The sequence below is a fragment of the Stenotrophomonas capsici genome, assembly GCF_034961085.1.
GTDB classification, from domain to species: domain Bacteria; phylum Pseudomonadota; class Gammaproteobacteria; order Xanthomonadales; family Xanthomonadaceae; genus Stenotrophomonas; species Stenotrophomonas capsici.
In genome coordinates, this window is the sequence record NZ_JAYFUH010000249.1 from 715,916 (window position 1) to 939,577 (window position 223,662).

Annotated in this window: 204 protein-coding genes, 5 tRNA genes, 1 other RNA gene and 2 pseudogenes (2 of these 212 only partly in view); 118 read left to right on the plus strand and 94 right to left on the minus strand. The window is 66.7% G+C overall.

What is annotated here, in order from left to right; genetic code table 11:
• Positions 1 to 1,557: the 5' portion of a 3-hydroxyacyl-CoA dehydrogenase/enoyl-CoA hydratase family protein gene (locus tag VA603_RS16455; protein ID WP_323439473.1), read on the minus strand. The gene continues 816 nt to the left of window position 1, outside the view; only the first 1,557 of its 2,373 coding nucleotides appear in the window; the start codon lies at positions 1,555 to 1,557; its stop codon lies off the left edge, out of view.
• Between the two features lie 34 nt (positions 1,558 to 1,591).
• Positions 1,592 to 2,242 carry a TetR/AcrR family transcriptional regulator gene (locus VA603_RS16460; protein WP_323439474.1) on the minus strand — a complete coding sequence of 217 codons (651 nt, stop codon included), beginning with the start codon at positions 2,240 to 2,242 and terminating at the stop codon, positions 1,592 to 1,594.
• Positions 2,243 to 2,455: 213 nt separating this feature from the next.
• Here VA603_RS16460 and ndk point away from each other — a divergent pair, with 213 nt between their 5' ends.
• From ndk to VA603_RS16525, 13 genes are all read left to right on the plus strand, one after another.
• Positions 2,456 to 2,881, plus strand: coding sequence for a nucleoside-diphosphate kinase (gene ndk, locus VA603_RS16465; RefSeq protein ID WP_108749396.1), 426 nt, complete (start codon positions 2,456 to 2,458; stop codon positions 2,879 to 2,881).
• A 21-nt stretch (positions 2,882 to 2,902) separates the two neighbouring features.
• Positions 2,903 to 4,108 carry a dual-specificity RNA methyltransferase RlmN gene (rlmN, locus tag VA603_RS16470; RefSeq protein WP_192288119.1) on the plus strand — a complete coding sequence of 402 codons (1,206 nt, stop codon included), beginning with the start codon at positions 2,903 to 2,905 and terminating at the stop codon, positions 4,106 to 4,108.
• A complete protein-coding gene (pilW, locus tag VA603_RS16475) occupies positions 4,095 to 4,895 on the plus strand; it encodes a type IV pilus biogenesis/stability protein PilW (protein WP_323439475.1) in 801 nt (266 codons plus the stop codon). The genes rlmN and pilW overlap by 14 nt, the downstream gene beginning before the upstream one ends.
• 6 nt (positions 4,896 to 4,901) lie before the next feature.
• The gene (locus VA603_RS16480) at positions 4,902 to 5,750 is read left to right on the plus strand and encodes a helix-turn-helix domain-containing protein (protein WP_323439476.1); all 849 of its coding nucleotides are present in this window, start codon (positions 4,902 to 4,904) and stop codon (positions 5,748 to 5,750) included.
• A gap of 55 nt (positions 5,751 to 5,805) precedes the next feature.
• A complete protein-coding gene (locus tag VA603_RS16485) occupies positions 5,806 to 6,447 on the plus strand; it encodes a YfgM family protein (RefSeq protein ID WP_323439477.1) in 642 nt (213 codons plus the stop codon).
• A complete protein-coding gene (gene bamB, locus VA603_RS16490; RefSeq protein ID WP_132862838.1) occupies positions 6,447 to 7,643 on the plus strand; it encodes an outer membrane protein assembly factor BamB in 1,197 nt (398 codons plus the stop codon). The genes VA603_RS16485 and bamB overlap by 1 nt, the downstream gene beginning before the upstream one ends.
• Before the next feature lie 12 nt (positions 7,644 to 7,655).
• Positions 7,656 to 9,056, plus strand: a complete 1,401-nt coding sequence (gene der / locus VA603_RS16495) for a ribosome biogenesis GTPase Der (protein WP_132862839.1) — start codon at positions 7,656 to 7,658, stop codon at positions 9,054 to 9,056.
• A gap of 170 nt (positions 9,057 to 9,226) precedes the next feature.
• Positions 9,227 to 10,366: a molybdopterin-synthase adenylyltransferase MoeB gene (gene moeB / locus VA603_RS16500; RefSeq protein ID WP_323439478.1), complete on the plus strand. Its 1,140-nt coding sequence runs from the start codon at positions 9,227 to 9,229 to the stop codon at positions 10,364 to 10,366.
• A 90-nt stretch (positions 10,367 to 10,456) separates the two neighbouring features.
• The gene (locus VA603_RS16505) at positions 10,457 to 12,292 is read left to right on the plus strand and encodes a monovalent cation:proton antiporter-2 (CPA2) family protein (RefSeq protein WP_323439479.1); all 1,836 of its coding nucleotides are present in this window, start codon (positions 10,457 to 10,459) and stop codon (positions 12,290 to 12,292) included.
• Between the two features lie 81 nt (positions 12,293 to 12,373).
• A complete protein-coding gene (gene folD / locus VA603_RS16510; protein WP_192288127.1) occupies positions 12,374 to 13,255 on the plus strand; it encodes a bifunctional methylenetetrahydrofolate dehydrogenase/methenyltetrahydrofolate cyclohydrolase FolD in 882 nt (293 codons plus the stop codon).
• 272 nt (positions 13,256 to 13,527) lie between these two features.
• Positions 13,528 to 14,985 carry an IMP dehydrogenase gene (gene guaB, locus VA603_RS16515; RefSeq protein WP_132862843.1) on the plus strand — a complete coding sequence of 486 codons (1,458 nt, stop codon included), beginning with the start codon at positions 13,528 to 13,530 and terminating at the stop codon, positions 14,983 to 14,985.
• Positions 14,986 to 15,089: 104 nt separating this feature from the next.
• Complete coding sequence (guaA, locus tag VA603_RS16520) at positions 15,090 to 16,655, plus strand: glutamine-hydrolyzing GMP synthase (RefSeq protein ID WP_132862844.1); 1,566 nt, start codon at positions 15,090 to 15,092, stop codon at positions 16,653 to 16,655.
• 309 nt (positions 16,656 to 16,964) lie between these two features.
• On the plus strand, positions 16,965 to 17,252 hold the full coding sequence (locus VA603_RS16525; protein ID WP_425603725.1) for a hypothetical protein: 288 nt from the start codon (positions 16,965 to 16,967) through the stop codon (positions 17,250 to 17,252).
• A 35-nt stretch (positions 17,253 to 17,287) separates the two neighbouring features.
• On the opposite strand, the gene VA603_RS16530 is transcribed toward VA603_RS16525, so the two are convergent.
• Both VA603_RS16530 and VA603_RS16535 read right to left on the minus strand, forming a co-directional pair.
• Positions 17,288 to 19,060 carry an ATP-dependent nuclease gene (locus VA603_RS16530; protein ID WP_323439480.1) on the minus strand — a complete coding sequence of 591 codons (1,773 nt, stop codon included), beginning with the start codon at positions 19,058 to 19,060 and terminating at the stop codon, positions 17,288 to 17,290.
• A 114-nt stretch (positions 19,061 to 19,174) separates the two neighbouring features.
• Positions 19,175 to 20,233, minus strand: coding sequence for a hypothetical protein (locus tag VA603_RS16535; protein ID WP_323439481.1), 1,059 nt, complete (start codon positions 20,231 to 20,233; stop codon positions 19,175 to 19,177).
• Between the two features lie 249 nt (positions 20,234 to 20,482).
• Between VA603_RS16535 and VA603_RS16540 the strand changes: the two genes are divergently transcribed.
• Positions 20,483 to 20,656, plus strand: coding sequence for a hypothetical protein (locus VA603_RS16540; protein WP_425603726.1), 174 nt, complete (start codon positions 20,483 to 20,485; stop codon positions 20,654 to 20,656).
• A gap of 269 nt (positions 20,657 to 20,925) precedes the next feature.
• Positions 20,926 to 21,654: a hypothetical protein gene (locus tag VA603_RS16545; RefSeq protein ID WP_323439482.1), complete on the plus strand. Its 729-nt coding sequence runs from the start codon at positions 20,926 to 20,928 to the stop codon at positions 21,652 to 21,654.
• Between the two features lie 66 nt (positions 21,655 to 21,720).
• On the opposite strand, the gene VA603_RS16550 is transcribed toward VA603_RS16545, so the two are convergent.
• Positions 21,721 to 22,629 (minus strand): LysR family transcriptional regulator, encoded by a 909-nt coding sequence (locus tag VA603_RS16550; protein ID WP_323439483.1) that lies wholly within the window; start codon positions 22,627 to 22,629, stop codon positions 21,721 to 21,723.
• Positions 22,630 to 22,759: 130 nt separating this feature from the next.
• Here VA603_RS16550 and VA603_RS16555 point away from each other — a divergent pair, with 130 nt between their 5' ends.
• The gene (locus VA603_RS16555) at positions 22,760 to 23,941 is read left to right on the plus strand and encodes a serine hydrolase domain-containing protein (RefSeq protein ID WP_425603745.1); all 1,182 of its coding nucleotides are present in this window, start codon (positions 22,760 to 22,762) and stop codon (positions 23,939 to 23,941) included.
• A complete protein-coding gene (locus VA603_RS16560) occupies positions 23,938 to 25,107 on the plus strand; it encodes an MFS transporter (protein ID WP_323439485.1) in 1,170 nt (389 codons plus the stop codon). The genes VA603_RS16555 and VA603_RS16560 overlap by 4 nt, the downstream gene beginning before the upstream one ends.
• A gap of 71 nt (positions 25,108 to 25,178) precedes the next feature.
• Here the strand turns inward: VA603_RS16560 and VA603_RS16565 are convergent, their stop codons facing one another.
• Positions 25,179 to 26,072, minus strand: coding sequence for a LysR family transcriptional regulator (locus VA603_RS16565; RefSeq protein ID WP_323439486.1), 894 nt, complete (start codon positions 26,070 to 26,072; stop codon positions 25,179 to 25,181).
• A 71-nt stretch (positions 26,073 to 26,143) separates the two neighbouring features.
• Between VA603_RS16565 and VA603_RS16570 the strand changes: the two genes are divergently transcribed.
• Together VA603_RS16570 and VA603_RS16575 are read left to right on the plus strand one after the other, a co-directional pair.
• Positions 26,144 to 26,563: a CidA/LrgA family protein gene (locus VA603_RS16570; protein WP_132862850.1), complete on the plus strand. Its 420-nt coding sequence runs from the start codon at positions 26,144 to 26,146 to the stop codon at positions 26,561 to 26,563.
• Positions 26,553 to 27,266 carry an LrgB family protein gene (locus tag VA603_RS16575; protein ID WP_132862851.1) on the plus strand — a complete coding sequence of 238 codons (714 nt, stop codon included), beginning with the start codon at positions 26,553 to 26,555 and terminating at the stop codon, positions 27,264 to 27,266. The genes VA603_RS16570 and VA603_RS16575 overlap by 11 nt, the downstream gene beginning before the upstream one ends.
• 3 nt (positions 27,267 to 27,269) lie before the next feature.
• On the opposite strand, the gene VA603_RS16580 is transcribed toward VA603_RS16575, so the two are convergent.
• The 6 genes from VA603_RS16580 to amaB form a co-directional block, all read right to left on the minus strand.
• Positions 27,270 to 28,139, minus strand: coding sequence for a DMT family transporter (locus tag VA603_RS16580; protein ID WP_132866056.1), 870 nt, complete (start codon positions 28,137 to 28,139; stop codon positions 27,270 to 27,272).
• 53 nt (positions 28,140 to 28,192) lie between these two features.
• On the minus strand, positions 28,193 to 29,239 hold the full coding sequence (gene murB / locus VA603_RS16585) for a UDP-N-acetylmuramate dehydrogenase (protein ID WP_132862852.1): 1,047 nt from the start codon (positions 29,237 to 29,239) through the stop codon (positions 28,193 to 28,195).
• Entirely contained in the window at positions 29,236 to 30,291 is a 1,056-nt protein-coding gene (locus tag VA603_RS16590; RefSeq protein ID WP_132862853.1) for a quinone-dependent dihydroorotate dehydrogenase, read from the minus strand. The genes murB and VA603_RS16590 overlap by 4 nt, the downstream gene beginning before the upstream one ends.
• A 4-nt stretch (positions 30,292 to 30,295) precedes the next feature.
• The gene (locus tag VA603_RS16595) at positions 30,296 to 31,066 is read right to left on the minus strand and encodes a class I SAM-dependent methyltransferase (protein WP_323439487.1); all 771 of its coding nucleotides are present in this window, start codon (positions 31,064 to 31,066) and stop codon (positions 30,296 to 30,298) included.
• 7 nt (positions 31,067 to 31,073) lie between these two features.
• A complete protein-coding gene (locus VA603_RS16600) occupies positions 31,074 to 31,361 on the minus strand; it encodes a DUF4190 domain-containing protein (protein WP_132862855.1) in 288 nt (95 codons plus the stop codon).
• A gap of 87 nt (positions 31,362 to 31,448) precedes the next feature.
• Positions 31,449 to 32,981, minus strand: coding sequence for an L-piperidine-6-carboxylate dehydrogenase (gene amaB / locus VA603_RS16605; protein ID WP_132862856.1), 1,533 nt, complete (start codon positions 32,979 to 32,981; stop codon positions 31,449 to 31,451).
• 366 nt (positions 32,982 to 33,347) lie between these two features.
• Between amaB and VA603_RS16610 the strand changes: the two genes are divergently transcribed.
• The 6 genes and pseudogenes from VA603_RS16610 to thrC all read left to right on the plus strand — a co-directional run bounded on the left by VA603_RS16610 (position 33,348) and on the right by thrC (position 40,569).
• Positions 33,348 to 33,424 (plus strand) — tRNA-Arg (locus VA603_RS16610).
• Between the two features lie 151 nt (positions 33,425 to 33,575).
• Positions 33,576 to 34,301, plus strand: coding sequence for a helix-turn-helix transcriptional regulator (locus tag VA603_RS16615; RefSeq protein ID WP_323439488.1), 726 nt, complete (start codon positions 33,576 to 33,578; stop codon positions 34,299 to 34,301).
• 44 nt (positions 34,302 to 34,345) lie between these two features.
• Complete coding sequence (locus VA603_RS16620) at positions 34,346 to 35,290, plus strand: DMT family transporter (protein WP_323439489.1); 945 nt, start codon at positions 34,346 to 34,348, stop codon at positions 35,288 to 35,290.
• A gap of 491 nt (positions 35,291 to 35,781) precedes the next feature.
• Positions 35,782 to 38,285 (plus strand): annotated as a pseudogene (thrA, locus tag VA603_RS16625) (bifunctional aspartate kinase/homoserine dehydrogenase I).
• A gap of 5 nt (positions 38,286 to 38,290) precedes the next feature.
• Positions 38,291 to 39,226: a homoserine kinase gene (locus VA603_RS16630; RefSeq protein ID WP_323439490.1), complete on the plus strand. Its 936-nt coding sequence runs from the start codon at positions 38,291 to 38,293 to the stop codon at positions 39,224 to 39,226.
• Between the two features lie 35 nt (positions 39,227 to 39,261).
• Positions 39,262 to 40,569, plus strand: a complete 1,308-nt coding sequence (gene thrC / locus VA603_RS16635; RefSeq protein WP_323439491.1) for a threonine synthase — start codon at positions 39,262 to 39,264, stop codon at positions 40,567 to 40,569.
• Positions 40,570 to 40,624: 55 nt separating this feature from the next.
• Here thrC and VA603_RS16640 read toward each other — a convergent pair whose 3' ends face one another.
• Positions 40,625 to 41,383: a Crp/Fnr family transcriptional regulator gene (locus VA603_RS16640; protein WP_132862862.1), complete on the minus strand. Its 759-nt coding sequence runs from the start codon at positions 41,381 to 41,383 to the stop codon at positions 40,625 to 40,627.
• 109 nt (positions 41,384 to 41,492) lie between these two features.
• Between VA603_RS16640 and hisS the strand changes: the two genes are divergently transcribed.
• From hisS to VA603_RS16700, 12 genes are all read left to right on the plus strand, one after another.
• Positions 41,493 to 42,899 carry a histidine--tRNA ligase gene (gene hisS, locus VA603_RS16645; protein WP_323439492.1) on the plus strand — a complete coding sequence of 469 codons (1,407 nt, stop codon included), beginning with the start codon at positions 41,493 to 41,495 and terminating at the stop codon, positions 42,897 to 42,899.
• A 138-nt stretch (positions 42,900 to 43,037) separates the two neighbouring features.
• Entirely contained in the window at positions 43,038 to 43,364 is a 327-nt protein-coding gene (locus VA603_RS16650; RefSeq protein ID WP_132862864.1) for a YerC/YecD family TrpR-related protein, read from the plus strand.
• A gap of 10 nt (positions 43,365 to 43,374) precedes the next feature.
• A complete protein-coding gene (hisG, locus tag VA603_RS16655) occupies positions 43,375 to 44,286 on the plus strand; it encodes an ATP phosphoribosyltransferase (RefSeq protein WP_323439493.1) in 912 nt (303 codons plus the stop codon).
• A complete protein-coding gene (gene hisD, locus VA603_RS16660; RefSeq protein WP_323439494.1) occupies positions 44,283 to 45,578 on the plus strand; it encodes a histidinol dehydrogenase in 1,296 nt (431 codons plus the stop codon). The genes hisG and hisD overlap by 4 nt, the downstream gene beginning before the upstream one ends.
• Positions 45,575 to 46,657, plus strand: coding sequence for a histidinol-phosphate transaminase (gene hisC / locus VA603_RS16665; RefSeq protein ID WP_243693946.1), 1,083 nt, complete (start codon positions 45,575 to 45,577; stop codon positions 46,655 to 46,657). The genes hisD and hisC overlap by 4 nt, the downstream gene beginning before the upstream one ends.
• A complete protein-coding gene (gene hisB / locus VA603_RS16670; protein WP_323439495.1) occupies positions 46,654 to 47,727 on the plus strand; it encodes a bifunctional histidinol-phosphatase/imidazoleglycerol-phosphate dehydratase HisB in 1,074 nt (357 codons plus the stop codon). The genes hisC and hisB overlap by 4 nt, the downstream gene beginning before the upstream one ends.
• Positions 47,724 to 48,326, plus strand: coding sequence for an imidazole glycerol phosphate synthase subunit HisH (hisH, locus tag VA603_RS16675; RefSeq protein WP_323439496.1), 603 nt, complete (start codon positions 47,724 to 47,726; stop codon positions 48,324 to 48,326). Before hisB ends, hisH begins: the two co-directional genes overlap by 4 nt.
• On the plus strand, positions 48,323 to 49,057 hold the full coding sequence (gene hisA, locus VA603_RS16680) for a 1-(5-phosphoribosyl)-5-[(5-phosphoribosylamino)methylideneamino]imidazole-4-carboxamide isomerase (protein ID WP_323439497.1): 735 nt from the start codon (positions 48,323 to 48,325) through the stop codon (positions 49,055 to 49,057). Before hisH ends, hisA begins: the two co-directional genes overlap by 4 nt.
• Complete coding sequence (gene hisF, locus VA603_RS16685; RefSeq protein WP_132862871.1) at positions 49,051 to 49,827, plus strand: imidazole glycerol phosphate synthase subunit HisF; 777 nt, start codon at positions 49,051 to 49,053, stop codon at positions 49,825 to 49,827. The genes hisA and hisF overlap by 7 nt, the downstream gene beginning before the upstream one ends.
• Positions 49,817 to 50,455: a bifunctional phosphoribosyl-AMP cyclohydrolase/phosphoribosyl-ATP diphosphatase HisIE gene (hisIE, locus tag VA603_RS16690; protein ID WP_323439498.1), complete on the plus strand. Its 639-nt coding sequence runs from the start codon at positions 49,817 to 49,819 to the stop codon at positions 50,453 to 50,455. Before hisF ends, hisIE begins: the two co-directional genes overlap by 11 nt.
• A gap of 210 nt (positions 50,456 to 50,665) precedes the next feature.
• Positions 50,666 to 52,186, plus strand: coding sequence for a calcineurin-like phosphoesterase C-terminal domain-containing protein (locus VA603_RS16695; RefSeq protein ID WP_323439499.1), 1,521 nt, complete (start codon positions 50,666 to 50,668; stop codon positions 52,184 to 52,186).
• Positions 52,187 to 52,344: 158 nt separating this feature from the next.
• Positions 52,345 to 52,992, plus strand: a complete 648-nt coding sequence (locus VA603_RS16700) for a single stranded DNA-binding domain-containing protein (protein ID WP_323439500.1) — start codon at positions 52,345 to 52,347, stop codon at positions 52,990 to 52,992.
• A 107-nt stretch (positions 52,993 to 53,099) separates the two neighbouring features.
• Here the strand turns inward: VA603_RS16700 and VA603_RS16705 are convergent, their stop codons facing one another.
• Positions 53,100 to 54,095, minus strand: coding sequence for a C13 family peptidase (locus VA603_RS16705; protein ID WP_323439501.1), 996 nt, complete (start codon positions 54,093 to 54,095; stop codon positions 53,100 to 53,102).
• 63 nt (positions 54,096 to 54,158) lie between these two features.
• Positions 54,159 to 54,554 (minus strand): hypothetical protein, encoded by a 396-nt coding sequence (locus tag VA603_RS16710; RefSeq protein WP_323439502.1) that lies wholly within the window; start codon positions 54,552 to 54,554, stop codon positions 54,159 to 54,161.
• A gap of 205 nt (positions 54,555 to 54,759) precedes the next feature.
• Between VA603_RS16710 and VA603_RS16715 the strand changes: the two genes are divergently transcribed.
• From VA603_RS16715 to VA603_RS16735, 5 genes are all read left to right on the plus strand, one after another.
• Positions 54,760 to 54,835 (plus strand) — tRNA-Ala (locus tag VA603_RS16715).
• 54 nt (positions 54,836 to 54,889) lie between these two features.
• Positions 54,890 to 54,965 (plus strand) — tRNA-Glu (locus tag VA603_RS16720).
• Positions 54,966 to 55,104: 139 nt separating this feature from the next.
• Positions 55,105 to 55,180 (plus strand) — tRNA-Ala (locus VA603_RS16725).
• Between the two features lie 50 nt (positions 55,181 to 55,230).
• Positions 55,231 to 55,306, plus strand: a tRNA-Glu gene (locus VA603_RS16730).
• Between the two features lie 61 nt (positions 55,307 to 55,367).
• The gene (locus tag VA603_RS16735) at positions 55,368 to 55,694 is read left to right on the plus strand and encodes a hypothetical protein (RefSeq protein ID WP_323439503.1); all 327 of its coding nucleotides are present in this window, start codon (positions 55,368 to 55,370) and stop codon (positions 55,692 to 55,694) included.
• 57 nt (positions 55,695 to 55,751) lie between these two features.
• Here VA603_RS16735 and VA603_RS16740 read toward each other — a convergent pair whose 3' ends face one another.
• Both VA603_RS16740 and ssrA read right to left on the minus strand, forming a co-directional pair.
• Positions 55,752 to 56,303, minus strand: coding sequence for a hypothetical protein (locus VA603_RS16740; RefSeq protein ID WP_323439504.1), 552 nt, complete (start codon positions 56,301 to 56,303; stop codon positions 55,752 to 55,754).
• A gap of 332 nt (positions 56,304 to 56,635) precedes the next feature.
• Positions 56,636 to 56,989, minus strand: a transfer-messenger RNA (tmRNA) gene (gene ssrA / locus VA603_RS16745).
• Positions 56,990 to 57,189: 200 nt separating this feature from the next.
• Between ssrA and VA603_RS16750 the strand changes: the two genes are divergently transcribed.
• Positions 57,190 to 57,795 (plus strand): hypothetical protein, encoded by a 606-nt coding sequence (locus VA603_RS16750; protein WP_323439505.1) that lies wholly within the window; start codon positions 57,190 to 57,192, stop codon positions 57,793 to 57,795.
• Here the strand turns inward: VA603_RS16750 and VA603_RS16755 are convergent.
• On the minus strand, positions 57,768 to 58,190 hold the full coding sequence (locus VA603_RS16755) for a GNAT family N-acetyltransferase (protein WP_323439506.1): 423 nt from the start codon (positions 58,188 to 58,190) through the stop codon (positions 57,768 to 57,770). The two genes, VA603_RS16750 and VA603_RS16755, sit on opposite strands and share 28 nt — an antisense overlap.
• Positions 58,190 to 58,693 (minus strand): SsrA-binding protein SmpB, encoded by a 504-nt coding sequence (smpB, locus tag VA603_RS16760; protein WP_132864318.1) that lies wholly within the window; start codon positions 58,691 to 58,693, stop codon positions 58,190 to 58,192. Before smpB ends, VA603_RS16755 begins: the two co-directional genes overlap by 1 nt.
• 51 nt (positions 58,694 to 58,744) lie before the next feature.
• On the opposite strand from smpB, the gene VA603_RS16765 reads away from it, so the two are divergent.
• Together VA603_RS16765 and VA603_RS16770 are read left to right on the plus strand one after the other, a co-directional pair.
• Positions 58,745 to 59,173, plus strand: a complete 429-nt coding sequence (locus VA603_RS16765) for a type II toxin-antitoxin system RatA family toxin (RefSeq protein ID WP_313251122.1) — start codon at positions 58,745 to 58,747, stop codon at positions 59,171 to 59,173.
• Positions 59,174 to 59,176: 3 nt separating this feature from the next.
• Positions 59,177 to 59,434, plus strand: a complete 258-nt coding sequence (locus VA603_RS16770; protein WP_323439507.1) for an RnfH family protein — start codon at positions 59,177 to 59,179, stop codon at positions 59,432 to 59,434.
• A 19-nt stretch (positions 59,435 to 59,453) separates the two neighbouring features.
• On the opposite strand, the gene VA603_RS16775 is transcribed toward VA603_RS16770, so the two are convergent.
• The gene (locus VA603_RS16775) at positions 59,454 to 59,843 is read right to left on the minus strand and encodes an outer membrane protein assembly factor BamE (RefSeq protein ID WP_132864315.1); all 390 of its coding nucleotides are present in this window, start codon (positions 59,841 to 59,843) and stop codon (positions 59,454 to 59,456) included.
• Between the two features lie 104 nt (positions 59,844 to 59,947).
• On the opposite strand from VA603_RS16775, the gene fur reads away from it, so the two are divergent.
• Entirely contained in the window at positions 59,948 to 60,355 is a 408-nt protein-coding gene (gene fur / locus VA603_RS16780; protein ID WP_165931239.1) for a ferric iron uptake transcriptional regulator, read from the plus strand.
• Positions 60,356 to 60,500: 145 nt separating this feature from the next.
• On the opposite strand, the gene recN is transcribed toward fur, so the two are convergent.
• Positions 60,501 to 62,168 (minus strand): DNA repair protein RecN, encoded by a 1,668-nt coding sequence (gene recN / locus VA603_RS16785; RefSeq protein ID WP_323439508.1) that lies wholly within the window; start codon positions 62,166 to 62,168, stop codon positions 60,501 to 60,503.
• Positions 62,169 to 62,350: 182 nt separating this feature from the next.
• Between recN and grpE the strand changes: the two genes are divergently transcribed.
• The 5 genes from grpE to VA603_RS16810 all read left to right on the plus strand — a co-directional run bounded on the left by grpE (position 62,351) and on the right by VA603_RS16810 (position 68,419).
• Positions 62,351 to 62,860, plus strand: a complete 510-nt coding sequence (gene grpE, locus VA603_RS16790) for a nucleotide exchange factor GrpE (RefSeq protein ID WP_132864312.1) — start codon at positions 62,351 to 62,353, stop codon at positions 62,858 to 62,860.
• Positions 62,861 to 62,999: 139 nt separating this feature from the next.
• A complete protein-coding gene (gene dnaK, locus VA603_RS16795) occupies positions 63,000 to 64,922 on the plus strand; it encodes a molecular chaperone DnaK (RefSeq protein WP_132864311.1) in 1,923 nt (640 codons plus the stop codon).
• A gap of 130 nt (positions 64,923 to 65,052) precedes the next feature.
• Complete coding sequence (gene dnaJ, locus VA603_RS16800; RefSeq protein WP_132864310.1) at positions 65,053 to 66,177, plus strand: molecular chaperone DnaJ; 1,125 nt, start codon at positions 65,053 to 65,055, stop codon at positions 66,175 to 66,177.
• Positions 66,178 to 66,386: 209 nt separating this feature from the next.
• Entirely contained in the window at positions 66,387 to 67,295 is a 909-nt protein-coding gene (pdxY, locus tag VA603_RS16805; protein WP_132864309.1) for a pyridoxal kinase, read from the plus strand.
• 8 nt (positions 67,296 to 67,303) lie between these two features.
• Complete coding sequence (locus VA603_RS16810) at positions 67,304 to 68,419, plus strand: prephenate dehydrogenase (protein WP_323439646.1); 1,116 nt, start codon at positions 67,304 to 67,306, stop codon at positions 68,417 to 68,419.
• A 343-nt stretch (positions 68,420 to 68,762) separates the two neighbouring features.
• Here the strand turns inward: VA603_RS16810 and VA603_RS16815 are convergent, their stop codons facing one another.
• The 5 genes from VA603_RS16815 to VA603_RS16835 form a co-directional block, all read right to left on the minus strand.
• A complete protein-coding gene (locus tag VA603_RS16815) occupies positions 68,763 to 68,963 on the minus strand; it encodes a hypothetical protein (RefSeq protein ID WP_323439509.1) in 201 nt (66 codons plus the stop codon).
• Positions 68,964 to 69,053: 90 nt separating this feature from the next.
• Positions 69,054 to 70,826: an ABC transporter transmembrane domain-containing protein gene (locus VA603_RS16820; RefSeq protein ID WP_132864307.1), complete on the minus strand. Its 1,773-nt coding sequence runs from the start codon at positions 70,824 to 70,826 to the stop codon at positions 69,054 to 69,056.
• Positions 70,819 to 71,415 carry an IMPACT family protein gene (locus VA603_RS16825; protein WP_132864306.1) on the minus strand — a complete coding sequence of 199 codons (597 nt, stop codon included), beginning with the start codon at positions 71,413 to 71,415 and terminating at the stop codon, positions 70,819 to 70,821. Before VA603_RS16825 ends, VA603_RS16820 begins: the two co-directional genes overlap by 8 nt.
• A gap of 42 nt (positions 71,416 to 71,457) precedes the next feature.
• Positions 71,458 to 72,429, minus strand: a complete 972-nt coding sequence (locus VA603_RS16830; RefSeq protein WP_323439510.1) for a hypothetical protein — start codon at positions 72,427 to 72,429, stop codon at positions 71,458 to 71,460.
• On the minus strand, positions 72,426 to 72,983 hold the full coding sequence (locus tag VA603_RS16835) for an RNA polymerase sigma factor (RefSeq protein WP_132864304.1): 558 nt from the start codon (positions 72,981 to 72,983) through the stop codon (positions 72,426 to 72,428). The genes VA603_RS16830 and VA603_RS16835 overlap by 4 nt, the downstream gene beginning before the upstream one ends.
• 169 nt (positions 72,984 to 73,152) lie before the next feature.
• Between VA603_RS16835 and VA603_RS16840 the strand changes: the two genes are divergently transcribed.
• Positions 73,153 to 76,065 (plus strand): bifunctional diguanylate cyclase/phosphodiesterase, encoded by a 2,913-nt coding sequence (locus VA603_RS16840; protein ID WP_323439511.1) that lies wholly within the window; start codon positions 73,153 to 73,155, stop codon positions 76,063 to 76,065.
• Positions 76,066 to 76,151: 86 nt separating this feature from the next.
• On the opposite strand, the gene VA603_RS16845 is transcribed toward VA603_RS16840, so the two are convergent.
• The 8 genes from VA603_RS16845 to purB all read right to left on the minus strand — a co-directional run bounded on the left by VA603_RS16845 (position 76,152) and on the right by purB (position 87,443).
• Positions 76,152 to 76,745 (minus strand): LOG family protein, encoded by a 594-nt coding sequence (locus VA603_RS16845; protein ID WP_323439512.1) that lies wholly within the window; start codon positions 76,743 to 76,745, stop codon positions 76,152 to 76,154.
• 124 nt (positions 76,746 to 76,869) lie between these two features.
• A complete protein-coding gene (gene lpdA, locus VA603_RS16850) occupies positions 76,870 to 78,294 on the minus strand; it encodes a dihydrolipoyl dehydrogenase (protein ID WP_132864301.1) in 1,425 nt (474 codons plus the stop codon).
• A gap of 244 nt (positions 78,295 to 78,538) precedes the next feature.
• Positions 78,539 to 79,741 carry a dihydrolipoyllysine-residue succinyltransferase gene (sucB, locus tag VA603_RS16855; RefSeq protein WP_323439513.1) on the minus strand — a complete coding sequence of 401 codons (1,203 nt, stop codon included), beginning with the start codon at positions 79,739 to 79,741 and terminating at the stop codon, positions 78,539 to 78,541.
• Positions 79,742 to 79,783: 42 nt separating this feature from the next.
• Positions 79,784 to 82,615, minus strand: a complete 2,832-nt coding sequence (locus VA603_RS16860; RefSeq protein WP_323439514.1) for a 2-oxoglutarate dehydrogenase E1 component — start codon at positions 82,613 to 82,615, stop codon at positions 79,784 to 79,786.
• Between the two features lie 179 nt (positions 82,616 to 82,794).
• On the minus strand, positions 82,795 to 83,700 hold the full coding sequence (locus VA603_RS16865; protein ID WP_323439515.1) for a GNAT family N-acetyltransferase: 906 nt from the start codon (positions 83,698 to 83,700) through the stop codon (positions 82,795 to 82,797).
• Positions 83,697 to 85,178 (minus strand): ribosomal protein uL16 3-hydroxylase, encoded by a 1,482-nt coding sequence (locus tag VA603_RS16870; RefSeq protein ID WP_323439516.1) that lies wholly within the window; start codon positions 85,176 to 85,178, stop codon positions 83,697 to 83,699. The genes VA603_RS16865 and VA603_RS16870 overlap by 4 nt, the downstream gene beginning before the upstream one ends.
• Before the next feature lie 207 nt (positions 85,179 to 85,385).
• Positions 85,386 to 85,910, minus strand: a complete 525-nt coding sequence (locus VA603_RS16875) for a DUF3060 domain-containing protein (protein ID WP_323439517.1) — start codon at positions 85,908 to 85,910, stop codon at positions 85,386 to 85,388.
• A 150-nt stretch (positions 85,911 to 86,060) separates the two neighbouring features.
• Positions 86,061 to 87,443 carry an adenylosuccinate lyase gene (purB, locus tag VA603_RS16880; protein ID WP_323439518.1) on the minus strand — a complete coding sequence of 461 codons (1,383 nt, stop codon included), beginning with the start codon at positions 87,441 to 87,443 and terminating at the stop codon, positions 86,061 to 86,063.
• 264 nt (positions 87,444 to 87,707) lie between these two features.
• Here purB and VA603_RS16885 point away from each other — a divergent pair, with 264 nt between their 5' ends.
• Positions 87,708 to 89,105: a class II fumarate hydratase gene (locus VA603_RS16885; RefSeq protein ID WP_323439519.1), complete on the plus strand. Its 1,398-nt coding sequence runs from the start codon at positions 87,708 to 87,710 to the stop codon at positions 89,103 to 89,105.
• A gap of 150 nt (positions 89,106 to 89,255) precedes the next feature.
• Here the strand turns inward: VA603_RS16885 and VA603_RS16890 are convergent, their stop codons facing one another.
• The 6 genes from VA603_RS16890 to VA603_RS16915 all read right to left on the minus strand — a co-directional run bounded on the left by VA603_RS16890 (position 89,256) and on the right by VA603_RS16915 (position 93,520).
• Entirely contained in the window at positions 89,256 to 89,690 is a 435-nt protein-coding gene (locus VA603_RS16890; protein ID WP_132864293.1) for a hypothetical protein, read from the minus strand.
• Between the two features lie 109 nt (positions 89,691 to 89,799).
• A complete protein-coding gene (locus VA603_RS16895) occupies positions 89,800 to 90,384 on the minus strand; it encodes a DUF2884 family protein (RefSeq protein WP_132864292.1) in 585 nt (194 codons plus the stop codon).
• Positions 90,385 to 90,415: 31 nt separating this feature from the next.
• A complete protein-coding gene (locus VA603_RS16900; RefSeq protein WP_313251062.1) occupies positions 90,416 to 91,246 on the minus strand; it encodes a DUF4097 family beta strand repeat-containing protein in 831 nt (276 codons plus the stop codon).
• Between the two features lie 29 nt (positions 91,247 to 91,275).
• Positions 91,276 to 92,292 (minus strand): hypothetical protein, encoded by a 1,017-nt coding sequence (locus VA603_RS16905; protein WP_132864290.1) that lies wholly within the window; start codon positions 92,290 to 92,292, stop codon positions 91,276 to 91,278.
• Positions 92,289 to 93,161 carry an ABC transporter ATP-binding protein gene (locus tag VA603_RS16910; RefSeq protein WP_323439520.1) on the minus strand — a complete coding sequence of 291 codons (873 nt, stop codon included), beginning with the start codon at positions 93,159 to 93,161 and terminating at the stop codon, positions 92,289 to 92,291. The genes VA603_RS16905 and VA603_RS16910 overlap by 4 nt, the downstream gene beginning before the upstream one ends.
• Complete coding sequence (locus VA603_RS16915; RefSeq protein ID WP_132864288.1) at positions 93,158 to 93,520, minus strand: GntR family transcriptional regulator; 363 nt, start codon at positions 93,518 to 93,520, stop codon at positions 93,158 to 93,160. The genes VA603_RS16910 and VA603_RS16915 overlap by 4 nt, the downstream gene beginning before the upstream one ends.
• Before the next feature lie 381 nt (positions 93,521 to 93,901).
• On the opposite strand from VA603_RS16915, the gene VA603_RS16920 reads away from it, so the two are divergent.
• The 5 genes from VA603_RS16920 to VA603_RS16940 all read left to right on the plus strand — a co-directional run bounded on the left by VA603_RS16920 (position 93,902) and on the right by VA603_RS16940 (position 97,786).
• On the plus strand, positions 93,902 to 94,468 hold the full coding sequence (locus tag VA603_RS16920) for a glutathione peroxidase (protein WP_132864286.1): 567 nt from the start codon (positions 93,902 to 93,904) through the stop codon (positions 94,466 to 94,468).
• Positions 94,469 to 94,553: 85 nt separating this feature from the next.
• Positions 94,554 to 95,504: a BamJ family beta-barrel-assembly machinery protein gene (gene bamJ / locus VA603_RS16925; RefSeq protein ID WP_323439521.1), complete on the plus strand. Its 951-nt coding sequence runs from the start codon at positions 94,554 to 94,556 to the stop codon at positions 95,502 to 95,504.
• A 28-nt stretch (positions 95,505 to 95,532) separates the two neighbouring features.
• A complete protein-coding gene (locus VA603_RS16930) occupies positions 95,533 to 96,882 on the plus strand; it encodes a UDP-glucose dehydrogenase family protein (protein WP_323439522.1) in 1,350 nt (449 codons plus the stop codon).
• Positions 96,875 to 97,114: a SlyX family protein gene (locus tag VA603_RS16935; protein WP_132864283.1), complete on the plus strand. Its 240-nt coding sequence runs from the start codon at positions 96,875 to 96,877 to the stop codon at positions 97,112 to 97,114. The genes VA603_RS16930 and VA603_RS16935 overlap by 8 nt, the downstream gene beginning before the upstream one ends.
• Before the next feature lie 18 nt (positions 97,115 to 97,132).
• On the plus strand, positions 97,133 to 97,786 hold the full coding sequence (locus VA603_RS16940) for a DUF2058 domain-containing protein (RefSeq protein WP_323439523.1): 654 nt from the start codon (positions 97,133 to 97,135) through the stop codon (positions 97,784 to 97,786).
• 235 nt (positions 97,787 to 98,021) lie between these two features.
• On the opposite strand, the gene VA603_RS16945 is transcribed toward VA603_RS16940, so the two are convergent.
• From VA603_RS16945 to VA603_RS16975, 7 genes are all read right to left on the minus strand, one after another.
• Positions 98,022 to 98,396 (minus strand): NMCC_0638 family (lipo)protein, encoded by a 375-nt coding sequence (locus VA603_RS16945; RefSeq protein ID WP_323439524.1) that lies wholly within the window; start codon positions 98,394 to 98,396, stop codon positions 98,022 to 98,024.
• A gap of 64 nt (positions 98,397 to 98,460) precedes the next feature.
• Entirely contained in the window at positions 98,461 to 99,648 is a 1,188-nt protein-coding gene (locus tag VA603_RS16950) for an MFS transporter (protein ID WP_132864280.1), read from the minus strand.
• A gap of 4 nt (positions 99,649 to 99,652) precedes the next feature.
• Positions 99,653 to 100,336: a hypothetical protein gene (locus VA603_RS16955; protein WP_132864279.1), complete on the minus strand. Its 684-nt coding sequence runs from the start codon at positions 100,334 to 100,336 to the stop codon at positions 99,653 to 99,655.
• Positions 100,337 to 100,342: 6 nt separating this feature from the next.
• Positions 100,343 to 103,156, minus strand: a complete 2,814-nt coding sequence (metH, locus tag VA603_RS16960; protein WP_323439525.1) for a methionine synthase — start codon at positions 103,154 to 103,156, stop codon at positions 100,343 to 100,345.
• A complete protein-coding gene (locus VA603_RS16965) occupies positions 103,156 to 103,761 on the minus strand; it encodes a short chain dehydrogenase (protein WP_192288192.1) in 606 nt (201 codons plus the stop codon). Before VA603_RS16965 ends, metH begins: the two co-directional genes overlap by 1 nt.
• Positions 103,762 to 103,770: 9 nt before the next feature.
• Entirely contained in the window at positions 103,771 to 104,847 is a 1,077-nt protein-coding gene (locus VA603_RS16970) for a homocysteine S-methyltransferase family protein (RefSeq protein WP_132864276.1), read from the minus strand.
• A 22-nt stretch (positions 104,848 to 104,869) separates the two neighbouring features.
• A complete protein-coding gene (locus VA603_RS16975) occupies positions 104,870 to 105,799 on the minus strand; it encodes an ArsR/SmtB family transcription factor (protein ID WP_132864275.1) in 930 nt (309 codons plus the stop codon).
• Between the two features lie 127 nt (positions 105,800 to 105,926).
• On the opposite strand from VA603_RS16975, the gene VA603_RS16980 reads away from it, so the two are divergent.
• Positions 105,927 to 107,075 carry an acyl-CoA dehydrogenase family protein gene (locus VA603_RS16980; protein ID WP_132864274.1) on the plus strand — a complete coding sequence of 383 codons (1,149 nt, stop codon included), beginning with the start codon at positions 105,927 to 105,929 and terminating at the stop codon, positions 107,073 to 107,075.
• 272 nt (positions 107,076 to 107,347) lie between these two features.
• On the opposite strand, the gene VA603_RS16985 is transcribed toward VA603_RS16980, so the two are convergent.
• The 3 genes and pseudogenes from VA603_RS16985 to VA603_RS16995 all read right to left on the minus strand — a co-directional run bounded on the left by VA603_RS16985 (position 107,348) and on the right by VA603_RS16995 (position 112,383).
• The gene (locus VA603_RS16985; protein WP_323439526.1) at positions 107,348 to 110,512 is read right to left on the minus strand and encodes an efflux RND transporter permease subunit; all 3,165 of its coding nucleotides are present in this window, start codon (positions 110,510 to 110,512) and stop codon (positions 107,348 to 107,350) included.
• 30 nt (positions 110,513 to 110,542) lie between these two features.
• Positions 110,543 to 111,715 (minus strand): annotated as a pseudogene (locus VA603_RS16990) (efflux RND transporter periplasmic adaptor subunit); the annotation flags it as partial.
• Entirely contained in the window at positions 111,712 to 112,383 is a 672-nt protein-coding gene (locus VA603_RS16995; RefSeq protein WP_132864271.1) for a TetR/AcrR family transcriptional regulator, read from the minus strand. The pseudogene VA603_RS16990 and the gene VA603_RS16995, both read right to left, overlap by 4 nt.
• A gap of 238 nt (positions 112,384 to 112,621) precedes the next feature.
• Between VA603_RS16995 and VA603_RS17000 the strand changes: the two genes are divergently transcribed.
• The 4 genes from VA603_RS17000 to VA603_RS17015 all read left to right on the plus strand — a co-directional run bounded on the left by VA603_RS17000 (position 112,622) and on the right by VA603_RS17015 (position 121,441).
• Complete coding sequence (locus VA603_RS17000) at positions 112,622 to 117,601, plus strand: NAD-glutamate dehydrogenase (RefSeq protein WP_323439527.1); 4,980 nt, start codon at positions 112,622 to 112,624, stop codon at positions 117,599 to 117,601.
• Positions 117,602 to 117,872: 271 nt separating this feature from the next.
• Positions 117,873 to 118,637: an NAD kinase gene (locus VA603_RS17005; protein WP_132864269.1), complete on the plus strand. Its 765-nt coding sequence runs from the start codon at positions 117,873 to 117,875 to the stop codon at positions 118,635 to 118,637.
• A 78-nt stretch (positions 118,638 to 118,715) separates the two neighbouring features.
• Positions 118,716 to 119,660, plus strand: a complete 945-nt coding sequence (locus tag VA603_RS17010; RefSeq protein WP_192288513.1) for a 5'-nucleotidase — start codon at positions 118,716 to 118,718, stop codon at positions 119,658 to 119,660.
• 407 nt (positions 119,661 to 120,067) lie between these two features.
• Positions 120,068 to 121,441 (plus strand): flavin-containing monooxygenase, encoded by a 1,374-nt coding sequence (locus VA603_RS17015; protein ID WP_323439528.1) that lies wholly within the window; start codon positions 120,068 to 120,070, stop codon positions 121,439 to 121,441.
• A gap of 87 nt (positions 121,442 to 121,528) precedes the next feature.
• Here VA603_RS17015 and VA603_RS17020 read toward each other — a convergent pair whose 3' ends face one another.
• The 12 genes from VA603_RS17020 to asnS form a co-directional block, all read right to left on the minus strand.
• Positions 121,529 to 122,077, minus strand: coding sequence for a DUF2939 domain-containing protein (locus tag VA603_RS17020; RefSeq protein ID WP_313251017.1), 549 nt, complete (start codon positions 122,075 to 122,077; stop codon positions 121,529 to 121,531).
• A 16-nt stretch (positions 122,078 to 122,093) separates the two neighbouring features.
• Positions 122,094 to 122,597 carry an SRPBCC family protein gene (locus VA603_RS17025; RefSeq protein ID WP_132864265.1) on the minus strand — a complete coding sequence of 168 codons (504 nt, stop codon included), beginning with the start codon at positions 122,595 to 122,597 and terminating at the stop codon, positions 122,094 to 122,096.
• 38 nt (positions 122,598 to 122,635) lie between these two features.
• The gene (locus VA603_RS17030) at positions 122,636 to 123,322 is read right to left on the minus strand and encodes a DUF2461 domain-containing protein (RefSeq protein ID WP_323439529.1); all 687 of its coding nucleotides are present in this window, start codon (positions 123,320 to 123,322) and stop codon (positions 122,636 to 122,638) included.
• A complete protein-coding gene (sbcB, locus tag VA603_RS17035; RefSeq protein WP_323439530.1) occupies positions 123,319 to 124,761 on the minus strand; it encodes an exodeoxyribonuclease I in 1,443 nt (480 codons plus the stop codon). Before sbcB ends, VA603_RS17030 begins: the two co-directional genes overlap by 4 nt.
• Positions 124,761 to 126,131 carry an FAD-dependent oxidoreductase gene (locus VA603_RS17040; protein ID WP_323439531.1) on the minus strand — a complete coding sequence of 457 codons (1,371 nt, stop codon included), beginning with the start codon at positions 126,129 to 126,131 and terminating at the stop codon, positions 124,761 to 124,763. The genes sbcB and VA603_RS17040 overlap by 1 nt, the downstream gene beginning before the upstream one ends.
• Before the next feature lie 19 nt (positions 126,132 to 126,150).
• Complete coding sequence (gene kynU, locus VA603_RS17045; protein ID WP_323439532.1) at positions 126,151 to 127,425, minus strand: kynureninase; 1,275 nt, start codon at positions 127,423 to 127,425, stop codon at positions 126,151 to 126,153.
• Positions 127,426 to 127,480: 55 nt separating this feature from the next.
• A complete protein-coding gene (locus VA603_RS17050; RefSeq protein WP_132864260.1) occupies positions 127,481 to 128,008 on the minus strand; it encodes a 3-hydroxyanthranilate 3,4-dioxygenase in 528 nt (175 codons plus the stop codon).
• Positions 128,009 to 128,109: 101 nt separating this feature from the next.
• Positions 128,110 to 128,772 (minus strand): carbonate dehydratase, encoded by a 663-nt coding sequence (gene can, locus VA603_RS17055; protein WP_192288522.1) that lies wholly within the window; start codon positions 128,770 to 128,772, stop codon positions 128,110 to 128,112.
• A gap of 77 nt (positions 128,773 to 128,849) precedes the next feature.
• A complete protein-coding gene (locus VA603_RS17060) occupies positions 128,850 to 129,488 on the minus strand; it encodes an FMN-binding negative transcriptional regulator (RefSeq protein ID WP_323439533.1) in 639 nt (212 codons plus the stop codon).
• Between the two features lie 9 nt (positions 129,489 to 129,497).
• Positions 129,498 to 129,812, minus strand: coding sequence for a hypothetical protein (locus VA603_RS17065; protein WP_323439534.1), 315 nt, complete (start codon positions 129,810 to 129,812; stop codon positions 129,498 to 129,500).
• The gene (locus VA603_RS17070) at positions 129,809 to 130,114 is read right to left on the minus strand and encodes a hypothetical protein (protein ID WP_132864256.1); all 306 of its coding nucleotides are present in this window, start codon (positions 130,112 to 130,114) and stop codon (positions 129,809 to 129,811) included. The genes VA603_RS17065 and VA603_RS17070 overlap by 4 nt, the downstream gene beginning before the upstream one ends.
• A 108-nt stretch (positions 130,115 to 130,222) precedes the next feature.
• Complete coding sequence (gene asnS, locus VA603_RS17075; protein ID WP_132864255.1) at positions 130,223 to 131,617, minus strand: asparagine--tRNA ligase; 1,395 nt, start codon at positions 131,615 to 131,617, stop codon at positions 130,223 to 130,225.
• Positions 131,618 to 131,767: 150 nt separating this feature from the next.
• Here asnS and VA603_RS17080 point away from each other — a divergent pair, with 150 nt between their 5' ends.
• Positions 131,768 to 132,106 (plus strand): HesB/IscA family protein, encoded by a 339-nt coding sequence (locus VA603_RS17080; protein ID WP_132864254.1) that lies wholly within the window; start codon positions 131,768 to 131,770, stop codon positions 132,104 to 132,106.
• Positions 132,107 to 132,213: 107 nt separating this feature from the next.
• On the opposite strand, the gene VA603_RS17085 is transcribed toward VA603_RS17080, so the two are convergent.
• On the minus strand, positions 132,214 to 133,425 hold the full coding sequence (locus VA603_RS17085; RefSeq protein WP_323439535.1) for an MFS transporter: 1,212 nt from the start codon (positions 133,423 to 133,425) through the stop codon (positions 132,214 to 132,216).
• Between the two features lie 249 nt (positions 133,426 to 133,674).
• Here VA603_RS17085 and rpsF point away from each other — a divergent pair, with 249 nt between their 5' ends.
• From rpsF to VA603_RS17145, 12 genes are all read left to right on the plus strand, one after another.
• Positions 133,675 to 134,106 carry a 30S ribosomal protein S6 gene (gene rpsF, locus VA603_RS17090; protein WP_132864252.1) on the plus strand — a complete coding sequence of 144 codons (432 nt, stop codon included), beginning with the start codon at positions 133,675 to 133,677 and terminating at the stop codon, positions 134,104 to 134,106.
• 11 nt (positions 134,107 to 134,117) lie between these two features.
• Complete coding sequence (rpsR, locus tag VA603_RS17095; protein WP_054666474.1) at positions 134,118 to 134,348, plus strand: 30S ribosomal protein S18; 231 nt, start codon at positions 134,118 to 134,120, stop codon at positions 134,346 to 134,348.
• 123 nt (positions 134,349 to 134,471) lie between these two features.
• A complete protein-coding gene (gene rplI, locus VA603_RS17100; protein WP_132864251.1) occupies positions 134,472 to 134,921 on the plus strand; it encodes a 50S ribosomal protein L9 in 450 nt (149 codons plus the stop codon).
• 228 nt (positions 134,922 to 135,149) lie between these two features.
• Entirely contained in the window at positions 135,150 to 138,653 is a 3,504-nt protein-coding gene (gene smc, locus VA603_RS17105; RefSeq protein ID WP_323439536.1) for a chromosome segregation protein SMC, read from the plus strand.
• Positions 138,654 to 138,701: 48 nt separating this feature from the next.
• Positions 138,702 to 139,439 (plus strand): cell division protein ZipA, encoded by a 738-nt coding sequence (gene zipA, locus VA603_RS17110; RefSeq protein ID WP_323439537.1) that lies wholly within the window; start codon positions 138,702 to 138,704, stop codon positions 139,437 to 139,439.
• A 166-nt stretch (positions 139,440 to 139,605) separates the two neighbouring features.
• The gene (ligA, locus tag VA603_RS17115; protein ID WP_323439538.1) at positions 139,606 to 142,080 is read left to right on the plus strand and encodes an NAD-dependent DNA ligase LigA; all 2,475 of its coding nucleotides are present in this window, start codon (positions 139,606 to 139,608) and stop codon (positions 142,078 to 142,080) included.
• Positions 142,077 to 142,559, plus strand: a complete 483-nt coding sequence (locus VA603_RS17120; protein ID WP_323439539.1) for a GNAT family N-acetyltransferase — start codon at positions 142,077 to 142,079, stop codon at positions 142,557 to 142,559. The genes ligA and VA603_RS17120 overlap by 4 nt, the downstream gene beginning before the upstream one ends.
• Positions 142,556 to 143,500 carry an EF-P lysine aminoacylase EpmA gene (gene epmA / locus VA603_RS17125; RefSeq protein WP_323439540.1) on the plus strand — a complete coding sequence of 315 codons (945 nt, stop codon included), beginning with the start codon at positions 142,556 to 142,558 and terminating at the stop codon, positions 143,498 to 143,500. The genes VA603_RS17120 and epmA overlap by 4 nt, the downstream gene beginning before the upstream one ends.
• Before the next feature lie 238 nt (positions 143,501 to 143,738).
• On the plus strand, positions 143,739 to 144,422 hold the full coding sequence (locus VA603_RS17130) for a DUF3011 domain-containing protein (protein WP_323439541.1): 684 nt from the start codon (positions 143,739 to 143,741) through the stop codon (positions 144,420 to 144,422).
• A 34-nt stretch (positions 144,423 to 144,456) separates the two neighbouring features.
• On the plus strand, positions 144,457 to 145,518 hold the full coding sequence (mtnA, locus tag VA603_RS17135) for an S-methyl-5-thioribose-1-phosphate isomerase (RefSeq protein ID WP_323439542.1): 1,062 nt from the start codon (positions 144,457 to 144,459) through the stop codon (positions 145,516 to 145,518).
• 280 nt (positions 145,519 to 145,798) lie between these two features.
• Positions 145,799 to 148,504, plus strand: a complete 2,706-nt coding sequence (gene gyrA / locus VA603_RS17140; RefSeq protein ID WP_323439543.1) for a DNA gyrase subunit A — start codon at positions 145,799 to 145,801, stop codon at positions 148,502 to 148,504.
• A 261-nt stretch (positions 148,505 to 148,765) separates the two neighbouring features.
• On the plus strand, positions 148,766 to 150,385 hold the full coding sequence (locus VA603_RS17145) for an acyl-CoA synthetase (protein ID WP_323439544.1): 1,620 nt from the start codon (positions 148,766 to 148,768) through the stop codon (positions 150,383 to 150,385).
• A gap of 51 nt (positions 150,386 to 150,436) precedes the next feature.
• Here VA603_RS17145 and VA603_RS17150 read toward each other — a convergent pair whose 3' ends face one another.
• The 4 genes from VA603_RS17150 to VA603_RS17165 form a co-directional block, all read right to left on the minus strand.
• Positions 150,437 to 150,829 carry a DUF3037 domain-containing protein gene (locus tag VA603_RS17150; protein ID WP_132864241.1) on the minus strand — a complete coding sequence of 131 codons (393 nt, stop codon included), beginning with the start codon at positions 150,827 to 150,829 and terminating at the stop codon, positions 150,437 to 150,439.
• Complete coding sequence (locus VA603_RS17155) at positions 150,807 to 151,583, minus strand: HipA family kinase (RefSeq protein WP_132864240.1); 777 nt, start codon at positions 151,581 to 151,583, stop codon at positions 150,807 to 150,809. The genes VA603_RS17150 and VA603_RS17155 overlap by 23 nt, the downstream gene beginning before the upstream one ends.
• A gap of 194 nt (positions 151,584 to 151,777) precedes the next feature.
• Positions 151,778 to 152,290, minus strand: coding sequence for a GNAT family N-acetyltransferase (locus VA603_RS17160; RefSeq protein ID WP_323439545.1), 513 nt, complete (start codon positions 152,288 to 152,290; stop codon positions 151,778 to 151,780).
• Between the two features lie 63 nt (positions 152,291 to 152,353).
• On the minus strand, positions 152,354 to 153,334 hold the full coding sequence (locus VA603_RS17165) for a hypothetical protein (protein ID WP_323439546.1): 981 nt from the start codon (positions 153,332 to 153,334) through the stop codon (positions 152,354 to 152,356).
• A gap of 186 nt (positions 153,335 to 153,520) precedes the next feature.
• Between VA603_RS17165 and VA603_RS17170 the strand changes: the two genes are divergently transcribed.
• Positions 153,521 to 154,624, plus strand: coding sequence for a DUF1615 domain-containing protein (locus tag VA603_RS17170; protein WP_323439547.1), 1,104 nt, complete (start codon positions 153,521 to 153,523; stop codon positions 154,622 to 154,624).
• An 82-nt stretch (positions 154,625 to 154,706) separates the two neighbouring features.
• On the opposite strand, the gene fabR is transcribed toward VA603_RS17170, so the two are convergent.
• Entirely contained in the window at positions 154,707 to 155,369 is a 663-nt protein-coding gene (gene fabR / locus VA603_RS17175; RefSeq protein ID WP_132864236.1) for an HTH-type transcriptional repressor FabR, read from the minus strand.
• A gap of 94 nt (positions 155,370 to 155,463) precedes the next feature.
• Here fabR and VA603_RS17180 point away from each other — a divergent pair, with 94 nt between their 5' ends.
• A complete protein-coding gene (locus tag VA603_RS17180; protein ID WP_323439548.1) occupies positions 155,464 to 156,525 on the plus strand; it encodes a ferredoxin reductase in 1,062 nt (353 codons plus the stop codon).
• Between the two features lie 3 nt (positions 156,526 to 156,528).
• Positions 156,529 to 157,683: a fatty acid desaturase family protein gene (locus VA603_RS17185; protein ID WP_323439549.1), complete on the plus strand. Its 1,155-nt coding sequence runs from the start codon at positions 156,529 to 156,531 to the stop codon at positions 157,681 to 157,683.
• 71 nt (positions 157,684 to 157,754) lie between these two features.
• On the opposite strand, the gene VA603_RS17190 is transcribed toward VA603_RS17185, so the two are convergent.
• The 3 genes from VA603_RS17190 to VA603_RS17200 all read right to left on the minus strand — a co-directional run bounded on the left by VA603_RS17190 (position 157,755) and on the right by VA603_RS17200 (position 159,326).
• On the minus strand, positions 157,755 to 157,910 hold the full coding sequence (locus VA603_RS17190; RefSeq protein ID WP_323439550.1) for a hypothetical protein: 156 nt from the start codon (positions 157,908 to 157,910) through the stop codon (positions 157,755 to 157,757).
• Positions 157,911 to 158,180: 270 nt separating this feature from the next.
• Positions 158,181 to 158,645, minus strand: a complete 465-nt coding sequence (locus VA603_RS17195; protein ID WP_132864233.1) for a hypothetical protein — start codon at positions 158,643 to 158,645, stop codon at positions 158,181 to 158,183.
• 201 nt (positions 158,646 to 158,846) lie between these two features.
• Positions 158,847 to 159,326, minus strand: a complete 480-nt coding sequence (locus tag VA603_RS17200; RefSeq protein WP_323439551.1) for a VOC family protein — start codon at positions 159,324 to 159,326, stop codon at positions 158,847 to 158,849.
• A gap of 215 nt (positions 159,327 to 159,541) precedes the next feature.
• Here VA603_RS17200 and VA603_RS17205 point away from each other — a divergent pair, with 215 nt between their 5' ends.
• From VA603_RS17205 to VA603_RS17220, 4 genes are all read left to right on the plus strand, one after another.
• Complete coding sequence (locus VA603_RS17205; RefSeq protein ID WP_323439552.1) at positions 159,542 to 160,429, plus strand: restriction endonuclease; 888 nt, start codon at positions 159,542 to 159,544, stop codon at positions 160,427 to 160,429.
• Between the two features lie 264 nt (positions 160,430 to 160,693).
• On the plus strand, positions 160,694 to 160,849 hold the full coding sequence (locus VA603_RS17210; RefSeq protein ID WP_323439553.1) for a hypothetical protein: 156 nt from the start codon (positions 160,694 to 160,696) through the stop codon (positions 160,847 to 160,849).
• Between the two features lie 259 nt (positions 160,850 to 161,108).
• Positions 161,109 to 162,182: a YcjF family protein gene (locus tag VA603_RS17215; protein WP_323439554.1), complete on the plus strand. Its 1,074-nt coding sequence runs from the start codon at positions 161,109 to 161,111 to the stop codon at positions 162,180 to 162,182.
• Between the two features lie 276 nt (positions 162,183 to 162,458).
• Complete coding sequence (locus VA603_RS17220) at positions 162,459 to 162,995, plus strand: hypothetical protein (RefSeq protein ID WP_132864228.1); 537 nt, start codon at positions 162,459 to 162,461, stop codon at positions 162,993 to 162,995.
• Between the two features lie 450 nt (positions 162,996 to 163,445).
• On the opposite strand, the gene VA603_RS17225 is transcribed toward VA603_RS17220, so the two are convergent.
• Positions 163,446 to 164,465 (minus strand): LysR family transcriptional regulator, encoded by a 1,020-nt coding sequence (locus VA603_RS17225; protein ID WP_132864227.1) that lies wholly within the window; start codon positions 164,463 to 164,465, stop codon positions 163,446 to 163,448.
• Positions 164,466 to 164,598: 133 nt separating this feature from the next.
• On the opposite strand from VA603_RS17225, the gene VA603_RS17230 reads away from it, so the two are divergent.
• From VA603_RS17230 to VA603_RS17250, 5 genes are all read left to right on the plus strand, one after another.
• On the plus strand, positions 164,599 to 164,826 hold the full coding sequence (locus VA603_RS17230; protein ID WP_323439555.1) for a hypothetical protein: 228 nt from the start codon (positions 164,599 to 164,601) through the stop codon (positions 164,824 to 164,826).
• Positions 164,827 to 164,987: 161 nt separating this feature from the next.
• Positions 164,988 to 166,193, plus strand: coding sequence for an efflux RND transporter periplasmic adaptor subunit (locus tag VA603_RS17235; RefSeq protein ID WP_425603727.1), 1,206 nt, complete (start codon positions 164,988 to 164,990; stop codon positions 166,191 to 166,193).
• 110 nt (positions 166,194 to 166,303) lie between these two features.
• Positions 166,304 to 169,474 (plus strand): efflux RND transporter permease subunit, encoded by a 3,171-nt coding sequence (locus VA603_RS17240; RefSeq protein WP_132864224.1) that lies wholly within the window; start codon positions 166,304 to 166,306, stop codon positions 169,472 to 169,474.
• Positions 169,475 to 169,586: 112 nt separating this feature from the next.
• On the plus strand, positions 169,587 to 170,324 hold the full coding sequence (locus tag VA603_RS17245) for an SDR family oxidoreductase (protein ID WP_323439557.1): 738 nt from the start codon (positions 169,587 to 169,589) through the stop codon (positions 170,322 to 170,324).
• Positions 170,318 to 171,730, plus strand: a complete 1,413-nt coding sequence (locus VA603_RS17250) for an efflux transporter outer membrane subunit (protein ID WP_323439558.1) — start codon at positions 170,318 to 170,320, stop codon at positions 171,728 to 171,730. The genes VA603_RS17245 and VA603_RS17250 overlap by 7 nt, the downstream gene beginning before the upstream one ends.
• 122 nt (positions 171,731 to 171,852) lie before the next feature.
• Here VA603_RS17250 and VA603_RS17255 read toward each other — a convergent pair whose 3' ends face one another.
• Positions 171,853 to 173,349 carry an aminotransferase class III-fold pyridoxal phosphate-dependent enzyme gene (locus tag VA603_RS17255; RefSeq protein WP_132864221.1) on the minus strand — a complete coding sequence of 499 codons (1,497 nt, stop codon included), beginning with the start codon at positions 173,347 to 173,349 and terminating at the stop codon, positions 171,853 to 171,855.
• A 118-nt stretch (positions 173,350 to 173,467) separates the two neighbouring features.
• On the opposite strand from VA603_RS17255, the gene VA603_RS17260 reads away from it, so the two are divergent.
• From VA603_RS17260 to fabV, 7 genes are all read left to right on the plus strand, one after another.
• The gene (locus VA603_RS17260) at positions 173,468 to 173,899 is read left to right on the plus strand and encodes an Lrp/AsnC family transcriptional regulator (protein ID WP_132864220.1); all 432 of its coding nucleotides are present in this window, start codon (positions 173,468 to 173,470) and stop codon (positions 173,897 to 173,899) included.
• 124 nt (positions 173,900 to 174,023) lie between these two features.
• Positions 174,024 to 175,097: a tRNA preQ1(34) S-adenosylmethionine ribosyltransferase-isomerase QueA gene (gene queA, locus VA603_RS17265; RefSeq protein WP_323439559.1), complete on the plus strand. Its 1,074-nt coding sequence runs from the start codon at positions 174,024 to 174,026 to the stop codon at positions 175,095 to 175,097.
• A gap of 105 nt (positions 175,098 to 175,202) precedes the next feature.
• The gene (gene tgt, locus VA603_RS17270; protein ID WP_192288400.1) at positions 175,203 to 176,342 is read left to right on the plus strand and encodes a tRNA guanosine(34) transglycosylase Tgt; all 1,140 of its coding nucleotides are present in this window, start codon (positions 175,203 to 175,205) and stop codon (positions 176,340 to 176,342) included.
• 125 nt (positions 176,343 to 176,467) lie between these two features.
• Entirely contained in the window at positions 176,468 to 176,797 is a 330-nt protein-coding gene (gene yajC, locus VA603_RS17275) for a preprotein translocase subunit YajC (RefSeq protein WP_132864217.1), read from the plus strand.
• A gap of 59 nt (positions 176,798 to 176,856) precedes the next feature.
• Complete coding sequence (secD, locus tag VA603_RS17280) at positions 176,857 to 178,698, plus strand: protein translocase subunit SecD (RefSeq protein ID WP_132864216.1); 1,842 nt, start codon at positions 176,857 to 176,859, stop codon at positions 178,696 to 178,698.
• 19 nt (positions 178,699 to 178,717) lie between these two features.
• Positions 178,718 to 179,686, plus strand: coding sequence for a protein translocase subunit SecF (gene secF / locus VA603_RS17285; RefSeq protein WP_132864215.1), 969 nt, complete (start codon positions 178,718 to 178,720; stop codon positions 179,684 to 179,686).
• A 204-nt stretch (positions 179,687 to 179,890) separates the two neighbouring features.
• The gene (gene fabV / locus VA603_RS17290) at positions 179,891 to 181,150 is read left to right on the plus strand and encodes an enoyl-ACP reductase FabV (RefSeq protein WP_323439560.1); all 1,260 of its coding nucleotides are present in this window, start codon (positions 179,891 to 179,893) and stop codon (positions 181,148 to 181,150) included.
• Between the two features lie 201 nt (positions 181,151 to 181,351).
• On the opposite strand, the gene VA603_RS17295 is transcribed toward fabV, so the two are convergent.
• The 3 genes from VA603_RS17295 to VA603_RS17305 form a co-directional block, all read right to left on the minus strand.
• The gene (locus tag VA603_RS17295; protein ID WP_132864213.1) at positions 181,352 to 183,424 is read right to left on the minus strand and encodes an EAL domain-containing response regulator; all 2,073 of its coding nucleotides are present in this window, start codon (positions 183,422 to 183,424) and stop codon (positions 181,352 to 181,354) included.
• A 105-nt stretch (positions 183,425 to 183,529) separates the two neighbouring features.
• The gene (locus VA603_RS17300) at positions 183,530 to 184,714 is read right to left on the minus strand and encodes a BaiN/RdsA family NAD(P)/FAD-dependent oxidoreductase (protein WP_313250940.1); all 1,185 of its coding nucleotides are present in this window, start codon (positions 184,712 to 184,714) and stop codon (positions 183,530 to 183,532) included.
• A 13-nt stretch (positions 184,715 to 184,727) separates the two neighbouring features.
• Complete coding sequence (locus VA603_RS17305) at positions 184,728 to 185,276, minus strand: YaeQ family protein (RefSeq protein ID WP_313250938.1); 549 nt, start codon at positions 185,274 to 185,276, stop codon at positions 184,728 to 184,730.
• 61 nt (positions 185,277 to 185,337) lie between these two features.
• Here VA603_RS17305 and VA603_RS17310 point away from each other — a divergent pair, with 61 nt between their 5' ends.
• Positions 185,338 to 186,207, plus strand: coding sequence for a pseudouridine synthase (locus tag VA603_RS17310; protein ID WP_323439561.1), 870 nt, complete (start codon positions 185,338 to 185,340; stop codon positions 186,205 to 186,207).
• 118 nt (positions 186,208 to 186,325) lie between these two features.
• Here the strand turns inward: VA603_RS17310 and VA603_RS17315 are convergent, their stop codons facing one another.
• Positions 186,326 to 186,811 (minus strand): YaiI/YqxD family protein, encoded by a 486-nt coding sequence (locus VA603_RS17315; protein ID WP_323439562.1) that lies wholly within the window; start codon positions 186,809 to 186,811, stop codon positions 186,326 to 186,328.
• A gap of 308 nt (positions 186,812 to 187,119) precedes the next feature.
• On the opposite strand from VA603_RS17315, the gene VA603_RS17320 reads away from it, so the two are divergent.
• The 5 genes from VA603_RS17320 (at position 187,120) to VA603_RS17340 (ending at position 190,790) form a co-directional block, all read left to right on the plus strand.
• Positions 187,120 to 187,329, plus strand: a complete 210-nt coding sequence (locus tag VA603_RS17320) for a cold-shock protein (protein ID WP_039005002.1) — start codon at positions 187,120 to 187,122, stop codon at positions 187,327 to 187,329.
• A 135-nt stretch (positions 187,330 to 187,464) separates the two neighbouring features.
• Complete coding sequence (locus tag VA603_RS17325) at positions 187,465 to 189,027, plus strand: protein adenylyltransferase SelO (RefSeq protein WP_323439647.1); 1,563 nt, start codon at positions 187,465 to 187,467, stop codon at positions 189,025 to 189,027.
• A gap of 19 nt (positions 189,028 to 189,046) precedes the next feature.
• The gene (locus VA603_RS17330) at positions 189,047 to 189,586 is read left to right on the plus strand and encodes an adenine phosphoribosyltransferase (RefSeq protein WP_425603729.1); all 540 of its coding nucleotides are present in this window, start codon (positions 189,047 to 189,049) and stop codon (positions 189,584 to 189,586) included.
• Between the two features lie 21 nt (positions 189,587 to 189,607).
• Positions 189,608 to 190,390, plus strand: a complete 783-nt coding sequence (locus VA603_RS17335; RefSeq protein ID WP_132864208.1) for a thioesterase family protein — start codon at positions 189,608 to 189,610, stop codon at positions 190,388 to 190,390.
• A gap of 76 nt (positions 190,391 to 190,466) precedes the next feature.
• Positions 190,467 to 190,790, plus strand: coding sequence for a hypothetical protein (locus tag VA603_RS17340; protein ID WP_132864207.1), 324 nt, complete (start codon positions 190,467 to 190,469; stop codon positions 190,788 to 190,790).
• A 58-nt stretch (positions 190,791 to 190,848) separates the two neighbouring features.
• On the opposite strand, the gene dbpA is transcribed toward VA603_RS17340, so the two are convergent.
• Together dbpA and VA603_RS17350 are read right to left on the minus strand one after the other, a co-directional pair.
• A complete protein-coding gene (gene dbpA, locus VA603_RS17345) occupies positions 190,849 to 192,225 on the minus strand; it encodes an ATP-dependent RNA helicase DbpA (RefSeq protein ID WP_323439563.1) in 1,377 nt (458 codons plus the stop codon).
• Positions 192,226 to 192,371: 146 nt separating this feature from the next.
• Entirely contained in the window at positions 192,372 to 193,427 is a 1,056-nt protein-coding gene (locus tag VA603_RS17350; protein WP_323439564.1) for a YeiH family protein, read from the minus strand.
• Positions 193,428 to 193,524: 97 nt separating this feature from the next.
• Here VA603_RS17350 and VA603_RS17355 point away from each other — a divergent pair, with 97 nt between their 5' ends.
• Both VA603_RS17355 and VA603_RS17360 read left to right on the plus strand, forming a co-directional pair.
• A complete protein-coding gene (locus tag VA603_RS17355; protein WP_323439565.1) occupies positions 193,525 to 194,430 on the plus strand; it encodes a LysR family transcriptional regulator in 906 nt (301 codons plus the stop codon).
• An 18-nt stretch (positions 194,431 to 194,448) separates the two neighbouring features.
• Positions 194,449 to 196,338: an ATP-binding cassette domain-containing protein gene (locus VA603_RS17360; protein WP_323439566.1), complete on the plus strand. Its 1,890-nt coding sequence runs from the start codon at positions 194,449 to 194,451 to the stop codon at positions 196,336 to 196,338.
• Between the two features lie 75 nt (positions 196,339 to 196,413).
• Here VA603_RS17360 and VA603_RS17365 read toward each other — a convergent pair whose 3' ends face one another.
• Both VA603_RS17365 and VA603_RS17370 read right to left on the minus strand, forming a co-directional pair.
• On the minus strand, positions 196,414 to 196,848 hold the full coding sequence (locus VA603_RS17365; protein ID WP_323439567.1) for a barstar family protein: 435 nt from the start codon (positions 196,846 to 196,848) through the stop codon (positions 196,414 to 196,416).
• Entirely contained in the window at positions 196,845 to 197,312 is a 468-nt protein-coding gene (locus tag VA603_RS17370; protein ID WP_323439568.1) for a guanyl-specific ribonuclease, read from the minus strand. Before VA603_RS17370 ends, VA603_RS17365 begins: the two co-directional genes overlap by 4 nt.
• Positions 197,313 to 197,574: 262 nt before the next feature.
• Here VA603_RS17370 and VA603_RS17375 point away from each other — a divergent pair, with 262 nt between their 5' ends.
• Positions 197,575 to 198,186, plus strand: coding sequence for a superoxide dismutase (locus VA603_RS17375; RefSeq protein ID WP_323439569.1), 612 nt, complete (start codon positions 197,575 to 197,577; stop codon positions 198,184 to 198,186).
• 86 nt (positions 198,187 to 198,272) lie between these two features.
• Here the strand turns inward: VA603_RS17375 and VA603_RS17380 are convergent, their stop codons facing one another.
• The gene (locus tag VA603_RS17380) at positions 198,273 to 199,082 is read right to left on the minus strand and encodes an endonuclease/exonuclease/phosphatase family protein (RefSeq protein WP_323439570.1); all 810 of its coding nucleotides are present in this window, start codon (positions 199,080 to 199,082) and stop codon (positions 198,273 to 198,275) included.
• Between the two features lie 181 nt (positions 199,083 to 199,263).
• Here VA603_RS17380 and VA603_RS17385 point away from each other — a divergent pair, with 181 nt between their 5' ends.
• Together VA603_RS17385 and VA603_RS17390 are read left to right on the plus strand one after the other, a co-directional pair.
• Complete coding sequence (locus tag VA603_RS17385) at positions 199,264 to 200,838, plus strand: POT-type proton-dependent oligopeptide transporter (RefSeq protein ID WP_323439571.1); 1,575 nt, start codon at positions 199,264 to 199,266, stop codon at positions 200,836 to 200,838.
• Positions 200,839 to 200,855: 17 nt separating this feature from the next.
• Positions 200,856 to 201,476 carry a rhomboid family intramembrane serine protease gene (locus tag VA603_RS17390; protein WP_323439572.1) on the plus strand — a complete coding sequence of 207 codons (621 nt, stop codon included), beginning with the start codon at positions 200,856 to 200,858 and terminating at the stop codon, positions 201,474 to 201,476.
• A 125-nt stretch (positions 201,477 to 201,601) separates the two neighbouring features.
• On the opposite strand, the gene VA603_RS17395 is transcribed toward VA603_RS17390, so the two are convergent.
• Complete coding sequence (locus VA603_RS17395; RefSeq protein ID WP_165931161.1) at positions 201,602 to 201,760, minus strand: hypothetical protein; 159 nt, start codon at positions 201,758 to 201,760, stop codon at positions 201,602 to 201,604.
• Between the two features lie 204 nt (positions 201,761 to 201,964).
• Between VA603_RS17395 and VA603_RS17400 the strand changes: the two genes are divergently transcribed.
• The 7 genes from VA603_RS17400 (at position 201,965) to VA603_RS17430 (ending at position 208,358) form a co-directional block, all read left to right on the plus strand.
• Entirely contained in the window at positions 201,965 to 202,258 is a 294-nt protein-coding gene (locus tag VA603_RS17400) for a GNAT family N-acetyltransferase (protein WP_132864197.1), read from the plus strand.
• 57 nt (positions 202,259 to 202,315) lie between these two features.
• A complete protein-coding gene (locus VA603_RS17405) occupies positions 202,316 to 203,146 on the plus strand; it encodes a DUF3298 and DUF4163 domain-containing protein (protein ID WP_132864196.1) in 831 nt (276 codons plus the stop codon).
• Positions 203,147 to 203,163: 17 nt separating this feature from the next.
• Positions 203,164 to 204,279, plus strand: a complete 1,116-nt coding sequence (cfa, locus tag VA603_RS17410; RefSeq protein ID WP_323439573.1) for a cyclopropane fatty acyl phospholipid synthase — start codon at positions 203,164 to 203,166, stop codon at positions 204,277 to 204,279.
• 227 nt (positions 204,280 to 204,506) lie between these two features.
• Positions 204,507 to 205,001, plus strand: a complete 495-nt coding sequence (locus VA603_RS17415; protein WP_323439574.1) for a MarR family winged helix-turn-helix transcriptional regulator — start codon at positions 204,507 to 204,509, stop codon at positions 204,999 to 205,001.
• A gap of 7 nt (positions 205,002 to 205,008) precedes the next feature.
• Positions 205,009 to 207,159: an FUSC family protein gene (locus tag VA603_RS17420; protein ID WP_323439575.1), complete on the plus strand. Its 2,151-nt coding sequence runs from the start codon at positions 205,009 to 205,011 to the stop codon at positions 207,157 to 207,159.
• Positions 207,149 to 207,346 (plus strand): DUF1656 domain-containing protein, encoded by a 198-nt coding sequence (locus tag VA603_RS17425; protein WP_132864192.1) that lies wholly within the window; start codon positions 207,149 to 207,151, stop codon positions 207,344 to 207,346. Before VA603_RS17420 ends, VA603_RS17425 begins: the two co-directional genes overlap by 11 nt.
• A 10-nt stretch (positions 207,347 to 207,356) precedes the next feature.
• Positions 207,357 to 208,358 carry an HlyD family secretion protein gene (locus VA603_RS17430; RefSeq protein WP_132864191.1) on the plus strand — a complete coding sequence of 334 codons (1,002 nt, stop codon included), beginning with the start codon at positions 207,357 to 207,359 and terminating at the stop codon, positions 208,356 to 208,358.
• Between the two features lie 254 nt (positions 208,359 to 208,612).
• Here VA603_RS17430 and VA603_RS17435 read toward each other — a convergent pair whose 3' ends face one another.
• Positions 208,613 to 210,784 (minus strand): M3 family metallopeptidase, encoded by a 2,172-nt coding sequence (locus VA603_RS17435; protein WP_323439576.1) that lies wholly within the window; start codon positions 210,782 to 210,784, stop codon positions 208,613 to 208,615.
• A 153-nt stretch (positions 210,785 to 210,937) separates the two neighbouring features.
• Here VA603_RS17435 and VA603_RS17440 point away from each other — a divergent pair, with 153 nt between their 5' ends.
• A complete protein-coding gene (locus tag VA603_RS17440) occupies positions 210,938 to 211,420 on the plus strand; it encodes a glutathione peroxidase (RefSeq protein ID WP_323439577.1) in 483 nt (160 codons plus the stop codon).
• Positions 211,421 to 211,496: 76 nt separating this feature from the next.
• Here the strand turns inward: VA603_RS17440 and VA603_RS17445 are convergent, their stop codons facing one another.
• The 6 genes from VA603_RS17445 to VA603_RS17470 form a co-directional block, all read right to left on the minus strand.
• Complete coding sequence (locus VA603_RS17445) at positions 211,497 to 212,279, minus strand: ferredoxin--NADP reductase (protein ID WP_132864188.1); 783 nt, start codon at positions 212,277 to 212,279, stop codon at positions 211,497 to 211,499.
• A 187-nt stretch (positions 212,280 to 212,466) separates the two neighbouring features.
• Positions 212,467 to 214,338: an ABC transporter ATP-binding protein gene (locus VA603_RS17450; protein ID WP_323439578.1), complete on the minus strand. Its 1,872-nt coding sequence runs from the start codon at positions 214,336 to 214,338 to the stop codon at positions 212,467 to 212,469.
• Positions 214,339 to 214,388: 50 nt separating this feature from the next.
• Positions 214,389 to 214,706 (minus strand): BON domain-containing protein, encoded by a 318-nt coding sequence (locus tag VA603_RS17455; RefSeq protein ID WP_323439579.1) that lies wholly within the window; start codon positions 214,704 to 214,706, stop codon positions 214,389 to 214,391.
• A gap of 74 nt (positions 214,707 to 214,780) precedes the next feature.
• The gene (locus tag VA603_RS17460) at positions 214,781 to 215,425 is read right to left on the minus strand and encodes a trimeric intracellular cation channel family protein (RefSeq protein ID WP_132864185.1); all 645 of its coding nucleotides are present in this window, start codon (positions 215,423 to 215,425) and stop codon (positions 214,781 to 214,783) included.
• A 78-nt stretch (positions 215,426 to 215,503) separates the two neighbouring features.
• Positions 215,504 to 215,953, minus strand: coding sequence for a carboxymuconolactone decarboxylase family protein (locus VA603_RS17465; RefSeq protein WP_132864184.1), 450 nt, complete (start codon positions 215,951 to 215,953; stop codon positions 215,504 to 215,506).
• A 33-nt stretch (positions 215,954 to 215,986) separates the two neighbouring features.
• Positions 215,987 to 216,886, minus strand: coding sequence for an RNA polymerase sigma-70 factor (locus VA603_RS17470; protein ID WP_323439580.1), 900 nt, complete (start codon positions 216,884 to 216,886; stop codon positions 215,987 to 215,989).
• A 137-nt stretch (positions 216,887 to 217,023) separates the two neighbouring features.
• Between VA603_RS17470 and VA603_RS17475 the strand changes: the two genes are divergently transcribed.
• The 3 genes from VA603_RS17475 to VA603_RS17485 all read left to right on the plus strand — a co-directional run bounded on the left by VA603_RS17475 (position 217,024) and on the right by VA603_RS17485 (position 219,681).
• On the plus strand, positions 217,024 to 218,541 hold the full coding sequence (locus tag VA603_RS17475; RefSeq protein ID WP_192288433.1) for a fumarate hydratase: 1,518 nt from the start codon (positions 217,024 to 217,026) through the stop codon (positions 218,539 to 218,541).
• 76 nt (positions 218,542 to 218,617) lie between these two features.
• Complete coding sequence (locus VA603_RS17480; protein ID WP_132864181.1) at positions 218,618 to 218,929, plus strand: hypothetical protein; 312 nt, start codon at positions 218,618 to 218,620, stop codon at positions 218,927 to 218,929.
• A 116-nt stretch (positions 218,930 to 219,045) separates the two neighbouring features.
• Positions 219,046 to 219,681 carry a glutathione S-transferase family protein gene (locus tag VA603_RS17485; RefSeq protein ID WP_323439581.1) on the plus strand — a complete coding sequence of 212 codons (636 nt, stop codon included), beginning with the start codon at positions 219,046 to 219,048 and terminating at the stop codon, positions 219,679 to 219,681.
• Here the strand turns inward: VA603_RS17485 and VA603_RS17490 are convergent.
• A complete protein-coding gene (locus tag VA603_RS17490; protein WP_323439582.1) occupies positions 219,648 to 220,844 on the minus strand; it encodes a sterol desaturase family protein in 1,197 nt (398 codons plus the stop codon). The genes VA603_RS17485 and VA603_RS17490 overlap by 34 nt on opposite strands.
• 176 nt (positions 220,845 to 221,020) lie before the next feature.
• Here VA603_RS17490 and VA603_RS17495 point away from each other — a divergent pair, with 176 nt between their 5' ends.
• Positions 221,021 to 221,554 (plus strand): DsbA family protein, encoded by a 534-nt coding sequence (locus VA603_RS17495; RefSeq protein WP_132864178.1) that lies wholly within the window; start codon positions 221,021 to 221,023, stop codon positions 221,552 to 221,554.
• Between the two features lie 47 nt (positions 221,555 to 221,601).
• On the opposite strand, the gene arsC is transcribed toward VA603_RS17495, so the two are convergent.
• From arsC to VA603_RS17510, 3 genes are all read right to left on the minus strand, one after another.
• Positions 221,602 to 221,952, minus strand: a complete 351-nt coding sequence (gene arsC, locus VA603_RS17500; protein WP_132864177.1) for an arsenate reductase (glutaredoxin) — start codon at positions 221,950 to 221,952, stop codon at positions 221,602 to 221,604.
• A gap of 4 nt (positions 221,953 to 221,956) precedes the next feature.
• The gene (locus VA603_RS17505; protein ID WP_323439583.1) at positions 221,957 to 223,096 is read right to left on the minus strand and encodes a phospholipase A; all 1,140 of its coding nucleotides are present in this window, start codon (positions 223,094 to 223,096) and stop codon (positions 221,957 to 221,959) included.
• A gap of 113 nt (positions 223,097 to 223,209) precedes the next feature.
• Positions 223,210 to 223,662: the 3' portion of a DUF456 domain-containing protein gene (locus tag VA603_RS17510; RefSeq protein WP_192288440.1), read on the minus strand. The gene runs 36 nt beyond the window's last position; only the last 453 of its 489 coding nucleotides appear in the window; the start codon falls outside the window, past its right edge; its stop codon occupies positions 223,210 to 223,212.

Sequence of the window (223,662 nt, forward strand, 5' to 3'; positions counted from 1 at the left end):
CTTGAACTGCTTCTCGGCCAGGCCGATGGCGTGCTGGATGCCGTCCAGCACCTGATCGGAGACGGTGTTCATCTTGGTCTTGAAGCTGATGACGCCGATGCCATCACCGTCGGTCCACAGGCGGATGCCGTCGTTCTCGAACACGGTCTCGCCCGGGGCGAACTTCTCGCCGAGCAGCGCATCCGGGAAGCGCTGGCGCTGGTACACCGGCAGCGACGAGCGCGGCACCAGTGCATTCTGCGACGGGCTGTAGCTGCCTTCGGCGGCATGCACGTCGTCTCGGCCGTCCAGCACCCAGGCCGGCAACGGGGCATTGCTCATGCTCTTGCCGGCGGCGATGTCCTCGGCGATCCACTGCGCCACCTGCTTCCAGCCGGCGGCCTGCCAGGTCTCGAACGGGCCCAGCGACCAGCCGTAGCCCCAGCGGATGGCCAGGTCCACGTCGCGCGCGGTTTCGGCGATGTCGGCCAGGTGGTAGGCGCTGTAATGGAACAGGTCGCGGAACGTTGCCCACAGGAACTGGGCATGCGGGTGCTGGCTTTCGCGCAGCTTGGCGAACTTCTCGGCCGGGCTCTTGATCTTCAGGATCTCGACCACTTCCGGTGCGGCGGCGCGGTCGGCCGGACGGTAGTCCTGCTTTTCAAGGTCGATGACCAGGATGTCCTTGCCGACCTTGCGGAAGATGCCAGCGCCGGTCTTCTGGCCCAGTGCCCCCTTGCCGATCAGTGCGCCCAGCCATGCCGGCGCGGCGAAGTACTTGTGCCACGGGTCGTCGGGCAGGGTGTCGCCCATGGTCTTGATGACATGCGCCATGGTGTCCAAACCGACCACGTCGGAGGTGCGGTAGGTCGCCGACTTCGGGCGGCCGACCAGCGGGCCGGTCAGGCCGTCCACTTCGTCGAAGCCCAGGCCGAACTGCTGGGTGTGGTGGATGGTGGACAGGATCGAGAACACGCCGATGCGGTTGCCGATGAAGTTCGGGGTGTCCTTGGCGTACACCACGCCCTTGCCCAGGTTGGTGGTCAGGAAGGTTTCCAGGCCTTCCAGCACCGACTTGTCGGTGGTCTTGGCCGGGATCAGCTCGGCCAGGTGCATGTAGCGCGGCGGGTTGAAGAAGTGCACGCCGCTGAAGCGGTGGCGCAGTTCTTCCGGCAGCACGTCGGCCAGCTTGTTGATGCCCAGGCCCGAGGTGTTGGAGGCCAGCACCGCGTGTTCGTTCACGAACGGGGCGATCTTCTTGTACAGGTCCTGCTTCCAGTCCATCCGTTCAGCGATGGCCTCGATGATGAGGTCGCAGTCGCGCAGTTGCTCCAGGCCCGAGTCGTAGTTGGCCGGGGTGATGGCTTCGGCCAGCGACTTGGATGCCAGCGGTGCCGGGCTCAACTTGCCCAGGTTGGCGATGGCCTTGAGCACGATGCCGTCGGCCGGACCTTCCTTGGCAGCCAGGTCGAACAGGACGGTGTCGACGCCGGCATTGGTCAGGTGGGCGGCGATCTGCGCACCCATGACGCCTGCGCCCAGGACGGCGGCGCGGCGGACAAGCAGGGAATTGGACATATCGATAAACCTTTGGTCTGCGATGACGGGTGGATCAGGTAAGGGACGAATCCGGCGTACGTGCGTTTGCACGGAAACCGGCTTCAGCGAAATGGATCAGTTCCTGCGCGGCCTTGCTGCGGTGGGCGGCCTCGCTGATGTTGTGCGGGCGCTTGATCAGGCCGAAATCGGCCATGGCGTAGGTGAGCGCGCCGGCCAGGAAGTCCAGGCGCCAGTACAGCTCTTCCTTGCTCAGGCCAGGCACGCAAGCGCCGATGGCCTTGCCGAACTCGCGCAGCACGTGGCCGTAGTGGTCGGACAGGAACTTGCGCAGGTTGTCGTTCTTCTCGGCATAGGCGCGGGCGATCACGCGGACGAAGGCGCCGCCGCTCTGGCGGTCCTGGGCCAACGCCAGCGCCGGCTCGACGAAGGCCGCCAGCACCGCGCGCAGGTCGCCGGGCTGGCTGCTGCGGGCCTGTTCCAGCTGGCCCAGGCGGGCGGCGGTCATCTCGTCCATGCGGCGGCGGAACACTTCATTGACCAGGTTTTCCTTGGACCCGAAGTGGTAATTGACCGCCGCGATGTTTACGTCCGCGTGACTGGTCACCTGGCGCAGTGAAGTACCGGCGAAGCCGTGCTGGGCGAACAGTTCCTCGGCCGCGCCGAGGATGCGGTCCTTGGTGGAGAAGCTGGCAGGTTTGCCCATGGCGGCCACAATCAATCAAACGATTGTTTGGATCCTACGCCCGGCCGGGCGCCTCGGTCATGCTGCGTCGCAACATCATTCACGTGGCGCTGTGCAAAGGGCCGGGGCACCCGGTAGAATTAGCCACCGCAATTCAGGCTAAGCCCGCGTCCGCACGCGGGTTTTTTTCATGTACCCTCGGGCCGACCGGCCCTGAACAACCGGAGAATTCCCATGGCGCTGGAGCGCACCCTTTCCATCATCAAGCCCGACGCCGTTGCCAAGAACGTGATCGGCGAGATCTACGCCCGCTTCGAAAAGGCCGGCCTGAAGGTCGTGGCCGCCAAGTACAAGCAGCTCTCGCGCCGTGAAGCCGAAGGCTTCTACGCCGTGCACCGCGAGCGTCCGTTCTTCAACGCCCTGGTCGAGTTCATGATCTCCGGCCCGGTGATGATCCAGGCCCTGGAAGGCGAGAACGCCGTGCTGGCGCACCGCGACCTGCTGGGCGCCACCAACCCGAAGGACGCTGCCCCGGGCACCATCCGCGCCGATTTCGCTGATTCGATCGACGCCAACGCCGCCCACGGTTCGGATTCGGTCGAGAACGCCGCCATTGAAGTGGCCTACTTCTTCGCCGCCACCGAAGTGGTTTCGCGCTAAGCAGTAAAGAAGGTTGAAGCCGTGAACGAGGTCGTACAGACACCCGCCATCCAGCCGCTGCCGAAAACGGCGCCGACCGCTGGCAAGCAGAACCTGCTCGACCTTGATCGCGCGGGCCTGGAGAAGTTCTTCGTCGAAACCCTCGGCGAACAGAAGTTCCGTGCCCACCAGGTGATGAAGTGGATCCACCACCGCTACGTCACCGATTTCGACCAGATGACCGACCTCGGCAAGGCGCTGCGCGCCAAGCTGCATGCCCATGCCGAGGTCGTCGTCCCCAATGTCGTGTTCGACAAGCCCTCCGCCGACGGCACCCACAAGTGGCTGCTGGCGATGGGCGTGGATGGCAAGAACGCCATCGAGACCGTCTACATCCCGGACAAGACCCGCGGCACGCTGTGCGTGTCCTCGCAGGTCGGTTGCGGCCTGAACTGCACCTTCTGCTCGACCGCCACCCAGGGCTTCAACCGCAACCTGACCACCGCCGAGATCATCGGCCAGGTATGGGTGGCCGCCCGTCACCTGGGCAACGTGCCGCACCAGATGCGCCGTCTCACCAACGTGGTGATGATGGGCATGGGCGAGCCGCTGATGAATTTCGACAACGTCGTGCGCGCCATGAGCATCATGCGCGATGACCTGGGCTACGGCCTGGCCAACAAACGCGTGACGTTGTCCACCTCCGGCCTGGTGCCGCAGATCGATCGCCTCTCGGTCGAGAGTGACGTATCGCTGGCCGTGTCGCTGCACGCGCCCAATGATGAGCTGCGCGAAACGCTGGTGCCGCTCAACAGGAAATACCCGATCGCCGAGTTGATGGCGTCGTGCGCGCGTTACCTGCGCGGCAACAAGAAGCGCGATTCGGTGACCTTCGAGTACACCCTGATGAAGGGCATCAACGACCAGCCCGAGCACGCCCGCCAGCTGGCACGCTTGATGCGCCAGTTCGACAACGCGGTGCAGGCCAAGGATTCGGGCAAGGTCAACCTGATCCCGTTCAACCCGTTCCCCGGCACGCGCTATGAGCGTTCGGACGAGGAGCAGATCCGCGCCTTCCAGAAAATCCTGCTTGACGCGCAGGTGCTGACGATGGTGCGCCGTACCCGCGGTGACGACATCGACGCGGCCTGCGGCCAGCTCAAGGGCCAGGTGATGGACCGCACCCGCCGCCAGGCCGAATTCAACCGTCTGCTGGAAGCACAGGAAAACGGGGATGCGCGGGCCTGACCGGCTGCTCCTGCTGGCGGTCGTGGCGCTGCTGCTGGCCGGCTGCGGCGAGCGCAATGCGCGGATCGGCAAGATCAAGGGGTACAAGCCGGTCGCGCCGGTGTACGAGGTGCGCGATGACGCGCAGACCCGCAAGCGGATGAAGTACGACGAGCTGCTGGGCGTGGCCGGGGACCGCTTCGGTCGCGGTGATCTGGAAGATGCCCAGAAGTTCGCCCGCTCCGCCCAGAAGCTGGACGCCTCGCGCCCGGAAGCCTTCACCGCGCAGGCGTTGGTGGCCTCGCAGCGCGGCCAGGACGATGAGGCCGGCGCGCTGTACCGCAAGGCCGCCGAGCTGGCGCCGACCCAAGGCGCGGAGCTGAACAACTATGGCGTCTGGCTGTGCTCGCACGGGCATCCGGCCGAGGCGCTGGTCTGGTTTGACCGTGCCCTGGCCGATGCCAACTACGGCTCCCGGGCCGAGGCGCTGGCCAATGCCGGTGGCTGTGCGCTCGATGCCGGGCAGAACGAGCGCGCCGAGGACAACCTCCGCCAAGCGCTGGCGTCGGCGCCGAACAACGCCTACGCGCTGGAATCGATGGCCCGCAACGAGGTCCTCCATGGGCGCTATTTCGAGGCCCGGGCCTTCTACCAGCGGCGTTTGGCGGCTGCGCCGGCCACGGTTTCCGTGTTACAACTTGCCATTCAGATTGAAGAGCGGCTGGGCGACAGGAGTGCCGTCGGTCGATTCCAACAGCGGTTGCGCGAAGAGTTCCCTTCGGACGCGGCCTCGAAATCCCAGGGCTGATGCATTGTGATCAATGATCCGGATGTAAGCGCTTTCGAAAGTGCGGTGGGATGTGGTGAGCGGCTCCGCAAGGCGCGCGAGGGTGCCGGGTTGTCGCTCGAAGCGGTTGCCAGTCAGTTGAAAATGCCCATTCAGGTTGTGTCCGCGCTGGAGTCCGAGCAGTGGGATCGCCTGGGGGCGCCGGTGTTCGTCCGTGGCCAGCTGCGCAGCTATGCGCGCCTGCTGAAGGTGGACCTGGGGCAGTTGCTGGAGCAGGCGCGGATCGCGCCGGTCGAGCCGCCCAAGCTGGTCAGCCATACCCATACCCCGCCGATGAAGCGGATGGCCGAGAACTTGGGCCGCCGCGCGGTCTATGTGGTCATCACCGCCGTGCTGGCCGTGCCGATCTGGTACGTGGTCAGCAGTACCACCCGCAGCGCACCGCCCAGTACCGCGTCGCTGGACGTGGTGCCGCCCGCCGCCGCGACGGTTGCCGCTGACCCGGCGAGCGCCGCCGCGTCGCCGGCTGCCGCGCCGGCGACGTCAACGGCACGGCAGGAAGGCCCGTACCTGGCCTCGATGGCGCCCATTGCCCGGCCCGCCGCGGCGGCATCGGCGCTGACGTTGAACTTCAAGGGCGACAGTTGGGTCAACATTTCCGCACCGGACGGTGCCACGGTCGAGAAGGCCCTGGTCCGCGCTGGTGAAACCCGTAGCTTCAACGCCGGCCAGGTCGGGCACATGGTGCTCGGCAACGCGGCCGAGGTTGAGGTCCAGCAGGCGGCCGGGAGCGTCGATTTGACGCCCTACAAGCGCGGTAATGTCGCCCGCTTTACGGTATCCTCTGACGGTTCCGTGGCGCCGGTTTCACCCTGAGGCAAGGCGCCGATCAATACAACAAGGCTCCCCGGCAGGGTGGGCGAGAGTACGCATGGCGATTGACGACCTGCTCGACGAGCACGAACAAAGCGAACGTGTCCGCACGTGGCTGCGCAAGAATGGCGCCGGAATCTTCGGCGGAGTGGTACTCGGCATCGGCGCCATCGCCGGCTGGCAATGGTGGCAGAAGGACCAGGTCGGCAAGCTGGCTGAAGCCAACGTCCGCTATGAGGCGGTGACCCGCAGCCTGCAGTCCAGCAAGCTGGACGAGGCGGCCAAGGAAGTCGCTGCGCTGGAAGGCGGCAAGGCCGGCATCTACGCCGACCTGGCGTCGCTGGAGCTGGCCAAGGCCCAGGTCGAGGCGGGCAGGAACGACGACGCGATCAAGACGCTGCGCGCGCTCAAGACCGAAGGCGAGTTCAAGACGCTGATCGACCAGCGCATCGCGCGGCTGCTGATCGAGACCGGCAAGGCCGGCGAGGCGCTGACCCTGATCGGCAACGCCGAGGACAGCGCCAGCCTGGAGATCCGCGGTGACGCCCAGGTCGCGCAGGACAAGCGTGATGAAGCGCGTGACCTCTACACCAAGGCATTGGCCAAGCTTGACGTGGCTGCACCGCAGCGCCGCCTGCTGGAAACCAAGTTGATGGATGCCGGCGGCACGGTGGCCGATCCTGCGGCGGAGAAGATCTGATGAAGCTCAAGTATGTTGCAGGCGTGGTGCTGGTCGCGATGACCCTGACCGGTTGCTCGACCGTCAAGGGCTGGTTCGCGGGCAAGGACGCGGCGGCCAAGAAGGCGCTGGAACCGGCCGAGCTGGTCAAGTTCGAGCCGAGCGTACGGGTCGACCGCATCTGGTCGACCGGCGTGGGCAAGGGCGAGGGCCGCATCGGCGTGCGTCAGGCGCCGCTGGTGCACGATGGCCGCGTCTATGCCGCGGCAGTGGAAGGTGGCGTGCACGCGCTGGACCTGCAGACCGGCAAGGAAATCTGGAAGTACGTCCCGGCCAAGGAAAAGAAGCAGCCCAAGCTGCGTCTTTCCGGTGGTCCGGGCGCGGGTGACGGCCTGGTCGTGATCGGCACGCTGGACGGGCAGGTGATTGCCCTGGATGCGGCCAATGGCAGCGAGAAGTGGAAGGCCAAGGTGCCGGGCGAAGTGATCACCGCGCCGGCCGTCGCGCAGGGCCTGGTGTTCGTGCGCAGCAACGATGGCCGTACCACCGCCTTCGATGCCGCCACCGGCGAGCAGCGCTGGTTCAATTCGCAGGAACTGCCGACGCTGACCGTGCGCGGCAATGCGCCGGTGGTGACCGGCCCGGGCGTGCTGTTCATCGGCAACGACGATGGCACCCTGAGCGCGCTGGCCATGCAGGACGGCCGCCCGCTGTGGGAACAGATGGTCGGTACGCCGGAAGGCCGCACCGAGCTGGAGCGCATGGCCGACGTGGACGGCGCACCGGTGCTGGAAGGTAATACGCTGTACGTCACCAGCTTCAAGAACGAGACCATGGCGATCGAAGGCCCGACCGGCCGTCCGCTGTGGTCGCGCGACCACGGTGGTGCTGGCGGCGTGGCGATTTCGTCGGGCAACGTGGTGGTGACCGACGGCAAGGGTACGGTTTACGGCCTGGACAAGAATTCCGGTTCGGCCATGTGGTCGCAGCAGGCGCTGGCGCGTCGCTCGGTCACCGGTGCCGCCATCCAGGGCGACTACGCCGTGGTGGGGGACTACAAGGGATACGTGCATTGGTTGCGGCTGAGTGACGGTGAGCTGGCCGCGCGCGCGAAGAGTGGCGGTGACGCCCTCCTGGCGCAGCCGGTCGTCGCCGACGGCATCCTGCTGGTGCAGAACGTTGATGGAAAGCTGACCGCATTCCGGTTGGCCCAATAAGGAGTAAACGCGATGCTGCCTTTGGTCGCCCTGGTAGGACGGCCGAACGTCGGCAAGTCCACCATTTTCAATGCGCTGACCCGTACGCGCGACGCGCTGGTCCATGACCAGCCCGGGGTGACCCGCGATCGCAACTACGGCGTCTGCCGCTTGGACGAGGACAATCCCTTCCTGATCGTCGATACCGGTGGTATCGCCGGTGAAGAGGAAGGGCTGGCCGGCGCCACCGCGCGCCAGGCCCGTGCCGCTGCCGGTGAGGCGGATCTGATCGTGTTCGTGGTCGATGCCCGTGATGGCACCTCCGCGCTGGATGACGAGATCCTGTCGTGGCTGCGCAAGCTTGCGCGGCCCACGCTGCTGTTGATCAACAAGATCGACGGCACGGACGAGCATGCCGTGCGTTCGGAGTTCGCCCGCTACGGGTTCGGCGAGATGCTGATGATCTCGGCCGCGCACCGTCAGGGTATCGATGACCTGGTCGAGGAAATCATCGAACGTCTGCCCGAAGAAGGCACGACCGAGGTGCTGGACAACGACCCGAACCGCATCCGCATTGCCTTCTGCGGGCGCCCGAACGTGGGCAAGTCGACGTTGGTCAATCGCCTGCTGGGCGAGGAGCGCATGATTGCCTCCGAAGTGCCCGGCACCACCCGTGACTCGATCTCGGTGGACATGGAGCGCGACGGCCAGTTGTACCGCCTGATCGACACCGCCGGCCTGCGTCGCAAGGCGCGCGTGGAGGAAGTGGTCGAGAAGTTCAGCGTGGTCAAGACGCTGCGCGCCATCGAACAGGCCCAGGTCGCGGTGCTGATGCTCGATGCCAGCGAAGGCGTGACCGACCAGGATGCCAGCGTGCTGGGTGCGGTGCTCGATGCCGGTCGTGCGCTGGTGATCGCGATCAACAAGTGGGACGGGCTGACCGACTACCAGCGCGAGCAGGCCGAAACGCTGGTGTCGCTGAAGCTGGGCTTCGTGCCGTGGGCGGAAGTGGTCCGGATCTCGGCCAAGCACGGCTCGGGCCTGCGCGAGCTGTTCCGCGCGGTGCACCGCGCGCATGCCTCGGCCACGCACGAGTTCAGCACCAGCGAGGTCAACAAGGCGCTGGAAATCGCCTACGAGACCAATCCGCCGCCGAGCATCCGCGGCCATGTCTCCAAGCTGCGCTACGTGCATCCGGGTGGCACCAACCCGCCGACCTTCATCGTGCATGGCACGCGCCTGAAGGAGCTGCCGGATTCGTACAAGCGCTACCTGGAAAACTTCTTCCGCAAGCGCTTCAAGCTGGTGGGCACGCCGGTGACGTTCCTGTTCCGTGAAGGCGCCAACCCGTACGAAGGCAAGAAGAACGTACTGACCGAGCGGCAGATCAAGGCCAAACGGCGCTTGATGAAGCACGTGAAAGGCAAGAAGTGATGCATCGGAAGGCGACCGCAAGGCCGCCTTCCGCATTCAGGGCCCCGTGCGCCGCACCCGTGGGTGCGACAGTGGGAATCTCTGGTGTGCAGGCTGGGCTTGCGGTCCGCGGCGCGCTGGCTTTGCGGCCCAGGCCGCTCCTGCGGGGGGTGTTGGCCGATAATCAGCGGATGAGCATTCGTGAATTGACCCCGGAACAGGCCCGTGAGCGGCAGCGGCAGGGCGCGTTGTTGATGGATGTGCGCCAGGCGCACGAGCGCGCCGGCGGGATGGCGGAGGGGGCTCTGGGCGTTGCCAAGGACGAACTGTTGGCTGCGCCGGGCACCCACCTGCCGGCGCTTGATCGGGAGATCGTGCTGATCTGCCAGAGCGGCAGGCGCTCGGCCGATGCGGCATCGGTGCTGGGGGCGCTCGGCTATACGGCCGTGGCCTCGGTCGCTGGCGGTACGGTGGCTTGGCGGACGGCCGGGCTGCCACTGGTACAGCCGCAGATCGACGCGACGGACCGCGACTTCTACGACCGTTATTCACGTCACCTGCTGCTGCCGCAGGTAGGCGAGGCGGGCCAGCGGCGCCTGCAGCAGGCGCGAGTGCTGGTGCTGGGCGCCGGCGGGCTGGGAGCGCCGGCCAGCTTCTATCTGGCCGCGGCCGGGGTGGGGCACCTGCGCATCGTGGACCACGACGTGGTCGAGCGCAGCAACCTGCAGCGGCAGATCGTCCATGCCGAGGCGACGGTGGGCGTGGCCAAGGTGCTCTCCGCGCGCGAGCGGTTGCTGGCCCTGAATCCCCATGTCGACATCGAGGCCGTGCAGGCGCGGGTGAGCTCGGACAACGTCGATGCGCTGTTGCAGGACGTCGACGTGGTGCTGGATGGTTCGGACAATTTTCCGCTGCGCTACCTGCTCAACGATGCCTGCATCAAGCACGCCAAGCCGCTGGTGTATGCCGCCATCGAGCGTTTCGACGGGCAGGTGAGCGTGTTCGATGCCGGGCGGCAGCGCGGCGTGGCGCCGTGCTATCGCTGCCTGTTCCCGGAGCCGCCACCGCCGGATTTCGCGCCGAACTGCTCCGAAGCCGGGGTGCTGGGCGTGCTGCCGGGCCTGGCCGGGGTGATGCAGGCCACCGAGGTGCTCAAGCTGCTGCTGGGCATGGGGGAGCCGCTGGTCGGGCGCTTGTTGCGCTTCGATGCGCTGCAGATGCGCTTCCGCGAGAGCCGCGTCAGCGCCGACCCGGATTGCCCGGTGTGCGCCCCCGGCGTGCCGTTCCCGGGCTACATCGACTACGCGGCCTTCTGCTCGCACCAAGGCTGACTATGCAGCGACCGCCAGGCGCGTGCGCCGCTGCATCCGGCTTGCACAGGGTGTGCTTTATCGTGTGCCCTCCAGATTGGGAGTAGCAACATGTCAGCCGAGTCCTCGACGGAACTTGTGAAGGTCGTCGCCCTGCTGGGTGCCGCCGTGGTGGTGGTCCCGCTGTTCCGGCGGCTGGGGCTGGGGTCGGTGCTCGGCTACTTCGTGGCCGGCCTGGCGATCGGCCCGTTCGGTTTCGGCTGGTTCTCCGACCCGCAATCGATCCTGCACGTGGCCGAACTGGGCGTGGTGATGTTCCTGTTCGTGATCGGGCTGGAAATGCGGCCCTCGCACCTGTGGAGCCTGCGCAAGGAGATCTTCGGCCTGGGCACGGCGCAGATCGTGACCTGCGCGGCGGTGTTGACCGGCGTGGCCATGCTGTTCGGCTACCGGCCGCAGATCGCCTTCATCGCCGCGGCCGGCTTCGTGCTGACCTCGACGGCGGTGGTGATGCAGTTGCTGGCCGAGCGCGGTGACCTGACCCTGCCCTCGGGGCAGAAGATCGTCTCGATCCTGCTGTTCGAGGACCTGCTGATCGTGCCGCTGCTGGCGCTGGTGGCCTGGATGGCGCCGACGCAGGCCGGCGCACATGAAGGTTCGCGCTGGGTGGGGGTGGCCATCGGTGCCGGTGCCATCGTCGGGCTGGTAGTCGTGGGCCGCTACCTGCTCAATCCGTTGTTCCGCATCCTGGCCGAGGCCAAGGCGCGGGAAGTGATGACGGCCGCCGCGCTGCTGGTGGTGCTGGGGTCGGCCCTGCTGATGCAACTGGGCGGGCTGTCGATGGCGATGGGCGCCTTCCTGGCCGGCGTGCTGCTGTCCGAATCCACCTTCCGCCACCAGATCGAGGCCGACATCGAGCCGTTCCGCGGCATCCTGCTGGGCCTGTTCTTCCTCAGCGTGGGCATGGCCCTGGACCTGTCGGTGGTGGTGGCGAACTGGAAGCTGATCGCGCTGCTGGTGCCGGCGATGATGGCGGCCAAGGCGCTGTGCATTTATGCGGTGGCGCGGGTGATGGGCAGTGACCACCGGCAGGCGCTGGACCGTGGCGTACTGATGGCGCAGGGCGGTGAGTTCGCCTTCGTGCTGTTCGCCGCCGCCGCGAGCGCGGGCGTGATCGATGCACCGATCAACGCCAACCTGACGGCGGTGGTGGTGCTGTCGATGGCCCTCACGCCGCTGTGCATGCTGGTGTATCGCCACCTGGTGAAGGAAGCGGAGGTGTCCACCGATGGCGTGGAGGCCGCCGACGGGCTGAGCGGTGCCGTGCTGGTGATCGGCTTCGGCCGCTTCGGGCAGGTGTCGAGCCAGTCGCTGCTGGCGCGCGACGTGGACGTGACCATCATCGACAACGACATCGAGATGATCCGCAGCGCCGCCGACTTCGGCTTCAAGGTCTACTACGGCGATGGCACCCGGCTGGACGTGCTGCGCGCGTCCGGCGCCGAGACCGCCGCGGCGATCGCGGTATGCGTGGACGACCGCGGCGCGGCCGACCGCATCGTCGAGCTGGCCATGCATGCGTTCCCCCAGGCCAAGCTGCTGGTGCGCTCGTATGACCGCGAGCACTCGCTGTCGCTGATCCACGCCGGCGTGGACTTCCAGATCCGCGAGACCTTCGAATCGGCGGTGGAGTTTGGCCGGGCGGCGCTGCTGCAGCTGGGCGTGGAGGAGTTCGAGGCGGACCTGGTGGCCCAGGAGATCCGCCGCCGCGATGCAGAACGCTTCGAGCTGGAGATGGCCGGCGGCGTCGGGGCCGGCGTTGGCCTGCTGTACGGCAACACGGCCGGGCCCAAGCCCACGCCGTTCACGCCGCCGCGCCGGGAATCGCGCACGCTCAATCCCGACGCGGTGGCCGGGGCAGGGCAGGAGGGCGATGCGGCCCGGTAATGGCGTGGAGTGGCGCAGGCGAGGTGTCGCGCCTGCCGTAATCGGGGACAATACGCTCCCCCGCCATCGCCCCCATGCCCCATGACCGTTTCCGCCGCACCCGCGCAGACCTCCCGCATCCTTGACGGCCGTCGTATCGCCGAAGAACTGCTCGACGACCTGAAGGTCCGCGTGGATGCGCGCCTGGACGCCGGGCGTTCACGCCCGGGCCTGGCCGTGGTGCTGGTGGGGGGCGACCCGGCGTCGGCGGTGTACGTGCGCAACAAGCGCCGTGCCGCCGAGAAGGTGGGCATCGAGGCGTTCGATTACGACTTGCCCGAAGGCACCACCGAGGCACAGTTGCTGGACCTGATCGACCAGCTCAATGCCGATCCGAAGATCCACGGCATCCTGATCCAGCTGCCGCTGCCGGGTATCCCCGACGCCAGCCGGCTGATCCAGCGGATCGACCCGGGCAAGGACGTGGACGGTTTCCACCCGCAGAACGTCGGCCACCTGGTGCTGCGTGAGTTCGGCCTGCGCCCCTGCACCCCGCGTGGCATCACCACGCTGCTCGGCCACACCGACCAGCCGGTGCGCGGCCGCAATGCCACCATCGTCGGCGTCAGCAACCACGTGGGCCGTCCGATGGGGCTGGAGCTGCTGATCGCCGGCTGCACGGTGACCAGCTGCCACAAGTTCACCCCGAAGGACGTGCTGGAACAGGCCGTGCGCAACGCCGACATTCTGGTGGTGGCGGTGGGTATCCCGCAGCTGATCCCCGGTGAGTGGGTGAAGCCGGGTGCGGTGGTGATCGACGTCGGCATCAACCGCCTGGAGGACGGCCGCCTGGTCGGTGACGTGGGCTTCGAGGCTGCCGCGCAGCGCGCCAGCTGGATCACCCCGGTGCCTGGTGGGGTGGGGCCGATGACCGTGGCGACCCTGATGCAGAACACCATCGAGGCCGCTGAAGCCGCGCGCTGATTTCGAGCGGGCGCTTGCCCCTCGCCAGCCCTCCCCTTCGCGCCCGCGGCGCTGGGGGAGGGAGCCGGTGCCAGACGCTGCCGTGACCTGATCCATGGCAGGAACCACGCCTTCCCTTGGCCATGGGCGCAGGGACGAAGAGAGGGAAGGGCTTTCCCCCACGGACGCCTGAACAACCCCTCCCGGACGCGACACTGCGTCGCACCAGCCCCCTGACATCGGCCCCCGAATAGGGGTAAAATGTCGCGCTTCCCCACAAATCGGGCACGCCGATGCTGCGCATCCAGGCTGAAGCACTCACTTACGACGACGTCTCGCTCGTCCCCGCTCACTCCACGATCCTGCCCAAGGATGTCGACCTCGGCACGCGCCTGACGCGTGACCTGCGGTTGAAGTTGCCGATCGTCTCGGCCGCCATGGATACCGTCACCGAAGCCCGCCTGGCGATTGCCATGGCCCAGCTCGGCGGCATCGGCATCATCCACAAGAACCTGACCCTGGAGCAGCAGGCCGCCGAAGTGGCCAAGGTCAAGAAGTTCGAGTCCGGCGTGATCCGCGACCCGATCACCGTGGGCCCGGAAACCAGTATCCGCGACGTCCTGGCACTGACCCAGGCGCACAACATCTCCGGCGTGCCGGTGGTGGGCAGCGACGGCCTGCTGGCCGGCATCGTCACCCACCGCGACATGCGCTTCGAAACCGAGCTGGATGACCCGGTCCGCCACATCATGACCAAGAAGGATCGCCTGGTCACGGTGAAGGAAGGCGCGGCCTCCGATGAGGTGCTGCAGCTGCTGCACCGCAACCGCATCGAGAAGGTGCTGGTGGTCAACGATGCGTTCGAACTGCGCGGCCTGATCACCGTCAAGGACATCCAGAAGAAGAGCGACAACCCGAACGCCGCCAAGGACGCCGCCACGCGCCTGCTGGTCGGTGCCGCGGTGGGCGTCGGTGGCGACACCGAGCGTCGCGTCGAGGCGCTGGTCGCCGCCGGCGTGGACGTGCTGGTGGTGGACACCGCGCATGGCCATTCGCAGGGCGTGCTGGACCGCGTGCGTTGGGTGAAGAAGACCTTCCCGAACGTGCAGGTGGTCGGCGGCAACATCTGCACCGGCGAAGCAGCACTGGCGCTGCTGGATTCCGGCGCCGATGCGGTCAAGGTCGGCATCGGCCCGGGCTCGATCTGCACCACCCGTGTGGTCGCCGGTGTCGGCGTGCCGCAGGTGACCGCCATCGACCTGGTCGCCGAAGCGCTGCAGGACCGCATCCCGCTGATCGCCGACGGTGGTATCCGCTACTCCGGTGACATCGGCAAGGCACTGGCCGCCGGCGCGTCGACGGTGATGATCGGTGGCCTGCTGGCCGGTACCGAGGAATCACCGGGCGAGACCGAACTGTTCCAGGGACGCTCCTACAAGAGCTACCGCGGCATGGGCTCGCTGGCCGCGATGGAGAAGGGGTCCAAGGACCGCTACTTCCAGGACGCCGCCACCGCCGACAAGCTGGTGCCGGAAGGCATCGAAGGCCGCGTGCCGTACCGTGGCCCGGTCGGCGGCATCATCCACCAGTTGATCGGTGGCCTGCGCGCGACCATGGGCTACGTCGGTTGCGCCACCATCGAGGACATGCGCACCCAGCCCAAGTTCGTGAAGATCAGCGGCGCCGGCCAGCGTGAGAGCCACGTCCACGACGTGCAGATCACCAAAGAGCCGCCGAACTACCGCGCCTGATGCGGCAAGCAGAAGAGGAACGAGGACGCTGTCCCGTTCCTCTTTCTCTATCCGCCATCCGTTTTGCATCGTCCCCCGTTTTCATTGATCACCTGCCGGGCTTTATGACCAACATCCATAACGACAAGATCCTCATCCTTGATTTCGGCGCCCAGTACACGCAGCTGATCGCGCGTCGCATCCGCGAGTTCGGCGTGTACTGCGAGATCTGGGCGTGGGACCACGATCCTGCCGAGATCGCCGCGTTCGGCGCCAAGGGCATCATCCTGTCCGGTGGCCCGGAAACCACCACGCTGCCGGGTGCGCCGGCCGCGCCGCAGGAAGTGTTCGACAGCGGCCTGCCGTTGCTGGGCATCTGCTACGGCCTGCAGACCATGGCCAAGCAGCTCGGCGGTGGCACCGAAGCCGCCGACCAGCGCGAGTTCGGCCATGCCGAAGTGAAGCTGCTGGGCAACGACGGCCTGCTCGGTGGCCTGTCCGACCACAATGGCGAGCCACGCCTGGATGTGTGGATGAGCCACGGTGACCACGTCACCCACGTGCCGCCGGGCTTCGCCATCACCGCCGTGACCGACCGCATCCCGGTGGCCGCGATGGCCAACGAGGACAAGCGCTGGTACGGCGTGCAGTTCCACCCGGAAGTGACCCACACCAAGCAGGGCTCGGCGTTGCTCAAGCGCTTCGTCACCGAGATCTGCGGTTGCGCCACGCTGTGGACCGCGGCCAACATCATCGACGACCAGATCGCCCGCGTGCGCGAGCAGGTCGGCAGCGATGAGGTGATCCTGGGCCTGTCCGGCGGCGTCGATTCGTCGGTGGTGGCCGCGCTGCTGCACAAGGCCATCGGCCAGCAGCTGACCTGCGTGTTCGTCGATACCGGCCTGCTGCGCTTCCAGGAAGGCGACCAGGTCATGCAGATGATGGCCGAGAACATGGGCGTGAAGGTCGTGCGCGTGAATGCCGCCGACCGCTATTTCAAGGCGCTGGAAGGCGTCAGCGACCCGGAAGCCAAGCGCAAGATCATCGGCAACCTGTTCGTGGAGATCTTCGACGAGGAATCGAACAAGCTCAGCAACGCCAAGTGGCTGGCGCAGGGCACGATCTACCCGGACGTGATCGAGTCGGCCGGCAGCAAGACCGGCAAGGCGCACGTCATCAAGAGCCACCACAACGTGGGTGGCCTGCCGGAAGACATGAAGCTCAAGCTGGTCGAGCCGCTGCGCGAACTGTTCAAGGACGAAGTGCGTCGCCTCGGCGTCGAGCTCGGCCTGCCGCGCGCGATGGTTTATCGCCATCCGTTCCCGGGCCCGGGCCTGGGCGTGCGCATCCTGGGTGAAGTGAAGCGCGAGTACGCCGAGCTGCTCGGCAAGGCCGATGCGATCTTCATCGAGGAGCTGCGCGCGGCCGACCTGTACGACAAGACCAGCCAGGCGTTCGCGGTGTTCCTGCCGGTCAAGTCGGTGGGCGTGGTCGGCGATGCGCGTGCCTACGAGTGGGTGATCGCACTGCGTGCGGTGGAAACCATCGACTTCATGACCGCGCATTGGGCGCACCTGCCGTACGATTTCCTCGGCCGCGTGTCCAACCGCATCATCAACGAGCTGCGCGGCGTCTCGCGCGTGGTCTACGACATCTCCGGCAAGCCGCCGGCGACGATCGAGTGGGAATGATCCCACGTCCGGTATAGACCGGCACCAAAGAGCATTAAAACACCCATAAGCCCGCGTAATTGCGGGCTTTTTTCGTTCTTGGCGTCGCACTGTCTGGCAAATTTTCGCATCGCCAAGCACCCCGTTTCTATGGCATGGTAGATGGTACGATTTGAACCTGATGCCATGTTCGGCACTCGATACCATGCCGCCTCTGATGGAGTTTTCATGGTATTGAATTTAGGTAACACATTGTTCTTAAAGAGTTTTTTTTGAGGATTTGTGGGGCTTTTTGAGCATGGTATTTTTGAGAGGAAACCCAACCCGACCATGCTGACTGATACCAAGCTGCGCAACCTCAAGCCAAAGGACAAGCTCTATCGTGCGGCCGGATTAAATCACCGTGTAGGAGCAATAGCCGATCTTGATGCTGTTCGTGACCTTGTCAAAGTAAATGGGGACTTTGGACGGCTCGCTGGGCTATTGAAATTATGGCTAGCGGAAAAGCGCGGTCATGGTGCTCGGCCATTTGACGTGGAAGCGTTGATGATGCAGTTCAGAGAACTTCAGCATCAGACAAGAGCGATTATGAGTCGAATAGTATTCAAGAAAAAATGAGAACGGCCCTAAACGGGCCGTTTTCAATATATCAATTAAAGGCGCAACCAATCCATTGCTCTGCTAACAGATTGGTAGTCTGGAAGGCCAGCTTTATATTCCTCATTAGAAAGGCTGGTCATGAAGGTTATGTGGGCTGCACTTGTTTTGGCTATACCAAGGTGCGCTTCAATCGCGCCTTTCGTCCATAGCCAAATGCCCATCGCTTTCAATTCTTCATGCAATCTTGCAATGCAGTCTATTGCGTTTTCTTCTTGGGCAAGTCTTTCGAAAGCCGCCGCAGCGGGCATTCCATTATGTCTAGTAGGCAGCCCATCTGCATCAAGGCCAATGTGGCCGCCATTTCTTAATTCTTCCAGTATTGCCTTGCATGCGATGAGATCAGCATGATCGGGAGCGAGCAGACCCTTAAGAGGAGCTATCCTAAAGGCAAAATCTAAATCTACAATCGCCTTGCAAGGCACTCCCATCGACCGCAATACTTTTATAGTATCAGGAATATTGGGAGTTCCTCCGATATCAACAAATCCAATCTTATCTTCACCGGGAGTAGTTCCAAAAGAGTTGAGAAATATTGTAGGCAGAATTGTGCGTTCGGTTTTCCCTTCAGTGATTACGACTCGCTCGGAAAAAAGAATTTTACTCGAGTTTGAAAGGGCAAATAGCGCTTCTGACTGATGCTGGGCATCATCAATTGCTGCTGCCACCGCATCCTTTATTCGTGGATAGCATCTTGTCCCTAAAGCTGCGCTTCTTCGTATGAGAAGGGTATTGGGGGCATCGTCCCGCGAAATCATATTTGCCGAATGCGTTGTAATGACCACCTGATAGCCGTCGCCAGCGAGTCGGCTTAAAGCTGCACGTACGACTTCGATAGCTTGGGGATGTAGATAGAGCTCTGGCTCATCAATCAGAAGGAGCGTCGTTCTACCAGCATTTCCACCGCCGGCTCTCCGAACTTCGGCTAGACACTTAATAAGCGCTATTTGTATAGAGCGTTGGGCGCCATGCCCAAATGACGAGGCATCCCTACCGTCAGGATTTTCGAACCCCTCTTCGAAAATCCGTATCGTCGCTGATTTCATGAAATCAGAAAAATCTGGGACAGGTATGTGGGTCTTGGCCGAGACACCGGGAAACAGCTTGGACAGCTCGCCTTGAATACGGCCGTCGAGATCGACTAAAGTTTCGTCTTTATTCTCAGCGTTGGCTGAAAGACGCCTTCCGACGTCTTGCAGTGCCTCAGCAACAGCAGGTGAGTGCCGATCAATGACGGGAGCCATTATCTCTTTAAGAAGCTTGCCGATTGTGGTTCCGCTACCAAATTTCGCTACGTCCTCTGTGGCGTTTTCCATCGCTCCAATAAAAATAGGCTCGGGAAACAGAGCGCCTATTGCAGCGTCGATCCCTGCTGGATTGATAACCCATTCATCTTGACCGGCTTCTCGCCTTAATACTTCAAATCGTATCCCCGCAACTGCCTGCCCTGGGGTGGCTTGCGTGCGCCTAATACGTATCTGACCGTCAACGACAAGGGGCTCGATACGTCCACGGTGAGCATCACCAATCGCATCGAGCACTTCAGCACTTATGCCAGAGATTTCCGCTTCTACAGTAATTGGCTGATCGGCAAGGTGAAAGTCTTCTGGCGGGAGGCTAGATCGTTTTATTATCCAGCCAATAGCCCGAATAATATTAGTTTTTCCAGCGTTGTTGTAGCCAACCAAAGGAGTATAGTGCGAAAGTGGAAATATTCCGTCCGAGATTGATTTGAAATTCTGTATTCTAATTTGTGAGATGTGATGCATTACTCCTCCCGCTATTGGTAATCAAAGTTAGATACTTTCCAGACTCACATTTAAAATAAAAACTATTGCTTTGATCGAGTGGCTTCATATCGAGATATTGAGTTTTTGTGAGCGCTAAGTCCCAGTTTTAAAATCAAGGTTTGGATGAATCTCGAAGCGCCACAGCGGTAATGCTTTTCCCTTGTAATCGCGAGGAATCTTCAAGCTGAAAATTTCAGGATCAAACCTAACGTCGAGTGCGACTATGCCTGTTTGGTCGTCAACAGTAAGCTCTCGAAAAGCTGTACTAATCATCGAGCTTAAATCCCCAATGATCTGAAAGTCCTGGTCCTCTGTGGGGTTCTCTGGCTTCATTTCGTGAGCGAAGGAAATAAGCCGTCCGTCAACCACGGTCGCAGGGGTTTCTGTTTCCGACCAATTTCCGTAGCGCATGAGGTAGAAGGCTAATTTTTGTTCATTCTCGTTGGTGATGGCAGTGCCTGCGCAGCTCATGCGAATATCGCGAATTGTAAATAGGGCGGTGCCGTTGTCTGCGACCTTCGCCTTTTCATCGTTAGAATCACCGATGAACTCGATACGTAATGGAGGCAATGTTGCAATCATGCAATCACCTACAAGAAACATTTCGTTTCTAGCCAGTGCGTGAGGCAGGTCAATAAATATACTAGAACCGGAATCAAAGAAGGAGTCGGGAGACAATAGCACCCATTTGTTTATTCGGGAGAAGTAGATCGCAATTTTGAGATCAGCTTTATTGATGTTTGAATATGAAACAAGTTTTTCTAGGTAGGATTTTTTCAGAGAGAAGCGTGAGCCAAGCGACTTCATATGAAAATTCTTTACCTCGACAAGGATTACATCTCCGCTGTTCGTTACAATCCGGTAGTCGGGCGGGATGAATTCATCGGAACTTGCGAATGCCGCTCCACTGTCCTCCTGCTTGATGTATTGGCATCCGCCAAGTGCTCCTAATACATGAGCAAACATCGCCTCCACACGTTTCCCATGTAATATATTAGGATTATCTAGCGTCGCTTTGAGAGATGCTCCAATTTTTTGCTGAAACGCGCTAATATCTTCAGAAATGCCTATGCGATACCCATTTTGTCGCGATAAGGTAGTATAAAGCTCCAATGCATCGAAACTCTCCGCATTTCTCGATACGCGTTTCATTGCTTTCGCCCGCCCCCTCATTTATGTTAAATATCCTAGTTTAAAATTGCTCTACCAAGATGCCAGTGAACGCTACTTTTTTCTACGTTCTCAAGCTAAAAATTGCTTCTTGATGACAGTGTTGCCGGTATCATGAGATTGACTCATGATGTATTAGGCGTGCAACTATGATAAATGCAGCTTCCGCCGGAGTTGCGGCATGTTTTGGGAGGATGATGCTAAATGAAGGACAGACCACATGACACGGCGATGGCCGAGCACTTCCGCGCCGATCCGACCTATGCAGCGGAGCTGCTTGCTGAAGTTCGCCGCGACGGTAACTCCGCCGACGAGCTAACCATTCTGTTGCGGCAGATGGCCACGGCCTCGGAAGGTTGCTCGAAGTCGGATTACGCCGATACAGGGCGCGCTCTACCTCGCTGATTTGAACGTGGTATTTTTCATGGTTCAGTGAATAATTCTCTACTCAAGGTGCAGATTTAAAACATTTTTTTGTGTTGTTTATAATTGAGTGGGAGTGAACCGCGCCAGGCCGCGTTGATCGGGGCATTGCCGGGATGAATCGGGCGGGCATTGGCGTGAAGTCGATGCCCGTTCCCGTTTGTGGGCCGTGATGCGGCATGGCAGTCCTGCGCCTCGGTCCGGACCGGCGGGGGTGTGCAGGCAACAGGGACACGCACGAGGAAGGCGCGATGGACGAAGAACGGGACACGGGCGTGCAGCAATACCGCCTGCGCATCTGGCAGCGCGGGCCGAAATGGCGACGTTGGCTGGTCATCGCGGGGATGTTCCTGGGCGGATGGACGCTGCTGTTCGGTGGCTGGATCGGTGTCGCGTTGCTGCGGGGGGCAACCGATCGTGATGCCGGTGCGGTTGCCTTCAACATCGTGCTGGTCATCTTCATGGCGACCTGCATGTTCCTCGTGCTGCATCGCGCGCTCTATCGCCAGTTCTGGCATCAGGACCGCAAGCGCGCTGCCGACGGCATGAACCCCGTCGATACCGCGTTCCCGTCGAAGGCCGGACGGACCCTGCCGCCGGTCGTGCGCTGGCCGTGGGGGTTGCGCCTGCGCCATGGCGTCCTGCGGTTCATCGGCATGGCGACCTTGCTTCATGTGTTCCTGCCCTTCGGGAACCAGGTGGCCATCAGCGGTTTCCTGGCACGGCACAGCGCCGGATGGGCGTCGGCAGGGAGCCTTGCGACCCTGCTGTTCGCCTGGGTGCCGCTGGTCCTGCTTTCGCTGCTTTCCATGCTGCTGCTGTCGCGCCAGATGCGGCGACGCGACGCCGGGCTGCTCGACGAAGAAGGCAAGCGGTTGCTCCAGGCCGAGACGAACTGGCTGTTTTCCTTCGCGGCCGCCTTTGCGATGACCGTGTTGTTGTGTCGCGTGTTTGGCGCGATGGTGGTCCGCTATCTCTGACGGCCATTGGCGTCGTGCGTCGGGCTGTCCCGGGTTGCCGGCAGCCGCGACGGTTGCAGTTGCCCGCTATTGCCGCGCTGGCTGCGGGTTGTCCGGGAACACCCGCTCGCTCAGGAAATCGACCAGCGCCCGCAGCTTGGGCGAGGGGTGCTTGCTGGCCGGCCAGAGGATGTGGAACACGCCGGTGGCGCCGATGGCGTCTTCCAGCAACGGCAGCAGGCGTCCGTCGGCCAGCGGCTCGCGGATGGCGAAGTCGGGCAGGTAGGCGATGCCCAGCCCGCGCAGCGCGAAGCACAGCCGCGTCTCGATGTTGTTGCAGACCATGGTCCGTGGCAGTTGCAGTTCGCCTTCGGCGATGGGGTGGCGCAATCCCCAGGTTTCCAGCTTGCCGGTGTTGGGGAAGCGGTAGTGCAGGCACTGGTGATGCAACAGGTCGGCCGGCGTGCGCGGCGTGCCATGGCGGGCGAGATAGGCCGGTGAAGCCACGACCTGCAGCCGGAAGGCACCCAGGCGGCGTGCCGACAGCCGCGAGTCGGCCGGGGCACCGGTGCGTATCACCGCATCGAAGCCCTCCTCGATCACGTCCACCATGCGGTCGGTGAAGTCCAGGTCCAGTTCGATGTCCGGGTAGGTGCGCATGAACTCGCCCAGTACCGGCAGCATCAACGGACTGACCAGGGGCAGGCTGATGCGCAGTCGCCCGCGCGGCGCGCCGCTGGCCTGGGACAGCTCAAGTTCGGCGGCTTCGATCTCGGCCAGGATGCGCCGGCTGCGCTCCAGGAACAGCGCGCCCTCGGCGGTGAGGGTGACGCTGCGCGTGCTGCGGTGGAACAGGCGTACACCCAGCTTTTCCTCCAGGCGCGCGACGCTCTTGCCGATGGCCGAGGCGGAGACGCCCAGTTGCCGCCCGGCAGCCACGAAGCTGCGGGTCTCGGCGACCTGCACGAACACGACGAAGCCGTTGAGGCTGTCCATCCCTGCTCCCTGACGTGGCGTGATTGCGGATGTTGGTGTCCGCACAACGCGGAAATGTAGCCCACTTTTTCCCGAATGGAAGGATTTCTATCGTCACACCTCCCCCAAGCAGTGAGGTGTTTCCATGACGATGACGTCGTCCTTGCCATTGCCAGCCCCCGACCGTTCGCCGCTCAGCGCCCCCGTGAAGGCTGTCGTTGACCAGGCCATCGCCGAGCATCGGCTGGTGGGTGCGGTGGTGCTGGTGCGCCGGGATGGGCGCTGGGTGCACCGCCAGGCGGCCGGGATGGCCGATCGCGAGGCGGCCCGGCCGATGCAGTTGGACACGATCTTCCGGCTTGCCTCGGTCAGCAAGCCCATCGTGTCGATGGCGGCGCTGCTGCTGGTCGCACGTGGGCAACTGGACCTGGACGCGGACATCCGTCGATGGCTGCCGTGGTTCCAGCCTCGGTTGGCCGACGGACAGCCGGCCGTCATCACGCCCCGGCACCTGCTCAGCCATACGGCCGGGCTCGGCTATCGCTTCTTCGAAGCAGACGCGCAGGGGCCTTATGCACGGGCCGGCGTATCCGACGGCATGGATGCGGTCGGGTTCGACCTGGACGAGAACCTGCGCCGGATCGCCAGCGTGCCGTTGGCCTATGCCCCCGGAGCCGGATGGGGGTACTCGTTGGCCACCGATGTCCTGGGGCGGCTGGTTGCACAGGTGCACGGACAACCGCTGGCGCAGGCGGTCCGTGCGTTGCTGACCGGCCCGTTGGAGATGCGCGATACCGGTTTCGCAGTGGACGATGCCGCGCGGCTGGCCGTGGCCTATGTGACTGACCAGCCGGTGCCGCATCGGCTGGGCGAGGGCGAGGTGGTCGCCCCGTTTGAAGGCACGGTCGGCATCCCGTTCAGTCCATTACGCATCTTGGACCCGACGGCATTCGCATCCGCGGGTGCCGGCATGGCGGGTACGGCGGGCGACTTCCTGCGCTTGCTCGAGGCGCTGCGCAGCGAAGCGCTGCTGCCGCCCGCGCTGCTGGACGAGGCCGGGCGCGACCAGACCGGGGGAGCGGAGGTGGGCGGTGCCCCCGGGTTCGGCTTCGGGCTGGGCTTCTCGGTGCTGCGCGATCCGTTGCTGGCGGGCTCGCCGGAAAGCCCCGGGACCTGGCGCTGGGGCGGCGCCTACGGGCATTCGTGGTTCGTGGACAGGCCGCAGCGATTGAGCGTGGTCGCTTTCACCAACACCTTGTACGAGGGCATGTCCGGGCGTTTCGTCGCCGACGTGCGTGATGCGGTGTACGCCGGCATTGGCGGTGCCCGATGAAGGCCGGTCAGCACGACCGCCTGCCGCTGGCGTCGCTGCTGGCGCTGGCCTTGGCAGGGTTCATCACCATCCTCACCGAGGCGCTGCCGGCCGGCCTGTTGCCGCAGATGGCGCAGGGGCTGGCGGTGTCGGAGGCCTGGGTCGGCCAGACCATCACCGTCTACGCACTGGGCTCGATGACCGCCGCGATCCCGCTGACCACCGCCACCCAGGGCATGCGCCGACGGGCGTTGCTGCTGGCCGCGATCGCCGGCTTCGCGCTGACCAACGCGGTCACCACGTTCTCTTCGAACCTTGTGCTGACGATGCTGGCGCGCTTCGGCGCCGGCGTGTCGGCAGGGCTGCTGTGGGCGTTGTTGGCAGGCTATGCCACGCGCATGGTGCCGGCATCGCAGAAGGGCAAGGCGATCGCGATTGCGATGGTCGGCACGCCGTTGGCGCTGTCACTGGGAATCCCGGCGGGAACCCTGCTGGGCCAGGTGCTGGGCTGGCGGACCTGCTTCGGCATCATGAGCGTGCTGGCGGTGTTGTTGATGGCCTGGGTACGCCTGCGCCTGCCGGACTTCCCCGGCCAGGACAAGGGTCGAAGGGCATCGCTGCGGCAGGTGTTCACCTTGCCGGGGGTGCGGCCGGTGCTGCTCGTGGTGTTGGCTTACGTGCTGGCGCACAACATCCTGTACACCTACATCGCGCCGTTTCTGGCACGTGCGGGCATGGCGGCGCGGACGGACCTGGTGTTGCTGGTGTTCGGCAGCGCATCGTTGTTTGGCATCGTCGGCGTGGGTCTCTGGATCGACCATCATCTGCGCCTGCTCACGCTCGCCAGCACGGGGCTGTTTGCCACCGCTGCGCTTGCACTGGGAGTCCTGGGCGACATGCCCGTGGTGGTCTACGCCGCGGTGGCGATCTGGGGGTTGGCGTTCGGAGGCGCGGCAACCCTGTTCCAGACCGCGCTGGCGACAGCCGCCGGGGCGGCGGCCGATGTGGCGCAATCGATGCTGGTCACCACCTGGAACCTGGCCATCGCCGGCGGCGGCCTGATCGGTGGCGTCCTGCTCACGCACGCCGGGGCGGGGGCGTTTCCACCGGCCGTGATGGCGCTGCTGGCAGTGACGGGTTGGCTGGCCTGGCGGCAACCGGCGGACGCCTGCGCACGCGTCGCCTGACCCGCGCGGGGCGCGCGGAATGCGTCGCGACAGCGTGGCAATCCATGCAGTGCCGACACCGCCTCGCCGCGTCAGCCGGGCCCGGCTTCCGGGGGGAATTCGGCGACCAGCTGCAACCAGGCCTGGGCGGCGGCGGACAGGTATCCGCCGCGGCGCCAGGTCAGTGCCATCTTCCAGTCCAGTTCGGGCGCGTCCAGCGGCACGACGGCCACGTCCGGACGTGGCCGGGCCACGGCGATCATGCGCGGCAGCAGGGCCACGCCCAGGCCGGCGGCGACCAGGGCGATGATGAAATCCGGTTGGCCGCTGCGAGTGGCCTCGCGTGGCGTGAAGCCGCGCGCCAGGCAGGCCTGGACGATGCGGCGGTTGAGCATGAAGCCCTTTTCGAACAGCACGAACGGCACCTGCGCCAGGTCCTGCAGCTGCAGCGACGGCCGCCGTGCCAGCGGGTGCGCCTGCGGCAGCAGCGCGACCAGTGGCTCGGTGCGCACGGCCTGCCATTCCAGGTCGTCGGCCACGGGCAGCAGGCTGGCGGCCAGCTCGATCTCACCGGCGCGCAGGCTTTCCTCCAGGGCCTCGCTGCCTCGCTGCTGCACGTGCAGTTCGATCTGCGGGTACTGCTGGCGGAAGCGTGCCAGCACGGGTGCGAACAACACGTCGCTGCCCAGCGAGGCCAGGCCCAGGTGAAGCGCGCCTCGTTGCAGGCCGCGCAGTTCTTCAAGTTCGCGCAGCATGTCCTCGCGCTCGCCGAGCAGGGCCAGGGCACGCCGGTAGACGATCTGCCCGGCGGGCGTCAGCCGCACGCCGTGGCGGGAGCGCTCCAGCAGGGTTTCACCCAGCTCATCTTCCAGCTGGCGGATGGCCTTGCTGACCGTGGGCTGGGTGGCGAACAGGGTCTCGGCCGCGGCGGAGAAGCCGTCCCGCCGGACCACTTCGACCAGCATCCGGAGTTGGCGGATATCCATTCTGAATTGGAATTCATTGGATTCAATCAATTCATTTTAATTATGCAATGGGCAGGCGTACACAGGAGGGCATGGATACCTTCCTTGTTTCCCTGCGCCGCCACCGGGCAGGCCTGCGGCGTGGCTTCCGGCGCAGCCGAGTGCTGCAGATCCTGGCGCTGGTCGCGGTCTGGCTGCTGGCCGATGCCCTGATGCGGCAATGGGGCGTGCCGGTGCCGGGCGGCATCGTCGGCTTGTGCGTGCTGTTGCTGGCCTTTGCACTGGGCTGGTTGTCACCGCGTACCTTCAGCGGCGGCGCGCGCTGGCTGCTGGCCGAGATGCTGCTGTTCTTCGTACCGGCGGCGATGATCCTGCTCGACAACCGGCAGATGTTTGGCTGGCTGGGCCTGAAGCTGCTGGTGGTGGTGGTCGGCGGCACGCTGCTGGTGATGGCGGCCACGGCGATGACGGTGGAGCTGCTGTTGCGCAGGGGCCAGCGCGATGAACATTGACCCTGGGTTTGCGCATCCGGCGCAATGGCTGTGGCCGGTGTTCTGGGCCGTGGCGACGATCGTGGCCTACCTTGGCGCCAAGCAGCTGTACCGGCGCAGCGGTCGGGCATGGGCATCGCCGCTGATCGTCGCGCCGTTGGTGCTGCTGGCGCTGGCCTCGTTGCTGCATGCCAGTTACCACGACTACCTGCGCGGTACCCATTGGCTGATGGCGATGCTGGGTCCGGCGACGGTGGCCTTCGCGGTGCCCATCCACGCGCAGCGGGCCTTGATCGCACGGCACTGGAAGGTGCTCGGTGCCGGGGTGCTGGTGGGCAGTGGCATCGCCATCACGGCCGCATGGTGGATGGCCACCGCCCTGCACCTGTCGCCGGAACTGCGGCTGAGCCTAGCGCCGCGTTCGATCACCACGCCGTTCGCGATGGACGTGTCCGGCCGCATTGGCGGCATCCCCGAGTTGACCGCGGTGTTCGTGATGATCACCGGCATCTGCGGTTCCCTGTTCGGGCAACTGCTGCTCAAGGTGCTGCCGGTGCGCAGTGCGATGGCGCGTGGTGCGCTGTTCGGCATGGGCGCGCACGGCATGGGCGTGTCCAAGGCACGCGAGCTGGGGGAGAGCGAAGGCGCCATCGCCGGGCTGGTGATGGTGATGGCCGGCTTGGTCAACGTCGCTGCGGCACCGCTGTTGGCAATGCTGCTGTAGGGCTCATTCGATGGGCTTGGCGGCGGCGCTGGGCGACTGGGTGGCGGCACGGCGCGCCAGCACCGCCTCGCGGTGGGCGATGTAGGCATTGGAGCCGAGGATGATCAGTGCGCCGATCACGGTCCAGCGGTCCAACGCCTGGTCGAACAGCAACCAGCCCAGCAGCGTGACCAGCGGCAGCTGGGTGAAGCTGATCGGGGTGAGTGCGGAGACTTCGCCGAGCTTCAGGGCGCGCGTCCACAACAGCTGGCCGGCGGTGCCGAGTACGCCGGTGGCGACCAGCCATGCCCAGGCGATGGCGCTGGGCCAGACCCAGACGAACAGGGCCGGCACCAGCGACAGCGGTACCCAGAATACGTAGGTGTAGAACACCACGGTATCCGGGCCGTCGACGCGGGTGAGTTGCTTGATCTGGATGGCCACCAGCGCGCTGAGCAGGGCCGCCAGCACCGCGATCAGGCTGCCGGCGGCGAAGCCGTTCGAGCCGGGGCGCACGATCACCAGCACGCCGATGAAGCCGGCGATCACCGCCGCCCAGCGCCGGAAGCGCACCTTCTCGCCCAGCCACAGCACCGCGGCCAGGGTCACGAACAGCGGCGTGGAATACGACAGGGAGATGGCTTGCGCCAGTGGCAGGTGGCCGATCGCCCAGAAGCCGCACAGCATCGAGGCCAGGCCGATCGCGCTGCGCATGAAGTAGCGAGGCAGCTGCTTCGTGCGCAACGGGGCATGGCCCGGCCGCAGCAGCATCGGCAACAGCGCCAGCAGGCCGAAGCCGTTGCGGAAGAACGCCACTTCCTGGGTGGGCACGTAGCGGGTGGCGTAGCGGATGGCGATGGCCATCAGGCCGAACGCCATCGCGCTGCCGAACATCAGCAGCGCGGCGCGGACGGGGGCGGGCTGGGGGGCGATGGCCGCAATGCGGCTCACCAGCGTGCGCCGATGAGCCGTGGTTCCGGCTCGATGGGGACGCCGAAGGTTTCCAGCACCGAGGCCGAGACACGCCGCGCGAAGGCCAGCAGCTGCGCGCCGCTGGCGGTGCCGTGGTTGACCAGCACCAGCGCGTGGTTCGGCGAGATGCCGGCATCGCCGTCGCGCTGGCCCTTCCAGCCGCAGGCCTCGATCATCCACGCGGCGGAGACCTTGCGGTTGCCCGGGTCATTGCCGGGAAACACCGGCAACTGCGGGTAGTGCTGCAGCAGCACGTCGACCTGTTCCAGCGGCAGGATCGGGTTCTTGAAGAAGCTGCCGGCGTTGCCAAGCACATCGGGGTCGGGCAGCTTGCGGCGACGGATCGCAATCACCGCATTGGCCACGTCGGCGGCGACCGGCAGGGCGATGCCCATCGCGTCCAGCTGCTCGCCGATGCCGGCGTAGTCCAGCCGCAGTTCGTTGAGCAGCGGCAGGCGGAACTCGACCGCGGTGATCAGGTAACGGTCGGCGTCCTGCTTGAACACGCTGTCGCGGTAGCTGAAAAGGCAGGCGTCCTGGTCCAGGCGCACCCAGGCCTGTTCGCGGGTATCCCAGGCTTCGACGGTCTGGATGAACTCGCCGACCTGTGCGCCATAGGCACCGATGTTCTGGATGGGCGCGGCACCGACGGTGCCGGGGATCAATGCCAGGTTTTCCAGTCCGGACAGGCCTTCGCCCAGCGACCACAGCACCAGTTCGTGCCAGATCACCCCGGCCCCGGCGCGGACGATGGCATGGTCGGCGCGGTGTTCGAGGATGGTGATGTCACGGTTGTCGAACGCCAGGACCGTGCCTTCGGGGTCGGCGGCGATCAGCACGTTGCTGCCGCTGCCCAGCACCAGCAGCGGCGCCTGCCCGACGACGGTGGCCAGGGCTTCGGGCAGGGCCGCCGGGTCGGCGACGCGCAACAGGCGTGGCGCATGCGCGGTGACGTGGAAGGTGTTCAGGTGCTGCAGCGAGGCGTTTTCGGTGAGCGACCAGGGGGCAACAGCAGTCGTCATAGCGGTGCGACGGCGCCGCGCGACGGGGATTCACGGCGGCGGCGGATCGCGTCGACGCAATCGCCGATCAGGGCCGGGCCACGGTAGATCAGGCCGCTGTAGCACTGCACCAGCGCGGCGCCGGCGGCCATCTTGGCGACTGCGTCGGCACCGGAGCTGATGCCGCCCACGCCGATCAGTGGCACCGATTCGGGCAGGCGTGCGCGCAGGCGGCGCAGCACCAGCGTGGACTGGCCCAGCAGCGGTGCGCCGGACAGGCCGCCGATTTCCTTCGAAATGGGGTCGGCGTCGACCAATGGGCGGCCAATGGTGGTGTTGGTGGCGATCACGCCGTCGACGGCCAGTTCGCCCAGCACCCGGGCCGCGGCGTCGATGTCGCGGTCGCTCAGGTCCGGGGCGACCTTGACCAGCATCGGCACGCGCCGGCCATGCTGGGCGGCCAGCCGTTCCTGGGCCTCGCGCAGGCCGGCGACCAGGTGCTTGAGCGCCTGTTCCTCCTGCAGCTCGCGCAGGCCGGCGGTGTTGGGCGAGGAAATGTTGACGGTGATGTAGTCGGCCAGCGGGTAGACCTTCTCCATGCACGCCAGGTAATCGGACAGCGCGTCCTCGTTGGGCGTGTCCTTGTTCTTGCCGATGTTGATGCCCAGCGGGCCGGGGCGATGGCGGACCTTTTCCACGTTGGCCACGAGCGCATCCACGCCGAGGTTGTTGAACCCCATGCGGTTGATGATGGCGCCATGGTTGGGCAGCCGGAACAGCCGCGGCTTGGGGCTGCCGGCCTGCGGGCGCGGGGTGATGGTGCCGATCTCGACGAAGCCGAAACCCAGCCCGAACAGGGCCTCGATGTGCTCGCCGTTCTTGTCCAGCCCGGCCGCCAGGCCTACCGGGTTGGGGAAGTCCAGGCCCCAGACCTTGGTGGGCAGCGGCTTGACGCGGCCGGCCAGCAGCGGCGTGGTGCCGGTGCGCCAGGCCAGGTCCAGCGCGGACAGGCCAAGGCCATGCGCGCGTTCGGCGTCGAGGGTGAACAGCAGGGGACGGGCAATCGAATACATAAGCTCAATTCAGCGTGCCGGCGAAGGCGCGGGTCTGGTACTCAAAGGCGACCTTGCCGTCGACGGCATGGTCGTTGAACAACTGTTGCAGGGCCTGCAGCATCGCCGCGTGGCGCGGATGGCCGGCCTGCGGCGCGTAGGAGGAGGACAGCAGGCGGCCACGCAAGCCATCCAGGTCCAGCCACTGCACGTTGGGGAAGGTGGCGATGCCGCGCAGCCCGGCGCCGAACCACTCGCGCATCTGGGCATCGCTCTGGTAGCGCTCGGCCACTTCGGTGTAATCGGTGCCGTACTCGATCAGCAGGCGTTCGTAGCCGACCAGGAACGGCGAGGCATCGAGCAGGCGCGAGTTCCAGAACACCAGCGCGATGCCGCCGGGCTGCAGGATGCGCGCCCATTCGCGGTGCACCGCGTCGGTGTCGAACCAATGGAAGGCCTGCGCCGCGGCGACCACGTCGACGCTGGCGTCGGCCAGCGTGGTGGCTTCGGCGGTGCCATCGACCAGGGTGAGCTGCGGGTAGTCCGCGGCCAGCCAGTCACGGGCGGCCTCGCGCATGGGCGCATTGGGTTCCACCGCGATGACCGGATGGCCGGCCTCCAGGAACAGGTGCGAGGAAATGCCGGTGCCGGCGCCGATGTCGGCCACGCGCGCACTCGGGGGGATGCCGATGTCCCGGTGCAGCCATTCCAGCAACGCCGCCGGATACCCGGGCCGGTAGCGGACATAGTCCGCCACGCGGTTGCTGAAGCGTTGGGTGGAATCGGAATGCGCCATGACGGCCTCAGGAATTCAGTGCGGCCAGCCAGGCCAGTCCGCCGAAGAACAGGACGAAGGCCAGGATGCCCACCACCCACATCGCCACCGACAGCCAGCCCAGCACCAGGCCGGTGACGGCCAGGCCATCGCCATCGAGCTGGCCATTGCTGCGGCGGATCTCGCCCCGGGCCATGTGGCCGAAGATGATCGCCGCCAGGCTGCCGAGGAACGGCAGCAGGGTCCAGCCGAGGATGCCGGCAACCAGGCTGACCACGGCAAGGCTGCTGGTCTGGCGCGGAGTGGGGATGCTCATGATGGAACTCCATTTCAGATGTGGAAAGCGGACGGGAAGCCCGTCCGCCATGCTGCGGGCTCCCGCCGTGGCGGGAGCCGTCTCACCTTACAGGTCGAACTTGATGCCCTGGGCCAGCGGCAGCGAGTCGGAGTAGTTGATGGTGTTGGTCTGGCGGCGCATGTAGACCTTCCAGGCGTCCGAACCGGACTCACGGCCACCGCCGGTGTCCTTCTCGCCACCGAACGCACCGCCGATTTCCGCACCAGAGGTGCCGATGTTGACGTTGGCGATGCCGCAGTCGCTGCCGGCTGCGGACAGGAACTTCTCGGCGGTCTTCAGGTTCTGGGTGAAGATCGAGGACGACAGGCCCTGCGGCACGCCGTTCTGCATGTCGATGGCTTCGTCCAGATTGCTGTACTTCATCACGTACAGGATCGGGGCGAAGGTCTCGTGCTGGACGATCTCATCGCTGTTCTTCAGGCCGGTGACGATCGCCGGCAGCACGAAGTTGCCCGGGCGGTCGATGGCGGTGCCGCCGGTCTCGACGGTGCCGCCGGCGGCCTTGGCCTTCTCGATCGAGGCCAGGAACTGCTGCACGGCCTCCGGGCTGTTCAGCGGGCCCATCAGGTTGGCCGCGTCGGTCGGATCGCCGATCTTGCCTTCCACCTGCTTGTACGCCTTGACCAGCGTGGCCAGCACGTTGTCGTAGATGGATTCATGCACGATCAGGCGGCGGGTGGTGGTGCAGCGCTGGCCGGCGGTGCCGACGGCGCCGAACACGATGCCCGGCACGGCCAGCTTCTGGTCGGCGGTCTCGTCCAAGATGATGGCGTTGTTGCCACCCAGTTCCAGCAGGCAGCGGCCCAGGCGCTGGGCGACCTTCTGGTTGACGGTGCGGCCGACCTGGGTCGAGCCGGTGAAGGAGATCAGCGGCACGCGACGGTCGTCGACCATCTTTTCCGACAGCGCGGTGCCGGCGTCGTTGATCAGGAAGAAGATGTCCGGGAAGCCGCCGGCCTTGAGTGCGTCATTGCAGATCTTCATCGTGGCAATGGCGGTCAGCGGGGTCTTGTTGGACGGCTTCCAGATGCACACGTCGCCGCAGATGGCGGCCAGGAACGCGTTCCAGCTCCACACCGCGACCGGGAAGTTGAAGGCCGAGATGATGCCGACCAGGCCCAGCGGGTGGTACTGCTCATACATGCGGTGGCCCGGGCGCTCGGAGTGCATGGTGTAGCCATACAGCATGCGGCTCTGGCCCAGGGCGAAGTCGGCGATGTCGATCATCTCCTGCACTTCGCCGTCGCCTTCCGGCTTGGACTTGCCCATTTCCAGCGCGACCAGCGAGCCCAGCGCGTCCTTGTTGGCGCGCAGTGCCTCACCGCACAGGCGCACGGCCTCGCCACGGCGCGGGGCCGGGGTGGTGCGCCATACCTTGTAGGCTTCCTGAGCACGGGCGATCACGGTCTCGTAATCGGCCTCGGTGGTGGCCTGGACCTCGGCGATCACTTCGCCGGTGGTCGGGTTCTGCGGCTTGAGGACGCCGGCGCCGGTGGCGGCGGACCATTCCCCCTGACCCAGGTAGGTGCCAGCGTTGGTGGCGTCCAGGCCCAAGGCCTTGAGCAGCTCGGAAGACATGCAAACTCCTGTTTCTGTGGCGTTGAATGCCCGCCGCCGGCGTGGGGGAAACGGCGGGCGGAATTCAGAATGGTAACAGAGGTGCATGTCCGGCCATGGCCCGGGCCGGGGCGGCTGGCCGGTCAAAGCGGGGGGCGGAGAGTGGCCGGGTCATGTCCGGAGGCGCCTCCCTTCGAGGAGTGACGCCCACGCCTTCCATTTGTTGTTCAGCAAGGGGCTTTGGGGCTTGTTTGTCTGGGACAGTGCGCTGCTGAACGTGGTGATTCGGCCTGGAGGGCATCCTTCTTCAAGCATGCTGATATGCGTCGACCCTCCGCAATGCTGGTCGTTGATCGAGCTTGCCTGTACTCTTGGCACCCAATTTCAGGCCCCGTAGCTCAGCTGGATAGAGCGGTCCCCTCCTAAGGGACAGGTCGCACGTTCGAATCGTGTCGGGGCCGCCAGCGTTCCCCTGCTGGCCATGCATGGCGCAGCCATTGCCTCCCCTTCCTGCCTCGTGATGCCATGAACGTAGGGCGTCTCGCGTCGTGGGCTGCGCGCGCGTGCGACGGAAGGCGGATTGCCGCAGGCAAGGCCGCGATGCAGACTGCGGCGATGTCCGCCACGTCCCGCCACTTGCGCCGTTATCCGGTTCCGACCGGACAGGAGTGCCATGACTTCTCGCAGTGGGTGCTGCCCGTACGGGGTGACCTGCAGTTCGAGGTCTCTGGCCACGGCGGTCGACTCGATCCGCTGCAGGGCGCCTTCGTCGCGGCAGGCGAAATCCATGCATTGGAAGGGCGGGGCGAGAACTGCTGCCTGATCATCGATTGCCCGCCCGGTTCATTGGACGATGACACGCTCGAGCACCTGCGCCGCGTCCCCTGGCTGGCCCTGCCCGGGCATGCGCGCCATCTGTTGCAGCACCTGCAGGACCCGCGCCACACCGCCGGGCATGACCCCTTGCCACTGCTGCTGCGCTGGTTCGCGCCAGCCGGCAGCGGTGCACGCCTGCAGGCCCTGTGCGCGCGGGTTCGCCAGACGCCTGGGGCGGACTGGACGGTGGCACGGATGGCGGCCGAAGTCGGGGTCAGTGGCAGTCGCCTGCATGCGGTGTTCGCCCGCGAGTTCGCCCTTTCGCCGCTGGCCTGGGTAGGGGCAACGCGGCTGCGCTGGGCCAAGCAGCAGTTGCAGGGCAGCAACGCCAGCATCAGTGATATCGCGCTGCGGGCCGGGTACTCCGAGCACAGCGCGTTGACCCGTGCGCTGCGCCGGGAAACCGGATTGGGCCCGCGCCAGTGGCGGGCCCAGGCCAGTAGTTTCGGTCAAGACACGCCCTGACCGCGGGCCTACACTGCGCGGCCCGAAGGATGGCGTGGTGCGAGATGAATCGATCGATGGGCGTGGGCATTGCCAACGGCGTGGCCTCGGGCGCGTTGTGGGGTGTGGTGTTCCTCGCGCCAGCGATGCTGTCCGGTTTCTCGCCGCTGCAACTGGCCGCCGCCCGTTATCTGGTCTACGGATTGATCGCCATCGTGCTGCTGGTGCCGCGTTGGCCGACGCTGCGCGCCAGCATCGGTCGGATCGAATGGACCGCACTGACCTGGCTGAGCCTGCTCGGCAACCTCATCTATTTCGTGCTGCTGTCCATCTCGGTGCAATGGAGCGGCGGTGCCGCCGCGGCGCTGATCGTGGGCATGGTGCCGGTACTGGTCGCGGTCGTCGGCTCGCGGGAGCCTGGCGCGGTGCCGCTGTCGCGGCTGGCGCCGGCACTGGCGCTGTGCGTGGCCGGGGTGGTGCTGATGGGTTACGAGGCGGTCGGCTCGACCCATGTGCACGGCAGCACGCTGCAGCGTGTGGTCGGCCTGTTGTGCGGTGTCGGCGCGTTGGTGTCATGGACGGCGTACTCGGTCTGGAACACCCGCTGGCTTGCCAGGGTGCCGCAGCTGTCCGGGCACGACTGGTCACTGCTGACCGGCGTGGCGACCGGGGCGCTGGCGCTGCTGCTGGCACCGGTGGCATTCCTCGGTGACAGCCGCACGCACAGCGGCAACGAATGGGCCGGCTTCTGGGCGGTCGCGGCGGCGGTGGCCTTGTTCGCCTCGATCCTGGGCAACGCCTGCTGGAACCGGGCCAGCCGGGCGCTGCCGCTGACCCTGGGGGGGCAGATGATTGTGTTCGAAACGCTGTTCGGCCTGCTGTATGGCTTCCTGTGGCAACAGCGTTGGCCGTTGCCGATCGAACTGGTCGCGGCCGCCTGCCTGTTGGCCGGCGTGGTATGGAGTGCCGCCGCGCATCGTCCGACCGGGCCGGTGCCTGAATCGGCGTAGGTCATTCCGCGCAGTTCGGTACGCTCGATGCGAACACGCGCAACGCCAGTGGCGGCGGCGTGAATGCGGTGCCGGAGCGCCGGTTGCGACGGCAACCAATGCGTGGGTGAAGGGATCGCAGTTCTTCATTGAAAGATGCGCGAAGTTGATGCTTCGTGACATTTGCAACTTTTGACGGCAGCTTCGCCGACGATGCCTTCAAGCCGGTTTTTGCGCTGCAACACTTGACAGTGGCCCGACCATCGGTGTTTTCTTGAACGCATGTTCGCCGCCCTGACCACCGCCCAGCCGCTGCCACCCCACCGGGGTGTGTCGTGCCGCGCGCAGGGCCCGGCGACCTCGATTACCACCACCACTATTACCGTCACCACTTGCCCGGTGCGGCCCGTCGTCTTCGCGTAATTTCCGAAAACCACGGCCCCGCACCCGGATCAGGATGCGGGGGAACTCCATCCAGATGCGTGTCGGGGCCTCCCAACGAGGTTGATCCGATGTCGTCAGTTGCCGCTTCACTCGCCGATCCCGCCGCGGACGCCGCCGTCCGTACCGTCGTCCATAAATTCGGCGGTACCTCCGTCGCCGATGCCGAGCGCTATCGCCATGTCGCCCAGCTGCTGTTGGCGCGCCAGGAGCAGGTGCAGGTCACCGTGGTCTCGGCGATGAAGGGCGTGACCGACGCGCTGATCGAACTGGCGCGGCTGGCCGGCGCGGGTGATGCGAACTGGGAAGAACGTTGGCATGAACTGCGAGCGCGTCACCGCGCTGCCGCCGCCGCGCTGCTGGGTGAGCACTCCGGCGCCACCGTCGAATGGCTGGATGCGCGTTTCGCGCGCCTGCATGACGTGCTGGCCGCATTGGCGGTGATCGGCGAACTGCCGCAGGAGTGCTGGACCGGGTGCAGGGCCTGGGCGAAGTGTTCTCCGCGCACCTGCTCGGCCATCACCTGCAGGCGCTGGGCGAGGACTGCGACGTGCTCGATGCGCGCGAGGTGCTGGTGGTCAACCACGGCGAACTCGGCGTGGACGTGGACTGGAAGTCCAGCGCGGCCAAGCTGGAGCTGTGGCGGCAGTCGCATCCGGCACGCCGCCTGGTGGTGACCGGTTTCGTGGCCCGTGACCGCAAGGGCCACATCACCACGCTGGGCCGCAATGGCAGCGACTTCTCCGGTGCTATCTTCGCCGCGCTGTTCGAAGCGGACGAACTGCACATCTGGACCGACGTGGACGGGGTGCTCTCGGCCGACCCGCGGGTGGTGCCCGAAGCGGTGCAGCTGGATGCCTTGAGCTACGACGAGGCCTGCGAGCTGGCTTACTTCGGGGCCAAGGTGGTGCACCCGCAGACGATGTCGCCGGCCATCGAACGGGGCCTGCCGATCATCATCCGCAATACCTTCCAGCCCGATCACCCGGGGACCCGCATCACCGGTGAAAGCTCCAGCGCCGGCCCGATCAAGGGCCTGACCCTGAGCCCGGACCTGGCCGTGCTCAACGTCGAGGGCACCGGCCTGATCGGCGTGCCGGGCACGGCCGAGCGCGTGTTCTCGGCGCTGCGCAACGCGCATGTGTCGGTGGTGATGATCTCGCAGGGTTCGTCCGAGCATTCGATCTGCTGCGTGGTCAAGCAGGGCGAGGCCGAGCAGGCGCGTGATGCGCTGGTGCAGGCGTTCTCGCATGAACTGGCCGCCGGCCAGGTGCAGCGCGTCCAGCTGACCACCGGCGTGAGCGTGCTGGCGGCGGTGGGTGATGGCATGGCCGGCCAGCCCGGCGTGGCGGCGCGCCTGTTCGAAGCGCTGGGCCGGGCGCACGTCAACATCCTGGCCATCGCGCAGGGCTCGTCCGAGCGCAATATCTCGGTGGCCATCGACGCGCGTGACGCGACCAAGGCACTGCGCGCCGCGCATGCCGGCTTCTGGCTGTCGCCGCAGACGTTCTCGGTGGGCGTGATCGGGCCGGGCAACGTCGGTGCGGCCTTGCTGGACCAGCTCAACACCGCTCAGCCGCAGTTGCTGGCCAAGGCCAAGCTCGACCTGCGCCTGCGCGCGGTCACCTCGCGTACGCGCATGCTGCTGGACCAGCGTGGCCTGCACGGTGAGTGGAAACAGGCGTTCGAGGCATCCAGGTCGCCGGCCGACCTGGACCTGTTCACCGAGCACCTGCTCTCCGCACGCCTGCCGCACACGCTGATCGTGGACTGCAGCGGCAGCCCGGAAGTGGCCGAGCGCTACGCCGGCTGGCTGGCCGCCGGCATCCACGTGGTCACACCGAACAAACAGGCCGGTGCCGGCCCGCTGGCCCGCTACCACGCCATCCGCGCAGCGGCCGAGTCCAGCGGTGCGCGCTTCCGCTACGAAGCGACGGTGGGTGCCGGCCTGCCGGTCATCACCACGCTGCGCGACCTGGTCGATACCGGCGATGAAGTCACCGCCATCGCCGGCATCTTCTCCGGCACGCTGGCGTGGCTGTTCAACAAGTACGACGGCAGCGTGCCGTTCTCCGAACTGGTCACCCAGGCCCGTGGCATGGGCTACACCGAGCCGGACCCGCGTGACGACCTGTCCGGCATCGACGTGGCGCGCAAGCTGGTCATCCTTGCCCGCGAGGCTGGCCACGATCTGAGCCTGGAGGACGTGGCGGTGGAAAGCCTGGTGCCGGCATCGCTGCAGCAGGCCAGCGTCGAGGATTTCATGGCGGCGTTGCCGGAGGTGGATGCCACCTTCGCCCAGCGCCTGGCCGATGCACGTTCGCGCGGCTGCGTGCTGCGCTACGTGGCCCAGTTCAAGCCGGGCCAGGCGCCGAGCGTGGGACTGGTGGAACTGCCGGCCGACCATGCCTTCGCCAACCTGCGCCTGACCGACAACGTGGTGCAGTTCACCACCGGCCGCTACTGCAACAACCCGTTGGTGGTGCAGGGCCCGGGCGCGGGCCCGGAAGTCACCGCGGCCGGTGTGTTTGCCGACGTGCTGCGGGTCGCCGCGGGCGAGGGGGCGCGCCTGTGAGTGCGGTGCTGAAGGGTTCCGGCCGATGCGAGGCGCGTGCCTTCGCACCGGCCTCGGTCGCCAACGTGGCGGTCGGGTTCGATCTGTTGGGGTATGCCGTGCCCGGCGTTGGCGACACCGTGACGGTGCGTCGCATTGACACGCCCGAAGTGCGGATCAGCGCGATCCGTGGCACGGCGGTGGCGTTGCCAACCGATGCACCCCGTAACACCGCGGGCGCGGCCTTGATCGCGTTGCGCGACGCACTGTCGCTGCCGTTCGGTTTCGAGATCGAGATCGACAAGGGCATCCCGCTCAGTTCCGGCATGGGCGGGTCGGCGGCCTCGTGCGTGGCCGCGCTGGTAGCGGCCAATGCGCTGCTCGACGCGCCGTTGTCGCGCGAACAGTTGTACCTGTACGCACTGGATGGCGAGGCGGTGGCCAGCGGCAGCCGCCACGGCGACAACCTTGGACCGATGTTCCTGGGCGGGCTGGTGATGTCGACGCTGGAGCGGCTGGTGCCGGTGGCGGTGCCTGACGCCTGGCACAGCCTGCTGGTCCATCCCGACGCGCAGTTGGAAACCCGTCGTGCGCGCGCCGCCCTGCAGGGCACGTACGAGCTGAAGGAGTTCGTCGCGCAGAGCACCAACCTGGCCCTGGTGCTGGCCGGTTGCCACGCCGGCGATGCCGGGCTGGTCCGTGCAGGCCTGGCCGACGTGCTGGTGGAGCCGCGCCGCGCACCGTTGATCGTCGGCTTCGATGCGGCCAAGCAGGCCGCGCTGGACGCCGGTGCAATGGGTGCCAGCATCTCCGGTGCGGGCCCCAGCGTGTTTGCATGGTTTGAAACGCGTCTGGCTGCCGAAGCCGCTGCCGCCGACGTGCAGGCGGCCTTCGCCGCGGCGGGTTTCGGCAGCCAGGCCTGGGTTACCCCCTTGAACAGTCCCGGTGCCGCACTGCTCTGAACGCGCACCCGAACAGACATTTTCCGGAAACCGCAATGAACTTCATCTCCACCCGCAATGCCTCTCCGCCGGCCACGCTCAGCCAGGCGATTGCCGCCGGTCTGGCCCCCGACGGCGGGTTGTACGTTCCGCAGCAGATGCCGGCCGCACGCACGCTACGCGCCGGCGACAGCCTGGCGGCGACCGCCACCGAACTGCTGCAGCCGTTCTTCGCCGGCGATGGCCTGGAAGCGGCGCTGCCCTCCATCTGCGCGCAGGCGTTTGATTTCCCCGCGCCGCTGCAGCCGCTGGCTACCGGCAACGATCACGTGCTGGAGCTGTTCCAAGGGCCGACCGCCGCATTCAAGGACTTCGGCGCGCGCTTTCTCGCTGCCAGCCTGTCACGGCTGCGCGCCGGGCAGGAGCGCCCGCTGACCATCATCGTGGCGACCTCCGGTGATACCGGCGCCGCGGTGGCTGCCGCCTTCCACAACCAGCCCAACCTGCAGGTGGTGGTGCTGTACCCGGACGGCCGCGTATCGCCGCGCCAGGCGCACCAGCTGGGCTGCCTGGGCGGCAACATCCGCGCGCTGCGCGTGGCCGGTTCATTCGACGATTGCCAGGCCATGGCCAAACAGGCACTCAACGATGCCGAGCTGCAGGCGCAGGTGCCAATGAGTTCAGCCAACAGCATCAGTCTCGGTCGCCTGCTGCCGCAGATGAGCTACTACGCGCATGCCGCGCTCAGCCATCAGGCCGCATACGGAACGCCGCTGAACTTCGTCATTCCCACCGGCAATCTGGGCAATGCGATGGCGGCGGTGATCGCCCGCGCGCTGGGCGTGCCGTTGGGGCGCATCGTGCTGGCGACCAACGCCAACCGGGTGTTGCCGGACTATTTCAACGGCGGCGCGTACGCACCGACGGCGAGCGTGGCGACCTTGGCCAATGCGATGGACGTGGGCGCGCCGAGCAACTTCGAGCGCCTGCGTTGGCTGTATGCCGGCGACGACGCAGCGCTGCGTGCGGCCTTCGTGTCGCGCTCGGTGGACGATGCGACCATCCGCGACACCATTGCCCGTCGCTTCCGTGATCACGGTGAGGTGTTCTGCCCGCATACCGCCACCGCCGTGCAGGTGCTGGAGCAGTTGCGCGCCAGCGGTGAAGCCGCGGCCGAAACGCATTGGGTAGTCGCCGCGACCGCGCACCCGGCCAAGTTCGAATCGGTGGTCGAGCCGTTGATCGGCCGCGAAGTCCCGGTGCCGCCGGCCCTGGCTGAGCTGCTCAAGCGCCCGGCCCATGCGGACCCGTGCCCGCCGGACTATGCCGCCCTGCGTGAAACGTTGCTGGCCGGCGCGGGCTGACCGCATCGGGGCCGTCCCCGCATCGCGCCCAGGCGGCGCTGCTGTGCGGGGGCGCTCAGGCGCCGTCGTTGGCCAGCTTCTGCAGCTCGGCGAAATCCAGGATCTCGACCACGTTCAGGTGGGGCAGGGCGATCAGGCCCTGCTGGCGCAGCTTGGTGAAGGTGCGGCTGACCGTTTCCATGGTCAGGCCCAGGTGGTCGGCGATGTCGCCGCGGCCCATCGGCAGCGACACCCGGTTGCTGCTGTGGCCGGCGAGGGTGGCCTCGCGGGCGGCCAGGCGCAGCAGGAAGTCGGCCAGCCGCTCCGGTGGCTGCAGGCGAGCCAGCGCCAGGGCGTTGTCCTGGGCCGCGTCCAGCTCCTGGCAGGCGCGCTGCAGCAGCTTGCGCTCCAGGTGCGGGTGGTGCTGGCGCAGGTCGCGCATCTGCGTGGTCGGCACCCGGCAGACCCGGCTGTCGGCGATGGCCTCGATGTCGTAACGGTGCAGGTCGCTGCCGCTCAGGCCCAGGTAGTCGCCCGGCAGCACGAACCCATTCACCTGGCGCCGGCCGTCGGCCAACGTCCGCACCAGGCGCAGCGCGCCCTCGGTCACTGTATAGACATAAGTGCGCGGCTCCCCGGAGCGGGCCAGGGTGGCCCCCATCGGCACCGGCAGGGACACGGTGATCCGCTCCAGCGCATGCACCTCATCGCAGGACAGCGCCGAGCAGACCGACAGGTGCCGGACCGAACAATGCAGGCATTCACGCGCGCCGCTGCTTTCCTGGGCAGCGGACGAAACGGGGGAAAGCTCGGAGCCTGGGGCAGACCGGGACATGGCACGGGTGAGGGGAAGATGGGGCAAATGATACTTCATGCGGCCAGCGGGGCGGGCTGGCGCTAGAATTGGCGGTCGTCCACCCCACTGAGTTGCAGGAGTTTCGCCCGTGATCAAGCCCCGTACCCCGCCCGGCATCATGGAATTGCTGCCGCGCGAGCAGATCGCGTTCCAGCGCATGCTGGACGTCATCCGCCGCAACTACGAGCGCTTCGGGTTCCTGCCGGTGGAGACCCCGGTGTTCGAGCTGTCCGACGTGCTGCTGACCAAGTCCGGCGGTGAGACCGAGCGACAGGTGTACTTCGTGCAGTCCACCGGCGCGCTGGCCAATGCGGCCGAGTCCGGCGAGAAGGGCTTGCCCGAAATGGCGCTGCGCTTCGACCTGACCGTGCCGCTGGCCCGCTACGTGGCCGAGCACGAGCACGACCTGACGTTCCCGTTCCGTCGTTACCAGATGCAGCGCGTCTACCGAGGCGAGCGCGCCCAGCGGGGCCGTTTCCGCGAGTTCTACCAGTGCGACGTGGACGTGATCGGCAAGGACGCGCTGAGCATCCGCTATGACGCCGAAGTGCTGGCGGTCATCAATGCGGTGTTCTCCGAGCTGCGCATCGGCAAGTTCGCCGTGCAGCTGAACAACCGCAAGTTCATGCGCGGCTTCTTCGAGGCCCAGGGCGTGGCTGACCCGCAGCAGCAGGCACTGGTGCTGCGCGAGGTCGACAAGCTCGACAAGCGCGGTGCCGATTACGTGCGTGAAACCCTGCTGGGCCCGGATTTCGGCCTGCCGGTGGATGCCGTCGAGCGCATCCTGGCGTTCGTGGAGGTACGTTCGGAATCGCATGCCGATGCGCTGGCCAAGCTGGACGCGGTGCTGGCCGATGCCGGCCAGTCGGCCAGCGAATCGCTGCGTACCGGTGCCGCCGAGCTGCGCGAGGTGCTGGAGCTGGTCAAGGGCCTGGGCGTGCCGGAACCGGCGTATTGCCTGAATTTCTCCATCGCCCGCGGCCTGGATTACTACACCGGCACCGTCTACGAGACCACGCTGCTCGACCACCCGCAGATCGGTTCGATCTGCTCGGGCGGCCGCTACGAGGACCTGGCCAGCCATTACACCAAGTCCAAGCTGCCGGGCGTGGGCATCTCGATTGGCCTGACCCGCCTGTTCTGGCAGCTGCGCGAGGCCAACCTGATCGACGGCATCGCCGAGAGCAGCGTGCAGGCCATGGTCGCGTTGATGGACGAGGCCGCCATGCCGCAGTCGCTGGACATCGCCCGTCGCCTGCGCGCCGGTGGCATCAACACCGAAGTGCAGATGGAGCCGAAGAAGATCGGCAAGCAGTTCCAGTACGCCGCCAAGGCGGGTATCCGCTTCGTGGTGCTGGCCGGTGAGGATGAGCTGGCGCGCGGCGTGGTCGCGGTCAAGGACCTGCTGCGCGAACAGCAGTTCGAGGTCGCCCGTGAAGAGCTGGCCACCACCCTGCAGGTGGAGCTGGAGCAGACCCGCGCGATGGCGCGCTGAGTGGGCAGGGCCTCCGGGCCCGGACAACCCTGGATCCTGCTGAACAAAGGCCCCGCATCGCGGGGCCTTTTTCGTTGCGGGTTTGACCGGCGCACCCGCTTGGACTAATGTATTAGCACGCTAATACATTGATACGCCATGAAGCCACGTCCCGACACCGAGAAAGAGAAGGCCTCCGATGCCCCGTTGAAGGCGCTGGCGCGTGTGCTGGCCGCGCTGGACAAGCCGCAGGACGTCCAGGCCTTCCTGCGCGACCTGTGCACCCCCGCCGAGCTGGAGGCCATGGCCGACCGCTGGCGGGTGGTGCCATTGCTGCGCAAGGGCGTGCCATACCGCGAGATCTATGACCTGACCGGGGTGAGCGTGACCACCATCGGCCGGGTGGCGCGCTCGCTCGAGCACGGCGCCGGGGGCTACCTCACCGCCATCGAGCGCCTGGCTGCGCGCAAGACCGAATCCAACTGAGACCCGAACAATGAGTGCTTCCACCTCCGCACCGGCGCGTGACCGGTTGCGTATCGCCATCCAGAAGAGCGGCCGGCTGGCCGACCCTGCGCGCAGCCTGCTGGCGGCCTGCGGGCTGAGCTGGCGGCAAAGCCGCGACAAGCTGTTCTGCTTCGGCGAGTCGCTGCCGGTGGACCTGCTGCTGGTACGCGATGACGACATCCCGGGCCTGATCGCCGACGGTGTCTGCGACCTGGGCGTGGTGGGTCTCAACGAGCTGGACGAGCAGGCCAAGGCGCGCCGCCAGATCGGCCTGCCCGATGCCTACCAACCGCTGCGCGGGCTGGGCTTCGGCCAGTGCCAGCTGATGATCGCGGTGCCGGAAGAGTGGGACTGGCAGGGCGTGCAGATGCTGCAGGGCAAGCGGATCGCCACCAGCTATCCGGCTGTCCTCAGCGCGTGGCTGAAGGAAAAGGGCGTGGATGCGCAGGTGGTCGAGCTGTCCGGCTCGGTGGAGATCGCGCCGAAGCTGGGGACCGCCGAGCTGATCTGCGATCTGGTATCCAGCGGCGCGACCCTGGCGGCCAACCAGCTCAAGCCGGTGGAGACCCTGCTCGAAAGCGAGGCGGTGCTGGCCGGCCCGGTCAATGAACTCGATGACGCCCGCGCCGGCCTGATGGCGATGCTGTTGCGCCGCCTGGATGGCCTGACCAAGGTGCAGGACCAGAAGCTGCTGATGTTCAGCGCCGCCGAGGAGCGCGTGGACGCGCTGGCGCGCCTGTTGCCCGACGCCGAACCGCTGCTGCGCCTGCCGGGTAGTGGCAGCGCGGTGCGGCTGCAGACCATGTGCAACGGGGCGCTGAGCTGGCAACGGCTGGAGGAGCTGGAGCGCGCCGGCGCTCAGGGTTTGATGGTGCTGGCCGTGGAGAAGTCGCTGGTATGAACATCCTCGACTGGAATGCGCTGGACGCTGACGGCCAGGCCCGCGCCTTGACCCGCCCGGTGCAGGCGGTGGCCGAGCAGACCCGGGCGTCGGTCGCCGGGTTGATCACACAGGTGCGCGAGGACGGCGACGTGGCCCTGCGCGGGATCAGTGCCCGTTTCGACGGGGTGGCACCGGAGCGCTTTGAGGTTGGTGAATCCGAGTTTGCGGCCGCCGAGCTGGCGGTGCCGGCCGAGCTGCGCATCGCCATGCAGCAGGCGGCCGATCGCATCGATACCTATCACCGCGCCGGCATGGCTCGCCCCTACGCGGTGGAAACCGCACCGGGCGTGGTCTGCGAGAAGATGATCCGCCCGATCGGTCGCGTCGGCCTGTACGTGCCGGCCGGCAGCGCGCCGCTGCCATCGACCGCGTTGATGCTCGGGGTGCCGGCGCGTCTGGCCGGCTGCCGCGAAGTGGTGCTGTGCACGCCGCCGCGCAAGGACGGCAGTGCCGACCCGGCGGTGCTGGTGGCCGCTCGCCTGACCGGTGTGCACCGGGTCTACAAGATCGGTGGCGCGCAGGCGATCGCGGCGATGGCGTACGGCACCGAGAGTGTCCCGTCCTGCGACAAGTTGTTCGGGCCAGGCAACAGTTATGTCACCGAGGCCAAGCAGCAGGTGGCACAGGCCGGCGCAGCGGCCATCGACATGCCGGCGGGTCCATCGGAAGTGCTGGTGATCGCCGATGCCGGCGCCAATCCCGCCTTCGTCGCGGCCGACCTGCTGTCGCAGGCCGAACATGGCCCTGATTCGCAGGTGCTGCTGCTCAGCGACGACGCTGCGCTGATCGCCGCCGTGCAGGACGAGGTGGAGGCCCAGGTGGCGCAGCTGGCGCGCGAGGGCATTGCCCGGCAGGCGCTGGCGGCTTCGCTGTTGATCAAGGTCGATTCGATCGCCCAGGCGTTCGCCATCTCCAACCGCTACGCACCGGAACACCTGATCCTGGCCCTGCGCGAACCGCGCCGCTGGCTGGAACAGGTCGAGGCCGCCGGTTCGGTGTTCATGGGGGACTACACGCCGGAGGCGTTGGGTGACTATTGCTCCGGCACCAACCACGTCCTGCCGACCGCCGGCGCCGCGCGCGCCTACAGCGGTGTCAGCGTCGCCAGCTTCCAGAACCAGATCAGCGTGCAGGCGGCCAGTGCCGAGGGCATCGCCAACATCGGTCCATGCGCCTTGACGCTGGCGCGGGCGGAAGGGTTGGGCGCGCACGCCAACGCCGTCGCCCTGCGGCTGGGAGTGACGCCGTGAGCAGCGTGCTCGACCTTGTACGCGATGACCTGCGTGGCTTCACCGGCTATTCCTCGGCGCGCAGCGCCAAGCTCGACGGCGAGATCTGGCTCAACGCCAATGAATCGGCGTGGGCCAACCCGGGCGACCCCCTGGCCAGTTGTCGGCGCTATCCGGACCCGCAACCGCAGGCGCTGCGCGAACGGCTGGCGACGTTGTACGACTGTGCGCCGGAGCAGTTGCTGATCGGGCGTGGCAGCGACGAGGTCATCGACCTGCTGGTACGTGCGCTGTGCGTGCCGGGCCGCGATGCGGTGCTGTATACCCCGCCGGTGTTCGGCATGTATGCGGTCAGTGCCCGCCTGCAGAACGCGCCCGCACTGGAGGTGCCGTTGCAGGACTCCGCGGCGGGCTTCGTGCCGGACATCGACGCCATCATCACCACCGCCAGGCAAGGCGGCGCCAAGCTGGTGTTCCTGTGCTCGCCGTCCAACCCGGCCGGGTTGAGCATCCCGCTGGCGCAGGTGGAGCGGGTGGCCGAGGCCCTGCGCGGCCAGGCGCTGGTGGTGGTTGACGAGGCGTATGCCGAGTTCGCCGACACGCCCTCGGCGACGCGCCTGCTGGCAGGCCATGACAACGTCGCGGTACTGCGGACCCTGTCCAAGGCCCACGCTCTGGCGGCGGCGCGGATTGGCTGCGTCATCGCCGATTCCGGCCTGATCGCGGTGTTGCGCCGCTGCCAGGCGCCGTATCCCGTTCCGACCCCATGCTCGGCGCTGGCGTTGGCGGGATTGGGTGAGCAGGCGCTGCAGCAGACCCGCGCGCGCATTGCCACCGTACGCAGCGAGCGCGACCGCCTGCGCATGGCGCTGTCGCTGCAGGGGCATGTGCGCAAGGTGTATGCCTCCGACGCGAACTTCCTGCTGGTGCGCTTCATCGACGCCGAAGCTGCCTTCCAGGCGCTGCTGCGCGCCGGAGTGGTGGTGCGCGACCAGCGCGCCGCGCCGCAACTGCACGATGCGCTGCGCATCACCGTGGGAACGCCCGAACAGAATGACCGCGTCCTCGACGCCCTCGCCACGCTGGAGCCCGTTACATGACCCCCATCCTGTTCGTCGATCGTGACGGCACCCTGATCGAAGAGCCGGCCGATTTCCAGATCGACGCCTACGACAAGCTGCGGCTGGTGAAGAACGTCATCCCGGCGATGCTCAAGCTGCGCCATGCCGGCTACCAGTTCGTCATCGTCTCCAACCAGGATGGGCTGGGCAGTGAAGGCTACCCGCAGGAAAGTTTCGATGGCCCGAACAACCTGATGCTGCAGATCTTCGCCAGCCAGGGCATCGTCTTCCGCGATGTGCTGATCGACCCGAGCTGGCCGCACGACAACAGCCCCAACCGCAAGCCGGGCATCGGCATGATGCTGCCGTACCTGCAGGACCGGGGCATCGACTGGGCGCGTTCGGGCATGGTGGGCGACCGCCCCACCGACATCCAGTTCGCCGACAACCTGAAGATCCGTGGCTTCCAGCTGCGCACCGACCAGTTCGGCGGCGAGTGGGATTGGGACGGCATCGCCCATGAGCTGGCCGACGCACCGCGCCGCGCCGCCGTGCAGCGCGACACCAAGGAAACCCAGATCCGCGTGTTCGTGGACCTGGACACCGTGGCCACGGCGAAGATCAGCACCGGCCTGCCGTTCTTCGACCACATGCTCGACCAGATCGGGCGTCACGGCGGCTTCGCGCTGGAGGTCGAGGCCAAGGGCGACCTGCACATCGACGAGCACCACACCATCGAGGACACCGGTCTTGCATTGGGCCAGGCATTGCGCGAGGCGCTGGGGGACAAGCGCGGCATCGGTCGTTACGGCTTCACCCTGCCGATGGACGAAACCCTGGCCAGCGCCGCACTGGACTTCAGCGGCCGCCCTTACTTCGTGTTCGAGGGTGACTTCAAGCGCGAGCGGGTAGGGGACATGCCCACCGAGCTGGTGCCGCACTTCTTCCGCTCCCTGTGCGACGCGGCCGGGCTGAACCTCAACCTCAAGGTGGAAGGCGACAACGACCACCACAAGGTCGAAGCCTGCTTCAAGGCATTGGCCCGTGCCCTGCGCCAGGCCATCCGCCGCGAAGGCACCGAGCTGCCCTCGACCAAGGGGGCGCTGTGAGCGCGATCGGCCTGGTCGATGCCGGCGGTGCCAACCTCGGCTCGGTGCGCTATGCGCTGGAGCGGCTGGGGCAGACGGTGTGCATGGTGCGCACCGCCGAAGACCTGGTTGGCGTGCCGCGGGTGATCCTGCCCGGCGTCGGCGCCGCCGCCGAAGGCATGCGCCGGCTGCATGCGCAGGGCCTGGTCGAGCCGCTGCGCACGTTGCAGGTGCCGCTGATGGGCATCTGCCTGGGCATGCAGCTGCTGTTCGAGGCATCGGAAGAAGGCAAGGTCGATTGCCTGGGGCTGCTGCCCGGCGTGGTCCGTCGCCTGCATCCGGGCGTGGGCGTACGCGTGCCGCACATGGGATGGAACAAATTGCTGGCGCTGCGCGAGTCGCCCTTGCTGGACGGCGTCCCCGCCGGTGCCAGTGCCTACTTCGTGCACAGCTACGCCGCGCCGGTGACATCGGATACGGTCGCGGCCTGCCACCACGGCGGGCTGTTCACCGCGGTAGTGCAGCGCGGTCGCCTGTGCGGCGCGCAGTTCCACCCGGAGCGCTCCGCCGGCCCCGGCGCCCGCCTCCTGCGCAACTTCATCGAGACCGATTTCCCATGAGCTTTACCGTCTATCCCGCGCTGGACATCCGCAACGGCTGCGTCGTGCGCCTGCTGCAGGGCGACTACGCCCAACAGACCACCTATGGCGACGACGCGCTGCCGCGTGCGCAGGCCTTCGCCGCCGCCGGCGCGTGTTGGATGCATCTGGTCGACCTGGATGCAGCCAAGGCCGGCGGCTACACGTTGGCAGCGCTGCTCGCGCAGATCGCCTCGACCACCACACTGAAGGTGCAGACCGGCGGTGGCGTGCGCGGTCGCGACGACGTGGCGCGCATCCTGGATGCCGGCGCCAGCCGCGTGGTGATCGGTTCACTGGCGGTGCGCGAGCCGGACGACGTATTGGCGTGGTTGTCCGAGTTCGGTCCCGAGCACCTGACCATCGCCCTGGATACCCGTCAGGGCGAGGACGGCGTCTGGCGCCTGCCGGTACATGGTTGGACCGAGACCGCCGACGTTACCCTGGATGCACTGGCCCAGCGCTATGCCCGTGCCGGCATGAAACACCTGCTGTGCACCGACATTTCCCGTGACGGCATGCTGACCGGTCCCAACATCGACCTGTACGCGCACCTGGTGCAACTGCTGCCCGGGGTGGCGGTGCAGGCTTCCGGCGGTGTGCGTGACGTCGCCGACGTGCACGCGGCCAAGGTGGCCGGTTGCGGTGGCGCCGTGCTGGGCAAGGCCTTGTTGGAAGGCCGGCTGCAACTCGACGAGGCCCTGGCATGTTGAGCCGCCGCATCATTCCCTGCCTGGACGTGCGCGAAGGCCGTGTGGTCAAGGGCGTCAGGTTCCGTGACCATGTCGACATGGGCGACATCACCGAGCTGGCATTGCGCTACCGCGACGCTGGCGCCGACGAGCTGGTGTTCTACGACATTTCCGCCAGCCCGGAAGGGCGCTCGGTGGACCGGGCCTGGATCGAACGCGTCGCCCGTCTGATCGACATCCCCTTCTGCGTGGCCGGAGGCATCCGAGACGTCGAGACCGCCCGCGCGGTGCTGCATGCCGGCGCGGACAAGATCTCCATCAACACCCCGGCGCTGGAGCACCCGGCGCTGATCGAGGCGCTGGCTGAGGCTTTCGGCGAGCAATGCGTGGTGGTCGGCATCGACTCCATCCGCGAGCCCGACGGCCAATGGCGGGTGCGTTCCTACACCGGCGACCCGGCCAAGACCCGTGCCGAGGCGCGGCTGACGCTGGACTGGGTGCGTGAAGTACAGCAGCGTGGCGCAGGTGAAATCGTGCTGAACTGCATGGACAGCGACGGCGTGCGCAGGGGCTACGATATTGCCCAGTTGCGCCAGGCCCGGGCGGTGAGCACGGTGCCGTTGATCGCCTCCGGCGGTGCCGGGACGCCACAGCACTTTGCCGACGTGTTCGAACAGGCTGACGTGGACGGGGCCCTGGCCGCCAGTGTCTTCCACTCCGGCGCCATCGCCATTCCGGAACTGAAACAGTTCCTGCGCGAACAACAGATCGAGGTAAGGGATGTCTATTGATTTCACGCCGGTCGACCCGGCCACGCTGGATTGGGCCAAGGTTGACGGGCTGATGCCGGCCATCATCCAGGATGCGGCGACGCTGCGCGTGCTGATGCTGGGCTACATGGACCGCGATGCCCTGGACACGACCCGGGCGAGCGGCAGGGTCACGTTCTTCAGTCGCAGCAAGCAGCGGCTGTGGACGAAGGGGGAAACCTCGGGGAACCACCTGGAGCTGGTCGAGATCCGCACCGATTGCGACGCCGACACACTGCTGGTCAGCGTGCGCCCGCACGGGCCGACCTGCCATACCGGCGCCACCAGCTGCTTCGGCGCCACGCCCGGCAATTTCCTCGGCGCGCTGGACGCACTGGTCAAGCAGCGTGAGCACGACCGCCCGCTCAACAGCTACACCACCCAGCTGTTCGAGAAGGGCCCGCGCCATATCGCGCAGAAAGTGGGCGAGGAGGGTGTGGAAACGGCGCTCGCCGGTGTCGTGCAGCGTGACGAGGACCTGCTCGGCGAGTCGGCCGACCTGCTGTTCCACCTGATCGTGCTGCTGCGCTCGCGCGGCTTGTCGCTGGAGGATGCGGTGGCCGTGCTGGAGACGCGCCACGCCAAGGCCGTGGAGAAGGCGGCCGGCTGAAGCAATGATGCAGGTCCTCCCGCCGGTACGGCCGAGGGAGGGCCCGGCAAACGCGGGCGGGGATGAAGCCCGGCCAGGCTCTCTCTCCGTCTGGCCGGCACTCCCTGCGGCAACGGTCTCCTCCCGTCGGCCGCCAGTTTCCGCCATGCCGCTGTCGCAACGCCGGGGCGATAATGGAGGTCCGTACATCATCCGCCCGCCGAGGATTCCATGCGTCATTCCCTGTTGACCGGCCTGTTGCTGGCCGGTGCGCCGTTCGTGGCGGCCGCCTCCTGCGGCAGCGGCAGTGTCTTCGCCGATGCGAACGGCAACGGCAGGCAGGATGCGGGCGAAACGCCGCTGGCCGGCATCAGGATTTCCGATGGCGAGCACATCGCCTTGACCGACAAGGCTGGCCGTTACCAGCTCCCGGCCTCCACGCAACCGAACATCTTCGTCATCAAGCCTGCCGGCTACGCTGCGGCCGCGCGTGCTGATGGGTTGCCGGACATCTGGCGACCGCGTGATGGGCAGGGTGGGCAGTGCCGGCCGTTTGCACTGGTGCCGCAGCCGGACGCGCCGGACAGCTTCCAGGCGCTGGTCATGGCCGACAGCCAGACCGGCAGTGCGCTGGACGTGGGCTATTTCGAGCGCGACATCATCGAGCCACTGCGTGGCAAGCATCAGGCGCGGCTCGGGATGACGCTGGGGGATGTCACCAATGACGATCCCTCGCTGTATCCGGCGCTCACCCGTGCGGTGACGTCGCTCGGCGTGCCGTGGCTGCATGTTCCCGGCAATCACGACATGGACATCGGCGCGAGCAGTGATGCGACGTCGCTGGCCAGTTACCACCGTTACCTCGGGCCGGACACCTACGCCTGGGAAGAGGCATCGATGGTGTTCATCGGGCTGGACGACATCCTCGCCCAACCCGGGCAGAAGCCGGCCTACATCGGCGGCCTGCGCGAGGACCAGTTCGCCTTCCTGGAGCGCTACCTGCCCACGGTTGGCCGCGACAAGCTGGTCGTGCTTGGCCTCCATATCCCGCTGTTCGACCACGTCTTCCGTGAGCAGGACCGCACCCGCCTGTTCGCCCTGCTGGAGAAGGTGGAGCACCCGCTGATCCTCAGCGGACACACCCACAACCAGAGCCAGGTGTTCTGGTCGGCCGCGCAGGGGTGGAAGGGGGCGCGTCCGTTGCACGAATACAACGTCGGCGCCGCCTGCGGCGCGTTCTGGTCCGGCGTGAAGGATGCGCAGGGCATCCCCGATACGACCATGGCCGACGGCACGCCCAACGGCTACGGCCTGCTCAACGTGCAGCCGCATGGGCAGTACAGCGTCGAGTACCGGGTCGCGCGTGCGCCGGCGGACCATCAGATCGCGCTGCATGCGCCCAAGGTGCTGCGCCAGGGCGCTTATCCGGCCTGGGGCGTGTACGCCAACGTGTTCATGGGCCATGACGGGCTGCCGGTGGAGTTCCGCGTCGACGGTGGCCAGTGGCAGGCGATGAAGCAGGTCCGCCAGCCCGACCCGCGGCTGCTGGTGGAGAACATCGCCGACGACCTGGCCGAAACGCTGCGCGGCTACGATCGCTCCCCCGAAGCCGTGCCCTCCACGCACCTGTGGCGCGCCGCGCTGCCGACCGGGCTGGCCGAGGGCGAGCACACCGTCGAAGTGCGCACCACCTTGAACGGCAAGTCTTATACCGCCACCACCGGTTACCACCTGCAGTCCGCCAGTCCCTGACGACGAACACGCCAATGGGCGGGGCCGCTCGGCAGGAACCGCCCCGGCCGCGACGCACGCACGGCCTGCTCCGCGCGGCGCCCTCAACGGCAAGGGAGTGCCCCGCCAAATCCCGCACCCTTCACCATTCCAGTACCCGCACCGCAAGAGAAAAGAGCATGCGCAACAAGGAAGTGAAGTGCGTCACCCTGATGGCATGGATGCTGGCCAGCAGCGCCTGTTCGTTGCCTGCGACCGAGACGGTGGTCGAACCCATCGATCCGGCACGCAAGCTGATCGGCGCGGTGCAGGGCACCGGAGCCGTCAGTCCGCTGCTGGGTAGCGATGTGCTCGTCGAGGGCGTGGTCGTGCGCAACCTGATGGGTGACAGCGATGACGTCGGCCAGGAAATGAAGGAAACCCTGGGTGAGGGAGTAGGCAGCGCCGCGCCGCCGATAGGCTGGTTCATCCAGGACGAAGGCGATGGTAATCCGGCCACGTCCGACGGGGTGTTCGTGCTCGACCAGGGTTACGACACGTCGATCAACATGCCGGCCGACGCCGAGTACACGATGCGGCTGGGTTCGCGGGTACGGACCGGCGACCGGGTGACTGTGCGCGGGCGGGTGATCGAGTTGCCCCAGACGCAGGCTGCCGACCAGCCGCGCAGTACCGGGCATCCGGTGTCGCGTGGCGACGCCGACGGCAGCGTCACCGCGATCGCGGCGACGTCGGTGACGTTGGTGGCACCTGCGGAGCGGGCCAGCCCCATCACCGTATTGCCGGCCTCCGCCGTCAGCGAGGCTACCGAAGCCATGCGTCGCTGAAGCCACGGTAGCAGCGACCTCGATCGCGAACCCCATTGCAGTGCTTCGCCGGCAGTGCCAAACCCCTGCATGCCGCGGCCCTGTGCATCTGGATGCCCGCCGGCCGCCTACAAACCCTTCTTGTTGGCGCGGCCGTCAGCCGGTGCCTTGGTGCGCAGCGCGCCCGTCGGTGACCGCGGCACATGCACGTACGGGTAGGGCACGGCGGCCGTCTCTGGCAGGCCCAGCCGCCATTTGCCGAGCACGCTGCTGACGCGCTTGCCGGCATCGAACTGGGGTTCGGATGGCAACTCGCCTTCTTCCTTTTCACGCTCGCGCACGGTGGCGCTGGCACGCGAGAAGGCGTCGGCGAAATCGCTGGTGGCGTTCATCGCTTCCACCAGGAAGGCACGCCCAAACCAGGTGGCACTGTCGGTGTTGCCGCAGCCGAAGGAGGGACGGTCGTGGCGCGCCGCGGTGATGATCATCCGGTTGGGGGCTTTCAGGGCGGGGATGAAGCCGCCGGAGTAGCAGGCGGAGACCACGATCACCGCGTTTCCGATCCCCGCTTCGTTCAATGATTCGGCCAGGTCCCCGGGCGTGAGGTAGTCCTCCTGGCCCGGTCCGGTATGCAGGTAGAAGCTGCTGTCGTCCAGGCCATGGCTGCTCAGGTAGACCAGCAGTACGTCCTCCTTGGGGTCCAGTCGCTGGCCGAGCGCATCAAGCGCGTAGCCAATGCTCTGGTAGGTCGCCAGCGGTTGTGCCTGCGCCCCGGCGCGCGTATCGGGGTGATTGACCAGGCTGAGCATGCGGCCTTCGGCGTCCCAGCGTTGTGCCGACAGTTGGCGCAGGTAAAGCACTTCGTTGCGGAAGACGTCTTCATCGACATCCCCGGCCACGCCCAGCACGTACAGGTCGGTGACGCCCGGTCGCTGCGCGGCCAAGGCATTGATCTGGCCGTCCAGCAATGCCTTCTGTGCGCGCCCGAACGCGGGCGTGGTGGGTTGCCAGCCCGGGGCTTCCGGTGTGCGCGCCAGCGCAGGCCAGATGCCGAACAGCAGGACAGCGGACAAGGCCAGAGGACGCAGGCGCGACAGCAGGCAGCGGAGCGGGGATCGGGCCATGGCCACAGGTCGCGGAGGAGTTGCCTGGATTCTATCGACTCCGTGCCCTTCAGCGTCCAGCCCCTACCAGCAGGCGGCATGGACCTGGTTGTCCCAATGGCTTGAGAGCGCGAAGTCCCGTTTCAGCCCGGCCTTGGCATAGGCCTGGCTGCGACCGCGCCGCGCCAGCTCACAGGCACCTGCCGCGGGTGTGGGTGGTCGGCCGGAACGCCGTGTCCGCTGTGCCGGAACGGCATTGGCGCGCTTGAGTTCACGCTCGATGGCCTGCAGGCGCGCCTGCGCGTGCCGGTCGAACGGTTCGGGTGCCGCCGTCCATTGCTTCAACGGCGGGCCGTCGCAGGGCAGGGACTGATAGGTGATCCCATCGTCGGTGCGGCACTTGAACACCTGTTGTGCATGGGCCGGTCCGCAGCCCAGGTTGATGAAGATGAAAGCCAGCACGATGACCACGACCGGCATGCGATGCTCCTCGCAGGGATGGAGCCGATACGTTGCCGCGTGCTTCCTGCCGGGGCAGCCGGGAAGCCCATCCCATGTGCGTAGGAGTTCAGCCAGTTGCCCCTGGGCGCGATGACCTGTTCGCTGGCGAGATGTGAAGAAATTTTTTCACAAATGTCTTGCGGGCCTAAAAAAGCCGGGCTATTATTTCTTTCTCGGCGACGTCGGGGCCATAGCTCAGCTGGGAGAGCGCCTGCATGGCATGCAGGAGGTCAGCGGTTCGATCCCGCTTGGCTCCACCAAATCCGGACATTAGGCCGTTCGGATCGTCGAAAACAACTTGATGAGTATAACGCGTCCCCATCGTCTAGAGGCCTAGGACATCACCCTTTCACGGTGGCGACCGGGGTTCGAATCCCCGTGGGGACGCCATTCATCACTGTAGTACGGTCCCGGTCATGTGTCGGGATCCTGTTGAAAAGGTCATCCTCCCAGGGTGGTCCGAAAGGAAAAAAAGAGTTTCCTTTCCAACAGAAAGTCTGCCATAATAGCGGGCTCGCGGTAACAACGTGGGGCTATAGCTCAGCTGGGAGAGCGCCTGCATGGCATGCAGGAGGTCAGCGGTTCGATCCCGCTTAGCTCCACCAATTCGGACATTAGGCCGTCCGGATAGACAACTCGAATTTGAAGAATACGCGTCCCCATCGTCTAGAGGCCTAGGACATCACCCTTTCACGGTGGCGACCGGGGTTCGAATCCCCGTGGGGACGCCATTTCCAAAAAAGCTCCGGGAAACCGGGGCTTTTTCTTTGCCTGGAATTTGGCGCCGGGGGCATGCTGGGTTCGCTGGATTCCAGTTGCGGTTTGTATCAACAGTTCCTTGCCGCGGATGCGCCTGCAGATGCCGGGAGGGCACTGTTGCCGGTGATGGCGAATGCTCGGGCCGAAGGATGGCATTGCCAATGCATGCAGGACGCTTCCCGCCAGGCCTCCAAAGATCGAAGGCTTGGGGAAGAAGTGTCTGACGAGCCGGGCATCCTGTTGATGATCGGATGGCTCGATTCCAACCGGGGTGCTCAGATCAGCGCATGTCGTTCATGGCACGAGGCGGCGCATCGACGGCAGTCCCTTCCCTTGGTCGATCGAGCCGAAGCGCGTTGATCGGCAGGGGGTATTGGAGCGCTGCGACATACATGGGCGCGGCGACGCACGTGGAAGTTAGTTGAGAAGGCAGAAGGGCCCATTCGCCTTCAGGTACAGCCTTTCGCTTCTTGCAGTTTCATGCATCTGTTTCCCGATCCTGAAGCCTGGGATTGGATGGCCCGCGGTGGTATGCACTTTTGCCGGTAGGGTCACTTGCTTGAACGTTTTCCAGATCGTGTTGAGCAACGCCGTGAGGGGCGCATCATCCCCGTCCAGCGTGTTCCACCGAATCGCCATGCGTCCATAGTTGACTACATCAATCTCAGGGTCGTAGGCATGCCCTGTCGCATCCTTCATGTCCGTCATATGCATGCGGTAGGAGCGGAGGAATTGCAGTTCCGACCGGCCCAAGGCTGCAAATGCCTGACTGACGATTGCACTTGCCTCGCAATCGAGCGCAGCCTGGAGCGTGTCGAAGTGGTGAATCAGAAGACGGTCAGCGCCCGTATGCGAGCAGCGCCAACGCATATCCGGGAGCGCCTCATGCAGTGCATCGCTGAACTCGGCGACATCCTCGCGGGACAGCCAAAAGTAAAGCAGCTTCGTCTTCTGTCCTTTTTCCGGCATGGGAAGCACATCTCCAGGTTTGGAAGGCCTCGAAGGCAGGGGGTCTTCCTTTTGCAAGGATTGATCGTAGGTTCCTCGATGCCATCGGGCAATTCCCAGGTGGTGGCCGTCAGAAGGCTCTTTGAGCTTGCGCGGTGAGATTGGCCTTGCGGAGGGCCATGTCGGTCAGTTGGGGGTATCTGGATGGTCGATGGGGGGAGATGCCCCCAAATGTGCCCGCGGTCTCACGGCTTGCAATGGAAGCGGATGCACGGAGGCGGAAACAAAAAAGGCCGGAATCCCTTGATTTCTCGGGGATTCCGGCCTGCTTCGGGCCTTGTCGGCCACTGCATTGGTGGAGGTGGGCGGAATTGAACCGCCGTCCGAAGGCACTCCATCCCTGGCACTACATGCTTAGTTCACCGTTGGGTCTCGTCCTGTGGCAGCACGGTGAGCGAAGCGCACCCAAGGACCAGCCTGTTTTGGTTAAGCCGTGACTGACAGGCAGCCGTCACAGCCGGTTCCGTGATAATGACCCTACATCCACGAGCACGGGCACAAGTGGGTTCGGGGCTTACGCCTTAAGCGGCGAGAGCGTAGTTGTCGTCGTTGGCAACTAGAGTTTTGCAGCTGGATTTACGAGGAAAGCTACCCCCTCGGCATGCGCCAAGCGACTTCATAACCCCCGTCGAAACCAGTGCACCCCCGGTTAGACGTTGAGCGATGAGGGTTGCGGCTACCTGAGCGACCAAGTGGACCGAAACCTCGCTGACGGTGTGGATGCTACGGCAAATAAGCTGAATCGTCACGTGCCGGCATCCGTCTGGCGTGAGTTAACGCCCCGCCGACCTTTCTGCGACAGGCGCCCGTCAACGATGTGTCGGTTGAAGTCGGGTGGAGACTGTTGGTGCAACAGCAGCAGGCGCGCAGTTTGAAGGGGCTCGCGGCAGGCGTGGGGCGGGATTTCCTGCGGCGTGCCTTGCCGGCTCTGCCTGCCTATGTGTTGCTGCTGTTGTTGACGACGGCGGCGCTGTGGGGTGACTCGGGCTGGCAGCTCGGTGCGGCCGTGGCCACGTTGCTGGTCAGCGCGGGCATGGTCGGGGCCATGGCGCGGCGGCGGTATCGCTGGGCGGGCTGGCAGGTGGCCGCAGCCTTGTTGCTGCTGGCGTTGCGGCCGGCATGGTCGGGTCTTGAGCCGACGGTGGTGGATCGCCTGGTCACGCTGGTGGCAGTGGTGGCGGTACTGCAGGTGGCATGGAGTTCGTTGCGCCTGTTCGGCTTCTCGCAGCGCTTGCAGCGGGTGGCCGACGCGATCCCGGAGGAGCGCGTGCTGGAGCTGTTGCCGCCGGAAGCGGCGGACAGGGTCCGGGCATGGCTGGCAGGAGACGCCGCCGCTGAGACTGAAATCAAGGTGGTCGTGCGCCTGGCACTGCTGTGCGTTGCGCTCCAGGAGGCCGGTACCCGTGGTGAGCTGCGCCGGTGGGCTTACGCGAGCAGGGATTTGCGCAGGTAGATCCGCTGATGGCCCGGCGGGTAGTCAGCGAGCCGGGCAAGCACGTCGTAGCCGTGGCGGGTGTAGAAGCCCTCGGCTTGCCAGTCGAAGGTGTCCAGCAGGGCGGCGTGGGCGCCGTGCTGGCGTGCGGTCTGTTCGGCCTCGGCCAGCAACGCACTGGCCACCCCGCGCCCGCGGTGGGCGGGGTCAACCCACAGGACATGAACCGTGAGCCAGCCAGCGCAGATGTCGGCGAGCAGGCCGGCGTAGAGGGTGCCGTCGTGATCGTGGCAGGCCAGGCGGACGGGGAGGTCTTCCAGTGGATCGCCACAGGCCTGCTGGTTGAAGGCCTGCAGGCGCTGGCAAAGCTGCTCGCTGTCGTGCACGCTGGCCGGCCGTGGCGCGCAGGGGGACATCAGGCGTTGCGGTTGTGGGCGCGCATGGCGCGCTGCTTCTCGCGGGCCCAGTCGCGTTCCTTGGCGGTGTCGCGCTTGTCGTGGTTCTGCTTGCCCTTGGCCAGCGCGATCTCGAGCTTGATCTTGTTCTTGCTCCAGTACATCGCGGTGGGGACCAGGGTGTAGCCGTCGCGTTCGACGCGGCCGATCAGCTTGTCGATCTCACGGCGGTGCAGCAGCAGCTTCCGCTGGCGGCGGTCCTCGGGGATGGTGTGGGTCGAGGCCTGGATCAGCGGGGTGATCTGGGCGCCGATCAGGAAGATCTCGCCGTCCTTCACATAGGCGTAGGCGTCGGTCATGTTGCCGCGGCCGGCGCGGATGGCCTTGATTTCCCAGCCCTGCAGGACCAGGCCGGCCTCGAAACGTTCTTCCAGGTGGTATTCGTGACGGGCACGCTTGTTCAACGCGATGGTTTTGTCGGCCGTCGCGTTCTTTGCTTTATCCTTGCCGGTGTTCTTGCTCATTTACGTATTGTCTCCGATTCGGAGGCATTCCGGATATCCATCGTATTCCCCATGCCTACCATCCGCCGAAGCGCCCTGGTCGAACACTCCGCCGAGCGCATGTTTGATCTGGTCAATGACGTCTCCGCCTATCCGCGCCGGTTCCGCTGGTGCGACAAGGCCGAGATCCTGGAGCAGGGCGGGGACCGGCTGGTGGCGCGGCTGGACCTTGGGCTGGGCTCGTTCCGCACCTGGTTCATGACCGAAAACGCGCTGGTGCGCCCGCGCAGCATCGACATGCAGCTGCGCGACGGGCCGTTCAAGCGCCTGCATGGGCGCTGGGACTTCCAGCCGCTGGCCGCCGATGCCTGCAAGGTCAGCCTGGAGCTGGAGTTCGAGCCGACCTCGCGGCTGCTGGGGCCGGCGCTGGCGCTGGGTTTCCAGGGGCTGGCCGACCGCATGGTCAACGACTTCGTGCGCGTCGCCGACCAGGAGGAATGAGGCATGCGGGTGGAGGTGGTGCTGGCCTGGCCGGAACGTTACCTGCAGCGGACGCTGGCGCTGCCCGAGGGCTGCACCGTCGCCGAGGCGGTGGACGAGGCCGGGCTGGATACCGCCGGCGTCACGGCGGCGTTGGCCGTGCATGGCGTGCTGGCGCGCCCGCAGCAGTTGCTGCACGAGGGGGACCGCATCGAGCTGCTGCGCCCGCTGTTGGCCGACCCCAAAGAAAATCGCCGCCGGCGGGCGCGCGGCGGCGATTGATCCCAAGCGGCGCTGGCGATCAGCGGCCCTTCTTCTTGTCCTTGGCCAGGTTGCGGCCGAACTGGCGCACGCTCTTGCGGGCAAGCTCGGCATCCTGGTTCGGGAAGTAGTCGCCTTCCCAGCGGGTGACCATGTCGTTCTCGAAGAACACCGTGAAGTTCTTGGTCTCGGTGGTGCCGAGGCGGTTCACGCGCTGGCTGGCGGTGTAATCCCAACGCTGGGCGTGGAACGGGTCGGCGATGGACGGGGTGCCCAGCAGCGCGTTGACCTGCTGCTTGCTCTGGCCGACCTGCAGCTGCGAGACGGCCTGTTCACGGATCAGGTTGCCCTGGTAGATGGGCTGCTTGTAGATGATGCCGCAGCCGGTGGTGGACAGGGCGACTACAGCAATCAACAGAAGGTTGCGCATTGGGTAGGGCGATTGGGGATATCAGGGCGATGATACACTCCCCGGCACCCAGCGCGATCTGACCGGAGGCAACTGGCGCTAAACCGCCAATGAACACGATGGCCATGGAATCCAACGACCTGCGCAAAGTCGGTCTGAAGGTGACGCATCCGCGGATGCGCATCCTCGCCCTGCTCGAGCAGAACACCCCCCATCACCACCTGACCGCCGAAGACATCTATCGGCAGTTGCTCGATTGCGGCGACGAAATCGGCCTGGCCACGGTTTACCGTGTCCTGACCCAGTTCGAAGCGGCCGGGCTGGTGCTCAAGCACAACTTCGAGGGCGGCCAGGCGGTTTATGAGCTGGACCGCGGCGGCCACCACGACCATATGGTGGACGTGGACACCGGCAAGATCATCGAGTTCGAAAGCCACGAGATCGAGCAGCTGCAGCGCAAGATCGCGGCTGATCATGGCTACGAGCTGGAAGAGCATTCGCTGGTGCTGTACGTGCGCAAGAAGCGTCGCTGAACGCCCGCGCCAGCGGTGGCCCGCCACGGGTCACCGGCCAGCAGGATGAAATGCACAACGCCGGCCCTTGGGCCGGCGTTGTTGTTTGGGGCCGGTCCCGCGTCCATGGGGGAACAGGCCGGGGACACCTTGGTCCTCGACCGGCTCAGGCCTCGGTGAGCAGCCTGCGGGCGGCGGCGCGGGCTTCCTTGCTGACCTCGGCCCCGCCGAGCATGCGCGCCAGCTCTTCCTCGCGGCCCTTGGCGTCGAGCAGTTCCACCGCGCTCTGGGTCATGCCGTCGACCGGGGCCTTGCTGACGCGGTAGTGGGCATGGCCCTTGGAGGCGACCTGCGGCAGGTGGGTCACGCACAGCACCTGGCGGCGTTCGCCCAAGGCGCGCAGCTTCTTGCCGACGATGTCGGCCACCGCGCCACCGATGCCCGAGTCCACTTCGTCGAAGACCATGGTGGGGACGGCATCCAGGCCCAGCGCGGCGACCTCGATGGCCAGCGAGATGCGCGAGAGCTCGCCACCGGAGGCGACCTTGCGCAGGGCACGCGGTGGCTGGCCGGCGTTGGCGGCGACCAGGAACTCGACCCGCTCGGCGCCGTTCGGGTCCGGGCGGGCGGCAGGCTGCGGTTCCAGTTCGATCAGGAACTGGCCGCCGCCCATGCCCAGCTCGCCGATCAGGGTGGTGGTGGTGTCAGACAGTGCCTTGGCCGCGTTGCTGCGGCTGGCGGTGAGGATGGCCGCTTCGGCCTGCCAGCGGGCAGCGGCCTTGTCGATCTCGCCCGCCAGGCGGGCCAGGCGTTCGTCGGCGCCACGCAACTGTTCCAGCTCGGCCTCGATGCGCTGCTGGGTGGCCAGCAGCTCCTCCATCGGTACCCGGTGCTTGCGCGCCAGGTCGTGCAGGCGGCCGAGCCGGCGTTCGATTTCCTCGAAGGCATCCGGGTCGCTGTCCAGGTCGTCCTGGACGCGGTCGAGCTGGGCCAGCGCCTCGTGCAGTTGGATGCCGGCCGTGTCGAGCATGCCATCGACCTCGCCCAGGCGCGGTTCGTGCTGGCTGACCCGGCCCAGTTCATGGCGGACCTGCTGCAGCAGTGAAAGCAGGGACGGGGCATCGTCGTCCCCGTTGAGGATGCCGCCGGCACGTTGGCAGGCTTCGATCAGGGCGGTGGAATGGGCCTGGCGACGGTGGCTGGCGCCCAGCGCGGTGATCGCCGCCGGTTCCAGATCTTCGCGCTGCAGTTCACCGAGCTGGTGCTCCAGGAAGCCGATGCGGTCGGAGACGTCGCCCTGCTGGGAGAGGGCGTCGCGCTCATCGAGCAGGGCCTGCCAGGTGCCGGTGGCGGCACGCACGGCGGCGCGCTCGGTGTCGTTGCGGGCATAGGCATCGAGCAGGGCCAGTTGGCTGGGCCTCGACAGCAATGCCTGCTGGTCGTGCTGGCCATGGATCTCGACCAGAAAGCCGGCCAGTTCGGTCAGCTGCGAAACCGGGACCGGGCGGCCATTGATGAAGGCCCGCGAGCCGCCGTCGGCGCGGATCACGCGGCGCAGTTGGCACTGCTCCTCGTCGTCCAGTTCGTTGTCCAGCAGCCACTGCCGGGCCGGGCTGTCGGCCTCCAGGCTGAATTCGGCCGAAAGCTCGGCCCGGCTGGCGCCGTGGCGGACCACGCCGGAGTCGGCGCGCAGCCCGGACAGGAAGCCCAGGGCGTCCACCATCAACGACTTGCCGGCGCCGGTTTCGCCGGAAACCACGGTCATGCCAGGTCCGAATTCGAGCTCGGTGGCGCGGGCAACGGCGAAATCCTTGATTGAAAGATGTCTGAGCATGGTGGGCAGATGAGTAGGCCGCGCAAAGCTAGCACGCACGCCGGACAGGTCAATGCATGCAGGGGCGCCGGGGCAGGGTAGGCGCCCGGCGTCTCAAAGGATGAGTCCAAGCCTTGAAACGGCAGGCATTGCCCACATACGAGGCCGGGTAGGCGGGCAGAACCTCCGCCAGGGAACCGGAAATGAACCAAGACCACCCCGAAACCGATCATCAGAACGACGCCGTCGCCGACCAGCACGAAGCCCAGGTCCAGGCGCTGCTTGGCGAGCTGGAGCAGGTCAAGGCCGACGCGCTGCGCGAGCGTGCCGACCTGGAGAACCAGCGCAAGCGCGTGGCCCGCGACATCGAACAGGCGCGCAAGTTCGCCAACGAGAAGCTGCTGGGCGAGCTGCTGCCGGTCTTTGACAGCCTGGACGCCGGCCTGGCCGCCGCCGGCACCGAACCGAGCCCGCTGCGCGAGGGGCTGGAGCTGACCTACAAGCAGTTGCTCAAGGTGGCCGCCGACAACGGGCTGACCCTGCTGAACCCGGCCGGGGAGGCCTTCAACCCGGAACACCACCAGGCCATCAGCCAGGTCGACGCGCCGGCTGGCGTGGCGCCGGGCGCCGTGGTGACCGTGTTCCAGAAGGGCTACCTGCTCAACGAGCGCCTGCTGCGGCCGGCGCTGGTGGTGGTGGCCAAGGCCGACTGACCGGCCGGCAGGCCCCTGGTTGAACGGGGCCGGCCAGCAGCAAACAGTGTTCCGGGGATGACTTGAATGTCATCGGGTCGTCCCCCACATCCCATTCATCCCCGGCAGCGGCCGGCACACGAATTCTCAGGAGTCCCCCATGGGCAAGATCATTGGTATCGACCTCGGCACCACCAACTCGTGCGTGGCGATCATGGACGGCGGCAAGGCCCGCGTCATCGAAAACTCGGAAGGCGACCGCACCACGCCCTCCATCGTCGCCTACACCAAGGACGGCGAAGTGCTGGTGGGTGCCTCGGCCAAGCGCCAGGCCGTCACCAACCCGAAGAACACCTTCTACGCGGTGAAGCGCCTGATCGGCCGCAAGTTCACCGACGCCGAAGTGCAGAAGGACATCGCGCACGTCCCGTACACCATCCTGGCCCACGACAATGGCGACGCCTGGGTGCAGACCAGCGACGCCAAGAAGATGGCGCCGCAGGAAATCTCCGCCCGCGTGCTGGAGAAGATGCGCAAGACCGCCGAGGATTTCCTGGGCGAGAAGGTCACCGAAGCGGTGATCACCGTGCCGGCGTACTTCAACGACAGCCAGCGCCAGGCAACCAAGGACGCCGGCCGCATCGCCGGCCTGGACGTCAAGCGCATCATCAACGAGCCGACCGCGGCCGCGCTGGCCTACGGCCTGGACAAGGGTGACAACAAGGACCGCAAGATCGTCGTCTACGACCTGGGCGGCGGCACCTTCGACGTGTCGATCATCGAGATCGCCAACGTCGACGGCGAGAAGCAGTTCGAGGTGCTGGCCACCAACGGCGACACCTTCCTGGGCGGCGAAGACTTCGACAACCGCGTCATCGAGTACCTGGTGGAAGAGTTCCAGAAGGACCAGGGCATCGACCTGCGCAAGGATCCGCTGGCCCTGCAGCGCCTGAAGGACGCCGCCGAGCGCGCCAAGATCGAGCTGTCCAGCGCCCAGCAGACCGAAGTGAACCTGCCGTACGTCACCGCTGACGCGTCGGGCCCGAAGCACCTGAACATCAAGTTGACCCGTGCCAAGCTCGAAGCGCTGGTGGAAGACCTGATCAAGAAGTCGATCGAGCCGTGCCGCACCGCGTTGAACGATGCCGGCCTGCGTTCGAGCGACATCAGCGAAGTGATCCTGGTCGGTGGCCAGACCCGCATGCCGAAGGTGCAGCAGGCCGTCACCGAGTTCTTCGGCAAGGAGCCGCGCAAGGACGTCAACCCGGACGAAGCCGTGGCACTGGGTGCCGCGATCCAGGGCGGCGTGCTGGGCGGCGACGTCAAGGACGTGCTGCTGCTGGACGTGACCCCGCTGTCGCTGGGCATCGAGACCCTGGGTGGCGTGTTCACCAAGATCATCGAGAAGAACACCACCATCCCGACCAAGGCCTCGCAGACCTTCTCCACCGCCGAGGACAACCAGTCGGCCGTGACCGTGCACGTGCTGCAGGGTGAGCGCGAGCAGGCCCGCTTCAACAAGTCGCTGGCCAAGTTCGACCTGTCCGGCATCGAGCCGGCCCCGCGCGGCATGCCGCAGGTGGAAGTGTCCTTCGACATCGACGCCAACGGCATCCTGCACGTGTCGGCCAAGGACAAGAAGACCAACAAGGAACAGAAGGTCGAGATCAAGGCCGGTTCGGGCCTGTCGGAAGACGAAATCAACCGCATGGTTGCCGACGCCGAAGCCAACCGCGAGGAAGACAAGAAGTTCCAGGAACTGGTCCAGGCCCGCAACCAGGCCGACGGCCTGATCCACGCCACCCGCACCGCCATCACCGAACATGGCAGCAAGGTCGGTGGCGATGTGATCGGCAAGGTCGAGGCCGCGCTGGCCGACCTGGAGACGGCGATGAAGGGCGACGACAAGGCCCAGATCGAAGCCAAGTCCAAGGCGCTGGAAGAAGCCGGCCAGTCGCTGTACGCCGCCGCTTCGGCCGGCGAGCAGGCCGGTCCGGCACCGGGTGCCGGCGCCGCCGGCCCGTCCAACGACGATGTGGTGGACGCCGAGTTCACCGAAGTCAAGGACGACAAGAAGTCCTGATGTACCGCTGGCCCTTCCCCGCGTGGGAAGGGCCGGGACCAGGGTCCGGGTTTGCGCAGGCGGCCCCGGACCCTTGTCTTGTCGATGAACCGCCACCTTGCCCTCCCCGGAGGGGGAGGGAGAGAAGAGCATGAGCAAGCGCGATTACTACGAAGTACTGGGCGTGGCCCGCAACGCCAGCGACGAGGAACTGAAGAAGTCCTACCGTCGCTGCGCGATGAAGTTCCACCCGGACCGCAACCCCGGTGACGCGGCGGCCGAGGCCTCCTTCAAGGAGTGCAAGGAAGCCTATGAAGTGCTGTCCGACGGCAACAAGCGGCGCATGTACGACGCCCACGGCCACGCCGCGTTCGAGCACGGCATGGGCGGTGGCGGCGGTGCCGGCGGCCCGGACATGAACGACATCTTCGGGGACATCTTCGGCAACATCTTCGGTGGCGGCGGTGGCCCGCGCCAGCCGCGTCGCGGTGCCGACATCGGCTACGTGATGGAGCTGGACCTGGAGGAAGCGGTGGCCGGCGTGGAGCGCCGCATCGAGATCCCGACCCTGGCCGAGTGCGGTGACTGCGATGGCAGCGGCTCGGAAGACGGCAAGGTGGAAACCTGCAACGTCTGCGGTGGTCGCGGCCAGGTCCGCGTGCAGCGCGGCATCTTCGCCATGCAGCAGGCCTGCCACAACTGCGGCGGCCGCGGCCAGATCATCGCCAAGCCGTGCAAGACCTGCCACGGCAACGGCCGTGTCGAGGAAGACAAGGTGTTGTCGGTGAAGGTGCCCGCGGGCGTGGACACCGGCGACCGCATCCGCCTGCAGGGCGAGGGCGAGGCCGGTCCGCCGGGCACCCCGCCGGGCGACCTGTACGTGGAAGTGCGCGTGCGCGACCACGCCATCTTTACCCGCGACGGCGACGACCTGCACTGCGAAGTGCCGATCCGCATCTCGCAGGCGGCGCTGGGCGATACCGTGCGCGTGGCCACGCTGGGTGGCGAGGCGGAGATCCGCATCCCGTCCGAGACCCAGACCGGCAAGCTGTTCCGTTTGCGCGGCAAGGGCGTCAAGTCGGTGCGCAGCCGCACCGAGGGCGATCTGTACTGCCGCATCGTGGTCGAGACGCCGGTGAACCTGACCAACGAGCAACGCAAGCTGCTGGAGCAGTTCGAGGCCACCTTCGTCGGCGAGGAAGCACGCAAGCACTCGCCGAAATCGGCCACCTTCATGGATGGCGTGAAGGGCTTCTGGGAACGCATGAAGTCCTGAGGCGACAGCGCGGCGCCACGCCTCGCTGGACATTCCCGGCGGAGCCGCCGCCGGACAGGGCCCGGTGCTACGGCGGGGCATTCGTCTTTATGCTGGATTCGACGCGAAAGCCGCAGCTTGCTGCGGCTTTCCGCGTTTCGGGCGGTTGCGTTGGTTGCGCACGCAAGCGTCCTGGGCCGCGCGGTGGCAGGCGGACGTAGAATGTTGCAATGAACAATCCCGACCACAGCCACCTCGTGCATGGTCGCCGGCAGCGCCCTGATGGGCCGTCGCCGGTGGACGTGATTTCCGTTCAATCCCAACTGGTCTACGGCCATGCCGGCAACAGTGCGGCGGTGCCGCCGTTGCGCGCGCTGGGCCTGCGCGTGGCGGAGATCCCGACCACGCTGCTCAGCAATGCGCCGTTCTATTCGACCCTGCGCGGCCGGGTGCTGCCGTCGGACTGGTTCGCCGAGCTGCTGCAGGGCACGAGCGAGCGCGGCTTGCCGCAGCGGGCGAAGATGCTGGTCTCCGGTTACTTCGGTAGCGTCGACAACGGCGCGGCCTTCGCCGATTGGCTCGACGAAGTGCTGCCACAGTCGCCCAACCTGCGTTACTGCCTGGACCCGGTGATCGGCGACACCCATACCGGCCCCTACGTGGAGCCGGGATTGGAACGCGTGTTCGCCGAGCGGCTGTTGCCGCATGCCTGGCTGGTGACGCCCAATGCCTTCGAGCTGGGACGCCTGACCGGCATGCCGGCGCTGGAGCAGGACGATGCCATCGCCGCCTCGCGCAAGCTGCTTGAGCGCGGGCCGGAATGGGTGATCGCGCATTCGGTGTCCGGCGATCCGGGCGAGCTGGTGACGCTGGCCATCGGCCGCGATGAAGTGTGGCGCTGGACCTCGCCGCACCTGCCGGTGGACGTGGCCGGCACCGGTGACGTGCTGATGTCGCTGCTGGTGGCCTTCCTGATCAAGGGTCATGCCTTCGAGGACGCCGTCGGGCGTGCGATCGCCGGCGTGCACGCCGCGCTGGAAGCCACCTTGGCCGAGGGCGTGGAGGAGTTCGACGTGCTGGCCGCGGCGCCGGCCGCGCTGGGCACGCCGTACCGCTTCCGCGCCGAGCGCCTGGCGTGACGCAGGACGTGACGGCGATGCCGGTGATCGGCATCGTCGGGAGTGGTGGCGCCTATGGTCGTTGGCTGCGCACGTTCTTCCAGACCCGGATGGGCCTGGAAGTCATCGGGCACGATCCGGTGGATGCCTCGTCGCAGACGCCGGAGCAGTTGCTGGAACGCGCCGACGTGCTGCTGTTCTCCGCGCCGATCCGGCAGACCCCGGCGCTGATCCGCCAGTACGTGCAGCAATCGGCCGGACGCGAACGTGGCCGGCTTTGGCTGGACGTCACCTCGATCAAGGCCGGGCCGGTCGAGGCGATGCTGGAGTCGCAGGCCTCGGTGGCCGGGCTGCATCCGATGACGGCACCCCCCAAGGCACCCACCCTGAAGGGCAGGGTGATGGTGGTCTGCGAGGCGCGGCTGGATGCACGCTGGCAGGCCTGGCTGGATGCGCTGTGCATGGCGCTGCAGGCCGAATGCGTACGTGGCACGGCCGAACACCATGACCGGGTAATGGCGCTGGTGCAGGCGATGGTGCATGCCACCCACCTGGCGCAGGCCGGCGTGCTGCGCGAGTACGCGCCGATGCTGGGCTCGTTGCAGGAATTGATGCCTTACCGTTCGGCTGCGTTCGAGCTGGATGCGACGGTGATCTCGCGGATCCTGTCGTTGAACCCGGCGATCTATGAAGACATCCAGTTCGGCAACCCGCATGCCGGCGAGGTGCTGGATCACCTGCTGCAGCAGCTGCAGCAGCTGCGCGGCCTGCTGGCCGAAGGCAGCGAACAGGCGCGTGCCGCGTTCCGGAAGCAGTTCCTGGACGTCAACCGCGAAGCGGTCGGCGAGCAGACGTTGCGTGATGGCAACTACAGCTTCGAACGGCTCGGCTACCTGCTGGCGGACCTGACCGACCAGCGGGCAATGAGCGTGCACCTGCCGGAGGATCGCGCCGGTTCATTGCGCGAACTGCTGCACGTGTTCGAGCGGCACGGGATCAGCCTGGCCTCGATCCACTCCTCGCGTACGCCGGCAGGCGAGGTGCACTTCCGGATGGGGTTCGTGCAGACCTATGCGCCCGAGGTGCTGGCCGCGGCGTCGGCGGAGATCGACAGCAGCGGCATTGGCCGTGTGCTGGGACGCTAGGCGGACGAGGATGCCTGGGCGGGGATGCCATCCCCGCGCCGGGTCCTGCATGGATGTCGAAGCGTTGTTCCTCTCCGACCGTCCCATCGATTGGCGCCAAGGGGTGAGGGCGTGCCTGGGACGGAGGGGTTTGCGTACGTCAAGCACTCCCTGCTTCGTGGCCGAGGCGGCTCCTGCAGTGGTCGCAGGCGGTGAGACGGTTCTGTACTAATCCACAGGGGGTGTGGATGAAATGTTCACAACCATGTGGATAATCGCCGGCAGCCCTTGGGGCACAAGGCTGTCAAGACAGTTGCCTAAATATTGACCAGTTCAAGGCGATATCGGCAAAGCGCATTCAGGCTCAGGCGCGATACGACTGGTTCAAGGACAGTCGGACCTCGCCGTCGGAGGTGAAAAGGCGGCTGCCCTCGCGTATCAGCGGGCGCCCGTCGGACAGCTCGTAGCGGATGGAATGCGCCGCGCCGCCGTCTTCGTCCTTGAACTCGATCACGACCCAGCTTTCGCCATCTTCACTGGTGGCAGGGAACTGTCGGAACGCCATGGCTCGCCTCCTGTCCGCACGATGCGGTGCGCGTGCACTGAAGGGGCAGCTTGCCCCTTGCAGCGTTATGCAGGCGTTACCCGGACGTGGTCAATCGATGAACTGCAGCCGGGCCAGCTCGGCGTACAGCCCATCCTGGGCCAGCAGCTCGGCATGCGTGCCCTGGGCGACGATGCGGCCGTGGTCCATCACCACGATGCGGTCGGCCTTGAGCACGGTGGCCAGGCGGTGCGCGATGACCAGCGTGGTGCGACCGGCCATCAGTCGCTCCAGCGCCTGCTGCACCGCGCGCTCGCTTTGGGCATCCAATGCGCTGGTGGCTTCGTCCAGCAGCAGCACCGGGGCGTCCTTGAGCAGGGCACGGGCAATGGCGATGCGTTGCTGCTGGCCGCCGGACAGGCGCGCGCCACGCTCGCCCAGGTCACTGTCATAGCCCTGCGGCAACTGGCTGAGAAAGTCGTCGGCCTCGGCCGAACGGGCGGCGGCGCGCAGTTCCTCGTCGGTGGCATCCAAACGGCCGTAGCGGATGTTGTCGGCGGCGCTGGCGGCGAACAGGGCCGGCTGCTGCGGCACCAGTGCGATGCTCTGGCGCAGTTGGGCCGGGTCGAGCTGGCGCAGGTCGATGTCATCCAGGTACACCGCGCCGGCGTCCGGGTCGTGGAAACGCAGCAGCAGCGACAGCACGGTGCTCTTGCCGGCCCCGGAAGGGCCGACCAGGGCCACCGTCTCGCCGGGGGCAACGGTCAGGGTGAAGTCGTCCAGGGCGGGCTGGTCAGGCCGCTGCGGGTAGTGGAAGGCGACCTGCTCGAAGCGGATCTGGCCACGGACCGGCGCAGGCAGCGGCACGGGTTGCGCCGGCGCAGTGATGCGCGGGGTTTCCACCAGCAGCTCGCCAATGCGGCCCATGCCACCGGCGGCACGCTGCAGCTCATTCCAGACCTCGGCCAGCGCGCCGACCGAGCCGCCGCCGATCAGCGCATACAGCACGAACTGCCCCAGCGTGCCGGCACTCATCTGGCCATCGACCACATCGTGCGCGCCGGACCACAGCACCGCCACGATGGCGCCGAACACCAGCATGATCGCGATGGCCGTGACGAAGGATTGAGTGCCGATGCGACGCCGCGCGGTGGCCACCGATACCTTCAGTGCGTCTTCAAACCGGCCACGTTCGTACGGTTCACGTGCATGCGCCTGTACCGTTCGCACCGCGCCGAGTGTCTCGGCGGCCAGAGTGTTGGCGTCGGCCACGCGGTCCTGGCTGGCGCGTGAGATCTTCTGCAACTGGCGCGCGCCGAGCACGATCGGCAGCACCGCCAGCGGGATGCCGATCAGCGAGTACAGCGCCAGATGCGGGCTGGTCACGAACAGCATGACCATGCTGCCGACCACGGTGACGGTGCTGCGCAGCGCCACCGACATGGTCGAGCCGATCACGCTGCGCAGCAGCTCGCTGTCGGCGGACAGGCGCGAGACCAGCTCGCCGCTGCGGGTGCGGTCATGGAAACCGGCGTCCAGCCCGATCAGGTGCGCGTACAGCTGTCCACGCAGGTCGGCCACCACCTTCTCGCCCAGCAGGGAAACGAAGAAGAAGCGCGCTGCGGTGGCCAGGGCGAGCACGATCGCCACGATCAAGAGCAGGCCGAAGGCGCGGTTGATCTCGCTGCCGCCGCCGGAGAAACCGGTGTCGATCATCTGCTTGACCGCCATCGGCAGGCTCAGCGTGGCCGCAGAGGAGACGGCCAGCGCCAGCAGCCATGCGCTGAACAGCGCGCCATGCCGACGCACGAATGGCCACAGGGTTTTCAGGCTGCCGAGTTTCTTCAGGCGCGGCTCGCGCGGCGACGGGGGGGCTTCAGTCATGGTGTGCAGGCTCGCTCAGGCGCAGGCGATCACGGGTGGCATCGCGCAGGCGGATGGCCAGGGCATCGATGCGGTCGGCCGGCAGGCGCACGTGCAGGCGCAGCCCCTCGGCCAGGAATTGTTCGTCCAGCTTCTCGGCACCGGCGCTGCCCAGCAGGGTATGCACGATGCCCATGTCCTCGAAGCCACATTGCAGGATGCGCTCGGTCATCGGCACCAGCGGGCTGCGCGTGGCCAGCCGCAGGCATTCGGCGGCGGTGCCGCCGTACGCACGCACCAGCCCGCCAGCCCCCAGCTTGATGCCGCCGTACCAGCGGGTGACGACCACCGCGACGCGGTCGTAGCCCTGGCCATCGATGGCGGCCAGGATCGGCCGCCCGGCGGTGCCGGCGGGTTCGCCATCGTCACTGGAGCGGTACTCGTTGCCGTAGCGGTAGGCCCAGCAATTGTGCGTGGCATCCGGCGTGGAAACAGCATCGAAGAACGCCAGCGCCTCGGCGGCGCTGTTGATCGGGCAGGCCTGGGCGAGGAAGCGGCTGTGCTTGATTTCCAGCGCGTGGCTGGCCGGTGCGGCAAGGGTGTCGAGCATCGCCGCCATTCTAGTGGCTGCCGCAGCAGCCGTGCGTTGTGCTCACGGTTCCAGCAACGGGCGCAGGTCACGCGGCACGCGCGCCTCGGGGTAGTCCTGGACGAACTGGCGCAGGCTGGCGCGGGCGCCGTCGAGGTCACCGTTGTCGCGGCGTTCGCGGATGCGCTTTAGCCACTGGTGCCGCGACAGGCCACCGTCAGCCTCGATGTCGGCCGCCTGCGCCTGTTCCCTGCGGGCTTCGACTGCCTTGGCGGTGGCCTTGGCACCGGCATGCGGGATGGGGGCGGACATGACGGGACGTGGCGTTTGCGGCCGTTGCGGGACGGACGCACGGTCAGCGCCCGCGTCGGCGGCCGGGAACGCATCGGCCTGCTGTTCGACCGGGGCGCTGATGGCTGCCGGCGCGGGCGCCGGAGGCGCTGGGGGAGCGGGCGGGAGGATGGCGGTGCTGTAGGCCGCCGGTGGGGCGATGACTTCCGCGGCGGCCGGCTCAGCGACGGGAGCGGCCGCGGCAGGCGCAGCCTGGGCCCGGGCCCGTGCAGGAGCCGGCGGGGGCGGGGGCACAGGCTCGGTTTCGGCCATGCCTGTGGCGGGCAGCGTCGCCTGGTTGGCGGCGGCATCGGCCGACTGCTGCAGCGGGGGAGCCTCGGCGGTGGGGGCATCAGCCGGCGCCGCCTGAGATTCCGTGGCGGCGGGCAGGGCCATGCCGGGCTGGGGCGGAAGCGGGCGCAACTGCCAGGCAAGGCCAACCACCAGGACCAGCGAGGCGACCGCCGCCAGCGAGGACACGACGCGGCGACGTCGTCCCCAGCCGGTGGTCCGGGGACGGACAGGCAGCGGGGCGGCGACCGGTGCCGCCGCCGGCGGGGTCTCTGCGGCCGGGGCTGCCGGTGCACGCGCCATCGCCAGGACGGCGGCGTCCAGGCCTGGGCTGGGGCCAGCGGCCGGGCCCGGACGACCGAGCAGCCGGGCCAGTTCGCGTTCTTCAGCGCTGAGCAGGTCAGACGTGTTCATTGGCTCAACCTCGCGCGCAGCTTGTCCATCGCATAGCGCAGCCGCGACTTGACGGTTTCCCGGCCCACGCCGGTGATCTGCCCGATCTCCTCCAGGCTCAATTCCTGCTCCAGGCGCAGGATCACGACCTCCTGTTGCTCCGGTGGCAGTTCGGCCAAGGCCTGGCGCAGTTCGAGCCGCTGGGCCTGTTCGTCCGCCAGCAGTTCAGGGGTGCAGGTGTCGGCCAGGCGCGCGGTGCGCTCATCGGCATCGTCCGGGGCCACCGGGCGGTGGCGTGCGGCGCGCCAATGGTCGTTCAAGCGGTTGTGCGCGATGCGGAACAGCCAGGTGGCGAAGGCCGCGTCGGGCCGCCAGCCGTTGCGGGCATGGATCATCTTCTGCCACACGTCCTGGAACAGCTCCTCGGCCAGCGAGCGGTCGCGCAACTGTCCGAGCAGGTAATGGAACAGCCGCGCCCGGTGGCGCGCATACAGTTCGGCGAAAGCGTCGCCGTCGCCGTCGGCGTAGGCGAGCATCAGCGTTTCGTCGGAAGGGGATTGAACGGCGGTATCCACGCGGGAAGCGTAAGTGTTGCGGTGGAACATGCCTAGTCGGCAAGGCCGGTGGATCGCGGCCTGTTCACGATTGTGAAGCGAAATATTTGCAGGTTTGAACCCGGCCGGGACGGTATGCTGGTTGATGGGGGGAGCTTCGGGGGAACCGGGGCCCAGAGAGACGGAATACATGACGTACAGCGAGTTGGAAACGCGTACCGAATCGACACAGGCCACCAGCCAGACGCCGCTGGAAAAGGTCGTGGCGACGCTGCAGGGACTGCTGCCTGCCGGGACTGCCGTTGCGGTGGCCTGGCGCGACGACGTGCTCGGCGAAGGGAGCTGCGTGCTGCCCGTGGATGCAGCGGTGGCGCTGCAGCGGGCCCGGCGTGCCCTTGCCGATGCGCCGGCCGGCGACGATGGCCCCGCGCAGCGCTGCTTCGCCTGGGAGCATGCCAACGGAGTGCGGCTGGCGGCGGTGATCGATGCGGCCGGGGCCCTGGCGCCGCACCAGTGCCAGGCATGGCAGGGTACGGCGCGGGTGTTGATCGGCTGCGCCATCGATTCGATGCGCCAGCACGTGGAGATCAAGCAGCTGCAGCGGGCGCGCCAGTTGCAGCGGGCGCTGTTCGAGATCGCCGACCTGGCCGGCGCGGACCTGGCGATGTCGGAGATGCTGGGCTATTTCCACCGCATCCTGTGTTCGCTGATGTACGCGGAGAACTGCTACATCGTCGAGTGCGACGAGCGCCAGGAGAGCCTGAAGTTCCTGTTCTACGTTGATACGCAGGACGACTTCGTGCCCGAGGCGGGGCGCAGCTACCACCATGACGAGATGCCCGGCAGCCTGACCTTCGCGGTGCTGCGCCATGGCCGGGTGATGAGCGGGCCGTCGCGGGAGCTGCACCGCTTCCTGGAGTATCCGCCGGATACCAGCGAGGGCGCGGAGAGCCTGGACTGGCTGGGCGTGCCGATGTGGCGCGACAACCGCGTCTGCGGCGCGATCGTGGTGCAGAGCTACGTGGGCGAGGACAGCTACGGCGAGGAGGAACGCGCGCTGCTGGACTTCGTGGCCAAGCAGATCCTGACCACGATGGACCGCCACCAGACGCACATGCAGCTGGAGGAGCGCGTGCAGCAGCGCACCCAGGAGCTGGAGCGCATCAACGTCCACCTGCAGGAGGAGATCGTCGAGCGCCGGCGCGCGGAGCAGTTGCAGGCCGCGCTGTTCAATATTTCCGAACTGGCGATGGGCGGGCTTTGCCAGGACGCGTTCCTTGCGCAGGTGCACGCAATCATCAGCGGGCTGCTGGACGCCAGCAATTTCTACGTGGCGATGGTCAGTGCCAGCGGTGACGGCATCGAGTTCGTCTACTCGGTCGACCGTTTCAACCGCGAACGTCCGTCACGGCCGTTCAGTGCCGGCCTGACCGAGTACACGCTGCGCCGAAGGGCGCCGGTGTTGGCCATGCGTGCGGATATCGATGCGCTGCTCGCCGCCGGCGCGGTAAGCGAATTCGGTGCCAAATCGTACTGCTGGCTGGGGGTTCCCTTGTTCAGCGACGACGAGGCGGTGGGTGTCATCGCCGTGCAGAGCTATGACCCGGAGACGGTGTTCACGCTGGATGACCAGCGCCTGCTGGTGTTCGTGGCGCGCACCATCGGTGCCGGCCTGACGCGGCAGCGCGACCAGCAGCGCCTGATGCAGGCGCATGCGGACCTGGAACGACGGGTGATGGAACGCACCCGTGAACTGGGGGAGGTCAACCAGAAGCTGCTTGGCCAGATCGGCGAGCGCATGCGCGCCGAGCAGCGCTTGACCCACCTGGCCATGCACGACGTGCTGACCGGGCTGCCCAATCGCCTGCACCTGCAGGACCGCCTGGAACGCGCCATCGAGAATGCCGAGCTGGGCATCGCCCAGCATTTCGCGCTGCTGTTCCTGGATCTGGACCGTTTCAAGTGGGTGAACGACAGCATCGGGCATGCCGCCGGCGACCAGATGCTGGTCGAGGTGGCGCGGCGGCTGGTTGGACTGGTACGGGGTGAGGACGTGGTGGCGCGGCTGGGAGGCGACGAGTTCGCGTTGCTGGTCAGCTGCGAGCGCGGCGCCGATGCGGCGATGCAGTTGGGCCGCCGGCTGCTCAAGGCGCTGGAAGCGCCGATGTGGGTCGATGGGCGCGAGCTGTTCCCGTCCGGCAGCATCGGCATCGCCTTGTGGAACCCACGCTATACCTCGGGCGCGGACCTGCTGCGTGACGCCGATGCCGCGATGTACCGGGCCAAGCTGCGGGGCCAGGACCGTTGCGTGATGTTCGACGGAGCCATGCACGAGGAGGCGGTGCGCAGCCTGGAGCTGGAAGCCGACCTGCGGCGGGCGATCAAGAACCAGCATTTCATCCCGTACTACCAGCCGATCGTCTCCCTGCAGAGCGGCCAGGTGGTGGGTTTCGAGGCGCTGCTGCGATGGCGGCACGAGCGCCGTGGCCTGCTCACGCCCGGGGACTTCCTGGAGCTGGGGGAGGAGAGCGGGCTGATCGAGCAGGTGGACTGGCAGATCTACGAGCACGTGATCGGCGACCTGGCCAACAGCGCGGCCGGCTATATCTCGGTGAACGTGTCGCCGCGGCACTTCCGTTCGGTTGAGTTCGCCTCGCGACTGCTGGGCCTGCTGGATGCCGCAGGTGCGGACCCGGAGCGACTGCGGGTGGAGATCACCGAGATGGCCCTGCTCGACGACGCGCCGCGTACCCTGCAGACCCTGCACCAGCTGCGCGAGCGTGGCGTGGTGGTGCAGCTGGACGACTTCGGCACGGGGTATTCGGCGTTGTCATACCTGCACCGGTTCCCGATCAGTGCGCTGAAGGTGGACCGCAGTTTCGTCGCCGGCCTGCATGCGGAGACCGGCAAGAGCACGATGGCGCTGGTGGAGGGGGTGCTGTCGCTGGCCCGCACGCTGGGCATCGAGACCATCGGCGAAGGCGTGGAGAACGACCGGCAGCTGCAGACCCTGCTGGAGCTGGGCTGCAGCTTCGGACAGGGGTATCTGCTGGGCTATCCGTCGCCGGGCGAAGCGGTGTTGCCGCGCGCTGCGGCGGGCTAGGGCAGAGGGGGCGGATCGGGCGCCAGCTTCGCGGCCAAGGCCGCTCCTACGGCAGGCGTGCGGTAGGAGTGCCTCCAGACGCTGCTTCAGCGCAGGGCGCTGCGCTTCTTCTCATCGAACCACTTGTCCGCCTGTGCCGGCGAATACGTGCGCATCCATTCCAGCATCTGCCCGGCATCGTCGCCGTACCACAGGTCCTCGCGCTGCTCCGGGTGCAGGAAGCGCTCGCTGACCATGGTGTCGATCATGTGGATCAGCGGCTTGTAGAAGCCGTCGATGTCGAGGAACGCGCAGGGCTTCTTGCCGATGCCGAGCTGGCGCCAGGTCAGCATCTCGAAGATTTCCTCGGCGGTGCCGAAGCCGCCGGGCAGGGCGACGAAGGCGTCGGACAGGTCGAACATGCGCGACTTGCGCTCGTGCATCGAGCCGACGATCTCCAGCGTGGTCACGCCCTTGTGCGCCACTTCCATATCCACCAGGTGCTGCGGGATCACGCCGGTGACTTCACCGCCGGCCGCCAGCACGCCATCGGCCACCGCGCCCATCAGGCCGGTGCGGCCACCGCCATACACCAGGCGCAGTCCTTCGGCGGCGATGCGCTTGCCAAGCGCGGTGGCCTGTTCGACGTAGACGGGTTTGGCGCCGGGGTTGGAGCCGCAGTAGACGCAGATGGACTTCATGTGATGTTCCTGAAAAAGCGGGAGGTATTCCGTCCGGCACCGATGAACAGGCGCCGGGCGCGGAAAGTACAAAAGCAAGAAGGCTCCGCCGGGGCGGAGCCTTCTTTTCACAGGCCGATGGAGCTTAGTTGGCCTTGTGGATGGCGCGCTTGGTGACCGCCATCGCCGCGTCGTGCACTGCCTCGGACAGCGACGGGTGGGCGTGGCAGATGCGGGCCAGGTCGTCGGACGAGCCGCTGAACTCCATGGTCAGCACACCTTCGTGGACCAGTTCGGAGACGTTGGCGCCGACCAGGTGCATGCCCAGCACGCGGTCGGTCTCGGCGTGTGCCAGGACCTTGACGAAGCCGGCCGGCTCGACCATCGCAACCGCACGGCCGTTGGCGGCGAACGGGAAGCTGCCGGCCTTGTACGGGATGCCCTCGGCCTTGAGCTGGGCTTCGGTCTTGCCGACCCATGCCAGTTCCGGCTCGGTGTAGATGACCCACGGGATGGTGTCGAAGTTGACGTGGCCCGGCAGGCCGGCGATCAGTTCGGCAACCGCGATGCCTTCCTCGAAGCCCTTGTGCGCCAGCATCGGGCCGCGCACGCAGTCGCCCACCGCCCAGACGCCATCGACGCCGGTGTGGCAGTGGTCATCGACCACGATCTGGCCGCGCTCGTTGACCTGCACGCCGGTGCCATCGGCCAGCAGGCCCTTGGTGGCGGCGCGACGGCCGACGGCCACCAGCAGCTTGTCGACGGTCAGCGTCTTCTCGCCTTCGGCGTCGGTGTAGGTGACGATGACTTCCTCGCCCTTGATCTCGGTCTTGGAGACCTTGGCGTTGAGGCGGATGTCCAGGCCCTGCTTCTTGAATTCCTTGGCGGCGACCTTGGCCACTTCGGCATCGGCGGCGGCCAGGAACTCCGGCAGTGCTTCCAGGATCACCACTTCCGAACCCAGGCGCTTCCACACGCTGCCCAGTTCCAGGCCGATCACGCCGGCGCCGATCACGGCCAGGCGCTTGGGCACTTCGGTGAAGTCCAGTGCGCCGACGTTGTCGACGATGTGCTTGCCGTCGAACTTGGCGAACGGCAGTTCGATCGAATCCGAACCGGCGGCGATGATGACGTTGGTGCCCTTGAGCTCGACTTCGCTGCCGTCATGCTGCTTGACGGTGACCAGGTTGCCGGCCTTGAGCTGGCCGAAGCCGTAGTAGGTGGCGACCTTGTTGGCCTTGAACAGCTGCGCGATGCCGCCGGTGAACTGCTTCACGATGGCGTCCTTGCGGCCGACCATCTTGTTCACGTCGATCTTGGCGTCGTTGAAGCTGATGCCGTGCTGGTCGAAGATGTGGCCCATGTTCCAGTACTGGCGCGAGGAGTCCAGCAGCGCCTTGGACGGGATGCAGCCCACGCGCAGGCAGGTGCCGCCCAGTGCCGGCTTGCCGTCCTTGCCCAGCGCTGCGTCGATGCAGGCGGTCTTCAGGCCCAGCTGTGCGGCGCGGATGGCGGCGTGGTAGCCGGCCGGGCCGGCACCGATGACGACGACGTCGAATTGTTCAGCCATTAGAGATTCCTTGTTTCCTATCCCTTCTCCCGCCGGGAGAAGGTGGCGCGAAGCGCCGGATGAGGGTGCCGCAGTCGTTCAATCAAAGAGTCGTGATTCGAAACGGGCCGCCGCGAGTAGAGCAGGTGAACAGCGGGTGGTTTACCTTGGCGGCTCGCGGCGGCTCGTTGATCTTCAATGAGCCGCAGACGGGCTGCTTGGCGCCCCCAACCCCTCTCCCGGAGGGAGAGGGGCTACAGGCCTGTTACAGGCCGAACAGCATGCGGCCCGGGTTTTCCAGCTGGTTCTTGATGTCCACCAGGAACTGCACCGAGTCCTTGCCGTCGATGATGCGGTGGTCATAGGACATGGCCAGGTACATCATCGGCGCGATCACGACCTGGCCGTTCTCGGCGATCGGACGGTCCTTGATGGCGTGCATGCCCAGGATGGCGCTCTGCGGCGGGTTGACGATCGGGGTCGACATCAGCGAGCCGAAGGTGCCGCCGTTGGTGACGGTGAAGGTGCCGCCCTGCAGTTCTTCCAGCGACAGCTTGCCGTCGCGGGCCTTCTTGGCGTAGTCGGCGATCGCCTTCTCGATGTCGGCGAAGGACATGCGCTCGACGTTGCGCAGCACCGGGGTCACCAGGCCCTTGTCGGTCGACACGGCGATGGAGATGTCCGAGTAGCCGTGATAGATGATGTCGTCACCATCGATGGAGGCATTGACCAGCGGGAAGCGCTGCAGCGCGTTGGCGGCGGCCTTCACGAAGAAGCTCATGAAGCCCAGCTTGATACCGTGGGCCTTGACGAACTCTTCCTGCAGCTCCTTGCGCGCGGCCGACACCTTGGACAGGTTGACCTCGTTGAAGGTGGTCAGCATGGCGGTCGAGTTCTTCGACTGCATCAGGCGCTCGGCGATGCGCTTGCGCATGCGGGTCATCGGCACGCGTTCTTCCGGACGTGCGCCGCCGGCCTTGCCGACGCCACCGTTGCGGGCGAAGTTGACGATGTCTTCCTTGGTCACGGCGCCGTGGCGGCCGGTGCCGGACACGTCAGCCGGGTTCACGCCTTCGGTGATGGCCGAGAAGCGGGCGCCCGGGGGCAGGCCGTCGGCGGCCGACTTGGCAGCCGGTGCCGGGGCGGCGGCTGCGGCCGGAGCAGCGGCGGCCGCAGCCGGAGCGGCAGCCTTCGGTGCTTCGGCAGCAGCCGGAGCAGCGGCGGCAACCGCGCCTTCCTCGATGATGGCCAGGATCTGGTTCGAGGTGACGGTGTCGCCTTCCTTGAACTTGATCTCCTTCAGCACGCCATCAACCGGTGCCGGCACTTCCAGCACGACCTTGTCGGTTTCCAGGTCGAGCAGGTTCTCATCACGCTTGACCGCTTCACCCGCCTTCTTGTGCCAGCTGGCGATGGTGGCGTCGGAGACGGATTCGGGCAGTACCGGTACTTTGACTTCGGTGGCCATGTGGCTGTTTTCCTGGTTTCGTTTTCTTGTGGAAAAAGGGGCTTATTCGGCGTAGTTGTCGTTGAAGGTGTTGACCAGTGCGTCGGCCAGCAACTGCGACAGTTCGCGCAGGTGGTCGGACATGTGGCCCACAGCCGGCGACGGCGAACGCGGACGGCCTGCGTAATGCAGCGACTGGCCATCGGCCAGGCATGCCTGCAGGTGGTGCTTGATCTGGTACCAGGCACCCTGGTTCATCGGCTCTTCCTGGCACCACACCACGTCGGCCTTGCCGTACTTCTTCAGCTCGGCGACCAGCGCCGGGCGCGGGAACGGATAGAGCTGCTCCACGCGGACCAGGGCGACGTCTTCCTGACCACGCTTGGTCACGTCCTCCAGCAGGTCGTAGTAGACCTTGCCCGAGCACAGCACCACGCGCTTGACCTTGCTGATGTCCTTGGCGGTGGTGTCGCTGATCAGGTGCTGGAACTCGCCGTTGGCCAGTTCGTCCAGGGTCGAGACGGCCAGCTTGTGGCGCAGCAGCGACTTGGGCGACATGACGATCAGCGGCTTGCGGGTGTCCATGCGCATCTGGCGACGCAGCATGTGGAACGCCTGAGCCGGGGTGGACGGCACGCAGACCAGCATGTTCTCCAGCGCGCACAGCTGCAGGAAGCGCTCCAGGCGCGCCGAGCTGTGTTCCGGGCCCTGGCCTTCGTAGCCGTGCGGCAGCAGCAGGGTCAGGCCGGAGATGCGGCCCCACTTGGCTTCACCGGAGGCGATGAACTGGTCGATCACGACCTGCGCACCGTTGGCGAAGTCACCGAACTGGCCTTCCCAGATGCACAGGGTGTTGGGGTCGGTGGTGGAGAAGCCGTACTCGAACGCCATCACGGCTTCTTCGCTGAGCAGCGAGTCGATGATGGTGGCCTGCTCCGGCGACTGGACCAGCTGGCGCAGCGGCAGGTAGTAGTTGTCGGTCTTCTGGTCGTGCAGGATCGCGTGGCGGTGGGTGAAGGTGCCGCGGCCGACGTCCTGGCCGACCAAACGCAGGTTGTTGCCTTCGTCCAGCAGGGTGGCGTAGGCGAGGTTCTCGGCAAAGCCCCAGTCGCCCGGGATCTCGCCGGCGGCCATCTTGCGACGGTCGTCGTACACCTTGGCCACGCGCGAGTGCAGCTCCACGCCGTCCGGGACGGTGTTGATCATCGTGGCCAGCTGGGTCAGCTTGCCCATCTCGACCTGGGTGCTGACCGGGTCGGACAGCTTGCCGGACAGGTAGCGCGGCCAATCCACGTACATCTTGCTGGTGGTCGGGGTCTTCTCGACCACGGCCAGTTCGGTGGTGACTTCGCCCGAATCCAGCTTGTTGCGGTAGGCGTCGACCATTTCCTTGCCGGCACCGGCGGCGATCACGCCGGCGGCTTCCAGCTGCTCGGCGTAGAGCTCGCGGGTGGTCTTGTGCTTGCGGATCACCTGGTACATCAGCGGCTGGGTGATCGCCGGCTCGTCGGCCTCGTTGTGGCCCCAGCGGCGGTAGCAGACCAGGTCGATCACGACGTCCTTGTGGAACTGCTGGCGGAAGTCATAGGCCAGCTTGGCGGCGAACACCACCGCTTCCGGGTCGTCGCCGTTCACGTGCAGGACCGGGGCAGCGACCATCTTGGCGATGTCGGTGCAGTACAGGGTCGAGCGCGAGTCGTCGCGGTTGGAGGTGGTGAAACCCACCTGGTTGTTGATGACGATGTGCACGGTGCCGCCGACGGTGAAACCGCGGGCCTGCGACATCTGGAACAGCTCCATCACCACGCCCTGGCCGGCGAATGCGGCGTCGCCGTGGATCAGGATCGGCATCACCTGCTTGCGCGCGGTGTCGTTGCGGCGTTCCTGGCGCGAACGCACCGAACCGGCGACCACCGGGTCGGCGATCTCCAGGTGCGACGGGTTGAAGGCCAGGGCCAGGTGGACCGGGCCGCCATCGCTGGCGACGTCGGCCGAGAAGCCCATGTGGTACTTCACGTCACCGGCGACGGCACGGTCGTCGTGCTCGAACTTGCCTTCGAATTCGTCGAACAGCTTGCGCGGGTTCTTGCCGAGGGTGTTGACCAGCACGTTGAGGCGGCCGCGGTGGGCCATGCCGATCACCACGTCCTTGACGCCTTCCTTGCCGGCGTCGCGGATGATGGTGTCCATCATCGGGATCAGCGAGTCGCCGCCTTCCAGCGAGAAGCGCTTCTGGCCGACGTACTTGGTGTGCAGGTAGCGTTCCAGGCCCTCGGCGGCGGTCAAGCGCTCGAGCGTGCGGCGCTTGGTGTCGGCATCGAGGTTGTAGTTGCCGCCGGCCTGCTCCAGGCGCTTGTACAGCCACTGGCGCTGCTCGACTTCGGCGATGTACATGAACTCGGCGCCGATGGAGCCGGTGTAGGTCGCCTTCAGGCGTGCCAGCAGGTCACGCAGTTTCATGCGCGGCTGGCCGCCCACGCCACCGGTGCTGAACTCGTCGTTGAGGTCGGCATCGCTGAGGTTGTGGAACGGCAGGCTGAGGTCCGGCGGGTTGGTCGGCGGGGTCAGGCCCAGCGGATCAAGGTTGGCGCCGAGGTGGCCCCGCGAACGGTAGGCGGTGATCAGGCGGCCGACGTTGCGCTCGCGCTCGTCGCCTTCACCAGCGGAGAAGCCTGCGTTGAACGCGTTCTTGGCGGCTTCGGTGATGTGGGCGATGGCGGCAGAGTGCGGGACATCACCAGCTTCGCGGCCCTTGAAGCCGTCGAAGTAGGACTTCCACTTGGGGTCCACACTGTCCGGGGAGACGAGGTACTGCTCGTACAGGTCCTCGACATAGGAGGCGTTGCCGCCGGCGAGTTGCGATGACTGCGCAAACTGCTTCAGTAGATTGTCCACGATGGAGGGTCGGATTCGCTTGTGGGGTAATTCTGGGGAAACCGGCGGAGCCTGGCTGCAGCACTCCGCGCGGGCGTGTTCTAACCGCTGAATTATACCCCTCACGGGACAGGAAGGGGCATGCACACTGTCCCGGGGATTAATACCTGGTCAGTGCTTGTCCCGTTGTGCGGATATCGTCAAATCCCAAGTACGCGAAGTGCGTTGCAGTCGCGTGAACGCTGCCAGATGCGCTGGAACTGCTCGTCCGGTGCGCGGATCCGGGGATGGGCCGCCAGCGTGAGTTCGCCCTCCAGAAGGACGCCCATTGGACGAAAGTAGCAGTCGCCGATGTCGTTGCCGAGACGGCCGCTGGCCACCTGGACGTCGGTGGGGTCCACCGGGGTACGCACGACGAACACGCTGGGCAGGCGCTGGAACAGGCCGAGCACCGCGGCGGGCAGGGCGACCAGGTCGGCCTCCTCGGCCAGGACCTGCATCTGCTTGTCATGCCGGGCGGCGGCGAAGCGGCGCAGGGCACCGAGCACGAGCGGCTCGCCGAACAGGTCGTCGGCACAGCGCAGGTGCAGGTACAGGCCGCGACGGGCGCGGTGGATCACCGTGGCGGTGGCGGCGAGGGCTTGCTCACGGTCGCTCACGCGCAGGGCGCCGTCCAGACGCTGGCGCATGGTCTGGTGTTCGATGCCGGCTTCCTGGAAGGTCGGGCCTTCGGGCAGGAAGCCATTGCGGGCATAGAAATCGCGGGCCGGCAGCTGGGCGTGCAGGCTGACCTCGCCCCAGCCCAGCACCCTGGCCTGGCCGACCAAGGCGGCCAGCAGGGCGTCACCGACGCCCTGACTGCGCCAGCCGGGCAGGACTGCCATGCGGCCGATGCGGCGTTCCGGGGTCAGGCGGCCGGCACCAATGGCCCGGCCGTCGGCATCCAGTGCCAGCACGTGGTGGCTGAGCGGGTCCAGCGCATCGACTTCCAGTTCCGCCGGCACCCGCTGTTCGCTGACGAACACGGCATGGCGGACGCCGTGCAGCTGGTCGCGCTGCACGGCGTAGTCGGCGGGCTGGACGCTGAAGCCGCTGCCGGGGGTCATGCCTGCGGGGCGTCCTCGTCATCGTAGATCACCACGACCTCTACCCCCTCGTCGTTGACCTGGACGGTGCCGATGTTGGCCGAGGCCGGCTCGCCTTCGCCGGCTTCGGTGTACTCGAACACCTCGATCTCGACTTCCGGGGCGTCGCCATCGTCCTCGTCCTCGTCCTCGTCCAGTTCCAGCGCCTCGTCCACTTCCTCGGCGATGGCCAGGACCTCATCCTCGAAGCCTTCTTCCTGCTCATCCCACGCGGCCTCGGCGGCCAGGGTCTGGGCATCGAGCAGTTGGAAGAAGCCGCCGGCGATCAGTTCCAGCACGGTGGTGCGGCCCTTGGCCGACAGCTTGCGCCAGACGGTGGCATCCAGACGCTCGGTGCCGGCCAGCACCTGGGCATCCTTGACCGGCAGGGCGCAGGCCTGGCCGGAGATATACAGGGTGGCGCCCTTGGTGGCGCGTCGCCACGCGGTACGGGCCCAGGGGTGGCGCTCCAGCACGCCGCCATTGGCCAGTTCGGCGTCCACTTCCCCGGCCGAGCTGGGGGCCTGGGAAGGCAGGATGTCGCCGGCCGAGCGGTAGGTGGTGATGAAGCGGCCAAACCAGTTGCCCAGGCGGTCCGGGTCGTTCATGCGCAGGGCATTGAGGGCGGTGACGACGCGGCGCATGGCGGCCTCGTCGATCTCGTTCGGGTCTTCGGGCAGCTTCAGGTCCGGGTCCTGCAGGCGGATGGACTCATCGGCGCCGGCGACCAGGTCGTCCAGGTAGTCGCTGATGAGTTCGGCCGAGGACGGCGCACGCATGCCGAAGGAGAAGGTCAGGCAGGGGTCTTCGGCCACGCCGTTGTGCGGCACGTTCGGCGGCAGGTACAGCATGTCGCCCGGGCCGAGCACCCAGTCGTGGGTCTTCTTGAACTTCTTGAGCAGCTTCAGCTCCACGTCGGGGCGGAAGTCCAGCGGCGGACGCTTGCCCTTGGTGGACTCGCTGGCGTCGATCTGCCAGCGGCGGTGGCCGTAGGCCTGCAGCAGGAACACGTCGTACTGGTCGACGTGGGCGCCGACCGAGCCGCCGGTGGCGGCGAAGCTGATCATCACGTCGTCCATGCGCCAGCGCGGCAGGAAATCGAAGTAGCCGATCAGGGCACGGACATCCGGGTCCCACTTGTCCACGTCCTGCACCAGCAGGGTCCAGTCGTGGTCGGGCATGCCGGGGAAATCTTCTTCCTGGAACGGGCCGGTGCGCACGGTCCAGCCATCGGTGGCACGGTCGTGGCTGATCATGCGGGCCAGCGCGCCTTCCTCGCAGGCCAGGCCGGCCAGGTCTTCGGGCATCACCGGGGTTTCAAAGTCGGGGAACGCGGCGCGGATCAGCAGCGGACGCTTCTGCCAGTAGTCGCGCAGGAAGGTGGCCGGGGCCATGCCCAGCGGCAGGCCGGGCTTGGCCTGGACTTCGATCGGATAGGTCTTTTGCTTGCGTGCAGCCATGGGGGAGATCCTTGCAGCGGAAAACGGGAATCAGGCGCCTGCGGCGCGTATTGCGGCTATTGTCCCCTTGTTGGCGGCAAACCGCACGATGGGCGGCTGATCTGGATCAATCGCCACGGGGATGACAGTGGTGCCGGGCCACGCTGGGCGGCGTGGCCGGCAAGGCCCCGACGGAGCATGGCGCCGCGCTACGGGGACGGGGGCAGGTCAGATGACCCGGTTGCCGCTGCCGCGGTCGTCCACCTGAGGCTGGGCGTCGGTGTTGAGCGTGTTTGTATTGCCGCTGAACTGGATTTGGGCCGTTTCGCGGGACAGGATCATGTTGTTGTTGCCACTGACCTCGATGCGGCGGGCATTGGTCAGGTTGAGCGTGTTGTCGCTGCCCACCACCCGCACCGTGTCCACGTCGGTGTTGAGCACCGTGTAATGGCTGCCTTCGAGGACGATGGCCTGGGCCTTGTCGAAGTTGAGGCTGCCGCCGGAGGCGGTGATGGTGACCTCGCCGCATTCGCCGTTGATGACCAGCGTGGTGTTGTCGCGGCTGATGCGCAGGTTCTTGCCGGAGCAGTCGGCGCCGCTGCCCGGGTCGTTGAGGGTGTCGGAAACGGCCGTCGCAGGGGTCGGCGATGGTGCCGCAGCCGCCGGTGCGGCCGTGCCGGCTTCCGGAGGGGCGGGGGTGCAGGCGCTGAGCGCGGCCAGGGTCGGGGCGAGCAGGAAGGGGTTGATCCGCATGGGGACTCCACTGTCATCGGGTTGCCCGATGCTGGCAGAGGCCGTGCGAAGATTTTATTACGCGGTGCCTGCGGCCCGTTCATAAGGAAACGGCGGAGCTTTCGCTCCGCCGTCGCCGCAGGCCGGATCAGGGGCGCGCAGGGTCGCCGATCAGATCGCCTTGGCCAGGTCCGCGGCCAGGCCAACATAGCCGCCCGGGGTCAGTTCGCGCAGGCGCTGCTTGGCATCGGCCGGCAGTTCCAGCGTTTCGATGAACTCGCGCATCGAATCGGCGGTGATGCCGTGGCCGCGGGTCAGGGCCTTGAGCTGCTCGTACGGGTTGGGCAGGCCGTGGCGGCGCATCACCGTCTGCACGGCTTCGGCCAGCACTTCCCAGGCCGCGTCCAGGTCGGCGTCCAGACGCTCCGGGTTCACGGTCAGCTTGCCCAGGCCCTTGGCCAGCGACTCCAGTGCCACCTGGCTGTGGCCGAAGGCGGTGCCCAGTGCGCGCAGCACGGTGGAGTCGGTAAGGTCGCGCTGCCAGCGGCTGATCGGCAGCTTGGCGCTGAAGTGCTCGAACAGCGCGTTGGCGATGCCGAAGTTGCCTTCGGCGTTCTCGAAGTCGATCGGGTTGACCTTGTGCGGCATGGTCGAGGAGCCGACTTCACCTTCCTTGAGCTTCTGCTTGAAGTAGCCCAGCGAGATGTAGCCCCAGATGTCGCGGGCCAGGTCGATCAGGATGGTGTTGGCGCGGCGCGCGGCATCGCCGATCTCGGCCACGTTGTCGTGCGGCTCGATCTGGGTGGTGTACGGGTTGAACACCAGGCCCAGCGAGGTGACGAAGCGCTCGGCGAAGGCCGGCCAGTCCACCGCCGGGTAGGACACGACGTGGGCGTTGTAGTTGCCGACCGCGCCGTTGATCTTGCCGGTCAGCTCGACCGCGCCGATCTGGCGGATCTGGCGCTCCAGTCGGGCCACGACGTTGGCGATTTCCTTGCCCAGGGTGGTCGGCGAGGCGGTCTGGCCGTGGGTGCGCGAGAGCATCGGCTGTGCGGCCTGCGCGTGGGCCAGCGTGCGCAGGCTGGCGGCGATCCCGGTCAGGGTCGGCAGCAGCACGGTGCGGCGGGCCTCTTCCAGCATCACGCCATAGGACAGGTTGTTGATGTCCTCGCTGGTGCAGGCGAAATGCACGAACTCCAGCGCCGGGGCCAGCTCGGCGTCGTCCTTGAGCTGCTCCTTGATGAAGTACTCCACCGCCTTGACGTCATGGTTGGTGGTGCGCTCGATCTCCTTGACGCGGGCGGCGTTGGCGACCGAGAAGCCGTCGGCCAGGGCGCGCAGGCGCGTCTTGGCGGCGGCACTGAAGTCGGCCAGTTCGCCGATGCCCGGCTCGGCGGCCAGTGCCAGCAGCCATTCGATCTCCACCTTCACGCGGGCCTTGATCAGGCCGTACTCGGAGAAGATCGGACGCAGGGCGTCGACCTTGCTGGCGTAACGGCCGTCCAGCGGGGACAGGGCGAGCAGGGCGGCTTCGGGGCGGGACGTATCCGTCATGTCGGCGGGCAGTTGGGGCAGTGGCGGGGGCGCACATTCTACCCGTCTGGCGGGCGCCACGGCGGGGCCGGTGTTCGCGGTGACGCGGCCCGGCCGCGGGCCGAAGGCCGTGATCGGGCAGGACAGGGTCTGCCGACCGCCGGGCGGGCAGGCATGCCGTATCCAGCCCGTCGGCGTATCGTGTAGCGGCATTGCCAGCCAAGCGCGCCGCGCCATCAGCAAGCTGCGACTTCCTTCCATGAACACGCAACGCGGAGTTGAACGATGAGCAAGGGTTTCAGGGTTGAACACGACAGCATGGGTGAACTGCAGGTCCCCGACGAGGCCTTATGGGGCGCCCAGACGCAGCGGGCGGTGCAGAATTTCCCGGTGTCCGGGCAGCGCATGCCGCGCGAATTCATCCGCGCGCTGGGGCTGATCAAGGGGGCCGCGGCCGAGGTCAACACCGGGCTGGGGCTGCTGCCCAAGGGCGTGGGCAAGGCGATCCAGGCGGCCGCGCAGGACGTGGCCGCCGGCGCGCATGACGCGCATTTCCCGATCGATGTGTACCAGACCGGCTCGGGAACCTCGTCGAACATGAACGCCAACGAGGTCATCGCCACCCTGGCCAACCAGGGCGGGAAGGCCGGCAAGACCGCGGTACACCCCAATGACCACGTCAACCTGGGGCAGAGTTCCAATGACGTGATCCCCACCGCGATCCGTGTTTCGGCACAGCTGGCCACGGTGGAGACCCTGCTGCCGGCGCTGCGGCACCTGCGCAAGACCATCGACAAGCGCGGTCGCGGGCTGGGCAAGGTGGTCAAGACCGGTCGCACGCACCTGATGGACGCCATGCCGTTGACCTTCGCCCAGGAGTTCGGCGCCTGGTCGGCGCAGCTGACGTCGGCGCAGGGCCGCATCGAGGATGCCCTGAAGCGGCTGCGCCGGCTGCCGCTGGGCGGCACCGCCATCGGCACCGGCATCAATGCGGATCCGCGCTTCGGTGGCAAGGTGGCCAAGGTGCTGAGCACCGGCACCGGGGTGAAGTTCGACAGCGCGGACAACAAGTTCGAAGGCCTGGCCGCCCAGGATGATGCGGTCGAGCTGTCCGGCCAGTTCAACGCGCTGGCCGTGGCCCTGATCAAGATCGCCAACGACCTGCGTTGGATGAACTCCGGTCCGCTGGCCGGGCTCGGCGAGGTGGAGCTGCCGGCGCTGCAGCCGGGCAGTTCGATCATGCCGGGCAAGGTCAATCCGGTGATTCCGGAAGCGACGGTGATGGCCGCCGCGCAGGTGATCGGCCACCACACCGCGATCACCGTGGCCGGGCAGACCGGCAACTTCCAGTTGAACGTGACCCTGCCGTTGATCGCGGCCAACCTGCTCGATTCGATCCAGTTGCTGTCCAGCGTGATGAACCTGCTGGCCGACAAGGTGTTCGCCGGGTTGGTGGTCAAGCAGGAGCGGGTGCGCGAGGCGCTGGCCCGCAACCCGATCCTGGTGACTGCGCTGAACCCGATCATCGGCTACGAGAAAGCCGCGGCGATCGCCAAGCGCGCCTACAAGGAACAGCGGCCGGTGCTGGAGGTGGCGGTGGAGGACAGCGGCCTGTCAGAGGCCGAGCTCAAGCGCCTGCTGGACCCGGCGGCGCTGACGCTGGGTGGCATCCACGACCATTGAGGTCGGCGTGCTCCGGGGGCGCTTCTACCCGTTGGGACCCGGGTAGGAGCGGCCTCGGCCGCCAAGCCGAGGGTGCCGGCGGCTGCGGCTGCCGGCACTGACGGGAGGATTGCCGGCTTCGCGCCTGGAGGCGCGCCGGCGGGCATCAGCTCAGCGAACCGCCTGGGTGTTGGCCAGGGCCTCGGCATAGCCCTTGAACTCGGGAACGCGCTCGGCGAGATCGGCCGGGAACACCGGCTGGTTGGCGGGTACATCGATCCGGACCGTGCGCGAAGTGGGCGCGGCGCCGTTGCTGGCGGCATCGGTCAGGGTGTTCTGGCGCAGGATCTGCAGCTTCACGAAGCTGGTCTGCAGCAGTTCGCGCTGCTCGGGCTTGAGCGGGATCTCGATGTCGTCCACGCGCAGTTGGCCATCGGGAAGGATGTCCAGGTTCGGGAACGGGGCGCGACGGATCGCGATGCGGTCGGTGGTGACCTCGGTCTTGGGCTTGCTGCGCTCGGACCGATGGGCAGCGTACTTTTCGCGGTCGCAGCCGGTGGCGAGCACGGCGAAGGCAACCAAGGCGAGCAGCAGCAGTTTCTTCATGACAGCAGCAGATACGTGAACGGCGGAAGCGGCATTCTACCGCTCCCGCCGTCCGCGCTGTCCCTGTGGCGACCTGGAGCGCGGCCCGCAGGTACGCCCAGCACCGGGATCAGGGCAGTTCGACGTGCCCGTCGCGACAGTCGTCGATGTCGCTCTGGTCCATCTTGGCGTATGGCCGGAACTCCGGTACCGCTGCCGCCAGCTGCTGCTGGGTGGCCAGCAACGCCGGCATCTGGTCGCAGATCTTCGCCGCATTGGCCTTGAGCTTCTCGGCTTCGGCGTTGACGCGTTCCTCGATCTTGTCGGTGTCACCGCTGAAGATGCCCTTCAGGGCTTCGCCGGCCGCGCGCGCGCCCAGGTTGGCGCCCTGCACACCGATCTCGATGCCGGCCTCGGCGATGGCGATGGTCCGTTCGCGATACTGCAGGGTCAGCGCGCGCTGGCTGTCGTTCAGCGCGACGGCGGTGCCGTTGATCAGCAGGTCGCCGGCGGGCGAGATCTCGACCTTGGCACCGTCGCTGCCAATGCTGATGTTGCCCTGGGCCAGTTCCTTGCGTGCCTCGTTGGTGGCTTCGCGGACCTTCTGGCCGAGCGTGGTGTCGGTCTGCGGCGCATTGGCCTGCGGGCGCTCGCCACAGGCGGCCAGCGGCAGGGCGAGCATCAGGGCGAGCAGGGGGGCGTTGACGAGTTTCATGGTGGGCTTCCGTTGCGGACGGGAATGGGGATCAGCGCTTCTTGGGCAGGTCGACCGTGCCGGTGATGCCGGAGTGGTTGACCGAGCCACTGCCGGTACGACGCACCTGCAGGCTGGCGGCGTTGCGGACTTCGACATCGCCCGAGCCGAGCGAACCGACGCTGACGGCACCGCGTACGTCGCGCACGTCGACGTCGCCGGAGCCGACGCTGTCGATGCTCACCGCGCCCTGCACGTTGCGCAGTTCCAGGTCGCCGGAGCCGATGCTGCCGACCCGGGCGTCGCCACGCACGCCGTCGACCTTGACGTCGCCCGAGCCGATGGAGACGACGTGGAGTGCGCTGATGGTGCTCAGCTCGATGTCACCGGAGCCCACCGCGGCGGTGGCCAGGCCCTTGATGTCACGGGCGACCACGTCGCCGGAACCGACATCGGCGCTCATCGAATGCGCACCGGTCAGCGAGGCGTCGCCCGAGCCGACCTTCAGCTGCACCAGGATCGTGTCCGGCAGGGTGCCGGACACGTCCAGGTAAGCGTAGGTGCTGCCGCTGAAGTTGAAGTTCAGGCCCTGGCTCTGGCGTTCCAGGCGGACCACCAGCTTGTCGCCGACCTTCTGCTGGCTGACCGACAACTGGCGCAGCAGGTCCTGGGTGGAGGCGCAGGCGCGGCCGGAAACCGCCGCCCTAGCACCAGGGCTTGCGACCAGGCGCAGGTCGTGGCTGTTGACCTCGAACACCACGGCCTTGGCGTCGCCGAGTTCCAGTTCCAGCGCCTTGGGTTCGGAGAACTTGCAGTGTTCCTCGGCCGCGAAGGCGCCGGCCGGCAGCAGGGCGAGGGCGAACAGGAAGGGCTTGATATTCATCTGTTTTCCTTGCGATTGCGGATGAGGGCTTAGATTTCGTCGCGGCGCTGGCGCAGCCAGATGGCGGCGGCGATGAAGACGATGCCCACCGCGGCGCCAATCCACAACTCCGGCGTGGCCAGGGCGGCGAACTGGGTGGCCGGGGAGAAGCCATCCAGCAACGAATGCAGCGACTCACGCGGGGCACGGGCATCGGCGGTGTAGGCCAGGTCCACGCCGGGGACGGTGCCCAGCAGCAGGCGACCAACCACGTGCGCCCAGAACCAGCTGCCGTCGCTGCCGAACAGGCGCATCAGGCCGAACCAGCTCACCACCACGCCGGAGAACACCGGCAGCATCACCGCCCACAGGAATGGCTTGCTCTTGGCCCAGGCCGAGCACATCAGCAGCCAGCCGGCGGTCGGCAACGCCCACAACGCGTAGACCGGGATGCGGCACAGGAACGATGCGGCGATCGTCAGCGGCTCGGCGGGGCCCCAGATCAGCGTCATCGGGCTGCCACCATGGGCGAGCACGACCAGGCTGATGATGGCCAGGAAGCCGAACATGGCGACAATGGCGGCCACGGTGGCCAGCAGCGGTGCCAGCACGACACCGGCGATCAGCTTGGACAGCACGGTCTGGGTGTCCGACAGCGGCATCGACTTCCAGAACAGGATGCTGCGATCGCGGCGATCGTCGTACAGCGCGCCCAGGAAGTAGAAGAACACCACGAACATCAGCACGATGAACGGCCAGCCGGCGCTGAGCAGCAGGGTGAAGTTGATGCCGTTGGCCAGGTCCTGGGCATCACCGGCCGACATCTGGCTGGTCAGCAGGCTCAGGTCCAGGCCGTTGACGTTCACGCCATTGATATGGAGGTCGCCGGTGCTTGCCGCACGGCTGGCTGCCCACAGGCCGGCGATGATCGCCATCGAGGACAGCAGCAGCGACACGCCGCCGGCCACGACCGGTGCCCAGAAGAAACCGCCCTTGTTTTCCCAGTATTCGCGCTTGAGCAGCCACTTCAGCTTGCCCAGCGGGGTGATGTGGTGTGCGGCGTTCATGCGTAGGTTCCCTTCATGGTGGCCACGAACAGGTCGGCCAGGCCGGGGTTGCGGGTTTCACCGAGGACGGCGATGCGGCTGCGCTCGACGCCGTCGTAGAGCAGGACGGTCTTGCCGAACGGCAGGCTGCGCTCGTCGATCGGGCCCAGCGCGCGCGCTGCTTCCAGCGTGTCCGCCGAGGCCAGCAACTCGGTGTAGCGGTCGGCCAGGGTTTCCATGTCGGTGGACAGGACGATCCGGCCGTCGCGGATGAACAGCACGTCGGTGAGGATGTGCTCGATCTCTTCCACCTGGTGGGTGGTGACGATGATGGTCTTCTGCTCGTCGAAGTAGTCTTCCAGCAGGCGCTGGTAGAACTCCTTGCGGTACAGGATGTCCAGGCCCAGGGTCGGCTCGTCGAGCACCAGTACCTTGGCGTCGATGGCCATCACCAGGGCCAGGTGCAGTTGCACCACCATGCCCTTGGACAGCTCGCGCACGCGCTGCTTCGGGTTGAGCTTGGTATTGGCCAGGAAGCGCTCGCAGCGGGCGCGGTCGAAGCGCGGGTGGACGCCGGCGACGAAGTCGATGGCCTCCTTGACCCGGATCCAGCGCGGCAGCACCGCCACGTCGGCGATGAAGCACACGTCGTTCATCAGCGCGTTGCGACGGGTGCGCGGGTCCATGCCAAGCACCCGCAGCTCGCCCTCGACCGCGGTCAGGCCGAGCAGGGCCTTCAGCGCGGTGGTCTTGCCGGCGCCGTTGGGGCCGATCAGGCCGACGATGCGACCCGGTTCAATGGTGAAGCTGGTGTTGTCCAGCGCCGGCTTCTGCTTGTAGGCCTTGCGCAGGCCCTTGGCGGAAACGACGGCTTCGACGGCGGCGTTCATAGAGTGGTCCCCGGTGGCAGCAGATCTTTCAAGGTCAGGCCCAGGCGCTGGATGCGCTCCAGTACGCTGGGCCATTCATCGTTGAGAAAACGGTCGCGCTCGTTGCCGCGCAGTTTCAGCGCTGCTTCCTCGGTCATGAACATGCCAAGGCCACGGCGCTTCTCGACCAGGTTCTCGTCGGCCAACTCCTGGTAGGCCCGCGAGACGGTGATCGGATTGAGCTGGTACTCGGCCGCCACCTGGCGCACCGAGGGCAGGGCATCACCCGGCTTGAGGACACCGTCCAGCATCATCGCGATCACGCGATCCTTCAGCTGGCGGTAGATGGGAGCGCCATCGCTCCACTGGATATCGGTCATGGGTCAGCTCCGCGGATTCAGCGACTGTGCGAAGGAGAAGTAGGGCAGTGACAGACTGGTACGCATCCGTCGGGCCGGTCGTTTCGCATGGGTGGGGGCGGTAGCATCCTGCTGTTCACCAGCTGCCTGCGCTGCATAATTCCCGCGGTCGGTTTGACCGCTCTGCAGTGCAGCCGAGCAGCCAAGCAGCAACAGTGCGCCGCTGACGGTCAGGGCCGGTAGGACGTGTCTGCTGTGCTTGCTGGCCATCTCGGACTCCCTGTGTAGGGTGGCTGGTGTTGTATGCAACTATAACACCGACACGGCGGCATGCAACTCCCTGCATGCCCAACTGATGGCCTATGCCGCCCGATGGCGGCCCAGGTCACCCGGAGAATGCTCATGAAGCTTCGTAACGCATTGATTGGACTGGTGGTTGGAGTTGGCTTCGGCGCCATTGCCGGGGCGTCGGCCGGCCCCTTGCTGGACCAGAACTACCGTTCGTTGGCCGGCAAGGAGGAGATCAACCTGAACCGCACTTACGGCGGCAAGGTGTTGCTGGTGGTCAACACCGCCTCCAAATGTGGCTTCACGCCCCAGTACGAAGGGCTGGAGGCATTGCAACAGCAACTGTCCGCGCGTGGTTTTGCCGTATTGGGCTTTCCGTCCAATGATTTCAAAGGCCAGGAGCCCGGCAGCGAGGAGCAGATCCAGGAGTTCTGCACGCTGACCTATGGCGTGCGCTTCCCGATGTTCCAGAAAGTGCATGTGATCGGCCCGGAAACCACGCCGCTGTACCGCGAGTTGACGCGTGCCACCGGCGTGGCACCGGCCTGGAACTTCCACAAGTACCTGATCTCCCGCGACGGGCGGGTGGTGGCGCAGTTCCCGAGCCGGGTGCGCCCGGATGACCCGGAGCTGCGCGCGGCGATCGATCGCGAGCTGGCGGCCCCGGTTCCGGCGCGTTGACCTGCCTCGACATATCCGGTGCGCATGCGACAATGTCGCCCCTCGCGCCACCGGTGGCGTTTGTTCACTTCCAGGAAAGCAGCGAATGAAGATGGGAAAGCGTGGCGCAGTTGCGTCGCTTCTGATTCTGGCGATGGCGGCCCCCGGGGTCGCGTTTTCGCAACAACCTGCCGCTCCGGCGGCTACCAAGGAGAAGTCCGTTTTGACCTCGGAACGTGAAACGATCAGTTATGCCATCGGTATCGATGTCGCCAGCTCGTTTGAGCCCATCGCTGGCGAAGTGGACGTGGCCGAACTGCGCCGTGCCGTTGAGAATGCGTTCGCCGGCGGCCAGCCGCTGCTCTCGCAGGAAGAAGCCCAGCAGACCGACGCCGCGCTGCGCGCCGTGATGATGGCCCGCGCCGGCCAGCAGGTGCCGGGCCTGGCGCCGGGCAGCCAGCCGACCGTCGACCGCAAGAAGGTCGGCCTGATGCTCGGCAGCTACGCCGTGGGCCCGTCGCTGGCCGCGATCAAGGACGACATCGACCTGAACTCGGTGTTCAAGGCGGTCAACGACGTGTTCTCCAAGGGCAACCCGACGATGACCCATGAGCAGGCCAAGGCCACGCTGCAGGCATTCAGCACCGCCAAGCAGTCCGCCGTCGCCGGCAAGAACCGTGAGCAGGGCAACGCGTTCCTGGCCAAGAACAAGACCCAGCCGGGCGTGGTGACCACCGCCTCGGGCCTGCAGTACCAGGTGCTGCGCGCCGGCAGCGGCGAGCGTCCGATGGCCACCAGCCGCGTGCGCGTCAACTACGAAGGCAAGCTGCTGGACGGCACCGTGTTCGACAGCAGCTACGAGCGCGGCCAGCCGGTCGATTTCGGCCTGAACCAGGTCATCAAGGGCTGGACCGAAGGCGTGTCGCTGATGCCGGTCGGCGCCAAGTACCGCTTCTGGATCCCCGCCGAGCTGGCCTATGGCAGCAATGGCAGCGGCCCGATTGGCCCGGAGTCCACGCTGACCTTCGACGTCGAGCTGCTGGGCGTCCTGCAGTAATCCGCATCAGAACGGAGCCGTCGCAGCCATGCGCGTAGCGATTTTCGGTACCGGTTACGTGGGTCTCGTCACCGGGACCTGCCTGGCCGAAGTCGGCCACGACGTGGTCTGCGTCGATATCGACCAGGCAAAGGTCGATGGCCTCGGGCAGGGGATCATCCCGATCTACGAGCCCGGCCTGGAGCCGATGGTGAAGGCCAACCACGCCGCAGGGCGGCTGGCCTTCACCACCGAGGCGGCCAGCGCGATCGCGCATGGCCAGGTCGTCTTCATCGCGGTCGGCACGCCGCCGGATGAAGACGGCAGCGCCGACCTGCAGTACGTGCTGGCCGTGGCCCGCACCATCGGCCGCCATCTGGCGCAGCCGGCGGTGGTGGTCAACAAGTCGACCGTGCCGGTGGGCACGGCCGACAAGGTCCGTGCCGCGATTGCCGCGGAACTGGCCGCGCGCGGCGTGGAGATCGCCTTCGACGTGGTCTCCAATCCCGAATTCCTCAAGGAAGGCGATGCGGTGGCCGACTGCATGCGCCCGGACCGCATCGTCATCGGTGCCGACAATCCGGACGCGGTGGCGGTGCTGCGCCGCCTGTATGCGCCGTTCAACCGCAACCGCGACCGCGTCGTCGAGATGGACGTGCGCTCGGCCGAGCTGACCAAGTACGCCGCCAATGCGATGCTGGCGACCAAGATCAGCTTCATGAACGAGATCGCCAACATCGCCGAGCGCGTGGGCGCCGACATCGAGCAGGTGCGCCAGGGCATTGGTTCTGACCCGCGCATCGGCTGGCACTTCATCTATCCCGGCGCCGGCTATGGCGGCTCCTGCTTCCCCAAGGATGTGCAGGCGCTGGCGCGCACCGCGGCCCAGCATGGCCACCAGGCGCAGCTGCTCAACGCGGTGGAGGCGGTCAACGATGGCCAGAAGGGCCATCTGTTCGAGCTGATCCAGCGCCACTACGACCGTGGCGAGGACGAGGGCGTGCGCGGCAAGACCTTCGCCGTGTGGGGCCTGGCCTTCAAGCCCAACACCGATGACATGCGCGCGGCCCCGAGCCGGCGCCTGCTGGCGCAGTTGTGGGAGGCCGGTGCCACGGTGCGGGTGTTCGACCCGGAAGCCATGCACGAAGCCCGTCGGGTCTTCGGCGAGCGGGCGGACCTGGTGTTCTGCGAGACCGCATACGAAGCGCTGGAAGGTGCCGACGCGCTGGCCGTGATCACCGAATGGAAGCAGTTCCGCAGCCCGGATTTCGCGCGGCTGCGCCAGACGCTGGGTGATGCGGTGGTGTTCGATGGCCGCAACATCTATGAACCCCAGGAGATCGAGGCCGCCGGCCTCGCCTATTACGGCATTGGCCGGGGACGTTCCCTGCATGCATGACCCAATCCCCAGCGAGCGCGAACAGGCGCTGGAATCACGCCTGATCGAGCTGGAGATGCGTGTTTCTTTCCAGGAACAGGCCTTGGCCGAACTGAGCGAGGCCCTGGCCGAAGCCCGGATGGAAGGCACCCGCAACACCAACCTGCTGCGCAACCTGCTCGATGACCTCGGCAAGGTGCGTACGGCGCTGTACGCCGACCCGGCCACCGAGCCGCCGCCCCCGCACTACTGATACAGAAGCACTGCAAGCATGAGTGACACTCTTCGCGACCAGCTCCTCGGGCTGGGTTTCAAGGCCGCGCCCAAGCCGGAGCGCAAACCCGAAGCGCGCCGTGACGGGCGTGCACCGAACCGCCAGGGCCAGCCGCCGGGCAAGCCCGGTGGTGGCAAGCCGCAGGCACACGCCAGCAAGCCGGGGCAGGCCAGGCCGGCGCAGGGCAAGCCGCAGCGGCAGGGCCCGCACAAGCCGCGTTCGCAGGAAGACATCGACCTGGCCAAGGCCTATGCGATCCGTGCGCAGCGGGAGAAGGACGAACGCATCGAGGCCGAGCGGCTGAAGCAGGAAGAAGCCCGCCTGCGCCGCGAAGCGCGCGCCAAGCTGGACGAGCTGATCAAGGACAAGGGGCTCAATGTCCCCGATGCCGACATCGCCCGCCACTTCCCCTATGGCGGCAAGATCAAGCGCATCTACGTCACCGCCGAGCAGCTCAAGGCGCTCAACGCCGGTGAGCTGGGCGTGTTGCAGCAGAATGGCCGCTACCTGCTGGTCACCGCGGCGTTGCTGGCCGAGGCCGAAGCCGTGTTCGCGCCGAGCGTGGCGTTGAAGGTCGACCCGAACGCGCCGATCGAGGACGACCCCTACGCGGACCCGAAGTTCCAGGTGCCGGACGATCTGGTCTGGTAGGTGCACCGCTCACCGCGATGGACACGGAAAAGACAGGTTAGTGGCCTGTCTTTTTTGTTGTGCGGGCAGGGCGATGGGGATCGGTGCTGCGGACCCGGGCAACGCTGATGATGGCGCGTCGATCGGCCACTGGTGCCGTGTTGACGGCCATGTGGACATGGATGTCGGTGGGGTTGCCCGGGTCGAACACGGTCAGGCCGTGGTAGTCCCATCCGTCTTCGCGGGTGACCGGCTCCTAGGCGATCCGGTAACTGTTCTCGGCCAGTTCGCTGAAAAGGACGAAATCCTGGGCGATGGTTTCCGAGTCACCGCTGGCGGCGGTCATCGTGCAGGTGCCCTGGTCGGTCAGTACGAAGCCGTAGACACTGTCTTCGACCGTCATCAGCCAGGCCTTGCCGGCCCTTCCGTTGAGGTGTTGGTGCGCCATCTCGCCCTGCAGGCGCTGGGCCACCCGGTCCAGCGTCTCGGTCAGCTTCTGCGGTTCACCCAGGTACTGGAAGCAGGAGGAGACGAAGGCGCCGAAGGTTTGGTCTTCCTCGGCCCGGGCCAGCCCGGGTGCGGCGAGCAGCAGTGCAGCCACTGCAATGCAGGGCCAATGGTGCAGTTTCATGACAACTCCCCCTGAGTCGTGAACGCTGCGCCGTTATAGCAGGACCGGGCAGGGGAGGGTGTGCTCAGCCTGCGGCTTGGCGGGCCTGGCGCGATGGCGGCAGCCAGTACAGGGCGATCAGCGAGCCGAGCAGGGCGAAGCCGCCGCCCACCAGGAAGGCGACCTTGCCGTCGCCGAACCGCCACAGCTGGCCGGCGATCAGTGCGCCGAGCACGCCGCCCAGGCCGGACGAGAAGCCGTAGAACAGGCCTTGGCCGTGGCCGTTGAGGTTGCCGGGAAAGTAGCGCGCCAGCAGCTGCATGGCCGACGCGAAGAACGCCGCGAAGCCCAGGCAATGGGTGGTCTGCGCGACCAGCATCACCGGGAGGTTCTCCGGGTACAGCGCGGTCACCCACCAGCGCAGCGCGGCGCTGGCCATGGAAATGATCAGCAGCCAGCTGGCATCCCAGCGCTTGAAGAAGCCGGCGATCAGGAAGAACACCGCGACCTCGAAGACCACGCCCACCGTCCACATCACGCCCAGCAGCGAGGTGCTGTAGCCGTGCTGGTCCATGTAGAGCGAGAAGAACGTGTAGTACGGGCCGAACGACAGCTGCTCCAGGAAAGCGGCGATGAAGAAGGCGATGACGTGCTTCTGCCGGACGATGGCCCAGAAGCCGCCGTCGTGGTGGCTGTGGCTGCCGATGCCGCGCGCGTAGCGGTTGACGAACGCCGAGCCGATCATCAGCACGAACAGCGGCAGCATCAGCCACGGCAGCTTGCCGGCGCCGTGGTGCTCGATCAGCCAGCCGAACAGGGTGACCACGATGATGAAGCCGAACGAGCCCCACACCCGGATCATCCCGTAACGGTGGCTGTCGCTGCCCAGGTGGGTGAGGGTGATCGACTCGAACTGCGGCATCACCGCGTTGTAGAAGAAGCAGAAGGCGATCATCACCCCGTACAGCGTCCACTGCGGCGCCGGCAGCAGGAAGCCGCAGAAGCTGAGCAGGGTCAGCACGCAGCCGATGCGCAGCCAGCGGATCGGCCTGGGCGAAACCGCCGCCAGCGACGTCCAGGTGCTGGGTGCGACCACGCGGGTGGCATACCACAGGCTCATCATCACGCTGATCGCGGTGACGGTCATGCCGCGCGACTGCAGGTACAGGCTCCAGTACGGGGTGAACGCGCCGAGCGCGGCGTAGTAGAAGAAGTAGAAGCTCGACAACCGCGCGGTGGGCACGGCTGCGGGGAGGGGGCTTGCGGCGGTCATGGGGTCAGAACAGGTCTTCGACCGGGGTGTTCAACAGTTCCACGGTGCCGTGCTTGAGCCGGCGCAGGCTGGAGATGCCGAGGTCGCGGATGAGCGAGTGGGTGGTGTGGGGCAGGTCCGAATCGTACAGGTCCTGGGGGGCGACGTTCTTGCCGTGCACCCCCGGCATCAGGTCGATGCCGGCGGCGGTGTAGCAATGCTGCACCATCGCCGAGCAGTACAGCGCGCCTTCCCTGGACAGCAGGTTGCCGCGCCGCCGCAGGCGGGTGCTATGCATCGCGAACAGCGTGCCCACCAGCTCGCTCAGCGAGTAGCTGGACAGCCCGGCCAGCAGGTCCAGCGCGGCGACCTGGACGTTGCGGGTCTGGGCGGCGTCCAGGTTGAAGTCGAGGATGGCCAGGTTGGGGAAGGCCTCATCGTCGAAGTAGCGGTCGGCGCGGTTCTCCTGCGCGCCGAGCCGCAACTGGCGGTTGCGCAGGTCCAGGTCCGATTCGAGCACCCACCAATGGCCGTCCAGGCGTTGTTCGCTGAACAGGAAGGCGTGCGACCACAGGCTGCGGTGCCCGTCCTCGGTGAGCGGCGCCTGGGCCTTGCGGATGGCCTTGCCGATCCAGTCAGAGGTGCCGCACAGGCCGATGCAGCCCGGCCGGGCGTACTTGCGGATCAGTTCGGCGTTGCGGCTTTCCATGGCGGCTTACTCGGGGTCGTAGTCCAGGTTGGAGGCCAGCCAGCGTTCAACCTGGGCGCGCTCCACGCCCTTGCGGCGGGCGTAGTCGCTGACCTGTTCGCGCGAGACCCGGCCCACCACGAAGTACTGGCTTTGCGGATGGCTGAAGTAATAGCCCGAGACCGCCGCGGTCGGCAACATCGCGAAGCTCTCGGTTAACGACATGCCGATGTCGCCGGCGCCCAGCATCGCGAACAGGGTCTGCTTCTCGCTGTGCTCCGGGCAGGCCGGGTAGCCGGGGGCCGGGCGGATGCCGCTGTACTTCTCGGCGATCAGCGCCTCGTTGTCGAGCTGCTCGTCGGCGGCGTAGCCCCAGAACTCGGTGCGCACGCGCTGGTGCAGGCGCTCGGCCATGGCCTCGGCCAGGCGGTCGGCCAGGGCCTTGAGCAGGATGGCGTTGTAGTCGTCGTAGGCGGCTTCGAAGCGGGCCACGTGCGGCTCGATGCCGATGCCGGCGGTGACCGCGAAGGCACCGATCCAGTCCTGCTTGCCGCTGGTTTCCGGGGCGATGAAGTCGGCCAGGCAGAAATCCGGGCGCTCGGCCGGCTTGTCGACCTGCTGGCGCAGGAAGTGCAGGGTGTGGTGCGAATCAAGCTGGGCAAGCCCCTCTCCCACGCGCGGGAGAGGGGTTGGGGTGAGGGTGCGGGGCGTCAGGGAGGGGGAGGACGGGGTACCCTCATCCGCCCTGCGGGCACCTTCTCCCGGAGGGAGAAGGGAAACGACCACATCATCGCCCTTGCTGTTCGCCGGCCAGATCCCGAATACGGCCCGGGCCGTCAGCCATTTCTCATCAACGATCCGCTTCAGCATCGCCTGCGCATCCTTGAACAGGTCACTGGCCTGCGGCCCGACGATCTCGTCGGTGAGGATCGCCGGGAACTTGCCGGCCAGCTCCCAGGCCTGGAAGAACGGCGTCCAGTCGATCACCGGCAGCAGGTCCTCCAGCGGATAGTCGTCGAACACGTGCAGGCCGGGCGAGGCGGGTGCCGGCGGGGTGTACTGCGCCCAGTCACAGGTGAAGCGCTGGCCGCGCGCATGCTCCAGCGATACCAGTCGCTTGGCGTCACCGCGGTTCCTGTGGCGGTTGCGGATGTCGGCGTAGTCGGCGTCGTTGGCAGCGACGAAGGCGTCGCGCAGGTCGCTGGAAATCAGCGACTGGGCCACGCCGACCGCACGCGAGGCGTCCTTCACCCACACCGTCGGCGCGCTGTAGAACGGGTCGATCTTCAGCGCGGTATGCGCGCGCGAGGTGGTGGCGCCGCCGATCATCAGCGGCATGCTGAAGCCCTGCCGCTGCATCTCCCTGGCGACGTGGCTCATCTCTTCCAGCGACGGGGTGATCAACCCGGACAGGCCGATGATGTCGGCGTTCTCGGCGCGGGCGGCGTCCAGGATCTTCTGCGCCGGCACCATCACGCCCAGGTCCACGACCTCGAAGTTGTTGCAGGCCAGGACCACGCCGACGATGTTCTTGCCGATGTCGTGCACGTCGCCCTTGACCGTGGCCATGATGATCTTGCCGTTGGACTTGCCCACGTCACCGGTGCGCGCCTTCTCCTCCTCGATGAAGGGCAGCAGGTAGGCCACGGCCTTCTTCATCACGCGCGCGGACTTGACCACCTGCGGCAGGAACATCTTGCCGGCGCCGAACAGGTCGCCGACCACGTTCATGCCGTCCATCAATGGGCCTTCGATCACGTCCAGCGGCCGGCTGGCCTGCTGGCGGGCCTCCTCGGTGTCTTCCTCGACCCAGGCATCCAGGCCATGCACCAGCGCATGGGCCAGGCGCGCGCGCACCGGGTGCTGGCGCCAGCCCAGGTCCTCGGTCTTCTTCTCGCCCTTCCTGCCCTTGTAGCGCTCGGCGATGTCGAGCAGGCGTTCGGTGCCGTCGCGGCGGCGGTTGAGGATCACATCCTCGACCGCTTCGCGCAGTTCCGGGTCGAGCTGGTCATAGATGGGCATGGCACCGGCGTTGACGATGCCCATGTCCATGCCGGCCTGGATGGCGTGGTACAGGAACACCGAGTGGATCGCCTGGCGCACGGTCTCGTTGCCGCGGAACGAGAACGACACGTTCGACACGCCGCCTGAGACATGGCAGCCGGGCAGTGTGCGCTTGATGATGCGGGTGGCCTCGATGAAGTCCACCGCGTAGTTGTCGTGCTCCTCGATGCCGGTGGCCACGGCGAAGATGTTCGGGTCGAAGATGATGTCTTCCGGCGGGAAGCCGACCTGCTCGGTGAGGATGCGGTAGGCGCGGGTGCAGATCTCCACCTTGCGTTCGCAGGTGTCGGCCTGGCCCACTTCGTCGAAGGCCATCACCACCGCGGCGGCGCCGTAGCGGCGCACCAGCCGCGCGTGTTCGAGGAAGGCGGCCTCGCCTTCCTTGAGCGAGATAGAGTTGACCACGCTCTTGCCCTGCAGGCACTTCAACCCGGCCTCGATCACGCTCCACTTTGAGGAATCGACCATCACCGGGATGCGCGCGATGTCCGGCTCGGACATGATCAGGTTGAGGAAGCGCACCATCGCCTTCTCCGAATCGATCAGGCCCTCGTCCATGTTGACGTCAAGTATCTGCGCGCCGTTGGCCACCTGTTGGCGGGCGACCTCGACGGCTTCCTCGTAGCGTTCTTCCTTGACCAGTTTGCGGAACTGCGCGCTGCCGGTGACGTTGGTGCGTTCGCCCACGTTGATGAACAGCAGGTCCGGGGTGATGACCAGTGGTTCCAGGCCGGACAGGCGGGTGTAATGCACGGCGGGGGAGGAGTCGTTGCCCATTACCAGACCTTGAAAACCTGCCCGTTGGCGATGCCGTCGATGCTGCGCTGGTAGGCCAGCGCGGCACGTGCGGCGCTGACCGGTTCGAAGCCCGGGAAGAAGTCGCCATAGGCATCGAGCGCTTCGACCAGCACGCTGGGGCTGACCACGTTGATGCGCAGGCCACGCGGCAGCTCCAGCGCGGCGGCGCGGACGAAGCCCTCCACCGCTGCGTTGACCGCGGTGGCATTGGCGCCCTGGGCGATCGGCTGTTCGGTGAGGATGCCGGTGGTCAGGGTGATCGAGCCACCCTCGTTGAGGTGATGCTGGCCGAGCAGTGCCAGTCGCACCTGGCCCAGCAGCTTGTCCTGCAGTCCCTGGTTGAACTGGGCGGCGGTCATCTGCGTCAACGGGCCGAAATGAACGTTGCCGGTGGTGGAGACGATGGCATCCAACGGACCCACCGCCTGCAACAGCGCCGATACGCTCTGCTCGTCACCGAGGTCGACCGGATGCGCGGCGTCCGAACGCGAGGCGGTGATCACCTCATGCCGTTGGCGCAGGTGTGCGGCAACGGCCTTGCCCAGGGTGCCACTGGCACCCACCAGCAGGATCTTCTTCTTCATGGCGTTTCCTCAGGCAGCCTTGGTGAGCGGGGCAAGGGCGCGCGGTGGCAGCCCGGCGACCGCTTCGGCGATGGCACGGATGTGGTCGGGCGAGGTGCCGCAGCAGCCGCCGACCAGGTTGAGCAGGCCGGATTCGGCGAACTCCTTCAGGGTGGCGGCCATTTCCTCGGGGGTCTCGTCGTACTCGCCGAAGGCATTGGGCAGGCCGGCGTTGGGGTGCGCGCTGACGTAGCCGCTGGACACCTGCGCCAGCGTTTCCACGTGCGGGCGCATGTCGGTGGCGCCGAGCGCGCAGTTGAAGCCCACCGACAGCGGGTTGCCATGCGCGACCGAGGCATAGAACGCCTCGGCGGTCTGGCCGGACAGGGTACGGCCGGAGGCATCGGTGATGGTGCCGGAGATCATCACCGGCAACCGCCCGCCGCGCTGGTCGAAGACTTCCTCGATGGCGAACAACGCCGCCTTGGCATTGAGCGTGTCGAAGATGGTTTCCACCATCAGCGTGTCGGCGCCGCCGTCGATCAGCCCGTCGATGGCCTCGCGGTAGGTCTGTCGCAGCGCGTCGAAGCTGGTGTTGCGGAAACCGGGGTCGTTGACGTCCGGGCTGATCGAGGCGGTGCGGCTGGTCGGGCCGAGTACGCCGATCACGAAGCGCGGCTTGTCCGGGGTGCGGGCTTCCACTGCGTCACAGCACTGGCGGGCGACTTGGGCACCGGCCTTGTTGAGCTCGTACACCAGGTGTTCCAGGTGGTAATCGGCCTGGCTGATCGAGGTCGCGTTGAAGGTGTTGGTCTCCACCAGGTCCGCACCGGCCTCCAGGTAGGCGGTATGGATGCCGGCGATCACGTCCGGGCGGGTCAGCAGCAGCAGGTCGTTGTTGCCCTTGAGGTCGTGCTCGCAACCGGGTCCGTGCACGTGCTGGCTGTCGAACCCGCCCACGAAGCGCTCGCCCCGGTAGTCGCCTTCCTCCAGGCGATGGCGCTGGATCATCGTGCCCATGGCGCCGTCGATGATCAGGATGCGTTGTTCAAGCGCGGCCAGCAGCTTGGCGACGCGTTCGGGGTGGAGCCAGGGGAGGGCTTGCATAGGGCGGGCCGGGTTCGATGCTTCAGGGACGATGGGCGATCAGCGCGATCACTTCGAAGTGCGGCGGGCGCTTCTCGCGGGTCACGGTTTCCAGGCTGGACACTTCCAGCCCGCTCTTCTCGACGAACTTGCGCAGTTCCTTGCCGGTGAAGCCCAGGTTGACGTGGCCGTAGGCCTCGACCGCCACCTTGTGCTCATGCCGGGCCAGGCTGCACAGCATCAGCCGGCCGCCGGGCCGCAGTACCCGGGCGCACTCGGCCACGGCCTTGGCCGGGTGGCTGGAGTAGGTCAGGGCGTGCATCAGCACTACCAGGTCGAAGCTGCCATCGGCGAAGGGCAGCTTGTGCATGTCGCCTTCCAGCACCTCCACGTTGGGCAGCTTGCGCAGGCGTTCGCTGGCGGCGGCCACAACGCGGGCGCTGGTGTCGATGCAGACGTAGCGCTGTGCATGCGGGGCCAGCAGTTCGGCCAGCACGCCATCACCGGAGGCGATGTCGAGCACGTCGCCGGTTTCCAGCAGCGGCAGCGCGCTGCGCGCCATCGCCTCCCAGGTGCGGCCCGGGGAGTAGTGGCGCTCCATGTCGCCGGCCACGCTGTCGGCCCAGTTCTGGTCGGCGGCGCGCATCGCCAGCACCGCTGGCACGCGCTCGGCGTCCTGGCGCAGCAGCGGGTCGTCGCTGCCGGTGCTCAGGGCATGCCACAATGCGCGCTGGGCCGGGTCCAGCGAGGCCTCGTCGAAGCGGTAGTACGCGGACACGCCGGCACGGCGGTCGCGGACCAGCCCGGCTTCCTTCAGGCGCGCCAGGTGGGTGGACACGCGCGGCTGGGCCAGCGTGGTGATGGCCGACAACTCGGCCACGGTGAGTTCTTCCTGTTCAAGCAGCGTCAGCAGGCGTACCCGCGTTGCATCGGCAAACACTTTCAGACGGGTTGACCAGTCTTCCAGATCCATAAATATCTACCTATCGCGATATAGAGATATTTTCGCGCTGCCGCCACGCCGGGTCAAGGCGAGGCATAGGCTGAACCCGGTCGCGATGGTTACAATCGCAACTTGATTCAGCCCTGGGAGGGGTGTTGTGGACTTCAGTTTTTCCGACGAGCAGCTGATGCTGCAGGACGTCGCCCGTCGTATCGCCAAGGAAAAGATCGCCCCGAGCGCCGAGCACTTCGACGCCACCGGTGAGTACCCGCTGGACAACATCCGCCTGCTGGGCGAGAACGGCCTGATGGGCATCGAGGTGCCGGTCGAGTACGGCGGCTCGGGCATGGACCCGGTTTCCAGCGTGCTGGCCATCGTCGAGGTCTCCGCCGCCGACGCGGCGCACGCGACCATCATGTCGGTCAACAATTCGCTGTTCTGCAATGCGCTGCTGAGCTACGGCAGCGAGGCACAGAAGCAGACCTACGTGCGCGCCATTGCCGAGGGCAGCGCGATCGGCGCGTTCGCGTTGACCGAGTCGCAGTCCGGCTCCGATGCCACGGCGATGCGCTGCCGCGCGGTCAAGCAGGCCGACGGTTCGTTCCTGGTCAACGGCCAGAAGAGCTGGATCACCTCCGGCCCGGTGGCGCGCTACATCGTGCTGTTCGCGATGACCGACCCGGAGAAGGGCGCGCGCGGCATCACCGCCTTCATGATCGACACCACCAAGCCGGGCTTTGGCCGCGGCAAGACCGAGCCCAAGCTGGGCGTGCGTGCGTCGGCGACCTGCGAGATCGAGTTCCAGGACTACGTGGCCAGTGCCGAGGATGTGATCGGTGAGGAAGGGCAGGGCTTCAAGATCGCGATGAGCCTGCTGGATTCGGGCCGCATCGGCATCGCGTCGCAGGCGGTGGGCATCGCCCGCGCCGCTTACGAGGCTTCGGTGGACTACGTGAAGGAGCGCAAGTCGTTCGGCGCGCCGATCGGCACCTTCCAGATGATCCAGGCCAAGGTCGCTGACATGAAGTGCAAGCTTGATGCGGCGATGCTGCTGACCTTGCGCGCAGCCTGGCTGAAGTCGCAGGGCAGGAAGTTCTCCACCGAGGCGGCGGTCGCCAAGCTGACCGCGTCGGAGGCAGCGATGTGGATCGCCCACCAGGCGGTGCAGATCCATGGCGGCATGGGTTATTCGAAGGAAATGCCGCTGGAGCGTTACTTCCGCGATGCCAAGATCACCGAGATCTATGAAGGTACTTCGGAGATCCAGCGCATGGTGATTGCGCGCAACGAGACCGGATTGCGTTGAGTCGCAGTCAAGCGTGAACCAGAGATCCGATGCCGGGCAACCGGCATCGGATTTTTGTGCCGAGTCTGGTGCGGCGCAGGCGAGGCAACCGCGTTGTAGGAGCGACCTTGGTCGCGAAGCTGATGTAGGCGGAAGCTGCGGAAGTCGTCTGCAATTGCAATCAATGCCGCCGTTCTTCATCGACGGCTTCGCGACCGAGGTCGCTCCTACAGCGTGCCCAAAAAAAGCCCCGGCATTGCCGGGGCTTTTTGTTTGCCGGTACAGCGGGAGGATCAGCGATCCACCTGCGCCGTGCGTACCTTGTGCTGTTCCAGGTACTCCTTCGACGGTTCGTCGAGCTTGTCGCCGAGCACGCGACGTACGCACACGAAGAACAGCGGGATCAGCAACACGCCGATGAGGGTGGCGAACAGCATGCCACCGATCACGCCGGTACCCAGCGAGTGACGGGCGTTGGCGCCGGCACCGGTGGAGATCGCCATCGGCAGGACGCCCAGGATGAAGGCGAAGGAGGTCATCAGGATCGGGCGGAAGCGCAGGTGCGCCGCTTCGATCGTGGCCTCGCGCAGGGTCTTGCCCATGGCGCGCTGCTCGACCGCGAATTCCACGATCAGGATCGCGTTCTTCGCCGCCAGGCCGATCACCGTCACCATGCCGATCTTGAAGTACAGGTCGTTCGGCAGGCCGCGCATCAACGAGAACACCACCGCGCCGAGGATGCCGATCGGCACCACCAGCAGCACCGCGACCGGGATCGACCAGCTTTCATACAGCGCGGCCAGGCACAGGAACACCACCACGATGGACAGCACCATCAGCAGGGTGGCCGCGTTGCCCGCCAGGATTTCCTGGTAGGACATGCCGCTCCAGTCGAAGCCGAAGCCGGCCGGCAGGTCGTCCTGCACCAGCCGTTCCATCGTCGCCATGGCCTGGCCCGAACTGCCGCCCGGTGCCGGCGAACCGACGATGTTGACCGCCGAATAGCCGTTGTAGCGGTTCAGCGCGGGCGGGGCGTAGATCCACTCGGACTTGACCACCGCACTGAGCGGGATCATCGACGACTGCCCGTCGGCGTCCTTGCTCAGCGAGCTGGGCACGTAGTAGCTGCGCAGCGATTCCGGGCCGGTGCGGTAGGCCGCGTCGGCCTGCATGTTCACGCGCTTGATGCGGCCGGCGTAGAAGAAGTCGTTGACGTACACCGGCGCCAGCATCATCTGGATGGCGGTGTAGACGTCGTTGACCTTCACGCCCATGGTCTGCGCCTGCACGCGGTCCACGTGCAGCTGCAGCTGCGGCGAGTTCTCCAGCGTGTTGGGACGCACCGCGGTCAGCGACTTGTCCTGTGACGCGGCGCCGAGCAGGGTGTTGCGCGCATTCATCAGCGCATCCTGGCCGGCACCGGCACGGTCCTGCAGCCACATGTCGAAACCACCGAACTGGCCCAGGCCCTGCACGGTCGGCAGGTTGACGAAGAAGATCTGCGCGTCCTTGATGCCATACGCCTTCTGGTTCATCTTCTGGATGAACTCCGGCGCGGTCTCCTTGCGGGCGTCCCAGTCCTTCAGGCGGACGAAGGCCATGCCCACGTTCTCGCCCGAACCGATGAAGCTGAAGCCGGTGATCTGCATCAGGCCTTCGAAGGCTTCTTCCTTCTCCAGCGTGCCCAGCAGCTGGTCGAACACGGCGCTGGTGCGGCTCTTGGTGGCGCCCGGCGGCAGCTGCACGATGGCCAGTGCGTAGCCCTGGTCTTCCTCGGGCAGGAAGCTGCCCGGCAGGCGGGTGAACAGGAAGCCGCACAGCATCAGCAGCAGCGCGAACACCATCAGCCAGCGTGGGCTGTGCTTGATGACGCCGCCGACCGTGCCGACGTAGCTCTTCTCCAGCTTGCCGTAGTACTTGTTGAAGGTGCGGTAGACCCAGTTCGGGTTGTCATTGTGGGTCGGCTTGAGGAAGGCCGCGCACAATGCCGGGGTGAAGGTCAGCGCCAGCAGCGCCGAGAACGCCATCGACATGGCGATGGTCAGGGCGAACTGCTTGTAGATCTCGCCGGAGGCACCCGGCTGCAGGGCGCTGGGGATGAACACCGCGGCCAGCACGACGGTGATGGCCACCACCGCGCCGGTGATCTGGCCCATCGCCTTCTGCGTGGCCGGCTTGGGGTCGAGCTTTTCCTCGCTCATGATGCGCTCGACGTTCTCGATCACCACGATCGCGTCGTCGACCACGATGCCGATCGCCAGCACCATCGCGAACAGGGTCAGCTGGTTGATCGTGAAGCCGATCGCCAGCATGCCCATGAACGTGCCGAGCAGCGCCACCGGGATGACCAGGGTGGGGATGATCGTGGCGCGGAAGTTCTGCAGGAAGATCAGCATCACCAGGAAGACCAGCACGATGGCTTCGATCAACGTGTGGATCACTTCCTTGATGGAGATGTTGACGAAGGTGGTGCTGTCATACGGGGTGAACCAGCTCACGCCCGGCGGGAAGCTCGGGGCCAGCTCGTCCATCTTGGAGCGCACCGCCTTGGACACGTCCAGGGCGTTGGCGCCGGGCAGCAGCTGGATGGCGAACACGGCCACTGGCTTGCCGTTGTAACGGGTGTCGAAGCCGTAGTTGCTCGCGCCGAAGGCGACGCGGGCGACGTCCTTCAGGCGCACCACGCTGCCGTCCGCGTTGGCGCGCAGGATGACGTTCTCGAAGTCTTCCGGGGTGCTGAAGCGGCCTTCGGCGACCACCGTGGCGGTGAAGGCCTGGTCGGACGGGGTCGGGTCGCCGCCCACTGAGCCGGCGGCGAACTGCAGGTTCTGGGTGCCGATGGCGTTGTACACGTCGCTGGCGGCCAGGTGGTAGCCCTGCAGCTTTTCCGGGTTCAGCCACACGCGCATGGCGTACTCGGAGCCGAACTGCTGGGTGCTGCCGACGCCCGGCACGCGCGATACCTGCTCCAGCACGCGTGCACCAACGATGTCGTTCAGGGCATCGCGGTCCACGCTGCCGTCATCGGAGCGCACGCCGATGGCCATCAGGAAGCCGGCGTTGGCCTTGGCCACCACCACGCCCTGCTGGGTCACTTCCGAGGGCAGGCGCGGGGTCGCCAGCGACACCTTGTTCTGCACCTGCACCTGGGCGATGTCCGGGTCGGTGCCGCTGTCGAAGGTCAGCGTGATGGTGGCGCGGCCGTTGGACGAGGACGACGAGCTGAAGTACATCAGGTTGTCGATGCCGGTCAGCTGCTGCTCGATCACCTGGGTGACCGATTTTTCCGTGGTCGACGCGCTGGCGCCCGGGTAGTTGGCGGTGACGGTGACCTGTGGCGGGGCCACGCTGGGATAGGACTCGATGCCCAGGTTGAGGATCGAGATCACGCCACCCAGCGAGATCAGGATCGCCACCACCCAGGCAAAGACCGGATGTTCGATGAAAAATTTAGGCATGACGGAGTTCCGTTAGTCCTTCTTCGCCGGTGCCGGTGCCGGCGCCTGTGCGGGGGCACCCGGCTGGGCGGCGGCCTGCGGCTGCCACGGCTTGGTCGTGGCCGGGGCGCCTTCCTTGACCTTCTGCAGGCCCGAGACGATGACCTTGTCGCCGCCGGCCAGGCCGGAGGAGACCAGCCAGCTGCCCGACTGCTGGCCATCGAGCACCACGTCCTTGCGCACGACCTTGCCATCGGCGCCGACGACCATCACGTAGCCGCCGCGGGTGTCGCGCTGCACCGCCTGCTGCGGCAGCAGGAAGGCGTTGTTGCGCGCGCCCAGGTTGGCCTTGAAGCTGACGAACGAGCCCGGCAGCAGGATGCGGTCCGGGTTCGGCAGCACCGCGCGCAGCGACACCGCGCCGGTGGCCGGGTCGACCGTCGGCGAGGAGAAGTCCAGCGTGCCTTCGTGGGCGTAGGCGCTGCCATCGGGCAGGTTGACCTGCACGGTGGTCTTGCCGTCGCCGGCCAGTGCCAGCGCGCCCTTGTCCTGGGCGGCACGCAGGGCGCTCAGTTCATCGGCGGTCATCGAGAAGTTCACGTACAGCGGGTCGATCTGGTCGACCGTGGTCAGCAGGGTCACATCGCCCTGGCCCACCAGCGCACCTTCGGTCACCTGCGCCTTGCCGGCCAGGCCGGTGATCGGCGAGGTGACGCGGGCATAGCCCAGGTTGATGCGGGCATTGGCCACCGCGGCCTCGGCCTGCTGCACGGCGGCGGCGGCACTGCGCTCGGCGGCCACGGCGTTGTCCAGGTCCGACTGCGACACATACTTCTGTGGTGCCAGCGAGCGGGCGCGGGTGGCCGTGGCGCGGGCGTTGGCCAGGGTGGCCCGGGCCGAGGCAAGGGCGCCTTCGGCCTCGTTGAGGGCGGCACGCAGCTGGGCCGGGTCGATCAGGAACAGCTCCTGGCCTTCCTTGACGTTGCTGCCTTCCTCATAGACGCGTTTCTGCAGCACGCCGGCCACGCGCGCGCGCACGTCGGCCGAACGGTACGGGGACAGGCGGCCCACCAGCTCGCGCTGCAGCGGCAGGGTTTGCGGCTTGGCCTCGACCACGCCGACTTCCGGAGGCGGGGGAGCGGCCTGCTCCTGCGGCTTTTTGCAGGCCGCCAGCGAAATTGTCGCGGCGCAGGTAAGGGCGAGGAGACGGAGCGGGGCAGTCATCGGGGGAAAACTCCGGGGGTTCTTGATTTGTTGACGGAACCAGGAATGCCAGTCGGCGGTACCGGAAAGGCGCGCAGGAAGGCATCGATGGCGAATTCGGCCCAACGGCGGCGCTTTTCTGGCGTATCGCGATGGGGGGCGTGAAAGCGTTGGCGTTCGAAGTCCTGACCGGCAAGCATGCTGATCAGCAGTTCGGCCATGAACTGCGGATCGTCATGGATCAGGCGGCCTCTCGCCATCTCGGTTCGTAACCATTCAGTTATCTGACTGCGCACCGCGTCCGCGCTGAGGTTGTACAGGGTACGCGCCTCCTCGTGAAACTGGTTTGCACTGATGGCCAGCAACTGCGCGGTCTGGCGGATGCGGGGCTGGTTGCGGTGTTCCAGGTAGTGGATGGCGAATTCCACCAGGATCTGCCGCAGCGGCCGGCTGTCGCCCTTGATCAGCTGCGCGGTGGTGGTTGCCACGTGCTGCTGCATCACCAGCCGCAGCAGGTTGGTCTTGGAGCCGTAGCGGCTGTACAGGGTCTGCTTTGAACAGCCGACATGGGCGGCCACCGCATCCATGCTCAATTGCATGCCGTGGGTGGCCAGCAACTCGCCCACGGCAGCGAACACGGGCTGGTCCCGTGCCTGGGTGCGCGGCGGAGAGGAGGGTGGGGTGTTCACTTTCTGGACTATACCGTCCAGTACACAATTAGTACAGCGGCGCGAAACCCGACGGAATCGGCATGGCCGGAAATTGGTTGGGAAAGGCTTCAGGATGAAGAATATCCCTTGAAAACAGCGGTTTCGTTACATCTTCATTGCAATTCTGGCGCCGTGATTGCGGCCATGCAGCACAGCTATTTTTGTTGCCGGGGATACAATCGCCGCACCTTCAACGAGCCCTACCCGAAGCTCCGACATGAAATCGCAAAAGCCTGCTGCAAAGTCCGTCAAACCGAAGAGCACGCCCCTGGCCAAGCACGTCCCCGCCGACGCTGCGCTGTCGCTGGAGCCGGTCTTCGCTGCCCTGCGCAAGCGCTATCCCGCCGCGGCGCAGGCCCAGGCGGTCGCGTTCGCCTCGGCCTTCTACAAGCGCATGGAAGGGGACGAGTTCAAGCTGCACTCGGCCGATGACTGGGCCGTGCTGGCCGCCGGCATGCTGGAGTTCGCACGTACCCGCAAGGCGGGCAAGGCCAACGTCCGCGTGTTCAACCCGACCCTGAAGGCCGATGGCTGGGAGTCGGCGCACACCGTGCTGCAGATCGTCAACGACGACATGCCGTTCCTGGTCGACACCGTGACCCTGGCGCTGGCCGAGCAGGGCGTCGGCGTGCATGTGCTGGGCCATCCGGTGATCGCCATTTCGCGCGACAAGGCCGGCAAGCTGGCCGGCGTGGGTGAGGGCGCGCTGGAATCGGTGATGCTGCTGGAAATCGACCGCCAGCCGGCGGCCGAGCTGGACGCAGTGGCCAAGCGCGTGTCCGAAGCACTGGACGACGTGCGTGCCATCGTCAAGGACTGGGAGCCGATGAAGGCCAAGGCACAGGCGCTGGCCGATGACCTGGGCAAGCGTGCGCTGCCGGTCAGCAAGGCCTCGCGCGTGGAGGCGCAGGAGTTCCTGCGCTGGGCCGCGGACAACCATTTCACCTTCTTCGGCTACCGCGAGTACAAGGTCGAGAAGCAGGGCAAGGAAGAAGTGCTGGTCGCCCAGAACGGCACCGGCCTGGGCCTGATGCGCGGCAAGGACACCTCGGTGGCGCGCCCGGTCAAGGGCCTGGCCGCGCAGGGCCTGAACACCAGCGGCGGCCTGGACGACGCGCTGATCCTGACCAAGACCAATGCCCGCTCGCGCATCCACCGCGGCGGCTACATGGACTACATCGGCGTGCTGGAGTTCGACGCCAAGGGCAAGATCATCGGCGAGCAGCGCTTCCTGGGCCTGTTCACCTCCAGCGCCTACAACCGTCGCCCGTGGGAAATCCCGCTGGTGCGCCAGCGCTATGAAGGCGTGATGGCGCGCTCGGGCCTGAGCCTGTCCAGCCACAGCGGCAAGGCGCTGCGCCACATCCTGGAGTCGCTGCCGCGCGAGGAGCTGTTCCAGTCCAGCCAGGATGAGCTGTTCCGCACCGCCATCGGCGTGCTGGGCCTGCAGGAGCGCGTGCGCAGCCGCCTGTTCCTGCGCCGCGACAAGTTCAGCCGTTTCATTTCCGCGCTGGTGTTCCTGCCGCGCGAACGCTTCAACACCGACGTGCGCCTGCGCATCGAGAGCCTGCTCAAGGATGCGCTGCAGGGCGAGCACGTGGACTCCAGCGTGGTGCTGGGCGACTCGCCGCTGGCCCAGGTACACCTGATCGTGCGCCCGAAGGCCGGCCAGAGCCTGGAGCTGGATACCGAAGGCCTGGAAAAGCGCCTGGCCCACGTGCTGCGCAACTGGCAGGACGACCTGCGTGAAGCGCTGGTCGCAAGCCACGGTGAAACCGAAGGCCTGCGTATCGCCGCCCGCATCGGCAAGGCACTGCCGGCCGGCTACATCGAGGACTCCAGCGCCGAGATCGCCGCGGCCGACGTGGCCCAGCTGGACGCGCTGACCGGTCCGGAAGACCTGCGCCTGAGCCTGCAGTCGATCCGCCGCGACGACGTGGATGGCCTGCGCCTGAAGCTGTACCGCCAGCTCGACGACATCCCGCTGTCGGACGTGCTGCCGATGATGGAGAACATGGGCCTGCGCGTGGTCGCCGAGCGCCCGTACCGGCTGATGGTCGATGACGCGCCGGTCTACGTGCAGGACTTCGAGGTCGAATCGACCGTGCCGGGCATCGATGCGGCCGCGGCCAATGCCGGTTTCAGCGATGCCTTCGCCCGCGTGTGGCGCGGCGACGCCGAGAACGACGGCTTCAATCGCCTGGTGCTGGCCGCCGGCCTGGACTGGCGCCAGGTCTCGATGCTGCGTGGCTACTGCAAGTACCTGCTGCAGATCGGCGTGCCGTTCTCGCAGTCCTACGTGGAAGGCACCTTCAGCCGCTACCCGCTGCTGGCGCGCCTGATCGTGGAGCTGTTTGAAGCCCGCTTCGACCCGACCCCGGCCGTGGACGCCGCCGCGCTGGACGCCCAGCTGGCCCAGTTCAAGGCGCTGGCCGGTGGCGACGCGGCCACCCTCAAGCTGCTCGACGGCGTGGTCAAGGCGCGCAAGGGCAGCCGCGATGCACGCATGGCGCTGGTCCACGAGGTGCTGGTCAAGCTGCTCGATGGCGTCTCCAGCCTGGACGAGGACCGCATCCTGCGCAGCTTCATCGGCGTGATCGAAGCCACCTTGCGCACCAGCTACTACATGCCGCGCAAGGACGGCCTGCGTGCCGATGGCGGCCCGGCCGACTACATCAGCTTCAAGTTCGATGCCGCCAAGGTGCCGGACCTGCCCAAGCCGCGCCCGTACCGCGAGATCTTCGTGTGCGGCCCGCGCGTGGAAGGTACCCACCTGCGCTTCGGCCCGGTGGCCCGTGGCGGCCTGCGCTGGTCCGACCGCCGCGAGGACTTCCGCACCGAAGTGCTGGGCCTGGTCAAGGCACAGATGGTGAAGAACACCGTGATCGTGCCGGTCGGCTCGAAGGGTGGCTTCTTCGCCAAGCAATTGCCGGACCCGTCGGTGGACCGCGATGCGTGGTTCGCCGAGGGCGTGGCCTGCTACAAGCGCTTCATCAACGGCCTGCTGGACATCACCGACAACATCGTCAACAACAAGATCGTGCCGCCGGTGGGCGTGGTGCGCCATGACCAGGACGATCCGTACCTGGTGGTGGCCGCCGACAAGGGCACCGCGACCTTCTCCGACACCGCCAACGGCATCGCCCGCGCGCACGGCTTCTGGCTGGACGACGCGTTCGCTTCCGGTGGTTCGGTCGGCTACGACCACAAGGGCATGGGCATCACCGCGCGCGGTGCGTGGGAGTCGGTCAAGCGCCACTTCCGTGCACTGGGCCGCGACTGCCAGAAGCAGGACTTCACCGTGGTCGGCATCGGCGACATGTCCGGCGACGTGTTCGGCAACGGCATGCTGCTGTCCGAGCACATCCGCCTGGTCTGCGCGTTCGACCACCGCCACATCTTCCTGGACCCGAACCCGGTGGCGGCGAGCTCGTTCAAGGAACGTGCGCGCATGTTCACCGTGCCGCGCTCGAGCTGGGCGGACTACGACAGCAAGCTGATCAGCAAGGGCGGCGGCATCTACCCGCGTTCGCTCAAGTCGATCGAGATCACCCCGCAGGTGCGCGAGGCCCTGGGCATCGACGCCAGCATCAAGGCGATGACCCCGACCGACCTGATCAACGCCGCGCTGAAGGCGCCGGTGGACCTGCTGTGGAACGGCGGCATCGGCACCTACGTCAAGTCCTCCACCGAGACCAATGCCGACGTGGGCGACCGCGCCAACAACGCGCTGCGCGTCAACGGTGGCGAGCTGCGTTGCAAGGTGGTGGGCGAGGGCGGCAACCTGGGCATGACCCAGCTGGGCCGCATCGAGGCCGCGCAGGTGGGCGTGCTGCTCAACACCGACTTCATCGACAACTCGGCCGGTGTGGACACCTCCGACCATGAAGTCAACATCAAGATCCTGCTCAACGACGTGGTGCGCGCCAAGAAGCTCACCGTCGACCAGCGCAACAAGCTGCTGGCGTCGATGACCGACGAGGTCGCCGAGCTGGTGCTGATGGACAACTACCGCCAGAACCAGGCGCTGAGCCTGATGGAGCGCATGAGCGCGACCCGCCTGGGGTCGAAGCAGCACTTCATCCGCACGCTGGAACAGCAGGGCCTGCTGGATCGCCAGATCGAGTTTCTGCCGTCCGACGCCGAGCTGTCGGCACGCAAGCTGCGTGGCCTGGGCCTGACCCGCCCGGAGCTGGCGGTGCTGCTGTCGTACTCCAAGATCGTCGCCTTCCAGCAGCTGCTGGAATCGGACATCCCGGAGGACCCGTACCTGTCCAAGGAGCTGCTGCGTTACTTCCCGCAGCCGCTGCAGAAGAAGTACGCCGATGCGATGGACCGCCACCGCCTGAAGCGCGAGATCATCGCCACGGCGGTGACCAACCAGACCATCAACCGCATGGGCGCCACCTTCCTGATGCGCATGCAGGAGGACACCGGCCGTACCGTTGCCGAGGTCGCCAAGGCCTACACGATCAGCCGCGAGACGCTGGATGCCCGTGCGCTGTGGACGCAGATCGACGCACTCGACGGCACCCTGCCGGAGGCCGTGCAGGTCGATGCGCTGGAAGTGATCTGGAAGCTGCAGCGTTCGTTCGTGCGTTGGCTGCTGAACCGTCCGGGTGCGATGCCGGGCATCACCGCCGCGGTCGATCGCTACCAGGGGCCGTTCAACGACATCCGCGTCGCCTCGGGCGTGCTGCCGGATTCGCAGCGCCCGGCCTACGAGGCCAGCGTCAAGCAGTGGAAGGAGAAGGGCCTGCCGGCGGCACTGGCACAGCAGCTGTCCGAACTGCACTTCCTGGAGCCGGCGTTCGACATCATCGAGCTGGCGCGTACCCGCAAGCTCAAGCCGGTGGACGTGTCCAAGGTCCACTTCCGCCTGGGCGAAGCCCTGCAGATGCCGTGGCTGTTCGAGCAGATCGACGCGCTGGAGGTCAATGGTCGCTGGCATGCGGTGGCCCGAGGCGTGCTGCGCGACGAACTGGCCGCGCACCAGCGCAACCTGACCGGCCAGGTGCTGTCGATGAAGGGCGCCTCGGCCGAGGCCAAGGTGGCGGCCTGGTTGAACCGGGACGACAGCAGCCTGCGCTTCACGCTGTCGATGCTGGCCGAGTTGGCCGAGCAGAAGACGCTGGACTACCCGACCGTGTCGGTGGCGGTGCAGCGCCTGGGCCAGCTGGCCGCGCACGGCGTCTGAAGCTGATGGTTTGAAGGCCGGGCCTGCGCGAGCGGGCCCGGCCTTTTTTGTTTCCGGTGTTTCTGCTTTTTCCCTCACCCCAACCCCTCTCCCGCGGGCGGGAGAGGGGCTTGAAGCAGTCTTGGCGGACTGGAGCCCCTCTCCCGCCCGCGGGAGAGGGGTTGGGGTGAGGGCAAGAGGCAGCAACAGGAAACCCCACGCATGAAAGCAATGCTGTCGCTTCAGCCGCAGCGGGTTATCCTCGCCCCCTGAGCCGAACCCGAAGACGCCCGTGTCCCCCCGAATTGCTTTCTTGGCCAGTTCCGTCGACGCCGCACAGCAGGCCCGTGCCACGCTGGCGGCCCGCTATGGCGACCATGATCCGGAAAATGCCGACGTGATCTGCCCGTTGGGCGGCGACGGCTTCATGCTCCAGACCCTGCACCGGCACGGCAACAAGGGCAAGCCGGTGTTCGGGATGAAGCTCGGCACGGTGGGTTTCCTGATGAACCACCACCGCGACGAAGACCTGGTCGAACGCCTGGCCCAGGCCGAGCCGGCGCACCTGCGCCCGCTGGAGATGATCGCGCTGACCGAATCCGGTACCAGCACCGGCTCGCTGGCCTACAACGATGTCTCGATGCTGCGGCAGACCCGCCAGGCCGCGCATATCGGCATCGACCTCAATGGCCAGCAGCGGGTGGAAGAGCTGATCTGCGACGGTGTGCTGGTCTCCACGCCCGCCGGCAGCACCGCCTACAACTATTCCGCGCATGGTCCGATCCTGCCGCTGGGCTCCAACACCATCGCTTTGACTCCGCTGGCCCCCTACCGGCCGCGCCGCTGGCGCGGGGCGATCCTCAAGGCCGACACCGAGGTGCGCTTCCGGGTGCTGGACCCCTACAAGCGCCCGGTCAGCGTCACCGCCGATTCGCACGAAACCCGCGACGTGGTGGAAGTCACCATCCGCGAATCGCGCGAGCGCCAGGTCACCTTGCTGTTCGACCCCGAGCACAACCTCGAAGAGCGCATCCTCAGCGAGCAGTTCATGTTCTGAGTGGGCGGCGTGACCGCCGTTGCACGGGGTTCCGGGTAGACTGGGCCCCGCTCTTCGATATCACTGGGTTCCTCGTTCATGGGTGACAACACTCCCCGGCTCCTCACCGTCGCGGTGACTTCGCGCGCCTTGTTCGACCTCGAGGAAGGGCATGCGTTGTTCGAACGCGAAGGGGTGGAGGCCTACGCGGCCTACCAGCGCGAGCACGAGGACGACATCCTCAAGCCGGGCGTGGCTTTCCCGGTGGTACGCAAGCTGCTGGCCCTCAACGACGGTGCACCGGAAGACACCCCGCGGGTGGAGGTGATCCTGTTGTCGCGCAACTCCGCCGACACCGGCCTGCGCATCTTCAACTCGATCCAGCATTACGGGCTGGACATCGTGCGCGCCACCTTCACCGCCGGCGAGCCCACCTGGCCGTACGTGAAGCCGTTCGGCACCGATCTGTTCCTGTCGGCCAACCCCGAATCGGTGCGGCGTGCATTGGTGCATGGCATCGCCGCGGCGACGATCCTGCCGCAGAGCGCCGCCGACGTGCTCGCCGCCACCGCCGCGGCAACCGATACCGGGCGTCCGAGCACCCAGCTGCGCATCGCCTTCGATGGTGACGCGGTGATCTTCAGCGACGAGAGCGAACGCATTTCGCGCGAGCAGGGCGTCGAGGCATTTGGCCGGCACGAACGCGAACGCGCGCACGAGCCGCTCAGCGGCGGCCCGTTCCGCAACTTCCTTTCCGCCCTGCATGCGCTGCAGGCGGCCTTTCCGGCCGGCGAGGCGGCGCCCATCCGCACTGCGCTGGTCACCGCGCGCTCGGCGCCGGCGCATGAGCGGGTGATCCGCACCCTGCGCGAATGGGGGGTGCGCCTGGATGAAGCCCTGTTCCTGGGCGGCCGCCACAAGGGGCCATTCCTGGAAGCCTTTGGCGCGGACATCTTCTTCGACGATTCGCAGCACAACATCGACAGCGCACGCCAGCATGTGACTGCCGGCCACGTGCCGCATGGCGTCGCCAACCCCGATTGATCCGCGGCAGGAGCAACTTCGGTCGCGAGGCCAACCCTCCTCGCCGAGCATCGCTCGGCGCTGCCGTGGTCGGTTTGCAAACCGCCATGCAACGCATGTTAGGATGAAACCGCTTTCGCGGGCCTCGTCTTGACCCAGCGACAATCCTGTCGCGTCCTTTTTCATCTGCACGCAAGCGGCAGATCACCCGCCCGCACAGCACCCACCCGGTGATGAAGGGGCGGGGCCTGTTCCCCGACCGGTGGCTTGAATTCGCCAATCCCTCGTCGTGCTGCCTTGCGTGGCGGCCGGGTGTTTCGCGCGCGGCGCGGGACCGGACGCATTGTCTCTCCCGCCCGTGCATAACGCGCCCTTGCGCAGTGTTGTCGTGCCCGCACGGCAGCAGCTACACAGGAGAAACAACCCGAATGACCATGCGTATCGCCATTCTTGGTGCCGGCCCGAGCGGCCTGGCACAACTGCGTGCATTTGAATCCGCCCGCCGCGCGGGTGCACAGGTACCGGAGATCGTCTGCTTCGAGAAGCAGTCCGATCTGGGAGGAATGTGGAACTACACATGGCGCACCGGGCTGGATGCCTATGGCGAACCTGTACACGGCAGCATGTACCGCTACCTCTGGTCGAACGGCCCGAAGGAAGCGCTGGAATTCGCCGATTACAGCTTCGAAGAGCATTTTGGCCGCCCGATCGCCTCCTACCCGCCGCGCGCCGTGCTGCGCGACTACATCATGGGCCGCATCGAGAAGAGCGGCGTGCGCGACCAGATCCGCTTCAACATGGCAGTGCAATGGGTGGACTACTCCGAGCAGACCCAGCGCTTCACCGTGACCGTGCGTGACCTGAAGAAGGACGAGCTGGTAAGCGAGGAGTTTGACCGCGTCATCGTCGCCACCGGCCATTTCTCCACGCCGAACGCGCCGTTCTTCGAAGGGCTGGAGCGCTTCCCGGGACGCGTGCTGCATGCGCATGACTTCCGCGATGCCTGCGAGTTCACCGGCAAGGATCTGTTGCTGGTCGGCAGCAGCTACTCGGCCGAGGACATCGGTACCCAATGCCACAAGTACGGTGCCAGGTCGGTGACCTACAGCTACCGCAGCGCGTCGATGGGCTATGACTGGCCGGAGGCATTCGACGAGCGGCCGCTGCTGCTGCGCGTGGAAGGCACCACCGCGCATTTCGCCGATGGCAGCAGCAAGGACGTGGATGCCATCGTGCTGTGCACCGGCTACCAGCACCACTTCCCGTTCCTGCCGGATGCGCTGACCCTGCGCACCCGCAACCGGCTGTACCCGCCGGACCTGTACAAGGGCGTGTTCTGGATCGACAACCCGAACCTGATCTACCTGGGCATGCAGGACCAGTACTACACGTTCAACATGTTCGATGCGCAGGCCTGGTACGCGCGCGACGTGATCCTCGGGCGTATCGCCTTGCCGGAGGGGGCGCGGATGCGGGCCAACAGCCAGGACTGGGTGGCCCGTGAGGAGGCCACCACCTCGGTCGAGCAGGACATCGATTTCCAGACCGCCTATGTGCGCGACCTGCTGGATGCGACCGACTATCCCGACTTCAACGTCGAAGCGGTTGCCGACCTGTTCAAGCAGTGGAAGCACGACAAGAAGGACGACATCCTCGGCTACCGCAACTGCAGCTATCGCTCGGTGCTGACCGGGACCCTCGCGCCGCCACACCACACGCCGTGGATGGAGGCGATGGATGATTCGCTGGAGGCGTTCCTGGCCGACAGCGTGGTCGAGGAACCGCAGCGGCGTATCGCCTGAGCGGGGAGGGCGCCGACAACCGGCGCCCTGGTCGTGCCGGGCCATGCCCGGCACGGACTACCCGCAACGCTGCGTGGTTGCGCGCGGCTACGGCGTTTGCAGCGGCAACTGGATGTTGGTCAGCCGCCAGCGCAGCCCTTGCCGGCTCAGCACGAACACCACTTCACGGCCATCCTCCAGGCGGGTAGTGGCGGTGAAGCGCGACAACGATTCGTAGTGGCCCTGGGTGTTGGCCAGGGGCTTGGCCGGCGCGGGCGGGCCCCAGGTATCGCCATTGGCGGTGTTGCCGATGGCACGCTTCCACAGGCTGTCGCCCTGCAGCAGGGCGGCCACGCCGATGGGGGTCACCATCGTGTCGACGCCGGCGCCGGTCACGTTGCTGGCCACGCCCAGCAGCACCGCGCCGAAAAGATTGGACTGCGCGTCGGGACCGGCCTTGCGCACCATGTAGTCGCTGAGCTGGGCCTTGAGGTTGACCCGCAACGCCGGGAAGTCGACGTGACGTTGCAGGCGGCCGGTGTCGCGTTCCTCGATGGCACGGCTGATGCCGTGGATGGCGAGGTAAGGGCCGCCAATGACATAGCCGGCCAGCGCCAGGGCGAGCAGGATGACCGCCGGAAGGATCCACTTCTTCATCGTCTGCTCCTGTGGCTCACTGCCGTCCGCCGGCCTGCGATTCGGCCCAACGACGCAGCATCACCAGGGTTTCGGCCCACGCCTGGCTGCAGAAGCCGAAGTACTCGCTGTCGGGGTCCCAGCCCAGGTGCTGGAACTCCACCACGGTCATCGGCTCGCCTTCGTGCGGCAGGCCGCGCCATGCACCGGGGCTGGCCCGGCGCGAGAGGTCGAAGCGGATTTCGGTCCCGGCCCAGGACGAGGCCGGGCTGAGCGCCGGGTGATGGCTGATGACCTCCAGCCGCACGCGTTGGCCGGGTACGGCCTCCAGCAGCTTCATCGCCACCACGCCATGCGCACCACCGGGGTTGTGGCTGATGACCGGCTCGCCATCGATGACATGGTGCTGGTGGGGGATCCACCAGCGGCTCAGGCCCTGGGCCGAGGCCAGGGCTTCATAGACGGTGGCCAGGGGAGCGTCGATCCAGAGCTGGTGGTGGATGCTGGCCATGGCAGTGGGGTCCGGGAGGGTTGCAGGCAAGGTTGCCGCAAATCCGTGTTGGCTGCGTGAACCCCGGCTCAGAACTCCAGGTCCAGTGCCGCGCACAGGTAGTCGACGAACGGCGCCAGGGCGGCCAGGTCCTTGGCCAGTGTCTGGCGCAGGCGCGGCCCGGTCATGGTGTCGTCGTCGATGGCGCGCCACAGCACCCAGTTGCGATGCTTGAGGTCGTCGATGAACTCGAAATCGGCGGGGAACCCGCGCGGCGGGCGCACCAGTTTCTCGCTGGTCTCGAAGTCGTAGCGCTTTCGCACCGCCGGCGCATGCGCGGCGGCCTTCCAACTGCCCGGGTTGTCGAAGATGAACTGACGCAGCTTGCGCTGGGTGTCCGGTTCCGGATGCCAGATGCCGGCACCGATGAAGTTCTCGCCCGGTGCCAGGTGGATGTAGTACGACGGCGCGGGGACTTCCTTGCGGCGCTCGTGGAACAGCCGTGCGCCCTGCCAGGTCTTGTATGGCGTCTTGTCGTTGGAGAAGCGCGAGTCACGGTAGATGCGGAACAGCGAACCACCGACGGTGCGTGGGTCGGCACGGAAGTGCTCGCTGACCTCGGTCAGGTCTGGCTGCAGGTCGGTGATCAGGCGCAGGAACGGCTGCCGTACATACTCTTCGTACTGCTGCTTGTGCTCGGCAAACCAGGCCTTGTCGTTGTGCCGGGCCAGGCCGCGCAGGAATTTGTAGCTGGCGTCGCTGAAGTACTGGGTCATAGCGTGGTCTGCAGGTCGTTGCCCCACTGGTCCAGCGCGTCGAGCAGGGCCAAGGAAGCCGGGTTGTCCTGGTGTTCGGAACGGAGTGCGGTGATCTGCGCGAAATACGCCGGCAAGGTCTGTTCGGACAGGCCGGGCACGTCGAGCAGTCGCTGGCGACGATACGCATCCCAGCGTGAGCGCGCGGTCGCATCCAGCGATTGCGGGTGGTTGCGGGCGCGGTAGCGGAACAGCAGCTCCGGCAGGCGCGGGTCACGGAAGCGTTGTTCCAGCGCCTGGAGTGCCTCCGGTGGGGCGGTGCGGACCTTGCTCAGCAGGCCCTTGTCGCCTTCGGCCAGGAAGCCGTCGTACAGCGAGGCGTCGGCGTCGACCGGGCCTTCCTGGCCGCGTTCGCGGGCGAACACCTGACGGGCCTTCTCGGCCAATGCCGGGCCGGTCGCGCGCAGCCTTTCGGCCTTGGCTTCGACCTCGGCCGGGTCGATGGCCAGGCGCTGGAAGTCGGGCGCGCGCAGGTGGTTCCAGGCCACCAGCGCCGGCACCTTGTTGAGGTGGACCTCTTTCAGTGGTACGCGCTGCTGGCCTTCGGGCAGGTCGGCGGCGCGGGTGTACAGGCGCTGGGTGATCTCCTCCACCGACAGGTCCATCAGCGCGTCGACGTCGCCTTCCAGATCGAACACGATCACCCGGTTGTTGATATGCGGATGGTGGGCCAGCGGCAGTACCGGGGCCGCGCACAGCCGGCTGGCCGGGTAGCGCATGGAGATGTGCAGTACCGGCTGCATCGCCACCACGTCGAGCAGGCTGGCGACGAAGCGCTTGTCGCGCAGGCGCAGCGCGTACTCCCACATGCGTGGCTGCGCCTGCTGGAAGCGACGCGCCATGCCGATGGTGGCGTAGACGTCGGACAGTGCCTCGTGGGCATCGCCTTCGCGCACGTCGTTGGCCAACGCGAGGTGTTCCAGCTTGAACGAGGTGGCGCCGTCCTCGCGGGTGGGCCACTGGATGCCCTCCGGGCGCAGCGCGTGGACCAGGCGCAGCATGTCGAGCAGGTCCCAGCGCGAGTTGCCGCTGCGCCACTCGCGTTCGTACGGATCATGGAAGTTGCGGAACAGCCCGTAACGGACGAATTCATCGTCGAAGCGCAGTGTGTTGTAACCCAGCGTGCAGGTCTTCGGGCGTGCCATCAGCTCCTGGATGCGGGCGAACGCCTCCGCTTCGCTGACGCCTTCGGCCAGCGCGTGCTGCGGGGTGATGCCGGTGATCAGCGTGGCGATGGGCGAGGGCAGCAGGTCATCGGCCGGCTTGACGTAGAAGCTGACCGGCTCGTCGATCACGCGCAGTTGCGGGTCGGTACGGACCGCGGCGAACTGCGCGATGCGGGTGCGGCGTGGGTCCTGGCCGAAGGTCTCCAGGTCGTAGAACAGGAAGCTGTCGGCCATCAGTGCGCGCCCTCCAGTACGGGCAACTGCGCGTGCACGACCTGCTCCAGCGCGGCCCAGTCGATGTGCGCCAGCGTGTCGTGGCCGGCGGTGGCATCGGCCAGGATGCGCTGCTGGATGCGGGTGCGTTCCAGCGCGAGCGCATACGGCGTGTGCAGGAAGGTAACCATCGTGTAGTGCGGGACGAAGCGGGTCGGCCAGCGCGCCTGCAGGGCCTGTTCCAGCTCGCGCTGCAGCAGGAAGGCCGGGTCGGCCACGCGGTCGCGCATCTCAAGGTAGTTGTCCAGCGCCATCTGCTGGATGGCCGCGGCATTGGGCTTGCGCTCGGCCTCGAACGCAGCGAAGGCGTCTTCGGTGGTCGCGCATTCGGCCAACCTGCGGGCCAGCACCACGCAGTCCTCGAACGCGCAGTTCATGCCCTGGCCGTGGAACGGCACCATCGCATGCGCGGCATCACCGATCAACACGGCCTTGCCACCCTGGTGCCAGCGGTCCAGGTACAGCGTGCCGAGCAGGCCCGGCGGGTGTTGTTCCCAGTCCTGGCGCAGGTTGGGGATCAGCGCCAGCGCATCCGGGAAATCGCGCTGGAACAGGGCCTCGGCTTCGGCACCGCTGCGCACCGTGGCGAAGCTCGGCTCCCCGGCGTTGGGCAGGAACAGGGTGACGGTGAAGGTGCCCTCGTCGTTGGGCAAGGCGATGCACATGTACCGGCCACGTGGCCAGATATGCAGGGCATTGCCCTCGATCAGGAAGCGGCCGTCCGGACCGGGCGGGATCTCCAGTTCCTTGTACGAGTGGTCGAGGAAATCGATGCGCTCGCCCAGCGGTGACTTGCGGTTCATCGCCGCGCGCAGCGCCGAACCGGCGCCGTCGGCGCCGATCAGCGGTGTGTCGAAGTGGATGTCATGCGGCGAGTCATCGCGGTCATCGATGAAGCGTGCGTAGCCGGCATCGAAATCCACCGTGTGCAGGCGCCGGTGGAAATGCACCTGCACACCGGCCTGCTCGGCCAGCTGCAACAAGGTGACATTGAGGTCCTTGCGGTGCACCGACCAGATCACCTCGCTGTCGTCGCGCCCATACCGCTGCAGTTCCTCGCCGCCGCCACGCGGATGCACCATGCGCCCGCGCATCATCACCGTGCGCGCCATCACGGCGTCTTCCACGCCGGCCTGGCGCAGCGCGTTGCGTCCGCGCTCGGCCAGGGCCAGGTTGATCGAGCGGCCGGACTCGTAGTCGGCCACGCGCGGATCGCCGCGACGTTCGTAGATGGTGATGCGCCAGCCCTGGCGCGCCAGCAGGATGGCGAGCAACGAGCCGGCCAGGCCGGCGCCGATCAGGGTAAGGCTGCGGGGAGCGGTCGTGGTCAAATGCAGGGGTTCCGTAGGCTCAGACACCGGCCCAGGCTTCCACTTCGTCGATGAAGCGGTAGACATCGCGGTAACGGTTGTACATCGGCGTGGGCGAGATGCGGATCACGTCCGGTTCGCGCCAGTCGCCCAGCACGCCCACCGATTGCAGGTATTCGAACAGCGAGCGGCCCTGGCTGCGGCCGCCGTTCACGCGCAGCGACAACTGGCAGCCGCGGCGTTCGACGTCGCTCGGGGTGATGACCTGCAGCACTTCGCCCAGGCGCGCGCGGACCATCGTTTCCAGGTAGCCGGTCAGGCGCTCGGACTTGGCCCGCAGCGCCGGCATGCCGGCTTCGTCGAACAAGGCCAGCGAGGCCCGCAACGGGGCCAGGCCGAGTACCGGCGGGTTGCTCAGCTGCCAGCCTTCGGCGCCGACTTCCGGCACGAACTGCGGCGCCATCTGGAAGCGGGTGGCCTGCTCGTGGCCCCACCAGCCGGCAAAGCGCGGCAGCGTGGTGTCGTTGGCATGGCGCTCGTGCACGAAGCAACCGGCGACCGCGCCGGGGCCGGCATTGAGGTACTTGTAGTGGCACCACACCGCGAAGTCGGGGGCGATGTCGTGCAACGCCAGCGGCACGTTGCCGACCGAATGGGCCAGGTCGAAGCCGATATTGGCGCCGTGTGCACGCGCCAGCCGGGTGATCACGTCCAGGTCGAACACCTGGCCGGTGCGGTACTGCACGCCCGGCCACAGCACCAGCGCCACGCGCTTGCCGTTGTCGGCGATGGCGCGCTCGATCGCGGCCATCGAAATGGTGCCGTTGGGCTCGTCCGGCTGGACCTCGATCAGGTCGGTGTCCGGGTTGAAGCCGTGGAAGCGGATCTGCGCCTCGACCGCATGGCGGTCGGTCGGGAATGCGCCGGCTTCCATCACGATGGCCGGACGCTCGGCGGTCGGGCGGTAGAAGCTGACCATCATCAGGTGCAGGTTCACGCTCAGCGTGTTCATCGCCACCACTTCGCCGGGCAGCGCGCCGACCACGCGGGCCAGCGAATCGCGCACCAGCCGGTGGTAGCTCATCCAGTGCGTGGGACCGGTGAAATGGCCCTCCACGGCAATGCTCGCCCACAGGTCCATGACTTCCTGCACCATCGCCTTGGCACCCTTGGGCTGCAGGCCCAGCGAGTTGCCGACGAAGTAGATCTGGTCCTCGGCGTCGTGCTGCGGGATCAGGAACTGGTTGCGCAGGTGGCGCAGCGGATCGGCAGCATCCAGTGCGGTGGCGTGGGCCGGGGACAGGGTTTCGTTCATCGGTGTGCGGGCGTCGAGAAAGAACCCGCAGTGTACCCCGGCACCGCGCCCCGGCTCAGGCCTCCGGGGTGGCCGGCTGTGGCAGCGGATGGACCGTGCCGCATTGCGTGCAGGTCCGGTGCTGCAGCGAGGAGTGGAAGCGATCGAAGACCTTGGGCAGGTCGGTCTCGATGTTCTTCAACGGGAAGAACTCCTCGTAGATCTTGTGGTTGCAGCTTGGGCAGAACCACATGAATCCATCCAGTTCATGTTCCAGCCGCTTGCGCTCGACCACCAGCCCGACCGAGCCGGGCATGCGCTGCGGCGAATGCGGCACGCGCGGCGGCAGCAGGAAGATCTCGCCGGCCCGGATCGGGATGTCGCGCACCGTGCCGTCTTCCTGCACGCGCAGCACCATCTCGCCTTCTAGCTGGTAGAACCACTCCGGGCCTTCGTCCCAGTGGTAGTCGCTGCGGCTGTTGGGGCCGCCGACCACCATCACGATGAAGTCGCCGTTCTCGATCATCTTGTTGCCGACCGGCGGCTTGAGCAGGTGGCGGTGTTCCTCGATCCAGCCAGGCAGGTTGATGGGGGAAGCAAGCATGCGGATGTCCCGGCGGAAGGTTTGCCTTCTCCCGCCGACGGGAGAAGGTGCCCCGAAGGGGCGGATGAGGGGGCTCTCTTGCGTAAGCCCAAACGTACGACTCAGTGCCGCTTGCCGCGCCGCGGCACGAACGACAATGCCTTCTCGTAGGCCGGCTGCAGATCTTCCGGCGCACCGACGTCGATGCCCATCTCGCTGACCCGGCCGTCGCGCAGGCTGTAGACCCAGCCGTGCACCATCAGCTTCTGGCCGCGTGCCCAGGCGTCCTGCACGATGGTCGAGTGGCAGGCATTGACCACCTGCTCGATCACGTTCAGTTCGCACAGGCGGGCGTGGCGCAGCTCCGGGTCCTCGATCTGGGACAGGATGTCGTTGTGCTTCTGCGCGACATCGCCGACGTGGCGCAGCCAATTGTCGGCCAGGCCGACGCGCACCTTGTTCAACGCCGCATGCACGCCGCCACAACCGTAGTGGCCGACGATCAGGATGTGCTTGATCTTGAGCTGGTCCACCGCGTACTGGATCACGCTCAGGCAGTTCAGGTCGGTATGCACCACCACGTTGGCGACATTGCGGTGCACGAACACCTCGCCCGGCGCCATGCCGATGATCTGGTTGGCCGGCACGCGCGAGTCGGAGCAGCCGATCCACAGGTATTCCGGGTTCTGCTGCTTGGCCAGCTGGTGGAAGAACTCCGGGTCTTCACGTTCGATCCGGTCCGCCCATTCGCGGTTGTTCTGCAGCAGCTTGAGGATGTCTTTCATCGTTGGGATTCCCTTGCGATCAGGTAGGAGGGGGCGCCGCACCGCGGGGCGGTGCGGCGTCGCGGGAAGCGTTGTCGTCAGTCGTCGCCGGCCAGTCCGCGGCGGAACCGGCGCATCCACTGCGCAAGTTCGCGGTTGTCGGCATCGGCCAGCGCATCGAGGGCATCGATGACGGCCAGCTGGTTGGATTCGGGATGGTTCTGGCTGAACTTCAGCGTGATCTCGGCGCGCTGTGCCTGGAAGCGGAAGCCGACGATGCCGCGCAGCATGCGCTGGTGGGGCGCATGGTCGCGTTCAAAGCGCCAGGCCTGGCCGGCGCGGGCCTCGAAATGGTCGCTGAGCTGTTCCAGCAGGTGGGAAAGGCCGTCGGCATCATCGAAGGTGTGCAGCTGCCCGGTCAACTCGGCGCCGGCATGGTTCCAGGTCGGGACCCGCGAGGCGGCCTCCTTGTCCGGGTACCAACTGGCCGACACATAGCCGTGCGGTCCGTTGACCAGCACCTTGGCCGCGCCGGAATGGCGGGCCTGCGGGTTGGGCCGCGCCCAGTGGCCGCTCAGCTCGATCCGGTCGCCCTCACGCCGGTACAGCACCGGCAGCCGGCTGGCTTCCGGCAGTCCGTCGGCGCCGAGGGTCAGCACGGTGACGAACGGGTCGCGCGCCAGCAGCAGGTCCAGCCAGCGCAGATCGGTTTCGGCGAAGGCGGCCGGGGTGAACATCGGCCCGGATCAGGCCCGCCCGCCGAGCAGTTGCACCATGCGTCCGCGCAGGGCGTCGTCATCGCTGGCCTGCGGCGGCTGCACCTCGCTCAGCGAGAAGCCGCGTGCCAGTGCATCCTCTTCGTCCAGGCCGTCGTAGGCCACGAATTCGGCGTCGAACAACTGCGCGCGGGCAGTGTCCTCGCTGTCATAGCTGAGCGTGTTGCCGTCGCTGTCCAGCACCTCGGCGGTGCCGGCCGGGCGCACGCGCAGGCGTGCCCAGATCAGGGTGTTGCCGAGATGGGCCAGCCACCACTGGTCGATGGGCGTGTCGGAGTCGTTCATTTCAGTACCAGGGAATAGAGCCAAAGCAGGCCGGCCATGCCCAGCCCGAACCAGATCACGTACAAGGCGATCCGGGCCGGGGTGGCCAGGCCGCTGAGTGCGCGGTCATCGAGCGCGCGGTAGCGGCCGCTGACCAGCCAGCGCAAGGCCTTGCCATCGAGGAAGGCGAACTCGCCAAAGCCGTCGGCAACCGCCGGGTGGCGGTCGCGGACATGCACCAGGGTCAGCGGCCAGAAGATCAGCAGCGCGCTGAACCCGGCGATGGCCACACCGACGAAGCACAGGGCGAAGAACAGGGTCATGCGCGCGGAGCCCGGTGACGGCAAGCAAGGGCAGGGCGGACGGCCGTGCCATGGGCGGTGACGGTGTTCACGGCGACCTGCTTTCTCATCACAAGGCTCCTGTCGATATCAGAACTCGGCCGAACCCGGGGCGCGCGGGTAAGGGATGGCGTCGCGGATGTTGGACAGGCCGCAGACGTAGACCACCAGGCGCTCGAAGCCCAGGCCGAAGCCGGCGTGCGGCACCGAGCCGTAGCGACGGAAATCGCGGTACCACTGGTAGTGCTCCGGATCCAGGCCGAACTGCGCCATGCGCGCGTCCAGCACGTCCAGGCGCTCTTCGCGCTGGCTGCCGCCGATGATCTCGCCGATGCCCGGGGCCAGCACGTCCATCGCCGCGACGGTCCTGCCGTCGTCGTTCAGGCGCATGTAGAAGGCCTTGATGTGCTCGGGGTAGTTGGTCACCACCACCGGGCGGCCGACGTGTTCCTCGGTCAGCCAGCGCTCGTGCTCGGTCTGCAGGTCCAGGCCCCATTCGACCGGGTAGTCGAACTTCTTGCCCGACTTCTGCAGCAGGGTGATCGCATCGCTGTACTCGATGCGCTCGAACGGTGCGTTGACGAACGACTCCAGGCGGGTGATGGCGTCCTTCTGCACGCGCTCGGCGATGAAGGCCATGTCGTCGGCGCGCTCGTCGAGCACCGCGCGGAACAGGTACTTCAGGAATTCCTCGGCCACGCGCGCGTCCTCGGCCAGGTCGGCGAAGGCGATCTCCGGCTCCACCATCCAGAACTCGGCCAGGTGGCGGGTGGTGTGGCTGTTCTCGGCGCGGAAGGTCGGGCCGAAGGTGTAAACCTTGCTCAGTGCCAGGCAGTACGCCTCGACGTTGAGCTGGCCGGACACGGTCAGGAAGGTTTCCTTGCCGAAGAAGTCGCGGCTGAAGTCGATCTCGCCGTTGCCGGTGCGCGGCAGGTTGGCCATGTCCAGCGTGGAGACGCGGAACATCTGGCCGGCGCCTTCGGCGTCGGAGGTGGTGATGATCGGGGTGCTGATCCAGTAGAAGCCGTTCTCGTGGAAGTAACGGTGCACGGCCTTGGACAGGCAGTCGCGGATGCGGGTGACCGCACCGAACAGGTTGGTGCGCGGGCGCAGGTGCGCCACTTCACGCAGGAACTCCGGCGACATCGGCTTGGGCTGGATCGGGTAGGTCAGCGGGTCCTCGACCCAGCCGACTACTTCCAGCGTCTGTGCCTGGATCTCGAAGCTCTGCCCCTTGCCCTGCGACTTGACCAGGGTGCCGGTGGCGATCACCGAGCAGCTGGGGGTCAGGCTCTTGATCTCTTCGAAATTGGACAGCGTGTCGGTAGCCACGACCTGGATCGGTGCAAAGCCCGAGCCGTCGCTGACGTTGACGAAGGCCAGCCCCGCCGAGCCGCGCACCGTGCGCACCCACCCGCGAACCGTGACTTCTCCGCCTTCCGGGATCTTCCCGGCAAGGGCGTGTGCAACGCTGACCACCGTCATGACTTGAATCCTCTGTTGATCGACTCGATCTGTGAATGCGTGATTTTAGCGGCCTAAACGCCGGGCACGCGAGGCATTTATCAACGCTTGCGCTTCCCGGAGCCTGGCCACATCTATAATTGGACCGTAAATCTGCTGGAGTCGCCCCGCATGGCTGTTCATCTGACCCCCGTCGCCCATTCGCGCGTGCAGCGCTTCGTCAGTTCCACGCCCGGCGCGTTGGGCCTGCGTTTTGGCGTGACCCGCACGGGTTGCTCCGGTTGGGGGCACATCACCGACCTGGCCAAGGACCAGCGTGAAGGCGACACCGTGTTCGAGCAGGACGGGGTGCGCATCTACGTCGATGCGCAGAGCCTGCCGCTGGTGGATGGCACCGAGATCGACTTCGGCAAGCATGGCCTCAGCGAGACCTTCACCTTCAACAATCCCAACGCCGCCGCCGAATGCGGGTGCGGGGAGAGCTTCACCACCGACGAAGCCCTGGGCTGAGTCGACCGCCCAACCGCGCTGGCGCCGAACCGCGCGTCCTGCGGCCTTGCCCGACGGATTCCCGCCGGGCGTCCGTGCCCAGCAAGCGTGTCGGGCATGGCCCGGCATTACGTGCAGGTTTGCCCTGCCGGCGCCTGGCGACGCTCCAGCGCCACCGCCACGCCCCACAGCAGCAGGCCGACCGCCGCCGTCGCGGCGCCGACCCAGCCGGTCGAGCCATAGCCGAATCCTGCACCGATCGCCATGCCGCCCAGCCAGGGGCCCAGCGCATTGGCGGTGTTGAACGCGGCATGGTTCGACGCCGCGGCCAGCGTCTGGGCCTCGCCGGCGGCGTCCATCAGACGGGTCTGCAGGGCCGCGGCCAAGGCGCCCATGGTGCCCACCGCGATCACTGCCGGCGCCATCGCCCAGGCCGAGTGCGCGGCCAGCGGGTACAGCAGCAGCACCACGATCGACCAGGCCAGCAACACGCCGGCGGCGCGGAACTGCAACCGGTCCACCAGCTTGCCGCCGGCCACGTTGCCGATGATGGCGCCCACGCCGAACAGGCAGACCGCCACCGGCATCCAGCGTTCGTCCACGCCGGTGACATGCACCAGGGTCGGTGCGAGGTAGGTGAATACGCAGAACATGCCGGCGAAGCCGATCGCGCCGATCGCCAGCGCCAGCCAGACCTGCGGCGTGTTGAAGGCGCGCAGCTCGCGCATCGGCGTGGTGCGCGCCTCGTTCGGGTCGGGGGCCAGCTGGCGGGCGACCATCAGCACGGTGGCGATGGCCAGCAGGCTGACCAGGCCGAAGGCGGTGCGCCAGGTGAACTGTTGGCCCAGCCAGGTCGTCAATGGATTGCCGACCAGGATGGCGATGGACAGTCCCAGCAGCACCCGCGAGACGGCCGAGCCGCGCTGTTCGGGCGGGCTGATCGAGGCGGCCACCAGCATCGCCACGCCGAAGTAGGCGCCATGCGGCAGGCCGGCCACGAAGCGGGCCAGCAGCATCGTGGCGTAGTTCGGCGCTAGGGCGCTGGCCAGGTTGCCGGCGGCATAGAAGCCCATCAGCCACAACAGCAGGGTGCGCCGGCTCACGCTGGCGCCGGCGAAGGCCAGTACCGGCGCGCCCACCACCACGCCGATCGCGTAGGCGCTGATCAGGTGGCCGACCTGGGCTTCGCTGATGGCCAGGCCACGGCTGATCTCCAGCATCAGGCCCATGCTGGCAAATTCGCTGGTGCCGATGGCGAAGCCGCCGAGGGAGAGGGCGAGGAGGATGAAGGTACGTTGGCGCGGGCTCAGCGAGGCGGCCAGGGAGGGCAGAGGGGGCACGAGGGCTCCGGGTGCGGCGTGGAAGCGGTTACAGAGTGTACTTGCTGCGGCGCAGCAGTTGATTGGTCGGGCCGGGTGCAGGCATCGGATGCTGTGTTCAGCCGGGCGCACTGCCTGACTTGCCTACGGGCCGGTTCGGGTGGATAATTGCCGGCTTCCTGCGCCCCGGCGCGGGATCCCTTGCCCCACCGCAATCCACGGCGGGGGGCTGTCCGGCCCGCAAGGGCTACATCCGAAAGGTATGAAAACATGAGTCGTCATTACGAAGTCGTGTTCCTGGTCCACCCGGACCAGAGCGAACAGGTTCCCGCCATGATCGAGCGCTACAAGGCGCTGGTCGAAGCCGGCAACGGCACCATCCACCGTCTGGAAGACTGGGGCCGCCGCCAGCTGGCGTACCCGATCCAGAACCTGGTCAAGGCCCACTATGTTCTGCTGAACATCGAAGCCGACCAGTCGGTCCTGAACGAGCTGACCGAAAGCTTCCGCTTCAACGACGCCGTGCTGCGCAACCTGGTCATCAAGCGTGACGAGGCTGACACCGAGCAGTCGCTGATCATGAAGAGCAAGGACGAGAAGGGTGACAAGCCCGAGCGTGGCGAGCGTCGTCGTCGTGACGACGAAGAAGGTGCCACTTCCAACAACGACGAAGCCGGCGACGACGCCGCTTCTGCTGAATAAGGAGCACTTTCATGTCCAAGTTCTTCCGTCGCCGTAAGTTCTGCAAGTTCACCGCCGAAGGCGTGAAGGAGATCGATTACAAGGATCTCAACACCCTGCGCCAGTACCTGACCGAGAACGGCAAGATCGTTCCGAGCCGCGTCACCGGCACCAAGTCCAAGTACCAGCGCCAGCTGTCGACGGCCGTCAAGCGCGCCCGTTTCCTGGCCCTGATCCCGTACACGGACAACCACGACGTCTGATCAGGCGCGGAGCGCTGGCCGGCCCTGCCGGTTCGGGCGCTCCGGTCTTTTCTACACCGTCCATTCGGACAGCAAGCGTTGCGGCGCTCCCGGGTGCCGCTAACGAATAACGGAGCACTACCAATGAAGCTGATTCTCCTGCAGAAAGTGACCAACCTCGGCGGCTTGGGCGACCTGGTCGACGTAAAGCCGGGCTATGGCCGCAACTTCCTCGTGCCGCAGGGCAAGGCCGTCCCGGCCACCGAGAGCAACGTTGCCGAGTTCGAAGCCAAGCGCGCCGAGTACGAAGCCAAGGCCAAGGCCGCCCATGACGGCGCCGAAAGCCGCGCTGCCAAGTTCGAAGGCGCCAGCGTCACCATCGGTGCGCACGCTTCGACCGAAGGCAAGCTGTACGGCTCGGTTGGCCCGCGCGACATCGCCGAAGCCTTCACGGCTGCCGGCCTGGAGCTGAGCAAGAGCGAAGTGATCCTGGGCGAAGGCGCGTTCCGCAACGTGGGCGAGTACGACGTGATCGTCAAGCTGCACGCCGACGTGGAAACCACCGTCAAGGTCATCGTCGAAGCCGACGCCTGATCCTGCCGCACGGGTTGCAAAGAACGGGCGCCGAAAGGCGCCCGTTTCTTTTGCCCGGCCGCCGCCGACCGCCCGTGAACCAAGGGTGTCGCTATACTCGGTTGCCAATGCCGCCTCGTGAACATTGAATCTCCACGGATATCAATGACTTGAGGGCGGAAACGGAACCTCCGGAGTTTCCCTCCGGGCAACGGCTGGAACGCCGGGGCCCGCCAACAGCCCGAATCCATGCGTCTATCCACGATCAAGCTCTCTGGTTTCAAGTCGTTCGTCGATCCCACGACGCTGCACCTGCCGACCAACATGACCGGCGTGGTCGGCCCGAACGGCTGTGGCAAGTCCAACATCATCGACGCGGTGCGCTGGGTGATGGGCGAGAGCTCGGCCAGCCGCCTGCGCGGCGATTCGCTGACCGACGTGATCTTTTCCGGCGCCTCCGGGCGCAAGCCGGTGTCGCAGGCCACGGTCGAGCTGATCTTCGACAATTCCGACCACACCATTTCCGGCGAGTACGCCTCGTTCACCGAGATCTCGGTCAAGCGCACCGTCAGCCGCGACGGCAGCAGCAACTATTACTTGAACGGCACCAAGTGCCGGCGTCGCGACATCACCGACCTGTTCCTGGGTACCGGCCTGGGGCCGCGCAGCTACTCGATCATCGAGCAGGGCATGATCAGCCAGATCATCGAGGCGCGCCCGGAAGACCTGCGCGTGTATCTGGAGGAGGCGGCCGGCATCTCCAAGTACAAGGAGCGCCGCAAGGAAACCGAGACCCGCATCCGCCACACCCGCGAGAACCTGGACCGCCTGAACGACCTGCGCGAGGAGATCGGCAAGCAGCTGGAGCACCTCAAGCGCCAGGCCAGGCAGGCCGAGCAGTACCAGGCCTTGCAGGAAGAGCGCCGGGTCAAGGATGCCGAGTGGAAGGCGCTGGAGTTCCGTGGGCTGGATGGCCGCCTGGGTGGGCTGCGCGAGGCGCTGTCGCGGGAGGAAACCAAGCTGCAGCAGCTGATCGCCGAGCAGCGCGAGGCCGAGAGCGGCATCGAGACCGGCCGCGTGCGCCGCGAGGAGGCCGCCGAGGCGCTCAATCGCGCCCAGGCCGACGTCTACCAGGTGGGCAGCACGCTGGCCCGCCTCGAACAGCAGATCCAGCACCAGCGCGAGATGGCGCAACGCCTGCACAAGGCGCGTGACGAGACACGGCAGGCGCTGGCCGACCTGGGCCAGCACATCAGCGGCGATGAAGCCCGCCTGATCGTGCTGCGTGAAGCGGTCGACGAAGCCGAGCCGAAGCTGGAGCAGTTGCAGGAAGAGAACGAATTCCGCCAGGAAGCCCTGCGTGAGGCCGAGGCCCGGCTGGCCGACTGGCAACTGCGCTGGGAGGCACATACCCGCAACACCTCCGAAGCCACCCGTTCCGGCGAAGTCGAGCGCACCCGCGTGGACTACCTGGATCGACAGATCCTGGAAGCCGATCGCCGCCGCGAAGCCCTCAGCGCAGAGCGTGCCAGCCTGGACCTGGACGCACTGGCCGAGGCCTTCGAGCAACTGCAGCTGCAGCATGAAACCCAGAAGACCACGGTCGACGAGCTGAGCGAGCAGGTCGAATCCCGCAAGGAGGCTGCCGCGACGCTGCAGGAAACGCAGCGCGGCAGTCAGTCCGAGCTGGCCGACGTGCGCCAGCAGGTGCAGGCCGCGCGCGGCCGGTTGTCATCGCTGGAAGCGCTGCAGCAGGCCGCGCTGGGCCAGGAGCAGGGTGCCGCGGTGGCTTGGTTGAAGGCGCGCGGGCTGGATTCAGCGGCGCGTGTGGGCGAGCGCATCAGTGTCGAAGGCGGTTGGGAAAACGCGGTGGAAAGCGCGTTGGGCCAGCTGATCGAAGGCGTGCTGGTGGAAGCGCCGGAAACCCTGGTCGAGGCGCTGGGCGAACTCGGCGAAGGCCGCATCACGCTGGTCTCGGCTGACGAAGGCAAGGCGGATTTCGCCGCGACCTCGCTGGCCGCCAAGGTGCAGGGGCCGTTGGCCATCCGCCGTCTGCTGATGCACCTGCACGCGGCCGAGGACCTGCCCCAGGCGCGGGCGTTGCAGGCCAAGCTGCCGGCGGGCGACGCGGTCATCACCCGTGACGGCGAGCGGCTGGGCGATGGTTGGCTGCAGGTGTCCCATTCCGGTGCCGCCCAGCAGGGTGCGCTGCTGCGTGAGCGCGAGATCGTCTCCCTGCGTGAGCAGATCGAGGGCCTGCAGGCCCGGGAAGGTGAGCTGATCGAACAACTGGCCAGCCTGCGCGAGCAGTTGCTGGCCGCCGAGCAGCACCGCGAGGAAGCGCAGCGGGCCCTGTACCAGGCGCACCGCGCGACGTCGGAACTGGCGGGGCAACTGCAGAGCCAGCAGGGGCGCGTGGATGCTGCGCGGACCCGCATCGAGCGCATCGAGAACGAGTTGGCCCAGCTGCTGGAAGCACTGGATGAGAGCCGCGAGCAGGCCAGCGAGGCACGCGTGCGGCTGGAAGACGCGGTGTCGAGCATGGGCGACCTGGAATCGGGCAAGCAGACGCTGGAAAGCGAACGCCGGCAGCTCACCGAAGCACGTGACCTGGCCCGCGACGGCGCGCGCAGCGTGCGCGACAACATGCATGCGCTGGCCCTGACGCTGGAGTCGCAGCGCACCCAGATCGCCTCGTTGAGCCAGGCGCTGGAGCGCATGAGCAGCCAGCGCGGGCAACTGGATTCGCGCCTGGGCGAACTGCATTCGCAGCTGGATGACGGCGACACGCCGGTGCAGGCGCTGGAAGCCGAGCACCAGAACGCATTGGGCGAGCGGGTTCGCGTGGAGCGCGTGCTGGGCGAGGCGCGGGCGCTGCTGGAGAGCGTGGACGCCGAGCTGCGCAAGCTGGAGCAGACCCGCCAGCAGCGCGACGAGCAGGCCCTGGCCCAGCGCGAACGCATTTCCCAGCGCAAGCTGGACCAGCAGGCGCTGGTGCTCAGCGCCGAGCAGTTGTCCGGCGCGGTCGAGAAGGCCGGGTTCGTCCTGCAGGACGTGATCAACACGCTGCCCGAGGACGCGCGCCTGTCCGACTGGGAGCAGGCCGTGCACCAGATTGACGCGCGCATGCGCCGGCTGGAACCGGTCAACCTGGCGGCGATCCAGGAGTACGGCGAGGCGTCGCAGCGCTCGGAGTACCTGGACGCGCAGAACGTGGACCTGACCACGGCGCTGGAGACGCTGGAAGACGCCATCCGCAAGATCGACCGCGAGACCCGCGGCCGTTTCAAGGACACCTTCGACCGCGTCAATACCGGCGTGCAGGCGCTGTACCCGCGCCTGTTCGGCGGCGGCCATGCCTACCTGGAGCTGACCGGCGAAGACCTGCTCGACACCGGGGTGACCATCATGGCGCGCCCACCGGGCAAGCGCGTGTCCAGCATCTCGCTGCTGTCCGGCGGCGAGAAGGCGATGACCGCGGTGGCGCTGGTGTTTGCCATCTTCCAGCTCAACCCGGCCCCGTTCTGCCTGCTTGACGAGGTGGATGCACCGCTGGACGAGGCCAACGTCGGCCGTCTGGCCAACATGGTCAAGGAAATGAGCGAGAAGGTGCAGTTCCTGTTCGTCAGCCACAACAAGGCCACCATGGAGGCTGCCCACCAGCTCTCCGGGGTGACCATGCGCGAGCCGGGCGTCAGCCGTCTGGTCAGCGTGGACCTGGAAGAAGCCGCGCGATTGGCGGGCGCGGCCTGACGTGCCATTCTTTAGCCACCTGAACGATTTACCCGGAGATTCCCACGCATGTCCGACATGGCACTGTTGCGTATCGGCATTCTGGTTGCCGGACTGCTGCTGATTGCAGCCATCTTCCTGTTTGGCCGCCCCCGGAAGGCGGCGCAGGGCAAGCGCAAGGAGCCGGTGGACACCGCCGAGCGCCCGTCGCGGCGTGAGCCGGTACTGGGCGCGGTGGAGGAGGGCGGTGCGCCGGGCGAAGGTGTCGATGGCGAACCGGTCACCCAGGCCGAGCTGGGCCTGCCCGACACCGAGCCGGCCGGTGGCAGCGACCTGGGCAAGCGCCCGAGCCAGGATTTCGACAAGATCGTTTCCCTGTACGTCGCCGCCCGCGCCGGCCAGGTGCTGCGTGGCGAGGACATCGTGGTGGCCGCCGAGAAGACCGGGCTGGTCTTCGGTTACATGGGCGTGTTCCACCGCTTGGTCGAGGGCCACCCGGAGCGGGGGCCGATCTTCTCGATGGCCAGCATCATGAAGCCGGGCAGCTTCGACATGGCCAACATCCGTGAGATGGAAACCCCGGCCATCGCCTTCTTCCTCACCCTGCCGGCGCCGATGACCGCGCTGGACGCCTGGGAAAAGATGCTGCCGACCGTGCAGCGCATGGGCGAGCTGCTCGACGGCGTGGTGCTGGATGACAGCCGCAACGCCCTCGGCCGCCAACGCATTGCGCATATCCGCGACGAGCTGCGCGCCTACGACCGCCAGCACCAGGCGCCACCGCTGACCAAGTCGCCGCGCTGGTGATCTTCCTCCTCCCTTTGCCGGAGGCAAGGGGAGGGCCGGGGAGGGGGCCTTTCGCATCTTCCTCGGGCCGCAGATGAGAACCTCCGTTGGCAGGTATTGCCGCCAACGCGAGGACAACGGCTCCGACCCTCATCGCATCCACACCCTCGCGGTTTAAAATCACCGCATGACTTCCAACACCCCCGCCTCCCAGCGCGTCGCCGAGCTGCGAAAGCTGCTGACCGACGCTTCACGCGCCTATCACGAGCGCGACGAACAGATCATCCCCGACGCCGAGTACGATCACCTCATCCGTGAGCTGGAGGCGCTGGAGGCGGCGCATCCGGAGTTGGATTCGCCCGACTCGGTGACCCATGCGGTGGGCGGCAAGGCGTCCTCGCGGTTTCCCGAGGTCGTGCATGCGGTGCCGATGCTGTCGCTGGGCAATGCCTTCAGCGACGAGGAAGTGCGCGATTTCGTGCGCCGCATCGACGAGCGCCTGCGCCGGCCGACGCTGATGTTCTCCGCCGAGCCCAAGCTCGACGGCCTGGCGATCAACCTGCGCTACGAGAACGGCGTGTTCGTGCAGGGCGCGACCCGTGGCGACGGTGCCACCGGTGAGGACGTCAGCGCCAATCTGCGCCAGATCAAGGTGATCCCGCTGCAGTTGCAGGGCGAGGGCTGGCCGGACGTGCTGGAAGTGCGCGGCGAGGTCTACATGCCGCGCGCGGACTTCGAGCGCTACAACGAGCAGGCGCGCCTGCACGGCGGCAAGGTGCTGGCCAACCCGCGCAACGGCGCGGCCGGCTCGCTGCGCCAGCTGGACCCGAAGATCAGCGCCCAACGCCCGCTGAGCTTCTATGCCTACGGCCTGGGCGAAGTGGACGGTGAACTGCCGCCGACCCATTCCGGCACGCTCGCGCAGCTGGCGCGCTGGGGCTTCCCGGTCAGCGACCTGTGCCAGGTGGTGGAAGGTGCCGATGGCCTGCTGGCGTATTACCGCGACATCGGCGCGCGCCGCGACGGCCTGGCCTTCGACATCGATGGCGTGGTCTACAAGCTTGATGACCGCGAAGGCCAGCAGGAAATGGGCTTCGTCGCCCGTGCGCCGCGTTGGGCCATCGCCCACAAGTTCCCGGCGCAGGAGCAGACCACCACGGTCGAGGCCATCGAGATCCAGATCGGCCGCACCGGCGCGGCCACGCCGGTGGCACGGCTGAAGCCGGTGCACGTGGCCGGCGTGGTGGTGACCAACGCCACCCTGCACAACGCCGACCAGATCGCCCGCCTGGACGTGCGCGTCGGCGACACGGTGATCGTGCGCCGCGCCGGTGACGTGATCCCGGAAGTGGTCAGCGTCATCACCGACCGCCGCCCCGAGGGCACCACGCCGTGGCAGATGCCGGCCAACTGCCCGGTGTGCGGTTCGGAAATCGTCCGTGAGGAAGGCGAGGCGGTATGGCGTTGCTCCGGTGAGCTGAGCTGCCCGGCGCAGCGCAAGGAGGCCATTGCCCATTTCGCCTCGCGCAAGGCCATGGACATCGATGGGCTCGGTGACAAGTACATCGAGACGCTGGTGGATGCCGGCATCGTGCGCGGCGTGGCCGACCTGTACGCGCTGCAGCGCGACCAGTTGCTGGTGCTGAAGCTGGCGCTGGATGCCGAATCGCCGGAGGCCTTGGCGTCGCAGCTCAGCCTGCATCTGGCACCGGAAGGCAGCGGCGGGACGCTGAACCAGATCCTCCGGCTGGACGCGGCCGACGCCGGCTGGCGTGCGCGGGCATTGTCGGTGCCCGCCCGTTTCGAATGGAACACGAAGAAGATCGCGACCAAGTGGGCCGACAACCTCATCGCCGCCATCGCCAACAGCCGCAGTACCACGCTCAGCCGGCTGCTGTTCGCGCTGGGCATCGAGCACGTCGGCGAGAGCACCGCCAAGGCGTTGTCGGTCTGGTTTGGTGACCTGGCGCTGATCCGCCGCATGCCGTGGCCGCTGTTCAAGCGGGTGCCCGACATCGGTGGTGAAGTCGCGCGTTCGATCGGCCACTTCATGGCGCAGCCGGGCAACCAGGAGGCCATCGATGCGTTGCTGGCACGGGGCGTGCAGATCACCGATGCACACGCCCCCCACGCCAAGCTGCGCGCCGAGCTGAATCTGGCCAACCTGCTGCAGGACCTGGAGATTCCCAAGGTCACGCCGGTACGGGCCAAGCAGTTGGCCGAAGCGTTCCCTTCGGCCGAGGCGATCCGCGACGAAAGCGCGCACAACTTCGTCACCGCCGGATTGCCGGCGGAGACCGCCAATGCGCTGGTGACATGGCTGGACGTGGATGCCAACGCCGCCTTGTTCTCCGCCGCCGGGGCTGCATTGCAGCAGTTGCTGGCGCTGACGCCCGAGGCGCAGCAGCAGGCGGCCGGTCCGCTGGAAGGCCAGACCGTGGTGCTGACCGGCACGCTGGCGCAGATGAACCGCGACGACGCCAAGGCGCAGCTGGAGGCGCTGGGCGCCAAGGTCGCCGGCAGCGTGTCGAAGAAGACCAGCTTCGTCGTCGCCGGCACCGAGGCGGGTTCCAAACTGGACAAGGCCAATGAACTGGGCGTGGCGGTGTGGGATGAAGCCCGACTGCTGGCCTTCCTCGCCGAGAACGGTAAGCAGGCATGAGCGACGAACTGAAATGCCGTGTCGCCGACGCGCAGGACTTCCCGCGCATCATCGGCATGGTCCGTGATTTCTACGCCGAAGACCGCATCACCTACCAGCCCGCGCTGGTCGAGCCCGGCCTGCGCACGGTGCTGGAGGATGCGCGCTGCGGCGCCGTCCTGCTGTTGTCCTCCGAGGCGGTTGCCGACGCGGGTTACGTGACCCTGGGGTGGTGTTTCAGCGTCGAGCAGGGAGGGCGTTTCGTTCTGCTCGACGAGTTGTACCTGGCGCCCGCCGCGCGTGGCCGTGGGTGGGGTCGGCAGGCATTGGCGCTGGCGCGGGACTGGGCCGCAGGGCAGGGTGCGGCGGTGATCCGGCTGGAGGTCAATCACCACAACGCGCGGGCCAAGTCGCTGTACCTGTCGGCCGGGTATCGCGATGACGCACGCGACATCCTGACGTTGCCGCTGGTCGACGCGGTCGGGGAGCTGCACTCGTGATCGAGGCATTGCGCCGGCGGGCACGTCTGAATGCACTGATCCGCGCGTTCTTCGCGCGCCGGGAGGTGCTGGAGGTGGAAACGCCGATCATGTCCGCCGCAGGCAACACCGAGCCGAACATCGAGGGCTTCCAGACCCGCTTCACCGGGCACGTGGATGCCGGTTCGCCGCTGCGCTGGCTGCGGACCTCGCCGGAATATCCGCTCAAGCGGCTGCTGGCCGCCGGCGTGGGCGACTGCTACGAACTGGGCCGGGTGTTCCGCAACGGCGAAGCCGGTGGCCGGCACAACCCCGAGTTCACCATGCTGGAGTGGTACCGCGTCGGCTGGGACCATCACCAGCTGATCGAGGAAACCGTTGCACTGGTGCGCGAAGCGCTGGCCGCAGTGGGCCGCGAAGCGTCGGTGCGCGTACTGACCTACCGCCAGTTGTTCCTGGAGACGATCGGGCTGGATCCCTTCCTGGCCGATGAAGCCACCCTGCGCGCGGCGCTGGGTGAGGTCGGCATCCAGCCCGAGGGCCTGACCCGCGATGATTGGCTGGACCTGCTGATGACCCATCGCATCCAGGCCCACTTCCTGCCCGACCAGATCACCGTCATCCATGACTGGCCCGCCACCCAGGCGGCACTGGCCAGGATCCGCAGGGAGGATCCACCGGTGGCCGAGCGCTTCGAGTTGTACCTGGGGGCGTTCGAGCTGGCCAACGGCTACCACGAGCTGACCGACGCGCAGGAGCAGCGCCAGCGCTTCCAGCGTGACCTCGCGATCCGCGCTTCGCGTGGTGCGGAGGTGTTGCCGCTGGATGAGGCATTCCTCGCGGCGCTGCCGTCGATGCCTGCCTGCGCGGGCGTGGCGGTGGGCGTGGATCGCCTGCTGATGGCGCTGGCCGGCACCTCGCGCATTGCCGACGTGCTGGCGTTCGACTTCGCCAACGCCTGAACCGTCTTGCGATGCGCATGGCCTGAACGGATGCGGCGTTCATCGGCGAGGACGCTATCGCGGGATGAACAGGAATCATCTGAATATTCCCTGTAATGGCGATGATTTCAGGCCAATCACCCGTTCAGGTCATGGACCTGCCTTGCCGGCATGGCGATGATGATGCTTTGATCACAACCACTCGGGCACTGTGCCCGTGCCGGAATCCATCAAGGCTGCAAGGGGGCGTGAGCATCGGATGAAGGGAGTTTTCGGCCTGTTGTTGCTGGTGTCGCCTTCGCTGCTTGCAGCGGAGGGGGGCGGGCCTGACACCCCGGCGCCCTTGGTCGTGCGCTGCGAGTCCGGCGAGATGGAACGCGTGTTCTGTCCGATGGATGTCTCCCGTGGCGTGCAGATGGTGCGCCAGCTCTCCACCCGTGATTGCATCCGCGAAACCAGCTGGGGCGTGGAAGGCGACGCGATCTGGGTCAGCGAAGGCTGTCGTGCCGAGTTCGCCCGCCGTGGCAGCAGCTCGCGGGTGTCGCGGCGGGTGGTGCGCTGCGAGTCGAAGGGACGCTACGAATCCTGCCCGGTGGTCCTGCGTGGTGCCCCGGTGCGGCTGTTGCGCCAGCAGTCGGTGTTGCCGTGCCGGGAAGGGCGTAGTTGGGGCTACGACCGCAACGAGATCTGGGTCAGTCGCGGGTGCCAGGGCCAGTTCGAGGTAGGCGCCGAGGACGGCTCGGGCTTCGTCGACGTCCCGCGCCGCGTCGTCTGCGAATCCAAGGGCGGGCTGCGCCGCGAATGCGGCGTCAGCGTCACCCGCCGGGTCACCCTGGTCGAACAGCTGTCCAGCGCGGCCTGCCGCGAGGGCGACAGCTGGGGCTGGGATCGCTTCGGCATCTGGGTCGACAAAGGCTGCCGGGCGGAATTTTCCGCCGATTGAACGGGCCGCCAGGCGGGCCGATTACAATGGCCCGATGAACACCATCCCCACCATCGATTACGCCCGTTATGACCACATCCGCCCGATCCGCTGGATGGGTGACGCCCTTGAACTGCTGGACCAGCGCAAGCTGCCGTTCGTCGTGGAGCACGTGCTGTGCCATGACAGCGACGCCGTGGCCGAGGCCATCCATGCGTTGACCGTGCGGGGCGCGCCGGCCATCGGCATCGCCGCCGCCTGGGGCGTGGTGCTGGCGGCGCGTGAAGTGCAGGCGGCCGATGGCGCTGCGGCGCTGGTGATGCTGGAGCCGGCGCTGGAGCGCCTGAATGCCTCGCGCCCGACCGCGGTCAACCTGGCCTGGGCGCTGGCGCGCATGCGCCGGGCGCTGGCGACAGCCGGGGCGGACTGGAAGCAGGTGCTGGCGCTGGAAGCGCAGGCCATCGCCGACGAGGACCTGGCCGCCAACCGGCACATGGGCGCACTGGGCGCCGGCCTGATCGCCCCGGGCAGCGGCGTGCTGACCCATTGCAATACCGGTTCACTGGCCACCGCGGGCTTTGGCACCGCGCTGGGCGTGATCCGCGCGGGCAAGGCGCAGGGCAACATCGCGCGCGTGTTTGCCGGCGAAACCCGGCCGTGGTTGCAGGGTGCACGGCTGACCGTGTGGGAACTGCAGCAGGACGGCATCGACGCCACCCTGATCGCCGACTCGGCCGCCTCGCACCTGATGAAGACCGGTGCGGTGCAGTGGGTGATCGTCGGCGCCGACCGCATCTGCGCCAACGGCGACACCGCCAACAAGATCGGCACCTACCAACTGGCCATCGCCGCGCGCCACCATGGCGTCAAATTCATGGTGGTGGCGCCGTCCTCGACGGTGGACATGAACACCGCCCATGGCGACCAGATCGAGATCGAGCAGCGTGATCCGGGCGAGCTGTTCGGCGTCGGTGGCGTGCGCACCGTGGCCGAAGGCATTGCTGCCTGGAACCCGGTGTTCGATGTCACCCCGGGCGAGCTGATCGATGCCATCGTCACCGAGCGCGGCGTGATCCTGAAGCCGGACGCCGCGGCCATGGCAGCGGCCTTCGCCTGAACCAGCACCCGGCCCGAGCCAGCGTCCACCCGGGTAGTGCCGAGCCACGCCCGGCAAGGGGGCTCCCGGCAAGGCCCCCGCGGAGCATGGCTCGGCTCCGTGGTGTTTCCCGTGCCGGCGCGGCACGCCGGCATCGTCCAGAAAGCGGCGCCTAAGTTCCTGATTTGTTCCGGTAAAACCCCCGTCTGTGATAGACTCCATCGGTTGATTCAAGGCTCCGGCGGGGTTGCCTCAAAGGCCACTCCACCGGACGGGATCGTCACCAGACAACGGAACCCGAATGGCAGAAACAGCCAAGGAAATCATCCAGGTAAAACTGGAAGACGAGATGCGCAAGAGCTACCTCGATTACGCCATGAGCGTGATCGTCGGGCGCGCACTCCCCGATGCACGCGATGGCCTCAAGCCGGTCCATCGCCGTGTCCTGTTCGCGATGAACGAACTGGGCGCGCACAGCAACAAGCCCTACTACAAGTCGGCGCGTATCGTCGGTGACGTCATCGGTAAGTACCACCCGCATGGCGACCAGTCGGTGTACGACACGCTGGTGCGTCTGGCGCAGCCGTTCTCGCTGCGTTACATGCTGGTGGACGGTCAGGGTAACTTCGGTTCGATCGACGGTGACTCGGCCGCGGCCATGCGATACACCGAGGCGCGCATGTCGCGCCTGGCGCATGAGCTGATCGCCGACCTGGACAAGGAAACCGTCGATTTCCAGCCCAACTACGACGAGAAGGAACTGGAGCCGACGGTCATGCCGACCCGGTTCCCGAACCTGCTGGTCAACGGTTCGGCCGGCATCGCGGTGGGCATGGCCACCAACATCCCGCCGCACAACCTGGCGGAGTCCATCAGTGCCTGCATCGCCTTGATTGACGACCCGTCGATCGATGTCGATGGCCTGATGGAATACATCCCGGGCCCGGACTTCCCGACCGCCGGCATCATCAACGGCACTGCGGGCATCATCGCCGGCTACCGCACCGGCCGTGGCCGCGTGCGCATCCGTGCCAAGGCCGATATCGAAGTGGCCGACAATGGCCGCGAGTCGATCATCGTCACCGAGATCCCGTACCAGGTGAACAAGGCGCGGTTGATCGAAAAGATCGCCGAGCTGGTCAAGGAGAAGAAGCTCGAAGGCATCAGCGAGCTGCGCGATGAGTCCGACAAGGACGGCATGCGCATCTACATCGAGATCAAGCGCGGTGAGTCTGCCGAGGTCGTGCTCAACAACCTGTACCAGCAGACCCAGATGGAGTCGGTGTTCGGCATCAACATGGTGGCGCTGGTCGACGGCCGCCCGAAGTTGATGAACCTCAAGGAGATGCTGGAGTCCTTCCTCCGCCATCGCCGTGAAGTGGTTACCCGCCGCACCATCTTCGAACTGCGCAAGGCCCGTGCCCGCGCGCACGTGCTGGAAGGCCTGACCGTCGCATTGGCCAACATCGACGAGATGATCGAGCTGATCAAGACGTCGGCCAACCCGGGCGAGGCCAAGGAGCGCATGCTGGCCAAGGTGTGGGAGCCGGGCCTGGTGGGCTCGCTGCTGGCCGCCACCGGTGCCGAGGCGTCGCGCCCGGAAGACCTGCCCAAGGGCATCGGCCTGGTCAACGGCAACTACCAGTTGTCGGAAGTCCAGGCTACCCAGATCCTGGAAATGCGCCTGCACCGCCTGACCGGGCTGGAGCAGGACCGCCTGACCGAGGAATACCGCCAGCTGCTGGTGGTGATCGCCGGCCTGATCGAGATCCTGGAAGACCCGGAGCGCCTGCGCCAGGTCATCCGCGAGGAACTGGTCGCCATCAAGGCCGAGTACGGCGACGAGCGCCGCACCGAGATCCGCCACAGCGAGGAAGACCTCGACATCCTCGACCTGATCGCGCCGGAAGACGTGGTGGTGACGCTGTCGCGCGCCGGTTACGTCAAGCGCCAGCCGGTCAGTGCCTACCGCGCCCAGCGTCGCGGTGGCCGTGGCCGCAGTGCGGCGGCGACCAAGGACGAGGATTCGATCGAACAGCTGTGGCTGGTCAATACGCACGACACGCTGCTGACCTTCACCAGCTCGGGCAAGGTGTTCTGGCTGCCGGTGCACCAGTTGCCGGAGGCCGGCTCCACCGCGCGCGGCCGCCCGATCATCAACTGGATCGCGCTGGAAAACGATGAGCGCGTGCAGGCGGTGTTGCCGGTACGCGAGTACGACGACAACCACTTCGTGTTCTTCGCCACCCGCAACGGCACGGTCAAGAAGACGCCGCTGAGCGAATTCGCGTTCCGCCTGGCGCGCGGCAAGATCGCCATCAACCTGGATGAGGGCGATGCGCTGGTCGGCGTCGGCCTGACCGATGGTGAGCGCGACGTGCTGCTGTTCGCGTCCAACGGCAAGACCGTGCGCTTTGGCGAGGACCGGGTCCGCTCGATGGGCCGTACCGCCACCGGTGTGCGCGGCATCAAGCTCGCCAACGGCGAGGAAGTGGTCAGCCTGATCGTGGCCGAAAGCGCCGGCGGCGCCGAGGACGAGAACGAGGACGAGGGCAGCAACGTCGAGGAAGTGGCAACCGATGGCGGCGAGATCGTCGACAACGGCAGCGACGATGCCAGCATCCGCTACATCCTGACCGCGACCGAGAACGGCTACGGCAAGCGCACCCCGCTGGCCGACTACCCGCGCAAGGGTCGTGGCACCCAGGGTGTGATCGGCATCCAGACCAGCGAGCGCAACGGCAAGCTGGTCAGTGCGGTGCTGATGGGCACCAGCGATGAAGTGCTGTTGATCTCCGACGGCGGCACGCTGGTGCGTACCCGTGGCTCGGAAATCTCGCGCGTGGGCCGCAACACCCAGGGCGTGACCCTGATCCGCCTGTCCAAGGGCGAGAAGCTGCAGGCCGTCGAACGCTTGGATGCCTCGCTGGACGACGGTGAGGACGTGCTCGACGATGAGGCCAACACCTCGGCGGATGAAACGGCACCGGCCACGCCGGAAGCCTGATCGCCGCAGCGGTTGGAGTGAGAAGGGCGCCGGCTTGCCGGCGTCTTTCTTTTTGCGGGAACGCCGCTTGCGGGCCTGCGCCGCGAAGGACGAAAGGCGCGTGCGCCAGGCCTGCGCAGAGGCCACCTCCGGCGCGGATCCCAAGGCAGCACGGGCCGTCCGGCAGCAATGAGCCAATTCCCTGCGACTAAGGTCGCAGCGACAAACCCCCGCCTCCTGCCCGACTCTCTGCCGGCACATCACCGGAGAGAGGGCCCCTCGATGTACCAGGATCTTGGCCGCAACCAGGCCAACTACACGCCGTTGTCGCCGCTGAGCTTCCTGCGCAAGGCGGCTACCGTGCACCCGCAGCGGTTGGCGGTGGTGCATGGCGAGCGGCGCCTGAACTGGGCCCAGGTGCAGGCGCGTTGCCGTCGGTTGGCGTCGGCATTGCAGCGCATGGGCGTGGCCGAAGGCGATACCGTGGCGGCGCTGCTGCCCAATACGCCGGCGATGATCGAGCTGCATTTCGCCCCGGCCATGCTCGGTGCCGTGCTCAATGCGCTGAACACCCGCCTGGACGCGGAAACGCTTGCATTCATGCTGGACCACGGCGAGGCCAAGGTGGTGTTCGTGGACCGCGAGTTCTCGCCGGTGATGAAGCGGGCGCTGGCGCTGTGCCGGCAGGCACCGCAGGTCATCGACGTGGACGATGCGGCCATCGAGGAAGGCGAGTTCCTTGGCGAGATCGAGTACGAAGCGTTGCTGGAAACCGGTGACCCGACGTTCGCCTACGGCCTGCCCGGCGACGAATGGAATGCCATCGCGCTGAACTACACCTCGGGCACCACCGGCGACCCGAAGGGCGTGGTTTATCACCATCGCGGCGCCTACTTGAACGCGGTGGCCAACATCATCGATTGGGGCATGCCGCCGCATCCGGTCTACCTGTGGACGCTGCCGATGTTCCACTGCAACGGTTGGTGTTTCCCGTGGACGATGGCTGCCGTCGCCGGCACCCAAGTCTGCCTGCGGCGATTCGACCGCAAGCAGGTGCTGGAGCTGATGCGCACACATGGCGTCACCCACTACTGCGGTGCACCGGTGGTGCATGCCGCGTTGGCGGCGGCACCGGAGGAACTGAAGCAGGGGCTTGCCGGCGTGAAGGGGCAGGTGGCCGGTGCCGCGCCGCCGGCGGCGGTGCTGGAAGAGATGGAACGGATGGGCGTGGAGATCACCCACGTCTACGGCCTCACCGAAGTCTACGGCCCTGCATCGATCTGCCAGCCCAAGCCGGAGTGGGCGCAGTTGCCCATCGACGAACGCGCCGAGCTCAACAGTCGCCAGGGCGTGGCCTGCCTGTTGCAGGAAGACATGCAGGTGCTGGACCCCGATACCCTGCAGCCGGTGCCGTGGGACGGCGCCAGCGTCGGGGAAATCATGTTCCGCGGCAACATCACCATGAAGGGCTACCTGAAGAACCCCCGCGCCACCGATGCGGCTTTCTCCGGTGGCTGGTTCCGCACCGGTGACCTTGCTGTGGTGTATGCCGACGGCAACGTGAAGATCCGTGACCGCTCCAAGGACGTGATCATTTCCGGCGGCGAGAACATTTCCTCGCTGGAAGTGGAAGACGTGCTGTGCCGCCACCCTTCGGTGCTCGCCGCGGCCGTGGTGGCCAGGCCGGACCCGAAGTGGGGCGAGACGCCATGCGCCTTCGTCGAGTTGAAGGACGAACTGGACCTCAGCCCGGACGCAGCCCTGGCGCATTGCCGCCAGAATCTGGCCGGCTTCAAGGTGCCCAAGCGTTTCGTGTTCGGGCCGCTGCCGCGGACGGCCACCGGCAAGGTGCAGAAGTTCGCACTGCGCGATGCCGCGCGCGCCCTTACGGACGCCGAATGAACAATGGCCCGCGTGATGCGGGCCATTGTCCTGGCGTGCACGTGCCGGCGATCAGCGCGGTACGCGCACCATCCGCTCGAGCAGGTGCTCGACGATGCCCGCCGGTTCGCGGGTGCGGCCGACGTGGGTCACCGAGGTCTGCACCACCGAGCTGCGCTTGGCGGTGAGGAAATGGAAGCGTGCCCGCGGCGGCAGCTGTGCGATCGGGCCGGCTTCGGCGCGGCCTTCGCAGATGGCGACGATGGCGTCCAGCCAGGGGCGCAATGCCACCAGGTCCAGTTGCGGGGCGAACGCCTGCAGGCGTGCTTCATCGATCTCGATGGCCGCCTGCAGGTGCCCGGCGCTCGGGCAGGACACGATCACGCCGACATTGATGAACTCCTCACGCTCGACCCGCGGCACGACGCGGATCACCGCGTAGTCATACGTGTGCAGCGTGGGCACGGATGGCCTCCTGTACGAATGCATCCCGCAGCTGCAGGCGGCGCTTGAGGTAATCGGCGTAGGCCTTGCGGTAGCTGGCGGCATCGGCAAACGCCGGCTCGCCCTGCAGCCAGGCATCCGGGATCAACGCGACGATGTCGTCGATGACCGCATCGGTCAGCAGCGGGGCCAGTGCGCGGTCGGCGCCGGCGATGTCCTTGGCGAAGGGCAGCAGCACATGGTCACGGATGAGGACGAAGGGCTTGGCGCAGGCCTCGCCGGCGTTCTCCCAGTCGTGGTGGAAGTACAGCGCGGCACCGTGGTCGATCAGGTACAGCTTGCGGTGCCAGACCATCAGGTTGGGGTTGCGTACGGTGCGGTCCACGTTGCTGGTGTAGGCATCGAACCAGACGATGCGCGAGGCCAGCTCGGCATCGGGCTGCATCGCCGCCGGATCGTAGTTGATCGCACCGGGCAGGTAGTCGCTGCCCAGGTTGGTGCCCTCGCTGGCGCGGATGAGGTCCTGGATCTCGGGGTCCGGTTCGGTGCGCGCGAATTCGCGGTCCAGTTCGACCAGGACGATCTCCGGGATGGGCAAGCCAAGCGCGCGGGCCAGTTCACCGGCGACCAGTTCGGCGATCAGCGCCTTCGGACCCTGGCCGGCGCCACGGAATTTGATGACGTACATGCCATCGTCGTCGGCCTCGATCACGGCTGGCAGGGATCCCCCTTCGCGCAGCGGTGTGATGTAGCGGGTTGCGTGGACGGTTCTCAAGACGTGTGCCGTTGCTGGCGTTGGGGCGACAAGCCTAGCGTATCGGGCGCGCAGTGGCGGTGACCGGGTGGGGTGCGTCGATGGGTGCGGGACGCGCGGCGTTGCTGCGCTCCCTCCCTTTCGCGCAGCGAAGGGGAGGGGAGGGGTAGATTTGCGAGACTGCAGGAGTCGTGGCTTCGCGGCCGAGGCCGCTCCTATGGGGATGCTGTTGCTTCGAATGCCGCGTGGTAGTGCACCTGCGCCGCCGGTACGGTGCCGGCCAGCGGCAGCGCCTGGAAGTACGCCGGTGGAACCCCCGGCAGCTCCAGTTCCGGAACTACCTTGAAGCCGAACCGTGCGTAGTACCCCGGTTCCCCCAGCAGCACGCAGCCGGCACTGCCCAGTCTCGTCAGGCGATCAATCGCCGTCCGCATCAACGCCGCACCGATCCCCTGGCCCTGGCGATCCGGGCGGACCGATATCGGCCCCAGGCCATGCCAGCCGGCGTCGCCCGATGACAGCACCACCGGCGATACCGCGACGTGCCCGATCAGCTCGCCGTGCTCCTCGGCCACCAGCGACACCGTCAGCTGCCCGGCCGCACGCAATGCGGCAACGATGAACTGCTCGGTATGGCTGGAATGGACCGCCTCGGCGAATGCAGCCTCGGTCAGGCGGTGGATCGCGTCGATGTCGGCGGGTTGCTCGTCGCGGATATGAAACGTCATGCCATGCATCCAGAACGTTGCGGGGCGGATGACCGCCCTGGGAAGAAAGAAAACAGGCGCGGCTCAGTCGTCGAATGACTTGCCGTCGCTGCGCAGGTGTTCCTTGGCCGACTGCCACCAGCCGTCGAGCATGCCCTTGCCGTCGCCCATCAACTGGTCGACCTTCGCACTCTGCTGGTCAACGAACTCCATCAGGCTGGCCAGCCCATCCGGCCCGTGCCGCTTGATCTCGCCCCAGACCACCTTGGTGAACACCCGGGCCATCCACAGGCTGGAATCGACGTCGCCGGTCTCGGCCTCGATCTGCCCGATCAGTTCCCCCAGATAGGCGCGTGCTTCCGGCGGCACCTGCGGGTTCTCGCTCAGGCGCTTGAGCATCACCAGCCCTTCGCGCACGTCGCCGTTGTTGATGGCCAGCCCGGCGCGCCCCAGCTCCGACAGCCACGGCTGTTTCAGGCTCAGCGCGATCGCATCGATATGGACCTGGGCGCGGTCCCAGCGCTTGTCCGTGATGGCCTTGTAACCCAACGCGGCATGCACGATCAGCATCCGCATCCGTGCCTCGGTGGCCTGCTCGGCGTCGAGCGTCTTGCCGCCGTTGATCGCGAACTCGCTCTGCTGTTCGGCCAGTTGCGGCCATTCCCGCCGGTGGAAGGCCACCGAGCGGAGGGCGGCGCTGATCTGCGCGTAATCCCTGCAGGCGGGCAGGGCATCGACGATGTCCGATTCGGCGATGGCGATGGTGCTGCGGTCGGCGCTGAGCGCGCTGTAGCCGAGCAGGCCATGGATCATGCATTCGGTATCGGGCGTCAGCTCAGGCGTGGGCTCGCTGCCGGCCATCCGCATGCCCTCGCGCCAGGCGTTGTAGGAGGCGGGCAAGCCGTGGTGCGAAAGGCGCCGGTACTGCGTGTAGGTCAGGCTGTCGCGCAATGCCTCCAGCTGCTCCTGCTCGGTCTTCTCACCGCAACCGGCAAGGATCAGGACGCCCGCGACGGCGGCCAGCCAGCGCAGGCGGGGGCGGGGGCGGGTGTGCGGAAGTGTCATGCGGTCCATCCGTGGGAACACGAGCGCTATAGATACCGCAGCCGAGCGCCACCCGTACAGTGCGGCGGCGATCATGAAGACGGCGCTGTGGCGCAGTGGGGGCCGGCAACGTACTGTGCCGGGCATTGCACGCACGCTGAGTTCGACCATCATGTACCCGGGATGCCCGCTGTGAATGCCGCTTTCATGCCCGTCTTGCCGCTGCCCCTGCACCGTGTCCTGCTGGGGGCGGTTGCGATGGGCGTCCTGGCTGCCTGCAGCACGGTGCCGGCGCCCGCCCCGGGGCCACCGGCGGACGTGGTGCGCAACGAGATCGAACGTCGCATCCCTGCGCGGACCGCGGACCGTGCCGGTTGGGCGGCGGACATACAGGCGGCCTTCGCCGCGCAGCGCATTGCCCCCAACGCCGAGAACATCTGCGCGGTGCTGGCGGTGATCGAGCAGGAGTCGGGGTATCGCGCCGATCCGGCCGTCGCCAACCTGCCGCGCATCGCGCGCCAGGAGATCGACCGGCGCGCCTCGGCGCTACATGTCCCGGGCCTGCTGGTGGATGCCGGCCTGCGGATCAAGGCAACCGATGGCCGCAGCTACGGTGACAAGCTGGCTGGGGTACGTACCGAGCGTGACCTCAGCCGTCTATATGAGGAGATCATCGACCGCGTGCCGCTGGGGCAACGTTTGTTCGCCGGCAAGAACCCGGTGCAGACCGGTGGCGCGATGCAGGTCAGCATCCCCTTTGCGCAGGCGCATGCCCAAGGGTATCCGTACCCGGTGCAGGCCAGCATCCGCGACGAGGTGTTCAGCCGGCGCGGTGGCGTGTACTTCGGCACGATGCACCTGCTGGGCTATGAAACGCCGTATACCCGCAAGGTGCACAGGTTCGCCGACTACAACGCCGGCTGGTATGCCAGCCGCAATGCGGCCTTCCAGAACGCGGTGGCGGTTGCCACCGGGCAGGCGCTGGCGCTGGATGGTGACCTGCTGGCACCGGGGGCGCCGCTGGATGCGCCGGGCCAGACCGAGCGTGCCGTGCGGCAGCTGGGCGCGGCGCTGGGAATGGACGAGCGGGGCATCCGGCGGGCGCTGGAGCAGGCGGACCAACTGGTCTTCAGCGAGAGCCCGCTGCACCAGCGCGTGTTCGCCCTGGCCGAATCCCGGGCCGGCAAGCCGTTGCCGCGCGCGGTGATCCCCGGCATCCGCCTGGACAGCCCCAAGATCACCCGCGAGCTGACCACCGAGTGGTTCGCCAACCGCGTGGACGGACGTTACCGGGAGTGCCTGCAGCGCTGACCGTGGCAGGTTCGGGTGGGTGTTGCGGCAGGCGAGGGTGGTGGCCTGCCTGCGGGTGCGCAGGCGGGCAAGGCTGCGCCGCTCAGGCGCGGACGGGGTTGCGCCCCAGCACGCGTGCGCCGGTGATGATCATGCGGATCATCTGCGACATCTGCTCGATCAGCTCCGGGTCCTTCTCTTCCGGCAGGTCCATGGCGGTGCCGCCCATGGCGAAGATCAGGCGGGTGATGGCCTTGGCGGCCAGCGCGGGCTCATGCAGCGTGGCACCGTCCAGTGCGGCTAGGCGCACCAGGTCCACCTTGAGCTCGTCCTCGAAATAGTTGAGCTCGCGGTCCACCGCCTGCTTGAAGGCGTCCGAGCCGGCGGTGCCCTCGCGCAGCAGCACGTGCATCAGCCGGTCGTCGGCGCGCAGCTGCTCCATGAAGGTTTCCACCGACAGGCGGATCACGCCGCGGTTGCTGTCGGCCGCACGCAGGCGGGCCTGGCCGATGATGGTGCGCAGCGAACGGCCCGCCAGGTCGATCAGGGCCACGGTCAACTCGTCCATGTCCCTGAACTGGCGATAGAACGAATTCGGGGCGATCCCCGCTTCGCGGGCCACCTCGCGCAGGCTCAACGTGGACACGCTGCGATGCGGGCCGATCAGCGCCAACGCCGCCGCCAGCAGGTCGTCGCGCGAGATCGAAGCCTTGCGTGCCGGGTGCTGGTCGTCGTGGTGGGTCAAGGGCTGATCGGGACGGGTCATCGCGGGCAGGATGGACGGATTCGTGAATCATAGCCGGTATGGTGAATATACGAGTGTATACACAGCTGTATGCTCGGCCGTATAGTTCGTCGCCATGAGTGCTGTCTACCGTAATGCCACGCCCCCCCAGATCCCCTGGCTGAGCGAGGGCTTCTTCGATTTCTGGTCTACCCGCGTCAATCGCCTGTGGACGCTGCGCCGCCCGTTGGCGCGTGTCGTGGCCCGCAACGCCGCCAGCGCCGATGCGGTAACCCTGGAGCTGCAGCCCAACCGGCACTTCGCCGGGGTGCAGGCGGGCCAGCACATCAACGTCGGCGTGGAGGTGGATGGCCGCCTGGTCACCCGCAGCTACAGCCCGACCGTGCTGCCCAATGGGCGCCTGTCCATCACCGTCAAGGCAATCCCCGACGGCAAGGCCAGTACCTGGCTGACCCGCGATGCCCGGCCAGGCGACGTGATCGCGCTGGGCCAGGCCTTTGGTGAGATGACCTTGCGCACCGATCCGGGCCAGCGCCTGTTGTTGCTGGCCGCCGGCAGCGGCATCACCCCGATGCGCTCGCTGCTGCAGGCGCTGGATGCGCAGGGCATGCCGGTGACCGTGGACGTGTTGTACTGGGCGCGTCGCCGCGAGGAGCTGTGCTTCGTCGAGGAGCTGCAGGCGCTTGCCGCCCGCCATCCGCACTTCCGCCTGCAACTGTTGCTGACCCGCGATGCGGCCGCGCCCGCGGCGCGCGTGGATGCGCACGACTTCGCGGCATTGGATGCACCGGCGGCCACGCGGGTGCTGGCCTGCGGGCCGGCCGGGTTCGTTGAAGCGGCACGGCAACGCCTGCAGGGCCAGGTTGCCCAGTTCGACAGCGAGGCTTTCAGCCAACCGGCCTTGCCGGACATCGAGCAGGGCAGCGTGCAGGTGCAGCTGCTGCGGACCGGTCGCACGTTGACGCTGCCGCGCGGCAAGCCCCTGCTGGCGGCGCTGGAGGCCGAGGGCATCCAGCCGGCCAGTGGTTGCCGCATGGGCATCTGCAACACCTGCGTCTGCGACAAGGTGTCCGGCATCACCCGGCATACGCTGACCGGCGACTACGCCGCCGAACCGTCCACCCCGCTGAAGCTGTGCGTCAACAGCGCCAGTACCGATCTCGCCCTGGAGCTGTAACCGATGTCTTCCGTGTACAACCGCACCCTGTCCGCGGCCGAACTGCAGGCCTTTGGCGATGAACTCGATGCGGTGCGCGCCAGGCACTTGGCTTCGCTGGGCGCCTCTGACGCGCGCTACATCCGCAGGATCGTCGCGGCCGTGCGCTGGACCGGCGTCGCCGGGCGCACGCTGTTGTTCCTGGGGGCATTCGTGCACAGCGTGCTGGTGCCGGCCTGGATTGCCGGCGTGGTGCTGCTGGCGCTGTCCAAGATCCTGGAGAACATGGAGCTGGCGCACAACGTCATCCATGGCCAGTACGACTGGATGGGCGACCCGTCATTGCAGGGCAAGACCTACGAGTGGGACATCGTCGGCACCGCCGAGAACTGGCGCAAGACCCACAATTTCCGCCACCACACCTACACCAACGTGCGCGGGCTGGACGATGACATCGGCTACGGGCTGCTGCGCATCTTCCCCGAGCAGCGCTGGCATCCGTTCTTCCTGGCGCAGCCGTTCGTGGCGGTGGTGTTCGCGCTGCTGTTCGAGTGGGGCATCGCCATACAGGACCTGCGCGTGGGCCGCCTGCTCAACCGCAAGGTCACGCTGCGGCAGCTGTGGGCGCAGGCCAGGCCGGTGCGCCGCAAGATGCTCAAGCAACTGCTGAAGGACTACGTGCTGTTCCCGGCACTGGCCGGCCCGTTCTTCCTGCCGGTGCTGCTGGGCAACCTGCTGGCCAACGTCATCCGCAACGTGTGGACGTACGTGGTGATCTTCTGTGGCCACTTCACCGCCGACGCCGAAACCTTCCCCAAGGACTGCATCCGCAACGAGACGCGCGGCCATTGGTACCTGCGCCAGTTGCGCGGTTCGTCCAATCTCGCCGGCGGCCGGTTGCTGGACGTGATGACCGGCAACCTCAGCCACCAGATCGAGCACCACTTCTATCCCGACATCCCCGCCAACCGGTATGCCGCGATGGCGGTGGACGTGAAGGCCATCTGCGCCCGCTACGGCCAGCACTACAACACCGGCTCATTGCCGAAGCAGTTCGGCCAGGTGGTCTGGCGCATCCTGCGTCACGCCTTCCCGAGCCGCCCAGCCCCGGAGCGCCCGCTGGTAGTCGCCGAGCCCGCCGAGCAGCCTGGCAATGCGCCATCGGTGGGCGCGGCGTAGTCCGCGAAATCGCCAACGCTTGGTAATCCCCCAAGCCAGCGTTCGTCAGCGGCCGTAATCTCGCATGCGTCCTAAGCCACGCACCAAACCGGGGCGTTGATTGCCCCGGAAGCGCCGCCCGTGCCGTGAGTTGTGTCATCGATGCCGCACACGCCGGCAGCGATGCCGCTCTTTTCGCCAGCGGTGGCGAATGAACCGGTGACGATGCCGCTTTTTTCGTCATCCATGGCGCTCGTAACGGCATCCATGCCCCTTGAAGGTGCGCGCGGCAAGCACACGTGGCACGTCTGCCACCGGGAGCATGGCCCATGCCGCTTCAAGCGCCACGCGAGAGGCCGACACGTTGACCGTTGAAGCACTGGCCGGGGTGATGAAGGGCAGGGCCGGCGACACGGCGCCCGGGCGCGCAACATCCCTGCCAAAGAAGAAGGCCGCCCGTAGGCGGCCTCTTTGTGGTCGAGTGCTAGGGCGATGACGGCAGCCCCGTCAGTACGGTTTCACGAAGGCGAAGACCTGCCGCCGCGCGAGGATTTGGAGAAGCGGCTGCCCAGATTGCGCCGCAGGGCTTCCAGGCCCTGGTTGCGACCGGCCACCTTGAGCAGGGCGTAACCGTCCAGGGCGCAGCGCATCACGTCGCTGCGCAGGGCGATGTCGGTATCGGAGGCCCGTTCGGCAAGGCGCAGGATGCGCTGCAGGCGGGGACGCAGGCGGTCCAACGTGTCCAGGTCGGACAGGGCCTCGGCGATGCTCAACGTCGCCGGTACCACCTGCGGGTTCTGCGCCAGCACATGCAACGTCTGCCGGCAGAAGGCTTCGGATTTGCTGCCCATGCGCGAGAGCTTCTTGCGCTGCGCGGCAGACATCGCCACCAGTCCCACCAGCTGTGCCTCCAGCTCGGTCAGTGCGGCATCCAATGCGCTCAACTGCTTGTCGGTCAAACGAAGGGAACTCAGGTTCTGCATCGTCGGTCGTCCTTTTCGGTCAAGGGGATGGCCGCTTTCGCCGCGGCCATCGCCACCTTGCCCGCCCGGAACGTCGTTGCCGCCGGGAAAACCCCGCCCGTCATCCTGGGAAGCCACCCCCACTTCCCGTAGGGGCAGCCATGGCCGCGAAGCGCGTGTGCATCGGGGGAACAAACGCGCCAACCGATCCAATCCCGTGCCTCACCCCCGGCGTGCCGCCTCGATCCTGGCGACATCGATCTTCGTCATCTCCATCATCGCGGTGAACGCCCGCTTGGCCGCGGCCGGGTCGGGGTCACTGATGGCCTCGCTGAGCACGCGCGGTGTGATCTGCCACGACAGGCCCCAGCGGTCCTTGCACCAGCCGCAGGCGCTCTCCTGACCGCCGTTGTCGACAATGGCATTCCACAGCCGGTCGGTTTCGGCCTGGTCATCGGTGGCCACCTGAAACGAGAACGCTTCGGTGTGCTTGAAGGCCGAGCCACCGTTCAAACCCAGGCAGGGGATGCCCATCACCGTGAACTCCACGGTCAGGACGTCACCCTGCTTGCCGGCGGGGTAGTCCCCCGGCGCGCGATGCACTGCATTCACCTTGCTGTCGGGGAACGTGGCGGCATAAAACGTGGCCGCCTCCAGCGCCGTGCCGTCATACCAAAGGCAGATCGTGTTCTTGCTGTTCATGGCAAACCTCCATCAACGGGCCCCCGGCATATCACAGCAACCCTTCAACCCGCGTCGTAGGCGTGGCCTGGGCCGTGAATCCGGCAGGCCAGGCGGCCGACCCGCGCTCGAGCCAGATCCCCGGCTAGAATCCGGGAAAACAACCACACCCGCCGGCGCCGGAAACGCATTTCCGGACGGGTGCCGCAACCGGACAGGAGTCCACGGGGGAAAGGATGGCGGAAGTAACCAAGGCCCGAACCGGCCAACTGATACACAAGCTGTTTGGCATCCTGCAGGCCCAGCCGGACGGCATGAAGGCCGGTGATGCCTTGGCGGCCCTGGCCGCGCAGGTGCAGCTGACACCTTACGAGGCAGGTGATTACCCCACCGGTGGGCGACGCTTCGAGAAGATCGTGCGCTTCGCCACCGTGGACACGGTCAAGGCCGGCTGGCTGGTGAAGGACAAGGGCATCTGGACGGTGACCAGCGAAGGCGCACAGGCGCTGCAGCAGTATCCCGATGGCGAGCAGTTCTACCGCGAGGCGGTGCGCCTGTACCACAAGTGGAAGAAAGCCCAGCCGGTCGCGGAGGTGGAGGAGGGCGACGATGAGGCCGTGGAGAAATCGGCCAGCATCACGCTGGAGCAGGCCGAGGAAATGGCCTGGGCCGAGATCGAGGCCCACCTGGCCGCCATGCCCCCGTATGAATTCCAGGAACTGGTCGGCGCCCTGCTCACCGCGATGGGTTACCACGTCGCATGGATCGCACCGCCCGGAAAGGACGGCGGCATCGACGTCATTGCCTACAACGACCCACTGGGCACCCGCCCGCCGCGCATCAAGGTGCAGGTCAAGCGCAATGCCAACTCTCCCCGGATCGACGTCATGGGGCTGCGCAGTTTCATGGCGGTACTGGGCGAGGGCGACGTGGGCCTGTTCGTGGCCCTGTCAGGTTTCACCAAGGATGCCGACCTGGAAGCACGCCAAAGCCACCGCCGAATCACCCTGATCGATGCCAACCAGCTGGTGGATCTGTGGACGCGACATTATGGCCAGCTGGACGATGGTGCGCGGCGCAGGCTGCCGTTGAAACCGGTTTGGTTTCTGGCGGGGAATGAGTAGGGCGGCGGGGACGGTTTGTCGGCTTTTGACCCATAGCGGACATCGTATAGAAGGACCGCAGTTTTAGTCCCAGCCAATGTCATCCATGGATCTGGTCATCATCGGCTTGTTAGACGGACTTTGTCGCCCTAGTATCTAGCCTGACCGAGGGGATAGCCCGCCATGCGATGTAGCTAAGTCGTATCGTCGGCGATTGGGGCAGCTAATAGTTGGTTTGTATGCCTGGAAAGAGTTGCGTAGCTCACTTCAACAGCAGGAGTATTTGTGCAGATCAGCAAGGCCGACTCAAAAAAGATGCAGCGCTTGGCGCAAGAGGGGAAAAAAATCGCTGCAATTCGTAAAGAGTACTTCCCTCAACTCTCGTATTGGGATGTCTATGTTGAGGTCTACGGTGCCGGGAGCGCTCTGCTCTCGGCGTAAAGAGGATGATCACAAAGCGAATCGACGACGTTGCGGCAAGCAAGTCGAAGAAGGATCGCCTAGAAATCGCGTCTGAACTCCATGAGCTTGTTTGGCATCTCTACAACGACCACAAGGAAAATCACGCGAAGCTGGATAAAATTCGTAAGGCGCTCGCAGAGTGAACTAGCAATTCACTTGATTCGAACCCATTACGCGGAACCGCTTAACTTCGTTGCGACCATTCAATCATTGCTGCTCGTTGAGGCAAGAACAAGCCATGACTAATCTTGATGACCTGCTTAAAGAAGCCATTCAAAAGGCTACGACCGAGCGCGGACACATAAACATTCTCATTGCGGGTCGATCTGGCGTAGGAAAGAGTACGCTGATCAACGCCGTCTTCCAGCAGCAGCTGGCGGAAACTGGGCAGGGTCGTCCAGTGACGCAGAACACGAGAGAGATATCCCGAGATGGTGTCCCCATAACAATATTCGATACGCGCGGGCTAGAGATGTCTCAGTTCAAGGAGACGCTTTCCGAGCTAGAGAAAGTTATTAAGGACAGGAGTAACGACAAGGACTCAAATCGTCACATTCATGCTGCTTGGCTTTGTATTCAGGAAGATGGAAGGCGCGTTGAAAGCGCGGAAGTTGACCTGCACAACATGCTCGCAAAGCATGTCCCACTGATTGCCGTCATAACAAAAGCTAGAAGCGACAATGGCTTCAGGAACGAGGTGCTCGACTTGCTTCCAGAGTCAAGGAATGTAGTTCGCGTCCGTGCAATTTCCGAAGAGATGGACGATGGACATATCCTAGGCACCATGGGGCTTGAGAGCCTTGTAGAGCTGACGTCGGAGGTTATCCCTGAGGGAAAGCGGCGGGCCTTGGCGGCAGCACAGAGGGCCAATCTAAGCTACACAAAAGGGCAAGCACACAAGATTGTTGCTGGTGCAGCAACTGCCGCTGCCGCCGCGGGGGCAAGTCCAATTCCGTTTTCTGATGCCGCTATTCTTGCCCCCATCCAGATCGGCATGATCGCTGGCATCACTTCTGTCTTTGGACTGGAGTTATCAAAAGGCACGTTAAGCACATTAGTTTCGTCGGCGATTGGCGTAGGTGGCGCAACCTTTGTAGGTAGAACCATTGTTGTAAATGTCATGAAGTTCTTTCCTGGCCTTGGCACGGTCGCAGGCGGCGCTATTTCTGCTGCAACAGCAAGTGCAATCACTGTCGGCCTCGGTGAGGCTTATATTGCCGTTCTTGCGGAGATCTTCGCAGATAATCCTGACGCTACTCCAAGCGCGTCAGACATTGGCGAAAGATTGAAGGAGAAAATGCGCATGAACTAACCTGCGGGAACCGTCAAACAGTTCATTCAAGCCGACGCCGTTTCACGGCGCGGCTGATTTCTGACGTTTGACAGATGCCCGCTCCTGGCCGCAGGGCGTCATGCGACGCATAGCGGCCATTGGTCTAGCGCTAGGTCTGGTTATACGTTGGCTTGTTAGCCGGACCCAGCGGCCCTAAGATCGAGCTGTATCAAGGGGAAAGCCCGCCATACGGTGCTTTGTGGATAAGTCGTATAACCGGACCCAAGGGTCCGTCTATTAGGTAGTTAGACGTCCATGGAAGATTGGAACTCCTCAACCTGGATCGCTGTCCTAGCCCTAGTGGTTAGCGCGTTGAGTCTTGCAGCAGCAGTCTGGGCGTCATACGTTGGCCACCAGTCGCTTTCACATGCACGCAAAACATATGATGAGCAACTAAGTATCTCTTTCGCGCGCGAAAGAGCGCAGCTGCTCCAGCTGATTACGCAGAATCAGGCGATACTAGAAAAGACCCGAATCAAGATCGGCGCGTTGAAAGCCAATTTTGAAGCGGCGCCCCCGCCTGCGCAGACACTGCTCCACAGCTACACAAACTTGTTCACGGAGTATCTTCCGCGCATTGAAGGGTCAATACGACAATGCGCCGCTTTATGGCATGAGGTTTCGGAATGGGATGAACGGCGCGGCATTCATGCTCTTGTTCACCATCAAGCCAGATACCGCGCACTTATGGAGGACGACCTGACCGCCCATGACCAGGGACTTATCATGGTCGGGATCGTAGAGGAAAAGCTTGCTCAAGCGACGGCTTATGTGTCTGGTGCTACCCGGTAGGCCGTCTAACAATTCATTCAAGCCGAACCCGCTCCGCGGGTCGGCTTAATTCAGGCGTTGAACTTCCGCTTCTGGCCGAAAGCGGACATCCGCGTCATTTCTAAACGGTGCGATTTGCAACCCATTAGTTCTGCGGCCTTACCAGAAATCATCTGCCGCTGAAACGAGCGCCTGCTAACACACCCAGGCCGCAACCTACCCTAATGCCTGAGCGGCACTCGTGCTGGCCAGCATGGCGCATCGTCTCCCGGGGCTGTGCCCGATGCGTTGCCGGACCCATTGCCGGAAACCATGGTTCCGGCGGCAGGGAGGCATGGTGGCTACGGGCCAACCATGTCAGCCGGGCGACACCGACGCTGTATCCACCTCGGCTGGCATCCGTTCGCCGGCCGAGGCCGCCTGCGTCAGGGCAGGCGTGCTTAGGCAGACGATGACTGCTTGCCGTGCGGGTCAGGCTTCCAGCACTTCCAGCACGCGGCCGTCGGGTAGTTCCAGCCCGCGCGGCTTAGAGGGCTCGATGAGCTCGGCCAGCCGGCCGGCGTTGGGGCACTGCAGCAGCATGTAGTTGACGTCGAAGTTGAGCTTCTCGACCAGGAAGTCGATGAATGCACGCACCTTGGGCGAGACCATGCCGCCGCCGGCGAACACGGCGTTGAAGTCGTACTCCGGGCCGGTCCAGCCGGCCAGCACGCGGCGCAGCATGCCGGACTCGACGTAGGGCTTGGCCATCACGTCGCTGCTGAGCATCAGGCCTTCGCCGGCGACCAGCATGCTGTTCAGCGCGGCCGGGTCGTTGGCCAGCAACAGCGGATTGACGACGAACTCGCGCATCTCGCCGCCGGCCTCGGCCAGCGGCCAGGTGAAGCGGTTGTTGGCGTTGTGCGGCTTGCGCACGGACAGGGTGCGATGGAACTGCAGCTCGTCCGGGTGGCGGGGTTCGCCGTAGCGCTTGATGTAGGACGGGCTGGCGAACACCTGGGTGCGCAGCGTGCCCAGCTTGCGTGCGACCAGGTTGGAGTCGGGCAGGGGCCCGATGCGCAGGGCCATGTCGATCTCCCCGGAGATCAGGTCCAGGGTTTCGTTGCCCAGGTGCATCTCCACGCGCAGTTCCGGGTACTGGGCCTGGAACTGGCCCAGCAGCGGCGCAATCCAGGTGGTGCCCACCGAGTACGGCACGGTGAAGCGCAGCCAGCCGCGCGGGCCGGACTGCAACTGGCTCACCGCGCTCTCGGCCTGCTCCAGTTCGCGTGCGATGCGCTGGCAATGCTCGTAGTAGACGGTGCCGGCCTCGGTCAGGCCCAGACGGCGCGTGGTCCGGTGCAGCAGGCGTGCGCCCAGCCGGGTTTCCAGCTCCTGCACCTTGCGGCTGACGGTGGTCTTGGGTTGCCCGAGCAGCCGGGCGGCGGCGGTGAAGCTGCCTTGTTCAACCACCTTGACGAAGATCAGGGTGTCGTTGAGGTCGTTGGCCATCGAGGGGGACTCTTCAGGGGAGCGGCAGCGGGATTGTGCCGGCGACGGGATGATTATTCCCCTGAATCCGTACTAATCAAGTATGGATTGGAGGCGTACCTTGCACAGCTCCGCACAGATCGGACTTGCAGCCATGCGTCTGCGCCACCTTCCCAGTTTCCGCCGGATCCGCCGCCAAGCCGCGCCAGGCGTGATCACTGGCGCACGTTTTTCGTTCAAGAGCCTGAATTCATTGGAGTTTGCTTTTCCCGACGGGGCCAATGTGGCCGCGCATCCGGTTGGCCGGGTGCAGCGCCTTGTCCCTGCGATGTGGCACCGATTGATGCAGTTTGTCCCGCAGGTGGGAGAAAAATTTCCGTAGGCGGGACACTGAATGCGTCGGGCACGCGCGTCCAGCGACGCAATGCACGGCCCCACGCGCAGCAACCGGCATGCCGGCCCCTCTCTTACAGCCTTACCGCAGCACCCGCGCTTTCAGCTTCTCTTTCGCTTCCCTTTCTCCCCCTGTTCTGGATGGATGACATGAACGCAATGACGCCCCGATTCCCCACCGCACGACGTGTCGTGCTGGCCAGCTTCTCCGCATTGGCCATCGCCGTACTGGCTGCCTGCAGTGGCGGCCACGCCGAAGAAGCGGGCATGCCACCCCCGCCGGAGGTCAATGCCGCCCCGGTGCTGGTCAAGCAGGTCAACCAGTGGGACGAGTTCAGTGGCCGCGTGGAGGCGGTGCAGAACGTCGAGCTGCGCCCGCGCGTGTCCGGCTACATCGATAAGGTCAACTATGTCGAAGGCCAGGAAGTGAAGAAGGGTGACGTGCTGTTCCTGATCGATGCACGCACCTACCAGGCTGCCTACGAGCAGGCCAATGCCGAACTGGCACGTGCGCGGACGCAGGCGTCGCTGGCCCGCAGCGAATCCGAGCGTGCCCGCCGCCTGTCCGAGCAGCAGGCCATCTCCACCGAAACCTGGGAGCAGAAGCGCGCGGCGGCCGACCAGGCCGCGGCCGACGTGCAGGCCGCCAAGGCGGCGCTGGACGCGGCCGCGTTGAACCTGGAGTTCACCAAGGTGCGTGCTCCCATCAATGGCCGCGCCGGCCGCGCGATGGTCACCGCCGGCAACCTGGTCACGGCCGGCGATGCCGCCAGTGTGCTGACCACGCTGGTATCGCTGGACACGGTGCACGTCTATTTCGACGCCGACGAGGCTACCTTCCTGCGCTATGCGCAGATGGCGCGCAAGGGCGAGCGGCCGAGCGAGCGCGACCAGGCCCTGCCGGTGCAGATCGGCCTGGCCGGCGAGCAGGGCTTCCCGCACGAGGGCAAGGTGGACTTCCTGGACAACCAGGTCGTGCGCAGCACCGGCACCATCGGCGTGCGCGCGTTGCTGGACAACGCCGACCGGCAGTTCACCCCGGGCCTGTTCGCACGCGTGCGCCTGCTCGGCAGTGGCCAGTTCCAGGCCATGCTGGTGGACGACAAGGCCGTGCTCACCGACCAGGACCGCAAGTACGTGTATGTGGTCGACAAGGACGGCAAGGCGCAGCGCAAGGACGTGCAGCTGGGCCGTACCGCCGATGGCCTGCGCATCGTCGAGGCCGGGTTGGCCGCCGGTGACAAGGTGATCGTCGACGGCGTGCAGAAGGTCTTCATGCCCGGCATGCCGGTGCAGGCCAAGCCGGTGGCGATGCAGTCCCTGCCGGCCGGGCCGAAGACCGCCGCGCTGAACTGATTTCCGGTTTCGTCTGATGCCGGCGTGGTGCCGGCCACGCGCCTTCGCCCTCCGCTGGCGAGGGTAGGGTGGCTGCACGCCATCGCTGGCTACTTCAAGGAATTTCCCTCATGGATTTCTCACGTTTTTTCATTGACAGACCGATCTTCGCGGCGGTGTTGTCGATCGTCATCTTCGCGGCCGGCCTGATCACGCTGCCGATCCTGCCGATCAGCGAATACCCGGAAGTGGTGCCGCCGTCGGTGGTGGTGCGCACGGTGTACCCGGGCGCGAACCCCAAGGTGATCGCCGAGACCGTCGCCACGCCGTTGGAGGAGGCCATCAACGGCGTGGAGGGCATGATGTACCTCAAGTCGGTGGCCGGCTCGGACGGCGTGCTGCAGATGACCATCACCTTCCGCCCGGGCACCGATCCGGACGCGGCGGCGGTGAAGGTGCAGAACCGCGTGGCCCAGGCTGAAGCCCGCCTGCCCGAGGACGTGCGCCGGCAGGGCGTGACCACGCAGAAGCAGTCGCCCACCTTCCTGATGGTGGTGCACCTGACCTCGCCGGACGGCAAGTACGACACCCTGTACCTGCGCAACTACGCCCGCCTGCACGTCAAGGATGCGCTCACCCGCATTCCCGGCGTGGGCGACGCGCAGATCTTCGGTGGCGGCGACTACGCCATGCGCGCCTGGCTGGACCCGGACCGGGTGGCCTCGCGCGGGCTGACCGCCGGTGACGTGGTGCGCGCCATGCGCGAGCAGAACGTGCAGGTGTCCGCCGGCCAGCTCGGCGCCGAGCCGATGCCCAACAGCCAGTTCCTGACCCTGATCAACGCGCAGGGCCGCCTGCGCAGCGAGCAGGAGTTCGGTGACATCGTGCTCAAGAGCGGTGCCGACGGCGAAGTGGTGCGTTTGTCCGACGTGGCGCGCATCGAGCTGGGGGCCGGTGACTACACCCTGCGCTCGCAGCTCGATGGCAAGAACGCGGTGGGCATCGGCATCTTCCAGGCCCCGGGTGCCAACGCGCTGGAGATCCGCGACGCGGTGATCGGCACGATGGACCAGATGCAGAAGACCTTCCCGGCCGGGGTGAAGTACGAGGCCGTGTACGACACCACCATCTTCGTGCGTGACTCAATCAAGGCCGTGGTGTCCACGCTGCTGGAAGCCATCGCGCTGGTGGTGCTGGTGGTGATCCTGTTCCTGCAGACCTGGCGCGCCTCGATCATCCCGTTGATCGCGGTGCCGGTGTCGGTGGTCGGCACGTTCGCCGCGCTGTACCTGCTGGGCTTCTCGATCAACACCTTGAGCCTGTTCGGGCTGGTGCTGGCGATCGGCATCGTGGTCGACGACGCCATCGTGGTGGTCGAGAACGTGGAGCGAAACATCGAGGAAGGCCTGTCGCCAACGGCGGCCGCGCACCAGGCGATGAAGGAGGTGTCCGGGCCGATCGTGGCGATCGCGCTGGTGCTGTGCGCGGTGTTCGTGCCGATGGCGTTCCTGTCCGGCGTGACCGGCCAGTTCTACAAGCAGTTCGCCGTCACCATCGCCATCTCCACGGTGATCTCGGCGATCAACTCGCTGACCCTGTCGCCGGCGCTGGCCGCGCGCCTGCTCAAGCCGCACGGTGCCGCCAAGGATGCCCCGAGCCGCCTGATCGACCGCTTGTTCGGCTGGGTGTTCCGCCCGTTCAACCGCTTCTTCAAGTCCAGCTCGGAGAAGTACGAGCGCGGCGTGTCGAAGATCCTCGGTCGTCGCGGTGCGGTGTTCCTGGTGTATGCGGTGCTGCTGCTGGGCACCGGCGTGATCTTCAAGCTGGTGCCGCCGGGCTTCATCCCGACCCAGGACAAGCTGTACCTGATCGCCGGCGTGAAGCTGCCGGAAGGCGCGTCGATCGCGCGTACCGATGAAATGCTGCGCAAGGTCGCGCAGATCGCCAAGGAGACCGACGGCGTCGCGCACACCATCTCGTTCCCCGGCTTGAACGCGCTGCAGTTCACCAACACGCCCAATACCGGCGTGGCGTTCATCCCGCTCAAGCCGTTCAACGAGCGCAATGGGCGGACCGCTGCCGAGATCAACGCCGAGATCAACCAGAAGATCGCCGGGCTGAAGGAGGGCTTCGCGTTCTCGATGATGCCGCCGCCGATCCTTGGCCTGGGCAACGGCAATGGCTACCAGATGTTCATCGAGGACCGCGGCAACCTGGGCTACGGTGCGCTGCAGACCGCGGTGCAGACCATGCAGGGCGCGGTGATGCAGACGCCGGGCATGGGCTACCCGATCACCAGCTACCAGGCCAACGTGCCGCAGCTCGACGCCGAGGTGGACCGCGTCAAGGCCAAGGCGCAGGGCGTGCAGTTGACCGAACTGTTCGACACGCTGCAGACCTATCTGGGCTCGGCCTACGTCAACGACTTCAACCAGTTCGGTCGTACCTGGCAGGTGATCGCCCAGGCCGACGGCCAGTTCCGTGACAGCGTGGAGGACATCGGCAAGCTGCGCACCCGCAATGATCGCGGCGAGATGGTGCCGATCGGCTCGATGGTGACCATCAAGGAAACCTACGGCCCGGACCCGGTGCTGCGCTTCAACGGCTACCCGGCCGCCGACTTGGCCGGCGAGGCCGACCCGCGCGTGCTGTCCTCGGCGCAGGCGATGAACAAGCTGACCGAGATCGCCGGGCAGGTGCTGCCGGTGGGCATGACCACCGAATGGACCGACCTGAGCTACCAGCAGGCCACGCAGGGCAATGCCGCCTTCATCGTGTTCCCGGTGGCGATCCTGCTGGCGTTCCTGGTGCTGGCCGCGCTGTACGAAAGCTGGTCGTTGCCGCTGGCGGTGATCCTGATCGTGCCGATGACGCTGCTGTCGGCCCTGTTCGGTGTGTGGCTGACCGGCGGTGACAACAACGTGTTCGTGCAGGTGGGCCTGGTGGTGCTGATGGGCCTGGCATGCAAGAACGCGATCCTGATCGTCGAGTTCGCCCGCGAGCTGGAGATGGGCGGCAAGGGCATCGTCGACGCGGCGCTGGAAGCGTGCCGCCTGCGCCTGCGTCCGATCGTGATGACCTCGATCGCATTCATCGCCGGCACGATTCCGCTGGTGCTCTCGCACGGTGCAGGTGCCGAGGTGCGCTCGGTCACGGGCATCACGGTGTTCGCCGGCATGCTGGGCGTGACGCTGTTCGGCCTGTTCCTGACCCCGGTGTTCTACGTGGCCCTGCGCAAGCTGGTGACCCGCAACGGTGGCGGCAAGCTGGTCCAGCACGGTGAACCGACGATCCATCATTGAGCCCGACCTGCCCGGGCACGGATGACGGCCCCTGCCAAGGCAGGGGCCGTGACCGCCCCGGTGGCTGTTTCCCTTCCTGTTTCCTTCCCGACTTTCTCCTCCGAGGCTTCCCATGAACCACCACAACCAAAAGATCGCGCTGGTCACCGGCGCCACCCGTGGCATCGGCGTTGAGACCGTGCGCCAGCTGGCGCAGGCGGGCGTGCACACCCTGCTGGCCGGTCGCAAGCGGCAGGCGGCCGTTGACCTGGCCCTGAAGCTGCAGGCCGAGGGCCTGCCGGTGGAAGCGCTGCAGCTGGACGTCGCCGACGCCGACAGCATCGCCATCGCGGTCGAGCACGTCACCGAGCGCCACGGCCGCCTCGACATCCTGGTCAACAATGCCGGCGTGCTGCTTGAGGACCCGGCCGTGGCACCGTCGGCGCAGCCGCTGGATGCCTGGCAGCGCACGTTCGATACCAATGTGTTCGCCCTGGTCGCGGTGACCCAGGCATTCCTGCCGCTGCTGCAGCGTTCGCAGGCCGGTCGCATCGTCAACGTCTCCAGCATCCTGGCCTCGCAGACGCTGCACGCCGACCCGGCGTCGGGGATCTGGGACTTCAAGATTCCCGCCTACAACGCCTCCAAGGCGGCGGTGAACAGCTGGACGCTGAGCCTGGCCTACGAGCTGCGCGACACGCCGATCAAGGTCAACACCGTGCACCCCGGTTACGTGAAGACCGACATGAACGGTGGCGAAGGCGAGATCGAAGTGGGCGAAGGCGCGCGCTCCAGCGTGCAGATGGCGTTGATCGGCAACGACGGCCCCACCGGCAGCTTCACTTACCTGGGCGAGGTGCTGCCATGGTGATGCGTGGCCTGACCGTCGCCGTGGCCAGCGCATTGCTGGCCGGCTGCATGACCGTCGGCCCGGACTACAAGGCACCGCCGGTGCAGCCAGTGCAGTTGCAGGGCACGGCCGACCCGGCTTTCAGCAGCGTGTCGCCGGTGGCCGACTGGTGGTCGCAGTTCAATGACCCGGTGCTGACCCAGCTCATGCACGGCGCGCTGGCCGGCAACCTGGACCTGCGCATCGCGATGGCACGCGTGCGGATGGCGCGCGCGGCGTTCACCGAGCAGCGGTTGGACCAGTTGCCGCACGTCACCGCCGGTGGCAGCCAGGACCGGCGCAAGCAGCCGGATGCGAGCCAGGGCGGCGAGCGGGTGTTCAGTGAAACCTACCAGTTGGGCTTCGACGCGGGCTGGGAGCTGGACCTGTTCGGTCGCCAGCGTCGCGCCGCCGAGGCGGCGCGCGCCGACCTGGGCGCCGAGCGTGACAACCTGCTCGATGCACAGGTCACCGTGGCTGCGGAAGTGGCGCGCAACTACTTCGAACTGCGTGGCACGCAGAAGCGCATCGCCGTGGCACGGCAGACGCTGGTCAACCTGCGCGACACCCAGCAGCTCACCGAAACCCGCTGGAAGCTGGGGGCCGGCAGCGAGCTGGACGTGCAGAGCAGTCGCGCGCGATTGAAGGCGATCGAGGCGGACATCCCGCTGCTCGAAGTGTCCGAAGTGCAGTCGCGGCATCGCCTGGCGGTGTTGCTGGGCCAGCGTCCGGAGGCATTGGACGCATTGCTGCAGCCCCGCGAGGTGCCGGCCTTCGCCCAGGCCCTGCCGCTGGGCGATACCACCGACTTGCTGCGTCGTCGCCCGGACGTGCGCGCGGCCGAGCGCCGTCTTGCCGCGGCGACGGCACGCGTGGGCGTGGCAACGGCCGACCTGTTCCCGCGCATCAGCGTCAGCGGCTTCGTCGGCTTCCTCGGCGGCGATGCCAACGGCCTGGTGAATGGCAACAACAAGGCATGGTCACTGACGCCGTCGATCAGCTGGGCCGCATTCGACTTCGGTACCGTGCGTGCGCGGCTGCGTGCGAGCAAGGCGCAGGCCGATGGTGTCGCAGCCGAGTACGAGAAGACGGTGCTGCTGGCGCTGGAGGACACCGAGAATGCGCTGACCCGCTATGCCAAGGAACAGTCGCGCCTGGCGATCATCGCCGAGCAGGCCGAGGCGGCGCGGCGGGCCGAGGCATTGGCGCAGATCCAGTACCGGGAAGGTTCACAGGACTTCCTGGCGCTGCTGGATGCACAGCGCAACCAGCTCGCGGCCGACGACGCGCTCGCCGCGGCCGAGGCCACGGTCAACGTCAACGTGGTGTCGGTGTACAAGGCGCTGGGCGGTGCCGGGCAGTTCGAGGTACCGCTGGCGAGCCGCTAGGCCATGCACCACGGGCGCCGATGCACGCGATGGAGGCGGACATCGGCGCCGAACCCGGGAGCAGCAAACGAAAGAGGCGGCCAATGGCCGCCTCTTCGTGTTTCAGGCCGGGAAAGCAGGCCTCAGGCGGCGTTGGCCTGCTCGCGGCGCGGGCCTTCGACCAGCGCACGGCCGACCATGTCGACCAGCAGGTCCAGCTCTGCCTCGTCCATGTTGAAGTGCGGGGTGAAGCGCAGCGAGTTCTCGCCACCGTGGATCACGTTGACGCCGTGCATGCGCAGCCACTCTTCGGTGGAGCCGGCGCCGTAGCACTTGAACTGCGGGGCCAGCTCGCAGGAGAACAGCAGGCCGGTGCCCTGTACCTTGGTGATCAGTCCGCCGAGCTTGGCCTTGAGGGCTTCCAGCTTCTGCACGGCCTGTTCGCCGCGCAGGCGGATGTTCTGGCGCACGTCCGGCGACAGGTGGGCCAGGGTGGCACAGGCCACGTCCAGCGCACGCGGGTTGGTGGTCATGGTGTTGCCGTACACGCCCTTGCGGTACAGGCCCGCGGCATGCTCGGTGACGGCCAGCACCGACAGCGGGAACTGCGCGCCGTTCAGGGCCTTGGAATAGGTTTCCATGTCCGGCGGGTCCAGCGTCTCGTAGCCCGGGTAGTCGACGAAGGACAGCGTGCCGTGCACGCGCAGTGCGGCCTGGATGGAGTCGATCAGCAGCAGGCTGCCGTGCTCGCGGGTGAGCTCGCGCGCGACCTTGTAGAAGCTGGCCGGTACCGCGCGGCCCGGGTCGCCTTCGCCCATCACTGGCTCCAGGAACACGGCCTCGATGAACCAGTTGTTGGCTTCGGCATCGGCGAACACCTTGCGCAGCACGGCTTCGTCGTACGGCGGGATGGTGATGACGCTGTTCTCGCCGCGGTAGCTGGCCAGGTGCTGGTCATACGACTTGCGGCTGGAGTCCGAATACAGCGCCGGGCGGTCGGTGCGGCCGTGGAAGCTGCCCTTGATGACCACGCGCTTGATGGTGGCGCCGGCGTGGCGGGCACCCGGGTCGGTCTGCAGCTTGGCGTTGATGTCGGCGATGCGCGCGGCCAGGCCCACGGCCTCGGAGCCGGAGTTCAGGCACATGAAGTGGGTGAACGGGCAACCGCCGCGGGTGTGGCCGATCTCCTTGCGCATGGCGTTGGTGAAGCGGCGCTGGGCCAGGCTCGGGGTCATGATGTTGGCCATGACCTGCGGCTTGGCGGCGGCGTCCATCACGTCGGCCGGGGTGTGGCCGAAGCCGAGCATGCCGTAGCCGCCGGCGTCGTACAGCACCGCGCCCTTGAGCGAGATCACCCACGGGCCGCGCGCGGCCAGCGCGATGTACGGGACCACGGCGTCATCGGCGTAGAAATTGACGAAACCGGCCTGCATCGCGGCGATCTGGTCCTTTTCGTCCAGATCCAGCAGGTCGGCGGCTTCGTCCTTGATGCGGGTGTATTCGGTGGCGGCAGCCGCGATGGCCTGGGCCAGATCGGGATGGGCGGTGGCCAGGCGTTCGACGCTGGCATCGTCCAGACCCTGGGTAAGGCGGGTGCCGGCGTGCGCGCGAAGCGGGGCGAGGGGGCCGAGTACGGTCATGCTCATCTCCAGAAGTAACTTGTATATATCCATTATCTGGAGATTCTGGACATATGGCAGATATGAACTGGACAGATTTTCGGGTAATTTCGTCGAATCGACGAATCTGGTTTGCAATGTGAAGATTTCCGCCGCTGACGAACGCCTGTTGTCCGTGCTGCGCGAGGACGCGCGCGCCTCCACCGCCCAGATCGCCCGCCGGCTCGGGCTTTCGCGGACCACCGTGCAGAGCCGCATCGACCGCCTGGAGCAGCAGGGGGTGATCGCCGGTTACACCGTGCGCACCCACGAGGACTACGAGCAGGGCCAGGTGCGCGCACATGTGCTGATCACCGTGCTGCCGAAGAAGATGCCGGCGGTGGTGAAGGCGCTGCGCGACATCGCCGAAGTGCGCTCGCTGCACTCGGTCAGCGGCAACCACGACCTGATCGCGATGGTGGTGGTGGGCGGCGTCGGCGAAATGGACGTGGTCACCGATGCCATCGGTGCCATCGACGGCGTGGAACGCACGACCAGCGCGATCATCCTGTCGACCAAGTTCGAGCGCTGAGGGGGCGGGCAGCGCCGAGCCCTGCCCGGCAGGGCTCCCGGCCTCCCGGCACTGGCCGGGCCGCCTACCAGCCGAAAACCGCATGGGGGCTACAATAGCCGGCTCCCCGTACGACGTTCCGGCCTTGAAGAAGTCCGATTTTCACTATGACCTGCCCGAGGCGTTGATCGCCCAGGCGCCCCTGGCCGAGCGTTCGGCCAGCCGGCTGATGCTGGTGCCGCCGGCGCCGGCCACCTTCGATGACCGCCATGTGCGCGACCTGCCGACGCTATTGCAGCCCGGTGACCTGCTGGTGTTCAACGATACCCGGGTGATCCCGGCGCGTCTGTTCGGGCAGAAGGCCACTGGTGGCCGGGTCGAGATCCTGATCGAACGGCTGCTTGGCGGCCAGCAGGCCCGTGCCCAGATCGGTGCCAGCAAGTCGCCCAAGCCGGGCAGCCGCATCCAGCTCGACGCCGGCGGCGAGGCCGAGGTGCTGGGCCGCGATGGCGAGTTCTATGTCCTGCGCTTCGACATCCCCGAGCCGCTGGAGTCGTGGCTGGTCCACGAGGGCCGGCTGCCGCTGCCGCCGTACATCCACCGCGAGCCTGGCCTGGATGACCGCGAGCGTTACCAGACCGTGTTCGCGCGCCAGGTCGGTGCGGTGGCCGCTCCCACCGCCGGCCTGCATTTCGACGAAGGCCTGCTGGCGCAGTTGCGCGAACGCGGCGTGCAGTTCGGCCACATCACCCTGCACGTCGGCGCCGGCACCTTCCAGCCGGTGCGCGTGGATGACCTGAGCCAGCACGTGATGCACCGTGAATGGCTCAACGTCGGCGCCGAACTGGTCGAGCAGGTGCGCCGCACCCGCGCGGCCGGGGGGCGCGTGATCGGTGTCGGTACCACCGTGGTGCGGGCGCTGGAGAGCGCCATGCGCGAGGGCGAGCTGCAGCCGTACGCTGGCGAGACCCAGATCTTCATCACCCCCGGCTACCGTATCCGCAGCGTCGATGCGATGGTGACCAACTTCCACCTGCCCGAAAGCACCCTGCTGATGATGATCAGCGCCTTCGCTGGCAAGGCGCGGGTGTTCGAGGCCTATGCCCACGCCATTGCGCAGGAGTACCGCTTCTTCAGCTACGGCGATGCGATGCTGCTGTTCCCGCAGGGCGGGGAGGGCACCGGCGACGCCGGGGATGCCGCCTCCCGTCCCGGCTGACCGCCAGCCCCCGGCGATCCAAGCCCCGCCGAACGCGCGCCGGTAGACTGTCCGTCTCCGGCGCGCCTGATTTCCGCCCCCATTCCCGAGTTCCTGCCTCTCGCCATGTCCCGACTGCACTTCAAGCTCCAGACCACCGATGGCCGCGCCCGCCGCGGCCAGCTGTCCTTCCCGCGCGGCACCGTGCAGACCCCGGCGTTCATGCCGGTGGGCACGTATGGCTCGGTGAAGGGGGTGCTGCCGGAGCAGGTCCGCGCGCTCGGCGCCGAGATCATCCTGGGCAACACCTTCCACCTGTACCTGCGCCCGGGCCTGGACGTCATCGCCGACCACGGCGGCCTGCACGGGTTCTGCCGCTGGGACGGCCCGATCCTGACCGACTCTGGTGGTTTTCAGGTGTTTTCGCTGGCGCATCGCCGCAAGATCACCGAGGAAGGCGTCACCTTTGCCTCACCGACCGACGGCGCCCGGGTCTTCCTGGGGCCGGAAGAGAGCATGAAGATCCAGAAGGTGCTGGATTCGGACATCGTCATGATCTTCGACGAATGCACCCCGTACCCGGCCACCGAGGCGGTGGCGCAGAAGTCGATGGAACTGAGCCTGCGCTGGGCCCAGCGCAGTCGCAACGCGCATGACGCGATGGGCAATGACGCGGCACTGTTCGGCATCGTCCAGGGTGGCGTGCATACCGACCTGCGCAGCCGCTCGGCCGAGGGGCTGCAGAAGATCGGCTTCGACGGCTATGCCATCGGCGGCTTGGCGGTGGGCGAGCCCGAGCACGAGCGCAACGCCATGCTCGACCACATGCACCCGATCCTGCCGGCCGACCATCCGCGCTACCTGATGGGCGTCGGCCGCCCGGAAGACCTGGTCGAGGGTGTGGCGCGCGGCGTGGACATGTTCGACTGCGTCATGCCGACCCGCAACGCCCGCAACGGCCACTATTTCACCTCGTTCGGCACCGTGCGCATCCGCAACGCCAGGTACGAGCGCGACATGGACCCGATCGAGCCGGGCTGCGGCTGCCACGCCTGCACCAGCGGCTACACCCGCGCCTACCTGCGACACCTGGACCGCTGCAACGAGATGCTGGCGCCGATGCTGGGCACCCTGCACAACCTGTTCTATTACGAAAAACTGATGGCCGACATGCGCGCGGCGATCGAGGCGGGAACCTTCCTGGCCTTCCGCGAGTCCTTCTACGCGGCCCGGGGCGTGTCTGCCCCGGCCTTGTCGGGGGAGTAACCCAGCAGCCACGCGGCCCGGGACGAGGTCCCGGGGCCGTGGCATACTTCACGGCTGACCCCGTTTCGCGGTGACCGCCGGCCCAAGGCCGGGCAGGGTGCCGCCCAACACCAAGGACTTACGTAATGAATCTGATGGCCATCCTGCTTCCCGTCGCCCAGGCCGCCCCGGCTGCCCCGGGCATGGGCACCTTCCTGCTGCCGATCGCCCTGATCGCGGTCATGTACTTCCTGATGATCCGCCCGCAGATGAAGCGCCAGAAGGAACACAAGGCGATGCTGGACAAGATCAGCAAGGGCGACGAAGTGCTGACCTCCGGCGGCATCGCCGGCGTGGTCACCGACATCGGCGACAACTTCGTCACCGTCGAAGTGGCCGACAACGTGCGCATCCGCGTGCAGAAGGGCTCCATCGGCAACGTGCTGCCCAAGGGCACGCTGAAGTCGGCTGCCTGAGGCTGAATTCCCTTTCCGTCACGTCGTGACGCCGGGAAGGCGCCACGCAGGAATCCGCAATGCTTGAATTTCCACGTTGGAAGTACTTCCTGATCGTGATCGTTCTGGCGGTCAGCGCGCTGTATGCGCTGCCGAACATGTACCAGAAGGATCCGTCCGTCCAGATCACCGCCAACCGCGGTGGCCAGATCGATGACGCCTTCAAGGAGCGCGTCACCACGGCGTTGGGTGCCGCCGGTGTCACGCCCAAGGGCGTGGCCAAGGAAGGCGACAGCCTGATCGTCCGCCTGCCGTCGCTGGATGCGCAGACGCGCGCCAACGACGTGCTGCGCGAGGCGGCCGGCGAGAACTACACCGTCGCCCTGAACCTGGCTTCGACCGTGCCGGAATGGCTGGCCAAGCTCGGCGGCAAGCCGATGGTGCTGGGCCTGGACCTTGTCGGTGGCGTGCACTTCGCGCTGCAGGTCGACCAGAAGGCCGCCGTGGACAAGCGCTTCGAGGCCTTCACCGAAGACGTGCGGACCACCCTGCGTGACAGCCGCGTCACCTACCGTTCGGTGGAGCGTCGTGGCAACAGCGATATCCAGGTCACCCTGGCCAACGCCGCCGATGCGGACAAGGCCCGCGCCGCGCTGGCCAAGGCGCAGCCGACCTTCACCTACTCGGTGAGCGGCGATCGCATCACCGCCACGGTGCCGCAGACGGAAATGAGCCAGATCGCCACCGGTGCGATCGAGCAGAACCTGACCACGCTGCGCAACCGCGTCAACGAACTGGGCGTGGCCGAGCCGATCATCCAGCGCCAGGGCGACGACCGCATCGTGGTCGAGCTGCCGGGCGTGCAGGACACCGCCGAAGCCAAGCGCATGATCGGTGCCACCGCGACGCTGGAGTACCGCGCCGTGGTCGATGGCAACGCGCAGGACGCCGCCGATACCGGCCGCATCCCGCCGGAAGCCAAGCTGTACCGTGACCGCGCCGGCCGCCCGGTGCTGCTGAACAAGCGCACCATCGTCACCGGCGACCAGATGGTCAAGGCCAACGTCTCCACCGACCAGAATGGCCTGCCGTCGGTGAGCGTGACGCTCAACGCCGTGGGCGGCCAGCGCATGTTCGACTTCACCAGCGCCAACGTCGGCAAGCCGATGGCCGTGGTCTACACCGAGCGCATCCCGCAGGTGACCATGGTCAATGGCAAGGAAGAGCGCAGCTTCCGCGTCAAGGAAGAAGTGATCTCGGTGGCCAACGTCAACGGCGTGTTCGGCAAGGAGTTCCAGACCACCGGCCTGGAGAAGACCGAGGCTGACGGCCTGGCCAAGCTGCTACGTGCCGGTTCGCTGGCCGCGCCGATGGACTTCGTCGAGGAATACGTGATCGGCCCGAGCCTGGGCAAGGAAAACGTGGCTCGCGGCGTCAAGGCCGTGGTGTTCTCGTTCGTGTTCACCCTGGTGTTCTTCACCGTCTACTACCGCATGTTCGGTGCGATCACCTCGGTGGCGCTGCTGTTCAACCTGCTGATCGTGGTGGCGGTGATGTCGCTGTTCGGCGCGACCATGACCCTGCCGGGCTTCGCCGGCCTGGCGTTGTCGGTGGGCCTGTCGGTGGACGCCAACGTGCTGATCAACGAGCGTATCCGCGAGGAGTTGCGGCTGGGCATGCCGGCCAAGAAGGCGATCGCCGAAGGCTACGAGCGTGCATCGGGCACCATCCTGGACGCCAACCTGACCGGCCTGATCGTGGGCGTGGCGCTGTACGCGTTCGGCACGGGCCCGCTGAAGGGCTTCGCGCTGACCATGATCATCGGTATTTTCGCCTCCATGTTCACCGCGATCACCGTGTCGCGTGCGCTGGCTACCTTGATTTACAGCCGCCGCAAGAACCTGAAGTCCGTGGCGATCTGATCGGGAAGAGACTCAATACATGAAACTGTTTCCACTCCATATCGTCCCGAACGACACCAACATCGACTTCATGCGCCACCGCAAGCCCGTGCTTGCGCTGATGGTGGTGCTGCTGTTGCTGTCGGTGGCCGTGATCGGCTTCAAGGGCTTCAACTACGCGCTGGAGTTCACCGGCGGTACCGTGGTGCGCACGCACTTCGAGAAGCCGATCAACGCCGACAACGTGCGTGAAAGCCTGGCCAAGGCCGGCTTCGAGAACGCCCAGGTGCAGAGCGTGGGCGGCGGCAACGACGTCATGATCCGCCTGCAGCCGGACGGTGAGCACAACAACGCTGCCGATGCGGCTGCCCAGGTGGCGGAGAAGGTGCGCGTGGCGGTGACCACCACCGACAACCCCGCCTCGGTGCAGCCGGGCGAGTTCGTCGGCCCGCAGGTGGGCAAGGACCTGGCCCTGAACGGCGTCTACGCGACCCTGTTCATGGTGATCGGCTTCCTGATCTACATCGCCGCGCGCTTCGAATGGAAGTTCGCGATCGTGGCCAGCATCACCGCGTTCTTCGACCTGATCCTGACCATCGCCTACATGTCGCTGCTGGGTCGTGAGTTCGACCTGACCGTGCTGGCGGGCATGTTGTCGGTGATGGGTTTCGCCATCAACGACATCATCGTGGTGTTCGACCGTGTCCGCGAAAACTTCCGCAGCCTGCGCGCAGAGCCGCTGGAAGTGCTGAACAAGTCGATCAACCAGACGCTGTCCCGTACGGTGATCACCGCGGTGATGTTCTTCCTGTCGGCGCTGGCGCTGTACCTGTACGGCGGCGAGTCGATGGAAGGCCTGGCCGAGACGCACATGGCCGGTGCGGTGATCGTGGTGGTGTCCTCGATCATCGTGGCGGTGCCGCTGCTGAGCATCGGCCCGTTCAAGGTCAGCAAGCAGGACCTGATGCCCAAGGCCAAGGACGTGGAGGAGCTGGCCCGTCGCCCGTGACGGTGCCCCTCCCGGCAACCCGGAAAAGCCGCGCACCGCGCGGCTTTTCTTTTGCCCGCGCCGGCAGGTTGCACGGGGATTTCCATGCGGTGGCGTCGGTTGTGTTCGCTGCGGGTGCACACTACGATCCTTCCGGTTCGGCGCCGGGCCGTGGTTTCCCTGTCATGGCGGCGCTGTTTTCCTGCTTATCTAGCTGAGGTTTTCATGGTCATCAAACCGCGTGTGCGCGGCTTCATCTGCGTCACCACCCACCCGACCGGTTGCGACGCGGCGGTCAAGGAACAGATCGACTACATCCAGTCGCTGCCCAAGCTGGCCAATGGCCCGAAGAAGGTGCTGGTGCTGGGTGCCTCGACCGGTTACGGACTGGCGGCGCGCATCAAGGCGGCCTTCGGCAGCGATGCGGCCACGCTGGGCGTGTTCTTCGAGCGCCCGGGCAGCGAGACCAAGCCGGGCACGGCGGGCTGGTACAACTCCGCCGCGTTCGAGAAGTACGCGCACCAGGCCGGCCTGTACGCGCGCAGCGTCAACGGCGACGCGTTCTCCGACGAGGTGAAGCAGAAGGTCATCGAGATCATCAAGGCCGACCTGGGCCAGGTTGACCAGGTCGTCTACAGCCTGGCGGCGCCGCGTCGCAAGCATCCCAGGACCGGTGAGGTGATCAGCTCCACGCTCAAGCCGATCGGCGCGCCGATCACGCTGCGCGGCCTGGATACCGACAAGGAAGTGCTGACCGAAACCACGCTGCAGCCGGCCACCGCCGAGGAGATCGCCGGCACCGTGCAGGTGATGGGGGGCGAGGACTGGCAGATGTGGATCGATGCGCTGCTGGAAGCCGGCGTGCTGGCACCGGGCGCCACCACCACCGCCTTCACCTACGTGGGCGAGGAGATCACCCAGGCCATCTACTGGAACGGTTCCATCGGTGCGGCCAAGAAGGACCTGGATGCCAAGGTCAAGGACATCCGCGGCAAGCTGCAGGGCATCGGCGGCGATGCGCGCGTGTCGGTGCTCAAGGCGGTGGTGACCCAGGCCAGCTCGGCCATCCCGACCATGCCGCTGTACCTGTCGCTGCTGTTCAAGGTGATGAAGGAAGAAGGCACGCACGAGGGCTGCATCGAGCAGCTCGATACGCTGTACGACATCCTTTACAACGGCCCGCAGGGTGGCGCCAACGCGGCTGACCATATCCGCCCGGCACTGGTTGATGGCAAGGGTCGCGACGTCGCGCTGGTCGACGCCGAAGGCCGCTTGCGCGCGGACTACAAGGAAATGGCCCCGGAAGTGCAGGGCAAGGTGCTGCAGCTGTGGCCGCAGGTGACCAACGAGAACCTGTATGAGATCAGCGACCTGGCGGGCTACAAGGCCGACTTCCTGCGCCTGTTCGGCTTCGGCATCGACGGCGTGGATTACGAGGCTGATGTGAACCCGGACGTGGCGATCCCGGGCATCGTAGAGGTCTGAGCCTCGGCGGTTCCGGAAACAGAAGGGCCGCGCGATGCGCGGCCTTTTTTGTTCCTACACGATCGCCAGGGCTCGTGGAGCCCCTCATCCGCCCTTCGGGCACCTTCTCCCGCAGGCGGGAGAAGGGAGCATCAATCGTACGCTGTCGGTGCAAAAGCCCCTCTCCCGTGTACGGGAGAGGGGTTGGGGTGAGGGCAGGCCTCAGTTGAACTCGAAGTCCATCTGCGCCGTCGGCGGCCCGACGAAATCGCCCTGTACGTAGTCCACGCCGGCACTGAACAGCAGGCTCATGGTGGCCGCGTCGGTGACGAACTCGGCGACGGTGAGGATGCCGGCCTCCTGCGCCTTGCCGGTGATCTCGCGGGTCTTGTCCAGCTGTTCCTTGGCCTGCGCCGGATCGGCGGTGAAGCTGCGGTCCAGCTTGAGGAACGCCGGTTGGAAATGGGCCAGCAGCTGGAACGAATCCAGGCCCGAGCCGAACTGCTCCAGCCCGACCTTACAGCCCATCGTGGCCACGCCGGCGAGGAACTGCTGCGCGTTGCGCAGGTGGGTGAACACCTTGGCCTCGGGGATCTGCAGCCACAGCTGGTCGCCGTCCACGCCTTCGTTGGCCAGCCCGTCGCGGATGACGTCCAGCAACTGCGGGTCGGTGAACGACTCGGGGGTGATGCGCACCATCAGGCGGGTGGTATGGCCGGCGCGGCGGCGTTCCCCCAGCGCGCGGATGGCGTTGGCCACCACCCAGCGGTTGAGCGGCGCCAGCAGGCCGTGGTCCTCGGCGATGGGCAGGAAGGTGCCGGGGCTGACCAGCTCGCCGTTGTTCTCCAGCAGCAGCGAGGTGTCGTACAGCTGCATCGGCTCGCCCATCAGGTTCAGCACCGGGCGGAAACGCAGATGGAACCCGTCGCCGGCGATGGCCTCGCCGATGCGCTGCACCCAGCGCTGGATGCGTTCTTCCTCGACGCGATCGGTCGCGCCCGGGTCGAACACCTTGACCGTGTTGCCGCCCAGCTCGATGGCCGCGCGGTTGCAGTCGTTGGCATGGCTGAGCACCTGGCCGACGCTGGCGATCTTCTCGCCGACCTGCACGCCGCCGATGCTGACAGTGACCGTGGCCGAACGCTGGCCGATGCTGAACACATGGGAGGCGAAGGCCTGGCGCACGCGTTCGGCCACCTGCGTGGTGTGCGCGTACTGGCCCTGGCAGAGCAGGGCGAAGCTGTGCTCGCCGAAGCGCGCCAGCTGCGCCTCCTCGTTGATGGCGCCGGCCAGGTGCTGGCCGAGCGCGGCGATCAGCGCATCGGCCGAATCCAGGCCGATGTCCGCCAGCAGGCGGTTGTAGTGGTCCGGTTCGACCAGCAGGAAGCCGTACTGGCCGTCGCTGCGGCTGACCTGGGCCACCGCGTTCTCCAGGTGGACCATGAAGGTGGGGCGGTTGAGCAGGCCGGTGACCTGGTCGCGCTGGCGCAGCTCCTCCACCTCGCGCGCCAGTTCGGGGTCGAACTCCTCGCGGCGGCGGAACACCACCTGGAAGCAGGACTCGCCTTCGTAGGTGGCGGCGGTGAACTCCATCGTCGCCGGGAAGGTGTCGCCGTCCTGGTTGCGCGCATGCACTTCGTACTGCGGCGGCGGCGCCTCGCCCTTGCTCAGCGACTTGAGCAGGTTCTTGAAGTCCTCCACGTACTGCGGGGCGACCATGTCCAGCAGCGAGATGCCTTCCACGTCATCGAACGACTCGTACCCGAACATGTCCAGGTACGCCTCGTTGGCGCGGATGTGCATCCCTTCGTGGATGTAGGCGATGGGGTCGCGCGAGGAGGAGATCAGCGCATCGCAGCGGCGCTCGGTCTCGCGCATCTGTACTTCGATGCGGCGCAGGCCGCGGCGTGCCTGCAGGTCGGTCCATTCGGTGCGCACCACCGACAGCAGGTGGTCCGGCTCGGTGCGCAGGGCGATGGCGCGGATGCCGTTGGCCGAGGCGTCGAGCAGCAACTGCGCGTCGACCTGGTCGGCCAGCAGGATCATCGGGATGTCCTTGCCACTGGCGGCGACCTGCTGGGTCAGCAGCGACTGCGGGATCGTGTACGCGTTGGCGGCCAGCACCAGGTCGAGCGGTTGCCCGCCCACGGCCTGGACCAGCTCGTCCGGGCTCTGCGGCCGGAAGGGACGCACGGCGATGCCGCTGTTGCGCAACGTACTGACGATGGCTTCGGCATTCTCGGCGCTGTCATCGACGATCAGCAGGCGCAAGGTGATGTCTTTGGCGTTCTGCATTCAAGACTCCTTCGGACGCCGTTTAATACACGATGGGCAGGTACGGCGTCTATGCGTGGAACGTTTGACAGTGCCGGGATGGGGCACAAATGGCCCCTGTGCGGCTCATGCCACCTGGCCCGCCGCGTGGCCGGAAGCCCAGGCCCACTGGAAGTTGTAGCCGCCCAGCCAGCCGGTCACGTCCAGCACCTCGCCGATGAAATGCAGGCCCGGCACGTGCTGCGATTCCATCGTCGAGGACGATACCTTGCGCGTGTCCACGCCGCCGAGGGTGACTTCGGCGGTGCGGTAGCCCTCGGTGCCGCTGGCGACCAGCGGGAAGTCGGAAAGCAGGCTGGCGGCGGCCTGCAGCTCGCGCTCGTCCAGTTGCCGCACCGGCTTGTCCTTGAGCCACTGCTCGCACAGGCGCAGCGCCAGCCGGCGCGGGATGACCTCCGACAGCACGGTGCGCAGCTCGGAGGCGCCGCGCTCGCGCTTCATCGCGCGCAGCCACTCGGCGGCATCGCGGTCGGGCAACAGGTCCAGGCGCAGGTCGTCGCCAGGTTGCCAGTACGAGGAGATCTGCAGGATCGCCGGGCCGCTGATGCCGCGGTGGGTCAGCAGCATGAAGTTGCGGAAGTGCTGGCCGTTGCAGCGCGCTTCCACCGGCAGGGCGACGCCGCTGAGGTCGGCGAAGCGTTCCTGGTGCTTGCCACTGAGCGTGAGCGGTACCAGCCCTGCGCGGGTCGGTAGCACTTCGTGGCCGAAGCGGCGCGCCACTTCATAGCCGAAGCCGCTGGCGCCCATGCTCGGGATGGACAGCCCGCCGGTGGCGATCACCAGCGAGGCGCAGTGGAACAGCCCCTGCGCGGTGCGCACGCGGAAGCCGTCGGCGCCGCGTTCGATGTCCTCCACGCCGCAGTCGGTGCGCACCTGCACGCCGGCGGCACTGCATTCGTCCAGCAGCATTCTTACGATCTGCTTGGAGGAGATGTCGCAGAACAGCTGGCCCAGTTCCTTCTCGTGGTAGGCGATGCCGTGCCGCTCGACCATGTCGATGAAGTCGGCCGGCGTGTAGCGCGCCAGCGCCGACTTGCAGAAGTGCGGGTTGGCCGAGAGGAAGTTGGCCGGCGTGGTGCCGGTGTTGGTGAAGTTGCAGCGCCCGCCACCGGACATCAGGATCTTCTTGCCCGGCTTGTTGGCATGGTCGATCACCTGCACGATGCGACCGCGCTGGCCGGCGGTGAGCGCACACATCAGGCCGGCGGCACCGGCGCCGACCACCAGCACGTCGCAACGGATCGTGTTCACTGCCACCGTCTGCTCAGCCTGCCGGGCGCTTGCGCCATTGCGGGATCACGTCCAGTTGCATCTGGTCGTTGATCAGCTGCACCTCGCCGTCCTGGATCAGCACGCTCCAGCGCATGGCGCGCTGGATCTGGCTGCCCCAGCGTTCGACGAAATCGCCGGGCAGGTCGAGCACGGACAGGTTGTCGAAGCGGGCCAGTGGCTTGCCCTGCTTCTGCCACCAGATATCCGAGGCATTGCCGCCGTAGTTGATGATCTGCACGCGGCCGCTGCGGTTGCAGGCCTTGCGGATGCGCGATTCGTCCGGCTGGCCCAGGTCGATCCACTGCACGATGTCGCCGGTGTAATCGTGTTCCCACAGGTCCGGCTCGTCATCGGTGCTCAGCCCGCGGCCGAACTCCAGCCGGTCGTCGGCATTCAGGGCGAAGGCGAGCAGGCGGACCATCAGCCGCTCGTCGGTTTCGGAAGGGTGCTGGGCCAGGGTCAGGTTGTGGGTCGCGTAGTAGCCGCGGTCCATGTCGCTGATCTGCAGCTCGGCCTTGCGGATGGTGGCAGTAAGGGCCATGGGATTACCGGGGGCAAAGACCGACAATGATACGGCTTTGCCCCTGCCGGGACCCGAACGCGTGAGCACCGACGATCTGCCCAGTCATCTGCAATTGGCCCCCGGTCCGTGGGCGAGCCTGCTGGAGGGGTTGTGTGCGCGCTTTCCGGCGATCACGCGCGCGCAGTGGCTGGATCGGTTCGCGCGGGGGCGGGTCCAGGCCCTGGATGGCAGCGCGCTGGACCCGGGGCAGCCTTGGCAGGCCGGGCGTGAGATCCGCTACTTCCGAGAGGTGGCGCAGGAGCCGGTGGTGCCGTTCGAGGCGGACATCCTGTACCAGGACGCGCATCTGCTGGTGGCTGACAAGCCGCATTTCCTGCCGGTGATGCCGGCGGGGCGGCATGTCCGGCAGACGCTGCTGGCGCGCCTGGTGGCCTGCACCGGCAACCCGGCACTGGTGCCGCTGCATCGGATTGACCGGGGCACGGCCGGGTTGGTGCTGTTTTCCTGCAACCCGGAGAGCCGGGCGTCGTACCAGCGCCTGTTCGCCGAGCGGAAGATCGAAAAGCACTACGAGGCGCTGGCGCCGGCCTTGCCGGACTGCGTGTTCCCCGTGCAGCGGCATAGCCGGCTGGAGCGTGGCGAGCCGTTCCATGTCATGCGCGAGGGCATTGGCGCGCCCAATGCGCTGAGCCGGATCGATGTGATCGAGCGGTGCGGGGAGGTCTGGCGTTACGCCCTGGAGCCGGTGAGCGGGCGCAAGCACCAGTTGCGCGTGCACATGGCCGCGCTGGGCGCGCCGATCCTGGGGGACGATTGCTATCCGCGCTTGCTGCAGCGCGCGCCGGAGGATTTCAGTACCCCGCTGCAGTTGCTGGCCCGACGCTTGGCCTTCATCGATCCGTTGAATGGCGAGCCGCGCCAGTTCACCAGCCCGCGTCGGCTGGGGTGATGTCCCGGCCAAGCGTTAGCCCGATGCATTGCCGTGGTGCAGGGAGTGCGGCCCGGCTGCCGGTGACGGCCGCGCGGCTGCAAGGTGGTGGACGCCCCAGGCCGGCAGCCCCGGGTGCCTAGGCGACTGGCCGTGGGCGCTGGGCGAGCCAGCGGTCCAGCTGCGCGGCGAAGGCCTGGCGGTCGCGTGGGTGCAGGGCGGCCGGGCCACCGGTATGGATGCCGGCGCCGCGCAACTCCTCCATGAAGTTCCGTACCGACAGTCGCTCGGCGATGCTGTTGGCGGTGTAGACATCTCCCCGCGGGTTCAGCGCCGCGGCTTGCCTGTCCAGCACGCGGGCGGCCAGCGGGATGTCCTGGGTCACGACCAGGTCGCCGGCGGCGACCCGCTCGACGATGGCGTCATCGGCCACGTCCGGGCCACCGGGCACCTGCAGCGCGCGGATGAACCGGGAGGCCGGGGTCCGGATCCATTGGTTGGCCACCAGCACCGTTTCGATGCCGGTGCGCTCGGCGGCGCGGAACAGGATGTCCTTGATGACGACCGGGCAGGCGTCGGCGTCAACCCAGATGCGGGGGGCGGGCGGGGAATCGGGGGCAGTCATGGGGCGCAGTGTAGCGGTGCCCCTGTGGGACGCCGACCGGCGCTGCCCAGCCAAGTCCATGAATCCGGACGACATTGGTGCGGTGCTGAACCGCTCAGCTTTGATGAATACGGTATTTATCGCTTTTTAACCAAAAGCCGCGTATCGTTCGCCCCACTGTGCTTGCAAGGGTCACCGTGAATCGTGGCCTGATGCAGTTGATCTCACCGATCCGCTCATCGTTCCGCTTTACCAACGCCTGCAACTCAGTCTCGGCCCCGAATATCCGGTGGCTGCGATTTTTCTCATCAATGTTTCAGGAGTTTGTAATGTCTGATCGTCAGACCGGCACTGTGAAGTGGTTCAACGATGCCAAGGGCTTTGGCTTCATCACCCCGGAAAGCGGCCCGGACCTGTTCGTGCACTTCCGCGCCATCCAGGGCACCGGCTTCAAGTCGCTGCAGGAAGGCCAGAAGGTGACCTTCGTCGCCGTGCAGGGCCAGAAGGGCATGCAGGCTGACCAGGTGCAGGCGGTCTAATCGACCCCTGCCACCGAAAGGTAGCTTGGAACGCCGGAAGCGAAAGCTTCCGGCGTTTTCTTTTATGCCGCCCCGTGGCCGACCGTGCGCGCCATAACCGGTAGGATCCGGGTGTACGGCAGTGACGAGCAGGCGATGCGCAACAACGAGCCCCATTTCGACAACCGATTCGTGCAGGCGCTGCCCGGCGATCCCGAGCGTGGCCCCGGCCGCCGCGAAGTGCGCGGTGCGCTCTGGTCGGCAGTCAGTCCCACGCCGGTGGCCGCTCCCCGCCTGCTGGCGTACTCGCCCGAGGTGGTGGCACTGCTGGGTTTCAACGAATCCGTCGTGCAGGGCGAAGGCTTCGCGCAGGTGTTCGGCGGCAACGCGCTGTATGCCGGGATGCAACCGTGGGCGGCCAATTATGGCGGGCACCAGTTCGGCCAATGGGCCGGGCAGCTCGGCGATGGCCGCGCGATCTCGTTGGGCGAACTGCTGGCCGGCGGCCAGCGCTGGGAGCTGCAGCTGAAAGGGGCGGGGCCGACCCCGTATTCGCGCGGCGCCGACGGCCGGGCGGTGCTGCGCTCCTCGGTACGCGAATTCCTGTGCTCGGAGGCGATGCATCACCTGGGGGTGCCGACCACCCGCGCCCTGAGCCTGGTGGCTACCGGTGAAACGGTGGTGCGCGACATGTTCTACGACGGCAACCCGCAGGGCGAACCCGGCGCGGTGGTGTGCCGGGTGGCGCCGTCGTTCCTCCGTTTCGGCAGCTTCGAACTGCCCGCCTCGCGCGGGGACATCGCGCTGCTGACCCAACTGGTGGCGTTCTGCATCGACCGCGACTACCCCGAACTGGCCGACGCCGGCGCGCAGCGCCATGCACGCTGGTTCGAGCAGGTCTGCACGCGCACCGCGGTGATGGTGGCGCACTGGATGCGGGTGGGCTTCGTGCATGGCGTGATGAACACCGACAACATGTCCATCCTCGGGCTGACCATCGATTACGGCCCGTATGGCTGGGTGGAGGACTACGACCCGGAATGGACGCCCAACACCACCGACGCGCAGGGCCGTCGCTATCGCTTCGGCACGCAGATGCAGGTGGCGTACTGGAACCTGGTGCGGCTGGCGCAGGCCGTGTCGCCGCTGTTCGAGGATGCCGCGCCGCTGCAGGCCGGGCTGGATGCGTTCCGGACGCGGTTCGAGCAGGAGCAGCGCCATCATCTGGTGGCCAAGCTGGGCCTGGGCCGTTTCGTCGAGGGGGACGACACCTTGATGGCGCAGTTCCTGCAGTTGCTGCACGAGGGCGAAATGGACATGACGCTGGCGTTCCGTGCCTTGGCCGAGGTGGACCCCGCGGCGCCGGATGTGGCGGTGCTGGAGGCGGCGTTCTACGCGCCGGACAAGCGCGGGCAGGTGCTGCCGAAGCTGCAGGACTGGCTGCGGCGGCACGGCCAGCGGGTGCTGGCCGACGCGCAGGCGCCGGAGGTGCGCCGCGCCACGATGAACGCCGCCAACCCGAAGTACGTGTTGCGCAACTGGTTGGCGCAGGAGGCCATCGACCGTGCCGAACAAGGCGATTCGGCCGGTATCACGGACTTGCTGGACGTCCTGCGGCATCCTTATGACGACCAGCCGGGCCGCGAGGCGTTCGCCCGGCGCCGCCCGGAATGGGCGCGCGAACGGGCCGGCTGCTCGATGCTGTCGTGCAGCTCCTGACTCCTGTTTTCCTGATTCGATGATTGAAATGACTCCTGTTTATCCCGAGTGGTCGCGCACGATCCGCGACGTGGCCGACTTCCCCAAGCCCGGCATCCTGTTCAAGGACATCACCCCGCTGCTGGCGGACGCCAAGGCGTTCGATGCGGCCGTCAAGGCCATGGCCGCGCCCTGGCGCGCGGCCGGCGTGCAGGCGGTACTGGGTGTGGAGGCACGTGGCTTCATCCTCGGCGCAGCGTTGGCGCTGGAGCTGGGGGCCGGCTTCGTGCCGGTGCGCAAGCCCGGCAAGTTGCCCGGTGCCACCCTGCAGCAGGAGTACACGCTGGAGTACCGCAGCGACCGCATCGAGGTGTGCGCCGATGCCATCGCGCCGGGTACCCGGGTGGTGCTGGTCGACGACGTGCTGGCCACCGGCGGCACGCTGGCCGCAGCCCTGCTGCTGGCCGGGCAACTGGAGGCGCAGGTGCTCGGTGCGGCGGTGCTGGTCGAGCTCGACGGGCTCGGCGGCCGTGCGCGCCTGCCTGCAGGTGTGCCCTTGCAGGCCACGCTGGTCTATTGACTTTCCATTGCAGGACGCCCCATGCCGAACCTGAGTGAACTGCTGTCCTCCTTCGACGCGCGCAAGGGCGTGCTGCTGCCCGACAGCTGGCGCCAGGGGCGCACCGCGTACGGTGGCATCGTCACCGCGCTGGGCATCAGCGCCGCGCTCCAGTCGCATGCGACGCCGCTGCCGCCGCTGCGCGCGATGCAGGTCAACTTCATTGGCCCGGCCGTGGGCCAGTTGACCTTCGCGCCGCAGGTGCTGCGCGAAGGCAAGTCGGTGGTGAGTCTTGGGGTGGACGTCTTCGCCGAGGGCGCGCTGGCGGCGCGCCTGATGGGGGTGTTCGGACGCGCCCGCGAGAGCGGCATCGTCCATGATTTCGGCGACTTCCCGGACGTGCCCGGCGTGGACGATTGCCGCGAGTTGAACGCGGCGGCCGCCCCGTTCGTGCCGGCGTTCCTGCAGAACTTCCAGCTCAAGCCGGCCGGTGGTGCGATGCCGGTGTCCGCGGCGGCGTTCCCGGAGCAGTTGGCCTGGGTACGTCACCGCGACGCGCAGGGGGTGGATCCGGCCATTGCATTGGCGGCGATGGGGGATGCCATGCCACCGGCGGCCTTCACCGCATACCGCGCGCCTGCGCCGGTCAGCTCGATCAACTGGAGCTTCGAACTGCTGGACCCGGCGCCGGCCGGGGAGTGGTTCCTGCTGCGCTCCTTCAGCCAGCACGCACGCGACGGCTACTCCTCGCAGGACATGCAGGTCTGGAACGCGCAGCGGCAGCTGGTGATGCGCGGCCGCCAAAGCGTGGCGATCTTCAGCTGACAGCCCGAGCGGGCCGAGGCCATACCTGCCGGGCGTGGCGATGCCATGATGGCCGCAGGTTCATTCGGGGCAGGGCATGCGCATTCTGGGTTGGCTGGTACTGCTGTTGGCGATGCTGGGCTGGAGCGCCTGGTTCGTGGTCTGCAATGTCTACGAGTTCGCGCCACGGCTGGATCCGTGGGCGTTTGCCTATGGCTGGCTGCTGGCCGTGCTCGGCGCTGCCCGCATGAGGCGCGATGGTTGGGGTCTTGGCCTGCTTGCGGCGAGCATCGGCTTGTACCTGCTGTTGATCCATCGCGGTGTCGGTAGTGGAGTGGCGCTGGCGGTGCTGGTGATCGCCAGCCTGGCCGTCCTGGCATCCGCGCAGCGCCCGGGCAGGCGAAGCACGCCCGGGACTTGATCGCGACATTGCACCTGCGTTGGGCAGCGCCTTGCGGGTGCGCTGGAGTCCCCGGGGGTTACATCTTTCGGACGCGGAAACGCTTGCCCTTGATCTTGCCGGCTTCCAGGCGGGCGACGGCCTTGCCGGCCTGTTCGTGGCTGATGGCCACGTAGGAGCGGGTCGGGAAGATGTCGATCTTGCCGATCGCCTTGGCCGACAGCCCCGCATCGCCGGTCAGTGCGCCGAGGATGTCGCCGGCGCGCAGCTTGTCGGTCTTGCCGCCGTCGATGCGCAGGGTGCTCATCGCCGCCTGCGGCAGCTGCGCCGGACGCGCGGTGGCCAGCGGCGTCCTCTGCCAGTTGAGCGGGTTGCCCTGCTGGGCCTCCAGCGCATCGGCGCGGTTGCGTTCGCGGCCGGCCACCAGGCTCATCGCCAGGCCGCTGCGGCCGGCACGGCCGGTACGGCCGACCCGGTGCTGGAAGGTGTCGATGTCGGTGGGCAGCTCGTAGTTCACGACGGCGGCCAGGTCTTCCACGTCCAAGCCACGCGCGGCCACGTCGCTGGCGACCAGAACGTTGCAGCTGCGGTTGGCGAACTGCAGCAGTACCTCGTCGCGGTCACGCTGCTCCATGTCGCCATGCAGGGCCAGCGCGGAGAAACCGAACTGGCGCAGCGAGTTGGCAACCTCGTCCACATCCTTGCGGGTGTTGCAGAACACCACCGCCGATTCCGGCGTGTACTTCAGCAACAGGCCGCCCAGGGCCTTCTGGCGGTGGGCCGGTTCCACTTCGAAGAACAACTGCTGGATCGCCGGGGCCTCGGCCTGCCCGTCGATGGTGACTTCGGCCGGGTCGTTGAGCAGGGCGCGCGCGAGCTCGCGGATCGCCTCGGGGAAGGTGGCCGAGAACAACAGGCTCTGGCGCTCTTTGTGGGTGCGCCCGGCGATCTCGCGGATGGGTTCCTCGAAACCCATGTCGAGCATGCGGTCGGCTTCATCGAGGACGAAGCTGCGTACCTGGCCAAGGTTGAGCGCGCGCTTGCGTGCCAGTTCCTGGATGCGGCCGGGGGTGCCGACCACGACGTGCGGGTCCTGCGCTTCCAGCGAGGCCAGCTGCGGGCCCAGCGGCATGCCGCCGGTGAGGATCAGCAGCTTGAGGTTGGGGATGCCGGTGGCCAGCTTGCGCAGTTGCTTGCCGACCTGGTCGGCAAGTTCGCGGGTGGGGCACAGCACCAGCGCCTGGGTGCGGCCGGTGGCCGGGTCCAGGCGGTTGAGCAGGCCCAGGCCAAAGGCGGCGGTCTTGCCGCTGCCGGTGGGGGCCTGGACGATCACGTCGCGGCCTTCCAGGATCGGCGGCAGGCTCGACGCCTGCACCGGCGTCATCGTGGTGTAGCCCAGGGCGTCGATGCCGGGCGCGAGCGCCGGCGACAGGGGCAGGGTAGAGAAATCAGTCATGCGGCATTTTCGCAGAAAAGCGAGGGCGTTACGCTGACCGAGGCAAAGCCCCCGAAGGTAGGGCAGCTTCCAGCCGCAGGCGCAAAGCGCCCCCATCCGCCCTTCGGGCACCTTCCCCCGCAGACGGGGAAGGGAGCATCACCGCTTCAGAGCATCGCCCTGACGCCGAGATTGATCAGCATGCCGCCTGCCAGCAGCCAGCCAAACAGCAGTACCGCCAACAGCATGGGCTTGGTGCCGGCCTGGCGCAGGGCCGAGACGTGGGTGGTCAGGCCGAGTGCGGCCATCGCCATCGCCAGCAGGGCGGTATCCAGATCCACCAGGGCGCTGACCACGCCAGCCGGGAGCAGGTGCAGCGAGTTGAACGCCACCATGGCGATGAAGCCGAACGCGAACCACGGCACGGTGATCTTCGCGCGCTGGCCGTCGCCGGCCGCTTGCCCGCGGGCCAGCAGCGCCGACAGGCCGACCAGGAACGGCGCCAGCATCATCACCCGCACCATCTTGGTGATGACCGCGGCGTCGGCGGCCGGCTCGCTGATCGCCCGACCGGCGGCGACCACCTGGGCCACCTCATGCACGGTGGAACCGGTGAACACGCCGAAGGCGGTTTCATCCAGCGGCATCCAGCCGGCATTGATGCCCCACTGGTACAGCAGCGGGTACAGGAACATCGCCAGTGTGCCGAAGATCACCACCGTGGCCACGGCCACGGCGACCTGCTCGGCGCGGCCCTTCACCACCGGTTCGGCCGCCATCACCGCCGCCGCGCCGCAGATCGCGCTGCCGGCACCGATCAACAGGGCCGAATTGCGGTCCAGCCCCAGCACCCGGGTGCCCAGCCACCAGGCCAGGGCGAAGGTCGAGCACAGCACCAGGGCGTCGATGACCACGCCGGCGGTGCCGACCTGGCCGATGTCCTGCAGGGTCAGGCGCATGCCATAGAGGATGATGCCGGCGCGCAACAGGGTGGCCTTGGAGAAGCCAACGCCTGCGGCCGCCTGGGGTGCCAGCGCCGGGTAAGCGGTGTTGCCGATGACGATGCCGATCACGATGGCCAACGTCAGGGCGCTGATGCCATGGGCCTGCAGCCAAGGCAGGGTACCCAGCCAGATCGACAGGCCGGCGATCAGGGCGGTCAGCAGCAGGCCGGGGAGGCGGTTCGGGGTGGGCTGGGCCAGCCCTTGCGTAGCGGTGTTCATAACGACGGGTTATCAGGAGATGGCCCATGCTGCTCTCGGCTGCATCAGCTGTAAAACAGATACTATTCGTACATTCAACCTGTTTTACGGGTAGGTCATGCATCTCTCGCTGCGCCAGCTGCAGATCTTCTCCGCCATTGCCGAGGCCGGGACCACCACTGCCGCCGGTGAAACCATCGGCCTGTCGCAATCGGCCGTGAGCGCCGCATTGAATGAACTGGAAAGCCTGCTCGGGTTGGCCCTGTTCGACCGCATCGGGCGGCGGCTGGTGCTGAACGGGCATGGTCGTGCGTTGCTGCCGGAGGCCCGGGCGTTGCTGGCGGGCATGGCGGACCTCGAGCGGCGCTTCCGCAGCGGGCAGGCGGGGGGCACCCCGGTGCGCTGGCGGGTGGGGGCGAGCACCACGATCGGCAACTACCTGATGCCTTCACGCATAGCGGACCTGCTGGAGAGCAACGGCCAGGCCCATGTCGACCTGGTGATCGGCAATACCCGCGAGATCACCAGCGCGGTGCAGCGCATGGAGGTGGATATCGGCCTGATCGAAGGGCCGAACCACGAGCCCGGGCTGGACGTGGCCGAATGGATGGACGACGAGTTGGTCATCGTCTTCGGCGAGCGCCATCCCCGGGCGGCGGCGCTGCGTGCCGGCGCGGGCCTGGAGGCGCTACGGCAGGCCTGCTGGCTGCTGCGCGAGCCGGGTTCCGGTACCCGCGAGGCGGCCGAACACGCCTTGTTGCCGCACCTGCATGGGTTTGCCGAAGTACTGCAGCTGGGCGGTACCGAGGCCATCAAGCAGGGGGCGGTGGCCGGCCTGGGCCTGGCCTGCCTGTCGCGGCATGCGGTGGCCGACCTGGTCGCGCTGGGCAAGCTGCAGGTGCTGGACAGCCCGTTGCCGCCGCTGCGGCGACGCCTGTGGCTGGTCCGTCACCCCGGCAAACGCGTGCCGGCCAGCCTGCGCCAGCTGCTGGGGTTGCCGGCCAACGTCTTCGCCGACGGCTGACTCCCGTACAATGTGCGGATGCCTTTGATTACTCTGCAGAACGTCGACTACAGCGTCGGCGGCCCGTTGTTGCTGGAAAAAGCCGAACTGTCGATCGAGCCGGGTGAGCGCATCGCCCTGATCGGTCGCAACGGCGCCGGCAAATCCACCCTGATGAAGCTGATGGCCGGCGAACTCAAGCCGGACGATGGCGAAGTGCGCGTCCAGCAGGGCGTGCGCGTCACCCGCCTGGAGCAGGAAGTGCCGCACGGCGCGGCCGGCAGCGTGTTCGACGTGGTCGCCGATGGGCTCGGCGAGCTGGGCCATTGGCTGGCCGAGTTCCACCGCCTGAGCCACGCCGAGGTGTTCGATGGTGATGCGATGGGCAAGGTGCAGGCCAAGATCGACGGCGCCGACGGCTGGGCCCTGGACCAGCGCGTGGCCGAGACCCTGACCAAGCTGGAGCTGGACGGCGAGGCCGAGTTCGGGCGCCTGTCCGGCGGCATGAAGCGCCGCGTGCTGCTGGCGCGCGCGCTGGTGGCCGGTCCGGACGTGCTGCTGCTGGACGAGCCGACCAACCACCTGGACATCGAGGCGATCGACTGGCTGGAAGGCTTCCTCAAGGGCTGGAACGGCTGCGTGGTGTTCGTCACCCACGACCGCCGCTTCCTGCGTGCATTGGCCACCCGCATCGTCGAGATCGACCGCGGGCAGGTCACCAGCTGGCCGGGCGATTGGGAGAACTACGAGCGCCGCCGCGAGGAACGCCTCAACGCGCAGGCCCAGGAGAACGCCCGCTTCGACAAGCTCCTGGCGCAGGAAGAGGTCTGGATCCGGCAGGGCATCAAGGCCCGCCGTACCCGCGACGAAGGGCGCGTGCGCCGGCTCAAGGCCATGCGCAACGAGCGCAGCCAGCGCCGCGAGCTGGGCGGCAACGTCAAGCTGGAAGCAGCCGGCGCGGAGAACTCCGGCAAGAAGGTCATCGACATCAAGGACGTGTCCTTCGCCTTCGGCGAGCGGGTGATGATCAAGGACTTCTCGACCACCATCCTGCGCGGCGACCGCATCGGCCTGATAGGCCCCAACGGCAGCGGCAAGACCACCCTGCTGAAGCTGCTGCTGGGCGAGCTGCAACCGGACAGCGGCGAAGTGCGCCAGGGCACCAACCTGCAGATCGCCTACTTCGACCAGTACCGCGCCACCCTGCGCGAGGACTGGAGCGCGATCGAGAACGTGGCCGAAGGCGCGGACTTCATCGACCTCAATGGCAAGCGCAAGCACGTGCATGCCTACCTGCAGGACTTCCTGTTCACCCCCGAGCGTGCGCGCGCGCCGATCACCCGCCTGTCTGGCGGCGAGCGCAATCGCCTGCTGCTGGCCAAGCTGTTCGCGCAGCCGTCCAACCTGCTGGTGATGGACGAACCGACCAACGACCTGGACGTGGAAACCCTGGAGCTGCTAGAAGAGCTGCTGGGTGATTACACCGGCACCCTGCTGCTGGTCAGCCATGACCGTGATTTCCTGGACAACGTGGTCACCTCCACGCTGGTGCTGGAAGGCGAGGGCAAGGTGGGCGACTACATCGGTGGCTACACCGACTCGCTGCGCCAGCGCCCGGCGCCTGCCATGAGTGGCATGGCGGTGGCCAAGGCCTCGGCGACCACGCCGGCGGCCAAGCCGGCTGTCCCGGCGGCCGAGGCGGCACCGGCCAAGCGCAAGCTCAGCTTCAAGGACGCGCGTGAGCTGGAACAGCTGCCGGCGAAGATCGAGCAGTTGGAACTGGAAGTGGAAGGCCTGACCAGCGCGATGAACGACCCGGCGTTCTATACCCGTTCCAGCGCCGAGGTCACCGCGCACACGCAGAAGCTGGGCAAGGTGCAGGCCGAGCTGGATGCGGCCTACGCACGCTGGGAAGAGCTGGACGCGTGACCTGAGCGCCAGGGGTTTCGCGACCGAGGTCGCTCCTGCACGGTGCAGGAGCCGCCTTGGCGGCGAAGCCGGATCTCATTCGTCCGCAGGGACGCCGGCGTCGGGCAGCTCGAAGAATGCCCAGAACGGCACGTTCTGCTCTGCCCAGCTGATCGCCGTTTCCGAGAGCACATCCAGCAACGTGTTGAAGTCCTCGGGGCTGTTCCGGCGCAGGTCGGTGGCCTCGCTGAACAGCACCGCGTAGCCGTTGGCGGGCAGCCAGGACAAGTCGCGCAGCGCGTCGGACAGGGCATCCCAGTTGCGGCTCCAGCCGGGCGGGAAGTCCAGCTGGGTACCCAGCCGCATCAGCAGGGTGCGCTTGTCGCTGCAGCCTTCCAGGTCCACCCGCAGCACTTTCAGCCCGGCATCGCGGGCCGCCGCGGCCAGGCCGCCGAGGTCGCCGTCGCCGACGCCGTAGACGCCGGCCTGGCTGACGTCTTCCAGTCCCATGTCAAAACCGCTGTCGCTCATGGCCGTACTCCGGTGGCGGGGACGCTGAAGCTGCGGAAGCTCTCGTAATGGTCTTCGGTGTAGTACCAGACCTCCGGCGGCGTGCCGCCGGTGACGATGCGCCGGGCGCCACGGTGGTCCAGTCCCGGCGTATCGACGGTGTACTCGCGGTAGTAACCGCGCGGCCGCTGCGGCAGCTGGCGTTCGCGGTTGCCGAACACGCTGCCGTCCTGCCGGTGCGGATACGGGCCGCCGCGCTGGATCAGCGCGATGGTGGCGCGTGCTTCGGCCGGCAGGAACGCCGGCAACGGGTCCGCCGCTGCGCTGGTCCGCTGGACAGGCGATGCGGTAGCGGGCGCATCGGCCACCTCCTGGGTCAGCGAGGGCGCGAACTGCGGCGGTGCGGGTTGCTGCACCAAGCGCATTCCCCACAGCCCTGCGATCAGAAGGACGATGGCAACGACCAGCAGTAAGGGCTTGCGCATGGGCAATGGGGCAGGTGGCGGGACAGGCGACGATTATCACGCCAGCGCGGGTGCTTTGTTGAACGACAGGTTCAGTGCGCACGCTTCACATGGGAGTAACAACGGCGGCGCATGTCGGGGCCGGATGATCCATGACCCAGTGACGGGACAAAGTTTCCTTTACATCGCCCTTGGTAAGTTGGCCGTTCGTCCCTACCATTCATACCGCACTGTCCGGTTTTTCGGCCGGACGCAAAAACCGGTATCCAAAAGGAGATTCCTCATGGCCTACACCCTGCCCAAGCTGCCCTACGCCTACGACGCCCTCGAACCGCATATCGACGCGGCGACGATGGAAATCCATCACAGCAAGCACCACCAGACGTACATCAACAACGTCAATGCCGCGCTGGAAGGCACCGAGTACGCCGACCTGCCGATCGAAGAGCTGGTCAAGAAGACCAAGTCGCTGCCGGAGAACCTGCAGGGCCCGGTGCGCAACAACGGTGGCGGCCATGCCAACCACTCGCTGTTCTGGACCGTGATGTCGCCCAACGGCGGCGGCGAGCCGGTCGGTGACGTGGCCAAGGCCATCGACGCCCAGCTGGGCGGCTTTGAGAAGTTCAAGGAAGCCTTCACCAAGGCCGCGCTGACCCGCTTCGGCAGTGGCTGGGCGTGGCTGAGCGTGACCCCGGACAAGAAGGTGGTGGTCGAGTCCTCGGCCAACCAGGACAGCCCGCTGGTCGAAGGCAACACCCCGATCCTGGCGCTGGACGTGTGGGAACACGCCTACTACCTGAAGTACCAGAACCGTCGTCCGGAATACATCGGCGCGTTCTTCAACGTGGTCGACTGGAACGAAGTCGAGCGCCGTTACCAGGAAGCCATTGCCTGATCCTGGCGACCGGCGCTGCCCTTGGGCGCGCCGGTTGCAGGCGGGATGCGGTGGAAGCCGGGCCGAAAGGTCCGGCTTTCGTCGTTTCAGGGGGTGTCGCTGCTGGCCTCGTCGAACGCCCGGGTGATGCGCAGGGTGGCCATCATGCCCAGCGGGGTCGAGGCGAGGCTGGCCGCTTCGGCCGGCAACACGATGGCCTGTTGCTTGATGTCGGCGAAGCTGCGTACCTGGTAGAGCACGTCCATGCCGTGTTCGTTGCTCTCGGCGGGACGTGGCTCGGGACGGCGTACGGAGGGGTTGCGCCGTGCCGGCTGGAAGCCCGGCAGCTGCCGGACCAGCTCATCGGTGGGCGCGCTGAAGTCGCCCACCACCAGTGATGGCAGCCCCTCGCCGGTGGCATCCATCCAGGTCCGCAGGTCGGCGGCCTGATGCCCGCGCGCGATGGTCGTGTTGTCGGCCGGGCGCATGCGCGCGGTATAGATGTTCAGTTGCGCGCGCTGCAGTTGCAGGCGTTGCATGCCGGCGATGGAGGGGCTGTCGTCGCCATGCAGCAGGGTGATCCCGTCCTCCAGCGTCGACAGCCGGGTCAGGATCGCATTGCCACGGCGCTGCGCTTGGCTGGGCCGGTCGGCGGAGACGAAGTCACAGCTGTAGCGGAGCTTGCCGCCCAGCCAGCAGGCCGGATTGCTGGCGTCGCTGACCTGCTGCACGTCCTGGACCACGATCACGTCCGGGCGCAGATCGGCCAACAGCGTGGCGATGCGCTCGCGGTCGTTCATCCAGCTTTCGCTGACCGGCGGGAGCCGCACACTGGCGACCTTGATGACCGGCGCCACTGGCTGGGCCAGCGCCGAGAACGAGAGAACCAACAACCCGAAACAGCCCCAACGCAGCATTGCAACGGCTCAAATGGACAGGCTGTCATCGTATTCCGAATGTCGTCTAAGGTTCGTGGAGGTCAGCCGCTACAGTCTGTCCCGCACACGCGGGTGGGGGTTTTCAAGGGCCGACCGGCAGGTCACGATGCCTGCACGATGCGTTACGCTTGCAACCTTTGTATCAACGGATCGCCTCCAGATGACGACCAGCCACGCTGCCGCAAGCCCGGCGCCCACGGGGCGCATGCCCCGCCAGATCCCCTACATCATCGGCAACGAAGGCTGCGAGCGGTTCAGCTTCTACGGGATGCGCAACATCCTGGTGCAGTTCCTGATCACCTCCACGCTGCTGCAGCACATCCTGGACTCGGATGCACGCGCGCTGGAGGCCAAGGACCTGATGCACACCTTCATGATCGGCGTGTACTTCTTCCCGCTGCTGGGTGGCTGGGTAGCCGACCGCTTCTTCGGCAAGTACAACACCATCCTGTCCTTCAGCCTGGTCTACTGCCTGGGCCATGCGTTCCTGGCGGTGTTCGAGGACAACCGCATGGGCTTCTTCGCCGGCCTGGGCCTGATCGCCTTCGGCGCCGGCGGCATCAAGCCGCTGGTGGCCTCGTTCGTGGGCGACCAGTTCGACCAGAGCAACAAGCACCTGGCCAAGAAGGTGTTCGACGCCTTCTACTGGATCATCAACTTCGGCTCGCTGTTCGCCTCGCTGAGCATGCCGCTGTTCCTGAAGAACTTCGGCCCGTCGGTGGCGTTTGGCATCCCGGGCCTGCTGATGTTCATCGCCACCTTCGTGTTCTGGCTGGGCCGCAAGAAGTACGTGCTGGTCAAGCCGGACATGGCCGATGACCCGGACTCCTTCAGCAAGGTCATCCGTACCGCGTTGTTCGCGCGCAAGGCCGGCAAGGGCCGCCCGGGACTGGTGCTGGCCGGCCTGGGCCTGGTCGCGGCGGTGGCGTCGCTGGCGATGACCCCGGTGCTGGGCTTCGTGATCGCCGCCTGCATCGCGCTGGTGCTGGTGATCGCCGGTGTCGGTGGCGGGGCCTGGCTGCAGCTGGACCGCGCCCGCGGCAGCCACCCGGACGCGGCCGTCAACGGCGTGCGCAACGTGTTGCGGGTGCTGGTGATCTTCGCGCTGGTCACCCCGTTCCATTCGCTGTTTGACCAGAAGGCCTCGACCTGGGTGCTGCAGGGCGAACAGATGACCAAGCCGGCCTGGTTCGTCGCCTCGCAGATGCAGGCCTTGAACCCGGCGCTGGTGATGATCCTGATCCCGTTCAACAACCTGGTCCTGTACCCGCTGTTGGCCAAACTGGGCTGGGAGCCGACCGCACTGCGCCGCATGACCGCCGGCATCGCCTTCAGCGGGCTGGCCTGGATCGTGATCGGTGGCATCCAGGTGGTGATGGACGGCGGCGAGCCGATGTCCATCGTCTGGCAGATCCTGCCGTACGCGCTGCTGACCTTTGGCGAGGTGCTGGTCTCGGCGACCGGGCTGGAGTTCGCCTACAGCCAGGCCCCGCAGTCGATGAAGGGCGTGGTGATGAGCTTCTGGAACCTGACCACCACGGTTGGCAACCTGTGGGTGCTGCTGGCCAACTTCGCGGTGCGCAATGATGCGGTGACCCATAACATTGCCACCACCGGCCTGAGCGTGACCGCCTTCCAGATGTTCTTCTTCGCCGGCTTTGCCCTGCTGGCGGCGTTGGCCTTTGGTTGGTATGCGCGCCGTTATACCGTGGTCGACAACTATCGCGCCGCCTGAGCAGAGACAGATATCCGATGAATGGTCCCATCACCCTGATCCTGATCGCCATCACCGCACTGGTGTCGTGGATGGCGTTCAACAACCGCAAGCTGCTGGACCGGCTGATCCTGTGGCCGCCGGCCATCGATCGCCACAAGCAGTACGACCGGTTGCTGACCTACGGTTTCATCCATGCCGATTTCATGCACCTGTTGTTCAACATGGTCACGTTGTTCTTCTTCGGGCGTGCGATCGAAGGGCTGATGCTGCGCTTGAGCGGGCAGTGGTGGGTGTTCCCGTTGTTCTACCTGTCGGCGCTGCTGGTCTCGATCCTGCCCAGCTACCTGAAGAACCAGAAGAACCCGAACTACCTGAGCCTGGGCGCCTCCGGCGCGGTGTCGGCGGTGCTGTTCGCCTTCGTGCTGGTGTCGCCGTGGTCGTTGATCTTCGTGTTCTTCATCCCGGCCCCGGCCGTGCTGTATGCCGTGTTCTACGTGGGCTACAGCATCTGGATGGACAAGAAGGGCGGGGACAACGTCAACCACAGCGCCCACCTGGCCGGTGCGGCCTATGGCGTGATGTTCATGCTGTTGATGTCGCCGGACCTGCTGCAGCACTTCCTGCAGGCGCTGATGAATCCCAGCTTCGGCCGCTGAGGCAGGGTAGGGGGCTCCGGGTGCCGGGGCCTTGCCCCGGGGGCCTGCGGCCTGGCGGAAGGAACACGCCAGGCACGGCTGCGGCGGTAGGTCGTGCGGGCTGACAGGCGTCAGCCCCGGGCGGTTCAGGCCTCGTACGTCGCCAGCAGGCGGGTGTAGACCTCGTTGTCGATCTTCTCGAACTCCCAGGTGTGGGTGTCGCCGGTCACCGTGAGCTGGAACAAGCCTTCCAGCAGGGTGGCATCGTGGTCGTTGCTCGGGATGGCGCGTTCGTTGTCGTACATGGGGCTGTCCTGGTGCTGTTCTGTCCGTTGTCCAGGTACAGAGCAAGAGTCATGCCAGCATTTCTGGCAGGATTGAGCCGCTCCCAGGCTCGCGCCGGGGGCGGGAATGTCGGAAAGTGACGCAATGCGGCGGACGCGGGAGGCCTTTGCGTCATCACGTTGTGTTGACTTTGCGACCCGGTACCTGGAAAAAGGAGCAGGCACATGGCAGCAACGGGGAATGACGGCGCTTCGATCCGGCACGACGCGCACGCGCGTCGCTTCGAAACCCGGGTGGACGGCCATCTGGCCGAGCTGGACTACGTGATGGAAGGCAACACCATGGTCATCACCCATACCGGCGTGCCGGAGGCCATCGGTGGACGTGGCATCGCCGCCGCGCTGACCCGGCATGCGCTGGACCATGCACGCGCCGAAGGCTGGAGGGTGGTGCCAGCCTGCGCCTATGCCGCCGCTTTCATGCAACGTCATGGCGAATACACGGACCTGCTGGGATAATCGGCCCTGCGCGGCCAAGCCCGATCGGGCGGCCATCTCTTCGAGGAAGCACAGGGCATGAACAGGTTTGCACAGGGATCGTATGCAGCAGCGGTGCTGCTGTTGGCATTGGCAGGATGCAAGCGTGAGGATGCGCCGCAGGCGCCGGTAGCGGCAACGCCGGAGGCGCCAGCTGCGCCGGTCGAGCAGGGTGCGGCACCGGCCGACCTGCGCGACGTCATCGAGAACACGCCGAGCTATGTGATCGGCATCAGCTACCCGCCCGCCGCGGCCAAGTACCCGGGCCTGGCGCAGGAACTGACGCAGTACGCCGAGCATGCCAAGGCCGAACTGCTCAAGGCCGTGGGCGAACTGGGCAACGACAAGCCGACCGCGCCCTATGAGCTGTCGCTGGCCTTCGACATGTTGGCCGATACCAGCAAGGTCGTCGCGGTGTCCGCCGACGGCAGCAGCTACACCGGTGGGGCCCATGGCCAGCCGCTGGTGGCGCGCTTTGTCTGGTTGCCCGAGCGGCAGAAGCTGCTGCGCGCCGAGGACCTGATCGACGGCGACAAGGGCTGGAAAGCGATCAGCGACTACGCCGAGGACAAGCTGCTGGAACAGGCGACCGTTCGTGCCCAGGGCGAGGACCTGTCGCCGGAGGAACAGCAGGCCCAGGTGCGCAACCTGGCCAAGATGATCGACGAGGGCACCGCCCCGGACGCGGCCAACTTCGCCCAGTTCCAGCCGGTGATGGACGCCTCCGGCCGCATCAGCGCGCTGCGCTTCGTGTTCGCGCCGTACCAGGTGGGGCCGTATTCCGATGGCACGCAGACGGTGGACGTGCCGGCTGCCGCCCTGCTGCCGTACGTGGCCGCCGATTACCGGGAGTTGTTCGCACAGCCGTAAACCGTGGAGGGCCAGCGATGGATGCAGGGTTGCAACGACGCGTCGAAGCACTGCTGCAGGAGGCGGACGTGGTCCCGGGTGGGACGCGTGCGCAGGATATCGACATCCTCGACCCGCGCTTCCATGCGCGGGTGCTGGCCGATGGCTCGCTCGGGCTGGGCGAGAGCTACATGGAAGGCTGGTGGCGCGCGCATTCGCTCGATGGCTTCCTGACCCACCTGCTGGAGGCGCGCCTGGACGAGCGCGTGCACGGCAGCGGCGAGGTCTGGGACGCGCTCAAGGCCAAGCTGTTCAACCTGCAGAGCGGGCAGGGCAGTTTCGAGGTTGGCAAGCGCCACTACGACCTGGGCAATGACCTGTACCGGGCGATGCTGGGCAAGCGCCTGGTCTACAGCTGCGGCTACTGGCGCCACGCCGATACGCTGGATGCGGCCCAGGAGGCCAAGCTGGACCTGATCTGCCGCAAGTTGCGGCTGCAACCGGGCATGCGCATCCTCGACATCGGCTGTGGCTGGGGCGAGGCGTTGAAGTTCGCGGCCGAGCGCTATGGCGTGCAGGGCGTCGGGGTGACCATCTCGCACGAACAGGCGGTGCTGGCCCGGGAGATCTGCGCCGGGTTGCCGGTCGAAATCCGCCTGCAGGACTACCGCGAGCTGGATGAGCCCTTCGACGCGATTCTGTCGGTGGGCATGTTCGAGCATGTGGGGGTCAAGAACTACCGCACCTACTTCGAGACCGCCCGGCGCTGCCTCGGCGAGCAGGGCCTGTTCCTGCTGCACAGCATCGGCACCAATATCAGCCGCGACCGTACCGATCCGTGGATCGCGCGCTACATCTTCCCCAACTCGATGCTGCCCTCGGCCGCGCAGATCACCGCGGCGATGGAAGGGCTGTTCGTGCTGGAGGACTGGCACAACTTCGGCACCGACTACGACCTGACTCTGCAGGCCTGGCGCGACAACGTGGAAGCGGCCTGGGACGTGCTGGACCCGCGCTACGACGAGCGCTTCCGGCGGATGTGGCGGTTCTACCTGGCCGGTTCGATGTCCACCTTCCGCACCCGGCATTCGCAGTTGTGGCAACTGGTGCTGTCGCCGCGCGGCGTGCCCGGTGGCTACGTGGATGTCCGCTAGGCATGCGCTAGGGGCAGCCGGCCGCCGATGGCGGCGCCGGCCGGGGGACGCGGTGAAGGGGCAAGGGATGGCGCCGGATCCCGGTGCATTCATGTGCATAAACAGGAACTGCCGCTGCCGTCCGAGGTGATTCCTGGTCGGGGCTGGCTGTCCGGCGTGATATTTCATTCACTCATTGATATTTCATTTGTGTATTATATTCGCCAGTCCTGACTCTTTTCCTGGCGATGAGCAGCTTCGATCCCACCGAAATCCGCATCGATGCCACCTGCAACCGGTGGCCGGGTTTCCCGCGCGAACCGGCGGTGCTGGTCCGGCTGGTCAAGGGCATCTACAAGTCGGTCCATGACCATGCCAACGCGGTGCTGCGCGACTTCGAACTCTGCCACGCCGAATACAACGTGCTGATGATGCTGTACGGCACGCCGGACCGCCCGGTCAGCCCGTCCGAGCTGGCCGGGGCGGCCACCGAGAAGTCGGCCAACATCACCCGCCTGACCGACCTGCTGTGCCGCAAGGGGCTGCTGGAGCGCATTCCGCACCCGGAGGACCGGCGCAAGCTGGACCTGCGCCTGACCCACGAAGGCGTGGCCTGCGTGGAGCGCATGCTGCCGGCCATGTCCGGCCTGCTGTTGCAGCAGGTGGAAGGGTTGAACGAAGCCGAGCAGCACCAGTTGGAAGCACTGCTGAAAAAGATGCTTGCCGGCATCGACGCCATCTGAGGTCGCAATGTCCGCCGTACCTTCCTCCGCCACGCCGAGTACCGGGGCCGCACCTTGGTACGCGGGCCTGGGTGATTTCCTGAAAGGCGAAGCCGACGCCTGGCTGTTCGTGCTGCGCGTGGCGTTGTCGTTCTTCATCACCGGTTGGCTGGCCATGCGCATGGGCCTGCCGCAACCGGGGACGGCGATGATGACCACCATCATCGTCATGCACCGGCAGAGCGGCATGGTGCTGGCCAAGGGCTTCTACCGCGTGCTCGGCACGCTGGTCGGCGCCGCCGCCGCGTTGGCGATCGTGGCGCTGTTCCCCCAACAGCGCGAACCGTTCCTGCTGGTGATGGCGCTGTGGATCGGTGCCTGTGCCGCCGGCGCGACGCTGCACCGCAACTTCAAGTCATACGCCTTCGTGCTGGCCGGCTATACCGCGGCGATCATCGCCCTGCCGGTGATCTCCACCCATCCGGGCCAGGTGTTCGATTCGGCGGTAGCCCGGATCAGCGAGGTGATGCTGGGCCTGGTGGTCAGCGCGGTGATCAGCGACACCGTGCTGCCGGTGCGCCTGCGCGACACCCTGCGCGCGGCGGTCCGCGGGCAGTACGCCAACTTCCTAGAGTTCGTGCGCGAGGCGGTGCAGGGCGAGCTGCCGCGTGAACGCATGGAACAGGCGCACCTGCGCGTGGTGCGCGATGCGGTGACGTTGGAAGACCTGCGCAGTTCGGTGATCTTCGAAGACCCGGAGGCGCGCGCGCGCAGCCTGCACATCCAGCAGTTCAACCAGCGCTTCATGGCGGCCTCGACCAGCTTCCAGTCTTTGCACCACCTGATCAACCGGCTGATGCGGATGGACAACACCGATGCGGCGCAGTCGTTGGTGGCCCTGTACCAGCCATTGGGCAACGCGCTGCAGTCGGCGGCTTCGCTGGCACCGGAGGCCTTGGCCACACGCATCCACGCGGTGCACCAGGCCTTGCCCGACCGCGCCGCACGGCTGCGCGAGGGGCTGGCTGACCGTGCCCAGGCCGAGGACTTCGAGGTAGGCACCGGCCTGCTGCTGCGCTTCACCCATGAGCTCGAAGCGTATGTGCAGGCCCGCGCGCAGCTGCTGGACCGGGTGGTGGCCTCCGACGGCGTGGAGCAGGTGCACTTCGTGCGCGGCAATGACCATGTCGGCGCCGGGCTGGCCTTCATCCGCACCACGGTGACGATGCTGCTGCTGGGCGCGTTCTGGATCGCGACCGGCTGGCCGATGGGCGCCAACGCAATGCTGTTGGCGACGATCTTCTCCGGCCTGTTCGCCACGGTGCCCAACGCCGTACGGCTGACCGTCAGGATGTCCGGCGGCTACCTGCTGGGCCTGGTGGCCGGCTATGCCTGCGAGTTCGAGGTGCTGACCCGGCTCGATGGCTATGCGTTGCTGGTGGCGGGCATCCTGCCGTTCTTCATCGTCGGCCCGTACCTGACCACCCGCCCCAAGCTGGCCGCGCTCGGCCTGGGCTACGCGATGGGCTTCGTCAGTATCCTGGCGTTGACCAACCCGATGGTGTTCGACCCGCAGCACTTCTTCAACGACAGCCTGTCGCAACTGACCGCGCTGGCGGCGGCGCTGGTGAGCTTCATGCTGCTGCCCTCGGTGGCCGGTTCGCCGTGGCTGCGGCGGCGACAGATGGCGGCACTGCGGGCGCAGGTGCGCCTAGCCGCGCAAGGGCCGCTGCCCGGGCTGCGGCATCGGTTCGAGAGCATGAACAGCGACCTGGTGCACCAGATCGTGGTGCACACCACGCCCGGCAGCGAGGACTCGCGGCGGCTGTTGGCCTGGGCGCTGGCGGTCAACGAGACCGGTCGCGCGCTGATCCACCTGCGCCATGACGTCGCGCGCGAGCCCCTGCCCGGCCCGTTGCACAAGCAGGTGGATGCGGCGGTGGCGGCGCTGGCGGACTTCTTCCAGCAGCCGTCCCGCCATGCCTGGTGGCGCGCCGACCAGCAACTGCGGCAGGCCAGTGATGCCGCGCGTGAAGAAGCCGGCCAGCGTGGCGTGGCGCGGCAGGTGCTGCGACACCTGCGGCTGGTGCGCCTGGCGATGGTCGATGACCACTCGGTGATGGCCACCTACATCGTTGCAACCGACCCCACCCTGGAGGAACTGCCCCGTGCCCATTGAAATCGCCTTCGGCGGCAGCCTGTTCCCCGGCCTGCTGGTGTTGTTCTGCGTGGTCTGCGCGCTGCTGTGGGCGCTGGATGCAGTGGCCGGGCGGCGCGGCTGGTATCGCTACGTGTGGCACCCCTCGTTGTTCCGCATCGCGGTGTTCACCTGTCTGTTTGGTGGCCTAGGCCTGTTGCTGTTCTGAGATTCCCCCAATGACTCCCAAGACCCAATCCCTGCTTCGTTTCTCCCTTACCGCCGTGGTCGTCGTGATCGCGGCCCTGATCGCCATCGCGATGTGGCGCCATTACATGTACTCGCCGTGGACCCGCGAGGGTCGCCTGCGTGCGGAAGTGGTGCGTGTGGCAGCGGACGTCTCCGGGCCGGTGACCGGCGTGTCCGTGCAGGACAACCAGCAGGTCAAGCGCGGCGATGTGCTGTTCACCATTGACGAGGAGCGCTACCGCAATGCGCTTGCACAGGCGCGCGGCAACCTGGCCGCGGCGCAGGCCGCCGCGCGGGCCGCCGGTGCCAGCATCCAGGCCGCTTCGGCCGGTGCCGCGCAGCAGAGCGTCAACGCGGCCCGCTACGAGCTGCAGTACCAGCGTCGTGAGCGCATTGCCGGCAGCCTGATCTCCGAGGAATCGCGCAGCGATGCACGCAGTGCCGCGCAGGCCGCCCGTGCCGGGGTCGCGCAAGCGCAGGCCAGCCGGCAGCAGGCCAGTGCGGCCCAGCAGCAGGCCCTGGCGGCGGTGGAGCAGGCCCAGGCCGCGCTGGCGACCGCCGAGCTGAACCTGGAGCGCACCCAGGTGCGTGCGCCGGTGGACGGCTACGTCACCAACCTGGAGGTCCGCCAGGGCGACTACGCCAGTGCTGGCGCCGCGCGCCTGGCGCTGATCGATACCGATTCGTTCTGGGTGTACGGGTACTTCGAGGAGACCAAGCTCTCGCAGCTGCATGTCGGCGACGGCGCGAAGATCGAGCTGATGAGCGGGCAGACCCTGCATGGCCACATCGAGAGCATCGCGCATGGCATCACCGATGCAGACAGCCCGACCGGCACCGACCTGCTGGCCAACGTCAACCCGACCTACAACTGGGTACGCCTGGCACAGCGCATCCCGGTGCGGATCCGGCTGGACGCGGGCACGGTGCACGATGGCATCGTGCTGGCCAACGGCATGACCGCGACGGTGGTGGTGGAGGCGAGGGGCTGAGGCGGCCGCGTTGCGCACCGACGGCCCTCGTCCGCCCTACGGGCACCTTCTCCCGCAGGCGGGAGAAGGGAGAGTCATCGGCTTCGATCCTTGGCGGCACCCGTACCCGTGACGGCTTGCGGAGAGTCGAGCAGCTGCCTTCTCCCGTGCGCGGGAGAAGGTGCCCGCAGGGCGGATGAGGGCACTTTGCTCCAGCACCCGATGAAGAAACGCCCGGCAGTGCCGGGCGTTTCGCTTTGCATGCGCGGTGAAGCTTACTTCGCGGTCGACCCCGAGGTCAGGCCACGCTTCTCCAGCAGCGGCTCGATCTGCGGCTCGTGGCCAGCGAAATTGCGGAACAGCTCCATCGCATCCACGCTGCCGCCCTTGGACAGCAGGGTTTGGCGGAAATGGTCGCCATTGGCGCGCGACAGGCCGCCGTGCTCGCGGAACCACTTCTGGGTGTTGGCGTCCAGCACCTCGGACCAGATGTAGGCGTAGTAGCCCGCCGAGTAGCCGCCCATGATGTGGCTGAAGTACGGGGTCTTGTAACGCGGCGGGACCGGCGCGTAGTAGATGCCGTCCTTGACCAGCGCTTCATGCTCGAACTTCATCACGTCCTGCGGTGCCGGCACGTCGCTGACGCCGATCTGGTGCCAGCGCTGGTCCAGCATCGCCGCGCCCAGGTACTCGGTGGTGGCAAAGCCCTGGTTGAACTTGGATGCGGCGATCACCTTGTCCAGCAGCGCCTGCGGCATCGCCGAACCGTTCTGGTAGTGCTTGGCGTAGTTGGCCAGGATGGTCGGCTCGTCGGCCCACATCTCGTTGACCTGCGACGGGAACTCGACGAAGTCACGCGGCACGGCGGTGCCCGAGAAGTACGGGTACTTCACGTTGGAGAACATGCCGTGCAGGGCGTGGCCGAACTCGTGGAAGGTGGTGTTCACCTCGTCCCAGGTCAGCAGCGTCGGCTTGCCTGCCGGCGGCTTGGGGATGTTGAGGTGGTTGGCCACCACCGGCTTGTCGCCGGTCAGCGCGGACTGCGAGACGTAGGAGTTCATCCAGGCGCCACCGCGCTTGGACTCGCGCGCATACGGGTCGAAGATGAAGATCGCCAGCTGGCTGCCATCGGCGTCGAACACGTCGTAGACGGTGACGTCGTCGTGGTAGACCGGCAGGTCGGTACGCTGCTTGAAGGTCAGGCCGAACTCCTTGCCGGCGGCGAAGAACACGCCGTCTTCCAGCACGCTCTTGAGCTCGAAGAACGGCTTGAGCTGGGATTCGTCGAAGTCGTACTTGGCCTGGCGCACCTTCTCGCTGTAGAAGGCCCAGTCCCAGGGCTGCAGTTCGAAGGTCGGCTTGCCGGCGGCCTTCTGCTCGGCGTCGATCATGGCCTGCAGGTCGCCGGCCTCGCGCTTGGCATTGGCCACCGCGGCTGGGGCCAGCTGGCCGAGCATGGCATTGACCGCTTCCGGGGTCTTGGCGGTCTGGTTGCCCAGCGAATAGGCGGCGAAGTTCGGGAAGCCCATCAGCGCGGCCTTCTCGGCGCGGATGGTCATGATGCGCGAGACCAGCGCGGTGTTGTCGTACTCGCCCCCCTTGCTGCCGCGCGACACCGAGGCTTCGTAGATGCGCTGGCGCAGCGCGCGGTTGGTCAGGTTGGTCAGCGCCGGCTGGCCGGTGGTGTTGAGCAGGGCGATGACGTACTTGCCGTCCAGCTTGCGGGCCTTGGCGGCTTCGGCGGCGGCGGCGATCTGCTCGGCGGACAGGCCATCGAGCTGGGTGACGTCATCGACGACGATGTAGGACGCGTTGACCTCGGCCAGCACGTTCTGGCTGAAGCGGGTGCCCAGGTTGGCCAGCTCGGCGTTCATGTCCTTGAGCTTGGCCTTGTCGGCGTCGGACAGCTTGGCGCCGGCGCGGACGAAGTTGTCGTAGTACTTCTCGACCAGGCGCAGGCCCTCGGCATCCAGGCCCAGCTTGGCGCGGTCGTTGTAGAGGGTCTCGATGCGGCTGAACAGCTTGCCATTGAGGTTGATGGCATCGCTGTGGGCGGCGAACCGGGCCGAGTAGTCCGCCTGCAGCTTCTTGCGCGCGTCGTTGGTGTCCGCGCCGATCAGCGCGAAGAACACGGTGGTGGCGCGGTCCAGGATGGCGCCGCTGTTTTCCAGCGCGATCAGGGTGTTGTCGAAGGTCGGTGCGGCCGGGTTGTTGGCGATCGCCTCCACTTCCTTCAGCTGCTGGGCCATGCCTGCGTCGAATGCCGGGGCGAAGTCGCTGTCCTTGATCTTGTCGAACTGCGGGTAATGCAGCGGCAGCGTGCTTTCGGCGAAGAACGGGTTGGCCTGCTGGGCGGTCTGGGCGGTGGCGGCGTGGGCAGTCACGCTGTAGGCCGGCAGGGCAAGGCCCAGGGTCGCGGCAAGTGCAAGGGCAAGGCGGGTATTCAAGTCGGAAACTCCGGATAAGACTGATCGGAAAGGGTAACCCGGGGCGCAGGGCAGGGGGTGTGCCGAACGGCATGGGCGAGGCGGTTGGCGCATGTTGGCCGCCGATGAGACCGCGATGACGTAGGCTTGCAGGCTCATTCCGGAGGTGCAGCCATGACCAGTGCATACGATTTCCAGACCACGGCGCTGGATGGGCAGCCGCTGGCGCTCGACGGATTCCGCGGCAAGGTGCTGCTGCTGGTCAACACCGCCTCCAAATGCGGATTCACGCCGCAGTACGAAGGGCTGGAGCGCCTGTGGCGTGAGCTGGGGCCGCAGGGCCTGGTGGTGATCGGCTTCCCCTGCGACCAGTTCGGCCACCAGGAGCCGGGTGAGGCCGGTGAGATCGCCAGCTTCTGTGCGCTCAATTACGGGGTGAGCTTCCCGATGTCGGGCAAGATCAAGGTCAACGGCCCGGAGGCCCATCCGCTCTGGCACTGGCTGCAACGGCAGAAGCGCGGGGCGCTGGGCATCGGTGCGATCAAGTGGAACTTCAGCAAGTTCCTGGTTGGCCGCGACGGGCAGGTACTTGCCCGCTACGCGCCGACCGCGCGTCCGGAATCGCTGGAAGCGGATATCCGCGCGGCGCTGGGCTGAGCCGCCGGATACGACAACGGCTGGATCCCCGCAGGACCCAGCCGTTGCACGTGGTCACGCCAGGTGCTTGCCTGGCTTACTTCTCGACGAAGGCCCGCTCGAACACGTAGTGCCCCGGCGTGCCGATGCGGGTGGAGACTTCGAAGCCGCGTGCGTCGAGCACGCTGCGCAGGTCGGCCAGCATCTGCGGGCTACCGCAGATCATGAAGCGGTCGTTGGCCGGGTCCAGCGTCGGCAGGCCCAGGCGTTGCTGCATCTGCCCGGTTTCCATCAGCGTGGTCAACCGGCCCTGGTTGGGGAACGGCTCGCGGGTGACCGCCGGGTAGTACAGCAGCTTGTCGCGGACGATGTCGCCCAGGATCTCGTCCTGCGGCAGTTCCTTCTCGAAGTAGTCGCGGTAGGCCAGGTCTTTCTCGAAGCGCACGCCGTGGCAGACGATGACCTTCTCGAAGCGCTCGTAGGTTTCCGGGTCCTTGACGATGCTCAGCCAGGGCGCCAGGCCGGTACCGGTGCCCAGCAGGTACAGGTGCTTGCCCGGGTGCAGGTCGCTGATCAGCAGGGTGCCGGTGGGCTTCTTGCCGACCAGGACCTTGTCGCCCACCTTCAGGTGCTGCAGGCGCGAGGTCAGCGGGCCGTCCTGCACCTTGATGCTGAAGAAGTGCAGCTGCTCTTCCCAGTTGGCGCTGGCGATGGAATAGGCGCGCATCAGCGGGCGGGCGCCTTCGTTTTCCAGGCCGATCATCACGAACTGGCCGTTGTCGAAGCGGAAGCCGCTGTCGCGGGTGGTGGAGAAACTGAAGTAGGCGTCCGTCCAGTGACGGACTTCGAGCACCGTTTCGGCGCCAAAAGCGGAAGACATTGCTGTGGTTCGGATTTGGAGTGTCGCGGCTATTCTAGCCGAATTGACCCAAATGGGAATGAATCGCATTTGAGGCGATTTACTCGGTCCCATCGCCGGAGAAGCGGTTCGGCGCCCTCCCTTTTCCGCTGGCGAGGGGACGGTTGGGGAGGGGACATGGCTCGGCACCCTCCGCTGGCTTCCCGGCTCAGCGGTAACCCGCCGCCTGCAGCTCGAACAGCTCGGCGTAGCGGCCACCTTCGGTCATCAACTGCGCGTGGGTGCCGCTGGCCTCGATGCGGCCGTCGGCCAGCACCAGGATGCGGTCGGCCATGCGAACCGAGGAGAAGCGGTGCGAGATCAGCACGGCGGTGCGGTTGTCCGACAACTCCTTGAAGCGCTGGAACACCTCGAACTCGGCGCGTGCGTCCAACGCGGCAGTGGGCTCGTCGAGGATCATCACCTGCGCATCGCGCATGTAGGCGCGGGCGATGGCGATCTTCTGCCACTGGCCGCCGGACAAATCCACGCCGGTCTTGAAGCGGCGGCCGATCAACTGCGCGTAGCCATTGGGCAGGCCTTCGATCAGCTCGTCGGCCAGCGCGCGATGGGCGGCATCGCGGATGCGGGCCTGGTCGTCCATGGCTTCGACCAGCCCGACGCCGATGTTCTCCCCGGCCGACAGGTGGTAGCGCACGAAGTCCTGGAAGATCACGCCCATGTTGGCGCGCAGGTCGTCCAGGTCGTAGTCGCGCAGGTCGCGGCCATCGAGCAGGATGCGGCCTTCATCGGGGTCGTACAGCCGTGCCAGCAGCTTGACCAGGGTGGTCTTGCCGGCGCCGTTCTCGCCGACCAGCGCGATCACTTCGCCCGCACGCAACTGGAAGTCGAGGTGCCGCACCGCCCAGCGCTCGGCATCGGGGTAGCGGAAGCCGACGTTCTCGAACACGAAGCCCTCGCGGATGGGGCGCGGGATGGCGATGGCGTCCGGGGTGGAATGGATCTCGGGCTTGATCGCGAAGAACGAGAACAGGTCGTCCAGGTACAGCGCCTGGCTGGCCACCTGCGAGAAGCCGCTCAGCAGGCCTTCGAGCAGTTGGCGCAGGCGCATGAAGCTGCCCGACAGGAAGGTCAGGTCGCCGATGCTGAACTCGCCACGGATGGTGCGCCAGGCGATGTAGGCATAGGCGGCGTAGTAGCCCAGCGTGCCGAGCGCGGCCAGCAACGTGCCCCATACCGCACGCTTGCGTGCCAAGGCGCGGTTGGCGCGGTAGAAGCGTTCGGCCAGCAGCTTGTAGCGGTCGATCAGGAAGCGGTGGAGGTTGAAGATCTTCACCTCCTTGGCGGTCTCGACGCTGGCGCCGACCTGGCGCAGGTAGTCAAGCTGGCGCCGCTCCGGCGTCCAGCTGAAATTGAGCGAATAGCCCAGTGTGTTGAAGTGCGATTCGCCGATGAAGGCCGGCACCAGCGCCACCGCCAGCAACAGCATCAGCCACGGTGCGTACATCACCAGGCCGGCGGCGAAACTGATCACGGTGATCATGTCCTGCGCCTGCCCGAACAGCTGCGCCATCAGGCTCATCCGGCCCATGGTCTGGCGCCGGGCGCGGTCGAGCTTGTCCTGCAGGTCCGGGTCCTCGAAATCCTCCAGGTCCAGCTCGGCGGCGTGCTCCATCAGGCGCACGCTGGTGGCGTTGGTGAACAGCTCCGACAGCAATGAATCGGCGTAGTTGACCAGCCGGCCGAGCAGGTCCGAGCCGATGGCGATGCCCAGTTCGAGCAGCAGCAGTTCCAGCAGGGTGTTGAGGTGGCCGCTGGCCAGCGCCTCGCCCAGCGGCGGCATCGCGCCGGCACCGGCCAGGCGCATGGCCTCGTCGATGATCAGCTTGCCCACGTACAGCATCGCCACCGGCATCAGCGCGCGGATCAGGCGCAGGCCCAGGCTGGTGAGGGTCAACCAGCGGCTGGTCTGCCAGACCTGCCGCAGGAACGGCGGCAGGTTGCGCATGGCGTCCATGCGCTCACGGAAACTGGGTTGCTTGCCCGAGGCGTTGGTCGGTGCGGAAGCGGGATGCGGCATGGCGGCTCAGGCGGACGGGGGCCGCTTCAGGTTACCGCGTACCGCTGCGTTCAGCCGTCCTTGCCGAGGTCGATGTCGCCCATCTGTGCGTCGTCGCGGCCGTCGGGGTTGTCGCGCACGGCCTGGCCGCGCTCACCGAACGAGCGGGTGCCGGTGTCGACATTGAGGTGGTTGTGCACGCCGCGCACGCCATCAATGCCCGCCACCAACTGTTCGACCTGATGCTTGGCGGCGGTGCTGGGGACGTCACCGGACAGCGTGACCTGCCCGTCCTTGACCTGCACAAGGACCTGCGAGGACTGGCCCTGCTGGCCGAGACTGCGGACCACGTCATCGCCAATCAGGGTGTCGGAACGTTGTGCTGCCATGGTCGTCTCCTGCAAAAGAAGCCCCAACATGGCGTAAGCGGCGTGAGCATGTCGTTACTTCCCGTTCGGCAGGCTCAGCGGCGCGGGCCTTCCGGCGGTGGCGGATCGGAGGACTGCAGCGCCACCGGCAGGTGCCAGCCGAAATGCATGGCCATCATGCGCAGCCCGAAGCACAGCGCGGCGCCGGCCAGTGCGCAGGGCAGGGGCGGCAGGCCCAGCCAGTAGCCCACGGCCACGACCGCCGCGCCGGCCAACGCGGCCACCGCGTACAGCTCGGCCTGCAGCACCAGCGGCACCTGCGCCAGCAGTACGTCGCGGGCGATGCCGCCGCCGATGCCGGTCAACATGCCCAACGCGGCGGCCATCGGCGGGGCGATGCCGAACGCCAGCGCCTTCTGCGTGCCGGCCACCGCGAACAGCGCCAGGCCCATCGCATCGAACATCCGCACCGGGTACTGCAGGCGCTCGATCAGCGGTGCCCAGAAGAACGTCACCACGCCCGCGGCCAAGGTGATGGCCGGGTAGCGCCAGTCACTGATCGCGGCCACCGGGGTGGCGCCGATCAGCAGGTCACGGGTGATGCCGCCGGCCAGCGCGGCGGCGAAGGACAGCACCAGCACGCCGAAGATATCCAGCCGCCGGCGCACCCCCATCGTCGCCCCGGACAGGGCGAAGACGAAGGTGCCGATGAGGTCGAGGATCAGGACGAGGGTTCCCATGCCGCGTATTGTGCGGTCTGGCGCGGGAACCGGCCATCGGACCGGGCGACGCTGGCCGGGGGCTTGCCTGGCGCTTTCTCAGGGCAGCGGTGGCAGCAGGCCCGCGCCCAGCCGGTTCCAGGCGTTGATCACCGCCACGCCCATGCTCAGGTCGCTGATGCCCTTGTCATCGAAGTGCGGCGCCAGGGCGTCGAAGGCAGCCTGCGACGGGGCGCCGTCGGGCAGGCGGGTCAGGGCTTCGGCCCAGCCCAGTGCGGCGCGCTCGCGGGCATCGAAGAAGCGGCTTTCATGCCAGGCCGGCAGGGTGTCGAGCTTGCGCGGCGCGATGCCGGCCTTGCGCAGCGTGGTCGCATGCATGTCCATGCAGTAGCCGCAGCCATTGATCTGCGACACCCGCAGGAACACCAGTTCAAGCAGGTCCGAGTCGATGGAGCTGTCGTGCACGGCCTTGCTGGTGGCGAGCAAGCCCTTGAACGCCTCGGCAGCCAGGCGGGTATAGGGGACGCGGGGGGAATTGGACGAAGACATCATGGGCTCCATGACGGCCACGGTGGCCGTCTTTCACTGCAAGGACGCGCCAGCGTCACCGGCTGTGACAGGGGTGGGCAGCTTGTTCGGATTGAGCACGCTATAGATGGTGGCGATGCGGCCATCGACCACCTCGATGGTGGTGACCGAGTGCAGCTGGCCGGCGTGGAAACGCAGGATGGCCGGTTGCCCGTTGACGCTGCCCAGCCGGGCCGGTTGGGCGCCACCACGCCGCGCGATGGCCCAGAACAGGCGGCCGATGCGCTCGGCACCGAGCAACGGACGGATTGCCGCGGTCACCACGCCGCCGCCGTCGGAAAGCAGGCGCGCATTGGTGTGCAGCAAGGCCAGGATGGCATCGCTGTCGCCGTCCTGGCAGGCGTCCATGAAGCGCGCCAACAGCTGGCGGTGCTGGGTGCCATCGGCTTCGAAGCGCGGCCGGCCGGCCTGCAGGCGCTGGCGGGCGCGGTGGACCAGCTGGCGGCAGTTGGCCTCGCCATGGCCAAGCAGGTGGGCAATGTCGCGATAGTCGTGGTCGAACACCTCCTTGAGCAGGAAGGCGGCACGTTCGTCGGGGCTGAGCTGTTCGAGCAGGGTCAGGAAGGCCAGCGACAGGTCCTGGGCCAGGGCGTGGACCTGGTCCGGGGCGGGTGGGGCGGGCAGGTCCAGCGAGACCTGCAGCGGCTCCGGCAGCCAGGGGCCGATGTAGTCCACGCGCTGCCGGGAGGCCGCGCGCAGGCGGTCCAGCCCCAGCCGGGTGGTGACGGTGACCAGCCAGGCTTCCGGATCGGCGATGCTGCCCGGGGCCGCCTCGGCCCAGCGCAGCCAGGCGTCCTGGACGACGTCCTCGGCATCGGCACGGCTGCCGAGCAGGCGGTAAGCGAGCGCCATCAGGCGCGGGCGGTGGGTCTGGAAGGGGGTTTCGGCGTTCATGCGACAAGGACGCGGCAGCGCGGACCGGCGTGACAGTGTAGGAGCGCCGCCGGGCGCGATGCACGGAAGCACGGGTTGGCGGCAGGGCGTAAAATGCCCGGCTGAACCCCCGCCAGCCTTCAGCAAGCGAGCAAGCCGTGACATCGATCAAGCAGGAAGACCTCATCCAGTCCGTCGCCGACGCGCTGCAGTACATCTCGTACTACCACCCGGTCGACTACATCAAGAACCTCGCCGCCGCCTACGAGCGCGAGGAATCGCCGGCCGCCAAGGAGGCGATCGCGCAGATCCTGATCAACTCGCGCATGTGCGCCGAGGGCCACCGCCCGATCTGCCAGGACACCGGCATCGTCACCGTGTTCCTGGAAATCGGCATGAACGTGCGCTGGGACGATGCCACCATGGGTGTCGAGGACATGGCCAACGAGGGCATCCGCCGCGCCTACGCCTACCCGGACAACAAGCTGCGCGCCTCGGTGCTGGCCGACCCGGCCGGCAAGCGCACCAACACCAAGGACAACACCCCGGGCGTGGTCAACATCAAGGTGGTGCCGGGTGACACGGTCGATGTGATCGTGGCCGCCAAGGGCGGTGGCTCGGAGGCCAAGAGCAAGTTCGCCATGCTCAACCCGTCCGACTCCATCGTTGACTGGGTGCTCAAGACCGTGCCGACCATGGGCGCCGGCTGGTGCCCGCCGGGCATGCTCGGCATTGGCATCGGCGGCACCGCCGAGAAGGCGATGCTGCTGGCCAAGGAATCGCTGATGGAGCCGATCGACATCACCGACCTGCAGGCCCGTGGCGCGTCCAACCGCGCCGAAGAGCTGCGCCTGGAGCTGTACGAGAAGGTCAACGCGCTGGGCATCGGCGCACAGGGCCTGGGCGGCCTGACCACGGTGCTGGACATCAAGGTCAAGGACTTCCCGACCCACGCCGCCAACCTGCCGGTGGCGATGATCCCGAACTGCGCCGCCACCCGCCATGCGCACTTCACCCTGGACGGCAGCGGCCCGGTGATGCTGGACCCGCCGTCGCTGGAAGACTGGCCGCAGATCACCTACGACGCCTCCAAGGGCACCCGTGTCGACCTGGACACCGTCACCCCGGAAGAAGTGGCCAGCTGGAAGCCGGGCCAGACCCTGCTGCTCAACGGCAAGCTGCTGACCGGCCGCGACGCCGCGCACAAGCGCATGGTCGACATGCTCAACAAGGGTGAAGAACTGCCGGTCGACCTGAAGGGCCGTTTCATCTACTACGTGGGCCCGGTCGATCCGGTGCGCGACGAAGTGGTGGGCCCGGCCGGCCCGACCACCGCCACCCGCATGGACAAGTTCACCCGCCAGATCCTGGAACAGACCGGCCTGCTGGGCATGGTCGGCAAGGCCGAGCGTGGCCCGGCCGCGATCGAGGCCATCCGCGACAACAAGTCGGCCTACCTGATGGCGGTCGGCGGTTCGGCCTACCTGGTGTCCAAGGCGATCAAGGCCTCCAGGGTGGTGGGCTTCGCCGACCTGGGGATGGAAGCGATCTACGAGTTCACCGTGCAGGACATGCCGGTGACCGTGGCGGTGGATTCCACCGGTGAATCGGTGCACAAGACCGGCCCGCGTGAGTGGCAGGCCCGCATCGGCAAGATTCCGGTGATCGTGGAGTAAGTCTCGCCACTGTCACTGGAGATATCGCGATGGCTCGGGCTATGCTCGGGCCATCGTCGTTTTCGAGGAAGGGCCGATGCGCGGATTCGGATGGGTGATGGTTTCGACGGTGCTGCTGCTTGCCGCCTGCAGCAATGGCGGTTGGCGCGATGCTCCCAAGGATCCGGCGGCCTGCGTGACCTATTGCCAGAGCCGCTACCAGGCCTGCAATGCCAACCCGCGCAGTTACGGGGATTGCGGCGAGGCGGGCCGGAACAACCAGTGCGACAAGATCACCAACCCGGAGCTGCGTGGTGCCTGCCAGACCTCGCAGGCGTTCTGCCAGAACCGTTCGGCCGCGGCAGTGTGCGGCGAGCGCCTCAACAGCTGCATGGCCGGCTGCCAATAGACCGCAGGAGCGCCTTCGGGCACGAAGCCGGGAAGGTTTGAATGTGTGCTGGCTTCGCGGCCGAGGCCGCTCCTGCCGAGGCTAGAATGCCGCATCGCCCCCCTTGGAAGTTGCCCATGTCCGTCGTGTTGTATGGCTCGCAAAGCACCGCCTCGCTGGTCGTGCATTGGCTGTTGCTCGAACTGGGCATCGAGCACGAACTGCACCAGTTGGACTTCGACCGCCGCGAGCAGAAGTCGGCCGACTATCTGGCGCTGAATCCGGCCGGCCGCGTGCCCACGCTGGTTCTGGACGGGCAGGTGCTGACCGAATCGGCGGCCATCGCCATGCACCTGGCCGATCTGCACCCGGCGGCCGGACTCGCGCCGCTGCCGGGCAGTCCGGCGCGGGGTGATTACTACCGCTGGATCTGCTTCTGCGTGTACACGCTGATGCCGGCCTATCGCGCCTGGTTCTACCCGGATGAGCCGGCCGGTGAGGCCAACGTCGCCGAGGTGAAGCAACGCGCGCGCCTGCAGCTGGAAGCGGCCTGGCAGCAGATGGCCGACCACCTGCAGGCGCATGGTCCCTACGTGCTGGGTGAGCGGGCCAGCGTGGTCGATTTCCTGCTGACCATGCTGATGCGCTGGAGCCGCAACATGCCGCGCCCGACCGACCAGTGGCCCGTGCTGGCGGCGCATGCCGCACGCATGAAGGCGCGCCCGGCATTCGCCGAGGTCTACCGCCGCGAGGGCATCACCGACTGGAGGTGAGTTGGCGGCGCCCCAACGCCGCCTTCGCGCGACGGCAAGGCGCCAAGCCCGGCATCATCCACGAAGTCCTCGTACTTGCGCCCGCCCTGGAACGGCATGAGGTGCTGCTGGATGATCCCCTTCGGCACCGTCTCCAGCTTCATCACGCCGTACTCTTCCGGCCACTGTGCCTGGTCGCGCGGCAGCTTGAAGGTGCCCATCAGCATGTCCACCAATGGCAGGTGGATGGCGTAGTTCACGTCCACGTATTCCTTCTGCCGCGCGTGGTGCCAGTGGTGGTAACGCGGCAGCACCAGCAGGTACTCCAGCCAGCCGAAGCGGATGCCCAGGTTGGCGTGCGCCAGCACGGCCTGCAGGCCGACCAGGATCACGTAGGCGTTCACCGCGGGCGTGGAAAAGCCCATGACCAGCAGCGGCAGCAGCACCACGCTGCGCGTCATCACGATCTCGACGATGTGGATGCGCGAGCCGGCCAGCCAGTCCATGTGGCGGCTGGAGTGGTGCACCGCGTGGAAACGCCAGAGCCAGGGAATGTTGTGGTACGCGCGATGCAACAGGGCCTGGGCCATGTCGGCCACGAATACGGCGATCAGGAACTGCGCCCAGACCGGCAGCGACTGGATCAACGCTTTCAATGAAGGAAACGCCGCAAGCCCGGCGATGGTCGAGGTGGAAGCGGTCACCAGGATCAGGATGAACTGCACCAGCACGTGGCTCATGAAGAAGTAGCCCACGTCGGTGCGCCAGCCGGGCCGCAGCGGCGACAGCACGCGCTTGCCCAGGTAGCGCTCCAGCGGCACGAACACCAGCGCCGAGAAGAACAGGGAAAGCACGAACCAATCCAGGCCGAGCGAGTACGGCGTCTGCCCGACCGGGTCGAACTGCACGTTGGTGCCGCCCAGCAGCACCGCGAGGGTGGCCGTGCCCACGCCCAGCGTGGCGATGCGCTTGTTGCGGTCACGCAGGATGGCGAAGGTGCCCATGATGAAGGCCGCCGCCAGCCCGACCAGCAGCAGGTGGCGGGCGAACTGCTCGTTGTAGACGGCGCGGAACTCGCGGCTGGTCAGCAGTTCGGGGAAGTGGAAGCAGGCGACCGCCATCAGGCTCAGCACCCCCAGCAGGGCAGAACCATAGGCGAAGAACGAACGATGCGGTCGGGTCATACACGGACTTCCTGTCGGGCTCGCAGGGATTCTGCCCGCCGTTCCCGGCATGGGAAAGGGGGGGCGCCCGGTTTCACGCGGGCTGCGCGGTTCCAGGCGTAGCGTGGCCGGCAGAGCACGCGCCCGGGGTGCCGGGCGATGGTGCGACGCCGTTGATTCCTGTCCGGAGTGAGCCGATGAGTGTGCTGAGTGTTCCGGTAAGTGCGCAGGACCATTACCAGGGGCGGCTGGATGCGCCCGTGGTGCTGGTCGAGTATGCCGATTACCAGTGCCCCTACTGCGGCGAGGCGTTCTCGCTGGTGAAGCGGCTGCAGCAGCGGTTCGGCGACGAGCTTTGCGTGGTGTTCCGCAACTTCCCGCTGGTCCAGTCGCACCCGCAGGCGCTGCCGGCGGCGATCACGGCCGAGTATGCCGCCGCGCAGGGGCAGTTCTGGCCGGCCCACGACGCCCTGTTCCGCAGCCAGCAGCAGCTGGGTGAGGTGATCTACCGGGAGCTGATGCGCGAACTGGGCCTGCCGGAGGACGGGCTGGTTGCCGCGATGGAGGATGCCCGCTACATGCGGCGCATCCAGGATGACATCGATGGCGCCCTGCGCAGTGGCGTCGGCGGCACGCCGACGTTCTTCATCAATGGCCGGTTGTTCCAGCCCAGCAAGAGCTTCGAGGAGCTGTACGACGCGATCGTCGCGGCGAAGGCCGCAGAGCGCTGAATGGGCGCGGAGACCGTGGCCGCCAGTGGACGGCCACGCCAGGCGGCTCAGTCGATCAGTTGCAGCACCGTCTCCGGCGGGCGGCACAGGGCGGTGCCCTTGGCGGTGCGCACGATCGGCCGGTTGATCAGGACGGGGTGGGCATGCATGGCCCGGACCAGCGCCGGCTCGTCGTCCAGCTTGTCGGCAAGGCCCAGCTCGGCATACGCCGCTTCCTTGCTGCGCAGCAGGTCGCGGGCAGGCATGCCCATTTCGGCCAGCAGCGTGCGCAGCTCGGTGATCGAGGGCGGTGTCTCCAGGTAGTTGATGACCTCCACGTCCACGCCGGCTTCCTGCAGCAGGGCCAGCGCGCCACGTGAATTGGAGCAGCGGTTGTTGTGCCAGAGGGTTGCCTTCATTGCCTCAGTACCACTCCAGCAGGGATACGCCGACGCCGATGTAGGTGGCCCGGTGGTTGTAGTCGATCATGCTCTCGCCATAACCATCGAACACCTGCACGTGGCCGCGCAGCAGGTTGTTGATCGGGAAGCCGTAGTCCAGCTGCAGCGAGCCATGCGAGCGGTCGCCGCTGCGCAGCGAGTGGCGGCCGGTGATGGCCAGTTCGTGGCCATTGCGGTTGTACACCATGGTGGCATCGCCACGGCCGATGTAGTCCTCGATGTCCGGGTTGTTGTCGTCGCGGTCGCCTTCGGGGATGCGGTACCACGGGCGCAGCATCAGGGCCCAGTTCTCGCGGTCCAGGCCGAAGTTGAAGATCACCCGGTTCCAGCTGCGTGACAGCGGGTCGCTGCGGCCGTTGGACTGGTGGTTGAGGCTGATGCCGGTCATGCGGCCGTTCCAGCCCAGCAGCGAATAGCCGTTGCGGAAGGCCAGCATCACTTCCGGTTCGTAGTTGGTCTCGCGGAACGGGCGCGACAGTTCGCTGTTGTAGGCCTGCCAGCGCGAGCTCTGGGTGTAACCGACCCAGATGTCGCCGTTGTCGCCGAACAGGTTCTCGGCCACCTTGGTCTTGAAGCTGAGCTGGAACTTCAGCTCGGTGCTGTTCAGTGCTTCCGGCTCGGTGACCGTGTTGTTGGGGTTGGGCGAGTGCGGCATCTCGTTGGGCTTGCTGCTCCAGAACGCGGGCAGCAGGTACACCGGCTTGTAGGCGCGCAGCTGGAACAGGCCGAGCTTGGAGTCCTTGGCCAGCTCCCAGCGGCTGTCCAGCAGCGAGCCGCGGCCGGCGTTGGCGGCCATTGCCGCCAGCTCGTCGTGGGCGAACAGCTCGTTGCGGCGCGGGTCTTCCTCATCCAGGGCCTTGGCGCTGACCTTGGCTTCCTTGCGAGCGGCCTGCGCGGCGTTGGCCGCGGCATCGGCGGCACGGGTGTCGGCGGGGCTGCGCCCCAGCGCGCTGTCGTAGCAGGCCAAGCGCGCGGCGTCGGAGTCCAGCGCGAAGCAGGCCTGTGGCGATGCGGGGGCGGTAAGGGATTCCTGGGCCAGCGCGGAGGCGCTGGCGCTGGCCAGGACGGTCAGCAGGGCATAGCGAAGGGGCGTGTTCGGCATGGTGGGGTTCCGGTCATGGCAAAGGGCCGGGGATTTCCGCAGCAAAGCGGCATCCGTGCTCCGGCGGACATTGTCGGCGATTGCCCCGTGTAGGGGGAGTCTTGGCCGCGCGCTCAGTTGACGAACCACGCCACCGCGAACACCGCGACCATGGTCATGGCCAGGCCCAGCTTGAAGGCCACGCCCAGCACGATGCCCAGCCAGGTGCCGAGGCCGACCTTGGTGGCCTGGCCCAGCTTGCGCCCGTGCAGGTACTCGCCGCCCAGCGCGCCCAGGAAGGGGCCGACGAACAGGCCGATCGGCATGAAGAACAGGCCGGCCACCGTGCCGACCGCCGAGCCGACCAGCGCCAGGCGGCTGGCGCCCACCTTCTTTGCACCGATCACCGTCGATATGACGTCGATGATGATGGAAATGACGGTCAAAACGCCAAGCACAACCAGCGTGATCCAACCGACCCGTTCGAACCCTTCCGTCCAGGCGGCCACCAGCAGGCCCACGAACACCAGCGGGACACCGGGCAGCGCGGGCAGGATGATGCCGGCGATGCCGGTCAATACGAGCAG

What these genes read in the sequence shown, in the direction of transcription:
- guaB (WP_132862843.1), top strand. Translation starts at nt 13,528, where the DNA reads ATGCTGCGCATCCAGGCTGAAGCACTCACTTACGACGACGTCTCGCTC.
- VA603_RS17160 (WP_323439545.1), bottom strand. Translation starts at nt 152,290, where the DNA reads ATGACGTTTCATATCCGCGACGAGCAACCCGCCGACATCGACGCGATC.
- VA603_RS16535 (WP_323439481.1), bottom strand. Translation starts at nt 20,233, where the DNA reads ATGAAACGCGTATCGAGAAATGCGGAGAGTTTCGATGCATTGGAGCTT.
- VA603_RS17355 (WP_323439565.1), top strand. Translation starts at nt 193,525, where the DNA reads ATGCATCTCTCGCTGCGCCAGCTGCAGATCTTCTCCGCCATTGCCGAG.
- VA603_RS16875 (WP_323439517.1), bottom strand. Translation starts at nt 85,910, where the DNA reads ATGCGGATCAACCCCTTCCTGCTCGCCCCGACCCTGGCCGCGCTCAGC.
- fabR (WP_132864236.1), bottom strand. Translation starts at nt 155,369, where the DNA reads ATGACCCGTCCCGATCAGCCCTTGACCCACCACGACGACCAGCACCCG.
- smpB (WP_132864318.1), bottom strand. Translation starts at nt 58,693, where the DNA reads ATGAGCAAGAACACCGGCAAGGATAAAGCAAAGAACGCGACGGCCGAC.
- VA603_RS16580 (WP_132866056.1), bottom strand. Translation starts at nt 28,139, where the DNA reads ATGTTCGGCAGCGCGATGGCGTTCGGCCTGATGGCCATCGCCATCCGC.
- VA603_RS16820 (WP_132864307.1), bottom strand. Translation starts at nt 70,826, where the DNA reads ATGACTGAAGCCCCCCCGTCGCCGCGCGAGCCGCGCCTGAAGAAACTC.
- VA603_RS16700 (WP_323439500.1), top strand. Translation starts at nt 52,345, where the DNA reads ATGCGCAACAAGGAAGTGAAGTGCGTCACCCTGATGGCATGGATGCTG.
- VA603_RS17315 (WP_323439562.1), bottom strand. Translation starts at nt 186,811, where the DNA reads ATGACTGCCCCCGATTCCCCGCCCGCCCCCCGCATCTGGGTTGACGCC.
- rplI (WP_132864251.1), top strand. Translation starts at nt 134,472, where the DNA reads ATGAAGCTGATTCTCCTGCAGAAAGTGACCAACCTCGGCGGCTTGGGC.
- secF (WP_132864215.1), top strand. Translation starts at nt 178,718, where the DNA reads ATGAAACTGTTTCCACTCCATATCGTCCCGAACGACACCAACATCGAC.
- VA603_RS16740 (WP_323439504.1), bottom strand. Translation starts at nt 56,303, where the DNA reads ATGCCGGAAAAAGGACAGAAGACGAAGCTGCTTTACTTTTGGCTGTCC.
- hisA (WP_323439497.1), top strand. Translation starts at nt 48,323, where the DNA reads ATGAGCTTTACCGTCTATCCCGCGCTGGACATCCGCAACGGCTGCGTC.
- can (WP_192288522.1), bottom strand. Translation starts at nt 128,772, where the DNA reads ATGAAAGACATCCTCAAGCTGCTGCAGAACAACCGCGAATGGGCGGAC.
- yajC (WP_132864217.1), top strand. Translation starts at nt 176,468, where the DNA reads ATGAATCTGATGGCCATCCTGCTTCCCGTCGCCCAGGCCGCCCCGGCT.
- VA603_RS17385 (WP_323439571.1), top strand. Translation starts at nt 199,264, where the DNA reads ATGACGACCAGCCACGCTGCCGCAAGCCCGGCGCCCACGGGGCGCATG.
- VA603_RS16460 (WP_323439474.1), bottom strand. Translation starts at nt 2,242, where the DNA reads ATGGGCAAACCTGCCAGCTTCTCCACCAAGGACCGCATCCTCGGCGCG.
- VA603_RS17245 (WP_323439557.1), top strand. Translation starts at nt 169,587, where the DNA reads ATGAACCACCACAACCAAAAGATCGCGCTGGTCACCGGCGCCACCCGT.
- VA603_RS17340 (WP_132864207.1), top strand. Translation starts at nt 190,467, where the DNA reads ATGCGCATTCTGGGTTGGCTGGTACTGCTGTTGGCGATGCTGGGCTGG.
- VA603_RS17320 (WP_039005002.1), top strand. Translation starts at nt 187,120, where the DNA reads ATGTCTGATCGTCAGACCGGCACTGTGAAGTGGTTCAACGATGCCAAG.
- VA603_RS16555 (WP_425603745.1), top strand. Translation starts at nt 22,760, where the DNA reads ATGACGTCGTCCTTGCCATTGCCAGCCCCCGACCGTTCGCCGCTCAGC.
- dnaK (WP_132864311.1), top strand. Translation starts at nt 63,000, where the DNA reads ATGGGCAAGATCATTGGTATCGACCTCGGCACCACCAACTCGTGCGTG.
- VA603_RS16870 (WP_323439516.1), bottom strand. Translation starts at nt 85,178, where the DNA reads ATGGCTGCACGCAAGCAAAAGACCTATCCGATCGAAGTCCAGGCCAAG.
- murB (WP_132862852.1), bottom strand. Translation starts at nt 29,239, where the DNA reads ATGACGACTGCTGTTGCCCCCTGGTCGCTCACCGAAAACGCCTCGCTG.
- VA603_RS16895 (WP_132864292.1), bottom strand. Translation starts at nt 90,384, where the DNA reads ATGAAACTCGTCAACGCCCCCCTGCTCGCCCTGATGCTCGCCCTGCCG.
- VA603_RS16950 (WP_132864280.1), bottom strand. Translation starts at nt 99,648, where the DNA reads ATGACCGCCGCAAGCCCCCTCCCCGCAGCCGTGCCCACCGCGCGGTTG.
- VA603_RS16695 (WP_323439499.1), top strand. Translation starts at nt 50,666, where the DNA reads ATGCGTCATTCCCTGTTGACCGGCCTGTTGCTGGCCGGTGCGCCGTTC.
- VA603_RS16985 (WP_323439526.1), bottom strand. Translation starts at nt 110,512, where the DNA reads ATGCCTAAATTTTTCATCGAACATCCGGTCTTTGCCTGGGTGGTGGCG.
- guaA (WP_132862844.1), top strand. Translation starts at nt 15,090, where the DNA reads ATGACCAACATCCATAACGACAAGATCCTCATCCTTGATTTCGGCGCC.
- VA603_RS17295 (WP_132864213.1), bottom strand. Translation starts at nt 183,424, where the DNA reads ATGCAGAACGCCAAAGACATCACCTTGCGCCTGCTGATCGTCGATGAC.
- VA603_RS17070 (WP_132864256.1), bottom strand. Translation starts at nt 130,114, where the DNA reads ATGACCCTGTTCTTCGCCCTGTGCTTCGTCGGTGTGGCCATCGCCGGG.
- VA603_RS17060 (WP_323439533.1), bottom strand. Translation starts at nt 129,488, where the DNA reads ATGTTCACCCCGGCCGCCTTCGCCGAAACCGATCTGCGCTGGCTGGAC.
- VA603_RS16840 (WP_323439511.1), top strand. Translation starts at nt 73,153, where the DNA reads ATGACGTACAGCGAGTTGGAAACGCGTACCGAATCGACACAGGCCACC.
- VA603_RS17375 (WP_323439569.1), top strand. Translation starts at nt 197,575, where the DNA reads ATGGCCTACACCCTGCCCAAGCTGCCCTACGCCTACGACGCCCTCGAA.
- VA603_RS16650 (WP_132862864.1), top strand. Translation starts at nt 43,038, where the DNA reads ATGAAGCCACGTCCCGACACCGAGAAAGAGAAGGCCTCCGATGCCCCG.
- VA603_RS17205 (WP_323439552.1), top strand. Translation starts at nt 159,542, where the DNA reads ATGGCGGAAGTAACCAAGGCCCGAACCGGCCAACTGATACACAAGCTG.
- VA603_RS17180 (WP_323439548.1), top strand. Translation starts at nt 155,464, where the DNA reads ATGAGTGCTGTCTACCGTAATGCCACGCCCCCCCAGATCCCCTGGCTG.
- mtnA (WP_323439542.1), top strand. Translation starts at nt 144,457, where the DNA reads ATGAACACCATCCCCACCATCGATTACGCCCGTTATGACCACATCCGC.
- VA603_RS17460 (WP_132864185.1), bottom strand. Translation starts at nt 215,425, where the DNA reads ATGGGAACCCTCGTCCTGATCCTCGACCTCATCGGCACCTTCGTCTTC.
- purB (WP_323439518.1), bottom strand. Translation starts at nt 87,443, where the DNA reads ATGACGGATACGTCCCGCCCCGAAGCCGCCCTGCTCGCCCTGTCCCCG.
- VA603_RS16825 (WP_132864306.1), bottom strand. Translation starts at nt 71,415, where the DNA reads ATGCTCGACACCCTTGCCGCACCGGCCAGCCACGCGCTGGAAATCAAG.
- VA603_RS17240 (WP_132864224.1), top strand. Translation starts at nt 166,304, where the DNA reads ATGGATTTCTCACGTTTTTTCATTGACAGACCGATCTTCGCGGCGGTG.
- VA603_RS17330 (WP_425603729.1), top strand. Translation starts at nt 189,047, where the DNA reads ATGATTGAAATGACTCCTGTTTATCCCGAGTGGTCGCGCACGATCCGC.
- VA603_RS17325 (WP_323439647.1), top strand. Translation starts at nt 187,465, where the DNA reads ATGCGCAACAACGAGCCCCATTTCGACAACCGATTCGTGCAGGCGCTG.
- pilW (WP_323439475.1), top strand. Translation starts at nt 4,095, where the DNA reads ATGCGCGGGCCTGACCGGCTGCTCCTGCTGGCGGTCGTGGCGCTGCTG.
- VA603_RS17430 (WP_132864191.1), top strand. Translation starts at nt 207,357, where the DNA reads ATGACTCCCAAGACCCAATCCCTGCTTCGTTTCTCCCTTACCGCCGTG.
- VA603_RS17450 (WP_323439578.1), bottom strand. Translation starts at nt 214,338, where the DNA reads ATGCCGCATCCCGCTTCCGCACCGACCAACGCCTCGGGCAAGCAACCC.
- rpsF (WP_132864252.1), top strand. Translation starts at nt 133,675, where the DNA reads ATGAGTCGTCATTACGAAGTCGTGTTCCTGGTCCACCCGGACCAGAGC.
- grpE (WP_132864312.1), top strand. Translation starts at nt 62,351, where the DNA reads ATGAACCAAGACCACCCCGAAACCGATCATCAGAACGACGCCGTCGCC.
- folD (WP_192288127.1), top strand. Translation starts at nt 12,374, where the DNA reads ATGACCGTTTCCGCCGCACCCGCGCAGACCTCCCGCATCCTTGACGGC.
- VA603_RS16530 (WP_323439480.1), bottom strand. Translation starts at nt 19,060, where the DNA reads ATGCATCACATCTCACAAATTAGAATACAGAATTTCAAATCAATCTCG.
- hisB (WP_323439495.1), top strand. Translation starts at nt 46,654, where the DNA reads ATGACCCCCATCCTGTTCGTCGATCGTGACGGCACCCTGATCGAAGAG.
- VA603_RS16885 (WP_323439519.1), top strand. Translation starts at nt 87,708, where the DNA reads ATGAGCAAGGGTTTCAGGGTTGAACACGACAGCATGGGTGAACTGCAG.
- VA603_RS16640 (WP_132862862.1), bottom strand. Translation starts at nt 41,383, where the DNA reads ATGTCCCGGTCTGCCCCAGGCTCCGAGCTTTCCCCCGTTTCGTCCGCT.
- VA603_RS17390 (WP_323439572.1), top strand. Translation starts at nt 200,856, where the DNA reads ATGAATGGTCCCATCACCCTGATCCTGATCGCCATCACCGCACTGGTG.
- VA603_RS16570 (WP_132862850.1), top strand. Translation starts at nt 26,144, where the DNA reads ATGGATACCTTCCTTGTTTCCCTGCGCCGCCACCGGGCAGGCCTGCGG.
- VA603_RS16865 (WP_323439515.1), bottom strand. Translation starts at nt 83,700, where the DNA reads ATGACCCCCGGCAGCGGCTTCAGCGTCCAGCCCGCCGACTACGCCGTG.
- VA603_RS17400 (WP_132864197.1), top strand. Translation starts at nt 201,965, where the DNA reads ATGGCAGCAACGGGGAATGACGGCGCTTCGATCCGGCACGACGCGCAC.
- amaB (WP_132862856.1), bottom strand. Translation starts at nt 32,981, where the DNA reads ATGTCTTCCGAGCTGCTCAAGGCCTTGGGCCTGGACGCCACCAACGCT.
- bamB (WP_132862838.1), top strand. Translation starts at nt 6,447, where the DNA reads ATGAAGCTCAAGTATGTTGCAGGCGTGGTGCTGGTCGCGATGACCCTG.
- VA603_RS17455 (WP_323439579.1), bottom strand. Translation starts at nt 214,706, where the DNA reads ATGGCAGCACAACGTTCCGACACCCTGATTGGCGATGACGTGGTCCGC.
- VA603_RS17190 (WP_323439550.1), bottom strand. Translation starts at nt 157,910, where the DNA reads ATGGATGACGAAAAAAGCGGCATCGTCACCGGTTCATTCGCCACCGCT.
- VA603_RS17065 (WP_323439534.1), bottom strand. Translation starts at nt 129,812, where the DNA reads ATGAACGACTCCGACACGCCCATCGACCAGTGGTGGCTGGCCCATCTC.
- VA603_RS17215 (WP_323439554.1), top strand. Translation starts at nt 161,109, where the DNA reads ATGACTAATCTTGATGACCTGCTTAAAGAAGCCATTCAAAAGGCTACG.
- VA603_RS16770 (WP_323439507.1), top strand. Translation starts at nt 59,177, where the DNA reads ATGCGGGTGGAGGTGGTGCTGGCCTGGCCGGAACGTTACCTGCAGCGG.
- VA603_RS17255 (WP_132864221.1), bottom strand. Translation starts at nt 173,349, where the DNA reads ATGACCGTACTCGGCCCCCTCGCCCCGCTTCGCGCGCACGCCGGCACC.
- lpdA (WP_132864301.1), bottom strand. Translation starts at nt 78,294, where the DNA reads ATGGCTGAACAATTCGACGTCGTCGTCATCGGTGCCGGCCCGGCCGGC.
- VA603_RS17000 (WP_323439527.1), top strand. Translation starts at nt 112,622, where the DNA reads ATGAAATCGCAAAAGCCTGCTGCAAAGTCCGTCAAACCGAAGAGCACG.
- VA603_RS17145 (WP_323439544.1), top strand. Translation starts at nt 148,766, where the DNA reads ATGTACCAGGATCTTGGCCGCAACCAGGCCAACTACACGCCGTTGTCG.
- bamJ (WP_323439521.1), top strand. Translation starts at nt 94,554, where the DNA reads ATGAAGATGGGAAAGCGTGGCGCAGTTGCGTCGCTTCTGATTCTGGCG.
- ndk (WP_108749396.1), top strand. Translation starts at nt 2,456, where the DNA reads ATGGCGCTGGAGCGCACCCTTTCCATCATCAAGCCCGACGCCGTTGCC.
- VA603_RS17230 (WP_323439555.1), top strand. Translation starts at nt 164,599, where the DNA reads ATGCGTCTGCGCCACCTTCCCAGTTTCCGCCGGATCCGCCGCCAAGCC.
- VA603_RS17350 (WP_323439564.1), bottom strand. Translation starts at nt 193,427, where the DNA reads ATGAACACCGCTACGCAAGGGCTGGCCCAGCCCACCCCGAACCGCCTC.
- smc (WP_323439536.1), top strand. Translation starts at nt 135,150, where the DNA reads ATGCGTCTATCCACGATCAAGCTCTCTGGTTTCAAGTCGTTCGTCGAT.
- VA603_RS16920 (WP_132864286.1), top strand. Translation starts at nt 93,902, where the DNA reads ATGAAGCTTCGTAACGCATTGATTGGACTGGTGGTTGGAGTTGGCTTC.
- VA603_RS17195 (WP_132864233.1), bottom strand. Translation starts at nt 158,645, where the DNA reads ATGCAGAACCTGAGTTCCCTTCGTTTGACCGACAAGCAGTTGAGCGCA.
- VA603_RS16830 (WP_323439510.1), bottom strand. Translation starts at nt 72,429, where the DNA reads ATGAACACGTCTGACCTGCTCAGCGCTGAAGAACGCGAACTGGCCCGG.
- sucB (WP_323439513.1), bottom strand. Translation starts at nt 79,741, where the DNA reads ATGGCCACCGAAGTCAAAGTACCGGTACTGCCCGAATCCGTCTCCGAC.
- VA603_RS17305 (WP_313250938.1), bottom strand. Translation starts at nt 185,276, where the DNA reads ATGGCCCTTACTGCCACCATCCGCAAGGCCGAGCTGCAGATCAGCGAC.
- VA603_RS16775 (WP_132864315.1), bottom strand. Translation starts at nt 59,843, where the DNA reads ATGCGCAACCTTCTGTTGATTGCTGTAGTCGCCCTGTCCACCACCGGC.
- VA603_RS16940 (WP_323439523.1), top strand. Translation starts at nt 97,133, where the DNA reads ATGAGTGACACTCTTCGCGACCAGCTCCTCGGGCTGGGTTTCAAGGCC.
- VA603_RS16975 (WP_132864275.1), bottom strand. Translation starts at nt 105,799, where the DNA reads ATGGATCTGGAAGACTGGTCAACCCGTCTGAAAGTGTTTGCCGATGCA.
- rpsR (WP_054666474.1), top strand. Translation starts at nt 134,118, where the DNA reads ATGTCCAAGTTCTTCCGTCGCCGTAAGTTCTGCAAGTTCACCGCCGAA.
- VA603_RS17445 (WP_132864188.1), bottom strand. Translation starts at nt 212,279, where the DNA reads ATGTCTTCCGCTTTTGGCGCCGAAACGGTGCTCGAAGTCCGTCACTGG.
- VA603_RS17360 (WP_323439566.1), top strand. Translation starts at nt 194,449, where the DNA reads ATGCCTTTGATTACTCTGCAGAACGTCGACTACAGCGTCGGCGGCCCG.
- VA603_RS16540 (WP_425603726.1), top strand. Translation starts at nt 20,483, where the DNA reads ATGGCCGAGCACTTCCGCGCCGATCCGACCTATGCAGCGGAGCTGCTT.
- VA603_RS16910 (WP_323439520.1), bottom strand. Translation starts at nt 93,161, where the DNA reads ATGAACGCCGCCGTCGAAGCCGTCGTTTCCGCCAAGGGCCTGCGCAAG.
- VA603_RS17010 (WP_192288513.1), top strand. Translation starts at nt 118,716, where the DNA reads ATGGGTGACAACACTCCCCGGCTCCTCACCGTCGCGGTGACTTCGCGC.
- VA603_RS16485 (WP_323439477.1), top strand. Translation starts at nt 5,806, where the DNA reads ATGGCGATTGACGACCTGCTCGACGAGCACGAACAAAGCGAACGTGTC.
- VA603_RS17050 (WP_132864260.1), bottom strand. Translation starts at nt 128,008, where the DNA reads ATGCTTGCTTCCCCCATCAACCTGCCTGGCTGGATCGAGGAACACCGC.
- hisG (WP_323439493.1), top strand. Translation starts at nt 43,375, where the DNA reads ATGAGTGCTTCCACCTCCGCACCGGCGCGTGACCGGTTGCGTATCGCC.
- VA603_RS17185 (WP_323439549.1), top strand. Translation starts at nt 156,529, where the DNA reads ATGTCTTCCGTGTACAACCGCACCCTGTCCGCGGCCGAACTGCAGGCC.
- VA603_RS17165 (WP_323439546.1), bottom strand. Translation starts at nt 153,334, where the DNA reads ATGACACTTCCGCACACCCGCCCCCGCCCCCGCCTGCGCTGGCTGGCC.
- VA603_RS17030 (WP_323439529.1), bottom strand. Translation starts at nt 123,322, where the DNA reads ATGACCCAGTACTTCAGCGACGCCAGCTACAAATTCCTGCGCGGCCTG.
- VA603_RS16915 (WP_132864288.1), bottom strand. Translation starts at nt 93,520, where the DNA reads ATGACCGATATCCAGTGGAGCGATGGCGCTCCCATCTACCGCCAGCTG.
- hisIE (WP_323439498.1), top strand. Translation starts at nt 49,817, where the DNA reads ATGTCTATTGATTTCACGCCGGTCGACCCGGCCACGCTGGATTGGGCC.
- VA603_RS17480 (WP_132864181.1), top strand. Translation starts at nt 218,618, where the DNA reads ATGCGCGGATTCGGATGGGTGATGGTTTCGACGGTGCTGCTGCTTGCC.
- VA603_RS16710 (WP_323439502.1), bottom strand. Translation starts at nt 54,554, where the DNA reads ATGCCGGTCGTGGTCATCGTGCTGGCTTTCATCTTCATCAACCTGGGC.
- fur (WP_165931239.1), top strand. Translation starts at nt 59,948, where the DNA reads ATGGAATCCAACGACCTGCGCAAAGTCGGTCTGAAGGTGACGCATCCG.
- VA603_RS17365 (WP_323439567.1), bottom strand. Translation starts at nt 196,848, where the DNA reads ATGAGCGACAGCGGTTTTGACATGGGACTGGAAGACGTCAGCCAGGCC.
- VA603_RS16595 (WP_323439487.1), bottom strand. Translation starts at nt 31,066, where the DNA reads ATGGCGCATTCCGATTCCACCCAACGCTTCAGCAACCGCGTGGCGGAC.
- VA603_RS16755 (WP_323439506.1), bottom strand. Translation starts at nt 58,190, where the DNA reads ATGTCCCCCTGCGCGCCACGGCCGGCCAGCGTGCACGACAGCGAGCAG.
- VA603_RS17020 (WP_313251017.1), bottom strand. Translation starts at nt 122,077, where the DNA reads ATGAAGAAGTGGATCCTTCCGGCGGTCATCCTGCTCGCCCTGGCGCTG.
- VA603_RS16765 (WP_313251122.1), top strand. Translation starts at nt 58,745, where the DNA reads ATGCCTACCATCCGCCGAAGCGCCCTGGTCGAACACTCCGCCGAGCGC.
- VA603_RS17080 (WP_132864254.1), top strand. Translation starts at nt 131,768, where the DNA reads ATGGCTGTTCATCTGACCCCCGTCGCCCATTCGCGCGTGCAGCGCTTC.
- VA603_RS16600 (WP_132862855.1), bottom strand. Translation starts at nt 31,361, where the DNA reads ATGAGCATCCCCACTCCGCGCCAGACCAGCAGCCTTGCCGTGGTCAGC.
- moeB (WP_323439478.1), top strand. Translation starts at nt 9,227, where the DNA reads ATGAGCATTCGTGAATTGACCCCGGAACAGGCCCGTGAGCGGCAGCGG.
- VA603_RS17465 (WP_132864184.1), bottom strand. Translation starts at nt 215,953, where the DNA reads ATGTCTTCGTCCAATTCCCCCCGCGTCCCCTATACCCGCCTGGCTGCC.
- VA603_RS16945 (WP_323439524.1), bottom strand. Translation starts at nt 98,396, where the DNA reads ATGAAACTGCACCATTGGCCCTGCATTGCAGTGGCTGCACTGCTGCTC.
- tgt (WP_192288400.1), top strand. Translation starts at nt 175,203, where the DNA reads ATGTCCCGACTGCACTTCAAGCTCCAGACCACCGATGGCCGCGCCCGC.
- zipA (WP_323439537.1), top strand. Translation starts at nt 138,702, where the DNA reads ATGTCCGACATGGCACTGTTGCGTATCGGCATTCTGGTTGCCGGACTG.
- VA603_RS16560 (WP_323439485.1), top strand. Translation starts at nt 23,938, where the DNA reads ATGAAGGCCGGTCAGCACGACCGCCTGCCGCTGGCGTCGCTGCTGGCG.
- VA603_RS16565 (WP_323439486.1), bottom strand. Translation starts at nt 26,072, where the DNA reads ATGGATATCCGCCAACTCCGGATGCTGGTCGAAGTGGTCCGGCGGGAC.
- VA603_RS17405 (WP_132864196.1), top strand. Translation starts at nt 202,316, where the DNA reads ATGAACAGGTTTGCACAGGGATCGTATGCAGCAGCGGTGCTGCTGTTG.
- VA603_RS17015 (WP_323439528.1), top strand. Translation starts at nt 120,068, where the DNA reads ATGACCATGCGTATCGCCATTCTTGGTGCCGGCCCGAGCGGCCTGGCA.
- VA603_RS16970 (WP_132864276.1), bottom strand. Translation starts at nt 104,847, where the DNA reads ATGCAAGCCCTCCCCTGGCTCCACCCCGAACGCGTCGCCAAGCTGCTG.
- VA603_RS16955 (WP_132864279.1), bottom strand. Translation starts at nt 100,336, where the DNA reads ATGGAAAGCCGCAACGCCGAACTGATCCGCAAGTACGCCCGGCCGGGC.
- VA603_RS17200 (WP_323439551.1), bottom strand. Translation starts at nt 159,326, where the DNA reads ATGAACAGCAAGAACACGATCTGCCTTTGGTATGACGGCACGGCGCTG.
- VA603_RS17440 (WP_323439577.1), top strand. Translation starts at nt 210,938, where the DNA reads ATGACCAGTGCATACGATTTCCAGACCACGGCGCTGGATGGGCAGCCG.
- VA603_RS16705 (WP_323439501.1), bottom strand. Translation starts at nt 54,095, where the DNA reads ATGGCCCGATCCCCGCTCCGCTGCCTGCTGTCGCGCCTGCGTCCTCTG.
- VA603_RS16900 (WP_313251062.1), bottom strand. Translation starts at nt 91,246, where the DNA reads ATGAATATCAAGCCCTTCCTGTTCGCCCTCGCCCTGCTGCCGGCCGGC.
- VA603_RS16845 (WP_323439512.1), bottom strand. Translation starts at nt 76,745, where the DNA reads ATGAAGTCCATCTGCGTCTACTGCGGCTCCAACCCCGGCGCCAAACCC.
- VA603_RS17235 (WP_425603727.1), top strand. Translation starts at nt 164,988, where the DNA reads ATGAACGCAATGACGCCCCGATTCCCCACCGCACGACGTGTCGTGCTG.
- VA603_RS17380 (WP_323439570.1), bottom strand. Translation starts at nt 199,082, where the DNA reads ATGCTGCGTTGGGGCTGTTTCGGGTTGTTGGTTCTCTCGTTCTCGGCG.
- dnaJ (WP_132864310.1), top strand. Translation starts at nt 65,053, where the DNA reads ATGAGCAAGCGCGATTACTACGAAGTACTGGGCGTGGCCCGCAACGCC.
- pdxY (WP_132864309.1), top strand. Translation starts at nt 66,387, where the DNA reads ATGAACAATCCCGACCACAGCCACCTCGTGCATGGTCGCCGGCAGCGC.
- VA603_RS16550 (WP_323439483.1), bottom strand. Translation starts at nt 22,629, where the DNA reads ATGGACAGCCTCAACGGCTTCGTCGTGTTCGTGCAGGTCGCCGAGACC.
- dbpA (WP_323439563.1), bottom strand. Translation starts at nt 192,225, where the DNA reads ATGACTGATTTCTCTACCCTGCCCCTGTCGCCGGCGCTCGCGCCCGGC.
- VA603_RS17370 (WP_323439568.1), bottom strand. Translation starts at nt 197,312, where the DNA reads ATGCGCAAGCCCTTACTGCTGGTCGTTGCCATCGTCCTTCTGATCGCA.
- ligA (WP_323439538.1), top strand. Translation starts at nt 139,606, where the DNA reads ATGACTTCCAACACCCCCGCCTCCCAGCGCGTCGCCGAGCTGCGAAAG.
- recN (WP_323439508.1), bottom strand. Translation starts at nt 62,168, where the DNA reads ATGCTCAGACATCTTTCAATCAAGGATTTCGCCGTTGCCCGCGCCACC.
- VA603_RS16965 (WP_192288192.1), bottom strand. Translation starts at nt 103,761, where the DNA reads ATGAAGAAGAAGATCCTGCTGGTGGGTGCCAGTGGCACCCTGGGCAAG.
- VA603_RS17420 (WP_323439575.1), top strand. Translation starts at nt 205,009, where the DNA reads ATGTCCGCCGTACCTTCCTCCGCCACGCCGAGTACCGGGGCCGCACCT.
- asnS (WP_132864255.1), bottom strand. Translation starts at nt 131,617, where the DNA reads ATGACGGTGGTCAGCGTTGCACACGCCCTTGCCGGGAAGATCCCGGAA.
- VA603_RS16815 (WP_323439509.1), bottom strand. Translation starts at nt 68,963, where the DNA reads ATGGCGTTCCGACAGTTCCCTGCCACCAGTGAAGATGGCGAAAGCTGG.
- VA603_RS17490 (WP_323439582.1), bottom strand. Translation starts at nt 220,844, where the DNA reads ATGACCCGACCGCATCGTTCGTTCTTCGCCTATGGTTCTGCCCTGCTG.
- VA603_RS16930 (WP_323439522.1), top strand. Translation starts at nt 95,533, where the DNA reads ATGCGCGTAGCGATTTTCGGTACCGGTTACGTGGGTCTCGTCACCGGG.
- cfa (WP_323439573.1), top strand. Translation starts at nt 203,164, where the DNA reads ATGGATGCAGGGTTGCAACGACGCGTCGAAGCACTGCTGCAGGAGGCG.
- VA603_RS17120 (WP_323439539.1), top strand. Translation starts at nt 142,077, where the DNA reads ATGAGCGACGAACTGAAATGCCGTGTCGCCGACGCGCAGGACTTCCCG.
- VA603_RS16525 (WP_425603725.1), top strand. Translation starts at nt 16,965, where the DNA reads ATGCTGACTGATACCAAGCTGCGCAACCTCAAGCCAAAGGACAAGCTC.
- VA603_RS17335 (WP_132864208.1), top strand. Translation starts at nt 189,608, where the DNA reads ATGCCGAACCTGAGTGAACTGCTGTCCTCCTTCGACGCGCGCAAGGGC.
- gyrA (WP_323439543.1), top strand. Translation starts at nt 145,799, where the DNA reads ATGGCAGAAACAGCCAAGGAAATCATCCAGGTAAAACTGGAAGACGAG.
- der (WP_132862839.1), top strand. Translation starts at nt 7,656, where the DNA reads ATGCTGCCTTTGGTCGCCCTGGTAGGACGGCCGAACGTCGGCAAGTCC.
- metH (WP_323439525.1), bottom strand. Translation starts at nt 103,156, where the DNA reads ATGGGCAACGACTCCTCCCCCGCCGTGCATTACACCCGCCTGTCCGGC.
- arsC (WP_132864177.1), bottom strand. Translation starts at nt 221,952, where the DNA reads ATGAAGGCAACCCTCTGGCACAACAACCGCTGCTCCAATTCACGTGGC.
- VA603_RS17485 (WP_323439581.1), top strand. Translation starts at nt 219,046, where the DNA reads ATGTCCGTCGTGTTGTATGGCTCGCAAAGCACCGCCTCGCTGGTCGTG.
- hisF (WP_132862871.1), top strand. Translation starts at nt 49,051, where the DNA reads ATGTTGAGCCGCCGCATCATTCCCTGCCTGGACGTGCGCGAAGGCCGT.
- VA603_RS16890 (WP_132864293.1), bottom strand. Translation starts at nt 89,690, where the DNA reads ATGAAGAAACTGCTGCTGCTCGCCTTGGTTGCCTTCGCCGTGCTCGCC.
- secD (WP_132864216.1), top strand. Translation starts at nt 176,857, where the DNA reads ATGCTTGAATTTCCACGTTGGAAGTACTTCCTGATCGTGATCGTTCTG.
- VA603_RS17170 (WP_323439547.1), top strand. Translation starts at nt 153,521, where the DNA reads ATGCCCGTCTTGCCGCTGCCCCTGCACCGTGTCCTGCTGGGGGCGGTT.
- VA603_RS17220 (WP_132864228.1), top strand. Translation starts at nt 162,459, where the DNA reads ATGGAAGATTGGAACTCCTCAACCTGGATCGCTGTCCTAGCCCTAGTG.
- VA603_RS16620 (WP_323439489.1), top strand. Translation starts at nt 34,346, where the DNA reads ATGAATCGATCGATGGGCGTGGGCATTGCCAACGGCGTGGCCTCGGGC.
- VA603_RS17250 (WP_323439558.1), top strand. Translation starts at nt 170,318, where the DNA reads ATGGTGATGCGTGGCCTGACCGTCGCCGTGGCCAGCGCATTGCTGGCC.
- VA603_RS16735 (WP_323439503.1), top strand. Translation starts at nt 55,368, where the DNA reads ATGCTGGGTTCGCTGGATTCCAGTTGCGGTTTGTATCAACAGTTCCTT.
- sbcB (WP_323439530.1), bottom strand. Translation starts at nt 124,761, where the DNA reads ATGGCCGACAGCTTCCTGTTCTACGACCTGGAGACCTTCGGCCAGGAC.
- VA603_RS16590 (WP_132862853.1), bottom strand. Translation starts at nt 30,291, where the DNA reads ATGTATTCGATTGCCCGTCCCCTGCTGTTCACCCTCGACGCCGAACGC.
- VA603_RS17415 (WP_323439574.1), top strand. Translation starts at nt 204,507, where the DNA reads ATGAGCAGCTTCGATCCCACCGAAATCCGCATCGATGCCACCTGCAAC.
- VA603_RS17470 (WP_323439580.1), bottom strand. Translation starts at nt 216,886, where the DNA reads ATGAACGCCGAAACCCCCTTCCAGACCCACCGCCCGCGCCTGATGGCG.
- VA603_RS17395 (WP_165931161.1), bottom strand. Translation starts at nt 201,760, where the DNA reads ATGTACGACAACGAACGCGCCATCCCGAGCAACGACCACGATGCCACC.
- VA603_RS16615 (WP_323439488.1), top strand. Translation starts at nt 33,576, where the DNA reads ATGTCCGCCACGTCCCGCCACTTGCGCCGTTATCCGGTTCCGACCGGA.
- VA603_RS16575 (WP_132862851.1), top strand. Translation starts at nt 26,553, where the DNA reads ATGAACATTGACCCTGGGTTTGCGCATCCGGCGCAATGGCTGTGGCCG.
- hisD (WP_323439494.1), top strand. Translation starts at nt 44,283, where the DNA reads ATGAACATCCTCGACTGGAATGCGCTGGACGCTGACGGCCAGGCCCGC.
- VA603_RS17495 (WP_132864178.1), top strand. Translation starts at nt 221,021, where the DNA reads ATGAGTGTGCTGAGTGTTCCGGTAAGTGCGCAGGACCATTACCAGGGG.
- VA603_RS16905 (WP_132864290.1), bottom strand. Translation starts at nt 92,292, where the DNA reads ATGAACGCCGCACACCACATCACCCCGCTGGGCAAGCTGAAGTGGCTG.
- kynU (WP_323439532.1), bottom strand. Translation starts at nt 127,425, where the DNA reads ATGAACGAAACCCTGTCCCCGGCCCACGCCACCGCACTGGATGCTGCC.
- VA603_RS16505 (WP_323439479.1), top strand. Translation starts at nt 10,457, where the DNA reads ATGTCAGCCGAGTCCTCGACGGAACTTGTGAAGGTCGTCGCCCTGCTG.
- fabV (WP_323439560.1), top strand. Translation starts at nt 179,891, where the DNA reads ATGGTCATCAAACCGCGTGTGCGCGGCTTCATCTGCGTCACCACCCAC.
- VA603_RS17225 (WP_132864227.1), bottom strand. Translation starts at nt 164,465, where the DNA reads ATGGCCAACGACCTCAACGACACCCTGATCTTCGTCAAGGTGGTTGAA.
- VA603_RS17505 (WP_323439583.1), bottom strand. Translation starts at nt 223,096, where the DNA reads ATGCCGAACACGCCCCTTCGCTATGCCCTGCTGACCGTCCTGGCCAGC.
- VA603_RS17130 (WP_323439541.1), top strand. Translation starts at nt 143,739, where the DNA reads ATGAAGGGAGTTTTCGGCCTGTTGTTGCTGGTGTCGCCTTCGCTGCTT.
- VA603_RS16545 (WP_323439482.1), top strand. Translation starts at nt 20,926, where the DNA reads ATGGACGAAGAACGGGACACGGGCGTGCAGCAATACCGCCTGCGCATC.
- VA603_RS16935 (WP_132864283.1), top strand. Translation starts at nt 96,875, where the DNA reads ATGCATGACCCAATCCCCAGCGAGCGCGAACAGGCGCTGGAATCACGC.
- thrC (WP_323439491.1), top strand. Translation starts at nt 39,262, where the DNA reads ATGAACTTCATCTCCACCCGCAATGCCTCTCCGCCGGCCACGCTCAGC.